The organism is Nannocystis sp. RBIL2 (genome assembly GCF_026626745.1).
Taxonomy (GTDB): Bacteria; Myxococcota_A; Polyangia; order Nannocystales; family Nannocystaceae; genus Nannocystis.
Genome location: NZ_JAPNJW010000001.1, coordinates 4,000,057 through 4,230,742, shown reverse-complemented (window position 1 = coordinate 4,230,742; position 230,686 = coordinate 4,000,057). Strand labels below are relative to the sequence as shown.

167 protein-coding genes and 1 tRNA gene (2 of these 168 running past the window's edge) are annotated in these 230,686 nt (G+C 71.8%); 83 read left to right on the top strand and 85 right to left on the bottom strand.

The features are described 5' to 3' along the window. Positions 1-214 carry the 5' portion of a DUF4215 domain-containing protein gene (locus OV090_RS16530; RefSeq protein ID WP_267704644.1) on the bottom strand. 839 nt of this gene lie to the left of the window's left edge, so 214 of the gene's 1,053 nt are visible here — the first part of the coding sequence; its start codon is at positions 212-214; its stop codon lies beyond the left edge, outside the window. A gap of 719 nt (positions 215-933) precedes the next feature. On the opposite strand from OV090_RS16530, the gene OV090_RS16525 reads away from it, so the two are divergent. Then, a complete protein-coding gene (locus tag OV090_RS16525; protein WP_267704643.1) occupies positions 934-2,076 on the top strand; it encodes a PQQ-dependent sugar dehydrogenase in 1,143 nt (380 codons plus the stop codon). Positions 2,077-2,140: 64 nt separating this feature from the next. On the opposite strand, the gene OV090_RS16520 is transcribed toward OV090_RS16525, so the two are convergent. From OV090_RS16520 to OV090_RS16500, 5 genes are all read right to left on the bottom strand, one after another. Continuing rightward, complete coding sequence (locus OV090_RS16520; protein WP_267704642.1) at positions 2,141-2,734, bottom strand: protoglobin domain-containing protein; 594 nt, start codon at positions 2,732-2,734, stop codon at positions 2,141-2,143. A gap of 129 nt (positions 2,735-2,863) precedes the next feature. Next, complete coding sequence (locus OV090_RS16515; protein WP_267704641.1) at positions 2,864-3,751, bottom strand: SRPBCC domain-containing protein; 888 nt, start codon at positions 3,749-3,751, stop codon at positions 2,864-2,866. After that, a complete protein-coding gene (locus OV090_RS16510; RefSeq protein WP_267704640.1) occupies positions 3,735-3,929 on the bottom strand; it encodes a hypothetical protein in 195 nt (64 codons plus the stop codon). Before OV090_RS16510 ends, OV090_RS16515 begins: the two co-directional genes overlap by 17 nt. Positions 3,930-4,321: 392 nt before the next feature. Continuing rightward, on the bottom strand, positions 4,322-4,912 hold the full coding sequence (locus tag OV090_RS16505) for a YdeI/OmpD-associated family protein (protein WP_267704638.1): 591 nt from the start codon (positions 4,910-4,912) through the stop codon (positions 4,322-4,324). Beyond that, the gene (locus OV090_RS16500; RefSeq protein WP_267704636.1) at positions 4,899-5,321 is read right to left on the bottom strand and encodes a VOC family protein; all 423 of its coding nucleotides are present in this window, start codon (positions 5,319-5,321) and stop codon (positions 4,899-4,901) included. The genes OV090_RS16505 and OV090_RS16500 overlap by 14 nt, the downstream gene beginning before the upstream one ends. A gap of 65 nt (positions 5,322-5,386) precedes the next feature. Between OV090_RS16500 and OV090_RS16495 the strand changes: the two genes are divergently transcribed. Both OV090_RS16495 and OV090_RS16490 read left to right on the top strand, forming a co-directional pair. After that, the gene (locus OV090_RS16495; protein WP_267704634.1) at positions 5,387-6,106 is read left to right on the top strand and encodes a WYL domain-containing protein; all 720 of its coding nucleotides are present in this window, start codon (positions 5,387-5,389) and stop codon (positions 6,104-6,106) included. A 46-nt stretch (positions 6,107-6,152) separates the two neighbouring features. After that, positions 6,153-6,710, top strand: a complete 558-nt coding sequence (locus tag OV090_RS16490; RefSeq protein ID WP_267704632.1) for a hypothetical protein — start codon at positions 6,153-6,155, stop codon at positions 6,708-6,710. Positions 6,711-6,722: 12 nt separating this feature from the next. Here OV090_RS16490 and OV090_RS16485 read toward each other — a convergent pair whose 3' ends face one another. After that, positions 6,723-8,108 carry a Ca2+-dependent phosphoinositide-specific phospholipase C gene (locus OV090_RS16485; protein ID WP_267704630.1) on the bottom strand — a complete coding sequence of 462 codons (1,386 nt, stop codon included), beginning with the start codon at positions 8,106-8,108 and terminating at the stop codon, positions 6,723-6,725. A gap of 471 nt (positions 8,109-8,579) precedes the next feature. Here OV090_RS16485 and OV090_RS16480 point away from each other — a divergent pair, with 471 nt between their 5' ends. The 4 genes from OV090_RS16480 to OV090_RS16465 all read left to right on the top strand — a co-directional run bounded on the left by OV090_RS16480 (position 8,580) and on the right by OV090_RS16465 (position 11,201). Then, positions 8,580-8,726 (top strand): hypothetical protein, encoded by a 147-nt coding sequence (locus tag OV090_RS16480; protein ID WP_267704629.1) that lies wholly within the window; start codon positions 8,580-8,582, stop codon positions 8,724-8,726. Positions 8,727-8,789: 63 nt separating this feature from the next. Next, positions 8,790-8,945, top strand: coding sequence for a hypothetical protein (locus OV090_RS16475; RefSeq protein WP_267704627.1), 156 nt, complete (start codon positions 8,790-8,792; stop codon positions 8,943-8,945). 196 nt (positions 8,946-9,141) lie between these two features. Further along, a complete protein-coding gene (locus OV090_RS16470; protein WP_267704625.1) occupies positions 9,142-10,119 on the top strand; it encodes an MvdC/MvdD family ATP grasp protein in 978 nt (325 codons plus the stop codon). Between the two features lie 20 nt (positions 10,120-10,139). Next, positions 10,140-11,201 (top strand): TIGR04500 family putative peptide maturation system protein, encoded by a 1,062-nt coding sequence (locus tag OV090_RS16465; protein ID WP_267704624.1) that lies wholly within the window; start codon positions 10,140-10,142, stop codon positions 11,199-11,201. Between the two features lie 74 nt (positions 11,202-11,275). On the opposite strand, the gene OV090_RS16460 is transcribed toward OV090_RS16465, so the two are convergent. Further along, complete coding sequence (locus tag OV090_RS16460; RefSeq protein WP_267704622.1) at positions 11,276-12,208, bottom strand: ADYC domain-containing protein; 933 nt, start codon at positions 12,206-12,208, stop codon at positions 11,276-11,278. A gap of 102 nt (positions 12,209-12,310) precedes the next feature. On the opposite strand from OV090_RS16460, the gene OV090_RS16455 reads away from it, so the two are divergent. Continuing rightward, complete coding sequence (locus OV090_RS16455; protein WP_267704621.1) at positions 12,311-15,460, top strand: serine/threonine-protein kinase; 3,150 nt, start codon at positions 12,311-12,313, stop codon at positions 15,458-15,460. Between the two features lie 296 nt (positions 15,461-15,756). Here the strand turns inward: OV090_RS16455 and OV090_RS16450 are convergent, their stop codons facing one another. Both OV090_RS16450 and OV090_RS16445 read right to left on the bottom strand, forming a co-directional pair. Beyond that, positions 15,757-16,353 (bottom strand): alpha-ketoglutarate-dependent dioxygenase AlkB, encoded by a 597-nt coding sequence (locus tag OV090_RS16450; protein ID WP_267704620.1) that lies wholly within the window; start codon positions 16,351-16,353, stop codon positions 15,757-15,759. A gap of 148 nt (positions 16,354-16,501) precedes the next feature. Further along, the gene (locus OV090_RS16445; RefSeq protein WP_267704619.1) at positions 16,502-17,275 is read right to left on the bottom strand and encodes a DUF72 domain-containing protein; all 774 of its coding nucleotides are present in this window, start codon (positions 17,273-17,275) and stop codon (positions 16,502-16,504) included. Between the two features lie 112 nt (positions 17,276-17,387). On the opposite strand from OV090_RS16445, the gene OV090_RS16440 reads away from it, so the two are divergent. Further along, the gene (locus tag OV090_RS16440; RefSeq protein WP_267704618.1) at positions 17,388-18,107 is read left to right on the top strand and encodes a hypothetical protein; all 720 of its coding nucleotides are present in this window, start codon (positions 17,388-17,390) and stop codon (positions 18,105-18,107) included. A 334-nt stretch (positions 18,108-18,441) separates the two neighbouring features. On the opposite strand, the gene OV090_RS16435 is transcribed toward OV090_RS16440, so the two are convergent. Continuing rightward, entirely contained in the window at positions 18,442-19,530 is a 1,089-nt protein-coding gene (locus tag OV090_RS16435; protein ID WP_267704617.1) for a fibro-slime domain-containing protein, read from the bottom strand. 135 nt (positions 19,531-19,665) lie between these two features. Here OV090_RS16435 and dusB point away from each other — a divergent pair, with 135 nt between their 5' ends. Together dusB and OV090_RS16425 are read left to right on the top strand one after the other, a co-directional pair. Beyond that, complete coding sequence (dusB, locus tag OV090_RS16430; RefSeq protein ID WP_267704616.1) at positions 19,666-20,817, top strand: tRNA dihydrouridine synthase DusB; 1,152 nt, start codon at positions 19,666-19,668, stop codon at positions 20,815-20,817. A gap of 133 nt (positions 20,818-20,950) precedes the next feature. Next, positions 20,951-22,207: a radical SAM protein gene (locus tag OV090_RS16425; protein WP_267704615.1), complete on the top strand. Its 1,257-nt coding sequence runs from the start codon at positions 20,951-20,953 to the stop codon at positions 22,205-22,207. Positions 22,208-22,508: 301 nt separating this feature from the next. On the opposite strand, the gene OV090_RS16420 is transcribed toward OV090_RS16425, so the two are convergent. Together OV090_RS16420 and OV090_RS16415 are read right to left on the bottom strand one after the other, a co-directional pair. Further along, complete coding sequence (locus tag OV090_RS16420; protein ID WP_267704614.1) at positions 22,509-23,069, bottom strand: hypothetical protein; 561 nt, start codon at positions 23,067-23,069, stop codon at positions 22,509-22,511. Between the two features lie 62 nt (positions 23,070-23,131). Beyond that, positions 23,132-23,518, bottom strand: a complete 387-nt coding sequence (locus tag OV090_RS16415; protein ID WP_267704613.1) for a hypothetical protein — start codon at positions 23,516-23,518, stop codon at positions 23,132-23,134. Positions 23,519-23,732: 214 nt separating this feature from the next. Between OV090_RS16415 and OV090_RS16410 the strand changes: the two genes are divergently transcribed. Genes OV090_RS16410 through OV090_RS16400 form a run of 3 tightly spaced genes read left to right on the top strand, consistent with a single transcriptional unit; the run spans position 23,733 to position 25,937 of the window. Continuing rightward, the gene (locus tag OV090_RS16410; protein ID WP_267704612.1) at positions 23,733-24,464 is read left to right on the top strand and encodes a VCBS repeat-containing protein; all 732 of its coding nucleotides are present in this window, start codon (positions 23,733-23,735) and stop codon (positions 24,462-24,464) included. Further along, positions 24,412-25,296 carry a VCBS repeat-containing protein gene (locus OV090_RS16405; protein WP_267704611.1) on the top strand — a complete coding sequence of 295 codons (885 nt, stop codon included), beginning with the start codon at positions 24,412-24,414 and terminating at the stop codon, positions 25,294-25,296. The genes OV090_RS16410 and OV090_RS16405 overlap by 53 nt, the downstream gene beginning before the upstream one ends. Then, the gene (locus OV090_RS16400) at positions 25,260-25,937 is read left to right on the top strand and encodes a hypothetical protein (RefSeq protein WP_267704610.1); all 678 of its coding nucleotides are present in this window, start codon (positions 25,260-25,262) and stop codon (positions 25,935-25,937) included. Before OV090_RS16405 ends, OV090_RS16400 begins: the two co-directional genes overlap by 37 nt. A 48-nt stretch (positions 25,938-25,985) precedes the next feature. Here the strand turns inward: OV090_RS16400 and OV090_RS16395 are convergent, their stop codons facing one another. Beyond that, positions 25,986-26,492: a hypothetical protein gene (locus OV090_RS16395; RefSeq protein WP_267704609.1), complete on the bottom strand. Its 507-nt coding sequence runs from the start codon at positions 26,490-26,492 to the stop codon at positions 25,986-25,988. Positions 26,493-26,592: 100 nt separating this feature from the next. After that, on the bottom strand, positions 26,593-27,744 hold the full coding sequence (locus OV090_RS16390; RefSeq protein WP_267704608.1) for a serine hydrolase domain-containing protein: 1,152 nt from the start codon (positions 27,742-27,744) through the stop codon (positions 26,593-26,595). A gap of 47 nt (positions 27,745-27,791) precedes the next feature. On the opposite strand from OV090_RS16390, the gene pyrF reads away from it, so the two are divergent. Next, complete coding sequence (gene pyrF / locus OV090_RS16385; protein WP_267704607.1) at positions 27,792-28,523, top strand: orotidine-5'-phosphate decarboxylase; 732 nt, start codon at positions 27,792-27,794, stop codon at positions 28,521-28,523. Between the two features lie 97 nt (positions 28,524-28,620). Here pyrF and OV090_RS16380 read toward each other — a convergent pair whose 3' ends face one another. Then, positions 28,621-30,135 carry a hypothetical protein gene (locus OV090_RS16380; RefSeq protein ID WP_267704606.1) on the bottom strand — a complete coding sequence of 505 codons (1,515 nt, stop codon included), beginning with the start codon at positions 30,133-30,135 and terminating at the stop codon, positions 28,621-28,623. 623 nt (positions 30,136-30,758) lie between these two features. On the opposite strand from OV090_RS16380, the gene OV090_RS50695 reads away from it, so the two are divergent. The 7 genes from OV090_RS50695 (at position 30,759) to OV090_RS16345 (ending at position 41,534) form a co-directional block, all read left to right on the top strand. Beyond that, positions 30,759-31,910 (top strand): PcfJ domain-containing protein, encoded by a 1,152-nt coding sequence (locus tag OV090_RS50695; RefSeq protein WP_267704605.1) that lies wholly within the window; start codon positions 30,759-30,761, stop codon positions 31,908-31,910. Positions 31,911-32,098: 188 nt separating this feature from the next. After that, a complete protein-coding gene (locus tag OV090_RS16370) occupies positions 32,099-33,007 on the top strand; it encodes a hypothetical protein (protein WP_267704604.1) in 909 nt (302 codons plus the stop codon). A 375-nt stretch (positions 33,008-33,382) separates the two neighbouring features. Next, entirely contained in the window at positions 33,383-35,473 is a 2,091-nt protein-coding gene (locus tag OV090_RS16365) for an SIR2 family protein (protein ID WP_267704603.1), read from the top strand. Further along, positions 35,470-38,850, top strand: coding sequence for a protein kinase (locus OV090_RS16360; RefSeq protein WP_267704602.1), 3,381 nt, complete (start codon positions 35,470-35,472; stop codon positions 38,848-38,850). The genes OV090_RS16365 and OV090_RS16360 overlap by 4 nt, the downstream gene beginning before the upstream one ends. A 506-nt stretch (positions 38,851-39,356) precedes the next feature. Beyond that, entirely contained in the window at positions 39,357-39,920 is a 564-nt protein-coding gene (locus tag OV090_RS16355; protein ID WP_267704601.1) for a hypothetical protein, read from the top strand. Between the two features lie 188 nt (positions 39,921-40,108). Next, a complete protein-coding gene (locus OV090_RS16350; protein ID WP_267704600.1) occupies positions 40,109-40,726 on the top strand; it encodes a helix-turn-helix domain-containing protein in 618 nt (205 codons plus the stop codon). Further along, positions 40,710-41,534, top strand: a complete 825-nt coding sequence (locus OV090_RS16345; RefSeq protein WP_267704599.1) for an SRPBCC domain-containing protein — start codon at positions 40,710-40,712, stop codon at positions 41,532-41,534. The genes OV090_RS16350 and OV090_RS16345 overlap by 17 nt, the downstream gene beginning before the upstream one ends. Before the next feature lie 21 nt (positions 41,535-41,555). On the opposite strand, the gene OV090_RS16340 is transcribed toward OV090_RS16345, so the two are convergent. From OV090_RS16340 to OV090_RS16320, 5 genes are all read right to left on the bottom strand, one after another. Further along, entirely contained in the window at positions 41,556-43,112 is a 1,557-nt protein-coding gene (locus tag OV090_RS16340) for a hypothetical protein (protein ID WP_267704598.1), read from the bottom strand. A gap of 165 nt (positions 43,113-43,277) precedes the next feature. After that, positions 43,278-43,490 carry a DUF5989 family protein gene (locus OV090_RS16335; protein ID WP_267704597.1) on the bottom strand — a complete coding sequence of 71 codons (213 nt, stop codon included), beginning with the start codon at positions 43,488-43,490 and terminating at the stop codon, positions 43,278-43,280. A 28-nt stretch (positions 43,491-43,518) separates the two neighbouring features. Continuing rightward, positions 43,519-45,228: a carbamoyltransferase N-terminal domain-containing protein gene (locus tag OV090_RS16330; RefSeq protein ID WP_267704596.1), complete on the bottom strand. Its 1,710-nt coding sequence runs from the start codon at positions 45,226-45,228 to the stop codon at positions 43,519-43,521. A 7-nt stretch (positions 45,229-45,235) separates the two neighbouring features. Then, complete coding sequence (locus tag OV090_RS16325; protein WP_267704595.1) at positions 45,236-45,952, bottom strand: ferritin-like domain-containing protein; 717 nt, start codon at positions 45,950-45,952, stop codon at positions 45,236-45,238. Between the two features lie 76 nt (positions 45,953-46,028). Further along, entirely contained in the window at positions 46,029-48,353 is a 2,325-nt protein-coding gene (locus tag OV090_RS16320) for a hypothetical protein (RefSeq protein WP_267704594.1), read from the bottom strand. A 410-nt stretch (positions 48,354-48,763) separates the two neighbouring features. On the opposite strand from OV090_RS16320, the gene OV090_RS16315 reads away from it, so the two are divergent. Both OV090_RS16315 and OV090_RS16310 read left to right on the top strand, forming a co-directional pair. After that, complete coding sequence (locus tag OV090_RS16315) at positions 48,764-49,924, top strand: hypothetical protein (RefSeq protein WP_267704593.1); 1,161 nt, start codon at positions 48,764-48,766, stop codon at positions 49,922-49,924. Between the two features lie 368 nt (positions 49,925-50,292). After that, positions 50,293-51,099: a hypothetical protein gene (locus tag OV090_RS16310; RefSeq protein ID WP_267704592.1), complete on the top strand. Its 807-nt coding sequence runs from the start codon at positions 50,293-50,295 to the stop codon at positions 51,097-51,099. 217 nt (positions 51,100-51,316) lie between these two features. Here OV090_RS16310 and OV090_RS16305 read toward each other — a convergent pair whose 3' ends face one another. From OV090_RS16305 to OV090_RS16290, 4 genes are all read right to left on the bottom strand, one after another. Beyond that, complete coding sequence (locus OV090_RS16305) at positions 51,317-52,312, bottom strand: hypothetical protein (protein WP_267704591.1); 996 nt, start codon at positions 52,310-52,312, stop codon at positions 51,317-51,319. Positions 52,313-52,422: 110 nt separating this feature from the next. Continuing rightward, positions 52,423-54,045 carry an ABC-F family ATP-binding cassette domain-containing protein gene (locus tag OV090_RS16300; protein ID WP_267704590.1) on the bottom strand — a complete coding sequence of 541 codons (1,623 nt, stop codon included), beginning with the start codon at positions 54,043-54,045 and terminating at the stop codon, positions 52,423-52,425. Positions 54,046-54,193: 148 nt separating this feature from the next. Beyond that, positions 54,194-54,574, bottom strand: a complete 381-nt coding sequence (locus tag OV090_RS16295; protein ID WP_267704589.1) for a hypothetical protein — start codon at positions 54,572-54,574, stop codon at positions 54,194-54,196. 218 nt (positions 54,575-54,792) lie between these two features. Continuing rightward, positions 54,793-56,802 carry a serine/threonine-protein kinase gene (locus OV090_RS16290; RefSeq protein ID WP_267707122.1) on the bottom strand — a complete coding sequence of 670 codons (2,010 nt, stop codon included), beginning with the start codon at positions 56,800-56,802 and terminating at the stop codon, positions 54,793-54,795. Positions 56,803-56,954: 152 nt separating this feature from the next. Between OV090_RS16290 and OV090_RS16285 the strand changes: the two genes are divergently transcribed. Continuing rightward, complete coding sequence (locus OV090_RS16285; RefSeq protein WP_267704588.1) at positions 56,955-57,674, top strand: hypothetical protein; 720 nt, start codon at positions 56,955-56,957, stop codon at positions 57,672-57,674. 40 nt (positions 57,675-57,714) lie between these two features. Beyond that, positions 57,715-58,716, top strand: a complete 1,002-nt coding sequence (locus OV090_RS16280; protein WP_267704587.1) for an aldo/keto reductase — start codon at positions 57,715-57,717, stop codon at positions 58,714-58,716. Between the two features lie 66 nt (positions 58,717-58,782). Here the strand turns inward: OV090_RS16280 and OV090_RS16275 are convergent, their stop codons facing one another. Together OV090_RS16275 and OV090_RS16270 are read right to left on the bottom strand one after the other, a co-directional pair. Next, positions 58,783-59,322 carry a hypothetical protein gene (locus OV090_RS16275; protein ID WP_267704586.1) on the bottom strand — a complete coding sequence of 180 codons (540 nt, stop codon included), beginning with the start codon at positions 59,320-59,322 and terminating at the stop codon, positions 58,783-58,785. 66 nt (positions 59,323-59,388) lie between these two features. Beyond that, positions 59,389-60,240: a 3'-5' exonuclease gene (locus tag OV090_RS16270; RefSeq protein ID WP_267704585.1), complete on the bottom strand. Its 852-nt coding sequence runs from the start codon at positions 60,238-60,240 to the stop codon at positions 59,389-59,391. Positions 60,241-60,601: 361 nt separating this feature from the next. Between OV090_RS16270 and OV090_RS16265 the strand changes: the two genes are divergently transcribed. Further along, positions 60,602-61,627, top strand: a complete 1,026-nt coding sequence (locus OV090_RS16265) for a hypothetical protein (protein WP_267704584.1) — start codon at positions 60,602-60,604, stop codon at positions 61,625-61,627. Positions 61,628-61,688: 61 nt separating this feature from the next. Here OV090_RS16265 and OV090_RS16260 read toward each other — a convergent pair whose 3' ends face one another. Then, positions 61,689-62,366, bottom strand: a complete 678-nt coding sequence (locus tag OV090_RS16260; RefSeq protein ID WP_267704583.1) for a hypothetical protein — start codon at positions 62,364-62,366, stop codon at positions 61,689-61,691. 56 nt (positions 62,367-62,422) lie between these two features. Then, on the bottom strand, positions 62,423-63,490 hold the full coding sequence (locus OV090_RS16255) for a hypothetical protein (protein WP_267704582.1): 1,068 nt from the start codon (positions 63,488-63,490) through the stop codon (positions 62,423-62,425). 498 nt (positions 63,491-63,988) lie between these two features. Here OV090_RS16255 and OV090_RS16250 point away from each other — a divergent pair, with 498 nt between their 5' ends. Beyond that, a complete protein-coding gene (locus OV090_RS16250; RefSeq protein WP_267704581.1) occupies positions 63,989-64,468 on the top strand; it encodes a hypothetical protein in 480 nt (159 codons plus the stop codon). A gap of 37 nt (positions 64,469-64,505) precedes the next feature. Here OV090_RS16250 and OV090_RS16245 read toward each other — a convergent pair whose 3' ends face one another. Both OV090_RS16245 and OV090_RS16240 read right to left on the bottom strand, forming a co-directional pair. Next, on the bottom strand, positions 64,506-67,424 hold the full coding sequence (locus OV090_RS16245; RefSeq protein WP_267704580.1) for a hypothetical protein: 2,919 nt from the start codon (positions 67,422-67,424) through the stop codon (positions 64,506-64,508). Positions 67,425-68,590: 1,166 nt separating this feature from the next. Then, entirely contained in the window at positions 68,591-74,533 is a 5,943-nt protein-coding gene (locus OV090_RS16240) for a DUF1508 domain-containing protein (protein ID WP_267704579.1), read from the bottom strand. A gap of 232 nt (positions 74,534-74,765) precedes the next feature. On the opposite strand from OV090_RS16240, the gene OV090_RS16235 reads away from it, so the two are divergent. The 6 genes from OV090_RS16235 to OV090_RS16205 all read left to right on the top strand — a co-directional run bounded on the left by OV090_RS16235 (position 74,766) and on the right by OV090_RS16205 (position 84,689). After that, complete coding sequence (locus OV090_RS16235) at positions 74,766-75,584, top strand: hypothetical protein (RefSeq protein WP_267704578.1); 819 nt, start codon at positions 74,766-74,768, stop codon at positions 75,582-75,584. Further along, complete coding sequence (locus tag OV090_RS16230; RefSeq protein WP_267704577.1) at positions 75,581-76,057, top strand: hypothetical protein; 477 nt, start codon at positions 75,581-75,583, stop codon at positions 76,055-76,057. The genes OV090_RS16235 and OV090_RS16230 overlap by 4 nt, the downstream gene beginning before the upstream one ends. Positions 76,058-76,104: 47 nt before the next feature. Continuing rightward, a complete protein-coding gene (locus OV090_RS16225; RefSeq protein WP_267704576.1) occupies positions 76,105-76,533 on the top strand; it encodes an ABA4-like family protein in 429 nt (142 codons plus the stop codon). A 145-nt stretch (positions 76,534-76,678) separates the two neighbouring features. Continuing rightward, entirely contained in the window at positions 76,679-78,790 is a 2,112-nt protein-coding gene (locus OV090_RS16220) for a hypothetical protein (RefSeq protein ID WP_267704575.1), read from the top strand. Between the two features lie 151 nt (positions 78,791-78,941). Next, positions 78,942-81,845, top strand: coding sequence for a serine/threonine-protein kinase (locus tag OV090_RS50690; protein ID WP_267745312.1), 2,904 nt, complete (start codon positions 78,942-78,944; stop codon positions 81,843-81,845). A gap of 234 nt (positions 81,846-82,079) precedes the next feature. Continuing rightward, a complete protein-coding gene (locus tag OV090_RS16205) occupies positions 82,080-84,689 on the top strand; it encodes a PAS domain S-box protein (protein ID WP_267704574.1) in 2,610 nt (869 codons plus the stop codon). A 72-nt stretch (positions 84,690-84,761) separates the two neighbouring features. Here the strand turns inward: OV090_RS16205 and OV090_RS16200 are convergent, their stop codons facing one another. The 6 genes from OV090_RS16200 to OV090_RS16175 all read right to left on the bottom strand — a co-directional run bounded on the left by OV090_RS16200 (position 84,762) and on the right by OV090_RS16175 (position 96,487). Next, positions 84,762-86,405, bottom strand: coding sequence for a glycosyltransferase family 87 protein (locus OV090_RS16200; protein WP_267704573.1), 1,644 nt, complete (start codon positions 86,403-86,405; stop codon positions 84,762-84,764). A gap of 272 nt (positions 86,406-86,677) precedes the next feature. Continuing rightward, a complete protein-coding gene (locus tag OV090_RS16195) occupies positions 86,678-88,513 on the bottom strand; it encodes a hypothetical protein (RefSeq protein WP_267704572.1) in 1,836 nt (611 codons plus the stop codon). A 312-nt stretch (positions 88,514-88,825) separates the two neighbouring features. Continuing rightward, entirely contained in the window at positions 88,826-90,235 is a 1,410-nt protein-coding gene (locus OV090_RS50685) for an ATP-binding protein (protein WP_267704571.1), read from the bottom strand. Positions 90,236-90,408: 173 nt separating this feature from the next. Further along, positions 90,409-93,699, bottom strand: a complete 3,291-nt coding sequence (locus OV090_RS16185; protein WP_267704570.1) for an efflux RND transporter permease subunit — start codon at positions 93,697-93,699, stop codon at positions 90,409-90,411. A 6-nt stretch (positions 93,700-93,705) separates the two neighbouring features. After that, positions 93,706-95,157: an efflux RND transporter periplasmic adaptor subunit gene (locus OV090_RS16180; protein WP_267704569.1), complete on the bottom strand. Its 1,452-nt coding sequence runs from the start codon at positions 95,155-95,157 to the stop codon at positions 93,706-93,708. A 34-nt stretch (positions 95,158-95,191) separates the two neighbouring features. Continuing rightward, a complete protein-coding gene (locus tag OV090_RS16175) occupies positions 95,192-96,487 on the bottom strand; it encodes a TolC family protein (protein ID WP_267704568.1) in 1,296 nt (431 codons plus the stop codon). 369 nt (positions 96,488-96,856) lie between these two features. Between OV090_RS16175 and OV090_RS16170 the strand changes: the two genes are divergently transcribed. Continuing rightward, positions 96,857-98,128 (top strand): vWA domain-containing protein, encoded by a 1,272-nt coding sequence (locus OV090_RS16170; RefSeq protein WP_267704567.1) that lies wholly within the window; start codon positions 96,857-96,859, stop codon positions 98,126-98,128. A 90-nt stretch (positions 98,129-98,218) separates the two neighbouring features. On the opposite strand, the gene OV090_RS16165 is transcribed toward OV090_RS16170, so the two are convergent. The 3 genes from OV090_RS16165 to OV090_RS16155 all read right to left on the bottom strand — a co-directional run bounded on the left by OV090_RS16165 (position 98,219) and on the right by OV090_RS16155 (position 101,857). Then, on the bottom strand, positions 98,219-99,373 hold the full coding sequence (locus OV090_RS16165; RefSeq protein WP_267704566.1) for a hypothetical protein: 1,155 nt from the start codon (positions 99,371-99,373) through the stop codon (positions 98,219-98,221). 146 nt (positions 99,374-99,519) lie between these two features. Beyond that, positions 99,520-100,479 (bottom strand): hypothetical protein, encoded by a 960-nt coding sequence (locus OV090_RS16160; RefSeq protein WP_267704564.1) that lies wholly within the window; start codon positions 100,477-100,479, stop codon positions 99,520-99,522. 37 nt (positions 100,480-100,516) lie between these two features. Then, the gene (locus OV090_RS16155) at positions 100,517-101,857 is read right to left on the bottom strand and encodes a hypothetical protein (RefSeq protein ID WP_267704562.1); all 1,341 of its coding nucleotides are present in this window, start codon (positions 101,855-101,857) and stop codon (positions 100,517-100,519) included. Between the two features lie 106 nt (positions 101,858-101,963). On the opposite strand from OV090_RS16155, the gene OV090_RS16150 reads away from it, so the two are divergent. The 4 genes from OV090_RS16150 to OV090_RS16135 all read left to right on the top strand — a co-directional run bounded on the left by OV090_RS16150 (position 101,964) and on the right by OV090_RS16135 (position 106,849). Beyond that, positions 101,964-103,142, top strand: coding sequence for a lycopene cyclase family protein (locus OV090_RS16150; protein ID WP_267704560.1), 1,179 nt, complete (start codon positions 101,964-101,966; stop codon positions 103,140-103,142). Between the two features lie 498 nt (positions 103,143-103,640). Then, positions 103,641-104,123 carry a hypothetical protein gene (locus OV090_RS16145; protein ID WP_267704559.1) on the top strand — a complete coding sequence of 161 codons (483 nt, stop codon included), beginning with the start codon at positions 103,641-103,643 and terminating at the stop codon, positions 104,121-104,123. 193 nt (positions 104,124-104,316) lie between these two features. After that, positions 104,317-105,306: a DUF5914 domain-containing protein gene (locus OV090_RS16140; protein WP_267704558.1), complete on the top strand. Its 990-nt coding sequence runs from the start codon at positions 104,317-104,319 to the stop codon at positions 105,304-105,306. A 7-nt stretch (positions 105,307-105,313) separates the two neighbouring features. Beyond that, the gene (locus OV090_RS16135; protein WP_267704557.1) at positions 105,314-106,849 is read left to right on the top strand and encodes a serine hydrolase domain-containing protein; all 1,536 of its coding nucleotides are present in this window, start codon (positions 105,314-105,316) and stop codon (positions 106,847-106,849) included. 232 nt (positions 106,850-107,081) lie between these two features. On the opposite strand, the gene OV090_RS16130 is transcribed toward OV090_RS16135, so the two are convergent. After that, positions 107,082-108,818, bottom strand: a complete 1,737-nt coding sequence (locus OV090_RS16130) for an IgGFc-binding protein (RefSeq protein WP_267704556.1) — start codon at positions 108,816-108,818, stop codon at positions 107,082-107,084. 360 nt (positions 108,819-109,178) lie between these two features. On the opposite strand from OV090_RS16130, the gene OV090_RS16125 reads away from it, so the two are divergent. The 6 genes from OV090_RS16125 (at position 109,179) to OV090_RS16100 (ending at position 116,485) form a co-directional block, all read left to right on the top strand. Continuing rightward, the gene (locus tag OV090_RS16125) at positions 109,179-109,868 is read left to right on the top strand and encodes an SDR family NAD(P)-dependent oxidoreductase (RefSeq protein ID WP_267704555.1); all 690 of its coding nucleotides are present in this window, start codon (positions 109,179-109,181) and stop codon (positions 109,866-109,868) included. A 129-nt stretch (positions 109,869-109,997) separates the two neighbouring features. Then, positions 109,998-111,203, top strand: coding sequence for a hypothetical protein (locus tag OV090_RS16120; RefSeq protein ID WP_267704554.1), 1,206 nt, complete (start codon positions 109,998-110,000; stop codon positions 111,201-111,203). Beyond that, positions 111,200-111,952 carry a ferritin-like domain-containing protein gene (locus tag OV090_RS16115; RefSeq protein WP_267704553.1) on the top strand — a complete coding sequence of 251 codons (753 nt, stop codon included), beginning with the start codon at positions 111,200-111,202 and terminating at the stop codon, positions 111,950-111,952. The genes OV090_RS16120 and OV090_RS16115 overlap by 4 nt, the downstream gene beginning before the upstream one ends. A 442-nt stretch (positions 111,953-112,394) precedes the next feature. Beyond that, positions 112,395-113,822, top strand: coding sequence for an adenylosuccinate synthetase (locus tag OV090_RS16110; protein ID WP_267704552.1), 1,428 nt, complete (start codon positions 112,395-112,397; stop codon positions 113,820-113,822). A gap of 44 nt (positions 113,823-113,866) precedes the next feature. Next, complete coding sequence (locus OV090_RS16105) at positions 113,867-115,426, top strand: hypothetical protein (RefSeq protein WP_267704551.1); 1,560 nt, start codon at positions 113,867-113,869, stop codon at positions 115,424-115,426. Between the two features lie 255 nt (positions 115,427-115,681). Beyond that, positions 115,682-116,485, top strand: coding sequence for a PPK2 family polyphosphate kinase (locus OV090_RS16100; protein WP_267704550.1), 804 nt, complete (start codon positions 115,682-115,684; stop codon positions 116,483-116,485). A gap of 36 nt (positions 116,486-116,521) precedes the next feature. On the opposite strand, the gene OV090_RS16095 is transcribed toward OV090_RS16100, so the two are convergent. Continuing rightward, complete coding sequence (locus tag OV090_RS16095) at positions 116,522-117,799, bottom strand: CapA family protein (protein WP_267704549.1); 1,278 nt, start codon at positions 117,797-117,799, stop codon at positions 116,522-116,524. A gap of 701 nt (positions 117,800-118,500) precedes the next feature. Between OV090_RS16095 and OV090_RS50680 the strand changes: the two genes are divergently transcribed. The 7 genes from OV090_RS50680 (at position 118,501) to OV090_RS16060 (ending at position 130,117) form a co-directional block, all read left to right on the top strand. Beyond that, positions 118,501-119,985, top strand: a complete 1,485-nt coding sequence (locus tag OV090_RS50680) for an NlpC/P60 family protein (RefSeq protein ID WP_267704548.1) — start codon at positions 118,501-118,503, stop codon at positions 119,983-119,985. Then, a complete protein-coding gene (locus OV090_RS50675; RefSeq protein WP_267704547.1) occupies positions 119,982-120,701 on the top strand; it encodes a metallopeptidase family protein in 720 nt (239 codons plus the stop codon). Before OV090_RS50680 ends, OV090_RS50675 begins: the two co-directional genes overlap by 4 nt. 137 nt (positions 120,702-120,838) lie before the next feature. Next, positions 120,839-121,711: a bile acid:sodium symporter family protein gene (locus OV090_RS16080; RefSeq protein ID WP_346660364.1), complete on the top strand. Its 873-nt coding sequence runs from the start codon at positions 120,839-120,841 to the stop codon at positions 121,709-121,711. Between the two features lie 285 nt (positions 121,712-121,996). Beyond that, positions 121,997-123,580, top strand: coding sequence for a response regulator (locus OV090_RS16075; protein WP_267704545.1), 1,584 nt, complete (start codon positions 121,997-121,999; stop codon positions 123,578-123,580). Between the two features lie 8 nt (positions 123,581-123,588). Beyond that, complete coding sequence (locus OV090_RS16070) at positions 123,589-126,795, top strand: response regulator (protein WP_267704544.1); 3,207 nt, start codon at positions 123,589-123,591, stop codon at positions 126,793-126,795. Next, positions 126,788-127,657 (top strand): CheR family methyltransferase, encoded by an 870-nt coding sequence (locus OV090_RS16065; RefSeq protein ID WP_267704543.1) that lies wholly within the window; start codon positions 126,788-126,790, stop codon positions 127,655-127,657. The genes OV090_RS16070 and OV090_RS16065 overlap by 8 nt, the downstream gene beginning before the upstream one ends. Before the next feature lie 111 nt (positions 127,658-127,768). Beyond that, on the top strand, positions 127,769-130,117 hold the full coding sequence (locus OV090_RS16060; RefSeq protein ID WP_267704542.1) for a DUF4185 domain-containing protein: 2,349 nt from the start codon (positions 127,769-127,771) through the stop codon (positions 130,115-130,117). 16 nt (positions 130,118-130,133) lie between these two features. On the opposite strand, the gene OV090_RS16055 is transcribed toward OV090_RS16060, so the two are convergent. Further along, a complete protein-coding gene (locus OV090_RS16055; RefSeq protein WP_267704541.1) occupies positions 130,134-130,277 on the bottom strand; it encodes a hypothetical protein in 144 nt (47 codons plus the stop codon). 80 nt (positions 130,278-130,357) lie between these two features. Between OV090_RS16055 and argS the strand changes: the two genes are divergently transcribed. Together argS and OV090_RS16045 are read left to right on the top strand one after the other, a co-directional pair. Next, a complete protein-coding gene (gene argS, locus OV090_RS16050; RefSeq protein WP_267704540.1) occupies positions 130,358-132,169 on the top strand; it encodes an arginine--tRNA ligase in 1,812 nt (603 codons plus the stop codon). 137 nt (positions 132,170-132,306) lie between these two features. After that, entirely contained in the window at positions 132,307-132,699 is a 393-nt protein-coding gene (locus OV090_RS16045; RefSeq protein WP_267704539.1) for an MAPEG family protein, read from the top strand. A gap of 100 nt (positions 132,700-132,799) precedes the next feature. Here the strand turns inward: OV090_RS16045 and OV090_RS16040 are convergent, their stop codons facing one another. Further along, positions 132,800-133,381 (bottom strand): hypothetical protein, encoded by a 582-nt coding sequence (locus OV090_RS16040; protein ID WP_267704538.1) that lies wholly within the window; start codon positions 133,379-133,381, stop codon positions 132,800-132,802. A 128-nt stretch (positions 133,382-133,509) separates the two neighbouring features. On the opposite strand from OV090_RS16040, the gene OV090_RS16035 reads away from it, so the two are divergent. Then, the gene (locus tag OV090_RS16035) at positions 133,510-135,078 is read left to right on the top strand and encodes an Ig-like domain-containing protein (RefSeq protein ID WP_267704537.1); all 1,569 of its coding nucleotides are present in this window, start codon (positions 133,510-133,512) and stop codon (positions 135,076-135,078) included. A gap of 378 nt (positions 135,079-135,456) precedes the next feature. Here the strand turns inward: OV090_RS16035 and OV090_RS16030 are convergent, their stop codons facing one another. Beyond that, on the bottom strand, positions 135,457-137,889 hold the full coding sequence (locus OV090_RS16030; protein ID WP_267704536.1) for a hypothetical protein: 2,433 nt from the start codon (positions 137,887-137,889) through the stop codon (positions 135,457-135,459). 98 nt (positions 137,890-137,987) lie between these two features. Then, a tRNA-Gly gene (locus tag OV090_RS16025) sits at positions 137,988-138,060 on the bottom strand. Positions 138,061-138,223: 163 nt separating this feature from the next. Here OV090_RS16025 and OV090_RS16020 point away from each other — a divergent pair. After that, entirely contained in the window at positions 138,224-138,808 is a 585-nt protein-coding gene (locus OV090_RS16020) for a 5-formyltetrahydrofolate cyclo-ligase (protein WP_267704535.1), read from the top strand. A 78-nt stretch (positions 138,809-138,886) separates the two neighbouring features. Here the strand turns inward: OV090_RS16020 and OV090_RS16015 are convergent, their stop codons facing one another. Next, positions 138,887-139,711, bottom strand: a complete 825-nt coding sequence (locus OV090_RS16015) for a peptidylprolyl isomerase (protein WP_267704534.1) — start codon at positions 139,709-139,711, stop codon at positions 138,887-138,889. A gap of 319 nt (positions 139,712-140,030) precedes the next feature. Here OV090_RS16015 and OV090_RS16010 point away from each other — a divergent pair, with 319 nt between their 5' ends. The 3 genes from OV090_RS16010 to OV090_RS16000 are packed head-to-tail and all read left to right on the top strand — an operon-like array spanning position 140,031 to position 141,064. Beyond that, positions 140,031-140,330 (top strand): putative quinol monooxygenase, encoded by a 300-nt coding sequence (locus tag OV090_RS16010; protein WP_267704533.1) that lies wholly within the window; start codon positions 140,031-140,033, stop codon positions 140,328-140,330. An 18-nt stretch (positions 140,331-140,348) separates the two neighbouring features. Further along, positions 140,349-140,732, top strand: coding sequence for a hypothetical protein (locus tag OV090_RS16005; RefSeq protein ID WP_267704532.1), 384 nt, complete (start codon positions 140,349-140,351; stop codon positions 140,730-140,732). 23 nt (positions 140,733-140,755) lie between these two features. Further along, positions 140,756-141,064, top strand: a complete 309-nt coding sequence (locus OV090_RS16000; protein WP_267704531.1) for an antibiotic biosynthesis monooxygenase — start codon at positions 140,756-140,758, stop codon at positions 141,062-141,064. 3 nt (positions 141,065-141,067) lie between these two features. Here OV090_RS16000 and OV090_RS15995 read toward each other — a convergent pair whose 3' ends face one another. Together OV090_RS15995 and OV090_RS15990 are read right to left on the bottom strand one after the other, a co-directional pair. Further along, entirely contained in the window at positions 141,068-141,844 is a 777-nt protein-coding gene (locus tag OV090_RS15995; protein ID WP_267704530.1) for a creatininase family protein, read from the bottom strand. A 38-nt stretch (positions 141,845-141,882) separates the two neighbouring features. Continuing rightward, positions 141,883-143,463 (bottom strand): benzoate-CoA ligase family protein, encoded by a 1,581-nt coding sequence (locus OV090_RS15990; RefSeq protein ID WP_267704529.1) that lies wholly within the window; start codon positions 143,461-143,463, stop codon positions 141,883-141,885. A gap of 131 nt (positions 143,464-143,594) precedes the next feature. On the opposite strand from OV090_RS15990, the gene OV090_RS15985 reads away from it, so the two are divergent. Next, positions 143,595-144,080: a hypothetical protein gene (locus OV090_RS15985; RefSeq protein ID WP_267704528.1), complete on the top strand. Its 486-nt coding sequence runs from the start codon at positions 143,595-143,597 to the stop codon at positions 144,078-144,080. A gap of 152 nt (positions 144,081-144,232) precedes the next feature. Here the strand turns inward: OV090_RS15985 and OV090_RS15980 are convergent, their stop codons facing one another. Further along, positions 144,233-145,054, bottom strand: a complete 822-nt coding sequence (locus OV090_RS15980; RefSeq protein WP_267704527.1) for an OmpA family protein — start codon at positions 145,052-145,054, stop codon at positions 144,233-144,235. Positions 145,055-145,211: 157 nt separating this feature from the next. Between OV090_RS15980 and OV090_RS15975 the strand changes: the two genes are divergently transcribed. The 3 genes from OV090_RS15975 to OV090_RS15965 all read left to right on the top strand — a co-directional run bounded on the left by OV090_RS15975 (position 145,212) and on the right by OV090_RS15965 (position 150,245). Further along, complete coding sequence (locus tag OV090_RS15975) at positions 145,212-148,136, top strand: DNA translocase FtsK 4TM domain-containing protein (RefSeq protein WP_267704526.1); 2,925 nt, start codon at positions 145,212-145,214, stop codon at positions 148,134-148,136. Positions 148,137-148,301: 165 nt separating this feature from the next. Continuing rightward, complete coding sequence (locus OV090_RS15970) at positions 148,302-149,054, top strand: outer membrane lipoprotein carrier protein LolA (protein WP_267704525.1); 753 nt, start codon at positions 148,302-148,304, stop codon at positions 149,052-149,054. Between the two features lie 141 nt (positions 149,055-149,195). Beyond that, positions 149,196-150,245, top strand: a complete 1,050-nt coding sequence (locus OV090_RS15965) for a hypothetical protein (RefSeq protein WP_267704524.1) — start codon at positions 149,196-149,198, stop codon at positions 150,243-150,245. A 131-nt stretch (positions 150,246-150,376) separates the two neighbouring features. Here the strand turns inward: OV090_RS15965 and OV090_RS15960 are convergent, their stop codons facing one another. Beyond that, positions 150,377-152,611, bottom strand: a complete 2,235-nt coding sequence (locus tag OV090_RS15960; protein ID WP_267704523.1) for an alkaline phosphatase D family protein — start codon at positions 152,609-152,611, stop codon at positions 150,377-150,379. Positions 152,612-152,856: 245 nt separating this feature from the next. On the opposite strand from OV090_RS15960, the gene OV090_RS15955 reads away from it, so the two are divergent. After that, complete coding sequence (locus OV090_RS15955; RefSeq protein WP_267704522.1) at positions 152,857-154,251, top strand: parallel beta-helix domain-containing protein; 1,395 nt, start codon at positions 152,857-152,859, stop codon at positions 154,249-154,251. A gap of 29 nt (positions 154,252-154,280) precedes the next feature. Continuing rightward, the gene (locus tag OV090_RS15950) at positions 154,281-155,468 is read left to right on the top strand and encodes a hypothetical protein (RefSeq protein ID WP_267704521.1); all 1,188 of its coding nucleotides are present in this window, start codon (positions 154,281-154,283) and stop codon (positions 155,466-155,468) included. A 90-nt stretch (positions 155,469-155,558) separates the two neighbouring features. Here OV090_RS15950 and OV090_RS15945 read toward each other — a convergent pair whose 3' ends face one another. Beyond that, positions 155,559-156,806 (bottom strand): hypothetical protein, encoded by a 1,248-nt coding sequence (locus tag OV090_RS15945; protein ID WP_267704520.1) that lies wholly within the window; start codon positions 156,804-156,806, stop codon positions 155,559-155,561. A gap of 294 nt (positions 156,807-157,100) precedes the next feature. On the opposite strand from OV090_RS15945, the gene OV090_RS15940 reads away from it, so the two are divergent. The 4 genes from OV090_RS15940 to OV090_RS15925 all read left to right on the top strand — a co-directional run bounded on the left by OV090_RS15940 (position 157,101) and on the right by OV090_RS15925 (position 162,035). Further along, entirely contained in the window at positions 157,101-157,616 is a 516-nt protein-coding gene (locus tag OV090_RS15940) for a (2Fe-2S)-binding protein (RefSeq protein ID WP_267704519.1), read from the top strand. Next, positions 157,606-160,056 carry a xanthine dehydrogenase family protein molybdopterin-binding subunit gene (locus OV090_RS15935; protein WP_267704518.1) on the top strand — a complete coding sequence of 817 codons (2,451 nt, stop codon included), beginning with the start codon at positions 157,606-157,608 and terminating at the stop codon, positions 160,054-160,056. Before OV090_RS15940 ends, OV090_RS15935 begins: the two co-directional genes overlap by 11 nt. Beyond that, positions 160,056-161,072 (top strand): FAD binding domain-containing protein, encoded by a 1,017-nt coding sequence (locus OV090_RS15930; protein ID WP_267704517.1) that lies wholly within the window; start codon positions 160,056-160,058, stop codon positions 161,070-161,072. Before OV090_RS15935 ends, OV090_RS15930 begins: the two co-directional genes overlap by 1 nt. Positions 161,073-161,339: 267 nt before the next feature. Next, positions 161,340-162,035, top strand: coding sequence for a hypothetical protein (locus OV090_RS15925; RefSeq protein WP_267704516.1), 696 nt, complete (start codon positions 161,340-161,342; stop codon positions 162,033-162,035). Positions 162,036-162,080: 45 nt separating this feature from the next. Here OV090_RS15925 and OV090_RS15920 read toward each other — a convergent pair whose 3' ends face one another. The 5 genes from OV090_RS15920 to OV090_RS15900 all read right to left on the bottom strand — a co-directional run bounded on the left by OV090_RS15920 (position 162,081) and on the right by OV090_RS15900 (position 168,976). After that, on the bottom strand, positions 162,081-162,920 hold the full coding sequence (locus OV090_RS15920) for a hypothetical protein (RefSeq protein WP_267704515.1): 840 nt from the start codon (positions 162,918-162,920) through the stop codon (positions 162,081-162,083). Positions 162,921-163,447: 527 nt separating this feature from the next. After that, the gene (locus tag OV090_RS15915; protein ID WP_267704514.1) at positions 163,448-165,046 is read right to left on the bottom strand and encodes a hypothetical protein; all 1,599 of its coding nucleotides are present in this window, start codon (positions 165,044-165,046) and stop codon (positions 163,448-163,450) included. 115 nt (positions 165,047-165,161) lie between these two features. Next, positions 165,162-165,737, bottom strand: a complete 576-nt coding sequence (locus OV090_RS15910) for an alpha/beta hydrolase (RefSeq protein ID WP_267704513.1) — start codon at positions 165,735-165,737, stop codon at positions 165,162-165,164. A gap of 132 nt (positions 165,738-165,869) precedes the next feature. Continuing rightward, positions 165,870-167,237 carry a DUF1552 domain-containing protein gene (locus tag OV090_RS15905; protein WP_267704512.1) on the bottom strand — a complete coding sequence of 456 codons (1,368 nt, stop codon included), beginning with the start codon at positions 167,235-167,237 and terminating at the stop codon, positions 165,870-165,872. Positions 167,238-167,251: 14 nt separating this feature from the next. Then, positions 167,252-168,976: a DUF1592 domain-containing protein gene (locus OV090_RS15900; RefSeq protein ID WP_267704511.1), complete on the bottom strand. Its 1,725-nt coding sequence runs from the start codon at positions 168,974-168,976 to the stop codon at positions 167,252-167,254. 479 nt (positions 168,977-169,455) lie between these two features. Here OV090_RS15900 and OV090_RS15895 point away from each other — a divergent pair, with 479 nt between their 5' ends. From OV090_RS15895 to OV090_RS15880, 4 genes are all read left to right on the top strand, one after another. After that, positions 169,456-170,688, top strand: coding sequence for an efflux RND transporter periplasmic adaptor subunit (locus OV090_RS15895; protein ID WP_267704510.1), 1,233 nt, complete (start codon positions 169,456-169,458; stop codon positions 170,686-170,688). Further along, positions 170,685-173,768, top strand: coding sequence for an efflux RND transporter permease subunit (locus OV090_RS15890; protein ID WP_267704509.1), 3,084 nt, complete (start codon positions 170,685-170,687; stop codon positions 173,766-173,768). The genes OV090_RS15895 and OV090_RS15890 overlap by 4 nt, the downstream gene beginning before the upstream one ends. Next, positions 173,769-174,530: an NRDE family protein gene (locus tag OV090_RS15885; RefSeq protein WP_267704508.1), complete on the top strand. Its 762-nt coding sequence runs from the start codon at positions 173,769-173,771 to the stop codon at positions 174,528-174,530. Positions 174,531-174,623: 93 nt separating this feature from the next. Beyond that, positions 174,624-175,316, top strand: a complete 693-nt coding sequence (locus OV090_RS15880; protein WP_267704507.1) for a hypothetical protein — start codon at positions 174,624-174,626, stop codon at positions 175,314-175,316. 14 nt (positions 175,317-175,330) lie between these two features. Here the strand turns inward: OV090_RS15880 and OV090_RS15875 are convergent, their stop codons facing one another. The 5 genes from OV090_RS15875 to OV090_RS15855 all read right to left on the bottom strand — a co-directional run bounded on the left by OV090_RS15875 (position 175,331) and on the right by OV090_RS15855 (position 187,779). After that, entirely contained in the window at positions 175,331-177,973 is a 2,643-nt protein-coding gene (locus tag OV090_RS15875) for a DNA methyltransferase (protein ID WP_267704506.1), read from the bottom strand. A gap of 152 nt (positions 177,974-178,125) precedes the next feature. Continuing rightward, entirely contained in the window at positions 178,126-179,319 is a 1,194-nt protein-coding gene (locus OV090_RS15870; protein WP_267704505.1) for a hypothetical protein, read from the bottom strand. 124 nt (positions 179,320-179,443) lie between these two features. Beyond that, positions 179,444-180,868, bottom strand: a complete 1,425-nt coding sequence (locus OV090_RS15865) for an ATP-binding protein (RefSeq protein WP_267704504.1) — start codon at positions 180,866-180,868, stop codon at positions 179,444-179,446. A 137-nt stretch (positions 180,869-181,005) separates the two neighbouring features. After that, complete coding sequence (locus OV090_RS15860; protein WP_267704503.1) at positions 181,006-186,279, bottom strand: ATP-binding protein; 5,274 nt, start codon at positions 186,277-186,279, stop codon at positions 181,006-181,008. Between the two features lie 84 nt (positions 186,280-186,363). Continuing rightward, on the bottom strand, positions 186,364-187,779 hold the full coding sequence (locus OV090_RS15855; protein WP_267704502.1) for a thioredoxin domain-containing protein: 1,416 nt from the start codon (positions 187,777-187,779) through the stop codon (positions 186,364-186,366). A 110-nt stretch (positions 187,780-187,889) separates the two neighbouring features. Here OV090_RS15855 and OV090_RS15850 point away from each other — a divergent pair, with 110 nt between their 5' ends. Then, positions 187,890-188,870: an ABC transporter ATP-binding protein gene (locus OV090_RS15850; protein WP_267704501.1), complete on the top strand. Its 981-nt coding sequence runs from the start codon at positions 187,890-187,892 to the stop codon at positions 188,868-188,870. Between the two features lie 82 nt (positions 188,871-188,952). On the opposite strand, the gene OV090_RS15845 is transcribed toward OV090_RS15850, so the two are convergent. The 12 genes from OV090_RS15845 to OV090_RS15790 all read right to left on the bottom strand — a co-directional run bounded on the left by OV090_RS15845 (position 188,953) and on the right by OV090_RS15790 (position 207,023). After that, positions 188,953-189,396 (bottom strand): DedA family protein, encoded by a 444-nt coding sequence (locus tag OV090_RS15845; protein WP_267704500.1) that lies wholly within the window; start codon positions 189,394-189,396, stop codon positions 188,953-188,955. Between the two features lie 93 nt (positions 189,397-189,489). Next, positions 189,490-190,182 (bottom strand): hypothetical protein, encoded by a 693-nt coding sequence (locus OV090_RS15840; RefSeq protein ID WP_267704499.1) that lies wholly within the window; start codon positions 190,180-190,182, stop codon positions 189,490-189,492. 349 nt (positions 190,183-190,531) lie between these two features. Beyond that, complete coding sequence (locus tag OV090_RS15835; RefSeq protein ID WP_267704498.1) at positions 190,532-191,515, bottom strand: hypothetical protein; 984 nt, start codon at positions 191,513-191,515, stop codon at positions 190,532-190,534. A gap of 123 nt (positions 191,516-191,638) precedes the next feature. Beyond that, positions 191,639-192,871: an LLM class flavin-dependent oxidoreductase gene (locus OV090_RS15830; protein ID WP_267704497.1), complete on the bottom strand. Its 1,233-nt coding sequence runs from the start codon at positions 192,869-192,871 to the stop codon at positions 191,639-191,641. Between the two features lie 247 nt (positions 192,872-193,118). After that, entirely contained in the window at positions 193,119-195,965 is a 2,847-nt protein-coding gene (locus tag OV090_RS50670; protein ID WP_267704496.1) for a DUF4215 domain-containing protein, read from the bottom strand. A 100-nt stretch (positions 195,966-196,065) separates the two neighbouring features. Beyond that, positions 196,066-198,897: a DUF4215 domain-containing protein gene (locus tag OV090_RS15820; RefSeq protein WP_267704495.1), complete on the bottom strand. Its 2,832-nt coding sequence runs from the start codon at positions 198,895-198,897 to the stop codon at positions 196,066-196,068. Positions 198,898-199,035: 138 nt separating this feature from the next. Further along, a complete protein-coding gene (locus OV090_RS15815; RefSeq protein WP_267704494.1) occupies positions 199,036-200,151 on the bottom strand; it encodes an App1 family protein in 1,116 nt (371 codons plus the stop codon). Between the two features lie 173 nt (positions 200,152-200,324). Further along, entirely contained in the window at positions 200,325-200,963 is a 639-nt protein-coding gene (locus tag OV090_RS15810) for a glutathione S-transferase N-terminal domain-containing protein (protein ID WP_267704493.1), read from the bottom strand. 163 nt (positions 200,964-201,126) lie between these two features. Then, entirely contained in the window at positions 201,127-202,179 is a 1,053-nt protein-coding gene (locus OV090_RS15805) for a hypothetical protein (RefSeq protein WP_267704492.1), read from the bottom strand. 31 nt (positions 202,180-202,210) lie between these two features. Then, positions 202,211-203,497, bottom strand: a complete 1,287-nt coding sequence (locus OV090_RS15800; RefSeq protein ID WP_267704491.1) for a hypothetical protein — start codon at positions 203,495-203,497, stop codon at positions 202,211-202,213. An 88-nt stretch (positions 203,498-203,585) separates the two neighbouring features. Next, positions 203,586-204,800, bottom strand: coding sequence for a hypothetical protein (locus OV090_RS15795; protein ID WP_267704490.1), 1,215 nt, complete (start codon positions 204,798-204,800; stop codon positions 203,586-203,588). A gap of 714 nt (positions 204,801-205,514) precedes the next feature. Then, positions 205,515-207,023 (bottom strand): L,D-transpeptidase, encoded by a 1,509-nt coding sequence (locus OV090_RS15790; protein ID WP_267704489.1) that lies wholly within the window; start codon positions 207,021-207,023, stop codon positions 205,515-205,517. Positions 207,024-207,194: 171 nt separating this feature from the next. On the opposite strand from OV090_RS15790, the gene OV090_RS15785 reads away from it, so the two are divergent. Next, the gene (locus tag OV090_RS15785) at positions 207,195-208,196 is read left to right on the top strand and encodes a hypothetical protein (protein ID WP_267704488.1); all 1,002 of its coding nucleotides are present in this window, start codon (positions 207,195-207,197) and stop codon (positions 208,194-208,196) included. An 82-nt stretch (positions 208,197-208,278) separates the two neighbouring features. Here OV090_RS15785 and OV090_RS15780 read toward each other — a convergent pair whose 3' ends face one another. Beyond that, positions 208,279-208,785, bottom strand: a complete 507-nt coding sequence (locus OV090_RS15780) for a DnaJ C-terminal domain-containing protein (protein ID WP_267704487.1) — start codon at positions 208,783-208,785, stop codon at positions 208,279-208,281. A 68-nt stretch (positions 208,786-208,853) separates the two neighbouring features. Here OV090_RS15780 and OV090_RS15775 point away from each other — a divergent pair, with 68 nt between their 5' ends. The 3 genes from OV090_RS15775 (at position 208,854) to OV090_RS15765 (ending at position 213,032) form a co-directional block, all read left to right on the top strand. Continuing rightward, entirely contained in the window at positions 208,854-210,164 is a 1,311-nt protein-coding gene (locus OV090_RS15775) for an N-succinylarginine dihydrolase (protein WP_267704486.1), read from the top strand. Positions 210,165-210,297: 133 nt separating this feature from the next. Next, positions 210,298-211,461 carry a HAMP domain-containing sensor histidine kinase gene (locus tag OV090_RS15770; RefSeq protein ID WP_267704485.1) on the top strand — a complete coding sequence of 388 codons (1,164 nt, stop codon included), beginning with the start codon at positions 210,298-210,300 and terminating at the stop codon, positions 211,459-211,461. Positions 211,462-211,496: 35 nt separating this feature from the next. After that, positions 211,497-213,032, top strand: coding sequence for a 4-hydroxyphenylacetate 3-hydroxylase N-terminal domain-containing protein (locus tag OV090_RS15765; protein WP_267704484.1), 1,536 nt, complete (start codon positions 211,497-211,499; stop codon positions 213,030-213,032). An 87-nt stretch (positions 213,033-213,119) separates the two neighbouring features. On the opposite strand, the gene OV090_RS15760 is transcribed toward OV090_RS15765, so the two are convergent. From OV090_RS15760 to OV090_RS15750, 3 genes are all read right to left on the bottom strand, one after another. Further along, positions 213,120-215,126, bottom strand: coding sequence for a choice-of-anchor L domain-containing protein (locus OV090_RS15760; protein WP_267704483.1), 2,007 nt, complete (start codon positions 215,124-215,126; stop codon positions 213,120-213,122). A gap of 138 nt (positions 215,127-215,264) precedes the next feature. Next, positions 215,265-216,581 (bottom strand): vWA domain-containing protein, encoded by a 1,317-nt coding sequence (locus OV090_RS15755; protein WP_267704482.1) that lies wholly within the window; start codon positions 216,579-216,581, stop codon positions 215,265-215,267. 52 nt (positions 216,582-216,633) lie between these two features. Next, the gene (locus OV090_RS15750; RefSeq protein WP_267704481.1) at positions 216,634-217,218 is read right to left on the bottom strand and encodes a DUF4440 domain-containing protein; all 585 of its coding nucleotides are present in this window, start codon (positions 217,216-217,218) and stop codon (positions 216,634-216,636) included. A gap of 204 nt (positions 217,219-217,422) precedes the next feature. Here OV090_RS15750 and OV090_RS15745 point away from each other — a divergent pair, with 204 nt between their 5' ends. Beyond that, entirely contained in the window at positions 217,423-220,074 is a 2,652-nt protein-coding gene (locus tag OV090_RS15745; RefSeq protein WP_267704480.1) for an MMPL family transporter, read from the top strand. Between the two features lie 85 nt (positions 220,075-220,159). Here OV090_RS15745 and OV090_RS15740 read toward each other — a convergent pair whose 3' ends face one another. Then, positions 220,160-220,567: a GFA family protein gene (locus OV090_RS15740; protein WP_267704479.1), complete on the bottom strand. Its 408-nt coding sequence runs from the start codon at positions 220,565-220,567 to the stop codon at positions 220,160-220,162. Positions 220,568-220,980: 413 nt separating this feature from the next. On the opposite strand from OV090_RS15740, the gene OV090_RS15735 reads away from it, so the two are divergent. Continuing rightward, positions 220,981-221,937 (top strand): hypothetical protein, encoded by a 957-nt coding sequence (locus tag OV090_RS15735; RefSeq protein WP_267704478.1) that lies wholly within the window; start codon positions 220,981-220,983, stop codon positions 221,935-221,937. 340 nt (positions 221,938-222,277) lie between these two features. Here OV090_RS15735 and OV090_RS15730 read toward each other — a convergent pair whose 3' ends face one another. The 3 genes from OV090_RS15730 to OV090_RS15720 form a co-directional block, all read right to left on the bottom strand. Next, positions 222,278-222,823 carry a DUF924 family protein gene (locus tag OV090_RS15730; RefSeq protein WP_267704477.1) on the bottom strand — a complete coding sequence of 182 codons (546 nt, stop codon included), beginning with the start codon at positions 222,821-222,823 and terminating at the stop codon, positions 222,278-222,280. Between the two features lie 188 nt (positions 222,824-223,011). Further along, positions 223,012-223,911 (bottom strand): DMT family transporter, encoded by a 900-nt coding sequence (locus tag OV090_RS15725; protein WP_267704476.1) that lies wholly within the window; start codon positions 223,909-223,911, stop codon positions 223,012-223,014. Positions 223,912-224,112: 201 nt separating this feature from the next. Beyond that, on the bottom strand, positions 224,113-225,027 hold the full coding sequence (locus tag OV090_RS15720) for an NmrA family NAD(P)-binding protein (RefSeq protein ID WP_267704475.1): 915 nt from the start codon (positions 225,025-225,027) through the stop codon (positions 224,113-224,115). 106 nt (positions 225,028-225,133) lie between these two features. Between OV090_RS15720 and OV090_RS15715 the strand changes: the two genes are divergently transcribed. Together OV090_RS15715 and OV090_RS15710 are read left to right on the top strand one after the other, a co-directional pair. Further along, entirely contained in the window at positions 225,134-225,739 is a 606-nt protein-coding gene (locus OV090_RS15715) for a TetR/AcrR family transcriptional regulator (RefSeq protein WP_267704474.1), read from the top strand. A 199-nt stretch (positions 225,740-225,938) separates the two neighbouring features. Next, on the top strand, positions 225,939-226,379 hold the full coding sequence (locus OV090_RS15710; protein ID WP_267704473.1) for a hypothetical protein: 441 nt from the start codon (positions 225,939-225,941) through the stop codon (positions 226,377-226,379). Between the two features lie 1,037 nt (positions 226,380-227,416). On the opposite strand, the gene OV090_RS15705 is transcribed toward OV090_RS15710, so the two are convergent. Next, positions 227,417-227,767 carry a hypothetical protein gene (locus tag OV090_RS15705; RefSeq protein ID WP_267704472.1) on the bottom strand — a complete coding sequence of 117 codons (351 nt, stop codon included), beginning with the start codon at positions 227,765-227,767 and terminating at the stop codon, positions 227,417-227,419. 811 nt (positions 227,768-228,578) lie between these two features. Beyond that, a complete protein-coding gene (locus OV090_RS15700) occupies positions 228,579-228,872 on the bottom strand; it encodes a hypothetical protein (RefSeq protein WP_267704471.1) in 294 nt (97 codons plus the stop codon). Here OV090_RS15700 and OV090_RS15695 point away from each other — a divergent pair. Next, positions 228,871-229,671, top strand: coding sequence for a hypothetical protein (locus OV090_RS15695; protein ID WP_267704470.1), 801 nt, complete (start codon positions 228,871-228,873; stop codon positions 229,669-229,671). The two genes, OV090_RS15700 and OV090_RS15695, sit on opposite strands and share 2 nt — an antisense overlap. Positions 229,672-229,694: 23 nt before the next feature. Here the strand turns inward: OV090_RS15695 and OV090_RS15690 are convergent, their stop codons facing one another. Further along, positions 229,695-230,686, bottom strand: partial view of a hypothetical protein gene (locus OV090_RS15690; protein ID WP_267704469.1) — the 3' portion only. 628 nt of this gene lie beyond the right edge of the window; 992 of the gene's 1,620 nt are visible here — the last part of the coding sequence; the start codon falls outside the window, past its right edge; the stop codon is at positions 229,695-229,697.

The window sequence follows — 230,686 nt, the reverse complement described above, 5'->3', positions numbered from 1 at the left end:
AACAGGCGCAGAACAGGCCGCCCTCGGGGCAACCATCGGTGCCGGCGCTGGTCGCCTGTTCGGTGGTGGCGACCGCGGTGGTGTCGGTGGCCGGCGCGTCGGTGTCGCTGACGGCGGTGGTGCCGGTGCTCGTCGTGTCGGTGGTGACGTCGACGCCGTCGGTCTCGGTCGCAGGCGCGGAGGTCGAGCCCATGCCGTCGGTCGGCGTGGTCATCGACGAGGTCATCGACATCGGGTTCGACGAATTCGGTGCGCCGGTGAAGGCGGTCCCCTGCGGGTCCTCGCCCGAGGCACAGGCGGTCACACCGAAGACGCACAGAACCAGGTTCACAGGCCAAAAAGCGCGCGTCACGACGATCGACGGTAGGGCGTTGCGCCGGCGAGGTCAACGCGGACGGCGCTGGTTGAAGCCGAGCGCGGGCGCGAAGCCGACCGCGCTCGCAGGCCTGGCTGTCTCGAGAGACAGGTGCCTGAGGATGGCGCGAGGGCTCGTCCGACGCAGACCGGGGTTCGCCGCAGCATCGCCGCGGGCGGGCCTGCGGCCCCGGAGCGGGCGTTGCGGAGCGGGGGCGAGGACGTCGAGCTCGCGCAGCTGACCGGGGCCGCCGACGGCGTGGGCGCGCCGCGTTCAACATCACGCGTCGGCGGCTCGGGATCTCGAGGCCGGGGCGCTCGCGCGCGAGACAGTCGAGGCTCCGGCCCGCGATACGTGAATCGATCGGCGGGATCGCCACGTCCGGGGTCGCACGCTCGGGCGCGGCCGATCCGCCCTGCGTCGTGGCGGCGGAGGGCGAGGTCGTCGCGCGGGCAGAGCGGGCGCATGCGCCGCAGAGGAGGCTGTTCTCGCCAGGATCGCGCCTGAAGGCGTGCGGGCGGGTTCACGCCGCGGCAAAGCTTGCGGGCGCCCGGGCATCGCCAATGCTCGCAGCGTCCATGCGTAGCTCGATCGCGGTCCTCACGCTGCTCGTCGCCTGTACCACCTCGCGCAGCGATCGCACCGACGCGCCGACCCCGGCGGAGACCGCGGATTACAGGGTGGAGGAGTTCGCGGTCGGGCTCGATCGGCCGTGGGCGCTCGAGTTCCTGCCGGACGGGCGCATCCTGCTGACCGAAAGGCCAGGTCGGTTGCGGATCGTCGCGGTCGACGGCTCGGTGTCCGAGCCGCTGGCGAACGTGCCGGAGGTCGCCGCGGAGGACCAGGGCGGGCTGCTCGACGTGGCCCTCGCGCACGACTTCGCCACGTCGAGCCGGATCTACCTCAGCTTCGCGGAGCCGCGCGAGGGCGGCTCGGGCACCAGCGTGGCCGCGGCGACGCTGCGCCTCGACGCGACGCCGCGGCTCGAGGACGTGGCGGTGATCTTCCGCCAGCAGCCGACTTTTGATAATGGCAAGCACTTCGGCTCGCGGATCGCGGTGGCGGACGACGGCGCGCTGTTCGTCGGCCTCGGCGAGCGCTTCACCGACGAGACCCGCGAGAAGGCCCAGACCCTCGACAACCACCTCGGCAAGGTCGTGCGGATCAAAGGTGACGGCTCGATCCCGGGCGACAACCCGTTCATCGACGAGCCGGGCGCGCTGCCGGAGATCTGGTCGATCGGCCATCGCAACATCCAATCGGCGGCGATCCACCCCGAGACCCGCCAGCTGTGGATCGTCGAGCACGGGCCGAAGGGCGGCGACGAGGTCAACCTGCCCGAGCCGGGCAAGAACTACGGGTGGCCGCGCGTCAGCTACGGCGTCAACTACGACGGCACGCCGGTCGGCACCGGCAAGTCCTCCGGGCCCGGCTTCGTCGAGCCGCTGTACTACTGGGTGCCGTCGATCGCGCCGAGCGGGGCGATGTTCTACGCCGGCGATGCGTTCCCGGCCTGGCAGGGCGACCTGTTCGTCGGGGCGCTGGTCGAGGAGCACCTGTCCCGCCTCGACCTCGAAGATGGCCGCGTGGTCGGCGAGGAGCGCCTGCTGGGCGACCTCGGCCAGCGCATCCGCGACGTGGCACAGGGACCCGACGGGCTGGTCTACGTGCTCACCGACAAGGAGAACGCGAAGATCCTGCGGCTCTCGCCGACCGAGTGAGAGACAATGGCTGGCTGACCGGAAGGCCAGGTGCTAGCAATCTGTCGGAGCCGCGTCGGCTCGCTCAGAACACCGACGCTGCCACGTAGGGCTCGCTCCACAGCGTGACCTGCAGCGTCACTGCTTTGAACCACGCCGCGTGCATGGCCTCGACGTCGGCGGCGGCGTGCCCCTTCTTGGCCAGGAACGGCTTGATGGTGGCGGTGATCGGGACGATGAAGGCGATCAGGTAGCGGAGGTGGATCTGCGGGGCCGCCGAGGCCACGCCGTCGGTGCGGTTCTTCTTGGCGGCGGTGTGGCGCAGGCCGATCTCGTGCTGATAATCGAGCCAGGCGCGGTCATACTGGGCGCTGCAGGTGTCGCGGATCCACTGGCCGAAGCGCTGGCGCACGCGGCCGAGGTACTGCGCGTCGGGGCGACCGTCGGCGCCGCTGAAGTAATGCACGAGGTGGGCGTTGGCGCCGACGAAGCCGTACCAGACGTCCAGGATCGCTTCGACCTGGTCGCCGAGCACTTCACCTGCGAGTCGCAGGTAACGGAGGTCCTCGTCGCCGAGCAGGACGGTCTGCTTGAGCAGCGCGAAGTCGGCGTCCGTGACGGGCGAAGGCGCGACCTGGGGGGTGCCGTAGGTGTAACCGGGGATCGAGGTCTGGGACATGCTCGTCGATATGGACGAGTTCGCCGACCGCGAACATCCGACCAAGGTCGGGTGTCGCGGCCCTTGAGGCCGCGTGATTCCCGAGAGTGATTTCCTGCGGTGATTCGTGGGAGAGACACTGACGCGACGTCAGGGCTCGTCGGGTCGCAGGTCGAGCCTGGCCTGCGAGGTCTGCGGGTCGTAGGGGAACGAGACGTGCTGGTGGATCATCTGCCAGGCGCCGCCGATCTTGCGGAACACCCGGGTGCCGCGCGACCAGCTCTCGACCTGCGCCTGGCCGGGCTCTTGCGCTTGCATGCGATTGAGGCCCCAGGTCACCGCCAGGTCGCCGCAGACGAGCACCCGCAGGTCGGGGACGTCCCAGGCGATGCCGCCTTGCGTCGCCTCGAAGCCGCGCCGGCACACCTCGCGCACGGCGTCGACGCCGACGAGCTGGAGCGGGGCCTCATGCTCGTACGACACCACGTCGCGGGCGATCGGCGCCATCGAGCCCTCGAGGTCCCGGGTGGCGGTGGCCTGCGACCACGCCCGGAACAATGCGCGCAGCTCGGCCTCGGCGGCGCCGCTGGTGGCGATGTGTCGCGCGAGCTTGGCGAAGCACTCGTTCCAGCCCTCGGCGTTGCCGTCGCGCCGCTCGGCCGATTCGAAGCCGGTCTGGTGAAAGCGCACCTGGGTGGCGTTGCCGACCGCGGCGAAGGTGACTGTCACGACGGTCTCGGGGCCCGCGCTGCTCTCGCTGACCTGGGTGAGGGTGAACGACAGGCGATCGGGGCGCGAGACCTCGTTGAAGCGCCCGCGCTCGCTGAACCGCGCGCCGCGCTCGGAGCGGTACTCGACGCGCCAGCTGCCGTCAGGGCGCGCGTCGACCTCGCAATCGGTGGTGCTGTGACCGTTCGGCGCGAACCATTCGCGGACGTGCTCGGCGCGGATCCAGCTGTCGAACACCAGCTCGCGCGGGGCGTCGAACACGCGCACGATCTCGATCTCACGGTCCTGTGAATCATCCGGTCGGGTCATGGTGCTTGCCTTTCTGCCGCCGCTTCCACCGCTCGTCCAGACGGTCGCAGCGGCGGTTCGATAGTCGCCTGTAGCCCTCGATCCAGCGGTCGATGGCGGCCAGCGGCTCGGCGGCGGAATGGCTCGGCAATCGCTGCGCGCCGCGCTCGCGGGTGACGAGCCCAGCAGCCTCGAGCACGCCCTGTGCTTCGACAACGCCCGCACCGTCGTGTCGAACGACTCGGCGAGCTCCACCCCCCGAGGTCTCTCCCGCGCGCAGGTCGGCGAGGGTCTCGCAACACGGTTCGAGAACCAGCTAGTTGTGGAACGCATCGTTTCTTCAGCAATGCCCCGAGGCTTCTTTTCTAAAAAAGAATGCGACGCGGCGTCGCTAGGAGCTGCACGACAGTCGAGCCCGGTCGGGCGCATGCGGGGGCCAGCGCCCGCGATCTTCGACACCATAGCGACTGCGCAATCCATGCGCACGACGGGTTCGCGGAGATCTGCGCACCCGGGTCGTTCCTCGGGTCTGTCTTTTCAGCCAGATCGATGCCGAGGGCCGCAGGTCGCGCGACCGGCCGACACCGAGCTCTACGGTGGCGGATCGAGCGTCGCCATCGCCCTGCGGAGCTGCCGCTGCCGGGCGTTCGCGGAGCGAGCGGTGACGATGCCGAGGATCACCGCGTACTGCTGCGTCTTGCCGAGCCCCGCGAACGTCTGCGTCGCTCGCGGGCTCGCCGCGAGGGCGGCAGCGAGGTCGGGCGGGACCGTCGCGTCGCGCTGTGACTCGTAGGCCGCGGCCCAGCGTCCGTCGGCCTTCGCGGCCTCGACCTCGGCCAGACCGCACGGTCGCAAGCGCCCGGCGGCGAGCAGCGCCTCCACCTTGGCCACGTTGATCTGCGACCATCGACTGCCGCGCCGGCGGGGCACGTACTTCTGCAGGTAGTAGACCGCGTCGTGGGCCTTCCTCTGGCCGGAGATCCACCCGAAGCAGAGGCCGACGTCGACGGCCTCGTCGCTGGTCATCGACGGCACGCCGGACCCCTGCTTGGCCAGCTTCAGCCACACGCCGGCGCGCAGCCCGGCGTGCTCGCCGAGCCAGGCCTCAAACTCGGCGGCGCTGCGGAAGGCGACCACCGCGGCCTCGCCGATCGCCGCGGCGGGACGGTCACCGCTGCGCATCGCGCCTCCCGAGCATGTCGAGGTAATGGCGGTTGTACATCACGCCGAGCACGTTGCCGAACGGGTCGACGACCGAGGCGGTGACGAACCCGGGGCCGCGCTCGGTGATCGGCTCGAGCAGCTCGGCGCCGCGCGCGAGGAGGCGCTCGAGGGCCGCGGGAAGATCGTCGACGTGCCAGTACACGATCGTCCCGCCGCGCTCCGCGGCCAGCCCGGGCGGCGCGAAGCGTCGGTCGATGATGCCCAGCTCGTGTTGGTAGTCGCCGACGCGAAACTCCACGTAGCCCGGCCCGCGCCCGACCGCCTCGCTGGTGAAGTAAGGCCGGGTGCCCAGCAGCTCGGCGTACCAGCGGACGGCCGCCGGCAGATCTGCGGCCCACAGGTTGAACGTGCTCAGTCCTCTCAGCATGGAAAAATCTCCTCTCGTGTTCGCCGGATGACAGTGCAGGGAAAAGGTGACAGAATCGGTCACATTTGAAGCGCGAGCCCGTCACCGACCGCCTGGACCGCACCCTCGGCCTGCTCGCCTCGCGGCCCTCGTGGACGGCGCGCGAGCTGGCCGAGGAGCTCGGTGTCTGCGTGCGCACCGTGCGGCGCGACCTGTCACGGCTCGCGGCGCGCGGCGTGGCCGTCGAATCGGAGCGGGGGCGCGGCGGCGGGGTGCGGGTGCCTGCGCGCTCGGGCCTCGGTCGCGTGCAGCTCGACGCCGCGGAGCTGCTCGACCTCTTGCTCTCGCTGGCGCTCGCCGAGCGGCTGCGCTCGCCGCTGCTGCTGTCCACTGTGGGCGCGCTGCGGCAGAAGCTGACCGCCGCGTTCCCGCCGGAGGAGCGGGCCCGGATCGGCGCCTTGCGGCGACGGATCCTCGTGGGGCCCACCTCGGCGAACATCACCGCCTCGTGGAAGGCCCCGCGCGCCGCGGTGCTGCGCCCGATCCACGAGGCGTTCTTCCACCAGCGCGCCCTGGGGCTCACCTACCGCGCCAACGAGCGGAGCACGGAGCGCCTGGTCGAACCCCACTACCTGCTGCTGAGCTGGCCTGCGTGGTACCTGCTGGTCTGGGATCACCTGCGCGGCGCGGTCAGGGCCCTCCGCGTCGATCGCATCGAAGCGGCGAGCGTCGCTGCGGCCACGTTCCGCGTGCGCAAGGCAGAGGCGATGGTCGCCTCCCTGGGCGAGCTCTTCACCCAGCTATAGGCGCGCGGTGGACACCTGCGCCGCCCCGCGGGTATCATCCGCGTCGATGGCGAATCGCTCTCATCTCTACACGTGTGACGACGTCCCGCCGAAGGACGGCTTTTACGCCCGCGGCCTCAGCGAATACAACTGGGACATCCCGCTCGTCCACAAGGTGATGATGGCGAACGCGCCGCGGGTGGTCCGCTCGGCGATCTGGGCCCGCGACATCGGCGTGCTCGCCGAGCGCGCGGGGGCGTTCGAGCGCACCCTCGCGTTCTTCGCCCGGATCGGCGAGGGCGAGCTGCCGGCGCGCGACGGCTTCGACGCCGAGCTCGCAAAGATGCGGGCCTTCCTCGGGGCGGCGCCGCCGACGAAGTACCTGCTGCTCGAGGCCGGCGAGATCTTCGACATCAGGGGCGGCGACCTCGTCGAGCACGCGCGCCGGCTTGTCGTCGAGATCACGGACCTCGGGGCGTGCGTCGACCGTGCGATCGCGGGCGGCGAAGCGCCCTGGCTCGCCCAGCTGCGCGCGAACTGGCAGAAGGCGGCGCGCCCCGGCTGGTGGAGCGAGGTGCTGTATTACAGCTTCGAGCCGGCCGAGGACGCGGGCGAATCGTCGTAGTCGCGCCGCGCGTCACCACGTCAGGTGGAAGCGCTGCGCGTTGGTCCCGTTGCAGTCGTAGTGCCACAGCTGGACCCCGTTGGCGGTGCTGCCGTTCGGCACGTCCATGCAGCGGCCGTTCATGCCGACGAACGAGCCGTTCGGCTGCAGGCGCCACTTCTCGCTGTCACCGCCGTCGCAGTCCCAGATGTGGTGGCGGTCGCCCTGGTCGCCGTCGCCGCCGTCGATGTCGTAGCAATAGGACGTGTCACCCCAGGCGCGGAGTTGGGTCTCGTCGCTGTAGATCCACCGCTGGTCGATCCCGTTGTCGCACGTCCACTGGACGATGTCGGTGCCGTCGTCGAAGTCGGCGTTGCGCACCTCGAGGCACTTCTGGCTGTTGTCGTTGACGATCTCGAACTGCACCGGGACCGAGCTGCGCAGGCCGACGAGGGGGATCTTGCCGCCGAAGGTGTCGCCGTTGCCGCGGCTGATCATGGTCGCGCCCCAGCCGACCGCCAGGTACATGCGGTAGAACTCGTCGTGCTCGTAGTCGCTGCTCCACAGGTTGACGAGCTGGTTGTTGTCGTCCGCGTTGCTGGTGATCTCCGGCCAGTACTTCGGCGAGTCGACGTTGCCGCAGATGACCCACTTGTTGGTGCCGTACTCGTCGAAGTCGTTGGCGTTGCCCCACGAGTCGAAGTCCTCGGCGCTGCCCGCGTTGGGACAGACGAAGAAGTTGGCGCCCGCGCCGTGGCGGCGGACGTAGTTCTCCATCATGTCGTTCTTGTCGCCGATCGGCCCGCCCATGATGAGGACGACGACCTTGCCCTTCAGGGCTTCGAGCGTCGGCCAGCCCGTCTGGGCCACGCCCTGGCGGATGCTGTCGTAGGCGGTGAACATGCGCAGGTCGTCGGGCCGGTACAGCTTGCTGCCGAGCACCTCGGCGACCTGCGCGTGCAGCTCGTCGTACTGCCCGTCGCCCCAGCCGTAGGGGTTGAGGGTCTTGAGGTCGATCTGCACCGTGATCGGCAGGTGCCCCGGGTTGTAGTCGCTCCAATTGCGGATGTCGTGCAAGCAATCGCGCAAGAAGCCGCCCTGACCCCAGCGACAGTTGTTGCCGGTGTCGCTGGCCCAGGCGTCGTGCTTCACCGGGAACTGCCGGGCCCCGTTGACCGTCTTGAACTCGTGCACGTCGATCTCGAGCGCGCGGAAGCCGTTCCACAGCGCGTAATCGAGGGCGGGGAACTGGGCCGTGCGCTCGTAGGTGTTGTGCGGGCGGGCGAAGTACACGTTGTCATAAGGATCGCTGTCCCAGTAGACCCACGCGCTGGGCGCGTCCGCGCGGGCGCTGCCGGGGCCGACGGTGAGGGCGAGGAAGGCGCTGACCAATGTGAGCGGGACGATCTTGGAATGCATCGAGTACCTTAGGGTAAGAGAGGATGAAGGGGTAATGGCGTGACGCGCCGGCGAATCGCGCGTGCAGCCGACGGCTGCAAACACGTCGTGGGTGTCGCAGGACGACCCCGGCGGCGTGACGGCGACGTGCGCCTGGACGTGAGCGTACGGTTGGACCCCCGCGGATCGCGGCGAGTTTCTCGCATTCCGTGAATTGCGGCGAAACGCGAGTGAGGCGGCGCATCCTCCTTATAAAGAGGTCGCAGCCGTGTCCTGCGATTCGTCATACGCACAGGCGGCGTGATTTCGAAAGCACGTGGCGCGGACAGACAACCTGTCCTCGTTGCATTCGCCGGGAATAAGGTCAGAGTGATCCGACGGTCATCATCTCGTGCCCCAGGTGGTGACCGGGCTTGTGTGTGCTCGGGGCGCGCGTCAGACGACAAAGAACCGGCGAGCGGCCGTGGCCGACCCGGAATGAGGAACTTAGCCATGAACAAGTCGATCAAGATCGAGGATCTGCGCGAGCAGGAGGACAAGCGCGAGCTGAGCGACGAGGCGCTCGAGCTCGTCGTGGGCGGCCAGGCGCCGGCCACCAAGACCGACGATCAAGGCGGCGACACCGACGAATACGCGTGAGCGTGCTCGGCGGAGACTTCCACGCAATTGAACCGTGAATCAAACCTGAAAGAGGAAATAGCCATGAAGAAGACCATCGAGATCAAGGACATCATCGAGACCGAGGACGGGCGCGAGCTGAGCGACAACGAGCTGGAGCTCGTCACGGGTGGCCAGCAGCCCACGGCGCCCAACACCTCCCAGGACAGCTCCGCCAGCGGCGAGACCGACGACCACTAGCGCGCCGCGGCAGGGGCCGCGCATCGCAGGACGACCCTGAACACCTCTCTACCACCTGCGCCGACGACGGCGACGACCTGTGAAGCGCGGTCCATGCTGCCCGGGAGCACGTAGCTGCCGGGCGAGGAGAGGGGGAGCGGCGCGAGAGGCCGCTCCTCCTCTCCTACACCTCCGACTTTTTTAAAAGAAAGAAACTATGATCATCATCCTCACCGGGCCGACCGATCCCCACGCCGACGCCGTCATCGAGCGGCTCGAGCGGCGGGGCGCCGAGTACCTGCGCTTCGACGAAGCCGACTATCCCGCGCGGGCGAACCTGTCGTTCGGGTGCGCGCCGGACGGCCGGACCGCGACGATCCTCCGCACGCAGGAGCGCAGCGTCGATCTCGAGCGCGTCTCGACGATCTGGCGCCGCCGGCCGTCGCCGCCGGAGGCGCCTGCCGCGGTCCAGGACCCCGCGTGGCGTCACTACGTGGAGCTCGAGTGCGAGGCGATGCTCACCGCCGTGTGGCATACGCTGCCGTGCCGGTGGCTGCCCGCGCCGACCTCGGTGCTGCGCCGCGCCGACCTCAAGCCGCTCCAGCTCAAGCTCGCGGCCGAGCTCGGGCTCGAGCTGCCGCCGACGCTCATCACCAGCGACCCGCAGGCGTTCCTCGACTTCTACCGCGAGCACGACGGCGACCTGGTGAGCAAGCTGCTCGGCACGGCGATGACGAAGGCGCTCAAGGGCTCGCAGCTGGCCCGCTTCACCCAGCGGGTCACCCGCCGCGACGTCGGCTACGCGGACACTATCCGCTACGCGCCGATGATCTTCCAGGCCTACGTGCCGAAGCAGGTGGAGCTGCGCATCACCGTAGTCGGCGAGCAGGTCTTCGCCGCCGAGATCCACTCGCAGAAAGCCAACCGCACGCGCGTGGACTGGCGGCGTTATGACATGACCCACACCCCTCATTACCCGCACACCCTGCCGGACGACGTCCGGCGCGGCTGCCTCGAGCTGGTGCGGCGGCTCGGCCTCCGTTACGGCGCCATCGACATGGTGCTCACGCCCGACGGCAGGTACGTGTTCCTCGAGATCAACCCCAACGGCCAGTACCTGTGGATCGAGACGAGCACGGGGCTGCCGATCAGCGACGCGATTTGCGACCTGCTCATGGAGCGCGAGGCGGCCTGAGCGCGCAGGAGGATGACGACGTGAACAGCGAGATCAGCAAGACGACGATCGAGATCCTGGACGAGATGGTCCGGCTGGCCGGCGAGCGGCTGTCGCCGCGAGAGGGCGAGCGGCGCCTGCGGCAGGTCGCGCGCGACCACCGAAGCGTCGAGTTGGACGTGCTCTGGGAGCAGGAGGCGATGAACGGCGGCGTGCACTACGACGCGCTGCTCCGCGTACCCGGCCAGGGCACCGTGTCGGTGGGCTACTGCCCCGATCGCGGCGTCCCATGGGCCCTGCGGGGCGCGTTCCGCTGGAGCGAGAACGAGATGCTGCGCGTCAACGAGAAGCGCATGACGATCCCCGACGTGGTCGCGCTCCTCGACTTCCTGTGGGACACGCCCTACCTCACCGATCGGCTGGTCGAGACCGCGCTGGTCGCCGAGGCCCTGGAGCGCGACCCCGCGGCGTTCGAGCCGACGCGCGAGGAGCTGCAGACCGCCGTGGACGGGTTCCGCAAGCGGCGCGGTCTGTTCACGGCCGAGGCGACGATGCGCTGGTTGGAGCAGCACGGCACCACGGTGCAGAGCCTCGAGCAGCTGGTCGACGGCTTCGCGCGCGCGACCAAGTTGCGGGACCACGTGACCGCCGGGCGCGAGGAGGCGTACTTCGCCGAGCACCGGGCCGAGTTCGACACCGCGGTGATCGCCCGGATCGTCGTCCCCGGCCGCGAGCGCGCGCTGTCGCTGTGCGCGGGCCTCCGCGCGGGCGAGGTGGACCTGCTCGACGCGGCCACGACGGTGCTGCGGGCCCCGGGGCGGACCGACCTCCCGTGGCAGCAGCCGCCTCCGCTGCTCGCTCGCGTGCGGCGCGGCGACCTGCCGGAGCAGCGCGCCGCGGCGATCTTCGGTTCTGCGCCCGGCGCGGTGCTCGATCCGCTCGACACGTCTGCCGGTTACGAGGTCCTCGTGGTGCGGGCGCTCGAGCCCGCGACCTTCGATCCCGCGACGCGGCGGGCGGTCCGCGATCGCCTGTTCGAGGCGTGGCTGGCCGAGCGCCGCGCTGCTGCGAAGATCCAGTGGATCTGGGGTCAGCAGCCGTGAGCGGCAGGACGGATCGGCACGGGCGCGAGGTCGCCGAGTAGGCGGATCGACGGGGCGCCTGGCCGCGCCCGCCTCTATTTATGCAGTCGGGTGATGTACTGCGCGCCCTGGTAGGTCTCGAACGTCGTGCCGTTCGGGCACTCGGGGACCTTGCGCTTGCTCAGGCAGGCGATATCGGTGAGCCGGCCCTTGCCGTGGCAGAGCAGGCCGTTCGGGCCCCACACGGCCTCCACCGGGTCCATGGCGTGTTCTGGGCTGGGGCCGTGGATCCCCCAGCGGTCCTCGAGCACCAGCTCCACGCCGGGCTTCGTGTGCGATTGCCCGTCGTAGCAATAATCGGCGCGGAGCACCCGGATGGCAGTCTCGAACAATTCGAGGTCCCCCTGCGATCTCGCCCAATCATAGTACCCCAGGTCCGCGGCCTTGCCGGTCGCGCCGGTGTCGCAGGCGAGGTAGAGCAGCCCCGGGACCTCCGAGACCTCGCCGTTGTCCTCGTCGACGCTCAGCCCTGACAGCACCCGCGCGTGGCCGGGGCCGTACTTGCCCTCGGGACAGTTCGGCAGCTCGGTTTCACTCGTTTCACCCTTGTGGTGGTAGAACTGGTAGTGCGGCACGGCGCCCTCGTCGTCGATGTGGAGCAGGAACATCGGGATCTCGAGCAGGCCCGAGCTGAAGCTGATGATCCACTGCGACCCGAGCAGCGCCTCGCCGCTGTACTTGTGGCCGAGCCAGTCGTAGCCGACCAGCTCGCCCCCCTCCTCCGCCAGCTGCAGCACCTCGATGTTGCCCGCGAGGTTGACCGAGTCGAGCCCGGGGCCGACGTGCGGCTCGCCCAGCGGCTCGAGCTCGGAGAAGACCTGGTTGTCGAGCGCGTGAGTGTTGAACACGGTGCCGCCGCCCGAGTTGCCGCCGGTGATCAGGACGCCGCGCAGCTCGACGTCGTCGTCTTCGGGGGCGCAGGCGATCAGCAGGAGGGACGCGAGGAGGGAGGCGACAGGGGACCGCAAGTCAGGACGCATGCCGGCGGCCTATGCAAGTCCCGGGCCTGGGGTGAAGGCGCGGGACCGCGCCGATTTGCCGGGCCGCGGTCACGCCGTTAGCCTCCCGCGGTGACCCGCGAGCCCGTCGCGCCGCCCGAGGCCCCTTCGCAGGGCCCGGCCTCCCTCGCGACCGCCACCACCGCGGTCGATCCCGCGGCGCCTCCGGAGGTCCCTTCGCGGGACACGGGGCCGCTCGGGTCCGCCACCACCGGGGTTGCCTTGCCGCCGCGGGCCGCGACCGCCTCCTTCGGGCTCGCCGAGCCCTCCCGGGTCACGCTCGCGCCCGACGACGCGCTGGCCGACGAGCTCGAGCGGTTCGATCGACCCGCCGCCGCCCCGGTGCGGCTCGGTCGCTTCACCGTGCTCGAGCGCCTCGGCGAGGGCGGCATGGGGGTGGTCTACGCCGCCTACGACGAGCTGCTCGACCGCAAGGTCGCGCTCAAGCTGCTGCACCACGACGGCGGCCGCAACGACGACCGGCTGCTGCGCGAGGCCCAGGCGATGGCCCGCCTGTCGCATCCCAACATCGTCTCCGTGTTCGAGGTCGTCAGCCTCGGCGCGCAGCACTTCATCGCCATGGAGTTCGTGCGCGGCCAGAGCCTCGACGCCTGGCTGGCCGCGAAGGCCCGCGGCTGGCAGGAGGTGCTGCCGGTGCTGCTCGCGTCCGGTCGCGGGCTCGCGGCGGCGCACCGGGCCGGCATCGTCCACCGCGACTACAAGCCGCACAACACTTTGGTCGGCGTGGACGGCAGCGTGAAGGTGGCTGACTTCGGGCTCGCGCGGGCCTTCGACACCGGCGAGGTCGAGCCGGCGCCGGTGCCCGCCTCGTCCGGGCGGCGGATGCTGCAGCTCGCGCTCACGCGGGCCGGCGCGGTCCTGGGCACGCCCGCGTACATGGCCCCCGAGCAGCACGCCGGCCTGGCCTGCGACGAGCGCAGCGACCAGTTCAGCTTCTGCGTCACGGCCTACGAGGCCCTGTACGGCGCGCCGCCGTTCCCGCGCACCTCGGTGGCGGCCCTGCGCGCGGCGATCGAGCGCGGTGAGGTCCAGGCGGCCCCGCCCGGCGCGACGGTCCCGGCGTGGCTGCGGCGGGCCGTCGTGCGTGGCCTGGCGGCCGACCCGGCGCGCCGCTATCCGTCGATGGACGCGCTGCTGGACGCCCTCGCCCAGGACCCGGCCCGCGCCCGCCGCCGCCGCCTCCGCACCGGCCTGTTCGGCGCCGCCCTGGGCGCGTTCGGCTTGCTCTGCGGCTGGTTCTTCGCCGCCTCCGAGGCCCAGGCCTGTCCCGACGGCAGCGCCGCCCTGCGCGGCGTCTGGGACGACTCGCGGCGCGAGCAGCTGGGCGCTGCCATGCTCGCCCTGCGCCAGCCGTTCGCCCCCGCCACCTGGGCCCACCTCGAGGCCCGGCTCGCCGCCTACGCCGCCGACTGGGCGGACATGCACGACGACGCCTGCCAGGCCCACCGCGCCGGGCGTCAGTCGGACACCCAGTACGACCTGCGCATGCGCTGCCTCGAGCTGCGGCGCACCGACCTCGCCGCGCTCACCGACGTGCTCGCCCAGGTCGACGGCGAGACGCTGCAGGGCGCCGCTCTGGCCGCCGACGTCTTGCCGCCGATCGCCGCCTGCGGCGACCTCGACAGCCTGCTCGCCGATCCCCTGCGCCCGCCGGGAGACCCCGCGGTCGCGTCCGCGGTCGCGCGCTTCCAGGCCGGCCTCGCCCGCGTGCGCGCCCTCGAGAGCACCGGCCTCTACGACCGCGCCGTCGCGGCCGCCGACGCCCTCGCGCCCGAGCTCGCGGCCACCGGGCATCGCCCCTTCGCCGCCGAGCTGGCGCTGTACCGCGGCCGCGCCCTCCTCGCCAGCGACCCCGCGGCCGCCGACGAGGCCTTCACCGCGGCCTTCCGCGACGGCCTGGGCAGTGGCCACGACCGCGTCGCAGCCGAGGCCCTGGCCCGCCGGATCTACGTCCGCGGCTACCGCTTCGGCCAGCCCGCCGACGCCGCCCGCGACCAGGAGGTCGCGCTCGCCCTGCTCGGCCGCGTCGACGACCCTGACGCCCTGCGCGGCGAGCTCCTCAACAACGCCGGCGCCGTGGCCCTCGGCCAGAGCGACTGGGCCCGCGCCGAGGCGCTGTTCGTCGCCGCGATCGCGGCCAAGACCGCCGCCGTCGGACCCGATGCGGGCGAGCTGGTCTACACCCACGCCAACCTCGGGACCCTGCGCAACGACCTCTACCGCACCGGGGCCGCGATCGAGGCCCTGCGGCCCGCGCTGGCGATCGGCGAGCGGGCGTTCGGCGCGGCCCATCCGACGGTCTTGCTGGTGCGCGCCAACCTCGGCATGGCCTACCTCAAGCACCGCCGCTTCGCGGACGCCGAGGCGATCCTGCTCGGCGTGCGCGCCGACGCCGAGGCCCGCCCCGACCCCGACCACGGCGCCCTCGCGTTCGTCGAGCAGCAGCTCGCGTGGCTGGCCACCCTGCGCCGGAGGCCCGTCGAGGCCCTCGACCACCTCGCCGTCGCCCGGACCTTGCTCGGGCCCAGCGACGCTTCGCTCGCCGCCGCCAACATCGCCGTGTTGCACGCCCACGCCGCCGCCCTCGCCGGGGACGGTGAGACCGCCCGGCAGCACCAGGCGCGCGCCGAGGCCGTGCTCGCGCAGACGCTCCCGCCCGGCCATGCGCGGCACCTCGAGGTGGGGTGCGACCGCGCCGAGATCGAGCTGACGCTCGGCCGCCCCGCGGAGGCCCTGACCGTCGCGCGCTCCGTGGCGCAGCAGCTGAGCCGCGTCCCCAGCCTCGGGCTGGCGCTGGCCCGCGCCCGCCAGCTGGAGGCGCGCGCTTGCCGGGCGCTGGGTCGCCATGACGAAGCGCTGGTCGCCATCGAGGCCGCCGTCGGCGTGCTCGCCGAAGTCGTCGCCGAGGACAACCCGCGCACGGCCGAGGCGCTGGCGCTGCTGGGCCTCAGCGAAGCGGCCACGGGGCGCCGCTCGCAGGCGCATGCACACCTCGAACGCGCGGAGCAGATCTACGTCGCCGAAGCCGACGCCGACCTGCCGGCGCTGGCGCAGGTGCGCTTCGATCGCGCCCTCCTGCTCGCCGACGACGACCCGGAAGCCGCGCGTCGCCTCGCCGAGGCGGCGCTCACGGTGCTGGCCGCCGCCGACGGCTACGCGAGCGAGGCCGAGGCTGTTCGCACGTGGCTCGCCGCCCGCTGACCCGGCCGCGCGGCCTGTCGTCTGCGAGGCCACACCGATGCGCCGGTTGTGGACGGCGCGTCCACGACCTCCGCGTTCGTGAGCTTCAGCGACGAGAGCGTTCAGGGCGCAAGGCCGGGGGCGCGATCGCGGGCGTCGTCGACGTGCTCGACCCGTCGAACGCCTCGCACGCGATCGAGTACGACATGTCTCTCGAGACATGTCATGTGCGCCGTCAGAAAGCGTCGGGGCGGATCCGTGCGACGCCGACGCGTCGCTCCTCACATATGTCCCTTAGGACATGTGATCGATTCGCCTCACCCGGCGCGCACGTGGCGGAAGGTGACGTTGAAGCGCGGCTCGGTCACGCCGCGTCGGCGTGGGAGAGAATGCTTGTAAAATTGCTGGCAGGTGCCGCGCATCACCAGCAGGCTGCCGGACGCGAGCACGACCTCTTGCAGCTCGCCGGAGCTCTTGTGGCGCAGCTGGAACGGCCGCGCGGCGCCGAGGCTGAGGCTGGCGATCGCGGAGCCGGCGACGAGGTCGCTGACCTTGTCGGCGTGCCAGCCGATGTAGTCGTCGCCCGTGCGGTAGAGGTTGACGAGGGCGTAGTTGAAGGGGTGGCCGCAGACCGCGGCGATCCGGTCGCGGGCGGCCCGCAGGTGCGGCGGCCACGGGTGCGTGGTGCGGTCGACGCCGGCGTAGCGGTAGTGCAGGCCGTCGTCGCCGAAGGCGCACACCATCCGCGGCGAGTCGATGGTCTTGCCGTACATCACCACGCGGTCGCGGTCGAAGCGGTCCTGGACCTGCGCGAGCTCGGCGAGCAGCGCGGTCCGCTCGCCCGCGCCGAGGAACTCGGCGTCGTAGTCGACGAGCGCGCCGTCGACGTCGGCGATGATGCGGACCTGGCTCATGTCACATGTCCTCGGGAACAGGGAGCGCGCCGGACGGCGAGGCCCTACATGGTACGCCGCGGCGGGCGAGAAGCGAACGGCAGATCGCAAACCCGCGGTCGTCCATCGCCGGCGACATCGGCCCTGGAGGCAGTCGCGGCGCGATCGCTCAGCCGGGCTCGACGTCTGCGGGGTGCGGGGTGCGGGTGCGCTCGCGGCCGGCGGCGTCGGCGAGGCGGCCGAAGCGGGCCGCGTTGGCGACCGCGCACGCGCGCGGGTCATTATTAAAAAAGACGAAGACGTCGCGGCGGTCGGCGTAGAGCCGGGAGATCCGCGCGAGCCACGAGGCCAGGGCAGTGACGCCGTAGCACGGGCGCGGGGCGGCGGTGCCGCGGTGCAGGCGGACGTAGCCCCAGTCGGCGGTCCGCTCGAGCGGGCCCTGGGGTCGGCCGTCGACATCGGTGAGGCACAGCGCGACGTCGCGGCGGCGCAGGGCGGCGAAGGTCTCGGGGGTGAACCAGGACGGGTGGCGAAACTCGATCGCCAGGCGCTGACGCGCGGGCCACACCGCGAGGAAGTGCTCGAGGCGCTCGCGGTCGCAAGCCATCCGCGCCGGCAGCTGGACCAGCACCGGGCCCAGCTTGTCGCCGAGCCGGCAGGCCCGCTCGAGCAGGCGAGCGATCGGCTCCTCCGGATCTTTGAGGCGCTTCATGTGCGACAGGAAGCGGCTGGCCTTGGTCGCGATCACGAAGTCGGCGGGGGTGTCGCGGCGCCAGGCGGCGAAGGTGTCACCGTCGGGCAGGCGGTAAAAACTGTTGTTGAGCTCGACGGTGCGGAAGGCGGTCGCGTAGTGCGACAGCCAGCGGTGCTGCGGCAATTCGTCGGGATAGAAGCGGCCGCGCCAGTCGCGGTATTGCCAGCCGGAGGTGCCGATCCACAACACGCGCCCGGCCTTGACACAGGCCGTGACGCGGGCAACCGCGAATGGATTGCGCGCAGCGGCGACGGTCGGGCCCGGTTGTCGCGCGGAGGCTGTTTGCTAAGCACTCGGAGTGATGTCGCGTGGTCCCTCGCTCTGGTTCGCCGCGCTCGTGCTGGTCGCTTGCCAGCGCGAGCCCGAGGTGATGAAGGAGACGAAGGCCGACCCGTTCGCGGTGGTGGCGGCGATCGACACGCGAGCGTCGTCGTACAAGGACCCGCTGCCGCCGACCACGTCGCCGCCGCCCGGGATGAACCCGCGGACGCCGCGGCCCGCCATCAACGCGACCGAGGTGCAGCTCAGCGGGCGTACGCGCGTCGAGGCGGTCGAGCGCATGTTCTTCCGCGTGCCCGTGGAATGGGTCGCGGCGCCGAGCGAGCCGCCCGACGCGCGGCCGGGCTTCGTCCTGCCCGGGCCCGGCGGCGAGGCGCGCCTGGACATCCGCCGCTTCGCCGCTGCCGGGGTCGATCCGACGGCGTACGTCCGTCAGTGGCGCTCGCAATTCATGACCGAGGCCGGGGCACCGCTGTCCGACGAGCAGGTGCGGGTGCAGGAGATGGTCCGCGGCCCGCTCGAGGTCACGCTCGCCGACATGGCCGGCACCTACGCGGCCCCGGTCGGACCCGACGCGAAGGAGCGCTACAACGACCCCGGCTACCGCATGATGGCGGCGATCGTCGAGTACCGCGGCGAGACCTACCTGTTTACGGCGGTCGGGCCGGCGTTGACGATGGCGATCTGGGAGCACGCGTTCGCCGACTTCGCGGCCTCGTTCGCGCCGCAGTTCCCCTCGTGACGCCGGCGCGGGGACGATCCCGAGGCTCGAGCTCGCGGCCGGGCGCGGCGCGCCGCTTCGTGCGATGCTCCGCCGCCGGGGGGCGAGCCGACGACCACGGAGGCGAGCGAGACCGGCGGCGACTCGGAGGGCGCGAGCGACTCTGCGACCGCCGGCTCGGACACGGGCAAGGACGGCTGCGCGTGCGCGGCGGACCCGGACGCGAGCGGCTGGGGCGTCCTGGCGCTGCTGCTGCCGTGGCTCGGGCGGCGGCGCCGTCGCGGGTGAGAATGGCCGAACGGACATGCCGTGGAGGACATGTCCATTCGGTCACCTCATCGGAGCCGTGCGAGCGTCACATCGGCACGAAGCAGGCGATCGTCGTGTCGATGCGGAAGTTCGACTCGTTGGTGTGGCGCTCGGCGTGGAAGACGTCGAGCGAGTAGGACATCCCCTTGACGATGCCGAGGGCGTTCGCGGCGTTGTCGAGGTTGACCGAGGCCGTCAGCTGCGAGTGGAGGCCGCCGAGGTCGAGCGCCAGCTTGCCGTTGATGAACACCCAGACATCGTCGTCGCCGATGAAGGTGAACACCTCGCCGCCGTTGTAGAAGAAGGTCGTGTGGATCTCGGTGGTGAAGGCGAAGTTGTTGGGCTGGCCCTCGTTGCCGAACCCGAGGTTGTCGATCGGGAAGAAGGTGTTGTCGGCGAACTGATAGAGGCCGGGCTGGACCTCCGTCAGCGGCAGATCGATCTGGAACGTATGATTGACGCCGGGCACGTCGTTGTACCACTGGGCGAACGCGGCCGGCCCGCTGGTCTGCGGCGTCGGGCCCGGGTGGGCGTAGGTCGGCTTCTCGTCGGGGCCGAGGTTCTGCTCGACGAGGCCCTTGTAGGCGCCGTTGCCGCTGTAGTTCTCGAAGTCGGGGTGGGCGAAGGCGAAGTCGCGGATCGTCGCCTTGAGCACGCTGCCGCACGGGAGGTCGCCGGTGGTCGTGTCGGGCTCGCTCGTGCTGGTGGTCGTGTCGGCGGTGGTGCTGCTCACGCCGGTGTCGTCGACGCCCATGGTGGTGTCGCCGGTGGTCGTGGTGTCGCCGGTGGTCGTGGTGTCGCTGGTGGTCTCTTCGGTGGTGGTGCCGGGGGACGTCGTGGTGGTCGTCGTGTCGGGCCCGGTCTCGGTGGTCGGCGCGGTGGTGCTGGTCGTCGCGGTCTCGCCGGTGGTGGTCGTGGTGGCGGTGTCGCTGTCGCCCGAGTTGCTGCCGGCCGAGGTCGTCGGCGTGCCGGTCTCGCTGTCGCTGACGCCTCCGGTCGGGTCGCCGGCGGTGCCCGCGCTGGTGTCGGTGGTGCTGGCCTGGGTCTCGGTGCCGTCGGCGCCGGCGGTCGTGTTGCCCGAATCGCCGCAGGCGGTCGCAAGCAGCAGCGCGACCGCGGTTTCGCGTCCCATCATTCCAAATCTCATGCCCCTTATCGTGGCCGCGGCGGGCGCGAACCGTCAACGGTGGATTTGCCACCGCACGCCACCTACGTCGCTGCCGTGGCCGCCGCTCTGTGCGAGAGGAAAACCCTGTGTTATGAGCGCGGCGTGACGACGGCGGAGGCGAAGCGCGAGTCGGGCGAGACGTCCGCGTTGCAGATCGGGCCATTGCGGGTGTGGCCGCCGGTCGTGTTGGCACCGATGGCGGGCATCACAAATTACCCGTTCCGCGCGCTGTGCCGCCGGTTCGGCGCCGGGCTCTACGTCAGCGAGATGATCACCGCGGGGCCGCTGGTGCGCGGCGACGCGCGCAGCCTGCAGCTGTCGGACTTCGGCGCGGACGAGTCGCCGCGCAGCCTCCAGCTCTACGGCGTCGACCCGGCGACGATCGTCGGCGCGGTGCGCTTCCTCGTCGGCGAGGGGCGGGTCGATCACATCGACCTCAACTTCGGCTGTCCGGTGCGCAAGGTGACGCGCAAGGGCGGCGGCTCGGCGATCCCGGTCAAGCCCAACCTGCTGCGCGCGATCGTGCGGGGCGCGGTCGAGGCGGCCGGCGCGGTGCCGGTGACGATGAAGTTCCGCATGGGCATCGACGACGGGCTGCTGACGTACCTGCAGGCGGGAGCGATCGGCGAGGAGGAGGGCTGCGCCGCGATCGCCTTGCACGCGCGGACGGCCGCGCAGCTGTACTCGGGGGCGGCCCGCTGGGAGGCGATCGCGGCGCTCAAGCAGGCGGTGCGCACGATCCCCGTGCTCGGCAACGGCGACATCTGGGAGGCCGACGACGCGCTTCGCATGGTCCGAGAGACAGGTTGCGACGGGGTCGTGGTCGGCCGCGGCTGCCTCGGGAGGCCGTGGCTGTTCCGCGAGCTGGCAGCCGCGTTCGCCGGCGCGCCGCCGCCGGCCCCGCCGTCGCTCGGCGAGGTGTGGGCGGTCATGCTGGAGCACGCGGAGCGGCTGTGCGCGTGGATGTCCGAAGAGCCAGCCATGGCGGCGTTCCGCAAGCACGCGCGCTGGTACACGCTGGGCTTCGCCAGCGCGGAGCCGGTGGTGCCGAAGCTGATGCAGGCCCAGCGACTGGCCGAACTGGCGGCGCTGGCGGGCGAAGTCGACCTCGCCGAGCCGTTCCCGGCGGGGCCGATCGTGCGCGGCAAGAGCGGGCCGCCGCAGAAGGTCGCGCTGCCGCACGGCTACCTCGACGACCTCGCCGACGCGACGCCGCCCGGTCCCGACGCCGAGGACGCCGACTCGGGCGGCTGACGAGGCGAGACAGAAATGTCGTGACCTCGAGGCGTCGCGCAGCCGCGTGGGTGCGAGCGGCCGCGAGCCGAGATCCTGGAGACGCGCGCTGCCCGGTAGGACGGGCCGCGGCCCGATCGGGTACGATAGCCGCATGAACTCACCTGCACGCGCGCTGCGTCCGGATGACTTGAGGCAGCCGCGACCGATCTACGTCGTCTGGGAGACGACGCTGCGCTGCGACCACGAGTGTGCGCACTGCGGGTCGCGGGCCGGCGACGCGCGGCCCGACGAGCTGAACACCGAGGAGCTGCTCGAGGTGGCCGACGCGCTGGTGCGCCTCGGCAGCCGCGAGGTGACGCTGATCGGCGGCGAGGCGTACTTGCGCGGCGATTGTTACCGGCTCATCGAGCACATGACGAAGGCCGGCATCCGCGTGACGATGCAGACCGGCGGGCGCGGCCTGACGCAGGACCGCTGCCGCAAGCTGCGCGAGGCCGGGCTGGCGGCGATCGGGGTGTCGGTCGACGGGCCGGAGGCGGCCCACGACACGCTGCGCGCGAGCCCGGGCAGCCACGCGGCGGCGCTCAAGGGCATCCGCAACGCCCGCGAGGCGGGGATGCTGGTGACGTCGAACTCGCAGATCAACCGCCTCAACAAGGACGTGCTGCGCGAGACGGCGGAGCTGCTGGCCGACGCGGGGGTGGCGGTGTGGCGGGCGCAGATGACCGCGCCGATGGGCCGCGCGGCCGACCGCCCGGACTGGCTGCTCGAGCCGTACATGGTGCTCGAGGTGATCGACACTCTGGCGGACATCCAGCGCTGGGCCCAGCAGCGCGCGGCGGACCGGGGGATCGCGTGGGAGCGGGCGTTCCACGTCCGCCTCGGCAACAACCTCGGCTACTTCGGGCCGCACGAGCAGCTGCTGCGCACCCGTCCGGGCTCGCCCGACAGCTATTGGCAGGGCTGCTCGGCCGGCAAGTTCGTGATGGGCATCGAGTCCGACGGGACGATCAAGGGCTGCCCGTCGCTGCCGACGGCGCCCTACACCGGCGGCAACGTGAAGACCGCCGCGCTCGCGGACATCTGGAACGATGCGCCCGAGATCGCGTTCGCCCGCGAGCGCGGGACGTCCGAGCTGTGGGGCTTTTGCAAGTCCTGCTATTACGCGGAGGTGTGCCGCGCGGGCTGCTCGTTCACCGCCCACAGCGCGATCGGCAAGCGCGGCAACAACCCCTTCTGCTACTACCGGGCGACGCAGATGAAGCGCAAGGGGCTGCGCGAGCGCGTGGTCCTGCGCCAGGCCGCCCCCGGCGATCCGTACGACTTCGGGCTGTACGAGATCCTCGAGGAGCCGTGGGACGCGGCCCCGCCGCGCACGACGGTCCGGCTGCCCGTGCTGGCGGGGTGATCAGGCTGGCCGTCCGGACATGCCCGATGGGGCATGTCCTGAAAATCATGGCCTGAAGCGCATGGGATCGGGAGCATGCGCTTCGCTCGTGTGCGGGAGAGGGGCGCTCGGCCGAGCCCGTGAGCGAGCCCGCCGAGACAGCCCAGGACGCGCGGCCGGGCGGCGCGTCGGCGCGGAGCGCACGGCGAGGGTATGGTGCTCAGGACATGGCGAAATCGACATGCCACGAAGGACATGGCCTTTGGAGCCTGTCCTTCGGAGCAGTCGCTTCGCGGGGGCCCGGGGCCGCGAGACCGGGCGCTCAGGTCGTGCCGGGGACGCCGTAGTCGGGCTCGGGGCCGCTGGTGGTGCCGGGGACGCCGTAGTCGGGCTCGGGGCCGCTGGTGGTCTGGGGCACGCCGTACTCGGGCTCGCCGACTGTCTCGGTGTCCTCGGTGGTGGTGCCGGCGGTGTCCTCGGTGGTGGTGCCGGGGACGCCGTAGTCGGGCTCGAAGGTGGTGTTGGCGGTGGTGCCGGTGGTGGTCTGCGGCACGCCGTACTCGGGCTCGCCGACGGTCGGCGAGTCGGTCTCGGTGCCGGTGTTGCCCTCGGTGGTGCTGCCGGTGGTGGTGGTGTCGGTGCCGGTGCCGGTCGAGGTGTTGCCGGTGCTCGAGTCGCTGCCGCCCATCGTGTCGTCACCCTTGTCGGGGCAACCAGAGAGCGCCAGGGTCACCATCACCGCCGAGGCGGCGCGCGCCAGCCGGCTCTCGCGGTGCAGCTCGGCGCCGCAGTGCGGGCAGGTGGAGGTGTCCGACTTGATGTGTTCGCGGCAGGCGGGGCAGGCGTAGAGGCGAGTCGTAGGGAGTAAGGGCGGCGGGGCCATGTCCGGAATGGCACCACGCGCCGGCCAGGCCTGTCAATGCTCGCGGCCGCGAGCAGGTCGCTTCAGCGCCTCCGCATGGGCCGTAGCGAGCGAAACACGAGGCCGAGGCCGCCCACCAGCAGGGTGAGGATGACGAGGGTGTTCCACAGGGTCGTCGGGCGGAAATGGATCTCGAGGTTGGCGATGATGCCGACGAAGATGAAGACCGCGCCCAGGCCCGTGAGCGCCCAGCCGACGATCGAGCGCGCGCTGTAGAACAAGCAGCCGATGCCGAACAGCAGCGGCAGCAAGGTGAGGCCGAAGGTGTTGTCGCCCCAGAAGCCCCAGTAGCCGCTGTGGACCATGACCTGGTTGAGCAGCAGGTACGCGCCCCCGCCCAGCATGCCGAGGCCGAGCAGAAACACGGGGAGCCCCCCGGGGGTGCCGCCGACGTCGCGGAGGTCGTGCATGCCCGGGAGCGTAGCATCCCGAGGGGCGGATGCAGGCGAGCGCAGACGCGCGCAGGGAGATCGACGCAGATGCCGGCTCCGCCCCGGGATCGTGCAGGACGACGGGGCGAACGACGGGCAGCGATGCTCGTGCGTGCCGCTGCGCGCGGCAGTTCGTGGCTGGCGTGCGGCGTGTGCTTGTGCCGGCGCGAGCCCGACCCTTAAGATCGGATCGTTGTCGTCGCGACGAGAGATGGGGCCGGGCGAGGGGCGCGTGTGCGGGCGTCTCCGCGGATGGCCGCGCCTCGCAGGGGCGTTCGCGCTGGGCTTCGCGCTGGTCCCGGGCGTGGCGACGGCGACGCCGTGGCAGATCGATCCGCAGCGCTCGCTCCCGGCCGACGGCGACGCTGTCACTCAGAAGGTCGAGCTCGTCGATTTCGACGCCGATGGCCACGTCGACCTCGTGTTCGCCAACAGCCGCGGCGACGCCGAAGGCGACGCTGCCGACGCTCAGCTCAACCAGCTGGTGCGCAACGAGGCCGGGCAGGCGTTCGTCGAGCAAGCAGGAGTCTTCGCCGAGCCCGACAACGCGTACGTGATCAAGGCCGCCGACGTCGACGAGGACGGCGACCCCGATCTGGTGGTCGGCGTCAACTTCGGCGGGCAGAGCTACGTCCTTCTCAATGAGGACGGGCTCTTCGTCCGCCACGAGCTGTCGCCGGGCGAGTCGCTCAGCATCGGCGATCTCGAGCTCGGCGACGTCGACCTCGACGGCGACCTCGACATCGTCGCCACGGATTGGGGGAGAGCACGCGCCGTTCGGCGAGGCCGGCGATCCCGGCGGCCCGCTTCGCCTGTGGGCGGGCGACGGGGAGGGCGGGTTCGTCGACGCCGGCAGCCAGCTGCCGAGGGGCGTGGAGAACCTGGTCGCGTGGTCCCTCGACCTCGAGCTCTTCGACTTCGATGACGACTTCGACCTCGACGTGATGGTCGCGTCGCGCGGGCCGGGCCCGGCGGTGGTGCTGCTGAACGACGGCACCGGCGTCTTCAGCTCGCACCCGGTGCCGGCGCTCGCCGACCAGGTCCACGCGGCGCTCTCACCGGTCGACCTCGACGGCGACGGCCTGCTCGACGTGTTGACGCTGCAGGACGCGCCTGGGGGCGGTCGGAACTCGGTGTTGCGCAACGCCGGCCACGGCGAATTTCTCGCCAACCCGGGGCCGTTTTGGGGCCCGGCCGACAATCCGGTCAAGCTCGACTTCGACGCGGCGACCCTCGACTTCGACAACGACGGCACGCCGGACCTGGTGGTGACCGGGCTGCGGTCGGGGATGCTCGACGTCAACACGCGGCTGCTGCTCAACTCGGGCGCGGCGCTGATGACCGCGGCGGCGGCCGACGGCGCGGCGTTCCCGGTGGTTCCGGAGCTGGCGCAGAGCTTCGGGCTCCAGCTGGCGGACCTCGATCACGACGGCCGCGACGACGCGGTGGTCGCGGTGCGCGACGAGTTACAGCGCAACGCGGTCCTGTTCGGCAGCGCCGATCCGCAAGACGACGTGCCCCTGGACACCACGCCGCCGCGGATCGGGGTTCCGCAGCTGTTCTCGCTGGCGGTGCACAACCGCGAGCGCGTGACCTACCGGCCCGGGTCGACGACGCGAAGGTGCCGTCTCGCTGGCACGACTTCCGGTTCGACCCGCAGCTCGCCACATACAACCTCACCGAGGACGCGCTCACGGCCCACCGGCGGCGCTTGCCGTACGTGGAGTTCGCGTTCGGCCTCGAGGCCGACGAACTGATCGCGCTGGCCGACGACGACCCGAGCAAGCAGATCGCGCCGGGGGTGTGGTTCGGCGAGGCGCTGTGGAGCTTCTCGTTCACGATCCCCGACATCGGGCCCGAGCCGACCGGCGCGCTGCGCTGGCGGATCTGCGCAGTCGATGCGGCCGGCAACAAGGGCTGCGGCCCCGTGTACGGCGCCTCGGTGGAACCGCCGGACACCTGCGGCGACGGCGTCGTCGATCCCTGGGAAGTCTGCGACGTCCTCGCAGATCCGGCCTGCATCGCCTGCGCCGCAGTGTGCGGCAATGGGCCCTGCGAAGTGCCGGTGGAGAACGACTGGAACTGCGCGGAGGATTGTGTGAACCGCGAGCCCACGACCGGCGACGCGTGCGGCGACCATGTCTGCGGGGTTGGCGAGGACTTGGGCTGTCCGCAGGACTGTGTGGTTTGCGGCGACCTCGTCTGCGAGCCGGGCGAGGACGAGCGCTGCCCCGCGGATTGTCCTCAGGCCGAGGACAGCGGCGACGACTCGGCGAGCACCGGCGGCGCCACGCCGGCCGAGGGCTGCGGTTGCCGCGAGAGCCCCGCGGGAGGTGTCCTCGGTCTGTGCATGGGCCTGCTCGCGCGGCGGCGCCGACGCGCGGCGGCGGTGCAGTGAGCGCGGGACAGGGCCTGTCTGAAACGACAGGTGCGAAGAGACAGGTGCTCAGCCGCCCGGCTTGGCGTACTTCTCGATGCAGACCCGCATGATGTCGGAGATCGACGACTTGAGGGTCTTGTCGGTGGCGGCGTCGAGGGCGGCGACCTGGCAGGCGGCGGCCTCGATGCTGCCGAGGCCGGTGCAGCCGTTGACGGTCATCGGCCGCTGGGTGCCCTGGGCGGCCTTGAGCTTGTCGAGCTCGGGGCCCTCGAACATGCGCTCGAAGAACTTGAGCTGGGCGTCGGCGACCGCGTCGCAGGCCTTCTTGATGTCCTTGGGCAGCTTGGGCGGGAGGGTGGCGAGGGCGGCGACCGCGGCGACCCGCGCGTCCTCGGCGTCCTTCTCGGCCTTGGCCTTGGCCTCGCGCTCGGCCCGGCGCTTGGCGATCGCGTCGTCCTCGACCTTCTTCGGCTCCTCGGCCTTGACCTCGGGCTCGGCCTTCTTGGCCTCGCCGCCGCAGGCGGTGGTGATGAAGAGGGCGAGGGCGAACGGGACGGCGCGGCGGACGGGCATCGTGGCGCGGAGGATCGCACGCCCGCGGCCTGGGGTGAAGAGGGGGACCGGGGGCCTGCCCGCGGCGCGTTCGCCGACGTCCCGGCCCTGCACGCTGCAGCTACAGGCGCACCGCGGCGCGGTGGAACTGCTGGCGGATCGGCAGGATCGGCGGGCCACTTCGCGTCGGGTGGACCCGGTTGGACAGCAAGATCGCAATCAAAGGGCCGCGGCCGTCGGGCGGCGTCGGGTCGATCCACAGGCTGGTGCCCGTGAACCCCGTGTGGCCGGAGGCGCGCGCCGAGAGGACGTCGGCGGTGGTGCCGCTGCCGTCGGGGCTCGGGCTGTCCCAGCCGAGCTGTCTCGTAGAACCTGGCACTTTGGACAGGGTCCAAAAGACATCTCGAAGGGAAGGGTGGAGGCCGGGCAGGGTGCACTCGAGCCAGGCGCGGGCGAGCTCTAACACCGCGGCCGCGTCGCCGAACAGGCCGGCGTGGCCGGCGACGCCGCTCATGACGAAGGCGTTGTCGTCGTGGACCTCGTAGTGGGCGCAGCGGACCGGGGCGCGGCAGGCGAACCAGCTCGGGACGCCTTCGGGGTGCAGCGCGGGGTCGTAGACCTCGGTCGGGGCGACGCGGTGCTGCTGGGCCGACGAGGGGCCGCGGGCGCCGAGCTGGCGGTGGAAGCCGAGGCGCGGGACGTCGCCGCGGTGCAGGTCGAGCGGCCAGGCGATCTTGTCGTCGAACAGGCGGTCGAGCGGCTGGGCGAACAGGCGCTCGAGCCAGGCGCCGAGGATCATAAAGCCGAGGTCGCTGTAGACCGCCTTGCTGCCGAGCGGGTACTCGGGCGGGGTCTGGGCGATCCGGTCGAGCACCCGTTCGGGGCGGCCGGGCCTCAGGTCGGCGAAGTACTCGCGGTGCGCGGGCAGACCTGAACTATGGGACAGGAGGTGGGCGAGCGTGGCCCCCGGGCAGGCGCGATCCCACTCGGCGGGCACCGGGGTCGTGAGTTCGACCCGCCCCTCGGCGACGGCCAGGGCCGCGAGGCTGGTGGTGGCCAGGACCTTGGTCAGCGAGGCGAGGTCGTAAACAGTGTCTCGGCTGACCGCGCGCAGGTAGCCCGGCGCGCCCTCGAAGCTGCAGAGGTCGCCGTGGGCCTCGTGGTAGACCTCGGCGCCGTCGCGCCAGACGAGGGCGACGCAGCCGGGGTAGACACCGGCGCGGACGCCGTGCTCGAGGAGGTCGAACAGGTCACGATGCGGGTCTTCACGCACGCCGGCGAGCTTGCAACACCCGCGGCGCGCTTGCTAGATCGCCGCCCATGCCGCTGACCCTCGCCTCCGAGTCCGAAATGCGTCGCCGCCTGATCGTCGCGCTCGACGTGCCCGACGCCCGGGCCGCGGTCGCGGCGGCGCAGACGCTGCAGGGCCACGTCGGCATGCTGAAGGTCGGGCTCGAGCTGTTCGTGGCCGAGGGGCCCGAGGTGGTGCGCCGCCTCCGCGGCGAGGTGCCCGAGCTCGAGATCTTCCTCGACCTCAAGCTGCACGACATCCCCAATACGATGTGCGGCGCGATCCGCTCGGCTCGCTCGCTCGGCTGCCGCTTCATCACGGTGCACGCCGGCTCGGGCCTGGCCCACCTCAAGGCGTGCGTGGCCGAGGCCGGGGCGGAGCTCGGGGTGCTGGCGGTGACCGTGCTGACGAGCCAGGACGCGGCCGCCTGCGCCGAGGCCGGGCACACGCGCACGCCGCCGGAGCTGGTGGCGACGCGCGCGGCCCTGGCCCGCGCGGCCGGCTGCGCGGGGGTGGTGTGCAGCGGGCAAGAGCTGGCCGGGGTGCGCGCGGCGGCCCCGGGCATCGCCTGTGTGGTGCCGGGCATCCGCCCCGCGGGCGCCGAGGTCGGCGACCAGAAGCGAGTGATGACGCCGGGGCAGGCGATCGCCGACGGGGCGGCGTACCTGGTGGTCGGCCGGCCGATCCTCGGCGCGCCCGACCCGGCCGCCGCGGCCGACGCGATCGTCGCCGACATGCTCGCGGGCGCCGAGGCGAACTGAGGCGCGGCTGTCCTGCGGGACATGTGATTCGCGGCGGCGATCGGATATCCGCGGGGACAGGTACGTGGGGACATGTCCTCGCGGACATGTCCCGTAATTAATAACCCTGCATCGGGATGCCGAGGGTGACGCGCTTGTCGGGGTGCTCGGCGGCGGTCCAGATCAGCTTCAGGTCGCGCTCGACGTAGAGGTCCTCGGGGCCGTCGGGCCAGGCGGTGATCTCGCTGGTCGAGTCGGGGAGGTTGCGGTAGAGGCGGCCCCACTGCGAGGCCTGGCTCGAGCACGACAGGTAGTAGACGTTCTCGTAGGTGACTGCGCCCTGGATGCGCGTCTGGCCGGCGATGGCGGCGTCGCTGGCGAACACGGTGCCGCCGTTCTCGACCAGGCGGGTGCTGGCGAGGTCGATCGGCCAGCGGGCGACGCGGCCGGTAAGGTCGGTCATGTACTCGGCGGTGACGAGCACCGGCGGCTCGGCGCTGCGGTCGAGCGCGACCGCGGAGAAGCGCAGCGGGCACGAGTCGGCGGTGAGGTTGTAGCGGCCGATCTCCGGCACCGCGTAGCGATAGCCGTGGGCCTGGACCTCGCCGCCGGCGAATCCGATCGCGTTCTCGTCGTCGCTGGCGGTGGTCTCGAAGATCCGCGACATGTCGTAGACGCGGAAGCCCGCCGACGTAGAGGCGACGTAGAGGCGGTCGCCGACCCATGTGATGCCACCGGCGTGCAGGGCGTCGCCAGCTTTGGTGTTGGCGGCCGCGAAATTGACGTCTGGGCCTTCGCCGGTCGGCGTGACGAGCAGCAGGTGGCGGTAGCGGATCGCGTCGAGGTCGCTGATGTCGACCAGGCTGAGGCGCACGCCCCGGGCCGGCGGATCGGTCGGCTCGCGCTCGATGTTGTGATACCAGGAGACCAGGAGCAGCCGCTTGCCGCCGATCTTGTGGTCGGCCCGCGCGTCGCTCGAGCCGGTGATGCCCTGCGGGTACCAGTAGTCGACGGACCCGTCGCCGGAGTTCCAGCGGAAGCCGACGTAGTCGTGGTTCTTCATGCGCTCGGCCTGGTAGGCCGACAGGCCCGGCACCGCCTCGCGGTTGAGCTGGCCGAGCACTGCGTCGATGCTGACGGCCGTGCCGGCGCGCGCGAGCAGGGCGTCGGCGCGGGCGATGCCGGCCGCGAAGTCGGTCGGCGCGAGGGCGAAGGCGCAGCCGTCGAGCAATTTTAGATGGTGTTCGGTGGCGGTGGGCTCGACGTCGGCGCACGCCGGCGGGTCGACGCAGATCGGGTCGGGCTGCGGGTCGGGCGTGTCGGTGGTCGCGTCGGTGGTCGGAGCAGGGCCGGTGGTGTCGACGCCGGTGGTGCCGGTGACGGGGCCGTCGGTGTCGCTGGTGCCGGGCTCGCTGGGATTGGGGGCAGTGGTGCCGGGAGCGGTGGTGCTGGTCGGCTCGCCGCTGGTGCTGGTGGTGCCGGTGGGCGCGGGGTCGTCCGTGGTGGTCACGGTCGCGGACGAGGTCGCAGGGGTGCCGGGGTCGGTGTCGCTCGCGCCGCCCGTCGAGGTCGCAGGGTCGTCGCTGCAAGCCGTGAAGAGGAGGACGAGGGACGCGAGGGCTCGGCGAGGCATCGCCGCGAACGTAGCATCAGTTGCGCACCGGGCACGACTCGCGGAGATCGCGGAAGGGCGAAGCGCAGTGCGGCGGCGGGCGTGGCCTGCAACCGGGGGCTGCTCGCACCACTCGGCGTGGGCGAGGCGGTCGCAGCGTGTAGTGGTGAGGTACGTGGGTTCGCCTCGCGCGGCCGGAGTCGTGGGCTGTCCCCAGGGACATGTGATGGCGACATGTGATGACGTTGGTCGGACGCTCGGTCGACCGATGCAGAAGGTGAGCGGGCGCGCTCGGGCGAATGGCGCTTGACAGGCTGGGGGGGTGCGTGCATTCTCCCCGGCATGTTCGTTCGGTTCTCCTGAGGCCGGCTGATCGCGTCTGCGCTGGGTGGGCGCGGCGCCGGTCTCTACGAAGAGTCATCGACGGGTCGTGACGCCGCGTTTGCGGCGATCTGCGGGCGATTGGGTCGGGTGCGCGTGGCGGAGCTGCCATCGCGCCGCCGGCGACCGAATCGACGCCCGAGCCACGCGACGCGTCGAATCGTCGGTTCGTACGGCGTGCGGTGATGGCCGCGCGCAGGGAGAGTCGTGTGTCCAATATTATTTGTTTCCGTCGCCACGCGCGGCGGTCGGTCGATCATGCGGTGAGTCTCGGGTACTCGGCGCTGCGCGGTGATTTGGCGGCGCAGCAGATGTTCGCGCGGGTGCTGTGGATGGCCAGCGAGCGCTCCAATCTGCTGGACGGCGGCGCGGCGGCGGTGCAGGCGATCGTGAACTTGGCCCGCTTTCACGCCTGGCATCGGGCCGAGGTCGAGAGCTGGAAGGGCGGCCGCGGCCACCCGATGGCGCTGGTACACTCGCTGGCGCAGCACCTGATGGGCCGCTATCCGGTGCCGCGAATGCTGGCTTCGGCGTGGTTCGGCGACGATTCGCCGCGCCGCGACGAGGAGCGCAGCTGGTTCATCGAACACGCGGGCGGGTGCCCGTTCCGCAAGCTGACCGGGCTGCCGGTGCAGCTGACGCGCAAGATGGAGCAGCAGCTGCTGAAGTCGCCGGCGGACCTGCCGGTGCGCGCGGCGATTCGCCGGGCCGAGCTGCTGGGGCTGGGGGCCGAGCCGGAGCTGGTGCAGGCGATCTTGCAGACCGAGCTGGGCGCCGACCTGCGCCACAGCGAGTACTGGCGCGGGGTGTTCCAGTGGATGATTCGCCACTGGGAGGCGCTGCCGGTGGAGCAGGTCGAGCCGATCGTGAAGTACCTGCGGGCGACGCAGCTGCGCGAGCGCGCGGCAGACAGCGCCGCGGGCGAGTCGACGCCGCGGTTCGCCACGGCCGGGCGCACGCCCGAGACTCTGTGGCGACAGGTCCGCGAGTGGCAGCACGAATTGCGGATGGCGGCGCAGCGCCAGCAGTGGGGCGCGCGGGCGCCGTTTCGGACCTGGGCAGCCGCCGGCTGGGCGGGGCTGCGGATCTCCGACGATTGCGGCGACCCGGCGGTGACGGAGTGGATGATCGGTGAGCTGCTGTCGAGCGAGGGGCTGCGGGCCGAGGGCCAGGCGCTGCGCCACTGCGTGGGCACCTACGTCGGGCGGTGCGTCCGCGGGATCTCGAGCATCTGGTCGCTGCGCACCGCCGACCGCGAGGGGATGGTGGCGTCGCGCTTCACGATCGAGGTCGAGCCGCAGAGCCGGCGGATCGTGCAGATCCGCGGGTTCGCCAACAGCCGCGTGCAAGGCCTGGCGCGCGAGATCATCGCCCGCTGGGCGCGACAGGAGCGGCTCGACATGACCGGGTCGTGATGGGGCGAGCTCGTTCGTTCACGCGCACCAGCGTCGGTGTACGCGTCGATCGGCGGGTCGAGCACCTGCAGCCACGGCTGCTGCAGGCTCGATCCGCCGATCGACGAGGCGAAGATCGAGCCGAGGCGCTCGGCGGCGACCCCGAGTCGGGGCGAGTGACTGCGAGGCGATCGCGGTACGATTCCCGGGTGAGGTCGATCCGCTTCCGCTGCCCTCGCTGCGACGTCCCGCTCACCCCGCGGCTGCGCGCGCTCGAGCTGATGGAGGCGCTGTGTCTGCAGGGAGACCAGACGTGGCTCCTGCCGGCGGGCTGGTTCGTGCGCCGCGACGATCCGAGGCTGGCGAGCCCGTATTTGGCGACGGCGCTGGCGGACTATCCGTGGCTGCTCGCGCCGCTGCCGAGCCGTTGGATAAGGGTGCACCCCGACCCCGCGCGCACGACCGGGTGCTGCGGGCTCAACTGGTGGGGGCCGGACAAGCCGAACCTGGTGTGCCGCTGCGGACACGAGATCGGATTTGGTCATGGCGACTGCATCGGCCCGCACTGGTATTCGCTGCACGCGTCGACGGTGCGCGAGGAGGCGATCGCCGAGACAGCGCCGCCGGACTACGCGGGGCGGCTGGCGCGGGCGCGCGAGTTGGTGGCCGCTCCGATCACGAGTCCGCCGCACGACCCTGGCGGACGGCCCGCGATGGCCGATGACGTGCCGAGCTGGGATCGCGCGCTCCACCTGGCCGAGCTGGAGCTGACGTGCGGCGGCGGGATCGAAGATCCGTCGCTGATGATCGCGTCGCCGCAGCTGCCCGCGGAGGCGCGCCTGGTGGTGCCGATCCCGTGGTGCCAGCTGGTGCGGCAGCTGGTGCTCGCGGAGAAGCCGTGGGCCGAGAACGAGCTGCCGCTGGGGTGGAAGAGCCCGCGTCAGGACGCGCCGCAGGTGGAGCTGTCGCGGCACCGGCAGCGAGTGCTGATGACGGTGTGGGGGCCGGGCCGCTCGGAGTGGGCGGTGACGATGCGCCCGAGCACGTGGGCAGACGCGTGGGCGCGGCTGCGCGGGGAAGACGGGGAGAGCGTCGAGTTGGACGCGACCGATCGGTGAGCGTGCATGCGTCCGCGATCTTCGACGGCGGTCGTCAGGCCGCGGAGTCGCGGTGGGTCCTTGCACGCGAAGAGCGGCGAATGTGCGTAGCGCTGGTTTCAGCAGTGCGGGCGTCCACCGATGATTGCCCCGCCGCTTCGGGGGGCCGCGTCCGCATCGTGGCGAGCAGCCGTGCCGCGCTCCGGCGGGCTCGGGCGAGAGGGCGGTGCAGCCGCGGCGGAGGCGATCCCCGGGGCAATGCGCGAAACCGCGCCGGCGAGGAACGGCATGACAGACCGGGCTCGCGGGCGAGCGCCTGCGGCCCGAGACGCTGTCGCCGCTGTCATGCGGGCGCGGGGCCGGGCGGTCGGGCGTGGGGTATCCTCGGGTGACACGATGCCCGCCGATTCCTCCGCCGGCCAGATGGCGCCCGAGTTCGCGAGCGACGAGGACCTGCTGGACCGGCTCTCCGCGCGGCCGCACGAGGTGGTGTATCTGGTGGGCTCGGCGGTGACGGCTCCGAGCCGCACGGGCGAGCCCGGGGTGCCGCGCGTCGACGGGGTGATCGAGCTGATCCGCGGCGAGTACCAGCGGGCCAGCGAGCTGCAGCGATTCGAGGCGGTGCTGACGAAGGAGCCGGACAACCGCTACCAGGCGGCGTTTCGCCACCTGCTGCGCACGCGCGACCAGGACGTGGCGAACGCGGTGATCCGGCGCGCAGTGCTGCTGGCGCGCCGGCCGTCGTCGCGCTTCCCGGCGCCGCCGGCGGTGATCCACGACCACGAGGTGTGCCGCGCGCTCGAGGACGATGTCGAGGGCTGGCACCTGCCGCCGGCCGCCGACGCGCTCGGTCAGGTGCTGGCGCGCGCGCCGGCGCCGAGCCGGCCGCTGGTGCTGACGTCGAACTTCGACCCGCTGGTGGCGATCAGCGTGCGCCGGGCCGGCGGTCGCGCGTACGTGACCGCGCTCCACGGCGACGGCAGCCTGGCGGGCGTCGACGGTCAGGGCTGCCTGGTGGTCCACTTCCACGGCGACTGGTTTCGCACCGACACGCTGCACACGCCCGCGCAGCTGGGGCAGGACCGGCCCAAGCTGTCGGCGTCGCTGGCCCAGCTGATCAGCGCGCGCACCGTGGTGGTGCTCGGCTACAGCGGGTGGGACGACGTGTTCACGCGCTCGCTGATCGCCACGGTCCACGGCGGGCTGGCGCCGCTCAAGATCGCCTGGGCGTTCTACCCCGAGGACGAGGCGGCGATCGTGCGCGGCTCGAGCCGCCTGCTCGAGGCGCTGCGCCCGGGCATCGAGAGCGGCCGGGTGATGCTCTACAAGGGGATCGACGCGCACACGTTCCTGCCGCGGCTGGCCGAGCGGCTGGCCGAGCCGACGGCGAGCGAGAGCGGGGCGCAGCACGCGGGCGCGAGCGGGGCGCGGCCAGGCGAGAGCGGGGCGCAGCACGCGGGCGAGAGCGGGGCGCGGCCGGGACAGAGCGGGTCGTTCTTCGCCGGCGAGAGCGGGCAGCGGCCGATCGTGCCGCCGACCGAGCCGGACGCGTCGTCGTCGCACGCCGCCGGCTCGCTCGCCGCGGTGCTCGGTACCCACGCCGAGGCCGCCTGCGCGCCGGGGACGACGCCGCCGAGCTCGTCCTCGGGGACAGGTTCGCAAGGACATGGCGCTTCGGGCATGTCCTCGGGGACAGGTCCTGAAGGGCATGTCGCTTCGGTCATGCCCGCGGGGCCGAACCCGTTCCAGAAGGCGGGCATGCTGGGGCTGGCGGCGCGCTCGTACGTGGCGCGGGCTGCCGACGCGGCGCTGGCGGAGGCGCTCGAGGGCGGCGCGAACGCGGTGGTGGTCCGCGGCGACTTCTCGATCGGCAAGTCGAGCCTGCTGCTGCGGGCCGACCGCGCGTGGCGCAGCGGGGCCGGCGCGGCGGTGTGCCTGCTCGACCTGCAGATGATGCGGGTCGACGACGTCAACCTGTTCTTCGACGAGTTCTTCGCCGAGGTCGGCCGCGCCTACGGGCAGACGTTCAAGACCTGGCGCGAGGTCCAGACGGCCGCCGCCCAGCGGCCGCTGCTGCTGACGCTCGACGAGTTCGGCGGGCTGACGCCGGAGGTGGCGCAGCGGTTCGTGCCGGCGCTGTACCGCGTGGTCAGCCAGCTCGCAGGGTCGCTGCGCCTGGTGGTGACCACGCGCGACCCGATCGCCGAGGTGCTGGCGAGCTTCGAGCTGTCGAACCCCAACCTCGGCGACTGGCTCGAGGTCGAGCTGCGCCCGTTCACCGAGGCGGAGCTCGGCCAGCTGCTGGCCCTGCTGTCGCCGCGCGCGCGGGCGGTGGCGGAGGCCGAGCGGGCGACGATCCGCGAGCGCACGAAGATGCTGCCGAAGCCGGCCCAGTGCCTGTGCTTCAACCTGTGGAAGGACGAGGCGGCGGGGGCCAGCGACGCCGACCTGGCGGCGCGGGTGCGCAAGAAAGAGAGCTACCGGTGACGGTCGAGAACCCGTACCGGGCGGCCGGCGCGTTCGCCGGCAAGGCGTACATCCGCCGCGGCGCCGACGCGGAGCTGGTCGAGCAGATCCGCGACAACCAGTACTACCCGTACTTCGCGGCGCCGCGGCAGAGCGGCAAGTCGAGCCTGATCGCGCGCACGATGTCGTCGCTGCTGGCGCCGGAGTTCCGCTGCGCGCTGGTCGACCTGTCGCCGTTCGTGGTCCGCTCGTACGACGACTTCTGGCGCCAGTTCCTGCACGAGGTGGCCCGCAGCGCCAACTTCGACCCGGCGCCGATCGGCAAGGGCGACCCGCGCGAGGTGTTCAAGGCCTGGCTGGCGGCGTTCCCCGGCCGCCTGGTGATCTTCATCGACGAGATCGACGTGCTCCTCCACGTCGAGTGCCGCGAGCAGATCTTCAGCAAGATCAGGACCTTCTTCAACCTGCGCGCGCACGAGGAGACGCTGCAGCGCCTGACCTTCGTGCTGGCGGGGGCGGCCCACTCGTCGCGCTTCATCTCCGACCCGCGCTGGTCGCCGTTCAACGTCGCCATCGAGATCGCGCTGGAGGACCTGTCGCTGGCCCAGGTCAGCCAGCTGGCGTCGTACCTGGCCACCGCCGGGGCGTTCGCCGGGCCCGACCTGGTGTCCCGCGTGTTCGAGCTGACGGCGGGCTCGGTGTTCCTGTGCCAGCTGGTGTTCGAGGCGCTGTGGAACCGCGCCGCCCGCGGGGCCAGGAAGCTCGACGCCAGCGACGTCGACGCGGTGGTGGCGACGATCGTCGCCGAGAGCTCGCGCAACATCCACTTCTACAACATCTTCCGCCTGGTCACCCAGGACGCACGCCTGGCGATGCTGTTCCGCCGCCTGGTCGACGGCGAGGAGCTCGGCGAGGAGGACCGCAAGGAGCTGCAGCTGACGGGCCTGTGCCGCGGGATGGACCCGTTCCGCAACGAGGTGTACGCCCGCGTGTTCGGGGCCGGCGGCCCGCTCGACCTCAAGGTCGCGGGCGCCAAGGTGACGCTCGGGCGCAAGCTCGAGGCGGCGCTGACGAAGCGCCAGCAGCTCGCGGACGAAGGCGGCGCGACGAGCGAGGTCGAGATCGAGATCGCGGCGCTGAAGCGAGAGTTCCGCGAGGGCGCGCAGCTCCGCGAGGGCGACGTGCTGGCCCGCGGCCGCTACCGCCTGCTCGGGCTGGTCGGTCAGGGCGGGTTCGCCACGGTGTGGCACGCGCGCGACGAGACGACCAAGCGCGAGGTGGCGCTCAAGGTGCTGCACGGGCAATTCGCGGAGGACAAGACCCGCCGCGACCGCTTCTTCCGCGGGGCGTGGAAGATGTCCGAGCTGCGCCACCCGGCGATCGTCCAGGTGCTCGAGCCGTACGGCGAAGAGGCGGGCCGCCACTTCTTCGTGATGGAGTACATGTCCGGCGGGACGCTCCACGAGGCGGTGCTCGACAAGAAGCTCACCGCCGATCAGGTGGTCGCGGGCGTCGTCGCGGTCGGCCAGGCGCTGGTCCACGCGCACGAGCGCGGGCTGGTCCACCGCGACGTGAAGCCGTCGAACGTGCTGCTCGGCGAGGCCGCCGCGGCCAAGCTGACCGACTTCGACCTGGTCCGCGAACAGGACGCGCCGGGCTCGACCCGCACGGGGCCGATGGGCTCGTTCATCTACGCGGCGCCCGAGGTGCTCAACCGGCCGCAGGACGCCGACCACCGCGCCGACATCTACGGCCTGGCGATGACCGCGGTGTTCGGGCTCTACGGGGCCGAGCTGCCGCTGGAGGTGGTCCGCGACGCCGACCGCTTCATCGACCGCCTGCACTGCGGGGGGTTGATGAAGGACGTGCTCAAGAAGGGAGTGGCGTGGGAGATCGAGCGCCGCTTCCGCTCGGCGGCCGAGTTCACGCAGGCGCTGTCGACTGCGTGGGCCGAGAAGGAGGTCGAGGCCGCACCGCCGCCGCAGAAGTCGATGGCGCCGACGTGGACCGCGATGTTCGCGACGCTGCCGCTGCCGGAGTCAGGACCGCTGGCCGCGGCGAAGCCGATCGCTCCGGCAGGGGCGCCGGGCGGCGCAGCGGTCCCGGTGACGCCGCAGAGCGCGGCGCCTGTCGAAGTGGATCTGGACGACGACCTGCTGCTCGATGCGGAGCCGGACGAGGACGCGGTGCCGATCGTCGCCGAGCTGGAAGCCGCCGCGCCGCGGTCGTTCGCAGCGCCGATGGCCCCGGCGCCGATGGCCCCGGCGAAGCTCGCCGTGGCGAAGCAAGAAGAGCCCACGCGCGCGGCCGAGGCCACGCTGACGACGGCGGCTCTGTCGGCGACGGCTCGGCAGGCCACTGCCGCCGAGATGGCGCTCGAGGACGCGACGGTGGCCAGCGCCGAGATCGACGCGGTCGAGCGAGCGCGTCACCCGGCCACGGGCGCGGTCCACCCGCGAGCCGCCGCGCAGGCGGACGGCACGCCGCAGGTGGTCTACGCGCGCGCGCCCGGCCGCGGCGTGTACGCGCTGCTGGGCCTGTGCGCCAGCGCGGCGCTGGTGCTGCTGGCGATGCAGATCGCAGGCCCGAGCCTGCGCGAGACCAACGAGCGCGGCGGCAGTGATTCCAGTGATTCGCGGCAGTTCGTGCCGTCGAAGAGCGAGCAGAAGCGCGACGCGACGGCCACCGAGCCCGCGCAGCCCGATCCCCCGACCAAGCAGGACGACTCCACCACGCACTTCGAGAAGATGGGCCCCGAGCTGCCGCCGGCGACCGTGACGAGCGCGCCGCCGCCGTCCACCGGCGAGAAGCCGCCCGAGGGGACGACGTCCGGGCCCCAGCCGGGCAGCGAGACCACCGACGGCACGACGACCGGCGAAGAAGCGGACCCGCTCGACGCCACCGGCACGGCCGGCAAGGCCAGCGAGGCGACCACCAGCAAGCCGGCCAACGACAAGCCGCCCGCGGCGCCGAACGTGGGGCAGAAGCGGCCGAAGAAGACGATCGAGGAGCGAGTCGACGACGGCTGCTACCAGGTGAATTTCCGCGACGCTCAGGCGGGCGTGAAGATCTTGCAGGCGGTGCTCGAGCAGAAGCCGCAGAACATCGAGGCGCTGCGCTGCATGGCCCAGGGCATGCGGCAGATCGACCACTTCGACGACGCCGAGGTCTACTATGAACAATTGCTGAAGGCGACCGGCGACCGTAATTTGGTCGCGCTGCTCGGGCTGGCCCAGGTCAACGAGCTGATGACCCGCTACGACCGCGCCAACGATTATTATCAGCGGGTGATCCGCATCGACCCGGACAACAAGTCGGCGCAGGCGTTCTTCAACAGCTGGGCCGGCGGGACGATGCAGCGCCCGCCCGCCACCCCCGGGTTCCAGCTCAAGCGCTGACGCCCGCGCAGCGCGGACGCGCGTGGCCCCGCGGGCCGCGTCTCGCGCCGGGCGCGTCGCCGGCAGCAGCACCCGCAGGTCGGGGGACGCACCACCGCGGCCCGGGTGACCGCGACGCACTACGCACATTGACCGGCGGCGCCGCGAACGTACGCGTCGGCGATGCTGGAGACCCCTTCGCCGGGCGCCACGACGTGCTTCGGCGTGCTGCGGCGACCCTTGAAGGGCGCGCGCCGCAGGCCCGACACGCCGCGGCGAGTCCGCGCCTTGCCGGGCTGAAATGCACGCATTGCGAGGCGCGTGGGCTGCGGCCCGAGGCCTTCGTCGGGCGATCTCGAGGCGAGCCCCGGACGCCGCACGGACGAGGCCGGTGCTCGGGGCTCGTCACGAACGCCGCGAGACGGTCCGGACGGCGCGCGGGACGAGATCGCGCATCGATGCGCCGCCCCGGGCCCCCATGCTGTCGCGGATCGCGTGGGTTATAAACGAACGCGGCGGAGGACTGCGTGAACGCGGCGACGAACCCGATCCTGGCGTCGGTCCAGGAGCTCCTGGCCGGCCTCGACGACGAGACGTACCGCAACGTGGAGCTCAGCGTCCGCGACCACGCGGTCCACGGGCTGGGCGCGGAGATCAGCGTCGAGACCGAGCTGCACCTGATCCTGCTGTCGAAGTACATGGCCGCGGCCGACGGGGTCAGCGGCGCCGAGGTCACCGGCCTCAAGCGATTGATGGATCGCCACGGCCTGCCCGAAGTGGCGCAGCGCCACTTGCTCGAGTTCGACGTGTCGACCGTCCGCCCCGAGCACGTGGCCGAGGTGGTCCAGCCGCACAGCTCGCTGGCGCTGTACATCCTGTCGGGCGGGACCCTGCTGGCCGCGCTCGACGGATTGTCGGGCGCCGAGCGCTCGCGCGTGCGGGCCGTCGGCGAGCAGCTCGGGCTGTCGGCGGAGCTGATCGAGGTGGTGCTGGCCGAGGCGTGCCTGACCGCGGCGGCGCTGCTCAAGGGCGACGAGGCGATGATCGGCCTGATCCGCCCGTTGCGCCACGCGATCTTCCGCCTGATCTGACGGACGGCCTGCGCTGCGTGTTCGTCGGCTCGCGCGGGTGAGGGGCCGCGTGTGCACATGTCTTTAAAGGCATGTATGCGGGGCATGAATCTCCCGCGGCCCTGCCGCCATTGAATGGTGGGTACGGCCGAGCGTTTCACGATTCGTAGGTCATTGACAAGAAAATTTTTCAAACTATTTAAAAATACGTGCTCGACATCGCCGTCATCGACGATCCGGCGGCGGCCACCGTCGCCCTCGACCCGGTGCGGGGCCGGCTCCTGGCCGAGCTCGCGGCCGAGCCTGCCTCTGCGGCCAACCTCGCGGCGCGGCTCGGTTTGCCGAGGCAGAAGGTGAACTACCACCTGCGCGCGCTGGAGGCTCACGACCTCGTGCGGGAGACCGAGCAGCGGCGCTGGGGCGGCCTCACCGAGCGCCTGTTCGTCGCCACGGCCGGCTCGTACGTCGTCTCGCCCGCCGCGCTCGGGCCGGTGGCCGCCGATCCGGGGCGCACCCGCGATCGCCTGTCCGCGGGCTATTTGATCGCGCTCGCGGCCCGCGTCGTGCGCGAGGTCGGGGCGCTGTGGCGCCGGGCCGTCGACGCCGACCGGCGGCTGGCGACCCTCTCGATCGACACCGAGGTCCGCTTCGCCTCGGCGAGCGAGCGCGCCGCCTTCACCAAAGATCTCACTCTGGCGATCACGACATTGGTCGCCCGCTATCACGACACCTCGGCGCCCGGCGGCCGCGACTATCGCCTGCTGGTGATGGCGCACCCCCGGCCCGCCGACGCAGCACGAAAGGATCGCCATGACAGTCAAGAATGACGCCGAGAAGCGATGGGTCGAGCTCGATGTGGTCTTCCCCGGGACGCCGGAGCAGCTGTGGCACGCGATGGCCACCGGGCCGGGCATCAGCGCGTGGTTCACGTCCACCACGGTCGACGGGCAGGAGGGCGGCGCGATCGCGTTCGACTTCGGCGGCGGCGCGGTCTCGCGGGGCACGATCACCGCGTGGCAACCGCCGGCGCGCCTCGCCTACGAGGAGCGCGAGTGGAAGGGCGATGCGCCGCCGGTGGCCACGGAGATCACCATCCGCGCCCGCTCGGGCGACACCTGCGTGGTCCGCATGGTCCACAGCCTGTTCACCACCGAAGACACCTGGGACGACGAGCTCGAGGGCTTCGAGGCGGGCTGGCCGGGCTTCTTCGAGGTCCTGCGGGCGTACCTGCAGCACTTCGCGGGACAGAAGGCCGCGGCGTTCCGCGCCTCGGGAGTGGTGGTCGCGGGGACGCATCACGACGCGTGGCGCGAGGTGAGCCTGGCGCTCGGGCTGTCGGGGCCCAACGTCGGCGAGCAGCGCACGACGCCGGTCGACGCGCCGACGCTCACGGGGACGGTCGAGCGGGTGCAGCAGGGCGCGAAGACCTGCGAGGTGATGCTGCGCCTCGACCACCCCGCGCCGGGCATCGCCGAGGTCGGGACGTACTCGTGGGGCGGCAAGGCCCGCACCGCTGTCAGCGTCTATTTTTACGGGGACGGTGCGAGCGAGGCCGCCGCGGAGGCCGAGCCGCAGTGGCGCGCGTGGATGGCGAAGCGCTTCCCCGAGAGCGAGGCCGAGTCGCCGCAGGCGTGAGCGGCGGCGCTGGCGAGGCGCTCATTGCTCGGGCGCCGCGGGCCTCTGGCTGACCCGAGCGCCATGCTCGGCCATCAGCCGAGCGACCCACGCCTGATGGCCGTGGCTGTGCAGTTCGGCGACATCGGCTCGATCGAGCGGGGCGAGACGACCGCCGCGCCCGAGCCGCAGCGCGCACTCGAGAACCACCGCCCGGGTCTCCGCGCGGTGGACCCGAGAAAGGCCGCCCCTGGTGTCTTGGAGGCGCTCGGCCGCCGCGAGCGCCTCTTCCCACCGGCCGCCGCGGCACAGCCTCAGGGCGTCGATGATGCCGGCTTCGTGCTGCATGTCGTGCCAGATGGAGCGCTGCAGGACGGCGGCGTCCTCGGCGGCGGCGTCGAGCTCGAGCAGCTCCACGCGGGCGCGCCCACGCAGGACCCGCAGCCGAGAGTCGCAACCCTGATCCGGGAAGTCGGCGAGCGCGCGCGTGGTCACGTCCGCCAGCTCCTGCCAGCGCGCCTGGGAGCAGAGCAGCTCCCCCAGCAGCTGCGCGGCCTCCTGCGAGCTGGCCAGCGCGGCCCGGCAGCTCCGCTCCGCGAGCTCGTGGAGCCCGCGCCGGAGGGCGATCTTCGCCCGGGTGACGAGCGCCACGGTGTGGTCCGGCTGCTCGCCGAGCATGCCGTCGACGACCTGCAGCGCGTCCTCGTCGCGGTCGTGCAGGGCGAGGAGCTCCGCGTGCAGGCCGCGAGCGTCCAGCGGATCTTCGCCGGCGGCGAGCCCGAACACCAGCCCGATGAAAGCGCCGCCGAGCCCCGGGCGTCCCGGCCGATCGCCCACGAGGACCTCGAACGGGAGCGAGCACCCCGCGTGCTGGATCTCCCAGCGGCGAAACGCCGCGCACTCGTCGGCGTAACGCTCGTGCAAGTACGGCACGACGCAGGACTCGACCAGCTCGCGCTCCCGCGTCTCCGCGTAGGCCTCGGCCTTCTCGCCGGGATCCATGCGCCAGCGATCGCCGCGGACGCGGAACATGTGATCGTAGTGGTGCGACAACTCGTGCACCAGCACGGCGAGCGTGCGGAGCTTGAGGTAGATGCCGAACGGCCCGGGGGCGCCCGGCTCGTGGACGAATGCGTGGAGCCGAATGCTGGCATCCGAGTGGATGTACAGGCCCGCGGGGGCCGGGCCATACACGCCCGGCAGGACCTTGATTCCGGGCCGCCCCGTCCACGGATCCACGGGCTGTTTGTCCGTCCGGCGCGGCTCGTCGCCGATACACAGGTGAATCGGCCCGAGCCCGTCCAGCGACCCAAACGGCATGCGCCGCAGGATCTCCCGGACGTCCGCCTCGGTCGCGGCGTGGTGGACGTAGGGCCCGCCGTCCTCGAGCAGCACCGGCGTCGTGTCGGGATCGACGAGCGGGGGCGGGGGACGCCTGTCACGCCTGCGCTGCTGCCGGGCTCGATCCTTGATCCATCGCTGCCGCCGGATGTTCTCGCGCACCTTGTTCGCCAGCTTCGAGCGGGCGCGGGCGTCGATGTCGTCGCGGGCGAGGATCCGTCGGAGCACGCCGTGGGTGTCGTGGATGCTGCGAGACACGAAGGCGCATTGTAAGCGACTCGAGCGGGGACGGTGGTGATGCGGCGAGTGAGCGCGACCCGAGGCGCGCAGCCGACGGGTGCTCTCGTCCCCGGTGCGCATCCTCGTCGCGCCGGGGCGGTGGTCGGGTTCGGCCCGGTGCGAGCCCGGGTGATCGCGCTGCGCTCAGAACAGGGTGTAGACGAACGGCGCCACGTAGGCGAGGCCGCCGGTGAGCCACAGCAGCACGCCGGCGAGCAGCAGGACGATGAGCAGCGGCGCGAGGACGAAGCGCGCGGGGTGGAGGAAGTGGAGGACGAGGCCGCCGATCGTGCGCAGTCGAGCGGCGAGGCGGCGCAGCAGGCCGGGGCGCGGCGGACGAACCACGGGGGCGGTCATGCGGTCCTCGCAATCGTGAGCGGCGCGGTCATGGGGTCCTCTCGATCAGGAGATCCTCGACGACGAGGGCGTCGACGCCGTGGCGCAGCCAGAAGGCCAGGGCATCCTCGGCGCCGGCGACGATCGGCTCGCCGGCGCCGTTGAGCGAGGTGTTGAGGACCACTGGGTCGTGGCCGAGAGCGGCCAGCTCGGTCAGCACCGCGTGCAGCTCGGGCGCGCGCGCGGCCTCGACGGTCTGCAGGCGGGCCGTGCCGTCGCGGTGGGTGACCGCGCCGAGGCGACCGCGGGCCGCGTCGCGCACGCGCGCGGTGGTGGTCATGAACGGGGTCATGTCGTCGGGCTCGGCGGTGAAAAAGTCACCTGTCCGTTCGGACAGGACGGCGGGGGCGAACGGGCGGAACGGCTCGCGCTCCTTGATCAGCCGGTTCATGCGCTCGCGGGTGGCGGGGTCGCGCGGGCAGGCGAGCAGCGAGCGCTGGCCGAGGGCGCGCGGGCCCCATTCGAAGCGGCCGCGGGCGTGGGCGACGATCTTGCCGGCGGCGACGAGGCGGGCGACGTCGGCGGCGGGGTCGTCGACGCGGCGGACGGGGAGGCCGAGCTCGCCGGCGACCTCGTGGGCCCGGGCGGCGTCGACGGGGAGGCCGAGAGCGGCGCTGCGCAGCGGGCCGGGGCGCGGATCGCCGCGGTCCTTCGCGGCCAGCAGGGCGGCCCCCAGCGCGCCGCCGGCGTCGCCCGCAGCCGGCTGGACGAACACGCGAGAGAAGCCGGCCTCGGCCTGCAGGCGGGCGTTGGCGAGGGCGTTGAGGGCGACGCCGCCGGCCAGGCACAGGTGGTCGGCGCCGGTCAGGGCGCGGGCCTTACGGGCGAGCGCGAGCAAGATGTCCTCGAGGACAGCTTGCAAGGTCGCGGCGACGTCGGCGTAGTGGCGGTCCTCTGCGCGCTCGAAGTCCCACGGACGCCCGGGCGGGCGGCGCGGGCCGAGCAGGCGCTCGAGCGCGGGGCCGAAGCCGAGGTCGGCGTCGCTCATGTGGGCGAAGCAGGCCAGGTCGAGCTCGTAGGCGCCGTCGCCGGTGAGGCGGACGATCTTGTCGAACTGCTGGCGCAGGCGCGGCTGGCCCCACGCGGCCAGGCCCATGACCTTGTACTCGCCCTCGTTGACTGCGAAGCCGAGGAAGGCGGTGAGGCCGGCGTAGAGGAGGCCGAGAGAGTGGGGGAAGTCGACGCTGGCGAGCAGCCGCAGGTCGTCGCCGCGGCCGTCCCAGATCGTGGTGGCGTGGGCCTCGCCGACGCCGTCGACGACGAGCACTGCGGCGTGCTCGTAGGGCGAGACCAGCAGGGCGCTGGCGGCGTGGCTGCGGTGGTGGTCGAAGCGGACCACGCGGTCGCGGGCGACACCTAGCCCTTCGGACAGGTGATCGAGGACCCAGATCTTGCTGCCGAGCTGGCCGGCGAGGGCGCGCGGGAAGGCCCGCCAGGTCCGCGGCAGGTGGCGCAGCAGGTGGACGAGGACGCGCTCGAGCTTGGCGAACGGTTCTTCGTAAAAAGCGACCGCGTCGAGGTCGCCGGGCTGCAGGCCGGCGTGCTGCAGGCAGGCGAAGGCGGCCGCCAGCGGCAGGCCGGGGTCGTTCTTGATCCGCGACAGCCGCTCCTCCTGGATCGCCGCGACCACCTCGCCGTCGACCACCAGCGCGGCGGCGGCGTCGTGGTAGTGGGCGGAGATGCCGAGGACGCGGGCCATGACGCGATCACTTCGGCGCGGGCAAGGCCTCGGCGGGCGCCTCGGCGCGCAGGCCGGGGCGGATCGGCCGGACCAGGCGCACGAGCAGGGCCAGCGGCGCGGCGAGGACGTAGAGCGCGAGCGTGAGGGCGAGATACACCCGCTCGGCGACGAACCGCCCGGCCCGCATCCAGCGGCGCCCGAGCTCCCAGCGGGCCACGCGGCGCAGCGCCCGGCGGGCCTCGACCTCGCCCGCGAGCGCGAACAGCAGCTCGCGGGTGTACTGCCCGTGCCGCCGCTCGTCGACCAGGATCGTCTCAAAGAGCACCGCGTCCTGATCGCGCGCCTGTCCCTTGAACCAGGTGACGTAGGCCTCGAACTGCCGCCGCGCCCGCTCCTCGCCGAAGTGGACGAAGGCGAGGAAGTCGCGCTCGCCGAGCAGCTCGAACAGCCGCTCGGAGTCGGCCCGCAGCGGCGGAAGCACGAACGGCCGCCCCGCCTCGCCGGCCAGCTTCGCCGCCCGCTTGGCGAACATCTGCGCGTGCCGGGCCTCGTCGTCGGCGTGGCGCAGATAGGCGGCCGCCCGCGCCGGCGAAGGCGTGCGCGCCGCCGCCAGCCGCAGGTCGAGCATGCTGCCCTGCTCGGCCAGCGCGAAGGCATAAAGCTTGCGCGCGCTGCGAGCCGGCCCGCGCCAGGCCAACGGGCTGAGCAGCCGCGCGAGCGCGCCGGTGACGTCGCGGCTCATCGGTGCCTCCTCGCGGCTGCCGGCTGGGGGCGCCGAGCCGATGATATGTCCCCGCAGGAGCGCCGAAGTCCGAGCCTCACAAGCACACGCCTCCGCCGTGCCAGGGCATGCAGCGTTGCCCGCCCTCGCACGGGTGATTCTCGTCGCAGGGCGTCCGGCAGCGGTTGCTCGCGAATGCCAGCACCTGCCCCTCGGGACACGTCGGCGCGAACAGCGGATCGTTCTGCACGCAGGCCAGGCGGGCCGCGCAGTCCTTGTCCTCGGCGTACTTCAGGGTGCACCCTGCGATCAGCGCCGGGTCGCCCCATAGATCGCTGCACACGCTCTTGCAGTCGGAGACGTCCTGCTCGTACTCGTCGAACAGCTTGCCCGGCGCGCACAGCTGCTCCTTGCGGGTCTGCGCATGGCAGGCGCACAGGCCCGCGATCGCTGCCTCCGCGGCCGCGTCGGCCGGCGGCATCGTCAGCTCCGCCTTGACGAATTCGCCGGCGAACTTCGGCTTGCCGTCCTCGCCCGTGGGCCAGCGGATCTGCAGGTCATGGACCTCCTTCTTCCAGTAGAAGCGGGCGGTCAGCGGCTCGCCGACGGTCAGCGGCGTCACCAGCGACAGGCTGTCCGTGGTCCGCATCGCCATCGTCGCCGGGGTCGCGCCCTCGCTGACCACCACCCCGCCGAAGCCCTCCCCGGCGGCGCGGCGGCGGCACTGCACGCGCAGCCACTCGCGCTCGATCTGGGTCGAGCAGCCGAGCGCGGTCGAGCCCACCACCTTGACCTCCGGCGCCGTGGTCCACTCCGTGGCCGTCGGCACGAACGAGCGCCCCGGCGGCAGGCCCGGCTGTGGCCCCTCCAGCGGCACCGCCAGCGGCGTCTCCAGGCGGTCGGCCAGCGCAGTCGCGAACGCCGCGTGGCCTTTCGCGGTCATGTGGATGTCGTGGTCGAGGAAGGCCCCGGGCTGGGCCGAGCGCAGCGCCGCCGTGACCTCGACCGCGCGCAGGCCGAGCGCGGTGGCGTCGGCGACCAGATCATCGAGCAGGATCAGCGAGTCCTGCATGTCGGGCGCGTCGCTCACGTCGTATTTGGCCCACTCGCCGGGGTCGACCTGCACGTCGATCGGCAGGGCGACGACCACCAGCTCCGCGCCGTACTCGTCGCACATCGCCTTGAACTGCTGCAGGTAGTCGTGGAAGCGCGACGGCGGGCGGCCCGCGGGCGGCACGCCGGCGGCGATCTCCTTGCGCAGGCGCTGCTGCTCGGCGACCAGGTCGGCCTCGGCCTTGACCAGGTCCTTGAGCTCGCTCTTGCCGGCCTTCTCTTCCTTCTTGAGCTGCGCCGCGAGGTGGTCGTTGCGCAGCTTCGCGGCCTGGCGGATGAGGCTCGCGGTGACTTGCAGCGAGCGGCTCGACTCGCCGTAGTCCTCGCGGACGATGTCGCCGGGCTTGCCGCGGGCGACCTCGAGCTGGAAGTTGCCGACCTTCCCGTCCTCGCTGGCGGCGGCGAGCTTGCGGTCGATGGTCACGCGCTGGTCGGCGATCTGCTTGTCGACCGCGTCGAGGCGGGCGCGCGAGCCGGTGAGCGCGGTGACTGCGGTCTGGTGCTCGGCGTCGGCGGCGGCGCGGGCCGAGCGGCTGGCGAGGACGAGGTCGTCGAGGCCGCCCTCGGAGGGCGTGCCGGCGTCGACGGGGCTGCCGAGCTCGGAGTCCTCGGGGATCTCCACGGTCCCGCGCGCGTGCAGCCAGCGGCGCAGCGTGTAGAACGCGTGCGACTTGGAGAACAGCCACTTGCGGCCCGGGAACTGCGTGACCTGTGTCGGCGCGGTCTCGCTGCGCACCGCCCAGCCGTCCCATACCGCGTGGCGCTCGTGGTTGGGGCGATCGATCTCGAACGGATCGTTCACGAAGTTGAGGACCACCACCACGGTCTTCGAGCGGCGCTCGGCCAGCAGCTCGCGCGCGACCGCGAGGTACTCCATCGGCCCGTAGGTCGGCACGCCCGCGTTGATGACCGGGCGGCCGCTGAGCTGGGCCAGCTGGGCCGAGAACGTGCGGTCGTCGTCGACCCCGAGGCCGAACACCTGCGAGTCGCCGACCACGATCACCTCGTCGCCGCCGGGCGCCGGCCACTCGTCGCCGCGGTAGCCGCGGCTGTTGACGTGGATCGTCGACGACGGGTTCGGCTTCAGCTGGAACTCCATCGTCGCGCCCGGCTCGAGGCGGACGCCGAGCTCGGGGTCGGCGACGTAGAAGTTGACGTGGGGGAACGCGCCGCCGTTGCGCACCGAGAAGGCGACCTCGGTCAGCGCGAGGCCGAGGCCGAGGCCGAACAGCAGCTGGAAGGTGATCGACAGGGCCCGCAGCCCGCGGCGGCGCGGCGTGGGGCTGGGGGGTTCGGCTTGCTGGGCCATCGTCGCCTCGCTCGGCCCGCGGAGTACGGGCGGTCACGGTGAGGGTATTCCGGATCGCCGGCGAAGGGGTAATCCCGCCGCAAAACGCGCGGAAACGGCCACCCGGCGCGCGCGGACGCCCGAGCCCGCCGGTTCGGTCCGCCGGCTGGCGCGGCCCGGCTCGCCGCGCGCGAGTCGAGATGTCCAAGAAGACATGTTCATCAGGACATGGCGAAAGGGGAATGTCCTCCAAGGCATGTGGGAAAGATCCGCAGGTGAGGGTGATGCGGATCAGGTGCGACACCGAGGCGCGTCGACGTGATGAATCGCGGCGGCGGTCACGCGACGCGAGAGGGATCGCAAGCTCGCGCTGCAGCGCGCCGCCAAAACGTCACGTGGCTGCGCGGGGGTGACGTGCTAACCCTCGCCGCATGCAGCGTTCTTGGCATGTACATAGAAGTTTCACGGCCCTCGCGCTCGGCGGGGCGTTGATGTTCGGTTGCGGCGACGATGGCGGCGCGACCGAGGGGGCGACCACGAGCACTTCGACGACCGAGGGGGCGACGACGGACGGCCCGACGACGACTGCGACGACGACGACGACGGGGACGACCGAGCCGACCACCGGCGCGCCGACGAGCGGCGAGACGAGCGACAGCACGACCGGGTCGGAGACTGATTCGCGGGTGGCCGACTGTCTGCGGATCAACGCCTGCGAGGCCGACGGCGGCACGCCGATGGGGCTGCAGGCCTGCCTGGCGCACGCGCTCGACCTGCCGTGGAAGTGGGCGTCGACCGGTTCGATGCTGCTGTCGATCGAGGCGATGAATTGCAAGCTGGCCGCGCCCGACTGCGAGACGGTGCGGGCCTGCACGCCGCCCGCCGAGGCGCACGCGGGCGCCTGCATGGAGAAGCCGGGCGAGAGCTTGTGCGTCGGCGACGAGTGGGTCCTGTGCGACTTCGAGGGCGGGCCGATCGCGGCGATGGACTGCGCGGCGGCGGGGCAGCAGTGCGGGACCCAGATCTGGGCCGGCTGCGGGCTCGAGACGTGCGAGTACGGGGTGACCGAGTCGACGTGCGACCCGGACGACCCGGGCGTGCTGATCGAGTGCAACCCGGACGGGTTCCTCGAGCGGGTCGACTGCCGCACCCAGAACAACTTCGTGTTCATCAACGGCATGGACGGCGAGAAGCGCTTCACGATCGCCGGCGAGACCTGCGGCTTCGACCCGATGCGCAACGCGAACGCGTGCATCGGCACCGGCGAGCCGTGCGACTTCTTCTCGCAGGAGTGCGACGGCGACGTGCTCGAGACGTGCGCCGGCGGCAAGCTGAGCCGCCGCGACTGCTCGATGGTCGAGCCGCTCGGCCAGGGCTGCGGCTACTTGCAGTCGGGGCCGTTCGCCGGCGGGGCCTCGTGCGGCCTCGTCAACACGCAGTGCGCGCTCGATGCCCCCGAGAGCTGCGACGGCGCGACGATCTCGTTCTGCGACTGGGACCAGCAGGGCACGATCGACTGCGTGGCCGAGGGCTACTCCGGCTGCGCGACGGCGGACTACGCCGGCCGCACGGTCGCCTACTGCACCCCGTGATGCAGGTCCCGCGCGGGCGGCGTCGGCCCGCGCGGGTGACCTGGCGCTCGCAGCGACCGGGGGCCGCAGGGCCGGCGCGGCCGCGTCGAGGCATCGACGGCGTGCCCGGCAGCGGCGCGACCTCGTGCTCGACGGGCCCCGGGGCCGACGAGCGCGAGGGGGCCTCGGCACCCGGTTCACCGGCGCTTCGGAGTAGAGCTTCCGCGCGCAAGACCACGGTTCCGGCGGGGACCGGAGTCACTGTCAGATGTCCCTCGGGACATGTACCGGGCCGGGGCGACGGCGAATGCTCCAGGACCAGCCGAGGCCTCGCCGGAGGCGCCGGGCGCGCTTGCGAGGGGCCAGGGCGCTTGGTAGAAGCGCCGCCGATGTCCCCCGCGTCCCTGTCTCGTCCCCTCGTCGGTTTGGTCTCGTCCGTGCTCCTGCTCGTCGGCTGCGGCGACAACAAGGACCCGCTCGACACGATCGGCAACATCACTGTGTCGGCCGGCCCGACCAGCAACCCGAGCGGCAACCCGAGCGGCAACCCGAGCGGCGGCGACCCCACCGGCGACCCGACCGAGGGCGGCACGGAGAGCGCGAGCGCGACCGAGACCGGCGGCCCGACGGAGGGCACCACCAGCAGCGGCGGGCAGTACGGCGACTGTCCGCAGTACATCCTGTGCATGGTGGCGATCAACCCGGACTCGGCGTCCGAGGTCGAGATGGCCTACGGGCCCGAGGGCACCTGCTGGACGACGCCCGAGCTGACCGAGGAGTGCCTGGCGGCCTGTACCTCGGCGCTCGCCAACTTCGGGGCGCTGTTCCCCGACGAGCCGGCGTGCCTGGGCGGCGGGTCGACGTCGACCACCGACGTCAGCACCACCGGGCCGCTGACCACCACCGAGTGGCCGGGCACCTCCGACCCGAGCACGACCTTCGACACGACCGAGTCGGAGACCTCCGGCGGGGAGCACGGCAACTGCGGCTGGGACGCCGGCAACATGTACTACGGCTGCGGCGGCGCCGGCCCCGACCCGGAGGGCCTGAACCCGATCGACTGCCCGCCCGACGTCGCGGTCGGCGACGCCTGCAGCCCGGAGACGCCGGTCAACGGCATCGGCTGCTGCATGCCGAACGGTGACAACTACTATTGCGGTCGGGACAACCTGGTCTACATGGACTCCTGCGGCTGAGCAGGCGAGCGAGCGGGCACCTCGGCCAGGAGCGCCGCTGCTCGTGGGGGCTCGCCAGGGCCGAGGTCCCGAGGGGGACAGACGTCCAGCTCATGGGACATGCCCCCTGGGACAGGTTCTTCGGGACATGTCATTCAAGACATGTCCGAGCAGACATTGATAGGAGACGAGCGATGCCCGGCTGCCGCACGCCTGCCGGTCGCTCGCTCGTTCGCGCTCAGGCGGCCAGGCCGGCGGCGTCGCGCAGGCGGCGGGCGAACAGCTGGGCCATGCGGGCGGCGTGGTCGGGCCCCGGCCAGCCGAGCTCGCGCGGGGTGGCCGCGGCGGCGCGGCGCGAGTTGGCGGGCAGGTCGAGCAGCGCGCGGGCCTGCAGCGCGGCGACGGCGGTCTGCTGCGCGGGCGTCAGGCGGTCCCACAGCCAGGCGTGGAGGTCCCAGGCGAGCTGGCCGTGGCGCAGCTCGTCGGCGGCGATGCGCGTGAACAGGACGCGCAGCTCGAGCGAGCGGGCGTGGGCGGCCTGGTGGGCGGCGACGACCGCGGCGAACGCCTCGGACACGCAGCCCTCGACGGCGTTGTGGCAGGCGACGGCGAACAGGTCGTCGACGGGCGGGTCGGCGCGCGGGAGCGGGACCTCGGCGCCGTCGCGGCGAGCCAGCGCCTCGAGGGCGTTCGCGTGGCGGACCTCGTCGGCGGCGGCGTCGCGGCAGCGGGCGGCCAGGCCGGCGGGGGCGCCGCGGCCGGTCAGCCACTCTGCCAGCTCGCGGAACGCTGTCACTGCGGCGCGCTCGAGGTGGGCATGGACCGCGAACCAGTCGGCCCGCGACTGGACGGCGATGTCGGCCTCCTGGTGGCCCTGCGGCCGGCGGCCGGTGCAGAACTGGTGCAGCGTATACGTGGCCGTGCAGGTGACTGTGATTTGTTCGACGCCCTCGGCCCACGGGCGCTCGGGAGCGTCCGCGGGGCCGACCGCGTCGCACGTCTCGACGTCGTCGAGCTCCTCGCCGGCGACGACCCGGCAGGCGGCCTCGCAGCGGTCGGCGTCGCTCTTGCCGTCCTCGCGCGCGTTCTTGAGGTCCGGGCCCTTCACGACGCCCTCGAACTTCCCGGTCTCTTTGGAGTCGGCATCGGGGCAGCCGCAGCCGGCCGCTTCGAGGGCGAGCACGGCGGTGGCGATGGCGCTGAGACGGACGTGAGGACGACGAGCTATGATCATGACGAACCTATCATCCGGACGATAGCGGAACCCAACGCCGCGAATGTGCGGCGGTCCACTACTTGAGCCGGACGATCGGGATCGTCAAGCGCGGGCGCCCTGTAATCGGCTTACGCCCGCATTCCTGGAGCCTCGTGGCCGCTCTGGGCCACGTACTCGCTGTAACCCCCGCCGTACACCCGCGGCTCGCCGGCGCCGAGCTCCAGGACCCGGTTCGACAGCGCGGCCAGGAAGCGGCGGTCGTGCGAGACGAACACGATCGTGCCCTCGAAGCTGGACAGCGCGCCGACGAGCATGTCCTTGGTCGCCATGTCGAGATGGTTGGTCGGCTCGTCGAGCACCAGCAGGTTCGGCGGATCGTAGAGCATGCGCGCCAGGACGACGCGGGCCTTCTCGCCGCCGGAGAGGATCCGGACCGGCTTGTCGGCGTCCTCGCCGGAGAAGCCGAAGGCGCCCGCCAGCGCCTTGAGCTGGCCGATCGAGGCCAGCGGGAAGGCGGCCATCAGCGAGTCGATGACCGTACCTGTCCCTTCGAGCAGGTCCATGGCGTGCTGGGCGAAGTAGCCCAGCTTGACCGCGGCGCCGATCGTGACATCACCGCGGTCGGGCTGGGTCTGGCCGGCGATCAGCTTGAGCAGGGTCGACTTGCCGGCCCCGTTCTCGCCCATGATGCACCACCGCTCCTTGCGGCGGATCATCAGGTCGAAGCCGGCGTAGATGATCTTCTTGCCGTAGGCCTTGTGGACCCCGCTGATCTTGACGACGTCGTTGCCGCTGCGCGGGGCGACGCGGAAGTCGAACGACAGGACCTTTCGCCGCCGCGGGGGCTCGAGCTTCTCGATCTTGTCGAGCTTCTTGACCCGCGACTGCACCTGCGCGGCCCGCCCGGCCTGGGCCTTGAACCGCTCGATGAAGCGGATCTCCTTGGCCAGCATGGCCTGCTGGCGCTCGTACTGGGCCTGCTGCTGGGCCTCGCCGAGGGCCCGCTGCTGCTCGTAGAAGTCGAAGTTGCCGCCGTAGGTGGTGAGCTCGCCGCCGTCGATCTCGAGGATCTTGGTGACGATCCGGTTGAGGAACTCGCGGTCGTGGCTGGTCATGACCAGCGCGCCCTGGAAGTCCTTCAAGTATCCCTCGAGCCACAGGATCGACTCGAGGTCGAGGTGGTTGGTCGGCTCGTCGAGCAGCAGCACGTCGGGGCGCATGAGCAAGATCCGCGCGAGCGCGACGCGCATCTTCCACCCGCCCGAGAGCTTGCCGACGTCGCCGTCCATCATGTCCTGGTCGAAGCCGAGGCCGGCGAGGATCTCGCGCGCGCGGGAGTCGAGGCCGTAGCCGCCGAGCTCCTCGAAGCGGGCCTGGACCTCGCCGAAGCGGGTGACGAGGGCGTCGAGCTCGTCCATGCGCGCGGGGTCGGCGAGCGCCAGCTCGAGCGCGGCCAGCTCGGCGGCGACCGCCGCGACCGGGCCGGCGCCGTCCATGGTCTCGGCGACGACGCTGCGCCCGGCCATCTCGCCGACGTCCTGGCTGAAGTAGCCGAGCGAGATGTTCTTCTCGACCCGCACCTGGCCCTCGTCGGGGCTCTCGGTCTGCATGACCATGCGAAAGATGGTGGTCTTGCCGGCGCCGTTGGGCCCGACCAGCCCGACCTTCTCGCCGCGGAACACTGTGGCGGAGGCCTCGACGAACAGCAGCTGGCTGCCGTGCTGCTTGGAGATGGCGTCGATGTGGATCACGGGCGCGGAGACTACATGAGCCGCGGCGAGGAGGCCTCGCGCGGGCCGTGCGGTGATGCACGGCGTGAACGGCGCGAGACCGCGAGGGCGGCGGAGATGGCGAATTCGCGGCCCTGGAGCCTGTCCGCGGGCGACTTCCACGGCGCGGTCAGGTGTACATCTCGACCTCCTCGAGGGTGGCCCGCAGAGCCGCGAGCTCCTCGGGGCTGGCCCCGAGCCTGGCGGCCATGTCGAGCTCCGGCGCGAGCCGGTCGGCGCCGGGGTCGCGGTTGTAGTAGGCGCTCAGGATCTTTTCGGGCGAGCCGAACGGGCCGGCGGAGTCGTGCGCGCGCGTGACGGCGCGGGCGTGGGCGTCGCGGTAGCTGTGCCGCACCTCGGCCGGGACGCGCGGGTCGGCCAGCGCCTGCCGCAAGGCGTCGACCTCGGTGCACAGCCGCAGCAGCAGCTCGACGACGGCCTGGTGACCGGCGTCGATCCGCATGGGGGCGACGAGGTCGCGGAAACAGCTGAAGGAGGTGCGGTCGGACATGCAAACCAGGATGCGGCCGCGGCGGGGGGACGTCGAGAGGGGAGCAGCGAGAGCGAAGAGCGGGGGCGGCGGAGGCGGAGGCGGACGATGCCTGGCCGAAAGGACATGCGGCACGGGCGACGCGGGCGAGCGAATGCGACGCCTGGCTGAAGAGACATGCGGTGCGCGAGGGTCGGCATGTCCGAAGAGACATGTCCGCCGCGTGCGCCTGCCGGGCCTCAGCGCTGGGCTTCGAAGCGGGCGATCACGCGGGCGAGCTCGTCGCGCAGGCACTCGATGCACTCGAAGCGCATGAAGCCGACGCGACAGTCGCCGGGCGGGGTGGCGGCGATCCGCTGCAGGCCAGGCAAGGCGCGGGTGTCGCCGGACTCGCGGAGCTTGTCGAGGATCGGCCGCTTGTCCTCGCAGTCGGTGACCTGCTCGAACCAGGCGAGGTTGCGCAGGTACTCGGGGATGGCAGGCTTGTCCTCGGGCGGGGCGAGGGCGATCGCAGTGCCGGCGCGCTCGCGGGCGCGGGCGTCGTCGCTGGTCAGCAGGGTCCGCGCGTGCTCGGCGTAGAGCTCCGGGACCTCGGCGACGAGCTCGGCGATGGCGCTGCGACCGGTGTGCCGCGGCCGCGGGTCGTCGGCCGCGGCGATGTCGTTGGCCGGCGCGTCCGCGGGGCCCGCAACGGGCTCGCTCGCGGAGCTGTCCTTTCGGCCAGACAGGGCGACCGCGACGACGATGGTGATCACGACCAGCACGAGACCGACGAGCCCGCCGATCCAGACGACCCGAGGGATCGCGGTGGCGCTGCCGGCCGGCTCGGAGCGAGTGTCGGCGCGGCTCGAGGCGGCCGCGAGGGTGGGGCCGGAGATCGACGTGGCCGGGTGCGCGGTCGAGGCGGCGGGCGTGTCGGTCGGAGGTCGAACGATCGGGTGAGAGGCCGATCCTGCAGCGGCATTGGAAGCGTGATCGGTAGGTCGCGCGTCGGCGGGTCCGGAGGCGGTCGGCGCGGAGGCGGAGCCGGGCATGACCACGGAGAGCCGGGCGAACGGGACCGCGGCCACGACCTCGGCGACGGATGGGGTCTTTTCGGGAGCCGGGCCGGGCCGCGCGACGGAGCCGGGAGCCGCGGCAGCGCCGGGACGCGCGGGTGAGCCGGGGCGGGCGGCGGAGCGGGGGACGGAAGCAGCGGGGGCCGCGGGAGTCGCGGGAGCGACTTGCGAGACGGAAGCAGCGGGAGCCGTCGGAGTGACTTGCGAGAGGGAAGCCGCGGGAGCGGACGCGGCTACAGGAGCCGCGGGCGTGGGCGCTGCAGCAGCGCTCGCGCTGTTGCTCGCGGTGGCATTGTTCGAAGTTGCGGCAGGGGCAGGCAGCGCAGCGGGGCCGGCGGCGGCGAGGATGAGGTGGACCTCGGCGCTGAGGGCCAGCTTGCGCAGCTCGTCACGTACTGCGACGGCCGTCGCCGGTCGCTCCTCGGGCTTGCGCGCGAGCAGCTGGGCGACGAGGTTCGCCAGCGGCTGCGGGACCTCGAGGCGGGTCGCGCCGCGCAGGTGCGGGGCTGGCTGGGACAGCTGCGCTGCGAACAGGTCGGTGAGCGACTCGGCGTCCCACAGGTAGCGGCCGGTGCAGGCCTCCCACAGGATGACGCCGAGCGCGTAGAGGTCGGCGCGGACGTCGACCTTCTCGCCGACGGCCTGCTCGGGCGCCATGTACCCGGGCGTGCCGACGACCGCGCCCATGCGGGTGATCGGCAGGCTGATATCGGCGATCGTGCCGGTGCCCTCGCCGCCGGAGACGCGGGCGATGCCGAAGTCGAGGACGCGCGCGTGGAACTCGTCGCCCTCGCGCGGCTCGAGCAGGATGTTGTCGGGCTTGAGGTCGCGATGGATGATGCCGAGGCCGTGCGCGGCCGCGAGGGCGTCGGCGATCTGCGCGCCGAGCTTGCACGCCTGCTGCCACGTCAGCGGGCCCTGCTCGATCCGCTTCGTCAGGCTGTGGCCGCGCACCAGCTGGATCACCAGGTAGGCGCCGCCCTCGGGCAAATGGCCGTAGTCGATCGCGCTGACGACGTGCGGGTGATCGAGCCGCGCGGTCGCCAGGGCCTCGCGGGTGAACCTCGCCTCGGCTTGGCTGTTCGCGGCGAACTGGGCCCGGATCGTCTTGAGGGCGACGTGCTTGTGCAGCTTGAGGTGCTCGGCGACGTATACGGCCCCCATGCCGCCCTCGCCGAGCAGCTCGACGATCCGGTAGCGACCGTCGATGATCCGACCGATCCACCGGACCGGCCGGTCCTCGCGCGGCGGCAGGGTGTCTGGGTGCGTCTTCGAGATGCCCCGACACTACACCGGGCGCGGTCGCGATTGGCTGCCGTCTGCAGACGTGCCATCCTCGGGGAATGCAGCGAACCTGGCTTATTGGGGTGGTGATGCTCGCCTGCGAGCAGAAGGCCGGCGATCCGCAGGGGGAGACCGAGACGGCGGCGTCGACCGCGACCGACGCGACCGGCGCGCCAGACCCGACCGGCGGTTCAGGTACGGACGGTCAGTCGAGCACGAGCGACTCGTCGGGCGCGCCGGAGCCGACGACGGGCGGCACGACGTCGACGTCGAGCGGGTCCGAGCCGACGACGACCGGCGTCGACAGCTCCGAACCGCCCGGCGACCCGGCGCAGGTATGCCAGCGCTTCTGCGACCGCTTGACGGCCTGCGAGCTCGACGGCCTGTTCGACGGCTGCCCGTGCGCGCCGGAGCAGGTCGAGGGCGTGCAGTGTCTGCAGCGCTGGGGGCTGACCGCCGAGTGCTTCGAGATCGACAATTGCGAGTCGCTGGCGTCGTGGATGTCGCCGTGCTGGAACGACTTCTACGCGACCCAGGACTGGTGCCTGTACGGCGACGACGGCTGCGAGGTGTTCGGCGAGGTCGGCGAGCACGTGCCGGAGGGCGGCTGCGCCTACACTGACCACTGCGTCGAGAAGCCGAGCCGGCGCGTGGTCTGCGACGCGAACACGTGCACCTGCGAGGTCGACGGCGTGGCGACCGCGACGTGCCCGGAGAACGGGCTCTGCCGCGGCGCGATCACGCCGGACGAGCACATCGACGCCTGCTGCGGCCGCTGAGCGGGTTGCGAGGTCGCGCGGGGTCCCGTAGCTTTGCGGCATGCTGAGCCGTCGCGCGCTGCTCGGGGTCGCCAGCGGGCTGATGGTCGGCTGTCGCAAAGGACAGGTCGATGCCGCCGACGGGCCGCGCCGGGCCGCGGCGGCAGCACCGATTGCGACGCCCGCGGCGCCGATGGCGACGACCGCGGCGACGCCGACGACCTCGACGGAGGAGACGACCATGCTGACGCGCGCTCACCCTCGCACGCACGAGGCCCTGCCGGTGATCGGCATGGGCACCTGGCAGACCTTCGACGTCGGGCGCGACGCGGGCGAGCGGGCGCCGCTGCGCGAGGTGCTGGCGCAGTTCGCCGCCGCGGGCGGGCGAGTGATCGACAGCTCGCCGATGTACGGCCGGGCCGAGGCGGTCGCGGGCGACCTGGTCGCCGAGACAGGTGCGCCGGCGCAGCCGTTCTGGGCGACGAAGGTGTGGACGCGCGGCCGAGCGGAGGGCGCGGCGCAGATCGATCAATCCATGCGCCTGCTGCGGGCGGAGCGGCTGGACCTGCTGCAGGTCCACAACCTGCTCGACTTCGACACCCACATCGCCACGCTCCGGCGCCTGCGCGACGCGGGGCGGGTGCGCTACCTGGGGATCACGCACTACACCCATTCGGGGCTCGACGAGCTCGAGCGGGTGCTCCGGCGCGAACCGCTGGACTTCGTGCAGCTGCCCTACTCGGCAGCGACGCGCGCGGCCGAGCAACGGCTGCTGCCGACCGCGGCCGAGCTCGGGGTGGCGGTGCTGGTGATGCGCCCGTTCGACGGCGGTTCGCTGTTCGAGCGCGTGAAGGGTCAGCCGCTGCCGGCGTGGGCGGCCGACCTCGATTGCACGAGCTTCGGTCAGCTCTTTTTAAAGTTTATCCTCGGGCACCCTGCGGTGCATTGCCCGCTGCCGGCCACGAGCTCGCCGAAGCACATGGCCGACAACGTGCGCGCCGGCTTCGGCCGCCTGCCCGACGCGGCGGAGCGCGAGAAGATCGCGGCGCTGGTGGCAGGGTGAGCGGCGTTTCGTAGTGGCCGACACCGAGCTGCTGAAGCCGTTCAAGGCCGGGCGCGGCAAGGACAGCTACGACATCGTCTGAGCGGCGGACTCGGCGAAGTTCCATGCGCGCGGCAGCTCGGCGTCGCAGGCGGCGCAGAAGAACCAGTCGTCCTTGACGAGGTTGATCTGGGCGCAGGCGGGGCAGCGACGGAACACGAAGGCGCGGGTGAAGGTTGTCGGCGCGGCGAGGCCGGCGGCGGTCAGGGCGGCGGCCACGGCCGGCCAGCAGTCGGGGTCGGGGCAATAACCTGTCGATTGATTGCTGACCTCGCGGACGACGACGCGCCGATCGGCGGCGCGAGCGATGCTGATCTCGCCGGCCGCGAGCACGGCCTGGCCTCCCGCACAGTCGATGTGCTCGGAGCGGCGCGCGGCGAGGCGCAGGCGGCCCTGGAGGTCGACGACGTAGGTGGCGCACTCGCCGGCGGCCTCCGGGTGGGCGGAGAGCCAGCGCTCGAGATCGTCGCCGCTGGCGATCACCACCCCGGGCTCGCCGCGCTCGCGGTCGCGGATCGCCGGCGGGCCGACGTAGGCGTAGCGGGTCAGCGCGGGGCCGTCGGACATGGCGCGCGGTGTCTCAATAGAAGGACATGATTGTTCGGGCATGTTCGAGAAGACATGTCGAAGCGGTCATGTCACGGGGTCGCGGGCGCTGAACACGCGGAGGCGCGACTCGGGCGGCAGCTCGGCGAGCGGGTCGTCGTCTTCGATCGTTACGCCGTCGGGCCCGGTGGCGCGGACGATCTTGGTGCGGAACACCCCGCTGGCGAGGCCGAGCAAGCTGGCGAGGTGGCGCTTTTTTAAAAAGACGCGATCGAGGCGGTCGCCCCACTGCAGCTCCAGCGGGAGCTCGGGGTAGTGGGAGGCGGCGAGCTTGCCGGTCAGCTCGAAGCGGGCGCCGCGGTCGGCCAGGGCGAGGGCGACCCGGGCGATGTTGTGACAGTCGTCGATGCCGCGGTGGTGGGTGCCCTGCAGCTCGAGGCCGAGCGCCTGCAGCATGGCCGGCATGCCGGTGGTCTTGGCCTTCTTCAGGACGTCGAGGAAGATCTTCTTGATGTTGATCCACCGGCGGTAGGCGCGCGGCAGGCTGCCGATCGAGATGCCCGCGGCGGCGCACTGGACCGGCAGCATGGTCTGCAGGTCCCAGTCGCCGCAGGTGACGAGGGCGAACCGCTCGCGGCCTTTGCTGTCGAAGAGGCCATGTCCTTCGAGCCAGGTACGGTGGGCGGCCAGGACGTCGGCGAACACCGGGGCGCCGTCGACGTCCTGCTGGCGAATGGTGGTGAGCTCGGTGCAGAAGGCGCTGAGGGTCGGGTGATGCACCGGGCGGACGAAGGTGCTGAAGCTGTCGACGACCTCGAGATCGCGCAGCGAGACCAGCACTGAGGGGAACTCGATCACCTCCTGCGGGCTCGGCGGGTTGCTCGAGTCACAGGTGGCCTCGAAGTCGAGCACGACGACGCGGTCGAACGCGGCGGGCATGGCGGGCGGCGATGGTGGCACAGGTCGCGCGCGCTGACGAGGCGGGCGGCGTCGGTCCCTCGCCTGCCCCAGGGGCAGCTGCCCCTGGGGCAGCCGCTCCGCCGCTGTCGGCGGCCGAGCGGGCGAGCGGGGCATTTTCGTCGCCGGCGGGCGCGGGCGAGTGCCCCTGCGGCAGCGTCCTTGGCCGCTCGCGGCGGGATCTCCACGGGTGCGCGCAAGTCCCTGAAATGGATGCATTTCGTTCGAGCGTGCCTGGCGTCCCCGTGTTTGCAGAGCGACGGGCACGAACCGCGGACGAGAGCGCCCGGTCGCGCGTCGATCCGCGACGAATCACAGCAGCAACCCGAGAGGTATCCCCGTCATGCAAACATCCATCGATTACCGCACGATCCTGTTTTCCTTCGCCGCGCTGGCGGCTCCGATCGCGCTGAGCTCGGCGTGTGACAGCGGCTCCGACGACGGCGAGGCCCAGGCCCAGCCGGCGCCGGAGCTCGAGCAGCCGGCGGAAGAGGCGAAGCTCCCGCCGATCCGCGACGGCGAGGCGCGCTTGGGCGAGGGGGTCACCAAGGTCGCCCAGGTCGACGTGCAGGGCACCCGGCTCATGTTCCTGAGCCTGGACTTGCCGGGCATGGAGAAGCCCTCGCTCGAGCTGCTCGAGGCCGGCACCCTCGGATCGGTCAGCATCGGCATCGAGCCGGCGTTCGCGACCGGTTCGATGCTCGACCTGTTCCTCGCGGTCACCGAGCCGGAGGTGGCCGTCCCGGAGGCGCTGCTCGGCGAGCCGAACCACGCCCTCGGCGAGCGCGGGTGGTTCCTCAAGAACCTCGCCGAGAGCAAGTACGTGCTGCCCCGCGTGAACCTCTGCAACGACTCGGAGTTCATCGACGCCGTCCACGACTATCTGCCGGCCATCGACGGCGACGAAAACTTCATCTTCGGCATGGAGGTTGGCGAGAGCGGCGGGTGGATCGCGCCGCAGAACGATCCGATCGACTTCGGCATCGCCTGCTCGGGCTACTGCCCCGACCAGTATCACGCGTACATGTACAACTCGTACGACTGGCCGTCCGAGCCCGACAACGTCGACGCCGCCAAGTCCGGGATCGTGATCTGCACTCTGGGCGACCACCCGGACATCACGACCTCTCCCAGCAATCAGACGTACTATCACGTGGGCCCGGACATCCAGTTCTGGCACCGGGCCGAGAACAACGCCTCGGTGAGCCTGCTGTTCAGCGAGGACATCTCCGAGGCGGCGTGGTACCGCCTCGGCAAGGTCGGGAACTCGGTCGACTACAAGAACTTCGACCGCAAGATCAAGATCGTGAACGCCGTGGAGGGCGACATCTACGACATCGGCCACGTGTGGGAGGATCACGGCTGGTGATGCTCCGCTCGCAGCACCCGTGAATGACGCGTTGCTGTGGACCGCGCCCGGGCGGCGCGGTTCACAGCATGTATTCGTCGGTCATCAGGCAGAACATCGGGTCGCCGGGTTGACCGATCTGCGGCAGCAGGCGGCACTCGTAGCCCTCGCGCGGGCAATCGCTGTCGTCGGTACATTCGACGGCGCAGGCCTCGAAGTAGCCGGAGGCGCCGATGCACAGGGCATCGGGGGCGCAGGCGGGGTCGTCGGCCTCGTAGAAGGTCATGGCGTCGGGCAGGGTGCACTCCTTGGTGCAGTAGCCGCCCGGCAGCGAATAGAGCATCAGGATGTCGGTGAGGCACACGCCCTTGTCGCCGAGGATCGCCGAGCACTCGTCGTCGGACTGACAGGCGTGGCCCCATTCGCCCATCAGGCCCGGGTCCGGCTCGCCGGTGGTGCCTGTGGTGCCGGTGGCCTCGCTGGTGGAGGTCGCAGTCGCTGGTTCGCCGGTGGTCGCGGGCTCGCCGGTGGTGGTGGTCGTGTCGACTGCGCCGGTGGTGGTGGTGGTCGTGTCGACCGTGGTGGTGCCAATGGTGGCACCCGGACCGGTCGGCAGGGTCGGCTCGGTGGTGGTGCTGGTGGTGCCGCCCGTGGTGGTGGTCTCGGCGGTGGTGTCGCCCTGCTTGTAGACGGGCGGACAGCCGGTCAGCATGATTGCGAGCAGGGACAGGCGGCGCGACGAGCGGGCGAGCGGCGACATGGTCCTTCCATTTTACCGCGCGGCGCGGCCGGCCCTCAAGCAGCCGCGAGGCCGGTTCACGCGGGGTCGGGCGGGTCGCGGCGCGTATTCGAGGTGTCGGGCGGCGGCGGCATGCGGCCGGCAGCGCGCAGGCTGCTGACTTTCTTGAGCACGTCGAACCAGAACGGGGCGCCGAGCGAGGCGGCGAGGCCGGTCAGCAGCAGGCCGAGGACCTTGTTGACCCACCACCACCCGTTCTGCTGCGGCGGGTTGTCCTCCCAGCCGACGGGGATGCCCAACTGATTGATGGTACTGATGTCGGTCTGCAACTGCCGCAAGGCGCCGGCGGTGGCCGACGGCGCGGTCTCGGCGGCGGGGGTCGGCAGGGGCGTTTTGGCGTCGGTGGACGGCGGGGCGGCCGGGGTGAGGTGCGCGGGCGGGGTCTCCTGCTTGACGGCCTCGGTGGCCTGGGCGATGAGCGAGGCGCGGAGCACCGGGTCGTTGGCCAGGGAGCGGGTGATCCGGATGGCGTCGAGGTTGAGGGCGGCGACGAAGAAGACCGCGAGCAAAGTGCTCCACAGCTGGGCGCGCCGGCGGTAGACCTCGCTGACGCGGCCCATGCCGGCGTTGAACCAGGCCTCGACGTCGTGCTGCAGGACGGTGAGCTTGTTGACCGCGGTCCGCGTGTCGAGCTCGACGTGATTGACGAAGGTGAGCAGGGTGTCGGTGACGCGATTGCCGAGCTCGCCGCGCTTCGACTCGATCTGCGCCCGCATCTCGGCGAGGTTGCCTGCCACCAATTGGCCGGTGCCGTCGGCCGGCCGCAAGGCGATGTCGAGCAGCGCCATGGCGAACATCCGCGGCGGGATGTACGAGGGAGCCTTGCTGTCGCCGCCGGTGGCGGCGTCGCGGTGGAGGCCGCGCAGCAGCGGGTGCTGGTAGAGGGCGCGGGTGATGTCGGGCTGGCCGGCCCGGCCCTCGCCGTCGTCCCTGCCGACGAGCAGGCGCAGGCCGGCGGCGAGGTCCTTGGCGCGCCACTTGAAGATCGAGGCCAGCAGCTCGTTGCCCGCGGTGATGGCCAGGCTGGTGGCGAGGAACACGAAGATCAGTCCGATGGCGATGTCCAGGACGACGGAATCAAACACGGCGGCCTCCTGCAGGCGGGGCTGAACAGACAGGCTGCCAGGAAGGACGACGCGACGGAAGCTGGCGGGCGCGGGCGCGGGCGCGCGGGGCGGAACGGTGTGTATATTAAGATGGTCGGGCGGATCCGCGCGAGGTGACGAAATCGCTACAGGGGTGGCGGGTGCTCGCGCGCGGCGAAGAGGCGCGAAGACGCGGCGGGTGGGTTCGCGCGCCGACGGGCCGGGCCGCGTGCGCCGGCGAGCCACGGGATCGAGCATGGATCCGGCGCGGCTCGGCGCGAGAGGACGAGGTGGTTACAAGGACATGCTCTAAAAAGCATGTCGAATGGGACAGGCGAGGCGGCGCCGGGTGGCGGCGGTCGAGGTCGTCGGGCCGACACCCAGGATTGCGTCGCGGGGTCGGTGCGTCGCCGGTCTCCCTCGACCTCGCCGACAGACGTCCGAAGCCAAAGCTGCGACCGGGCGACGTCGCGAGGATGACGCGGGTATCATGGGCCCATGGTCGCTGTTCGCCTGCCCTCGGCCGCCGTCATGCTCCTCGCCTGCGCGTGTGCGCGTCCCCAGGCGACGCCGCAGCCGTTCGTGCCCGCGGAGTGGCAGCAGGCGTGTTTGGTCGACGACACGGGTTTGCGCCGCTCGTCCGGGCGCACGCTCGAGTTCCGGCCCGCGCCCGGCCGCGCGACGCTGACCGCCAGCCATCGCTGGGGGGAGGTCGAGCCGCGGATCGGCGAGCTGCTGATCGAGCTGCCGAAGGCCCGCGAGGGCGAGGCCGAGGTCCACGGGGGCTCGAGGGCGGTCTACACGGAGAGCCTCCAGGTCGGGTCCGCCGTGTGGCGGCTGCAGGGCCAGGTCCGCTGGCGCGATCTCGAGGACGGTCGTGCCGAGCTCGCGCTGGATCTGGTGATGAAGGGGACGGACCACAAAGTCAGCGGGACTCTGGTCGTCCGCCGAGTGCAACACGCGCGCGAATGCTTCTGAGTCAGGAGCAGGAGCTCGACGCGGGTTCGGTGCGCTGTCAGGGCAACTTGTCGCCGCGGGCCGGCGGGCGGCGCTGGTGCAGCCAGCCGCGGTAGGCCTGCATGCGCGCGTGCTGGTCGGCGGGGGCGCGGAAGCTGCAGGTGGCGAGCTCGTCGCTGCCTTCGGGGGCGCCCCAGCGCAGCTCGGGGCAATCGTTGGGGTTGTAGGCGCGCTCCAGGGCTTCCTCGCGGTCGGCGAGGTCGCGCAGGGTGAGGGTCCACGGGCTGCCGTCGCTGCGGGTGTAGGTGATCGCGTACTGCGGGTCGCGCAGCAGGACGTCGAGCTCCTCGGCGAGGGCGCGGGCGCGGGCCTCGGGGTCGCCGCCCGTGACGTAGAGGGCGGGTCGCTCGCGCACGCGGTCGGGCAGGCCGCGGACGACGTCGAGGGCGGCGAGCAGGCGGAGGTCGCGGCCGGGGGTCGAGTGGCTCTCCCACGCGCCGGTGGCCTCGAACACCTGCCAGCCCTTGGGCATGGCGATCGCCCGCTTGCGGTCGCGCGAGAACTCGGCGGCGCGATCGATCGGCCCGACGCGGTCGCGCGCGAGCGCGGCGAAGGCCGCGACGGCCTCGCGCTGCTGCCGGGAGGCGTCCCACGGCGGCGGCTCGAGGAGCGCGCGGACGGCGTCGTAAAAGGCGGTGCCGGCCAATTCGGCGTGGCCGGTCCAGATGTCCCCGAGGTCAGGTGCGCCGGCGATCGCGGCGTCGCCGAGCTGGACGAGGCCGCCGCCGGGCTGGCGCACGACGGGGCGGAATTGCTTGAAGCCGACGCCGCCGTGGGCGCGCTCGGTGCTCCACAAGAACTCGCCCTCCCAGAACTCGCGGCGGACGATGCCGCCGTCGGGCTGGCCGTCGACGGCCAGCAGGGCGCCCGGGCGGCCGTCCTGCGCGGGCACGAGGTCGACGACGAAGAAGACGTGGCCGTAGGGGTCGGCGTAGACGGCCCCGGGGCGCAGGCCGCGGTGGGTGAGGCGCGCGGGGTAGAGGTCGGAGGCGGAGTCGCCGACGGCGGTGCGCGTGTTGCCGGCGTGGACGCCCCAGCCGAGGTTGCGGTGGACGAATCGCTGGACCCGCGCGAGCTCGGTGGCCGGCATGGTGAAGCCGGGGCCGGGCGCGAGGTTGGTGCGCGCGTCGCCGCAGCGCGGGGCCTTGCCGTCGCCGCCGCGCTGGCACTTGCGATAGGCGAACGGGAGCCGGCGCTTCCACGACCAGTAGGCGCGCACGACGTAGGGCAGGTCGGCGCCGTCGGGGCGCAGGCGCAGGCCGACCGGATTGTCGAGCCGATCTTCCTGCAGGCCGAGCGCGTCGTGGAGGAGGTTGCGTGCGGGATCGCCGGTGGCGACGTCGAGGCGGGCCAGGCCGGGCGCGTCGCCCGGCGCGGCGGCGAACAGCTCGCGCACCCAGGCGCTGTAGAGCGCCTCCTCGGCGGCGGTCCAGGCCCGCTCGACGGCCCAGGCGCGGCCCTTGGCGGCGAACGGGGGGCGCTGCGGCGGCTCGGTGAGGACCTGTAATTTGGAGCAGGTCACTGCGGCGCCGTCGCGCACGACCGCGAAGGTGTACTCGCCGGCGGCGGCGGGGGTGAAGCCGGCGACCGCAGAGGACGGGGTGCCGAGGTGCACGCGGGCATCGAGGGCCTCGGCGAGCGCGCCGTCGCCGGCGAGGACGTGCAGGCCGAGGGCGACGTCGTCGTCGAGGGTGGCGGCGAAGATCTGCAGGGGCTCGCCGGCCAGCGGGGTGAATGGCGCGACCAGGAGACCGATCGCGGGATCGTCGGCCTCGGGGCAATGAATGGTGGCACCGGCGAGCGCGGGCGGTACGACGGCGGGCGGCGGGGGCTCGGCGGGAGGATCGACGGGTGGGGGATCGGGGGGCGGTGGTTCGGGCGGCGGGTCGACCGGATCGGCGGGCGGAACGACGAGCTCGGCGACCTCGGAGGTCGGCTCGTCGCCGCGGTTGAAGCGGGAGGCGACTACGCCGAGGAAGGCCAGAGCGGCGAGCACGACGCCGAGCCACAGCCAGCGATCGCGGGCGCTCGGGGCCATGCGGAGCGGCGGGAGGCTGGGCAGCGGGAGGTTGGTGGGCAGGACCGGCGCGGGCGCGGGCTTGACGGGGGCCGGCTGGGTGACTGCGAGGCCCATCGGCAAGAGGGTCGGGAGGTCGTGGAGCGCGCCCGACTCGGGTGTGCCGGGCGAGGACGATGAGATGTCCCTGGGGACAGGTGGCTCGCTCGCCGGCGGCTCGCGGCGCTCGGCCTCGGCGACGAGGGTGCGATCGAGCGGCGAGACGGGGGCGCCTGGCTCGGGGAACAGGTTGGGCAGGGAGCGCCGCGGGGCCTCGACGAGGGGCCGCTCGACGAGGGGGCGGTCGAGGATGACCGTGATGGGAGCGCCGGGCTCGGGGATCAGGTTGGGCAGCGCACGCCGCGGACGCGGGCCGCTCGGGGACTCGAACTCGAGGGCGTCGAGGGCAGGGACGAGGGCGGGCGAGGACTGGGCGCTCGAGGGCTCGCGGCGGGCGAGCAAGGTGGGGACGGCGTGGGTGCTCGAGGGCTCGCGCCGCGCGGCGAACAGCGGGGCAGAACCCTCGCGCCGGCGCGGGCCGGGGACGGTGGCGTCCAGCAGCAGGACGGAGAGCTCGGGCACGAGCGAGGGGGCCTCGGCGCGCGAGAGGTCGGGCTCGGGCGGGGTGAGCAGGCCGAGGTCGGGCAGGACGGCGGGGACGAGAGGCGGGGCAGGGTCGACCGGCGTGGGGGGCGAGGGGGCGAAGACGACGCGAGCGGCTGGCGCGGGGCTGGTGGCAGTGGCAGCGCCGGGGCGATTGGCGAGACCGATGGCGGCGAGGGTGCCGGGCGGGATGAACGGTCGCGGGTACGGATTGGTGATCGGGGGGAGCGGTCCGGGCGGGCCGGGTTTGGCGACCACCAGGGGGAGGTGCGGAGGGATCCACGCCGCCGGCTGGCCGATCGACAGGGCCGGGAACTCGGAGAGCGGGAGGGTGAGGCTGGGTCCCGATGAGGCGGGGGAGAGAGGGGTGGAGCGAGGTTGGTCGTGGCTCGGTTCGACGGCGGAGGGGCGGTCGCGGGACGAATCACCAGAGTCGCGATTGGCGAGAGCGGCGAGTGAGTCGTCAGAGGAGGTCAGGGTGGATTCGTCTTTCGCGGGGGCGGGGTGCGCGGAATCGGGGCGGGAGGCGTAGCGAGCAGGGCCGGGCGACGCGGGGTCGCGATGGGCGGGAGCGGCGGGCGATGCGTCGGATGCGGTCGGGATTGATTCGCCGGCTCGCGGTGCTGGCGCGGAGTGGGGCGATGAATCGGGACGGGAGGAACCGCGAGCAGGGCTGGGCGACGAGGATTCGCGATGGGCGGGAGCGGCGGGCGATGCGCCGGATGCGGTCGGGGTTGATTCGCCGGCGCGCGGAGCCGAGGCAGAGGCGGGGTGGCGCGCGGAATCGGGGCGGGATGACCCGCGAGCGGGGCCGGGCGACTCATCGAGAGACGGCGAGGTCGGGCGAGTGGATTCGCCGAAGGACCTCGGGGGGGAATCGAGCGACGCAGTGGCGGGGTGGGGACGGGAGGTCGGGCGAGGGGCGGATGAAGGACGGGCCGCAGGGAGGGATGGCGAATGCGGGGAGTCGGGGGAGAGAGAGGTGGGGTGGGGGCGGGAGGATTCGCTGGAGGACTTCGGCCGCGGCTCGAGGGAGGGAGAGGTGGGGTGGGGGCGGGAGGATTCGCCGGAGGACTTCGGGGAGGAGCCGAGGGAGGGAGAGGCGGGTTGCGGGCGGGACGGGGCGCGCGAGGAGCCGGCCGAGGCCGGGCGAGGCAGGGGGCGGATGGTGGGGCGCGATTCGGGGCGCGCGGCGGGCTCGCGCGGGGCAGAGCGGCGAGAGTCGTCGGCGACGGCCTCGTCGCCGAGGGGCGCGGTGGCGGCGGAGGTGGGGTCGTTCAGCGGGATCGAGAGGATCAGCGGACCGTCGTGGACGGGCTGCGGCGGGGCGCTCAATCGATACAGCGGAGCGGCGTCCTCGAGGGCGGGCAACATCGGCGGCCCGACCAGCAAGGGCGGGTCGGAGGAGCGGTGCCGTGAATCACTCACGATCGATTGATCGGGCTGCGGGGCAGCGAGCGTCGATTCGGCGATGGGCGCAGGCGGGCCGGCAGACACGCCGCGATCGCGGGGGATTCGTCGGACTCGTCGTCGTCGGTGACGATGGGGGAAAACTCGCGGCGCTGGGGCGGAGGAGGCGGCGTGGAGGGTTCATCGTCATCGTCAGGCTCGAGGACGGCCAGCGAGGTGAGCGACTCGGCGGGCGACGGGTCCGGCGCGCGAGCAGCCCGGGCGAGGATGGCGAGCGGCGAGGAGTCGGGATGGGGCTCGCCGGAGTCGCGGGGCTCGAGGCCGGTGACGGCGGTGAACGAGTCGGCCGGGTCGATGGGGCGCGGCGAGGGGGCGCTGCCAGAGTCGTGCGGATCGAGGACGGCGAAGGCGGTGAGCGAGTCTGCCGGGTCGAGGCGCTGGGATCCAGTTGCGTGGCGGAGGTCGGGAGTGCGGGGGTGGACGCCGGACGTGTCGGGCTCGACTTCTTCGGCGATCGCGGAGAGAGAATCGGCGGGGTCGAGCTCGCGGGAGAACTGGTGTGATTGCGGGACGGACTCAGCGGGAGCGGGCTCGGAGAGAGGCGATTGCGGAGCGGAGAGGGAATCGGCAGAGTCGGGCTCGGAGAGGGGGCGCAATTGCGGGGCGGAGAGGGAATCGGCGGGGTCGAGGTCGGAGAGGTGACGCGATTGCAGGTAGGTGAGAGAATCGGCGGGGTCGAGCTCGGCGGAGGCGAGAGGGGGCGATTGGAGGGCCGCGAGGGAATCGGCGGGGTCGGGCTCGGCGGGGAGGGGGCGCGAGTGCAGGGCGGCGAGGGCAGCGAGAGAATCGGCGGGGTCGATGGACTCCGAGGCAGGGCGGAAGCCGCCCGAGTCCTGGGTCCCGAGGTTGGCCAGCGAGGTGAGCGAATCTCCTGGCTTCGGAGCTCGATTCTCGGTGGCGTAATTCGGGGGGGCGGCCGAGAAGGGCAGCGAGGGGTCGGCCTCGCGGGAAGATGATGCGGCGGCTTCGCTAGGGGGGGAATCCGGCGAGGGGGAAGGGGGCTCGGGAGCGGCAGCGTCGGCGGCCTGGATGCGGTCGGGGGCGGGAGCCGTGATTTCTTTCGCGGGCGGTGCTTCGGCGCGGGGGCGCGTGTCCGAGGTCGGCGTCGCGGGCTCGGAATTGTCGCGTGCTTCGACGGCGTCGAGCTCGAGGGCGCCGAGGGCGCGAGTCAGCGAGTCCTGCGGATCGGGTGAGGGATCGGAGTCGGCGGCGAGAGGGGTGGCGTCGAGCTCGAGCGGGGAGGAGTGGTGGGCCGGCGAGGGCGAGGTGACTTCGAGGGTGTCGAAGGCTCGAGTCAGTGAGTCCTGCGGATCGGGTGAGGGCTCGGAGTCGGCGGCGAGAGGGGGGACGTCGAGCTCGAGCGGGCGGGAATCACTGTGCTCGTCGGGAGAGGAGGGGTCGGCCGGCGAGGCTTCGAGGGTGTCGAGGGCGGGAGTCAGAGAGTCCTGCGGATCGGGTGAGGGCTCGGAGTCGGCGGCGAGAGGGGGGGCGTCGAGCTCGAGCGGGCGGGAATCACTGTGCTCGTCGGGAGAGGATGGGTCGGCCGGCGAGGCTTCGAGGGTGTCGAGGGCGCGGGTCAGCGAGTCCTCGGGGGCGAGCGTCGTGGTGGTGAGGGCGGCGCGGCTGGTGCGGAGGGTCGTGGTGTCGAGAGGGCGCAGATAGCCGGCGGAGTGGAGGGGCTGGGCGGCCGTGCGGGTATCGAGCGAGGGGGGCGCGCGGGGAGGTTCGGCGTCGGAGGAGACGTCGAGGGCGTCGAGGGCTCGCGTGAGCGAATCTTCGCGGCCGCGAGGCGGTGGGAAGATGCGCGAGGAGGGAGCGACGTGCTCCGGAGTGCCGGCGCGGGGCGAGGCGGTATCTGAGCCGGAGCTTGAAGCTTCGGCGGAGGCGGCGAGGGGCGTCGCTGGCGGCTCGCGGTCGCTGGGCGGTGAAGCGTGGGACTCGAAGGCTCGAGAATCGGCGCGGTCGAGGGGCGGAAGATCTGCGAGCGGGGGTGAATCGGTGCGCTCGACGGTCGGAACGGGGAGGGACTGGAGCGGGGGTGATTCTTCGTGGCCGCCGGTCGCGTGAGGCTGGGCGGCGGAGGGATGTTCGGCGATGTCCAGCTCGTCGAGGGCTCGCGTCAGGGAGTCTTCCCGGTCGTGGCGAGTGTCGAGGAGATGCGGAGCGTGGGAGGTGTCGAGAGATTGCGGGGGGGCGGAGGCATCGAGGCGGTGCGATGCGTCGAGGGCGTCGCTGGATCGCGCAGCGTCGCGAGTATCGAGAGATTGCGGAGCGTCGCCAGTGCCGAGAGATGGGGGGGCGTCGGGAGATTGCGGAGCGTCGCTGGTGTCGAGGAGGGGCGAGGCGCCGCTGTGAGGCGAATCGGTGTGATGCGCGGACGCGCCGAGCCGGGCATCCTGAGCCGGGTCGGTGACGGAGCGCGGTTCGGCCTCGAGCGCGTCGAGGGCGAGGGTCAGCGAATCCTCTCCACGCGAAGGGATGTCGGCCGCTCCGGGCTCGTCGGGAAGTGGAAGATCGATCGAGGTCTCCGCCGATGCGTGGCCGGAGCCGCTGATGTGGGCCTCGCCGGTGAAGGGGGCGGCGTCGACGACCGCGAGGGGTTGAGAGGGCTCTTGCTCGGGGCCGGAGAGGATCGAGGCGGCGCGGGCGGTGTCGGCTGCGGCGAAGGTGGAGAGTTCGGTCGAGTCGAGCTCGATCGTCAGCGAGTCCTCGGGGAGCGGGACGTGCGGGAGGGCGTGCGCGGACGCTGCGGCGAAGGTCGCAGAGTCGTGCGGGTCGAGCACGAGCGGGGTGGCGTCGTCGAACTCGAGGGCGTTGAGCGGGGCGAGGGCGTCGTCGAGCTCTCGGGCCGAGAAGGGACCGCTCGGCGGCTCCGATGCTTCGGCGACCGGGCGCGGTGACTCGCTGCGGCGCGGCGAAGGGTCGAAGAACTGGAGGTCGGGCAGGTCGATGGCGTGGGGCTCGGCCTCGGACGGCGAGGATGCGGCGGGCAGAGGGGCCGCGGGCTCGAGGAAAGGTTTGTCGTCGACGGCGACGACAAGCTGGGTCGAGAGCGAGGGGGCGGCGAGATCGGGAGAATCGAGGGAGCCGTCACGTGAGACGGGAGAGGCGTCGTCGCGGGCGGCGGAGAGCGGGGAAGAGACGTCGCTGGCGGGGGCGAGCGAGGAATGAGAGGAAGCGTCGCGCGAGGATTCGTCGCGGGCGGCGGAGCGCGAATGATAGGGGGAGGTGTCGCCCGCGGGATGGGCCTCGGCGGAGAGCGAGGAATGAGAAGAGGCTTCGCGGGAGGATGGGTCGCTGGCGGAGAGCTCGGAGTGAGAATCCGCGTCGCGGGAGGCAGTGTCGCCCTCGGTGGCGAGCGAGGAATGGGGGGAGGTCTCGACCGCGGCGGCGAGGGGAGAGGCGTCGCGGGACGAAGCGTCGCTGGTGGGGATCGAGGAATCGGGGGGAGCGGCTAGCGAGGAGGCGTCTCTGGCGGAGAGCGGGGAATCAGAGGAAGTGGCGCTGACGGCGGAGAGCGAAACGTCGCTGGCGGCGGAGAGCGGAGAATGTGCGGAGGCGTCGTCCGCGGAGGAGGAGGAGGCGGCTGGCGAGGCAGCGGCGCTGGAGGAGAGCGGGGAATGGGGGGAGTCGTCGTCCGCGGCGGCGAGCGAGGAATGGGGGGAGGCGGCTGGCGAGGCAGCGTCGCTGGCGGAGAGCGGAGAATGATGGGAGGCGTCGTCCGCGGCAGCGAGCGAAGAATGGGTCGAGGCGACTCGAGAGGATGCGTCGCTGGCGGAGGGCGGGGAGGAGGTGTCGTCCGCGGCAGCGAGCGAGGCATGGGCCGGGACGACTCGAGGGGACGCGTCGCTGGCGGAGAGCGGAGAATGAGGGGCGTCGCCCGCGGCGGAGAGCGAGGCATGGGCCGGGACGACTCGCGGGGACGCGTCGCTGGCGGGGAGCGGGGAGTGAGGGGAGGCGTCGCCCGCGGCGGTGAGTGAGGCCTGGGCTGCGACGATTCGAGAGGAAGTGTCGCTGGCGGGGAGCGGGGAGTGAGGGGAGGCGTCGCCCGCGGGGAGTGGAGAATTGGGGGAAGCGTCGCCTGCGGCGGAGAGCGGGGAATGGGGAGAGGCGTCGCTGGCGGAATGGGGGGAGGCGTCGCGCGAGACGGGAGGTGCTGGTGTCGCGGGCGGGGCCAGGCGCGAGAGGGTGGCGTCGCCCGAGGCATCGAGGGCCTGGCGGGCGAGCTCGTCGGGGTTTTGCGCGGGGGCGCCGTCGTCGCCGCCGGCGAGCGCTGGCGGGAGTTCGATGAACGAGGACTCCCACAGGCGAATGCCGTACTTGCGGCCCAGGGGGATGATGTCGCTGCGGATCCACGCGATCGCGCGGTCGAGGGCGGCGCGGCTGCCGAACAGGCGGCTGCGCGCGAGCTCGCGGCCGTTGACGGCGGAGATGGCGAAGCGAAGCTCGTCGGCGGCGACGCGGTAGCACACCGGATCGCCGGCGCCCTTGAGCAAGCTGCGAATGCCGTGATCGCGGGCCTTGGGCGTGCTGTACCCGTGGCTGAAGAGGAGGGCCTCGCCGCGCTCGTCATTCAAATGAAAGTAGTGATGGCCGTCCTCGGCCTTGAAGGCCTCGAATCCGGCGACGCCCGAGGTCGATCTGCGGGTCAGGTCGTAACCCGATTCGGCGACCTTGCGGCGGGTGCGGGCGCCCGCGTACTCCTTCGCCTCGATCGGGGCCAGCCGCACGAGCTGGGCGATCGCGGCGTCACACTCGGCCTCGCTCGCCAGCCACGGGCTGCGCGCGATCTCCCGGCCGTTGCGGGCGGTCAACACGAAGTACCGCCGCCCCTCGGCCTCGCGGCGATCGTAGCGCCGCGGATCGGCGGCGGCGCCGAGGACCGATTCGACCTGCTCGTCGCGCGCGAACCGGGTGGTGAAGCCGCGCAGGTAGAGCAGGACCTCGCCGCGCTCGCCGTGGACGTGGGCGGTGAAGAGGCCGTCGCTGGCGCGGTTCAGCAGCTCGAGGCCGGGCTTCTTGGCCGTCGTGCAAGCCGCGAGGTCGTAGCGGACGGCGACCTGGATCGTGTCGACCGGCCTGGCGCCGCTCTTCTGCGGCCTGGCGAGGTTGATGACGCGGAAGCGCTCGCCGGTGGCGGCCCAGCGCTGCATCTCGGCGAGGCCGGCGTCGGCCTCGGCGGGGCTGGGGCAGGCGATCCCGCGGGCCAGGAGCTCGCCGTCCTCGCCGCGCAAGGTGAAGTGATAGCTGTCGCCGTCGACCTGCAAGGAGGCGTCGACGCCCTCGCGCAGGCTGGCGATGACGGCCTCGATCGCGCGCTGCACCGCGGCCTGATCGCGGAACTCGACGCTGGTCAGGCCGACGCGCTCGCCCTCGAGGACGACCTGGAACGCGAGCGCGTCGCGCGACTGCTGGACGACACGGAAGTACACGAGGCTGGCTCCCGCGGTGACCGGCGCCCGGTGCGGCGGCAGGCCGGAGCACTGCCAATCTATCACGGGCACCCACGGCGCGGCGCGCACGATCGCGGGGTGCGAGGGGTGCGAGATCGTAGGCCGCGCAGGCACCGAGATAGGGCCGATCGGACGGATCCGCGCGCGCTTTGCGAGGCTCACAGACCCCACCGCTGCGAGTCGGTGTGCGCGCAAGGAGATGTCCCTCGGGACAGACCTGCAGAGTCGTCGATCATGGCGAAGCGAGAGATGATGGGCCGCGCCCGATCTGTTAGCATTCGCCGCGTCACGGACGCCGCTCGCGTCGCGCACGCCATGAACCGGCGCGCGATGAGATGTGTGAATGGACAGGTCAATCGTGCGGGCGGTGAGGGACGGCGGCGAGATGGCCGGAGGGGCAGGTCGATCGCAAGGGCGAGATGGCCGGAGGGACAGGTCGAGCATGCGGGGAGTATTGCGAGGCGAGGGGGCGACGGCCGGAGGGGACTCGCGCGAGCGGCGGGGTGCCGAGGCGATGCCGCCGGCGGGAGACTGAGATGAGACGAGTCGGGGCGATGCAGCCGAGAGATGTCCGAAGGGGCATGTTCGAGCTCGGTTCGCAGAATTCAGCGGCTTCTCGGCGGCTTCTCGGAGCTGGCCGGAGGGGCAGGTCGCACGTGGCCGCGACGAGGTCGGGGTGACGGGCCGGCGGTTCGCCTCGTACGCCGACACGGCGAGGGTCGACGACGCGACGCTGCGGGCGGTGGCGCAGGACGGGGCGGCGGAGGACCGGGCGCTGGCGTGCTGGCGGCTGATGACGCGGGGGCAGGCGTTGACCACGATCGGGGCGGGCGGCCCCGACGCAGGTCATCGGCGGCTGCTCCTGCTCAACTTCGCGGTGGCGCGGGAGGTGGAGCTGCTCGCGGCGGTGGCCCAATTCGACCCCGAGCCGGCGATCCGGCGCGAGGCGTTGGGCTGGCTGATCCGCGTGGCGCCCTCGCCCGTGTCGGCGATGTTGCGAGTGCGCATGGCGGCTGGGGAGGAGCCCGATCTGGCGCTCGAGCTCGTGGAGGCGAACCCCCAGTTCGCCTGGGACGCGCTGGCGGCGGAGCTCGAGTCGCGGCTCTCCGCCGCCGACGTGGCGACGCGCGCCCGAGCGAGCGATCGCCTGTTCGAGGTGGGCGACGCGGTGCCGCCGGTGCTCCGCCGCGCGGTCGAGGCCAAGGTCAACGCGGTGCTGCAGCGCTCGATGTTGTCGCGCTGGGCGCGGTCGGCCGATCACGCGGCGCTGATCGAGGCGCTGACAGCGTGGGAGCGCGGACGCGAGGCGATCGTGCAGGCGCTGGTGGAGGCGGGCCGTAGCTATCCGTTCGAGATGTTGGCGCCGGTGGCGGCCGCGGGCGATGCTGCGGCGGTGGCGGAGCTGCTCGGGCCGCCGTACTCGCCGACGGCCGGGGCCTGGCTTTTGGGGCAGGTGAAGGCGGCGCTGGATCGCGCTGACCGAACTGGACGATGATGCTGGAGCGCTGGGCCCGCTCGGAGCACCACGCGTCGTTGCTCGCCGCGGGGCTCGGACCGGCGAGGGATCTCGTTTCGCCGCCGCTGCCGTGGTCGGAGGCCCTGTCGGCGCTGGAGAACGCGCTGCCGCGGTGGTCGGCGGTGCTGGGGGCGTTGACGACAGCGGGACGCAGAGCTCCGTGGGAGGCGCTGCAACCGATCGCCGAAGTCCTGGCGACGGAGTACGTGGAGCCGTCCCAGCTCGAGGACTCACAGGTCGTGGTGGCGCTGATCTGCCTGTCCGAGCGACCCCTGGTCCCGGCGGCGCGTCGCTGGCTGGTGGTGATGGAAGACCGCTCGCGGCTGTTCTCCGGCGATGGGTGGGCGGTGCGCGAGGCGCTCGAGTCGGTGCCGGCCGGCGATCTCGAGGCCGACGAGCTCGAGCTGTTGCGGATCTTCCGCGAGCAGGAGCGCGAGCTCGCGGATGGGTGAGCGAGCGGGGCTGCGCGGCGGGGTGAATTTGTGAAAGGATGCGGGCCGTGGATCCGCATCGACTGTTCACAATCTTCAATAGCGCGGCGCTGGCCGGCTGGGTGCTGCTGTGGCTGGCGCCCCGGGCTCGCGTGACGCAGCGGCTGGTTTACAGCGGGCTGTTCTCGCTGCTGCTGGCGGCGATCTACCTGGCGATCCTGCTGCCGCACCTCGAGCTCGACGCGTTCCGCGACGGCGGTTCGCTCGAGGGGGTGCTCCGGCAGTTCCAGAAGCCGTGGTTCATGCTGGCCGGGTGGGTGCATTACCTGGCGTTCGACCTGTGGATCGGGGCGTGGATCGGGCGCGACGCGGCGGCGCGCGATTGCCCGCGCCTGCTGGTGGTGCCGTGCCAGGTGCTGACCCTGCTGCTCGGGCCCGTCGGGCTGCTGCTGTACGTGGCGCTGGTGCGCCGGGCGCTGCCGTCCGGGCGGCCGTGAGCCGCCTCCGGCCGGCGTTTGTGGCCCGTAGGCGAGCGTGGCGCGAAATCACGCTCCGCTCGCGCGGCGGGGGCTGGCGAGGGTGAGCGGGCCCGCGAGGGCGGGCGCGTCCACTTCGGCGCGCGGCGCTTATGATCCGCCGATCATGACTCACCTGCGATCCTCGTTCTCCTGTTCGTGTCTCGCGTCGCTGGCGGCGCTGATGGTGCTGGCCTGCGGCGACGCCGGGTCGGCGACGACCGACGACGCCAGCTCGACGGGCACGACGACGACGACCGAGGCCGCGACGACCGAGGCGACGCCGACGACGACCGAGGCGACGACGACGGAGACGAGCACGACGAGCGAGGACCCGACCACCGGCGAGCCGCTCCCGCCGGCGGAGGTGCCCGAGGGCTGCAACCCGATCGCGTACGCGGCCGACTGCATGCTGCCGTACCCGTCGGACTTCTTCCTGGTCGAGGACGCAGGGCTGCCGGGCGGGGTGCGCGTGGCGCTGACCGAGCAAGCTGTCCCCAAGACCATGATGGGGAAGGCGATCGACATCCTGGCGTCGCACCCGGCCGACGGCTTCTCGCATCACATGCCGATCCTGGCGCTGTTCCCGGAGGGCATCGACACGCAGAACCTGACGTTCCACAGCGACGGCGGCGATCCGACGCTGGCGGCGACCAGCCCGACGCTGCTGATCGAGGCGGACACCGGCGAGCTGGTGCCGCACTGGGTCGAGCTCGACGCGATGACGTCCGACCCGACGCGGCAGGCGCTGATCGTGCGGCCGTTCGTGCGGCTGAAGGACGGCACGCGCTACATCGTGGCGTTCCAGGGCCTGGTGGCGGGCGACGGCTCGGCGGTGGCGCCCCCGCTGGGCTTCGCGCACGTGCTGCAGGGCGACGTGGCCGGGCACCCGGTGCTGGAGCCGCTGGCGCAGCGCTACGAGGAGCAGATCTTCCCGGCGCTCGAGCAGGCCGGGGTGAGCCGCGCGGGGCTGCAGCTGGCGTGGGACTTCACGACGGCCTCGGAGGCGCGCAACGAAGACGACCTGGTGGCGATCCGCGAGGACGTGATCGCCACTCTGGGACAGAGCGGGCCGGCGGTCGAGTTCGACAACGTGATCCCCGACTACAGCGAGGAGTTCGCGCTGCGCATCGAGGGCAAGTTCGAGGTGCCTCTGTACCTCGAGGAGGACGAGCCGATGGCGCGGATCCACCGCGGCGCCGACGGCAAGCCGGCGGCCAACGGGACGATCTGGGTGCCGTTCACGCTGCAGGTGCCGAAGTCGGTGTACCCGCTCGACGCCGACTTCGAGCCGGCGCGCATCATCCAGTACGGCCACGGCTTCTTCGGCGAGCGCGAGGAGATCAACTGGAGCGCGATGCGGTCGTTCTCGACCGAGCGCAAGTTCGTCATGGTCGCGACCGACTGGGCCGGGATGGCGCTCGAGGACCAGAGCGCGGTGGTCGAGTCGATCTTCGACGACCCGTCCAGCATGTTCCTGTTCACCGACCGCCTGCACCAGGGCTTCGCCAACCAGCTGGCGCTGTCGTACGCGATCCAGACCACCCTGGCGGCCAGCGACGAGCTCAAGGCGTATGGCAAGCTGCTGTACGCGCCCGACGAGGTCTACTGGTACGGCATCTCGCAGGGCTCGATCTTCGGCCTGACGTTCATGGCGCTGTCGCCGGTGGTCGAGAAGGCGGTGCTCGACGTCGGCGGCGGGCCCTACTCGCTGATGATGACGCGCTCGGGCTCGTTCTCGATGCTGTTCGACATCGTCAAGGTGGCGATCGGCGACGAGCCGCTGGCGATCCAGAAGTTCATCGCCCTGTCGCAGCACACGTGGGACCGCGTCGACCCGCTGACCTACGCGCCGCACGTGCTGCAGCAGCCGTACGACGACAGCCCCGAGCGCAAGATCCTGTTCACGTACGGGATCGGCGATCACTCGGTCAACAACCTCGCCAGCCACCTGCTGCTGCGCGCGACCGGGATCGACCTGCTCGACCCGCCGTCGCAGCCGGTCTACGGCCTGCAGACCACACCCGCGCCGGCGGCGGGCTCGGCGGGCGTGCCCGTCGACTTCCACGTGCCGGAGCTGCCGGGCGTCGAGGCGAAGATCCCGCCGGAGCCGGCCGACGAGTACAACGTCCACGAGCTGGTCCGTCGCAACCCGAAGATCCGCGAGCAGATCGACATGTTCCTCCGGCCAGGTGGGCAGATCGAGAACTTCTGCGACGGGGCCTGCGACCCCGAGTGAACGGCGGCCGGGGCGCGCGGCTCGAAGGCGCGCGCGCGGGCTCGGCGAGGGCCCGAGTACGCACCTGTGCGGCGAGTGTCTCCGAATTGCGGGACAGTGACGCGCCCGCGTTCCCGCCGCGGGACCGGCTCGGTAGGCTGAAGCGGCCAGGGTGGAACCGGCGGCGACAGGCGACCCCAGCGAAGCCCCGACGCGGCACGAAGCCGGGTCGCCGCCGCGGGACGTCGCGGCGCCGCAGCCGTTCCGCATCGACCGCTACACGGTGATCCGCCAGCTCGGCGTCGGCGGGATGGGGGCGGTCTACCTGGCCTACGACGAGGAGCTCGACCGCTGCGTCGCGCTCAAGTGGATGCACGCCGGCGAGAACGAGGGCTCGTTCGGGCGGGCGCGGATGCTGCGCGAGGCGCAGGCGCTGGCCAAGCTGTCGCACGCGAACGTGGTCCAGGTGTACGCCGTCGGCAAGGCCGAGGACCGGGTGTTCCTGGCCATGGAGTTCTTCGACGGCCTGACCCTGAGGACATGGCAGAAGAGGCAGGTTCGGAAGTGGCGCGAGGTCCTCGCGGCCTACGTGCAGGCCGGCCGCGGGCTGGCGGCGGCGCACGCGGCCGGGCTGGTCCACCGCGACTTCAAGCCCGACAACGCGATGATCGACGCGAGCGGCCGGGTCTGCGTGGTCGACTTCGGGATCGCCCGCGCGCCGGCGCAGACGGACGACGAGGCCGGCGGGCCGCCGCGGCTGCCGCTGCCCTTGACCGACTCTGCGCGGCTGTTCGCGTCCGACGCGTCGGCGCTGTCGGGGCCGCTGACGGAGGCGGGGACGCTGCTCGGCACGCCGGCCTACATGGCGCCGGAGCAGATGATGCGCGGGCCGGCCGACGCCCGCTCGGACCAGTTCGGCTTCTGTGTGTCGCTGTGGGAGGGGCTCTACGGGGCGCGCCCGTTCGTCGGCCGCCGCGTCGAGGAGCTGGCGCCGCAGGTGTTCGCCGGCGAGCTGCGGGCCCCGCGGGGCGCGGTGCCGGCCGCGGTGGCGGCGGTGCTGCGCCGCGGGCTGTCGCTCGACCCCGACGCGCGCTTCCCCGACATGCCGGCGCTGCTGGCCGCGCTGACCGAGGCGGCCCAGCGCGGCCGCCGACGGCTGCTCGTCGCCGGGGCGCTGGCGGCGATCGCTATGGCGGCTGGCTTCGGGTACATGGCCGCGAGGACAGGTCCTGAAGGCCATGGCGAGCAGTGCCGCGCGGCCGCGGCGCTGGTGGCGGGCTGGGACGAGGACGGGCGGGCGGCCGCGCGGGCGGCGGTGCTGGCGACCGCGGCGCCGTTCGCCGCCGACGCGTGGGCGGCCGCGGCCCACCGGCTCGACGCGTACGCGGATGAACTTCGGGACATGACTGAGAGGGCATGTCTCATGCGCCATGCGGGCGGGCTGGCGCCCGAGGTCCAGGCGCTGCACGACGGCTGCCTCGAGCGCCGGCGGGCCGAGCTGCGGGCGGTCGCGGGGGTGCTGCAGGCGGCCGACGTCGACGCGGTGCGCGGGGCGGCCCAGGCGGCGGCCAGTCTGACGCCGCCGGCCCGCTGCGCCGACCTGGCGACGCTGCGAGCCGAGGCCGAGCGGGTGCCGCCGCCGCGCGAGCCGGCCCAGGTCGAGGCGGTCGCGGCGCTGCGCGACCGCCTGGCCGCGGCCAAGGCGGAGCACGACGCCGGCCGCTTCGCCACCGCCCGCGACGCCGCCCGCGCGGGGGTGGAGACTGCGGAGGCGATCGCCTACGCGCCGGCGCTGGCCGAAGCGCTGGTCCGCCACGGCACGTCGCAGGCGGCCGCCGGGGCGTACGTCGAGGCGCGCACGACCCTGCGGCGGGCCTTCGCGGTCGCCGAGGCGGCCGCGCACGACGAGGTGGCGGCCCTGGCCGCGACCCAGCTCAGCCACGTCAACGGGGTCCGCCTGCGCGAGCCGGCCGAGGCGCTGCTGTGGAGCGACGTCGCCGACGCCAAGCTGCGGCGGATCGGCGACCCGCCGACGCCGCGGTTGGCCCAGCTGGCCGCGCTCGGCCTGACCCTCGCCGACGCCGATCGCCTGGTCGAGGCGGCCGAGGTGCAGACGCGGGCGCTGGCGCTGGCCGCGACGCGCAAGCGCGAGGCGCCGCTCGACTACGTGCGCGCCGCCAACTCGCTGGCGGCCTCGCGCATCGACCAGAACCGCCTGGAGGAGGCCGAGGCGCTGCTGCGCGAGTCGCTGGCGCTGCGCCAGCAGGTGCTCGGGCAGCACCACCCCGACGTCGCGGTGGTGCTGCACAACCTCGGCCGGGTGGCGGTGGCGCGCCTCGACAACGAGGCGGCGCTGGGGCACTTCCGCCGGGCCCTGACGATCCGCGAGCGCAGCCTCGGCGCGGGGCACCCGGGGGTGGCCGAGACGCTCGGCGGCCTGGCAGTGGCCGCGTGTCAGGCCGGCCGCGACGCCGAGTGCGTGGCGCTGAACCGACGCGCGCTGGCGCTGGCCGAGGAGGCGCACGGGGCCGCCGACATGGCGCTGCTGAACCCGCTGTGCAACCTGGCGCTCGAGCTGGCGTCGCACGGCGAATTCGCGGCGGCCGAGGCCCACCTGCGCCGCGCCGAGGCGATCGTGCAAGCGCGCGGCGAGCAGGCCAGCGGGGACGCGTCGTGGGTGTTTTATAACCTCGGGCTGGTGATGCAGATGCAGGCGCGCCCGGCCGCGGCGATCGAGCCGCTGCAACAGGCGCTGGCGATCCGCGAGCGGGTGTTCGGGCCGGAGCACGTCGAGGTCGGCTTCGCCGCCAATTTCCTCGGCGAGGCGCTGGCAGCCGTCGGCCGCGACGCCGAGGCCGCGCCCCTGCTGGCCCGCAGCCGGGCGATCGTGGCCCAGAACCCGTCCGCGGGGCTCGAGATCGTGCAGGACCACCTCGCGGCCGCCCACGTCCGCTGGCGCAGCGATCGCGCCGCCGGCCGCGCCCTGGCCCGCGCCGCCGCCGACGGCCTGCCGCTCGCCGACCCCGCCGAGGTGCAGCGGCGCATCGAGGCGTGGCTGGCCGAGCACCCTGGCTGATCGGGCATGCTCGATAGGGCATGCTCCAAGAGAAATGTCCGTGAGCACATGCTCTTTCGGGCATGACTGAAAAACCATGTACTATGAGCGCGGCGGACGGCGCGGCGGGCGAGGGCGGGCCGGCGGCGGCGGGGCCGCGTGTCATGCTTGGCCGGCGGGAGTTCGAGCGTGCGCGCGGTGCGAGCAGCGTCCCAGCCAGGGCTTGCCGCCTGCTCGCGGCGGGGCGCCCGCGTCATGGCGTCGGCGGCGGCCTTCATGGGCGCGCTGGGGCTGCTCGGCTGGGCCAGCGGCAGCGTGAGGCTGCAGGCGTTCGTCTCCGGGCGGCCTCCGATCACCGCGAATTCGGCGGCCAGCCTGCTCGTGCTGGCGGCCGGGGTCCACCTGCTGACGCCGCGCGTGCTGTCGCCGCGCCGGCGCGCCGCGGGGCAGCTGTGCGGGCTGGTGGTGTTCGCAGTGGCCGCGACCACGCTGGTCTACGAGGTCAGCGGGATCGATCTGCGCGTCGACAGCCTGTTCACGCGCGCGGCCCCGTTCGCGGCGCAGCCGCAGGCGTACCGCTCGTCGGCGCTCGCGGCGCTGTGCCTGACGCTGCTGGGCAGCGGGCTGCTGCTGTTCGACGCGGCCTGGGGCCGCTGGACCCGGCCGGCCCAGGTGCCGGTGCTGACCGCGGCGGTGGTGGTCCTGGCAGTGCTCACGGGGCACGCCTACGGGGCGGAGCTGCTGTTCCGGTTCTCGCCGCAGTCGCCGCGCGGGATGTCGCTGCCGACGGCGATCGCCCAGGCGCTGCTGGCGGCGAGCATCCTGATGGCGCGACCCGAACACGGCGTGGTGGCGATCGTCACCTCGACGCGCCTCGGCGGGTCGATGGCGCGGCGGCTGCTCGCGCCGGCGCTGGCCGGGCCGGCGCTGCTCGGCTTCGTGGTGCTGGCGCTCACCTACGAGGACAGCCCCAGCCTGCCCGTGTCGCACGCGCTCCTGGCCACCGCCAGCGCCATCGTGGCCGTCGCCCTGACGCTGCTCACCGCGGCCTCGCTCAACCGCGTCGACGAGGTGCGGGCGCTGGTCAGCGAGGAGCTGCGGCTGTGGCGGGACTTCGTCCAGCAGGCCGACGACGCGATCATGGTGCGCACGCCGGAGGGCACCGTGATCGGCTGGAACCCGGCGGCGGAGCGGCTGTTCGGCTGGCGGCGCGAGGAGATCGTCGGCCGCTCGGTGCTGACTCTGGTACCGGAAGACCGCCGCCACGAGGTGTCGATGCTCGCCGAGTGCGTGGCCCGCGGCGAGCGCGTGCCGGCGTTCGAGACGGTGCGCGTGGCGAGGGACGGCACGCGCATCGAGGTGTCGCTGTCGCTGGCGTCGGTGCGCGACGGCGACGGGCGGATCGTGGGGATGGCGGCGATCATCCGCGACCTGCGCGAGCGCAAGGCTGCCGAGCGTCGCTACGCCGAGCTGTTCGAGAGCGCGTCCGACGGCATCTTCATCGCCGACCCGTCGGGGGTGGTCGAGGAGGTCAACGTGTCCGGCTGTCGCCTGCTCGGGCGCTGCCGCGGCGAGGTGATCGGGCGATCGATCCTCGAGTTCATCCCCCCCGAGGACGCCACCCGCCTGGTCGCCGCCCGCGAGGCTCTGCTCGACGGCGAGGCCCAGGTCGGCGACTGGCAGCTCGTCGCCGCCGACGGCACGCGGGTCCCCGTCGAGGCCAGCGCCGCCATCCGCGGCGGTCGCTGGCAGCTGTTCGTCCGCGACCAGCGGGCCCGCAAGGCCGCCGAGACGGCCATGGCGCGGCTCTACCGCGAGGAGGCGCTGGCCAAGGCGTGGCTGCAGGGCGTGCTCGACGGCATGCCCGAGGCGGTGCTGCTGGTCGACGCCGACGGCAACCTGTCGCACAACCAGGCCGCGCGGCGCTTCATCGCCGCCGGCGACGGCGCGCCGGGCCTCGACCTGCGCGAGCCCGACGGGGCCGCGGTCGGGTGGACCGAGCTGCCGCTGATGCGCGCGCTCCGGCGCGGCGAGCCCTGCAGCGGGCGCGAGCTGGTGGCCCACGACGCCCACTCCGGGCAGGTGCCGGTGCTGGTCAGCGCGTCGCCGCTGGCCGACGCCGGCGGCCGCCGCGTGGGGGCCGTGTCTGTCCTGCGGGACATCTCGGTGCTCAAGGAGATGGAGCGGCTGCGCGAGGAGTGGACGGCGATCGTGGCGCACGATCTGAGGCAGCCGCTCAACGTGATCGCTATGTCGACGCAGGCGCTGGCACGCACCGCGGCGATCGAGCCGGACACGACCGCGGCGCGGGCGCTCGTGCGGATCCGCGGGGCCACGGGCCGTCTGGGCCGGATGATCCGCGACCTCTACGACGCGGCCCGCCTCGACGCCCGCCGGCTGACTCTGGCGCGTGCGCCGGTCGAGCTGCGCGACCTGTTGATCGAGGTCGCGGCCCGCACCTGCGCCGACGCGGACCGGCGGATCCGCGTCCACGTGCCGCGCTCGCTGCCGCCGGTGCTGGCCGACGCCGGCCGCGTCGAGCAGGTGATGGAGAACCTGCTGGCGAACGCGCTCAAGTACGGCGACCCGGACGCCGCGGTGGAGGTGACCGCCGAGGCCGCGGAGGAGATGGTGGTGGTGTCGACGCGCAACCACGGGCCGGGGCTGGCGCCCGAGCAGCTCGCGCGCCTGTTCACCCGCTTCTACCGCGCCCGCCCCGAGGGTCGGGCCGAGGGCATCGGTCTCGGCCTCTACATCGCCCGCGGCCTGGTCGAGGCCCAGGGCGGCAAGATCTGGGCCGAGAGCGGGGTCCATGATGTCGTGTTCCGCTTCAGCTTGCCGATCGCGGGCGCGGTCAGGCCTTGAGGACATGTCGATGTGGACATGTCTTCAGGGGAATGTCTTTTTGGACATGCCCGATCGAGCATGCCCGGGCGGTCACGCGCTGCGGCGGCCGGCGAGGACCAGCCACAGGGCGGCGGTGTAGACGACGGCCTGGACGACGAGGGCGACGACGGCGGCCGGCTGCGAGGGCGAGGGGATCGCGATCATGATGGCGACCCACGCGGCGACGATCCACGCGACCTCGCGGCGGTGGCGGGCGGCGGCGGCGCGGAAGGCCAGGGCCCAGACGATCGGGATCAGCGCCTCGGGCGGGGCGAACGGGCTGCGCAGGGCGCCGAGGGCGAGCAGACCGAACCACTCGCCGAGCATGACTGCGCGGCCGTGGGGGGTGGTCGGCGTGGGGCGGCGCCAGCCCGAGACCAGGGCGACGACGAACAGGCCGAGGGTGTAGACCCACGCGAGCTGGCGGGCGAGCGCCCAGGCGTCGGCCTCGGAGCCGCTCCAGCCGGCGAGGCGCGCCTTGAACGGGATGCCGAACACGCCGAGGTTGGACATCGACGGCCGCGGCTGGCTGAGGAAGGCGAAGGTCTCGCCGCTGGCGAGGCGCGGCAGGTGGTAGCCGAGGAAGTCGTCGAACGGGCGGGTGCCGAACAGCAGCAGGGCGAGCGCGGCGTAGCCGACGGCGAACAGCGCGGTCCAGGCGGCGGCGGCGAACCGGCGCGAGGCCAGCAGCCACACGCCGAGGATGCCGGGGAAGATCTTGGCGCTGATCGTGAATGCCAGCAGGGCCGCGCCGCGGCGCGTGTGGCCCTGGACGATCCACAGCATCGCCAGCGCCGACAGGCCCATCGCCATCGGCTGGAAGTTGCCGAAGTAGGCGGTGATCAGCAGCGGCGGCGACAGGCCGACGGCGACGAGCAGGAGCCGCGCCCGCCGCTCGGCCTCGCCGCCGAGCCAGCGCGCCAGGACCAGGCTGACGGCGATGAACACCGCGGTCGTCAGCGTGAACCACAGCGCGCGGATCGCCATGAACTCGTCGGTCAGCGCCAGCATCACTCGCGGCAGCGCCAGGAACTGCGGCGGGTACTCGTAGGTGTCCATGGTCAGCGGGCCGATGTCGATCGCCGCGGGCAGCTCGGCGGCCCTCGTCTCGGGCTCGAAGCCGTAGCGGTCGTCGTAGATGTTGGCGTCGCCGCGGCGCGCCAGCTCGGCGCCGTGGACGTAGCTGGTCAGGCACGAGTGGCGCGACAGGAACTCGGCCTCGGCCAGGGCGCCCCAGCGCTGCTGCGGGTCGGCCATGAACACGCTCATGCGCCCGAACTGGAGCAGCGCCAGGGCTGCGAGCAGGCCCCACAGCGCCGCGGTGACGCGCCCGCGCGGCAGCGGGGCCCGAGCGGCGGCCAGCGGCAGGCCGACGGCAGTCAGGCCGCCGGCGATCGCGGCGGTCGCCAGCGACGACAGCGGCGCGCCGGTGGCGAACAGTAGAAGGCCGCCCGCGAGCCCGGCGGCGAGCCAGGCGACCCGCGGGCGGACGGCGGCGCGCACGAGGGCGACCGCCCACGCGAGCGCGACTGCGAGGAGGGTCGCCAGGGTGACGGGCAGGGCGGCGTGCGGCTCACCTGTCCAGGAGGACAGCAGGCGCACCAGCCCCTGGACGGCGATCGGCGCGACCAGCAGGAGCATGACCCCGCCCACCAGGAGGCGCGGGCGCGAGACCGGTTCGGACGCGGACGACATGGCGAGGGTGTACCGAAAACCTCGCGCGGGTTCAGGCGGCGAACGTCACCTGCGGCGGGGCGCCGCACGCGGAGCACCGGCCCGGCGGTGCTCGTGTGAGCCTGGTCGCAGCGTGCAGCGAACTGTCACGCCGGCCGCAGGCCCGCGAGCGAGTCCGCGAGCGAGCGGCGACCGGGCGGCTCCCGGGCCCGGGCGACGAGGAGGTGGCGACTCGGACATGTTCTAAAGAACATGCTCGATCGGGCATGCCCGAACAGACATGTCCAACGGACTCAGCCGAGCTCGCCCCAGCGGAGGATCGTGCCGTCCTCACCGCTGCTCCACAGGCTGCCGTCGTGCCAGGCGAGGGCGCGGACCTCGTCGGTGTGGGCGTGGTGGGTGGCGACGAGGGCGCCGGTGGCGACGCGGTGCTGGGTGATCGCGCCCGAGGGGAAGCCGAGGAACAGCCACACGCCGCGCTCGTCGAAGCACACGCACTTGGGCCACTGGCGCGTGCCGGCGATCTCGTGCTTCAGCTCGGTGATCACGCCGGAGGCGACGTGGACGAGCCGGGGCTGGTCGTCGCAGGCGAGGCCGACGTGGGCGCCGTCGCGGCTCAGCGCCAGCGCGCGCACCGTGTCGGCGATGCTGGCGGTCAGCAGGGGCTTGTTCTTGCCGAGGGCGACGACCGTCAGCTCGTGGCCGATCATCACCGCGGCCGCGCTGTCGCACAGGTCGATGGCGTGGAAGTAGCTGCGACCCTTGACTGTCTTGGCCCACTTCGCGGCCCCGAAGGCGCGCCACTGGGCGTGGAAGGTCGGGTCGCCGCTGTCGACCCAGGTGTGTGAGGCGACGGCCCAGGTGCCCTCGCCGGGGGTCAACGCCAGCGTGCCCGCGGCCTTCTGCACGGGGAACTGCTCGAGCGCCTCGCCGGCCGCGTCGTAGTGGGTGGCCGCGCTGCCGCCGGAGTCGTTCTCGTGGAGGACGACCAGGCGCTGGCCGTCGCGCGTGCGCAGCATGTCGTGGACGTGGCTTCGGGTCAGCATCTGCGCCGCGCCGCGCTGTAGATCGATCTCCATCACGCCGAGGTGGGTGTTGACCGGCTGCAGCGTGTGCGTCGTCAGCGAGCCGCCGTGGACCCACAGCCGGCGCGCGCCCTGGCTGTAGCCAGTCAGCCGCGCGATCGGCTCGGCCGGCTGATCGATGCGCCAGATGTCCACCGTCGCCGAGAGGTGCTGGATCGCCGCCACGTGGGTCGCGCCGGCGGCCGCCGATTGGCCGCGCCACCACGCGCCAGTGCCGTAACAACCGCCCTGCGCGGCGCTGAAGATCACGCTGCGCGCGAGCGTGTCCCACACGTACACGTGCTTCATCGGATCGTGAAAGGTGAGGTGGCGGCGATCGTGGCCGATCGAGCCGCCGCGCGCGCTCTCTCGCAGGCCCGGGAACTGCTCGAGTTTGCCGTCGACGGGGCCGAACCGCTTGCCGTCGATGCACAGGACGCCGCCGCCGGTGGCAAAGAACGGGGCGGAGAAGGTGTCGAAGATGCTGTATTCCTCGATCCGGCCGTCGGGGTGGACGAGGTACCCGCTCATGCGGCCGGCGATGTAGACGGCGCCGTCGGGGCGCACGGCCAGGGTGGAGGCGCCGTTGGCGTCCGGCGGCAGCTCGAGCTCGCGGATCTGCGCGCCCGTCTCGAGGTCGACGGTGCACAGGGTCGGCGGGGTGCCGTTGCGGCGCCATACCAGCTGGGTGCCGTCGGGCGAGAGGTTGCCGGTGAACACAAAGCCGAAGCTCGGCTCGCTGAACAGGCGGACGATCCTCCCGACCGCGGGCCAGACGCGGACGACTGCGCTGCCGCGCGAGCTGCGGACCGCGGCGACGACCGATACGCCGTCGGGGTGGGCGGTCATCCACTCGACGCTGCCGCCGAGGTCGAGCGTGGCGCGCGGGGGCGTGGGCGCGGCCGGGTCGTGCAGGCTGAGCTCGCGGCTGCCGCCCACGACCAGCGCGCCGCCGGCGAGGAACGCCAGCGCGTGCGGCTTGCCGGCGAAGATCTGCAGGACCGGCGCGCCGGAGTCGGGCTCGCGGCGAAGGATGGGAGCGGGGTCGATCGATAGCCAGGACATACGGGGGTAGATGACGGCATAGCAGCGCGGACGGGCGGCTTACAAGCGCGAGGCGAAAGGCCACGCGGACCCCGCGGGGCGAGGTGACCCGAGAGACATGTGATTTGATGGAATGTCCGCATAGACATGTCCCTTGGAGCACATTTAGCCGAACGGGAAGATCCGGGGCGCGCTCCGTCGGAGCGCGATGGCCCGGAGGTCCGTGTTCCGGGGGTCCATGCGGCCCCGGGCCTCGATCGTGTTCCGCCGCGGGGGCCGGCGAGCGAGATGTCCGAACGAGCATGCCCGATAGGGCATGTTCTATAAGACAACTCAGGCGGCGCGCTCGGGCAGGGTGGGGGAGAGCGGCAGGACGACGGTGAAGGTGGTGCCGTTGCCGATCGCGCTGGCGACGTCGATGGTGGCGCCCATCATGGTGCACAGCTCGCGGGTGATGGCGAGGCCGAGGCCGGCGCCCTCGTAGCGGCGGGTCGAGGTCGCGTCGATCTGCGTGAACTTCTCAAAAATGAGGTTCAGCTTGGACGGGTCGATGCCGATGCCGGTGTCGCGGACCTCGAACACCAGGCGGGCGGCCTCGCGGCGGACGCGGAAGAAGATCTGGCCCTCGCTGGTGAACTTGGCGGCGTTGCCGAGCAGGTTGAGCAGGACCTGCTTGAGCTTGCCGCGGTCGGTGACGATCCAGCCGATGTCGCCGTCGCACTTGACGTGGAACTGGTTGTTGCGCCGGCGCACGGCCGGCAAGATCGTCTGCTCGACCTCGCGGACGAACTCGTCGAGCGCGAACTGCTCGTGGACCATCTCCATGCGGCCGGCCTCGATCTTCGACAGGTCGAGCACGCCGCCGATGAGGCCGAGCAGGTGCTTGGCCGCGAGCACGACGTTGCGCAGGTCGGGCAGGACGCCGCTGATCGGGCGCTGGCGGTCCTCGCGGGCCTCCTCGATGATCATCTCGGTGTAGCCGATCACCGAGTTGAGCGGGGTCCGCAGCTCGTGGCTCATGTTGGCCAGGAAGGCGCTCTTGGCCCGGTTGGCGGCCTCGGCGCCGTCGCGGGCCCGCTCGGCGTCGATGCGCGCGGCCTCGAGGCTGCGGTTCGTCAGCTCCAGCAGCTGGTTGGACACGGCCAGGGCGCTGCGCGAGCGCTCGCTCTCCTCGAGGGCCTCCATGATCCGCTGGTTGAGGGCGCGCGCCATCAGCCACTGCAGCCCGAAGGCCGTCGGGGGGACCAGCAGCTTGATGGCGATGTCGCCGAACTGGGTACCGGTCTCATCCTCGCGCAGGGCCAGGCGGGCCATGACGCTGGCGACGTAGACCACGCTGATCGTGACGATGTGGACGATGCCCGAGCGGCCCCGGGTCCGGATGGCGATGCCGGGCAGGAAGACGACGAGGGTGAGGGCTGCGACCCCGGCCAGCAGGGCGGTGTCGGGCTTGCTGGTGATGACGACCCCGGCGGTCCCCCCGTAGGCGGTGCCGAGCATCATCAGCTCGGAGGTGCGGGTCAGCCGCGTCCGCGTGAGCGAACAGGTGGCGAAGCAGAACGCGGCGATGACCACGTAGACCACGCCCGACAGCCGGTCCCAGTCCTGCTCGGGCCCGGCGGTGCTCAGGATCGCAGCCCCCACGAGGGTCGTGGTCAGCCCGACGAAGGCCATGATGGCGAAGCGGATCTGGCGGATCCGTGCGTCGCCGAGCGAGGCGGACGCTGGCGAACGTCTCGCCACAGGAGCGGAGCCTGCTCCGTCCGTGATGGCCGTCGACACTGCAACGACTGTAGCGGAAAAATCGCCAGCGACGGATCACGCCCACCTGTAGGCCCGCGGCGCTGCAGCCGCCGGGGGTGCGTGGGCGCGCGAGCAGAATTGCGCGCCTGCGCATGCGTACGGTGGGGGCGCGCTCAGCGGTGCAGACCGCAGATCTCGGCCAGCGGACGACCTGTCCGTTGGGACCGGCGGAGCTGCGCGTAACGCCAGTAAGTGTAGACGACGGGGATCAGCTCGAGGGTCAGGAAGGCGCTGGACACCAGTCCACCGACCATCGGCGCCGCGATCCGCTTCATCACGTCGGCGCCGCTGCCGGTGGCCCACAAGAGCGGCACGAGCCCGAGCATCATGGAGGCGACGGTCATCAACTTGGGGCGCACCCGCAGGACGGTGCCCTCCATGTGGGCCCAGATGATGTCGTCGAGGTCGCGGATCTTGCCGGCCCGCAGGCGGCGAAAGAAGGCCTGGTCGATGTAGACGATCATCACCACGCCGGTCTGCGCGGCGAGGCCGACGAGGGCGATGATGCCGACCCACACCGCGGTCGACAGGCGATAGTCGAGGAGCCACAGCAGCCAGGCGCTGCCGACCAGCGCGAACGGGATCGACAGCAGGACGATGAGGACCTCGGTGAGGTCGCGGAACTGCAGCCACAACAGCAGAGCCACCAGCGCGAGGGCGAGTGGGACGAGCACCCGCATCCGCGCCTCCATGGCCTGCATCTGCTCGTACTGGCCGGTCCACTTCAGGTACATCCCGGGCCCGAGGACGAGCTCCCCCGAGGCGAGCGCGGCGTCGACGCGGGTGCGGGCGTCGGTCACGTATCCGCCGAGGTCGCGCCACGGTTCGATGTCGACGTACACGTAGCCGACGAGCAGGCCGGCCTCGCTGCGCAGCATCGGCGGACCCTCGGCGAGCGCGACGTCTGCGACCTCGGACAGCGGCACGGTGCGCGTGACGGCGCTCGCCGGCCCGGGCACCGCGACCGGGAGCTCGCGCAGGCGCTCGAGGTCGCCGCGCAGATCCTCGGCGACCCGCAGCTGGACGGTGTAGCGGCGCCGACCGTCGATGGTCGCGGCGATCGGCTCGCCGCCGATCGCGAGGTCGACGAACTCACCGAGATCGGCGACCTGCAAGCCGTGGCGCGCGAGGTCGTCGCGGCGCGGGACGATGTCGACGTAGACGCCGCCGAGCGAGCGCTCGTAGAGGATGCTGCGGGTGCCGGGCACCTTGCGCAGGACGGCCTCGATGCGGGCCCCCGCGGCCTCGATCGCCGGCAGGTCGCGGCCGAACACCTTGACGCCGACAGGGGTCCGCACGCCGGTGGTGAGCATGTCGACGCGGGCCCGGATCGGCATGGTGAAGGCCTGCGTCCAGCCCGGCATCTGCACGCCGGCCGAGAGCTTGGCGACGAGCTCGTCCCAGGTCTCCGGGGTCTCCTCGGGCCACACCCGCGTCAGCGGGCCATGCAAGAACGAGGGGGCCCAGCCGCTCCACCAGCGCTCGCGCGTGACCTTCGGCCACTCCTCCGGCGGCCGCAGCATCACCACGGTCTCGACCATGCTGAGCGGCGCAGGGTCGGTCGCGGTCTCGGCCCGCCCGACCTTGCCGAACACGCGCTCGACCTCCGGGAACTCGGCGAGCTTGGCGTCCTGGCGCGCGAGCTGCCGCTTGGCCTCCTCGATCGACAGGCCGGGGAAGGTGGTCGGCATGTAGAGGATGTCGCCCTCGTTCAGCGCCGGCATGAACTCGCTGCCCAGGCGCATGAACACGGGGATCGCCGACAACACCGCGAACACGCCGATCGCCAGAGTGGTCCGAGGCTTGCGCAGGGCGACGTAGACGAACGGTTCGTAGACGGCGCGGATGGCGCGAGAGATCGGGTGGCGCTGCTCGCTGTAGATCTTGCCGCGCACGAGCAGGTCGCGCAGCGCCGGCGCGAGGGTGACGCTGAGCAGCGCGGCCGCCAGCATGACGAAGGTCTTGGTGTAGGCGAGCGGCTTGAACAGGCGCCCGGCCTGGCCCTCGAGCCCGAACACCGGGATGAAGGCGACTGCGATGATCAGCAGGGAGAAGAAGATCGCCGGGGTGACCTCGCGCGCGGCCTCGGCGAGCAGGTTGCGGCGTTGCTCTTCGGACATGTCCTTGGGGGCATGTTCGAGCCGCTTGTGACAGGCCTCGACCATGACGATCTCGGCGTCGACGGTGGCGCCGATGGCGATGGCGATCCCGCCGAGGCTCATGATGGTGGCGGGGATCCCCAGCCACGCCATCGGCAAGAACGCCAGCAGCACCGCCAGCGGCAGGCCGACGATCGGCAGCAAGGCGCTGCGCACGTGGAGCAGGAAGATCAAGATCACCAGGGCGACGACGATCCCCTCCTCGACCAGGGCGTGCTTGAGGGTGTCGATCGCACGATCGATGAGGCCGCTGCGGTCGTAGGTGGTGACGACCTCGACGCCCGGGGGCAGGCCGGCGGCCACCTCGTCGAGCCGGGCCTTGACGCGCTCGATGACGTCGCGGGCGTTGACGCCGTAGCGCGCGACGACGATGGCGCCGACGACCTCGCCCTGGCCGTCGAGCTCGGCGAGGCCGCGGCGGATGTCGGGGCCGAAGCGGACCTCGGCGACGTCGCCGAGGCGCAGCGGGGCGCCGAGTTCGGGGCTGGCCTTGAGGACAGCCGACTCGAGGTCGGACAGGTCCTTCAAATAGCCGCGGCCGCGGACGAAGGCCTCGCGCCCGCCGAGCTCCAAGATCCGCCCGGAGGACTCGCCGGTGGTCTTGCGCACCGCGTCGGCGACGTCGGCGATCGTGAGGCCGTTGGCGCGCAGGCGCTCGGGGTCGAGCTGGACCTGGAACTGGCGCTCGTAGCCGCCGACGCTGGCGACCTGGGCGACGCCCTGGACGCTCTCGAGGGCGTAGCGCAGCTCGAAGTCCTGGATCGCCCGCAGCTCGGCGAGGTCGTGCTGACCTGTCCGATCGACCAGGGCGTATTCAAAGACCCAGCCGATGCCGGTGGCGTCGGGCCCGAGAGTGACGCTGGCCCCCTCGGGCAGGCGCGGGCCGATGCCGGCGAGGTACTCCTGGACGCGCGAGCGGGCCCAGTAGACGTCGACGTCCTCGGCGAAGAGGACGTGGACGAAGCTCATGCCGAACATCGAGTAGCCGCGCACCGCCTCGACGCCGGGGGCGGCCAGCAATGAGGCGGTGAGCGGGTAGGTGACCTGGTCCTCGACCAGAGTCGGCGACCGCCCGCGCCACTCGGTGAAGACGATGACCTGCGGATCGGAGAGGTCCGGCACGGCGTCGAGCGGGACCTTTTCCAACGCCCGCAGGGCCAGCCAGCCGAGCACGAGGTAGGCCATGATCACGAGGCCGCGGTGGTGCGCGCAGGCGTCGATCAGCTTGCCGATGGCGGAGATCATGCGACTTCACGGGGCGTGGCCGGCGTGGCCGGCGTGCGGATCGGGGTGCGAGGCCGACTCGAGGAAGAGTGCTGCGGGGCTGCTTGCCGGGCTCGCGGGGATCAGCGCGGCGCGCAGGCGGCTCTCGGCGTCGACGAGGAAGGTCGCGCCGGCGACCACGCGTTCGCCGGCGCTCACGCCCTCGCGCACGCGCACGAACTCCGCGTCGCGGGCGCCGAGCACGACCGGGCGCGGGACCAGGCGGCCGCCGCCGGCGTCGACGAACACGTAGGGCTGATCGCCGGCGTCGACGATCGCGTCGCGCGGCACCGCCACGCCGGTCTCGCTCGGCTGAACAAAACTCACCACTGCCGGCATGCCGGCCACCAGCGCGCGGTCGTCGTTGTCGAGCGGCATGCGCACGCGGACGCTGCGGCTGTCGGCGGCGACGCTCGGGTAGACCAGGTCGACCGCGACGTCTCGATCGAGCGCGGGTCGGCTGGTGAATCGGACATGTCCCTTGGTTCCTTTGCGAACGGCTGCGGCCTGCGCGGCCGGCAGCTCGGCGACCAGGTAGAGCGCGTGGTCCTCGCGCAGCTCGTAGAGCGGCTCCTCGGGCTGGACGTAGGCGCCGAGGACGGCGGTGCGGGCGACGACGACGCCGGACGCGGGGGCGACCACCGGGGTGGTGCGGTCGGGCTTGCCTGACTTGAGGATCCGGTCGACCTGGGCGGACGACAGGCCGAGCAGCTCGAGGCGCTGGCGAGCCGCTCCGACCACCGGCCCGGACCAGCTGTGGGCCGCCAGCAGCTCCGCCTGGGCCTGGTAGATCTCCGGGCTGTAGTACTCGGCCAGCACCTGCCCCTTGCGCACGCGGACGCCGGTCTCGGCGACGGCGATCTTCTCGATGAAGCCGGCCGCGCGCACGTGGACCCGCGCCGCGCCGTCCTCGGAGAACTCCGTCAGGGCGGCGCTGCGCAGCTCGGCGGCGAACTCGCGCTCGGCGGCGACCACGATCCGGGCGCCGATCGCCTGCAGGCGGTCGAGCCCGAGGGTGATCGCGGCTGTCCCTGCGGGCATGTCCGGAGAGACAGCCACCGCCTCGGCCGCGACCGCCTCGAGGTCCATGTGGCAGATCGGGCACGAGCCGGGCTCGGCTTGCTGGATCTGCGGGTGCATCGGGCAGCGGTAGACCGTCTCGGCCTCGTCCGCCGGGATCGGCTCGAGCGCCATGTGGCAGATCGGGCACTCGCCCGGCTCGTGCGCCGTGATCTGGGGGTGCATCGGGCAGCGGTACTTCGGGGCGTGCTGGACCGCGACCGGCTCGGCCCGCGCGTACGACCACCAGGAGAAGCAGGCCGCGGCGAGGGTGCCGAGCAGCAGCAGCCAGCGGACGCCCGCCATCAGGGCGACGCCGGGCGGGGGCGCCTCGGCGCCTTCGCGCAGGGACTCGGGGTCGTCGGGGTGAGGGTCGAGCATGAGATGTCCTCGGGGACAGGTCGGAGGTCCGAGCTCACCGGTCGGCGGGGCCCGGAGCGAGCGGGCGGCGGGCCACGGGCGAGCCGACGGCGCGGTCGAGGTCGATGAGGGCGTGGTCGAGGTCGGACTTGGCGGCGATGACGTCCATCGCCACCTCGACGTGCACGGCCTCGGCGGCGAGGAGGGCGGTGAAGTCGCCGCGGCCGGACTCGTAGCCGGTCAGGGCGACCTCGCGGGCGCGGGCGCTGGCGGGGCCGGCCTCGCGGACCAGCGCCTGGTAGCGCTCGGAGGCGCTCTGGACGGTGGCCAGGGCGCCCGAGACCTCGCCGGCGATGCCGAGCTTGACCTGGGCGACGTCGCGGACCGCGGCGGCGCTGAGCTCGGCCTGCGCGTCCCTGCGCTTTCGCGCCTGTCCCGTGAGCCAGGGCAGCTGGAGGTCGACCATCAGGCCGTAGCCGTGCATCGGCATCGGCTTGGTCGCGGGGAAGTAGGCGACGCCGAGCATCGCGCTCGGCAGGTTGGCCTCGCGCCGGGTGGCGCGCAGGTCGAGAGCGGCGGCCTCGCGGCGGGCGTCGGCGGCCCGGGTCTCGGGGCGCTCGCGCTGGGCGTCGGCGATGAGGCCGCGAGCGTCGACGCCGACAGTCGCGGCCGCCGGGTCCCGCGGCGCGCCGAGCGGGGCGTCGGCCTCGCGGGCCATGAGCGTGTTGAGGCGCGTGCGCGCGGCCATGGTCGCGGTCGCGTCGGTGGCCACGTCGGCGCGCGCGCGGGCCACCTCGGTCTCGGCGCGGGCGATCTCGAGGAGCGTGCCGCCGACGACCTGGCGCGCGCGCGCCAGGCCGAGCACGTGCTCGCTGACCCGCTGGTGCTCGAGGTGGACGCTGTGGCGCGCGACCGCGGCGGCGTAGTCGATGAAGGCGTGGCCCACCGCGGTGGCCAGGTCCTGGGCGACGACGTCACGGTTGGCCGCGTCGGCGGCGGCGTCCTTGCGCCGGGCGGCGGACCGCAGCTTGAGGCTGCCGGCGGCGGGCACCGGCTGGCGCAGGCCGAGCATGACCATCGGCGACTCGTTCCACGCCCACGGCTTGGCCAGCGGGACCTGCCAGATGTCGAAGGTGAGGCGCGTGGCCTCGGGTCGCCGCTCGGCCTCGGCGAGGTGCTCGGCGGCGCGGATCCGGTGGACGGCCGCCTGCAGGCCGGGGCTGCGCTCGAGCGCGACCGCGACCGCGGTGTCGATGTCGAACGGACCGCTCAGGGCCGACTCGGCCGGCGCCGCGCGCACGGGGCCCGCGAGCAGGGCGAGGACGAGGCAGAGGCTGCGCGCGAGAGGCACGCGCCTCTATATGCACGGCCCGGGTCAGGCCGGAAATATCAAGGGTTTCGAGCGATCGCGCAGCTGCCGCGAGCGGGGGTCGCGAAGATTCTCAGGCGCGGTCGCGAAGATCGTGAGGGGCGACGGCGGCCGAGAGCGGCAACGGGCGCGCCGACTTCGGCAAGCAGGAGTGAGCTGTCCTCGGGGACATGTCATTCGTGGTCGAGGCCGCCGTGATGACGTCGTGCAGTCGGGCTCGCTGGCCGCGAGGCCGCTGGTTTCCGTCTGCGCGGGACGAGGGTTTGTGCGTCGGTGCGCGGCTGATTGACACGAATGCGCGCGCTCCGGTAAGAGGCGGGCCTGGCGCACCTTGCGCCGGAGGAGTCGGTCATGCGCACGCGAACGGGGCGAGTCTCGAATTGGCTGCTGGCGGGGGCGATGGTCGCGGGCTGCGGCGACGACGGCCGCGGCGAGACGACCGCGGGGGTGACCGCGTCGACGGGCATCACGGGGGCGAGCGGCGCGACGAACGTGACGGGCGTGACGGGGACGACCGAGACCGGCGGCGAGACGACCGAGACCGGCACCGACGGAACCACGACCAGCGTCGATCCGTCCGGCAATCCGACCGCGACCACTCAGCCCACGGGCGGCACCGGCTGCAGCGAGGACGCCGATTGTCCCGAAGGCCAGCACTGCGGCGACTGGTCGGGCGAGTGCCTGCCGGCGGGCGGCTGCCTGTTCGACGAGGACTGCGAGGGCGGCCAGACCTGCACCGACGGGATGTGCGAGATCGGCGGCGAGTGCGGGGCTCAGGAGTTCGAGCTGACCAAGGTCGTGCCCAACGTGATGATCGTGCTCGACCGCAGCGGCAGCATGGAGGGGGATGTCCAGGACTCGGACAAGAACCGCTGGGAGGTCGCCAAGGACGCGATCAACAAGCTGGTGACGACCTTCAACGAGGAGATCCGCTTCGGCCTCGTGACCTACTCGGCGTGCGTCGGCAACGGCTGCTCGGCGGGGACGATCGTGGTGCCGCTGGCCGAATTCAACGGCGGGGCGATCCAGCAGTTCCTCAGCGACAAGGGCAACGGCTACCTGTGCGACTCCGGCGATCCGGAGACGAGCACCGGCAACACGCTCAAGGCGCTGGTCGGAGAGCCGCAGGTCCAGGACCCGACGCGCGCCAACGCGGTGCTGCTGATCACCGACGGCGACGAGAGCGGCGATTGCCAGGGCACCACCAACGGGCCGGCCGCGGCGGCCGACCTGTTCGCGCAGGCGATCTCGGTCCGCACCTACGCGGTCGGCTTCGCCGACGGGATCCTCGGCTCGCTGGCCGAGATCGCCACCAACGGCGGCACGATGACGCCCTACAACGCCAACAACCCGGCCTCGCTCGAGGCGGCGCTCGACGCGATCGCCGGCGCGGTGGTGTCGTGCACGTTCGAGCTCGACACGGTGCCCGACGACCCGAACGAGATCTACGTGTTTTTTGAAGACATGGTCCCGGGCGTCCCGAACGACCCGAACAACGGCTGGACGTACGACCCGAACACCAACACCGTCACCTTCCACGGCACCGCCTGCGAGGCGCTCAAGGCCGGGCAGGTGGTCGACGTCGACGTGGTGTTCGGCTGCGACGTGCCGATCCCCGGGTGACCGGAAGGTCATGCCCGTCGGGGCATGCTCTCAGGAAAATGTTCGAAGGGACATGCTCGGAGGAGCATGTCCCTTCGTTCTTGCGCCGGCTCAGCGGTAGACGGCCGGCTTGCAGGCCGCCTCTTTCATGCGGCAGTCGTCGCGGCACATGTCGCCGCTGCTGCTGCAGGTCAGCTTGCAGGTGGCGCGGTCGGTCTCGGACATCTTGCCCTGGTCGCACTGGGCGCCGCAGGTGGTCTGCTCGCTGGCGCAGCCGACCTTGCAGCTCTGCGCATGCGCGGCGCAATGGGGGTTCTGCGGCTGCTGGCCCGGCAGGGCCGTGACGGTGGCCTGGGCCGGCGCCGCGGGCTGGCTCGTCGGGACGGCGACCGGTCGTGGGGCGCCGCCGGGGGCGCTGCCCGGGACCACGCCGTTCGAGGAGCGGATCACCGCGGCGCGCTGTTCGGCCTCGGTCATGGTCGGCGCCGGGCCGAGGACCCACTGGCTGGGGGCCGCGGGGCCGACGACAGTGCCCACTGCGCCGCAGTTGTTGCGGCAGGTGGCGCGGTCGGTGGCCGAGGCCTCGCGGTCGCAGGTGGCCTGGCAGGCGGCGACCTGCTGCTGCTGCGCGGCTTGGGGGTTATACGTGGCGGCGGTGCTGCCCGGCTGCGCGGGGCGGTACGCGGGCGAGGTGCCCGGCGACGTCGTGACCGGCACCGAGCCGCCGCCGGGCGCGAAGCTGTACGTGGTGGTGCTGCCGACGGTGGTGCTGCCGACCGGCGCCGACGTTGGTTGCGGGGCGCTGGCGCGGTTCAGCTGATTGCACTGCAGGCGGCAGGTGGCGCGGTCGCCCGGGTTGGGTTCGTTGTCGCACTGCGACTCGCACAAAAATTTTTGGTGCGCGAGGTCGGGAGCGGGCTGCGAAGCGGGCTGAGCCGGACGCGGCGGCGAAGCCGCGGGGGGCGAAGATGCGGGGGGAGTCGACGGCGGCGTGGCTGCGGGAGGCTTGGCTGCGGGCGGTGACGCGGGGGTCGACGACGACGGCGGCGCGGCTGCGGGAGGCTTGGCTGCCGGCGGTGACGCGGGCGTGGACTGGGCCAGGCGGGCGCACTGGAGGCGGCAGGTGGCCTGATCGTCGGCGGACAGGCCGGGCGCGGTGCAGCCGGCGAAGCAGGAGTCGGTGGCCGGCGCAGCTGCGCGGGCGGGTCCGAAGCCGAGCAGAGCGGCGGCCGCGAAGGTCAGGCTGAACAGAGCGATTGGACGCATGTGCAGTTCCCCCGGGTACGCGAGGCGACGATAGCATCCGCGCCACCGCCGGCAAGAATCGTGCGGGGGCGGACGACGGTCGCGCGGCGAAGATTCTCTCGCGAATGTCAGCCTGGGACCATGAACCTACGGGCCGATGTTCACGCTCAGCACGGGCCGTCGATGCAGCAGTCGCCGTAGAAGATGCAGTTGGCATCGCAGGCGCAGGCGCCACTGAAGTCGCCGCACTCGCAGTCCGAACACGAGTACGGGTCTTCGGGGCAGTCCTCGGGGCAGGTGCAGTCGTCCTCGCCGGGGCTGCACTGGCCGTCGCCGCAGACCATGTTGACGCAGCCGGCGGTGTTGTGGGTGCAGTTGGCGTTGCAGCTCAGGGTGCCGCCGCTGAACCCGAGGCCGTTGCAGGTCTGACCCCCGAGGTCGCCGCCCTCGCACGACTCGGGCCCGTTGCGCACGCCGTCGCCGCACCAGAAGCAGCCGGCCTTGTTGAACAGGCAGCTGCCCGGGCTGCCGCACGCCAGGGTGCCGCCGTGGTAGTTGCCGTTGGCCGGCGCCGGGAGGCCCGCGCACACCGCGTTGCCGAGCTGCGCCGCGCTGCAGTTGCTGCCCTGCTGGCCGCAGTCACACTCCTCACCGCCGTTCTTCATGCCGTCGCCGCACGACTCGCTGACGCACTGACTCTTGTTCCACGTGCAGGTGGCGGCGTCGCAGGTCAAAAGGCCGCCGGTGAAGCCGAGCCCCTGGCAGGTCTGACCGTTGACGTTGGCGCCCTCGCACTCCTCGGGCGGCTCGATCGTCCCGTCGCCGCAGGTGATCGTCGGGCCGGTGGTGGTCGTGGTGCCCGGATCGCTCGCGGTGACGGCGGTCGGATCGACGTCGTCGGTGGTCGGGGCGACGTCGCCGAAGTCCGGACGGATCATGTCGGTGGTGCCGGCGGAGTCGTCGGTGCTCGGCGCCGAGGTGCCCGACATGCCCGCCGTCGCCGTCGTCACCTGCGAGCCCGTCGGCGCCGGAAAGGAGCCGCCGAAACCTGAACTTTGGGTCACGTCCTCGCCGCCGGCACAGGCCGCGAGGGTGACGAGCGCGAGGTAGGAGATGCGGCGAACCATCCCCCCATCATAGGCGGGCGCGCCGCCGAGCCGCAAATCAGGCGGAGAGGCTCGCGTCCGCCCTCGCGGCTTCGGCGCTCCGGGATGCCGGATCGGCGAACGCGGCTTCGTCGTCGCCGAGCGCCAGCGCCAGCATGCGATCGAGGACGCCCGTCCACGCGGCGCGGCGGGTGTCCACGCGCTCCTGCGGGCCGAGCCGGCCGAACCGGCGCAGGTCGGCCTCGACCGCCTGCGGCTCGTCGACGAAGGCGGCGGCCCGCAGCTCGGCCGCGACTGCGCGCACCGCCTCGGCGACCTCGCGGCCGCCGACGTCGACGGCCCAGGCGACCGTCGCCCAGGCGAGCTCGGCGTGACGGGTCTCATCCGCGGCGATCGCCGCCAGAGCCGCGTCGGCGGCCGCAGCCGCGCAGCCGCGTCGGCCGCGCAGAGCGGTCAGCGCGGCGATTGTCTCGCCGACGCAGCCCTCGCGGAAGGTGTCGCAAGCGAGCGCGACCAGGCCGCCCGCGCGGGGCTGCACCGGGGGCAGCGGACCCGGCCCGCGCGCGACGCCGCCGTACGCGGCCGCCAGCGCGAAGCACACCTGCGCGTGCCGGACCTCGTCGAGCCCGGCCTCGGCGCAGCCGGCCAGCAGCTCGGGCGGAGCCCCCACGGCCATCAGCTCGAGCGCGGCGCGGGCGAACGCGGCGACCGAGGCGTGCTCCATCTGCGCGTCCTCCAGCCAGGCGGCGGCGACGAGCGGGCGCTCGTCGGCGGCTGGCTCTCCGAGCATGTCCTCGGGGACATGCTCTCCGAGCCATGTACTTCCGGCCACCACGGGCGCGGCCACGGCGTCGTCGCCGGCGAGCAGCGGGCGGCCGCTGCAGTAGTCGAACCAGTGGTAGCAGCAGATCTCGCCGTCGCCGGTGGCCTTGCGCTTGTCGTCGGTGGCGATCTTGCGCAGGCGGCCCATCATCATCGGGTTCATCGACAGGCCCTTGTAGGTCTTGTCGTTGGGGCCGACGCCGGGGTCTGGGCGGCCGATGAGGCGCGTCGGGCAGCCGATCTCGTCGGTCGCCTGCGGGGCGCGGAACTTGTCGGCGGCCGCCGGCGCGCCGCACCAGTCGCCGTTGTTGCAACCCTCCTCCTCGAGGCCGTCAGGGTCGTACGGGTCCATGCCGGTGCGCGCGGGGTACTGCGGACCAGAGGGGACGGGCGGCGGCTCGGCGTCCGGAGCCGCATCGACCTCGGCGGGCGCGGGCTCGGGAGCTGCGGCCTTGGCGGGCGCGGGCTTGGCGGCCTCGACCGGGGCAGGCGCGGGGGCGGGGCCGCAGGCGGCGAGCAAGAGCCCCGAGGTGAGGGCGGTGTGCAGGCGTCGGCGGAGCAGCCGGAGGTCGCGCATGCGGCCGACGTTAGCATGAAGGCCCGCGCGCGGTGCCCGGGCGATCACCGTCGCGAAGATCGTCGGTCGCTTGAGATCCGGCCGCGCCTGGGCCATAGATGCGCCGGTGCGCGCGGACTACGTGATCGCCGGCGCGGGCTGTGCAGGCCTCAGCCTGGCGGTGCAGATCGCCCTCCAGAGCCGTCGCCGCGGGGTCCCTTGCCCGCGCGTGGTGTTGATCGAGCCGCGCGCGCGGCACGCCCGCGACCGCACGTGGTGCTACTGGCGCTTCGTCGATCACCCGTTCGCCGCCGCGGTCCGCCACCGCTGGACCCGCTGGCGCGTCGCCGACGCCGACCGCTCGCGAGTCCGCGGCAGCGAGCGCCACCCGTACGAGCACGTGCCGTCGGATGTCTTTTACGACATGGCCCTCGGGACACTCGCGGAGTTCCCCGAGATCGAGCTGCGCCGCGGCTGCGCGGTGCGGGCGATCCGCGAGACAGCGAGCGGGTGCGAGGTGGTGACCGACGCCGAGGTGGTGCAGGCGCGGCTGGTGTTCGACAGCCGGCCCGCGCCCGCGCCCGCGCCCGGCGGCGACGAGGTCGACCTGCTGCAGCACTTCGTCGGCTGGGAGGTCGAGGCGCCCGCGCCGGTGTTCGACCCGGAGGTGCCGACCCTGATGGACTTCGCGGTCGACCAGAGCCGGGGGATCCACTTCATGTACGTGCTGCCGTTCGCGCCGACCCGCGCGCTGGTCGAGACGACGTACATCTCGCCGGCGAGCCTGCCCGACGCGACCTACGAGGACGACCTGCGCGGCTACCTGCGCGCCCGCTACGGGCTGACCGCGCCGGAGGTGCGCTGGCGCGAGCGCGGGGCGATCGCGATGACGAGCCGACCGGCGGCGCTGCGCCAGAGCCCGCGGGTGATCCACCTCGGCCTGCGCGGCGGGCTGGCCAAGGGCTCGACCGGCTACGCGTTCCAGGCGATCCAGCGGGCCTCCGAGCTGCTGGCGCGCGAGCTGCTCGAAAGGCCAGGTGCGCCGCCGCGGGTGCCCGCGCCCCGGCCGGCCGCGGCGGTGGCGATGGACCGGGTGCTGCTGGCCCACCTGCAGCGCACGCCCAGCCGCGGGCCGCCGCTGTTCGTCGACCTGTTCGAGCGCCTGCCGCCGGACCTGCTGTGCCGCTTCCTGAGCGATCACGCGGGGCCGCTCGATTACCCGCGGGTGATGCTGGCGACGCCGATGGCCGAGATGACGGCGGCGGTGGTGCGCTCGCGGGCGCTGTGGCTGCGCGCGGCCACCTGAGGCGGCATTGCGGCGGGCGCGGTGACGCGGATCCGCGGGTCGTCACGGGCCAATCGGAAGGGTCGAGCGGTCAGCGCGTCGGCGGGATTACCCTCGAGGGGCGCCATGTCGACGCATTCATTGTTCCGGCGGCGAATCGAGCGATTCGGGCCGATGCACGAGTCACCGTATTTTCGCCTGAAGAAAAGAGAATAGGAGGAGAAGCCCCTGATCGGCTCGCAGGCGGGTGGGGGCGGCGTTGCGCTCGGGTGCGGCCCGACGCTCGCCCTGGACCCCACCCATTTTCTCTCGCTTCAAAAGAAAGAATCGGGCCCAGGGTCGTCGCATAAAAATCTGGCGACGCTGCAATTGGTCGGTCGACCGCGGCCACCTAGCAAGCGAGCGCGACGATCGTGTCTCTCGCCGGAGGCGAGCGACGAGCGGGCGCGCTGTTTACTCGTCAACCAGAGGAAATGACCCATGATGATCGCATCCAGTAAGTATCGCCCCGCGAATCGCATGCTCCCCCTGTTCGCGCTGGCCCTGCCGTGTGTGCTCCTCGCGACCGCCTGCGACGACCCCGATCAGGAGGCGGAGCTCGCCGCGCTCGACGACATCGACGCCAGCGACGAGCTCGCGGCCGAGGAGGCCGAGGAGGCCGAGGAGGCCGCCGGGAGCCCGCTCGACCAGGGCATCGACGTCCTGAAGGATCGCCCTGATCCGGCGAAGGCCGTCGTCCCGCTGTGCTGCACGATCACCTACCCGTCGATCTTCAACCCGAACGTCCGGCTGTCCACGCTGGCCTCGGAGGGTTGTTCGGTGAGCGGGGGCGTCCCGGCCGGCGCCCTCATCTCGTACACGGTGACGCACTACTTCGGCTCGCCCGGGCCCTTCGTCGGCAGCTCCTCGGGCCCGATCGCCAACAACAGCACGAAGCTGATCCCGCTGAGCCACACGGGTTCGCTGGACGCGATGGCCTGCACCGCGTTCGCGGCGTGGTAGCGGGGCGCGCCTCGTCGGGGCCGGCCGGGCGCGCTCGGCCGGCCCGCGGCACGCCTCGCGTTCGCCGCCGAATTCGCGGCGACGTCGCGGCCTGCCGGTGACGATGTTTCGCGCCGGGGCGCATCGACCCGGCGCGGCGCGTGAGGTGCGGACCGGGCGCGCCCATAGTACACTGGCGCTCCCTGCCGCCCCGATGACGCGCCTCTACACTTTCGGCAACACTCCGGGCGCTCCCGGCGAGGCGCACAGCGAGGCGCCCGATTGGGTGCAGGCCAACCCGGGGCGGATCGACAAGGCGCTGCAGCGGGCGCTGGCGCTGCCCGGCGGCGGGTGGTTCGCAGTCGACGCGCGCGACCAGATCGACCGCGCACCGCGGGCCTACGCCGTCGACGGCCACGAGCTGGTGCTGTGGCGGACCTTCGACGGCAGCGTGCGCGCGGCCCCCGAGGCGTGCCCGCACATGGGCGCGTCGTTGGCGTGCGCGAAGGTCCGCGGCGACAACCTGGTGTGCCCGTGGCACGGGCTCGAGCTCGGCGACGAGCCGCACGGTCGCTGGCGGCCGCTGCCGACCCACGACGACGGCGTGCTGGTCTGGGTGCGGCTGTCCGAAGAGACAGCTCACACGCTTGGCGAGGCGCCGACGTCGGCGCCGATCCTCGCCCCGCGACCGGCCCGGTTCCTGAGCGGCGTGGTGCGGATGGAGGCCGAATGTGACCCTTCGGACATCCTCGCCAACCGCCTCGATCCGTGGCACGGGGCGCACTATCACCCGCACTCGTTCGCCCGCCTCAAGGTCCTGGCCGACGAGCCCGATCTGCTGCTGGTGCGCGTGGCCTACCGCGTGTTCGGGCCGCTGGCAGTCGAGGTCGACGCGACCTTCCACTGCCCCGACCCGCGCACGATCGTGATGACGATCGTCGGCGGCGAGGGCGTCGGCTCGGTCGTCGAGACCCACGCGACGCCGCTCGGCCCCGGCCGCTGCGCGGTGCTCGAGGCGACCCTGGCGACTTCGGAGCGCCCGGGCTTCAAGTGGGCGCTCGGGGCGAATTGGCTGCTGCGCCCGCTCATCGAGCGCCGCGCGGCCAGGCTGTGGGTCGAGGACGTCGCCTACGCCGAGCGCCGCTTCCGCCAGCGCGCGCGCGCACCGGTGCGCCTGCGGACGATCCGCGGCGAGGCGGAGTAAGGACGAGGTGGCGCGCCGCGACGCGCGCGCTCCGGTGATGCGCGGCGCGGGGCTCGGCTGGTGCGCGCTGGTCCTCGCGTGCGGGCAGGCGACGGTCGATGCCGGGGCGCTCGCGGAACGGGCGTCGGAGCGCGCCGGCGGGGCCGAGGTGCCCACGAGCCGCACGCGAGCGGTGACGGAGAGCGAGTCGGAGCGCGCCGAAGGGAGCGATCGCCGGGGCGAATGTCTCCGTCGCAACGCCGGTGCGTCGGCGCATTTCAAAAAAATCGTCGCGGCGTTCTGCGCCGAGCATCACAACCTCGAGGGGGTCGGCGCGAGCCTGGCGATCGTCGAGGGCGACGGGGCGCCGTTCGTGGCGACTGCCGGGAGCGCCTGTCTCGCGGGACAGGCGGTCACCGAGGCCACGCGCTTTCGGATCGGCTCGATCACCAAGCTGTGGACGGCGGCCCTGGTGCTGCGTCAGGTCGACGCCGGGCGGCTCGAGCTCGACGCCGAGGTCGCGCGCGTGGTGCCCGAGCTGGCCGCGGGGGTCGACGAGCGGGCCGCGGCGATCACCTGGCGGCAGCTGCTCACCCACACCGCCGGCCTGCCTGACCCGTCGCCGCTCGAGCTCGGGGCCGAGTGGCTGACCGCCCTCGGCGAGCGGCCGCTGTGGCGCGAGCCGGGGGCGCTGTGGAGCTACTCGAGCGACGGCTACGCGGTCGTCGGCGCCGCGCTCGCGCAGCTGCGCGGGGTCGAGTTCCCGCGCCTCCTCGCCGACGAGCTGCTGGCGCCGCTGGGGCTGGGCGCGGTGAACGTCGAGCTGGAGCTGGCCTTGCGGACAGGTGCCGCCTGCGGTCACCTCGGGCGCGGGGCGCAGGCGCGGGCGTTCAGCGTCGTCGATGACCTGGCCCTCGGGACAGGCGACGCCCGCTGGACCGCCCCCGCTGGCGGCGCGATCGTGTCGGCGGCCGAGCTGGTGACTGCGGTCCGCGACCTCGTCGATCCCGGGCGCTCGCCGCTGTCGCCGACGGCCTTGGGCGAGCTGCTGACCGCCGAGGTGCCGACCTTCGAGCGACCCGGCGAGCGCTACGGCCTGGGCGTGCGCGTGCGGCCGACGAGCGGCCCGGCGATCTACGGCCACAGCGGCGCGACCGGCGACTTCGCGGCCGACCTGGTGTTCGTGCCGGAGCGAAGATTCGCGGCGGCCGTCCTGAGCAACACCGGCGTCCCGCTGCGCGTGACCCTGGCGACCGTGCTGCAGGAGCTGCTGGGCGCGGCGCCCGAGCGCGCGGCGGCGATGGGACCGGCGAGCCGTTACGCCGGCACGTACCGCGCGGCGCGGTTCGGCGAGGAGGTGACGATCGCGGCGCAGGGGGCCGAGCTGCGGTTGACTGCGCCGACGCTGGGTCTCGCCGACGTCCGGCTCGAGCACGCCGGCGACGCTCGCTTCCTCGTCGCGGGGCGGCCGGAGCTGGGCGGCTTCACGTTCGTGTTCGCGGGCACCGACGCGCACGCCAGCGACCTGCGCGGCCACGCCTTCGTCGGCGCGCGGGTCGAGTGAGCACGAGGCCATCGAGCGGCGCCACTGAGGAGAGGTGCCGAGCTCGACAGGCTAGCTCGCAGGGCCCGCCTTCGCGGCGCGAGACCTACCTGCGAGCTCGGCAGGATCGCCCGCACCCGCGTCTCGGAGGGCGCCGGGCTCGGTGGCGCCGAATGGTCGATCGAGCATGTCGATCAGGACATTTCCCAAAGAACATGCGTTTTAAAGCGTGTTCTTTCGGGCATGTGGAAGTTCACTCGGACGCGAGCAAGCCGCCGGTGCTGTGCCAGTAGCTGCTCGCGGGGGAGTCCGTGCGGGTGGCGTAGACGCTCACCGAGATCGGCTGGTCGCCGGCGATCTCGACCAGGCCCGGGTCCTCGTCGAAGCGGATGTGGGCGGTCTGGTAGGGGGTGTCGCCGATGGCCTCGAAGCCGGCGAGCGGGGCGCCGTCGACGGTGACCGTCGCCCCGACCGGCGCGACGACGTCGACGTCGACCGGGAGCCAGTCGGGCAGGGCGTGGACGTAGTGGGTGTCGTGCCAGCGGATCACCGGCATGGCGACGAGCATCGACGGGTCGGTGGCGTCGCTCTCGAGGGTCGAGGCGACCATGTACTGGGTGACCAGCACCGGCGCGCTGCTGACCAGCGCGTAGTTCTCGCTCTCCGGCTCGAGCTCGACGTACTCGCCGGGGTTGGCGATCGTCATCGGCGCGAAGATCGGCGGCTCGAACGTCAGCTCGGTGTTCGGCTCGCTGGCGATCACGCGCAGCACCTGGGGTCGTCGCTCGGTCGGCGGGTTGTGCTTCGACGGCGCCACGATCGCGTACTCGGTGCCGAGCTGCGACACGGGCAGCATCATGTCCTCGAGGTGGTCGCAGTACGGCACGTCCTTGGGCATGAAGCTGCACTCGTGGCCGCCGAGCACCTGGATCGGCTTGTCGGCGACCAGGCGCGTGCCGGTGAGGTCGCCGTCGTCGGCGCTGACGAGCTGCAGCACGTCGCCGGTGTCGAGCGGGGCCTTGCCGTTGCCGTCGAGGCCGATGCCCGGCGCGGCCTTCGACTTGGTGCCCGGCAGGGCGGTGGCCTCGACCGACATCTCGTCGGCGCCGGCGACCACCGCCCACGCGCCGTGGTAGAAGCCGCCCTCGACCGGGCTGGGCGCGTACGACGACACGAAGTAGTCGGTGCCCCAGGTGTGCCGCGGCCACAGCAGCGAGCTGTCGCTCGAGGCGGTGAGGTTGAACGAGTTGTACTGGACGACCCGCACGGGCGCGTCGCTCTCGATGCGGTAGGCGCCGTCGTAAATGAGCTTGCCGACCAGGGCGTTGAACAGGCCCATCGTGTAGGGCAGCTCGATCACGCGGTAGCTGTCGGCGTCGACCGTCTCGACCACCGGCATGAAGTCCTCGTTCTGCGTGATCGTGACGGTGGCGGGGCTGTCGCCCGGGTTCTCGACGACGATCGCGAAGATCGACCCGTTCTGGTTGAGCTGCAGGGCGGTCAGCGCGTAGAACTCACAGCCCGAGGCGGTCAAGGGCAGCGACTCGGGGGCGCACGCGCCCGTGCAGGCCATCGCGTCGGCGTCGCAGGTCAGGCCCTGGGTCGCGCTGCAGGTCTGCTGGGCCTCCCACGCGCCGTCGTTGCACTGCTGCAGCTGGTCGCCGTCGCAGCGGACCGCGCCCGGTTCGCAGCCGGTGCAGCCGACGTCGTCGACGCAGACGCCCCCGTTCGGGCACGAGGTCGGCGCGCCGAGCTGGCCGTCGGGTCCGCACTCGGCCACCTCGGTCTCGCTGACGCACACGACGCTGTCGGGCGCGCATTCGGGCGGCGCGGTGGTCCCGGTGGTCGTCGGCGTGTCGGGGGTCGTGGTCGACGAAGACGTCGACTCACCGGTCGAGCTCGTCCCCTCGCTCGCGCCGGTGTTTGCCGTCGAATCGCCGCAGCCGGCGATGATCGTCATCGCTGCGATAAGCCGAAAACTGGTACGCATGCCCGCACGATAGCAGGCCATAAACGGCCGCCGTGGGGCGGTATCCGCGGCGGGCGCTGAGGTCCGTGAGTTAAGTCCGTCCCTCAGCGACCGCGGGCTCATACGCCGCTGGTGTCTCTCCGGCCTGCATGTCCTATCGGACATGTCCCATATAAAATAGCGCCGATCGGGGCCGCGAAATACGATAGTGCGGCGGTTCGACGAGGGCCGGGATAGTCGCCCCGAATACCACCGAGGCGGCGCACGACCGCGCCCGGCTCGGTCGTCGCATCGGGGTAGTGTCACGAGGGTACGCAACGGATCACAGGTCCCCTCGCTTTTCCTTGCGAGGCCGGTGGACCCCGCCCAAAGACCCGGGATATGGACGATCCCGCCGAAATTTCCGCCGCCGGCCCACCGCGCCGGGCCCGGGCGCGCGAGCCCTCGTCGCCGGCGACCCGGCGGACCCCGACGCTGGCCGGCAAGGTCGCGCTGATCACCGGCGGCGAGACCGGGATCGGCCGCGCGGCCGCGATCCGGTTCGCCCGCGAGGGCGCCGACGTGGCCTTCACCCACCTGTCGGCGCACGGCGACGCCCACGCGCTGGTGCGCGCCGTCGAGCGCGAGGGCCGCGCGTGCCTGGCAGTGTGCGGCGACGTCGACGACCCGGGCTTCTGCGAGGCGCTGGTCACCGGGGTGATCGAGCGCTTCGGCGGCGTCGACGTGCTGGTCAACAACCTGGTCGCGCGCCGCAGCCCGCCGAGCTTCTTCTCGCTGTTCTTCCTGACGCGGCGGCTCCTGCCGTACCTGCGCGATCGGCCAGGTGCGAGCATCGTCAACACCTCGTCGCCGCGGCCGCCCACCGATCCGGTGCGCGACGAGGAGGCGGTGCGCGCCGCGCTCGACACCTGCACCCGCTCGCTCGCCACCAACCTCGCGCGCGTCAAGATCCGCGTCAACGCGGTCGTGCCCGACGCCGATCACGAGCGCGGCGCCGGCGACCTGGTGTTCCTCGCCAGCGACGCGGCCAGGGGGATGAGCGGCGAGCTGCTCGACCGTCGCGCGCGATGACCGCGGCGTCGCCCTCGCCGGAGCTCGCCGGCTCTGCCGCGGGCCGGGGCTACGCCGCTCGCGCCGTCCCCCGCCGTCGGCGCTGCGCCTGAGCTTGCCTCGGCCGCAGTCCCGATCACACCTCTCGCCATGACCCTCGATCTGCTGCGAGAGCATGGCACCCCGCTCGCGCGTCAGGTGTTCACGTGGAAGGACCTGGTGCGCGAGCCGATCAGCAAGCTCGACGACGAGGCCTTCACGCGCGTCCGGCTGATCGTCGGCCACGCGGTCGAGCAGGCCGCCGTGCGCTTCCAGCACGCGGCGGTCCGCTTCGGCGCCGAGCACCGGCTCCTCCTCGCCGACATCCGTCGCGTCGAGCACCACCAGGCCACGCTGCTGCGCTGGCTGCAGCCCGCCGATCAGTCGCCGCTCGAGAGCTCGATCGCCGTCGCCCAGGCCGCGGTCGAGGTCGGGGCGCAGATCGCCCGCTGCGAGCCCGACCCGTACGTGGCCCAGGCGCTGCGCCTCGGCCTGCTCGAGGACTTCGACCACCTCTACCGCCTGGCCGCGCTGATGGACCGCCTCGAGGGCCGCGACGCCAACGCGATCCTCCAGTCGTACACCGACATCCGCCCGGGCCGGCCGACCTCGGCCCAGCACCGCGCGCCGGAGGACGACCTGCGCCGCTGGTACGACCGCTACGCGACCGCGCCGGCGACCAAGCTGCACGCGCGGATCGCCGGCGCCATCGCCTACCACGCCCGCGATCACTACCTCGACGTCGGCCCGACCTTCGCCGACCCGGTGGCGCGTCAGCTCTACGCCGAGCTCGCCTCGGTCAAGGAGCAGCACGTCACACAGTGCGAGTCGCTGCTCGACCCGGCCGAGACCTGGCTCGAGCGGTGGCTGTTGCAAGAGGCCGCCGAGGTCTACCTGTACTGGGGCTGCCTGTCTTCGGAGACGAACCCGCGGGTGCTGGCGGTGTGGGATCGCTTCCTCGCCTACGAGCTCGAGCACCTGCGGATCGTCCGCGAGCTGTACGAGAAGACCGAGATGCGCGACGCCTCGGAGATCGTGCCGCTGAGCTTCACCGAGCCGCTCGAGTTCACCGGCGAGCGCGCGTTCATCCGCGAGGTCCTGGCTACCGAGGTCGAGCTCGGGGCCGCGGGCACCGAGTTCGTGCCGCGCGACGCCGAGTCGCGGGCCACCCAGAGCTATCGCGCCCAGCTGGAGCGCGACGGCTCACCGTCCGAGACCGTGGCGGCCGGCTATCGCTGGTCGCCCGGCACCGAGCTCGCGGACCCGCGGATCCGCGACGCCTCCGTCCTCCCCCCGCTGAAAGCGACCGGATCATGAACCGCGCCCGACGACCCACCGACCTGGCCCTCAACCGCACCGGCATCTACCTCTCGCCGACCGACGGACCCGCGGTGGTCGAGGGGGCGCGGGACGCCCCGAGCTCGCCCGGCTGCGCGCGCGCGCTGGCGGAGGTGCGGCGGCAGTACGCCGGCGAGGTCGGCCTGATCGGCCACATGCCGGCGCCGGCGAGCCTGCGGGTGGTCGAGAACGCCGGCGGCGCGCTGCTGCGGCGGCACAAGGTCCACCTGCTGCTCGACAAGCTCGGCGAGCGCCTCGCGTTCGAGCGCACCGGGGTGCGCCTGTTCGACGCGCTGATGGCCAAGCTCGAGGCCCAGGGCAGCTGGGACCGCGGGCCCACGCTCGAGGAGCTGGCGCAGTTCCGCGCCGACGAGGCGCATCACTTCGCGATGCTGCAGGACGTCCTCATCAACCTCGGCGCCGACCCCACTGCGGTCACGCCCTCGGCCGACCTCGCCGGCGTCGAGCTGGCCGGCATCGTCCAGGTCGTGTCCGACCCGCGCACGACCTTGCCGCAGGCGCTCCACGCTCACCTCGTCGCGGAGCTGGTCGACAGCGCCTCGTGGGAGCAGCTCGTCGGCCTCGCCGACGACTTCGGCGAGGCCGCCCTGGCGCACAAGCTGCGCGAGCCGCTGGCCCAGGAGCTGCGCCACCGCGACACGGTGACGACCTGGCTCAAGAGACATGCGGCGCTGGTGGTCGGCGGCACGCTCAAGTACAGCGCCTGAGCGGACTTCGATGCTCGACTCGCTCCCGCCGGAGTACGGCGTGAGCGAGCCTGGACCTGGCACCGCTCCCGCGGCCTGCGCTGAAGTGCAGTGCGTGAGCGGGCCTCGCCGGTGGCCGCTCCACTCTCGCGTCGTCGCGTGAAGTACAGCGCCAGAGCAGGCCCCGATCTCGAACCGCGCGCGCTGGCTGAAGCACGGCGCGTCTCGACCTCGACCCGCTCCCCCGTGCCGCGCTGAAGTACAGCACGTGAGTGGGCCTCGACCTCGCCTGCGGCCGATCCACTCTCGCGTCGCCGCCTGAAGTACAGCTCCAGAGCGGGCCCTCGCTCCATGCGCTCTCGCATCGCCGCGCTGAAGGGCGCTTCACAATCGCCGCCGCGGCGCCGCCGCGCTCACCGAATCCGCGCGCAGCGGCGGGCGGCTTGACCGTCGCGGTCGCCTCGTGCCAGCCTGCCGCGACGCGTCCGTGGGCGGTGACCTGGCACTTAGAACCTGTCCCGAAGGACCTGTCGCCGTCCTCGGCCTCGGCTTCGGCGACGAGGGCAAGGGCGCCGTCGTCGACGCGCTCGCCCGCGTGCGGGCCCGCGGGCGCCGGCCGCTGGTGACCCGCTTCAACGGCGGCCCGCAGGCGGCCCACCACGTCGTCACCCCCGCGGGGCGCGTCCACTGCTTCGCCCAGTTCGGCGCCGGCGCGCTCGCCGGGGCCCGCAGCTGCCTCGGTCGCTTCATGCTCGTCGAACCGCTGGCGCTGGCCCGCGAGGCCGAGGCCTTGCAGGAGGCCGGCCTCGTCGATCCGTGGGCCGACCTCGTCGTCGATCGCCGCTGCGCCGTCGTCACCCCGTTCCACCGCTTGCTCGGCCGCATCGAAGAGCTGTCCCGAGGGACAGGTCGTCACGGCAGCTGCGGCCTCGGCGTCGGCCCGGCCTGGCGCGACGCTCACAACCCGCACGCGCCGTGCCTCCGCGTCGGCGCGCTCACCGGCGACCGCGCCGGCCTGGTCCGCGCGCTCCGGCAGATCCAGCTGCTCAAGCTCGACCGCGCCGAGCAGCTCGCCGAGGCCGCGCCCGCGCCTGCGATCGCCCCGCTCGTCGCCGAGCTCGCGCGCCGGGACCTCGCCGATGTCGTCGCCGACGCTTACCTCGCGATCGCCGCGCGCCTGCACACGGACGAGGGCGAGCAGCTGCGCGAGGCCCTGCAGCGCGACTCCGCGGCGGTCATCTTCGAGGGCGCCCACGGCGCGCTGCTGGACGCCGACCGCGGCTTCTTCCCCTTCGTCACCCCGTCGGCGGTCTCCTTCGCCCAGGCCCAGGCGCTGTGCGCCGAGGTCCCGTCGGCGCCGCCGCTGCGCCGGCTCGGGGTGCTGCGCGCCCACGGCACGCGCCACGGCCCTGGTCCCTTCGTCGCCGAGGACCCGGCGCTCGACCTGCCCGAGCCGCACAACCTCCCCGGTCCGTGGCAGGGCCCGATGCGCGTCGGCTGGTTCGACCTCGTCGCCGCCCGGCTCGGCCTGGCGATCGCCGGTCGCGTCGACGGCCTCGTCGTCACTCACCTCGATCGCCTCGCCGGTCGCCGGCAGATCTCCGTCTGCGACGCGTGGATCTTGCAGAACGGCGCAGTCGTGCGCGATTTCGCCCCGACTGAGGGCAGCCTCGAAGCCCGCGCCGAGGCCACCCGCGCGCTGCTGGAGGCGCGTCCGCGGTGGCACCGGCTGCCCGGCTGGAGCGGCTCTGACAGCCGAGAGCTCCGCGAATTCCTCGACTTCGTCGCCGTCGAAGTGGGCGTCCCGATCGCCGCGACTGCCTGGGGACCGCGCGCGGACGACCAGCGAGGTGAGTCTGCATCCGCGGATGGCGACGAGACCGGGAAGTGAAGAGGATCATGAACAGTTTTTCATTCTCGAGAGTCGGTCATCTTATGAGTGGTTCTCGGTTTCGGTTCCTCTCGCTCGCCGCGATAGCCGTCGCGGCGCTCCTCGGCGGCTCCGGCTGCACCTACTACAGCGTCTATCCCCAGGCCCGGGACACCCGGGTGGAGACGATCGGCGGCTACGGTTACGGCACTGGCACTTGCGAGTCGGTGTGCGGCACCCGGTCCAGCGTGGTCGTCGGTTACGAGATGTACGACAGCCAGCAGCTCGAGCTGGTCGAGTACACCCACCTGTCGACGATGCCCATCGACTCGTACCCGCGGGTCTCCTGGGCCGGGCGGCCCTACTACAACATCGAGGGCCACCTCGTGTTCTTCAGCCCGGAGATGCACACGTGGGTCTACTACTGGACCCCGCCCACCGCGCTGATCTACGTGTGGAACGGGGCCTATCCGGCCCGCCAGTTCAGCTGGGGTGACGGCTGCTACGGGGCAGGCTGGTACTGGGGCGGCACGCGCACCGACGGCTTCCACAGCTACGCCGACACCAGCTATCGCCCGGTCCTGCCGGTGCCCGCGGGGCGCCCCGGCATGCGCCCGTACCCGCGACCCGGCGGCCGGCCCGTGCCGATCCCGCCGAGCCGCCCGTACCCGGACCGCCCGTACCCGGACCAGCCGTACCCGGACCCGGGCACGCGGCCGATGCCGGGCCCCGGCGGCCAGCCCATGCCTCAACCTGTCCCTCCGGGCACCCGACCCGTGCCCGGCCCCGGCGGCCAGCCGGTCCCGGTCCCGCCGCCGAGCACGCGGCCGGTCCCGGGTCCCGGCGGCCAGCCGATCCCGGTCCCGCCTCCGGGCACGCGCCCGGTGCCCGGCCCCGGCGGCCAGCCGCTGCCTGACCGCCCGGACCGGCCCGATCCGTCCCAGCCAGTGCCGGGGGGCCCCGACCCCGATCGGCCCGATCGCCCCGATCCGCGGCCCGATCCGGGCACGCGGCCCGACCCGACGCGTCCGGACCGGCCGATCCCGATCCCGCGGCCTGACCCGGGCACGCGGCCCGACCCGACGCGCCCGGACCGGCCGATCCCGATCCCGCGGCCCGACCCGGGCACGCGGCCCGACCCGACGCGCCCGGACCGGCCGATCCCGATCCCGCGGCCCGACCCGGGCACGCGGCCCGACCCGACGGTCCCGGACCGGCCGATCCCGATCCCGCGGCCCAGCCCGCGACCGGACCCCGGCACGCGGCCGGACCCCGGCCCGAGCACGCGTCCCGATCCGGGCCCGCGGCCTGACCCCGGTCCGAGCACGCGTCCGACCCCGCGGCCCTTCGAGCCCGGCTCGGGCCCTCGCCCGGAACGCCCGCAGCCCGAGTCGCGTCCGCGCCCCGAGCCGCGCCCGCAGCCGCGTCCGGTGCCCGAGTCGCGCCCGCGTCCGCCCGAGTCGCGGCCCACGCCGATGCCCGAGTCGCGCCCGCGGCCGACCCCGCGCCCGCCGGAGTCGCGGCCGACCCCGTCCCCGCGTCCCGAGGCGCGCCCGTCCCCGCGCCCGTCCTCGCCGCGCCCCTCGACCGCTCCGCGCCCGACCCCGCGCGCCGGCCGTCGCTAGCCCCGGCAGCTCGTCTGCGGCCGCCCGTGCTCCCACGCGGCGGCCGTCGCCAATTCCAGCGTCGTGACGGCTTCCTCCCACATGCCGATGTTCGGCAGCTCTTTCGGGCATGTCCCTCAGAGCATGCCCGAAGAGACATCATCGATCTGCGACATGTCCCAAAGAACATGCCATACCCACGCTCGGCTCCGCCCGGCGCGCGGGCGGTCCTGCGGACGGGTGGACATTCGCCGACGATCGCGCAAGAAACACTCCATGGATCTCGACGACTACCGGGTGCGCGGCGCGGGTGGGGCCAAGCTCAGCGGGTACGAGCCCGACGACAACGGGGGCCTCGAGCGGTCCGAGGCCGAGGCCGAGCTGCCCGGCCTTCTCTCGCGCATGCAGGACCTGCAGGAGCGGCTGTACGCCGAGCGCACGCGGTCGCTGCTGCTGATCTTGCAGGGCCGGGACGCCAGCGGCAAGGACGGCACGATCAAGCACGTCGCCGGCGGCTTCAACCCGCTCGGCACCCACGTCATGGCGTTCAAGGCGCCGAACGAGCTCGAGCGGTCGCACGACTTCCTGTGGCGGATCCACCACCACGTGCCGCCGGCCGGCCAGGTCGCCATCTTCAACCGCTCGCACTACGAGGACATCCTGGTCCCGACGGTGGAGAAGTTGCTGCCGAAGCACGTCGTCGAGCCGCGCTACGATCACGTCCGCCGCTTCGAGGAGCTGCTGCACGACGCCGGCACCTGCGTGCTCAAGTTCTTCCTCCACATCAGCAAGGACGAGCAGCGCAAGCGGCTGCAGGAGCGGCTCGACAGCCCCGACAAGCACTGGAAGTTCGACCCGCACGATCTCAAGGCGCGCGCCGCCTGGGACGACTTCACCGGCGTGTACCAGCAGATCTTCGTCCGCACCTCGAGCGACGACGCGCCCTGGTACATCATCCCCGCCGACCGCAAGTGGTTCCGCAACTACCTGGTCGCCCGCATCGTCGTCCGCACCCTCGAGCGCATGGACCTCGAGTACCCCAAGAGCCCGCCCGGCCTCGCCGGCACCACGATCGTCTGACGCGCGGGCGAGCCCCAGACGCGGCCCGCCCTGCGATCACTTGCGGGGCGGCTGGCACTGCGGCGTCACCTCGATCGGCTTGTCCGCGGCCAGCAGGTTGGCCGCGCCGAAGTTGGCGACGATGTGCGCGCGGCTGTCGGCCGGGCCGCCGACGCGATCGATCGCCTCGGCGAAGAATTCATCCCCCGTCTGGCGCACGTGGACCGGCACGTAGCCCGCGCCGGTGACGAACGCCGGCCCCTTCGCGGCGCGGCCGAGGCCGAAGTACAGGATCGCAGTCGACCGCTTGGGCAGCTCGGGCTGGTGGCTGACGAAGTTGCCGAGCGAGTACGCGACCAGCACCTCGCGGCCGTCGCTGGTCGTCATCGACTCCCACGGCTGCAGCACGTGCGGGTGATTGCCGACGATCGCCGTCGCGCCCGCCTCGGCCCAACGGCGGGCGAACTCCGTCTGCTGCTTGGTCGCGGTCGGCGCGTACTCCTTGCCCCAATGCGGCGTCACGATCACCGCGTCGATCCCCGGCGTCCGCGCCAGAGCGCGCACCGCGTCGGCCACCGCCGTGGGCGAGTCGAAGCAGCGCAGCACCTGGCCGGCCTCGTCGGCGACCATGTTCGTGTGCAGCGTGCAGGCCAGCCACGCCACCGTGAACGAGCCCGCCTTCGTCACCGCGTGCCACGGCCCGTCCTTGCCCCGCGCCCGCGTCCCCGTGTGCGGCAGCTTGGCCGCGTCGAGCGCCGCCAGCGTCTTGTCGACCCCGAGCGCCCCGCGGTCGAGCGCGTGGTTGTTCGCGGTCGACACCACGTCGATCCCGCTCGCCACCAGGTCGAGCGCCAGTGACGGGTGGACGTTGAAGCGCGGGTACGCCGTGTACACCTTGCGGTCGAACACCAGCCCCGGGTCCGCCACTTCCTCGCCCGAGCGCAGCACCCCGGCCGCCAGCGGCACCTCGAGGTTCGCGTACGCGAGGTCGGCCGCGGCCAGCAGGTCCTCGACGTTCTCCCACAGCACGCGGAACCGCTGCTTCGCCGAGGTCGCCTGGATCTGCAGCTCGTGGTGCAGCAGCAGGTCGCCGACCGCCGCCACCACGATCCGCTCGCTCGGCTCGCACGCGCGCGAGAACGCCAGGTAACCCGCCGGCATCGGCCGCGGCGAGGGCAGGGGAGCGCCGGCGACCGCAGCGGGCACGTCCTCCGAGGAGGCACCTGTCCCTCCGGACATATTATTAAAAAAAATCCCCGACGACGTCCCGGCCGAGAGATCTGCCGTCTTCTCCGTCGCGCCGCGAGCATCACCCGCGGCTGGCGCATCGGACATGTCCGAACGTTCTTGTCCGATCACTTCATCCGCAGGCGCCTGCTCCGGCCCCGCCTCGGCCCGCCCGCGCTCCTCGGGCGGGCGCCCCGCGCAGCCCGTGACCAGCGCCACACCCAGCGCCGCCAGCAGCACCCCCGCTCGCGGCGCGCGACCTCTCGCACCACCCATGTCCCGAGAGACATGTTTTCCAAAAAGGGAGCCGGCCGTCCGCGCCCGCTCGTCGGCGACCGGGTTGCGAGAGACATCCGGGACCGCGCTGTCGAGCCCCCGCCCGTCCGTCGCGCGTCCCAGGCATGACAGCATGTCTTTTAAGAAAACATGCCCGAACAGACAGGTCGAGGCGCTCCTCCGGCCTCGCCGAGCGGGCGCCTCGCGCGACCGGCCCTCCGCAGCTCGCTGCTGGACCTCGCTCGTGCCGGGTCGCCCGAAGCACCGCACGAGCGACCTCATACCAGCTTTTCGCGCCTGTCGTGCTCGCCGCAGTCGCGGTCGCCTGCGAGCGCGAGCCGCGGGCAAGATCGCCGCCCCATGCAGCGCGAGGCCGAACCAGCAACACCGACTGCGAGTTCAGCGAGCCTGCCATGTCCCGGCGCCGCGACGGGCGCCGGCTCGCCCGAAAACCCGCGCCGCCCCGCGCGCATGTGCTCGCTCGGCCGCGAATTTCTCCTCCTCCGGCCGCTTCGCGTACACTGCCGCGACCCGTGAAGTCCGCCTCCCCCTGCGGTGTCCTCCTCGGCGGCCTCCTCGGGCTCGCCTGCGGCACTCCGCCGCCGGAGCTCGCCTCCCAGGCTCCGCCGCCGCCTGGCGCTGCGCGCTCGCAGGAGCCGGCCGAGCCCGCGGGCGACTGCCCGGCCACCGGCGTCGCAGTCGACCCCTTGCCGCGGACCCTCCCCGAGCACGAGCAGCTCGACTACTGGCTCGCGCGCACCGCCGCCGTCGCTGACCTCGATCGCCCGCTCTTCACCGACCGCGAGCTCGCTTCTCATAACGCCCGGATCGCCCGCCGCGACGTCTTCGGCGCCAGCGCTCGCGCCGACCTGCTCGCGCCCGTCGACCCCGCGCGCCTCGCCGACGACCTCAACACGCGCCTCGGCTACCTGCGCGGCAAGTTCGAGTCGGCCGCCTACGTCAACCCCGACGGCGCCGCCATGACGCCGCAGCAGATCGCCGCGCTCACGCCCGTCCTCGACGCCGGCGCCTTCGCCGAGCTGCCGGTCGAGGTGCGCGTCGCCCTCGACTTGATCCCGATCCGCTGCGCCCCCCAGCGCGAGCCTTACTACACCCCGACCCGCGACCTCGCCTTCGACCGCAACCTGTGCAGCATGGCCCGCGCGCAGGAGCCGGTGCAGATCCTCCGCCCCTGGGACGGCGGCCTCGCGCTCGCGCGCACGCCCTACGTCATGGGCTGGATCGACCTCGGCAGCGCCGCCCTGTCGCCGCCGATCGCCGCCGAGCACGTGCGCCGCTTCAGCGACGGCCCGTTCGTCCGCGCCGCTCGCGACTTCGATGTCCCCGAGGACATGTCCTCCGGGAAAGGTCCTGAAATACATGTCCCGTTCGCCAGCCTGCTGCCGACCGCCAAGAGCCGCGGCGAGGTGCTGCTGGCCGGCTCTGCCGGGGTCGTCGCGCGCCGCGTCGACCCCGCGCTCGTCTCGGCCCGTGAGCGCCCGCTGACGCGCCGGGCCGTCCTGACCGAGGCTTTCTCCTTCCTGCACCGGCCGTACGGCTGGGGCGACTACGCCGGCGGCCGCGACTGCTCGCGCTTCCTCATGGACATGTTCGGCGGCCTCGGCCTCGTGCTCCCGCGGCACACCAGCGACCAGGCGCTGGCCGGCGCCGTCGAGGACCTCGCGCCCGACCTGCCGGAGGCCGAGCGGCTGCGGCGGATCGACGCCGCCCACCGGCGCGGCGTCGTCCTGCTGCACTTCCCCGGGCACATCATGCTCTACCTCGGGCGCGACGACGCCGGCACCGCCATGGCGATCCACTCCTTCGCCGAGTACCTGGTCCCGTGCGCCGGCCGGCCCGACGGCGCTCCCGCGGGCGAGCGCGAGACGCTGCTCAAGGTCGACGGCGTCCACGTCAGCGACCTCGAGCTCGGGCGCGGCACCTCGCGCGGCGCCTTCATCCAGCGGATCTCCAAGATCACAGTCCTCGTCCCGCCAGCCCCGGAGCCCCGCCCGTGAAATCCCGGCCGCCCGAAGATCCCGCCCTCCACGCCTTCCTCGACGACGTCGCCGACGTCGCCGCCGACGACCCTGCCGAAGCGCTGGAGCTGCTCGACGAGGCCAGCCCCGACTGGCACGACCACCCCGAGCTCCACTACTTCCGCGGCGACCTCGTGTGGACGATCGAGGGCCCCGGGGCCGCAGAGCCGCACTTCCGCCGCGCGCTCGAGCGCGAGCCGCGGTTCGCCGACGCCCACCACGCGCTGGCCCAGGTCCACGAGGCCATGGACGAGCGGCCGGCGATGATCCGCCACTACCTCGAGGTCCTGAAGCTCGACGCCCACGACGACATCGGCGCCGGCATCGGCACCAAGGAAGACCAGCGCTTCATCGCCGGCGTCGCCGAGGCTGTCCTCGAGCACCTGCCCGAAGAATTCAAGGGGCGCCTCGGCAACGTCCCCGTGGTGCTCGAGGCCCGGCCGGCCAAGTACCTCGTGCAGGACGGCTTCGACCCGCGCGCCCTGGGCCTGTTCGAGGGCCCCGACCACTTCCATCAGCGGGGCATCGAGGCCGCGGCGGCGCCGAGCCGGATCGTCCTTTATTACGCCAACCTCCTGGCCATGTTCGCCGACGAGGACGAGCTGCGCGAGCAGGTCGAGGTCACGATCCTCCACGAAATCGGCCACTATTTCGGCCTCGACGAGGACGACATGCAGCGCCTGGGTCTCGATTGACCCACCCCATGTCGCTGCGGTGGTCGCTGCGGTAGCCGCTGCGTAGCCGGTGCGGTAGCCGCGCGGACTCGCGCCCGTCGCCCCGCGCTTGGGCGTGAACGGGCGGCGGGGTATCGTGCGAACGTCGGAGGTTTCGCGTGGAGTCCAACGTTCTTACTGCGGTCCTGATGCCCATCGCGCTCGGCGTCATCATGTTGGGCCTCGGCCTCAGCCTCACGCTCGAGGACTTCAAGCGCGTCGTCCTGATGCCGAAGCCGGTGTTCATCGGGCTCCTGTGTCAGATGCTCCTCTTGCCGGTGGTGTGCTTCGCGATCGCCACCGGCTTCGACTTGCCGCCGGCGCTCGCGGTCGGCTTGATGCTGCTCTCGGCCTCGCCGGGCGGCGCCACGGCCAACCTGTTCAGCCACCTGGCCAAGGGCGACGTCGCCCTCAACATCACCCTCACCGCCGTCAACAGCGTGCTCTCGCTGCTGACCTTGCCGTTCATCGTCAACTACTCGCTCGAGCACTTCATGGGCGAGGGCAAGGTCATCCCGCTGCAGTTCGACAAGGTCGTGCAGGTGTTCGCCATCGTGCTCGTGCCGGTGGGCATCGGCATGTTCGTGCGCGCCAAGAAGCAGCGCCTCGCCGACCGCCTCGAGAAGCCCGTCAAGATCCTCTCGGCGGTGTTCCTCCTGCTCGTCATCGCCGCCACCGTCGCCAAGGAGCGGGCCCACGTCGTCGAGTACTTCCGGCAGGTCGGCCTGGCCGCGCTGGCCTTCAACCTCGTCAGCATGGCCGTCGGCTACCTCGTGCCGGTGGTGGTGCGCCTGCCCAAGCGCCAGGCGGTAGCGATCGGCATGGAGATCGGGATCCACAACGGCACCCTCGCCATCGCCATCGCCAGCGCCCCGACCCTGCTGAACAACACCGCCATGGCGGTGCCGCCCGCCGTCTACAGCCTCATCATGTTCTTCACCGCGGCCGCGTTCGGTTACCTGGTCAATCGCGGCGCCGACCGATCCGCCTGAGCCCAGCGTGGGGGTCAGGACGATCCGTTTCAGCGCGGACTTCCGACCCCGACACGCCGCTCCGGCGGCCGCGCCGCCGCCTCTCCGGGTTGCGCCGCGACGACTCGGAACATCGTCGCAACGGCCATGAACATTGATTCATCGCCGATGCGCGATGTGCGCTTGCCCCGCAGCGAGGCCCGTCGCGCGCGCCCGCGGGGGCGTGTGCGTGAGGACCCCGCGCCGGTGTGACCGACAACTTGGAACGAACACCGATAGGCTCCTCTCACGAGGGGAGCACACCTGGTGGAAGCGCCCGTAGACATCCTGCTGGTCGACGACAACCCGAACAACCTCTTGGCGCTCGAGGCTTTGCTGTCGGACATCGGCGCGCGCTTCGTCAAGGCGCGGTCCGGGGTCGACGCCCTCAAGTGCCTGTTGGAGCAGGACTTCGCGCTCATCATCCTCGACATCCAGATGCCGGACATGGACGGCTTCGAGACCGCCGCCATGATCCGCGGCCGCGAGCGGTCGCGGCGGATCCCGATCATCTTCCTCACCGCGTTCAACCGCAGCGACACCCAGGTCCACCGCGGTTACGCGCTCGGGGCCGTCGACTTCCTGTTCAAGCCGATCGTCCCCGAGATCTTGCGCTCCAAGGTGGCGGTGTTCGCCGACCTCTATCGCAAGACCGAAGAGGTCCGCCGTCAGGCCGAGCAGCTGCGGATCGCCGAGCGCCAGGCCCACGAGCGGCGCCTGGCCGTCGCCGAGCTCGAGGCCCGCGCGCAGGTGCTCGCCGAGGCCGACCGGCGCAAGGACGAATTCATGGCCGTCATGGCCCACGAGCTGCGCAACCCGCTGACGCCCATCGCCACCGCGCTCGAGACCCTGCGCCGCGCCCAGCCCGGCACCCTCCAGCTCGAACGCGCCCGCCAGGCCATGGAGCGCCAGGTCCAGCACCTCGTCCGCCTCGTCGACGGCCTGCTCGACGCCTCGCGCTACACCGCCGGCACCATCGAGCTGCACCACCAGAGCCTCGACGTCGCCGCCGTCGTCCAGCAGGCCGCGCAGATGAGCCAACCGCTGTTCAGCGCCCGCCAGCACCGGCTCGACGTGCAGCTGCCCGAGGGCCGGCTCGACCTGGTCGCCGACCCCGACCGCGTCGCCCAGATGCTGGTCAACCTGCTCAACAACGCCGCCCGCTGCACCGACCCCGGCGGCACCATCACCGTCGCGGTCGCGCGCGACGGCGACGAGCTCGAGTTCCGCGTGCGCGACTCGGGCCGCGGGATCCGCCCCGAAGTGCTGCCGCGGATCTTCGAGCTCTTCGTCCACAACGACCGCGCCCGCGACCGCGCCGAGGGCGGCTTCGCCGTCGGCCTCGCCATGGTCAAGCGCCTCGCCGAGCTGCACGGCGGCAGCGTCGCCGCGCACAGCCGCGGCGAGGGGCAGGGGGCCGAGTTCGTGGTCCGCCTGCCCGTCAGCGCCGGCGCTCCGACGCCCGCCGCCGCCCCGCGGGAGGTCGCCGCGCCCGACCTCTCGCGCCACATCCTCATCGTCGACGACAACCCCGACATCCGGGCCACGCTCGCCGACCAGCTCGAGCTGCTCGGTCACCGGGTCGAGGTCGCCGAGAGCGGGCACGAGGGGCTCGAGCGGATCCGCGCCGCGCACCCCGAGCTCGCCCTCATCGACATCAGCCTGCCCGGCCTCGACGGTTACCGCGTGGCCCAGATCCTCCAGTCCGAGCCCGACATGCGCACGCGCCTCGTCGCCATGACCGGCTACGGCCAACCCGAGGACCGCCGACGCTCGCTCGAGGCCGGCTTCATGGCCCACCTCGTCAAGCCGATCGACCTCGACGATCTGTTCCGACTGCTCGCCACGTAGAGTTCATCATGTCGCGAGTCACCTTGCCGCGCAGCCTCGCCGACGCCCCCGAGCTGCGGCCGCTGCTCGACATCCTGCGCTCCCTCGATCCCTCGCGGCGCCTGCCCGCCGGCGAACCGGGCGTCATCGGCGAGCTCTACGCGGCCCTCAACGAGCTGCTCGACCAGAACCGCCGGCTCACCCGCGACCTCGACCGTGTCCGCGCCGAGGTCGCCCGCGTCGGCGGCATCACCCCGTCCGACCGCGTCGACAGCATGGTCCTCAACCTCGGCATGCAGATGCGGGCGCTCGCCGACGTCGTCGTCGCGGTCACCGAGGGCGACCTGACGCGCAGCATCCCCGGCGACGCGCGCGGCCAGTTCGGCGCGCTCGCCCACAGCATCGGCCTCCTCATCGCCAACCTGCGCGACACCACCCGCAAGAACAACGAGCAGGACTGGCTCAAGACCAACCTCGCGCGCATCACCCGGCTGCTCCAGGGCCACCGCGACCGCGCCCAGCTGGCGGCCCTCGTGCTGCGCGAGCTGACCCCGCTGGTGCGGGCCCAGCTCGGCCTCTTCTACGTCGTCGAGGGCGGCGAGTCGGGCGACGAGCCGCGGTTCCTCCGCCTCGTCTCGAGCTGGGCCGCGCCGGCCGAGCTGGGCCGCGAGGTCGTGCGCCTGGGCGAGGGCCTCGTCGGTCAGTGCGCGCTCGAGCAGCGGCAGATCTTGCTGACCGACGTCCCGCCCGGCTACCTGCGGATCGGCTCCGGCCTCGGCGACGCCGACCCGCGCAACGTCGTCGTCCTCCCGGTCGCCTTCGAGGGCGAGCTCAAGGCGGTCATCGAGCTCGCCTCCGTCTACGCCTTCGGCGACATCCAGCTCGCCTTCCTCGATCAACTCACCGACTCGATCGGCGTCGTCCTCCACACCCTCGCCGCCGGCGCCCGCACCGAGCAGCTGCTCGCCCAGTCGCAGTCGCTCGCCGAGGAGCTGCGCGGCCAGCAGCGCGAGCTCACCGCCACCAACCGCCGGCTCGAGCAGCAGGCGCTCGCGCTGCAGGCCAGCGAGGAGCGCCTGCGCCTGCAGCAAGAGGAGCTGCAGCAGACCAACCGCGAGCTCGAGGAGCGGTCCGAGCTGCTGCAGCAGCAGAACCTCGAGGTCGAGCGCAACAACCGGGAGATCGAGCGAGCCAAGTTCGACCTCGAGGAGCGGGCGCAGCAGCTCATCCTGTCCTCGAAGTACAAGTCCGAGTTCCTCGCCAACATGTCGCACGAGCTGCGCACGCCGCTGAACAGCCTGCTGATCCTGGCGCAGCTCCTGGCCGACAACCCCGAGCGCAACCTCGACCCCAAGCAGGTCGAGTTCGCCCGCACGATCCACAGCGCCGGCTCCGAGCTGCTTGCGCTGATCAACGACATCCTCGACCTGTCGAAGATCGAGTCCGGCACCATGGGCATCGACATCGACGAGCTGATGATCGAGAGCCTGCGCGACCAGGTCGAGCGCGGCTTCCGTCCGGTCGCCGAGACCCGCCGGCTGGCCTTCGAGATCCACGTCGGCGCCGACGTCCCGCCCGTCATCTACACCGACCCGCGCCGGCTCCTGCAGGTGCTGAAGAACCTGCTGTCGAACGCCTTCAAGTTCACCGACAAGGGCAAGGTCGACCTGCGCATCGAGCCGGCGCCGGACCGCCACGGCCGCGCGGGCCAGGTGATCGCCTTCTCGGTCACCGACACCGGCATCGGCATCCCGCCGCACAAGCAGCGCATCATCTTCGACGCCTTCCAGCAGGCCGACGGCACCACCAGCCGCCGCTACGGCGGCACCGGCCTCGGCCTCTCGATCAGCCGCGAGATCGCCCGCCTGCTCGGCGGCGAGATCCTGGTCCGCTCGGCCCCCGGCGCCGGCAGCACCTTCACCCTGCTGATCCCGCAGACCCCCGAGGCCGTGCTCGGCGGCCCCAGCTCGCTCGACCTGCCGCCCGACGCCGCGCCCGACGACGCCTCGCCGGCGCTCCTCCGCGACGACCGCGAGCGCGTCGTCCCCGGCGACCGCACCCTCCTCATCATCGAGGACGACCCCACCTTCGCCCGCCTGATCCTCGACCTCGCGCGCGAGAAGGGCTTCAAGGGCCTCGTCGCCCTGCGCGGCGACGACGGCCTCGCGCTCGCCCGCGACATCAAGCCCGACGCCATCACCCTCGACCTCAACCTGCCCGGCCTCGACGGCTGGACCGTCCTCGACCGCCTCAAGCACGACCCGCGCACCCGCCACATCCCCGTCCACCTGATCTCCGGCGCCGAGGTCGACGCCCGCCCGCGGGCGCTCAAGCAGGGCGCGCTGGCCTTCCTGTCGAAGCCGGTCTCGCGCGGGGCGCTGGCCGCCGCGCTCGCCGACGTCAAGGGCTTCGTCGAGCGCCGCGTCCGCAGCCTCCTCGTCGTCGAGGACGACCCGCTCCAGCGCGAAGCCCTCGTCGACCTCATCGGCGACGGCGAAGGCGACGTCGTCGTCACCGCCGTCAGCAGCGCCGAGGAGGGCCTCGGCCTGCTGCGCGAGCGCCACTTCGACTGCGCCATCGTCGACCTCGGCCTGCCGGCGATGTCCGGCTTCGAGATGATCCGCGCCGTCCGCGGCGACGCCCGCCTGCGCGAGCTGCCGATCATCGTCCACACCGGCCAGTCGCTCACCGCCGGGGAAGAGCTCGAGCTCGGGCGCATGACCGAGGCGATCATCGTCAAGAGCCCGGAGTCGCTCGAGCACCTGCTCGACGAGGCCGCGCTGTTCCTCCACCGCGTCGAGGCCGACCTGCCGTCCACGCGTCACCAGCTGCTCGCGCAGCAGATCGACGTCGACCCGGTGTTCACCGGCAAGCGGGTGCTGGTCGTCGACGACGACGTGCGCAACATCTTCGCCATCACCAGCGTGCTCGAGCGGCACAAGATGCGGGTGCTGTACGCCGAGGACGGCCGGCGCGGCCTGGCGATCCTGCGCGACAACCCCGACATCCACGCGGTCCTGCTCGACGTCATGATGCCCGAGATGGACGGCTACGAGGCGATGCGAGAGATCCGCAAGGACCCGCGGTTCGCCTCGTTGCCGCTCATCGCCCTCACCGCCAAGGCCATGCGCGGCGATCGCGAGAAGTGCCTCGGCGCCGGCGCCTCCGACTACATCACCAAGCCCGTCGAGCCCGACCGCCTGCTCTCGCTGCTCCGCGTGTGGCTGTATGGCTGACGAGCCGGTCCGCGTGCTCTCGGTCGCGGACCTCCGGCCCGCGTCCGAGCTCGAGGAGCTCGAGCTCGACCTGCTGCTCGAGGCCATCCATCGCCGCTACGGCCTCGACTTCCGCGGCTACGCCCGCGCCTCGCTGCGCCGGCGGATCTGGAACCAGATCCGCGCCGAGCGGCTCGCCACGGTCACCGCCCTGCAGGAGCGCGTGCTGCACGACGTCGCCTGCATGGAGCGCCTGCGCCTGGCCCTGTCGGTGCGGATCACCGCGATGTTCCGCGACCCGAGCTTCTACCGGGCGCTGCGCGAGCAGGTGGTGCCGCGCCTGCGCGAGCGAGCGTCGCTGCGGATCTGGCACGCTGGCTGCTCGACGGGCGAGGAGGCGTACAGCATGGCGATCCTGCTCGAGGAGGAGGGTCTGTACGCGCGCGCCCGGCTGCACGCGACCGACATCAACGACGCGCTGGTGCGCAGCGCCCGGACCGGCATCTTCCCGATCGGTCTGATGCAAGAGTACACCGTCAATTACTTGCACTCGGGCGCGCGCGGTGACTTCTCCCGCTATTACACCGCCCGCTACGACCGCGCGATCGTCAGGCAGGCGCTGCGCCGAAACATCGTGTTCGACCGCCACGACCTCGGCAGCGACCCGTCGCCGGGCCGCTTCGACCTGATCGTGTGCCGCAACGTCCTGATCTACTTCGGCGCCGAGCTGCAGGGCCGGGCCCACCGGCTGCTCCACGCCAGCCTCGGCGAGGGCGGCCTGCTGGCGCTCGGGCGCAAGGAGTCGCTGATCGGCAGCCCGCACGAGCACGACTACGAGCCGCTCGACGCCCACGAGCGGCTCTATCTCCGCCGCCTCGCCTGAAGCCGGCGTCGCATTTCGCCACGTCGCATAAATCGACGGGCGCCGCTGGCACGATCGACAAAAGATCGCCGGCGACTTCGACAGTCGCGAAGTCTGCGGTATCCTGCCGGCATGCGGCGTGTCTGGTTGGTGGCATCCTGTGCAGTCGCGTTCACGGCCTGCGACCCGTACCCGCCGGCGATGAGCAGCGAGCGCGGGGACTTTCGCCTGGAGTTCGGCGGCCTGAGCGTCCCGCGCGACCTCTTTGCGACGAGCCTCTGGGAGGCCCCGTACCTGGTGCTCACCGGCACGCGGCTGTGTCCCGAGCTGCGCTGCGACGTTTGCCCCGAAGACGGCGCCTGCGACGACGCGGCCGTCCACGCCAGCGGTCCGGTCGTGGTCGACGAGGACGGCTGCTTCGTCGTCGAGTCGCCCGGCGAGGTCACGTGGACGGTCGATCCGACCTGCGGCGCCCCGGGCCAGGAGCCCGACCGCGCGCAGATGCGCGTCGTCAGTCCCGACGCGGTCGAGGCCCGCCTCACCTCGCTGCTGGACGCGATGGTCGCCCGACACGCGATGCGCGACAACCCGCTCATCACCACCATCGGCGGCGATTGGCTCGAGCTGTTGCCGCGCGAGTTCAAGGTCGTCGCCGGCGAGCAGGTCGCCCTCGGCGTCGGCCTGTACGAGCCCGGTACGGGTCACGTCGTCGCCCGTCCGTCCGAGCCCGCAGCCGAGGTCACCTGGACGACCACGCGCGGGCGAGCGCCGATCACCTATCCCAGCGACTATCTCGAGCTCGTCACCTTCGCGGGCACCGAGTCGGAGGCGAGCTACGAGTTCGCCGGCCACCGTTGGCCGCTCGCGCGGGTGACGGGCGTGTCCGCCGACGCGGTGACCTCGCTCGAGCTGGCCGGCGCCTTCTACTACATGGAGGACAGCGACGCGCCGCTGATCGGCCGCACCTCGGTGCCGTTCGCGGCCCGGGCGGTCGCGCGCGACGACGCCGGCGACCCGGTGGTCGGGCTGCCGGTCACGTGGTCGGCCGAGGCCGGCAACATGGCGTATTTACCCCAAATCACGCCGCCCGAGTCGATCGTCCTCTCCGACGACTGTATCGCCCCCGAGGACCGCGACGGCCCGCGCGAGCTGGTGCTGCGGGCCCGCCACGGCGACGTGTCCGCGAGCCTCGAGTTCGCGTGGGCGGGCACCCGCGAGCTGTCTCCGTTCAACCAGGTCGAGAACGACTTTAGCTGGAAGCCGCCCCCCACCTGCCTCGCCCCGGTGGGCTGCGACTGCCGCAGCGGCGAGCCGGGCGGCGGCGGGCTGTTGCTACTCGGGCTGCTGCTGCTCGGGCGTCGGCGACGAAAGTCATATGTCCGAACGAACATGCTCGCCGGGACATGTCTCTTGGCGCTGCCGGGATGCGGCGGCGGTCCGCCGAGCCTGAGCGCAGCCGAGGCGCTCCCGCTCGGCGACCTACCGCTGCGGCGGCAGGGGGAGCTGCCCACCGTCCAGGGCGGCCACAGCGTGGCCGTGGGCGACCGGGCGCTGTGGGCGTTCCGCACCACGAGCAGCGTGTCCGGGCTCTACGGCGCCACCTCGGCCGCCGCCGTGACCGCCGACTTCGACGCGCGCGACGGCTTGCACCCGTTCTCGGCCTATGGGGCCGCGGACGAGGACGACGACGACGAGCTGCTGCCGCTCCACGCCGGGGAGCGCGGCTACAAGAAGGAGTACGTCGACGGCGAGTGCACCGTCGGCGATTGCCCGCGGGTGTCCCTTTGGCCAGGCCCGATGGTCCACGACCCCGAGCGGCAGCGCGTGCTGATCTTCTACCGCAAGGTCATCCAGTTCCCCGAACACGGCGACAACCTGCAAGTCGGCAGCTCGATCGCGGTGTGGCGCGACGACCTCGGCGGCCGCCCGGTCCGGCCCACGGTCGCGGAGGGCAGCGCCGAGCCGACGCTGCTGTTCGGCGCCGACGGCCCGCGCATCGCCGCGGCGCTCGCGGAAGACGAGCACGTCCACGCGTTCGCCTGCGGCGGCCGCGGGGGCGCCTGCACGCTGCTGCGCGCCCCGCTGGCGCACGCGCTCGAGCGCGACGCCTGGCGCTGGTACGCCGACGGCGGGTGGTCGCCGTCGTCGCGCCGCGCCGACGAGCTGTTCGACGGCGCGGGGGCGATGAGCGTCCATTTCAATGCGCACGCCGGCGCCTACGTGGCGGTCTATGCCGATCGTGAAGAGCCGGCGGTGGTCCTGCGCACGGCGCCGGCGCTCACGGGGCCGTGGTCCGACGCGGCCGAGCTGGTTCGGCCGCGCCACCCGCAGGCCGAGCCGCGGGTCCAGGACGCCATGTTGCACCCCGAGCTCGCGCGCGACGGCGGCGCCGTCGACTACCTCACCTTCTTCGAGGCCTACGGGGCGAACTCCGCTCCGTACGGCGGCCAGCTGCAGCTGGTCGAGATCCACTGGGAGTGAGCCGCCGGTCGGCGGCTCACAGCCCGTGTTCCCACACGCGCGGGTCGCCTTCGCGGCGGCGGCGGGCCTGGATCACGAGGGTGCGGATCAGCAGCACGAAGAACGCGGCCAGCACCAGCCACAGGAGCCCGAAGGCGACGAGCGCGTAGACGTTGCCCACGGGCCGCTTCTACCACGTCCGGCGGACGCGGCGCGCGCCCCGGTTGCAGGGGCTCGGGCGCGCGATTACCCTCGCCGGCCATGCATCCAGGCTCGCTCGTCGCCGCGGTCGCCCGCGCCTTGCACCCGGTCCTCCCCGCTGCCGCCGGCCTCACCGAGGACGAGGTCGCCGCCAGCCTCGCGGCCCCGCCGGACCCGGCCCTCGGCGACTTCGCGTTCCCGTGCTTCAAGCTGGCCAAGGCCCTGCGCAAGGGCCCGCCACAGATCGCCGCCGAGATCGCCGCCGGTCTCGCCGATCCTGCCGGCCTGTTCTCTCGCGCCGTGGCGACCGGCCCTTACGTCAACCTCAGCCTCGACCTCGGCCGCGCCGCCGCGCTGGTGCTGCCGCGCCTGGCCAGCGGCGAGCCGGCCCGGCGCCCGGCCACCGGCGTGCGCGTGATGGTCGAGTTCTCGCAGCCCAACACGCACAAGGCGTTCCACGTCGGCCACATGCGCAACCTGTGCCTCGGCGACTCGCTGGTCCGGCTGCTGCGCGTGGCCGGCGACGACGTCGTGGCCGCCAACTACCTCGGCGACGTCGGGGCGCACATCGCCAAGTGCCTGTGGTGGTACCTCGATCGCCTGCACGATCGCACCCCGCCTGCGGATCGCCGCGGCGAGTGGCTGGGCGAGCTGTACGCGGCGGCCAGCAACCAGCTCGACACCTGGGAGGACCAGGCGCAGGCGGGCGACGTCGCGGCCGCGTCCGAGCTGCAGCAGGCCAAGGCGCGCACGTCGGAGATCCTCCACCGCCTCGAGGCGCGCGAGCCGGAGATCATGGCGGTGTGGCAGGAGACCCGCGAGTGGTCGCTCGAGGAGTTCGCCGAGATCTACCAGTGGTGCGACGTCGGCTTCGACCGCGTGTTCTTCGAGAGCGAGGTCGACGAGCCCGGCCTCAAGCTGGTCGCCGAGTTCCTCGACAAGGGCGTGTTCGTCGTCTCCAACGGAGCCGTCGGGGTCGTCAACGACGAGGTCAAGCACATGCCGTTCTTCATGCTGCGCAAGCAGGACGGCACCAGCCTCTACTCGACCAAGGACCTCGCGCTCGCCCGCCTCAAGTTCGAGGAGTACCGCATCGACCGCTCGGTCTACGTGGTCGACGTGCGCCAGAGCGACCACTTCCGCCACGTCTTCCTCACCCTCAAGAAGATGGGCTTTTATCAGGCCGAGCGCTGCCAGCACGTGCCTTACGAGATGGTCGAGCTGCCCGACGGGCCGATGGCGGGGCGCAAGGGCAACGTGGTGCTGTTCCGGAGCCTGCGCCAGCAGATGACGTCGCACCTGCGCAAGACGTGGTTCCAGCAGTTCGAGGGCCAGTGGTCGCCAGAGGAGATCGACGCCGCCGAGCGCACCGTCGCTCTCGGCGCGATCAAGTACGGGATGCTGAACCGCGACGTGAACCAGAAGATCGTGTTCGACCTCGCGGCGTGGCTCAACCTCGACGGCAACACCGGCCCGTACTTGCAGTACACCGGCGCCCGCGCGGGCTCGATCCTCCGCGAGTGCGGCGAGGTCGGCAAGGCCCTCGACCCGGCGCTGCTCGCCAGCGAGGCCGCCGTCCAGGCCGTCACCGCCAGCCTGCAGGAGCCGCAGGAGCGCGAGCTGCTGCTGGCCCTCGATCGCCTGCCGCAGACCCTGGCCGCGGCCGCCGAGCAGCTGCGGCCCTCGATCGTGTGCACCTACGCGTTCGAGCTGTGCCGCACCTTCAACCGCTTTTACAACGCCGACAACTGCCGCGTGAAGCCGAGCGAGGGCCCGCTGCTGCAGGCGCGCCTGCTGCTCGTGCACGCGTTCGTCCACGCGCTGCGCGAGACGCTGGCGGTGCTCGGGATCTCCGTGCCGCGGCGGATGTAGCCGCCGCGGTTCGCTCCGCGGGTCCGGCGAATCGTCGAGCTCGGTCGCCGCTTCGCCGTGCGCGGCACTGTCGCGTCCGCCCGGCGTGACGCTCCGCCGCGACGTCGGCCCCCGATCTTCGTGTTAGCGTCGCCGCCATGACCGTCGCCCTCTGGTGTCTGTTCGCCGCCGCGCTCCTCCATCCGCTCAGCAAGTTCCCGCTGGCCGCCGCTCAGGCCCGCGAGGGCAGCGGCTACGACAACCGCAACCCCCGCGCGCAGCAGGAGCGCCTGACCGGCTGGGGCGCGCGCGCCAGGGCGATCCACGCCAACCAGATCGAGAGCTTCCCGCTGTTCGCCGCCGGCGTGCTGGTGGCGACGGTCGCGGCCCCGAAGGGCGGGCTGGTCGACTGCCTGGCGCTGGCCTACATCGCCGCGCGCCTGGTGTACCCGGTCCTCTACCTCGCCGACATCCACTACGCGCGCTCGCTGGTGTGGAGCGTCGGCTACGGCGCCAGCCTGGCGCTGCTCAGCAGCCCGGCGTGGGCGTAGCCGGTGTGGCTCAAAGGACATGCTCGCAAGGGCATGTCCCGCAGAGCATGTAGTAAAAGACATGTCCATCCGAACATGCCTCCTCCGCGCTGCCTGATTTTTAAAAAGCCGCGAGGAGGCCGACTTGCGGGCCGAATTGCAGCTCGCAGAAGCCCGGCGCGGCCGGGGCCGAGAACGCGGCGCGGCAGCGGCCGCCGGGGAAGCTGAGCGAGAAGCGGATCGCCAGGTCGAGCCAGACGCGACCGCCGAGGTGGATGGTCGCGCCGGGGGCGGCGACTGCGTGGCCGAGCACCCCGCCGCGGGCGCCCAGCACCTGCGGGCCGACGGCGGCGAGCAGGTAGGCGGCGAAGGTCTCGGTGCGCAGGGGGATCCACCGCACCATCGGCGCGATGCGAAAGGCCGCGCCCGGGTCGCCGGCGCGCGGCCGCTGCGACGGGTCGGTGGGCGAGGCGAGGAGCACCGTCGCCTGCAGCTCGCCGCCGATCTCGAGGCTCTCGCGCAGGAAGTATCCGCCGCGCAGGCCGACCCCGACGAGCGTCAGCTGACTGGCGATGCTGCTGTCGGCGAAAAGCCCCAGCTCGCCGCCGCGGCGGCGAAACGGCGCGGCCGGGACCGGCGTGGGCTCGGCCGCGTGGACCTCGATCGTCGCGCCCACGACCGCGAGCGCGAGGCCGACTTGCATGAGCCGACTGCCGAGCGACGCGACACGCGAAACGAAGGCCCGCTGTCGCGTCGAGGTGGAGAGGTCGCGCACGGCGAGCGATCGTAGCGGTCCGCGGGGCGGGGTCAATCCGCGACTACGATCGGCCGATGTCGAGCTCGACGTTGGTCCTCACGCTCGCCGCGGCCGCGGTGGCGAATCCGTACGCCCCCGACGCGCGGCCGGTGGTGCTCGACTTCCGCCCCGGGGCCGTCAACGCGGTGCCGCTCCTGCCCGCGCCCGCGGACGGCGCGACCTTCTCGGACCTGGCCGCGCACGAGGGCCTGCCGGTGGTCGAGAAGGAGCCCGGGACCTTGCCGCCGGGTTGGGTGCAGCTCGGCGGCATGGTCGTGCCCGAGGCCGTCGCTCAGGGCGCGCCCGTGATCTCGCCGTTCGTCGCGCGGCCCGAGATCGCGGCCGGCAAGGTCGAGGGCCCCGGCGCCGAGGACCTGTGCGCTTACCCCGACGCCGTCCCCGGCGGCATCTACCCCGGCGAGTTCCGCCGCGGCACCGAGTACCCGCGCCGCGGCACGATCTACATGAACTACACCGGCGGCGTGCTCTATAACGGCATGGGCGACAACTCGGCCGAGAACTGGTCGGCGCTGGCCAAGACCGGCTCGAAGTACCCGGTGTACACGGGCGGCGAGGAGCGGGCGATCGCGGTCGCGCAGGCGGTCCAGGCCGACTTCGCCGCCTGGGCCCTGCGCGTGGTCTACCTCGAGCGCCCGCCGAAGGTGCTGCCCTACGTGATGATCATGATGGGCGGCCACTACAGCGACACCACCGCGGGGCCGTCGGGCGGCGTGGCGCCGGGCTCCGACTGCGAGGACATCGGGCTGCGCAACGTCTGCTACGCGTTCGTCAACGACGAGTCGACGAGCAACCAGGCCAACGTGGCGAGCCAGGAGATCGGGCACACCATGGGGCTCGGCCACACGGAGGGCAACGACCGGGTGATGGCGTTCGGCTACGACACGTACGCGCCGATCGACATGGGCTTCGGCGCCGAGTGCACGCCGATCATCACCGTGCAGGGCCAGTCGGGCGCGTGCGTCGGGGTCAACAAGTGCCACTGCAACGACGGCGAGCTGCAGGACGACACGCGCACGCTGTCGGCGATCTACGCCCCGCCGGGGCCCGACGTCGTGCCGCCCGAGATCACGATCACCGCGCCGGCCGACGGCGCCGTGTTCCAGGAGGGCGACGACGTGACTGTCGCGTTCGAGCCGTGGGACGACTACGGCGGCTACGGCTGGAAGCTGATGATCAAGCACGACGGCGAGCTGGTGGCCGACGTGGTCGATTATAACGCCACCCTCGAGTTCACCCTCAGCAACATGCCGCCCGGCAGCTACGAGCTGACCGCGCTGGTGATGGACCAGGCCGAGCAAACCGACGAGCACACGATCTCGATCACCGTCGAGGGCTCCGCCGCCCAGACCACCAGCGCCGGCGAGAGCGAGGGGGACAGCGACGCGAGCACCGGCGACGAGACCGGCGCCACGAGCGAGGGCGGCGCGACGTCCGGCGAAGCGAGCGAGGGCGAGGGCAGCGAGAGCGAGGGTGCCCCGGCCGGCGGCGCCGACGACTCGTGCGCGTGCAAGACCGATGCTGCGCCGACTGGCGCTGCGTGGGCCCTGCTCGCGCTGCTCGGGCTCCGTCGCCGCCGGCGGTGAGCCGCGGAGCCGCGGACCGCTCGAATCGCGCCCGGTCCGGCGGTGACGGGCCGATGCCCGCGGAGCGGCGATCGCTCGAATCGCATGAATCCGGCGGTGCCGAGGCGCGGAGCGGCGACCTCTCGAATCGCGTCGGTCCAACGGTGAGGCCGGGGCGACGCACGCGGAGCGCCGGACGCTCGAATCGCACCAGTCCGGCGGTGCCGTGCCGATGCGCGGAGCCCGGATCGGTCGAATCGCGCCGGTCCGGCGGAGACGCCGGAAGATGCGCGAGGCTCATCGAGCCGTTCGGTTCGTACGGCTCAGCTCACCGGCGACGCGATCGAACAGGTCTCACACGACATGCCGATGAGAGCATGCCTGAATGAGCATGTTCTATCAAACATGCCCATTCAGACATCCTCCGCGAGCACGCCGCCGTCGCCGCGCCAGCCCCAGCACGGCCAGCCACCACGCCCCGCCGGACCGCGAGTCGCACGCGCAGCCGTCCTCGCTCGTGGGCGGAGCCACGAACGCAGCGCCCGCGCTCCAGCTCCCCGCGGTCTCGCCGGTCGCCTCGCTCGTCATCGGCTCTTCGGCCCCGGTCGTCGGAGGCTCCTCGGCCCCGGTCGAACTGGTGACGCTCTCACCTGTCTCCGGGGACATGCAGCCTTCGGTCACCAGCTGGCAGCGCGCATCGCAGCTCAGCGTCCCCGAGGCAAAATCGACGTCTTCACAGGTCTGGCCGCCGAGATCGCCGCCGTCACAGGCCTCGCCGCCGCTGCGGACTCCGTCGCCGCAGAACTCGCACAGCGCCGGCATCGGCGCCTCGCACGGGCGGATCTGGTGGTGACACAGCACCTCGTTGAGCTCCGCGTAGGCCGCCTCGCCGTGGTTGCAGGCCACGTAGGTGGCGACGTCGTCGGCGAAGCCGCGGTAGGTGCTGCTGCTGACCTGCGCCGCGTAGAGGAGCGCGCGGCCGATCGCGTCGGCGGCCGGCGCGGCGGCGAGGGCCCGCAGCGGCGTGCACTCATAGGGCGGCGCGGTCGCGCAGCTCTCTGCGTGCAGCAGCTCCCAGAAGGCCTGGAACCAGCTGTCGATGCCGTAGCCGACCCAGCGGTCGCACAGGCCGGTGCCCTCGTCGAAGTCGATGTCGATCTGCGTCGGCAGGTCGCACAGGTCGAGGAAGTTGTTCTCGTCGTTGGTGCACGCGGGGTCGTCGTCGGCGACGAAGCGCGAGAAGTCGACGCCGCTCGGGCGACACGCGGCGTTGTGCGGGTTGCGGTTCTCGCCGAGGCTGAGCCGCGTCAGCGTCGCGCACGAGTCGCTCTGGCCGGCCGCGGGGTAGAGCGCGCGGTAGAACCACAGCGCCATCAGGCTGGCGTAGGTCTCCGACAGCGGCAGGACGTCGTCGGTCGTGCCGGGGTGGCAGTCGGCCGCGCACGGCATGCACACGAACGGCTCGAACATCAGGCCCGGCGCGGCGAACAAATCGACGAAGTGGCCGAACTCGTGCGGCAGCACCGACGGCGAGTGGTTCGCGCCCTTGAGGTACATCGCCCCGACGACCTCGTGCGGCCCGGGGCCGAGCGGGTGCTGCAGCGCCTCCGGCGGATCGTCGCTCGCCCCGGCCCACGCCGACGACACGCACCAGCTGGCCTCGGCCCCGCACAGCGGCGCGGCCGGATCGGCGGCGACGACCAGACGCGGCGCGAACTGCCCCGCCGGCAGCGCGCTGTCCAGCCCGAGCATGGGCAGCGCGCTGTCCCAGCGCCCGTGCATGAAGGCGTCGGTATGTGCATAGAAACTGCGCAGTAAATAATAGGAGTTCTGCAGCCCGTATTCGCGGGAGTCGGGATAGGCGTCGAACTCGCCGCCGAGCTGGCCGTAGACCGGGCTCGCCAGCGCCTGCGCGCGCGACTCGGCCCCGGCGGCGTCGATCAGCACGACCTGCTCGTCGGCCAGCCGCACGTTGCCGTCGGAAAGCGATCCAGTGGTCGGCAGCCGCACCGTCTCGATCGGCGCGGTGAAGATGTCGCCGTCCAGAGCCTCGGCCCGCACCTCGAACGCCAGCGCGTCGCCGAGGCCGGCGGCGGTCGGGTCGGTGAACGACAGCAGCGGCAACAGCTCGGCGCGCGGATCGGCGGCGACGACCACGTCGGCGACCCGCGCCGGCCCGTGAAACACCGCGGCCGCCCACCCCAGCGCGCGCGCCCGCGGGAACGCGACCAGGCGCACTCGCACGGGCCGCAGCGCCTCGCGGGCGAGCCCCGTGCGCGCGGCCGCGTGCGCGAGGATGCTGGCGACCGCGACGTCTCGATCGGCCGGCGCAGCGACGAAGGCGTAGTCCTCGCGGCCGTCGATCACTGCGCCGCGGATCCCGATCACCCCGCTGCGATCGGCGATCAGCGTCAGAGTGGCGTCGGCGCCGAACACCGGCCATTCGCGGTAGTGCTGGCGCAGTCGCAGCAGGCGCAGCGCCCCGGCCTCGACCCGGCCGATCGGCGTCGCCGGCAGACCGAGGTCGCGCGCGCGCAGGCCGGCGGCCAGGCCGAGGTCGCGCGGGTGGTCGACGATGAATTGCAGCAGCCGCAGCCGCACCAGCCAGTCGGGCTCGCCAGGGCCGAGCGCGAACAGCCGGGCCCCGAACGCTGCGAGGCCGTAGGTGTCGCCGTCGCCGTGGCAGTAGCGCGCGTAGTCGCAGGCCTCGGCGGCGCACGGCAGGTCGCACGCGGGTCCGGTCATTGCCGACGGGCAGCTCGCGGCGGGGACGCGGCAATCGAGCCGCTGCGCGTCGACCGACGCCAGCAGCAACGACCACGCCAGCAGCATCACCGGCAGCGTTTCACACGCGCACGGCGAGCGTCAACGGAGGCGAGTGCGCAGCCCCGAAAGCGAACAAGGCCCCGAATCGGGGCCTTGTGCGAGAGAGCGGGAGACGGGAATCGAACCCGCGACATTCAGCTTGGGAAGCTGACACTCTACCAACTGAGTTACTCCCGCGGGGCCGGTATCTTTACCAGGGTGCGCGCCCGGCCGCAAGTCCGGTGCGCATCCGCCACGGACCCCGCGGGCGTCGGGCCCGGGCGGTGCTCTGCTGGGCCTGACGCCCCGTGCGCCGCGCTTTTCTTGCTCCGCGCTTTCGCTCGCGGTAAGTGCGCGGAAGATGCACTCGAAGGCGGACATCCGGGCGCAGAGCGCTGCCAGGCGGCGAGAACGGAGCCCCGAAGACGCGGCCGCCCGCTCGACCGAGCTGTGCGCCCACGTGCTCGCGGAGGCCCGCTGGCGCGCTGCGGCCTCGGTGGCCGCGTTCGTCGGCGTCAGGGGCGAGCCCGACACCCGCCCGCTGCTGATCGCCGCGCTCGCGGCCGGGAAACAGCTGTGGCTGCCGCGCATGGGCGGCCCGCGCCGCCGGCACATCGAGTTCGTGGCCGTCACCGACCTCGTGGCGCTCGCCCCGGCCCCGTTCGGCCTGCTCGAGCCGCGCGAGGGCCCCGGCGTGGCCCTCGCCGAGACCGACGTCGACCTGGTGCTGATGCCCGGCCTGGCCTTCACGCGCACCGGCGTGCGCCTCGGCTACGGCAAGGCGCACTACGACGGCGCGATGGCCCCGCTGCGCACCCTCTCGCGCCCGGTCCGCATCGGTCTGTGCTTCAGCGACGAGCTGGTCGAGTCGCTGCCCGAGGAGCCCCACGACGTCGGCGTCCACGCGCTGGCGACCGAGCTCGGGCTGATCGACTGCCTGCAGTGACATGTCCCGACGGGCATGTTCTCAAAGGCATGGCCCTTCAGCCATGCCCGAGAGGACATGATCGGCTCGCGCCGGCGCTCAGTCGACCCGCTGGATCACGTGGAAGCCGAAGTCGGTCTCGACCACCGCGCTGAGCTCCCCGGGCTTCAGCGCGAACGCGGCGGTCTCGAACGCCGGCGCGAACATCCCGCGGCCGACCGAGCCGAGGTCGCCGCCGCGCTCGGCCGAGCTGTCCTCGCTGCGCTTCTTGGCCAGCGCCTCGAAGTCGGCCCCGGCCTTGCTGGCCTCGGCGTGGAGCTCCGTCGCCAGCTTCTGCGCCGCCTCCTTGCTGCGCTTGATCTTGGCCTCGGCGTTCTTGGCCCCGGCGTAGCGGACCAGGATGTGCCGCGTGTGGACCTTCTCGACCTTGCAGCGCTGCGCGACCACGAAGCCGTGCGGGTGCTCGACCGCCGCCGAGGTCTCGCCGATGCCGAGCGCGAACACCACGTCCTTCAGCGGCGCGTACTTCTCGGGCCACTTGTCCTTGGCGTAGGTGCCCATCGCCCCGCCCTTGGCCTTCGTCTTCGGCTCGTCGGACTCGCCGGCGAGCTCGGCGAAGCCTGTCCCCGAGGACAGCTTGCCGCGCAGCTCCTCGGCCCGCGCCTGGGCCGCGGCCTTATCGCGGGTGACCGTCGCCTCGGCCCCCTCGGCCCCCTGCCAGGCGACCACGACGATCTTCGCGCACGCCTCGTCGGCCTCGCCCTGCGGGTACTCCGGCGCCGGCGGGGCGGCAGGCTCGGCCTTGGCGGGCGGCGGCGCCTCGACCTTCTTGGCCGGCTCCGCCGGCGGCTCGCCGGACTTGGCGGCGCCGCCGTCGCAAGCGGAAAGCAAAAGGACGAGGCAGGACAGGGCAGCGCGCGTCATCGCGGCCAGGATACACCCCGTCGGCTCCCACGTGCGAGCGCCGGCCACCCGCGCGTACTCGCGATTTGACGCCGGTCGCGCGGTTCGCCCCGTGGACGCGGTGACGGATATCGACAAGCGGGGAGGGGCGATCGGGCCTGTCCTCGAGGACATATGACTGCGGCGATCGCCGCGCGAGGCCGTCGTCTCGCCCGCTGAGAGCGCCATGCGCGGCCGGCGGCGGCGCTCGCGAAAATTCGCGACAGCGACCGCCACTCGACCCACCCAAACGACGAAATCAGCAATCGACAGCCCCGCGAGCGGTCTGCACCTTGCCGGCATGGAAGATCCAACGGTCCACGTCGTCACCACTTTGTCGACCCGGCCGCACGCGCCGGAGGCGTTCGCCGGGGCCATGCGCGAGCTCGTCCAGGCCGGCCGCGAGCTGCCCGGCAACCGCCGCTTCGAGGCCTACCAGGGCACGACGGACCCGCGCGAGTTCGTGGTGATCGAGGTGTGGGACAGCGAGGATGCCGCCGACGCACACCTGAGCGCGGACCACACCGAGCAGGCCTTCGTGGCGATAGGCCCGCTGCTCGAGCAGCCGTCGGCGATCGTCCGCCACGTCCGCATCGCCTGAGCCGCGAGGAGGAGCGCCATGAACGTCCAGGAAGTCCGCGCCACTCTGACGGAGATGGAAGACTCGATGCTCGGCGGTCTGGCCGCGATCGACGTGTTCGCCAAGACGTCGGGCATGTCGATCGCCGGCCTGCGCACCTCGCCGCGGGCGTGCGCCCTGTTCAACATCCTGTTCGACCGCATCAGCGACACCCTCAAGAAGACCGGTCTGCCGGTGCCCGAGTACATGCAGCAGACCATGCTGCGCCTCGGCGAGGACGGCCAGGTCATGATCATCGTCGTCGACCTGTCCGACAAGTACCGCATGGGCATGGCGCTCGACTGCACCCGGGCCCAGCTCGGGATCATGGTCAGCGTGGTGCTCCCCGACGCCATCCCGCGCATGCGCGCGGCCCTCGGCTGAATTTTTTAGAAGAGAGAAGACCCATGCCCGTGTTCAACTCGTCGATCCTCGCCGTGGTCAAGCTGTCGGTCGAGCGCGCCGCCCTCGACCGGGCGCTCGCGCTCCTGCAAGAGCTCGCCGAGCGCAGCCGATCTGCGCGCGGCTGCTCGCGCTTCGAGGTGCTGCAGGAGGCGGCCGACCCGACGCAGCTCGTCACGGTCGAGCGCTGGGACGGCGACGCGTCGGCCGACGCCCACATGCGCAGCCCGCACGTGACCGTGGCGCTGGCCCGCCTGACGCCGCTCCTGCGCGCGTCGCCGCGGTTCGCCCGCTACCGCAGCGTCGAGCGCTGAGGCTCAGGCGAGCGAGGCGACCACGGCTTCGACGACGAGGGTGGCGAGGGTGGCGAGGATCTCCCGCCCCTCCTCGGCAGTCGCGGCCGCCGGGGCGCCGCAGTAGGCTCGCGGCATGTCGCACTCGAGGAAGCCGCGCTTGCCGGCGCGGATGTGCTCGGCGAGCGGCACCGAATGCTCGGGCAGCGCGGCCGCGAGGTCCATGCGCACGAGGTCAGGGCGGATCGCCAGCACCAGGCTGGTCTCGTAGCGGCCGGCGTGACACGAGCCGCTCTGGAACTCCGGCGTCAAGCGGGCCGCGAGCGCGCGCCGGGTGGTGTCGACGAACAGCAGGGTGTCACCGGTGTCGGCCTCGTAGCGGCGCGCGACCTCTCGCAGCGAGGCGATGTGGTCGGGCTCGAGGTGGGCGGTGAACACGACCACGCGGTCGAAGCCCATCGTCCGCATCGCCCGACATGTCCCGAGGACCAGGCCGATCGCCACTTCGGCGCCGATCGACGTCGAGCCGGCGAAATCCTTGGCCCACTCGGTCACCGCGTAGTGGATCGGCGGCAGCACTGCCGCGAGGTGCCCGCGCCCCGCCAGCTCGCCGGCCGCCAGCCCGACCACCGCCTCGCCGATCAGGCTGTCGGTCGAGAGCGGCAGGTGCGGGCCGTGCGCCTCGGTGCTGCCGACCGGCAGCAGCGCGACCTTCGGCTGCTGCAGCGCGAGCAGCCGCTCGACCTCGGGGTAGCTCAGCTCGGCGAAGCGGACGTAGAGACCGGGTGTCTGTTCAGCCATGGCGAATCGACCAGGTGTGATGGGACATGTCGAAAGGTTCAGGTCAGCGAGGCCGCCAGTTTGCGCAGCTCGCCGCGCTTGATCTTGCCGGTCTCGGTGCGCGGCAGGGTGGCCACGAACTCGACCCGCCGCGGCGCCTTGAAGGCGGCGATGTTGGCGCGGGCGTGGGCCAGGATCTCGGCGGCCAGCGCCTCGCCGGCGGCGTGGCCGGCGGCCAGCTCGACGTAGGCGACCGCGCGCTCGAGCCCGTCGGCGTCGCGGTAGCCGACCACTCCGGCCTCGTGGACCGCAGGATGGCCCAAGAGACAGTTCTCGACCTCGACCGGCGAGACGTACACGCCCGAGCACTTGAGCATGTCGTCGCCGCGGCCGCAGAACCAGAAGTAGCCGCCTTCGTCGACGTGGAACTTGTCGGCGCCCTTGACCGAGTCGCCCCAGAAGGTCGCGCGGCTGAGGTCGCGCATGCGCCAGTAGCCCTGGCCGGCCGAGGGTCCGGTGATCACGAGCGTGCCGATCTCGCCCGGCGGGACGTCGCGGCCTTCGTCGTCGATCAGGCGGTAGCTGTAACCCTCGACGAGCTTGCCGAGGCTGCCGTCCTTCACGTCGCCGGGGCGGTTGGAGATATACACGTGGAACATCTCGGCCGAGCCGATGCCGTCGTAGATCTCGACCCCGGTCGACTGCTTCCACAGCCGGTACAGCCGCGACGGCAGCGCCTCGCCGGCGCTGACCAGCGAGTGCAGCGACGACAGGTCGCGCCGCCCGGCCTCGTCGAGGTGGTCGAGCATCTTGGCGATCGTCGTCGGCACCGTCACGAACTGGGTCGCGCGGTACTTCTCGATGAGGCCGTACCACCGCTCGGGCGCGACCCGCTCGGGCACCAGCACGCAGCTGCCGCCGACGCTGAACGGGAACAGCATGTTGCTGGCCAGTGCGTAGCCGAAGAATAGCTTGGGCGCGGAGATCGTGACGTCCTCGCGCTTGATGCCGAGGGTCCGCTGGGCGTAGGCGACCGTGTTCCACACGAAGTCGTGGTGCATGTGCACGACGCACTTCGGCTTGCCGGTCGAGCCCGACGACGACAGCCAGGTGGCGAAGTCGTCGCGGTACGTCGGCTCGGTGCGCGCGGTGTCGGGCTGGCGGGCCAGCTCGGCGTGCCAGTCGAGGGTGTCCTTCGGGACAGGCGCGCCGGTGCGGTCGACGACGATCACGATCGGCGGGTAGGGCGCGTCGCGCCACACCTGCTCGAGCTGCGGGTAAACCTCGGCGTCGACGATCACCGCCCGCGGCCGCGCGTACTCGAGGTAGTAGGCGTAGTCCGCCGGTAGCAGCCACGTGTTGGTCGGTACTGCCACGCAGCCGGCGCGCAAGATCCCGAAGTAGGCCGCCGCGAACTCGGGCGTGTCGAGCAGCAGCAGCTGCACGCGGTCCTCGATGCGCAGGCCGAGCGAGCGCAGCAAGTTGGTGACGCGGCACGACGCGGCCACCAGCTCGCGGTAGGTCACCTGCGCGTCGCCGCAGTAGATCGCGGTCTTGTCGCCGAGGCCCTCGGCGACGCGGGCGTCGAGGAACCACTCGGCCATGTTGAGGCGATCGGGGACGACGATCGGAGCGGGCATGGGTCGCGGGCAAAATCCCACAAGGCCCGCGTCCGCGGGCAGCGGCGGGCGGGTGCGGGGCCTCACGCAAGCGGCGTCGCGGCGCACGCCTCGCCCCGCCGGCGCGCGAGCTGAGGTATGTTCCCCGCCCCGTGGAGGTCGTCTACCCGCGCCTGTCCTTCGACCTCGACCGCGACGCGTTCGTGGTCTGGCTGCGCTGGGTGTCGCTCGAGCGGCCGCCGTCGCCCGAGGCGCCGCCGTCGCAGGGGATCCGCGTCGAGCTGCAGCTGAACCGCAACGCGGTGCTCGGCCCGACGATCGCGTACCGCCGCGAGCTCGAGCCGGCCCCGCGGCTGTACCGCGTGCCGAGGAGCCGCTGCGCCGAGGTGCTGCGCGTCGCTGCCCGCCGCGGCCTGCTCGACGTCCAGCTCATCATCCACGGCTCGATCGCCAACGCGCCCTACGCCGCGCTCTACCACGTGCGCGACGACGACGCCGAGCTCACCGAGATGCCGGGCACGCCGCTCTTGCAGGTGCAACCATCGACCCCCGGCGACCGCTGGCACGTGGCCGGCCAGGCCAACCTGCGCGTGCAGCTCGAGCTGGTCGAGCGCAAGCGTCTGCGCGTGCTGGCGTGAGCGGCGAGTGACTCACGGACGGCTCGCGCGAGCGGCTCGCCAAAGCGGCGAGTGATTGGCGCGAGCGCAAGGCCTGGCCCGCCGCGCGGCTCGTCCGCGACCACGAAAACGGCCGCCCGAAGGCGGCCGCGAGCGCTCTCAGCGGCGCTGGTTCAGCTCTGGCCGCCGCCGGTGAGCATCTCCTTGAGGCCGGGGATCTCGCCGAGCAGCGGCATCAGGACGATCTCGATGCGGCGGTTCTTGGCCTTGCCGTCTTCGCTGGTGTTGTCGGCGACCGGGTCGACGTCGCCGTAGCCGGCCGCGCCGAGGGTGCCCTGCGGCATGCCCTGGGTGACGAGGAACTGCACGACCTCGACCGAGCGCGCGGTCGACAGCTCCCAGTTGTTCTTGAACTTGGCGGTCTTGATCGGGACGTTGTCGGTGTGGCCGGCGACCAGCCACTCGCGGTCGCTGAGGCTCTTGAGCGCGCCGGCGAGGTTCGACAGCGCGGCCTGACCTTCGGGCTTGAGGTCGGTCTTGCCGGAGTCGAACAGGATGCTGCTGGCCAGCTTGACGACGAAGCGGCCCTTGCGGACCTCGACCTGGATCGTGCCGGCGTCGATGAGCGACTTGAGCTTGGCGAACAGATCCTTGTAGACCTGCAGCTCGGCCAGGCGCTTGGCCTTCTCGTCGCGCAGCTTCTTCAGCTCGTCGGCGGTCGCGCCGGCCTTGCGCGCGAGGTCGGCGTTCTGCTCCTCGAGCACCTTGATCTCGTTGCCGAGCCGCGCCACGTCCTTCTCGAGCTGGGCGATCTTGTCCTTCAGCGAGGTGTTCTCCTCGTTGAGCTTTTTGTTCTTGCCCTGCTCGCCGCGCAGCTCGCCCTCGGTCTTCGCGAGCTTGGCCTGCGTCTCCGCGAGGGCTGCCTCGAGTTCTTTGCGTTTACAGCCGGAGACGGCCAGCGTGGACAGGAGCATGAGGACGGCGAGCTTGCGCATGGCGCAAGGCTATCCCATGCCGGCCAAATTTTTGACGCATCTCGACCTCGGGGCGTACCCTCGCGGTCCGGGCCCGGGATCTGGGCCATAACGCAGCGAGATCACAGAGAAAATGGCCAAGTCACGAGCCAACTCTCCTTCTGCGCGAGATGCGCGAGTGCGCGAAAGTTCTTCCGGGCTGCCACGGCCGTGGGGCGAGTTCCTCGGCGTGGTGCTGCTCGCCATCGGCGTGCTGATGCTCGGCGGACTGTTCTCGTACCAGTTCGGCACCGGCACGTTGATGGGCCCGGTCGGTCGCCTGGTCGCCGGGGCCCTGTACGCCTCGCTCGGCATGGGTTCGTACCTGCTGGTGCTCGGCGTGCTCGGCCTCGGGGTCAAGGCGCTGCAAGGCGACGCGATGGAGCTGCGCTCCGGCGAGGGCCTCGGCTTCTCGCTGGCGACGGTGGCCGGCTGCGTGCTGCTGCACGTGATGTTCCCGGCCTACCGGATCTACGGCTTCACGGCCGGAGGCCTGGCCGGCGAGGTGCTCGGGGAGATCGGCCTCGGCATGTTCGATCGGGCAGGTACCTACCTGATCGCGGGGGCCCTGCTGTGCGTCGGCCTGTTCGCCTCGACGCCGCTGTCGACCAACCACTTGATCGCCGCGGTGCGCATGGTCGGTCGCGGCTTTATCGCCATCGGCCAGTACCTGTGGGGCGGGCTCGTCGGCATCGGTGAGTCGCTGCGCGGCCGCGCCGAGGAGGTCGAGGACGAGGAGGAAGAGGAAGAGGTCGACGAGGAGGAAGAGGCCGAAGAAGAAGAGGCCGAGGAGGAAGAAGAGGAAGAGGAGGAGGAGGTCGAGGAGGAGCCGAAGCCCAAGCGGCGCCGGCGCAACAACAAGGCCAAGGCCGCCCCTGCCGAGGTCGAGGAGGACGAGGCGCCGGCCCCGTCGGTGCCCGCCGCGGCCGTGGCCGAGGCCCCGCGCAAGAACCGGAAGGTCGCGCGCCGGCCGGAGGACATGCCGGAGATCGTGCTGACCGCCGGGCGCCCCGAGGCCGAGGTGGCGAAGGCCGACAAGCCGAAGGCGGACAAGAGCGAGATCGAGAAGGTCGAGCCCGCCGAGGACGTCGCGCCGAAGCGCCGCCGCAAGCCGGCCAAGGTCGAGCCCGAGGTGTCGACCGACCTCGAAGAGCCTTCGGGACATGTCGCAGAGGACAGGGTCGAAGAGACAGCCATCGAGGTGCTCGCGCCCGCCAAGGCCGTGCCCGCGGCCAAGGCCGTCAAGAAAGCCCCGCCGCGGCCGCAGGAGCTGGCGGCGACCGTCGAGGTCACGACCGAGCTCGACGAGGAGGAGAGCGCGCCGCCGCCGGCGATCGTCGCTCGCGCCCCGATCGCGCCCGCGCCCGTCCCCGCGCCCGCGCGTGCGCCCGAGCAGCTGCCGCTGGCGCCCGCCGCTGCGGCCGCGGTCAAGCCGGTCGAGCGCGTGCCGTCGATCCCCGGCATCGTCCGCCTGACCTCCGGCCCGTACAACCTGCCGCCGTCGAAGCTGTTCGAGGCCGCCGACACGCCCGCGGTCGAGGTCGACAAGAACTTCGTGCTCGAGCAGGCCGAGCGCATCGAGCACGCGCTCGCGCAGTTCAAGGTCAACGGCAAGGTGACCAAGATCCACCCCGGCCCGGTGATCACCCGCTACGAGTTCAAGCCCGACCCGGGCGTCAAGCTGTCGCGCATCGAGAGCCTCGAGAACGACCTCGCCATGGCGCTCGAGGCGATCGCCATCCGCATCCTCGCGCCGATCCCCGGCAAGGCGACCGTCGGCTTCGAGGTCCCGAACGCCACCCGCGAGACCGTCTCGATCAAGGAGATCCTCGAGAGCGAGGCGTTCGAGGCCGCGCGCGGCGGCAAGCTGCCGATGGTGCTCGGCAAGAACATCACCGGCAAGCCGGTGGCGATCGACCTGGCCAAGGCGCCGCACCTCCTGGTCGCCGGCGCGACCGGCTCGGGCAAGTCGGTCGGCGTCAACGCGATGATCTGCTCGCTCCTCTTCGCCTGTACGCCCGAGGACGTGCGCATGATCATGATCGACCCGAAGATGCTCGAGCTGAGCATCTACAAGGACATCCCGCACCTGCTCTTGCCCGTCATCACCGACGCCGAGCAGGCCAGCATGGCGCTGCGCTGGGCCGTCGACGAGATGGAGCGGCGCTACGCCGTGCTGAGCGACGCGCAGGTGCGCGACATCGCCGGCTACAACAAGAAGCTGCCGCAGCTCATCGACGAGTGGGAGGCGGAGAAGCGGGCGCTCGAGGAGGCCGCGGCCGACGCCAGCGCCGCCGCGCGCGAGGAGGGCGAGGACGCCATCCCGGCCGAGTTCCTCGGCGGCGTCGGCTTCGACGAGGACGGCCCGGTCGAGTCGATGGGCGGCCTGCCGAGCGGGGCCAAGGTCGGCGACAAGCCGGAGAAGATGCCGTACATCGTCGTCATCATCGACGAGTTCGCCGACCTGATGATGGTCGCCAGCAAAGAGGTCGAGACCAGCGTCGCGCGCATCGCCGCCAAGGCGCGCGCCTGCGGCATCCACCTGATCCTGGCGACCCAGCGGCCCAGCGTCGACGTCATCACCGGCACGATCAAGAACAACTTCCCCTCGCGCATCGCCTTCCAGGTGACGAGCGACATCGACAGCCGCACGATCCTCGACGGCAAGGGCGCCAAGCAGCTGCTCGGCATGGGCGACATGCTGCACATGGACCGCGGCGGCCAGCCGCAGCGCGTCCACGGCTGCTACGTGTCCGAGGACGAGATCCTCAAGGTCGTGGCGTTCATCCGCAAGCAGGCGCGGCCGACGTACAACCTGGCGATCACCGCCAAGCGCGACGAAGAGGAGGAGGAGGCGCCGAGCGATCGGCGCGCCGATCCGCTCTACGACAAGGCGGTGCAGATCGTCGCCGAGACGCGCAAGGTCAGCACCAGCATGATCCAGCGCCGGCTCAACATCGGCTACAACCGCGCCGCCAAGATCGTGGAGATGATGGAGGCCGAGGGCGTGATCGGCCCGGCGCGGGGCACTGCGCCGCGCGAGGTGTTCGTCCAGGCCGCGTGAGTCGGCGAGATCTCCGCCGGCCGGGCTCGCGCGGCCCGAAGTGTGCTAGGACTCTCGCGGCGCGGCCCTGCGCGGCCGCGCGCGCGGCGTCGGCGCGGCGGTGAATCGCCCCCAGCCTCCGCCCGTCTTCTCGGCCACGGGGCGCTCGCCCCAGGAGCTCAACACATGGAAGCCTTCACGATCTGCGCGCTCTCCCTCGGCCTCTTCTGCAGCGATGGTGCTCTCGCCGACGCGATCGACGCTCCGCTGCTGCCCCTGAGCGTGACCCAGGGGGCCTCCGCGCAAGCGGCCGCTGCGCCGGCTTCAGCGCCGGCCATCAAGCCCTCGGCTTCGGCTGTGCTCGCCTCGGTGCAGTCGTTCTACGACGGCACCACCGACCTCGTCTGCAAGTTCAAGCAGACCTACGTGCACCCGGTCTACGGCACGCGCACGGTCAGCAGCGGCGACCTCCGGCTGAAGAAGCCCGGCATGATGGTGTGGGACTACGAGGGCAAGGCCGACCCCGACTTCTACGTCGACGGCCAGAAGCTCTGGGTGGTCGAGCACGACACGCGGCAGGTTGTCAGCCAGAAGGTCGAGGGCAACTCGAACCTCGCCGGGGCGATGAAGTTCCTGTTCGGCGGGCAGAAGCTGATCAAGGAGTTCAAGGTGCGGATGGCGCCCGATCAGCCGACCAAGAGCTACGGGATGCCGGGGCACAAGGTCATCGAGCTCAAGCCCAAGGAGCAGAACCCGCACTACAAGTCCTTGCTGCTGATCGTCGACGATCTCACCGGCCGGGTCGACTCGTTCGTGGTGCGGGCCCAGGACAACAGCACCAACCACTTCGTGCTGACCGACGTCGCCAGCAACCAGAACCTCGCGGCCAAGGACTTCAAGTACGTGGTGCCGAAGGGCTACGTCGAGACGAAGCAGTGAGCGCGGCTTCATGTCCGCGGTGAGGGCCCGGGCCCGCGCGCGTTGCGTGCGGGCCCGCTCGCGTTTGCGGAAGCGATCGCGGCGCCCGGCGTTGGTTGCGCGACGGGTCTCGGCTGTGTACCGTGGCGCCGACTACAGACCATGCAGCGCACTTCACTGGTTACCCTGGGTTTGCTGACCGCGCTCGTCGCGACGGTCGGCTGCGGCGACGACAAAGGCACCTCCGCGACCGACGCGTCGACGGGCACTGCGGCCGACACCGAGGAGCCGACCGCGGGCACGACGCCGACCGGCACGACCACCGACGCCACGGCCGGGACCACGACGACCGACGACACCGAGGGGACCACCACGCCGACCACGACCGCGGGCGCGTGCGAGGATGGCATGCAGATGCCGGGCGCCGGCGCCGAGGGTTCGGCTTGCACGCTCAACGCCGATTGCGAGTCGGAGTCGTGCATCAAGTGGACCGACAGCCAGACCGACGCCGTCTGCGGCGTGCGGGCCGAGTGCGGCAACACCCGCTTCATCGGCACCCTGACCGACTTCGCCACCGGTGAGCCGATCGCGGGCGCCGAGCTGCGGGTCGTCGGCGCCCTGGCCGCGATCCAGGGCATCGAGAGCGCGGTCGACATCGTCAAGGTCACGTCGGGCGCCGACGGCCACATCGACGCGACCTCCGAGACCCCGGTCAACACCGGCATCGGCGTGATCGGCGTGGTCGGCGGCGGCGACTACTACCTCACCGCCACCGGCCTGGCCCAGCCGTACACCGGCACCACGCTGTACCCGTCGCTCAACGGCATCCACGACATCTGGGGCGTGCCCGCGGCCAAGCTGACCGAATGGTCAGGTTTCCTCATGGCCGACGCCGACCAGGCGGTCGTCGACGCCCTGCCGCTCGGCGAGAACGGCGGCGTGGTCGGCCTCGTGCGTCAGGGCGGCGTCCCGGTCGCCGGCGCGGTGGTCGTGCCCGAGATGGACAGCTCGACCGCGGCCATCCGCTATCTCAACGAGGACGGCATGGGCTTCAACACCGACGGCACCAGCAGCAACGGCGTGTTCATCCTGCTCAACCCGGCGATCGCCGAGAAGTTCACCGCCCAGCTCGACGGCAACCCGATCGGCCTGGTGGGCACCGCCGGCAGCGCCAAGATGGCCGTGTTCGCCCTCATCTTCAACGGCACCTGAGCCTTCCGTGAGCCCGTCCCGGGGAGGGAGCCCGGGCGGCCCACCGCGGCCACCGCTACGTCGGTGGCCGCGTTTTATTTTGTGATGGAGCATGTCCTTTCGGACATGCCCTTGCGTACAGGGCCCGAAGCTCAGACCCACGTGTTGGTGGTCGGGTCCCAGCGCTTGAAGGTGCCGGCGAAGTCGCGCCAGAGGTCGCGCTGGCCGGCCTTGACCTGGAACCTCTCGCGCTTGAACTCGCCGGTGAGGGCGTCGTCCATGCCCTCGTAGTCGGTCAGCGACACGTCCTCGGTCAGCATGTGGAAGGTCGCGTTGAGCTCGGCGCCGTCGACGACCACGCTGACGAAGCCGTTGCGGCTCGAGTCGGCGAAGCCGAGGTGCGGGTTGGTGGTCGTGCCGGTGAACAGGGCGTCGATCGCCGAGGCCAGCATGCCGGCGCCCGGCAGGCTGCTGAGGGTCGGGTCGGCCGCGACCTGCAGGACCAGCAGCGACTGGAACGGCGTCGAGCTGATGCCGGCGCCGACCAGCTCGACGATCTTCTGCTCGGGCGCGCCGGCGACCATCGGCGTGCCGGCGTAGAAGGCGTGGATGTCGCCGGTGATGGCGACGACGTTGTCGACCGCCTGCAGCTCGCCGAGCAGCGCGTCGCGGGCCGGGCCGAAGCCGTCCCACTGGTCGACGTTCATGTAGTAGAGCTGGTTGAACGGCTCGATCGGGAACGAGGTCAGGTCGATCACCAGCGGCATCAGCGTGATCTCGGTGCCCCACACCTTCCACGTCGACGTCGAGCCCTTCATCGTCGACAGGAACCACTCGCGCTGGGTCTGGCCCATGACGTCGACGGAGGTCGGGTCGGCGGCCGCGCGGGCGGCGGCCCAGGCGTCGAAGGCCGGCTTGACGACGAAGTAGCGGGCGCCGATCGAGCCGTTGAAGCTGCGCTTGCCGAGGCCGAGGAACGACAGGCCGCGCGGCAGGGTCGCCAGCTCGGCCTCGTCGATCGGCGGGGTCGGGTCCTCGACGGACGCGAGGGTGCTGTTGATGAAGCCGGCGTCGATCTTGCCGGTGAGGAGCGCGGGGTCGAAGCCCAGCGCGTCGGCGGCGGCCAGCAGCGCGTCCTTGTAGACGCCGCCCTGGTAGGCGTCGATGTCATCGACGTACGGAGTGGCAAATTCGGGGATCGATCCGAGCTGCTCGACCAGGGCGGCCTCGTCGATCACCACCGCGCCGGGGAACCCGTCCTCGGGGATCAGGTGGTCCGGGCGGTAGCTGCGGAGGTCGGTCATCACCAGGTGGAGGTGCTTGCCGAAGCGGAAGTCGCGGTAGATCGTGATGTCCTGCAAGTACGGCTTGCTCGGGTCGTACAAGAATTCGTCGTCGCCGAAGTCGATCGGCATGTACTCGAACCACGCCTGGTTGGCGTGCTTGCGGCGGGCCTCGTCGTGCTCGTCGGCGCGGCCGTCGAAGTAGGTCGCGGTGGCGCCGAAGCAGTCGTCGCTGAACTCGTGGTCGTCCCACACCGCGATCATCGGCAGGCTCTCGTGCACGCGCCGCAGCGCGGGGTCCGAGCGGTAGCCGCGGTACAGCTCGCGGTAGTTGCTGAGGCTGCTGGCGGCGAAGTACTCCGACTCGCTGCCCTCGTTGAACACGATCGCCCCGGCAGTGTCGGAGAACGCGATCCCGCGGCCGGCCGCCTGGAAGGTCGGGTCGCCGGTAGTTTCGTAGACGTAATCACCGAGGTGGACGAAGAAGTCGAGGTCCGGCTGGGCCAGCAGGCCGCGGTAGCTATTATAATAGCGGCCGTTGTAATCCTGGCACGACGCATAGGCGAACCGCACGGCGACGTCGGCGTCAGGAGCGGGCGCAGTGCGGGTCCTGCCGACCTGGCTGCCGTATCGGCCATCTTCACGATTATGAACAAATCTATAATAATAGACAGTGGCCGGATCGAGCCCCTTGATCTTGGCCTTGGCGCAGCGGTCGAACATCGCGCGGGCGGGGACCGCCGCGCTGGCGGCGTCGAGGTCGACGCGCATCGTGAAATCGGGGTCCGTCGCCACCTCGACGGTGAGCTCGAGATCACCGTCGCCCGCCGTCTCGTCGTCGAGGCGGGTCCACAAGATCACGCTGTCGGGCCGCGGGTCGCCGGACGCCACCGATTGAGGGAAGTACGCCGCGCCGTCGAGCAGCGGCTCCTCGGCGCCGGTGGTCGGCGCGGTGCTGCCGGTCGGTTCGGTGCCGTCCGTCCCCGTCGAGCCGTCGCTGTCGGTGGTTCCGTCGCCGTCGCCCTTGCAAGCGGACAGGCCGGCGGAGGCGACGCTGACGAGCGTCGCGCGCAGGAATTGGCGGCGAGAGAATCGTTGAGTCATGAGTAGGTGGCTCCGGCGAGCCACTCTATCGCAGTCCGCGCAGACGCTCGCGGGTCCGCGCCCCGTGCGTTTTGCCGCGGCTCATCGATACGGCGCGTGACGCGATGCGGCGCGCACGGGCATGAGAAGCGCCATAAGGAGCCCCCCAAGGAGTGCCGACGCAGCGCTGCGTGAAGAAGTTGTCACGCGATTGTCGATCTGGCGACGTGGTACTCGCATCGGGTATGAAGGGTGCAATGCCTGGCATGAAGTCTCCTGGTCACCGTCGCTTCTCCTCCTTCGTGCGCGCCGGCGCCACCGGGCTCGCGCTCAGCCTGTCCCTCGGGGCATGTGGCGGCGACGACAAGGGCGACACCGACGCTACCAGCGACTCTACGGTCGGCACCCAGGGCAGCGACGGCACCGACGCGACGATGAGCACCGAGCCGACCGGCACCGACGGCGCGACCGACACCGACACCGACGGCAGCACCGCGCCGACCACCGGCGAGGAGGTCCCGGCCGACTGCGACGCCTTCGTCAGCCCGAGCGGCGACGACGTGGCGGCGCTGCAGGGCGCGCTGCTCAACGCGGCCGACGGCGACACCGTCTGCATGGCCGCGGGCACCTTCTCGCTCAACACCGAGATCTCGATCTCCGCCAACAACCTGACCCTGCGCGGCGCCGGCCGCGACCTGACGATCCTCGACTTCAGCGCCCAGGACCTCGGCGCCAACGGCATCAAGATCAGCGGCGACGGCGTCACCGTGCAGTCGTTCACCGTCAAGGAGACCCCCGGCGACGGCATCCGCGGCGACGACGTGGCCGACATCACCTTCGACGATCTCTCGGTCGAGTGGGCCGCCAAGGAGTCGCTCGAGAGCGGCGCCTACGGCTTCTACCCGGTCGGCTGCACCGGCGTGGTGATCCGCAACTCGCGGGTCATCGGCGCCCGCGACGCCGGCATCTACGTCGGCCAGTCGAGCAACATCCTGGTCGAGGACAACGAGGCCTACGACAACGTCGCCGGCATCGAGATCGAGAACTCGACCGGGGCGACGGTGCGGCGCAACCACACCTACGACAACACCGCCGGCATCCTGATCTTCAACCTCCCGGGCCTGCCGGTGCAGGACGGCAAGCACACGCTGGCCTACGAGAACATCGTCGAGAACAACAACGGCAACAACTTCGGCATCCCCGGCACCTCCGTGGCCGCGGTCCCGCCGGGGGTGGGCTTCATGATCCTGGCCGCCGACGAGAACGAGCTGCGCGACAACATCATCCGCGGCAACCGCACCACCGGCGTGATCATCGTCAGCTACAACGAGGCGATCGGGCTCGAGCCGGCCGACGACCCCAACTTCGACCAGTACGCCGAGGGCAACTATGTCCACGACAACAGCTTCGAGGACAACGGGGCGATGCCGGCCTCGCCGGTCGACGGGGTGGCGGGCGTGCCGGCGGCCGACGTGCTGTTCGACGGCTGCCTCGACCCCGACGCGATGGCGATGGACCCGGCGCTGGTCAACTGCCTGTGGCAGAACGGCGACGCCGACTACCTGAACTTCGACCTGTGCGGCGGCCTCGCCAACAAGAGCACCGACCTCGAGCCGGTCACCTGCCAGCACCAGACCCTGCCCGAGCTGCCGGCCGGCTGAGCGGACAGCACATGCTCCGGAGGACATGTATGCGAGGCCATGTACTGACGGCCATCCTCGTCGCCGCGGCCGCCGGCTGCGGCGAAGCCGGCGGCAAGGCCACCGAGGCGACGAGCGGCGGCGAGACGACGACGACCGGCATCGGCACGGCCGGTACCGAGGCGAGCGACACCACCGCGCCGACCACCGGCGACCCGTGCGCCGGTCCGACCCGCTGCCCGATCGAGGGCGAGTGGCCGCTGCCGAAGCTCAGCGACTACGACTTCTTCCTCGACCCGATGGTCGACCTGGGGCCGAAGGACGGCGTGGTGCCCTACACGGTGGCGGCGCCGCTGTGGTCCGACGCGGCGGGCAAGGGCCGCTTCATCGTCCTGCCGGAGGGCGGCAAGATCGAGTTCACCGACGGCGAGGGCTGGGGCTTCCCCGAAGGCGCGGTGATCATCAAGAACTTCTGGTTCGACCACGACCGCCGCGACCCGGCCGCGGGCCGGCGGATGATCGAGACGCGCCTGCTCTACCTCGAGGGCGGGGCCTGGAAGTCGGTGACGTACCTGTGGGACGACGCCCAGACCGAGGCGACGCTGCACAAGATCGGCAAGCGGGTCGACGTCGCGTTCATCGACGAGGCGGGCGACGCCCAGGTCGAGGAGTACATCGTGCCCAACCTCGACCAGTGCGGCAGCTGCCACGAGCGCGACGACGCCACCGAGCTGCTGGGGACGATCACCCACCAGCTCAACACCGAGATCGTGGTCGACGGCCAGCCCGTCAACCAGCTCGAGTGGCTCGCCTCTCAGGACATGTTCTCCGGGACATTGCCCGAGATGCAGACGCTGCCGCAGCTGGTCGACCCGTTCGGCGACGCGCCGCTCGCCGACCGCGCCCGCTCGTACCTGCACGCCAACTGCTCGCACTGCCACCGCCTCGGCGGCGGGGCCGGCAAGAGCGGGCTGGTGTTCCTGGCCTGGGAGGAGATCGAGGCCAAGCTCGGGGTGTGCAAGGTGCCGGCGGCCGCGGGCCCGGGCACCGGCGGTCACCACTACGACATCGTGCCCGGCCAGCCGGACGACAGCATCGTCATCTTCCGCATGAACTCGCTGGACCCGGAGATCAAGATGCCCGAGCTGCCCAACCGGGTGATCGACCAGAAGGGCGTCCAGCTGATCCGCGACTGGATCGCGGCGATGCCGGCGAAGGACTGCGAGATGCTGCCCTGAGCTGGCCTTCGGGCCAGCTGGTGCCTGTTCGCCGGCGCGGCGGGACCCGGCCGCGGTAGGCGGGCTGGCCTTCGGGACAGCCGCGCCCCCTCACTGGCGCGGCGGGACCGGGTCGCAGTAGAGGCAGGGGTCCATCACCGGCGAGGGCGTCTCGGCCGGGTGGGGCGGGCGACCGAGCGGGATCGTCACCGTGCCGGCGCCCCAGCGGCCGGCGCGGCGGCGGCGGAGCACCGCCGAGACGCTGTCCTCGCGCACGTACAGCTCGGCGAAGCCGGCGCGGTTGGTCTGCAGCTCGGCCTTGAGCGCGGTGCCCTGGAAGTACCACAGGCCGCGGGCCCCGCCGCGGCTGTCGGGCGCCGAGGCCGAGCCCGAGATGACCTGAAAGACAGGGTGCTCGAGCCAGTAGCGGCTCGAGCGCTTGGTCGCCGGGCCGATGTCGCCGGTGGCCAGGAGCATGCGGTCGTGGGCCGACAGCGCGCCGGCGAACAGGCCGGCGTCGACCGCCCGGCGCACCGGCGCGGCGTGGAGGTAGTAGCCGCTGTCGCTGTACATGCCGCCGACCCCGTGCGGGCCGGCGCTCTCGAGCGGGTGGTGGCTGACGAGCAGGCGCGGCCACGGCGCGGGCGCGGCGGTCAGGGCCTTCAGCAGCGCCTCCTGCTCGGCCACGCTCTGGTCGGCGCGCGCGGCCGCGGGGGTGTTCACCCGCGGCGGGACCAGCCAGGCGGCGCTGTCGACCACCACCAGCTCGACCAGCGGGGCTGTCTCGGGAGACATGTCCTTGGGACCCGGTGCGCAAAGACCTGTCGCGCAGGACATGGTCACCAGGACATGTCCGTCCGGATAGACCGCGACCGCGTAGTTGTGCCCGGGCATGGCCCACGGGTGCGGGCCCTTGCCGGGCTCCGGCTGCAGCTCGAGCTCGGGCTGGCCGCAGCGCCAGTCCTGCTCGCCGAGAGCGGCCAGCGCCGCGCCGCCGGCGGCCGCGTGGGCGCGGACCACCCGCGCGAGCGCGGCCGGCCCCTTGGCCCGCCACGCCGCCGCCGGCGCGGTGCAGCGGCCGAGGTCGCCGGGGCCGACCGGGCCGATGTTGTCGCCGAGCCAGAGCACCACCGCGGGCCGGCCGCGGCGCTTGTGCTCGGCCAGCACGCGCTCGAGCTCGACGGCGGTCGCCTGGCCCGCCCGGCCCTTCGCGCCGACGTCGCCGAGCAGGACCAGGCTGACCTCGGGGACAGCCGGCACCGCGGGCACCACCGGCGGCCCCCACTGCTTGCCGCGCTCGATCGCGCAGGCGGACAGCGCGGTCGCGGCGACCACGGCCGCGAGGACGGAGCGGCGCACGGCGGGCGCGCTCCGTGGGGAGCCGCCGCGACGGCGATGCCGGCGAGATCCGCGAGCCTGCGCAGCCGTCATGGACGCGCGAGCATAACACGCGGACGCCCTCGCGGACGCGGCGGCGGCTGGCGCGGCGGGGCCCCGTGGGCTCGCGGCGGCCGCGATGGAGAGCGTGCGGCGCGTCGCACACTCTCGCCTCGCGGCAGACCGGCCTCTGCGGGCCGCAGCGGCGAGCTTACGCACGGTGTGGGGTCCAAGGCGCGCTTGCGCGGCCCCAGGGGGTCGGGCAAAAGTCGACGCATGTCGCCCGCGGCGATCATGCTGTCGATGACCGTCAACGGCGAACCGGTGCAGGTGGCCGCGCCGCCGCACTGGACGCTCCTGGAGGTGCTGCGCTACCGCCTCGACCTGATCGGCAGCAAGCAGGGCTGCGACAAGGGCGACTGCGGGGCCTGCACCGTGCAGATCGACGGCGTGCCGCAGCTCGCGTGCCTGACCCTGGCGATCCACGCCGAGGGCCGCGCGGTCACCACGGTCGAGGGGCTGGGGCTCCTGGCCGGCGGGGTCCACCCGCTGCAGGACGCGTTCGACCGCCACACCGCGGCGCAGTGCGGGTTCTGTACGCCGGGCATCCTGCTGAGCGCCGAGGCGCTGCTGCGCAAGCGCGGCCGCGAGGTCACGCGCGCGGAGGTGTGCGAGGCGCTCGCGGGCAACCTGTGCCGCTGCACCGGCTACACCAAGATCATCGACGCGGTGGTCGACGCCAGCCGCGTCATGGCCGGCGCGAATTCCCAGGAGGCTGGCCGTGGCGAGTGACGACGCAGAGCGCGAGGCGACGGGCGACGGCATCGGCGAGGTGATCGCCGGCGACGAGGCGAGCGAGCAGGCCGAGCGCGATCGGGCCTCTTGGCAGCTCGGCAAGTCTCACCGCAAGGTCGACGCGATGGAGCGCATGCGGGGCGTCACCCGCTACACCGACGACCTCAAGCTGCCGGGCATGCTGCACGCCAAGATCTTGCGCAGCCCGCACGCGCACGCCCGCATCAAGTCGATCGACAGCGCGGCCGCGCTGGCGATGCCCGGCGTGTTCGCGGTCGTCACCGGGCAGGACTTCAAGATCCCCTACGGCATCATCCCGTGGACGCCCGACGAGAACGCGCTCGCGGTCGACAAGGTGTGCCACGTCGGCGACGGCCTGGCCGCGATCGCGGCGGTCGACGAGGACACCGCCAACGCGGCCCTGCGCGCGATCGTGGTCGAGTACGACGTCCTGAAGCCGTACTTCGACCCCGAGGAGGCGCTCAAGGTCCGCGACCGCGAGGGCACGATCAACCCGTACTCGCGCAAGGGCAACGTGTCGAAGCACGTGCTGCTCGAGTTCGGCGACATCGACGCCGAGCTGCAGCGCGCCGACCTGGTGATCGAGGGCGATTACTTCTTCGAGGGCACCACCCACGGCGCGATCGAGCCGCACTGCGCGCTCGCCCACGTCGACGGCGCCGGGGTGCTGACGGTGTGGTCGGCGACGCAGGTGTCGCACTACCTGCACCGCGAGCTGGCCAAGGTGCTCGAGCTGCCGGCGCACAAGATCCGCGTGATCCAGCCGCCGCTCGGCGGGGCCTTCGGCGGCAAGAGCGAGCCGTTCGACCTCGAGTTCGTGGTCGCCAAGCTGGCCATGAAGACAGGTCGGCCGGTCAAGCTGCTGTACACCCGCGAGGAGGTGTTCTACGCCCACCGCGGCCGCCACCCGATGAAGATGAAGCACCGCACGGGCTTCACCAAGGACGGCGGCCTGCTCGGCGTCGACGCGCGCACGATCCTCGACGGCGGCGCCTACTCGAGCTTCGGCCTGGTCACGACGTACTACTCGGGCCAGCTGATGTGCGCGCCGTACGTCTTCCCGGCCTACCGCTTCGACAGCACGCGCGCCTACACCAACAAGCCGGCGTGCGGGCCGAAGCGCGGCCACGGATCGGTGCAGCCGCGCTTCGCCATGGAGATCCAGCTCGACAAGGCGGCCGCGGCCCTCGGCCTCGACCCGATCGAGCTGCGCCGCCGCAACGCGATCAAGGCCGGCGAGAAGACCGTCAACGAGTTCACCGTCGGCTCGTCCGGCTTCCTCGAGTGCCTCGAGAAGGTCGAGCGTTCTTCTGGGTGGATCGAGAAGCGGCGCGACTTGCCCTTCGGCCGCGGCATCGGCATCGCCGGCTCGACCTACATCAGCGGCACGAACTACCCGATCTACCCCAACGAGATGCCGCAGGCGGCGGTCCAGATCTGCCTCGACCGCAGCGGCCGCGCGCGCGTGTTCAGCGGCGCCAACGACATCGGCCAGGGCAGCAACACGATGCTGGCGGTGATCGTGTCGGAGGAGCTCGGGATCCCGCTCGAGGACATCCGCGTGCTGTCGGCCGACACCGACCTGTGCCCGGTCGACCTCGGCGCCTACTCGTCGCGCATCACTTTGATGGTCGGCAACGCCTGCCTCGAGGGCGCGCAGCGGCTGCGTCGCAAGGTGTGCGCGAGCGTGGCCAAGCGCTGGGGCATCCCGCGCCAGCGCGTCACTCTGGCCGGCCGCATGGCGATCGACCGCGAGGACCCGTCGCGCCACGTCGACAGCGCGCAGGCGTTCCAGTGGGCCGAGGCCGACCACGGCCTGCTCGGCGAGACCGGCAGCTACAACACGCCGAAGGACCGCCACGGCGAGTACCGCGGCGGCACGATCGGCGCCTCGCCGGCGTACTCGTTCACGGCCCACGTGGCCGAGGTCGAGGTCGACGCCGAGACCGGCCTCGTCGAGGTCAAGACGATCTGGATCGCCCACGACTGCGGCAAGGCGCTGTCGCGCAAGATCGTCGAGGGCCAGATCGAAGGCTCGACCTACATGGGCTTCGGCGAGGCGTTGATGGAGCGCCACGCGGTCGACCCGGCGCACCGCGGCGTGCACGTCGGCCCGAGCTTCCTCGACTACCGCATGCCGACATTCCTCGACACGCCCGACCTCGAGGCGATGATCGTCGAGGCGCCCGACGCCAACGGGCCCTACGGCGCCAAGGAGGCCGGCGAGGGCCCGCTGCATTCGAGCATCCCGGCGATCGCCAACGCGATCTACGACGCCGTCGGCGTCCGCCTCGACCGCCTGCCGTTCACGCCGCAGACCGTGCTCGCGGCCCTGCGCCAGCGCGAGGAGAAGGAGCGGGCCGGCCAGCTCGCCCCGCACAAGCCCGCCGCGCAAACGTCCCGGAGGAGCGCCTGATGCTGCGCCTGCCGCAATTCGAGGTCGTCGCCCCCGAGAGCGTCGCCGACGTCGTGACCGCTCTGCAGCGGCCCGGCGCGCGCATCGTCGCCGGCGGCACCGACATTCTCCCCAACCTCAAGCACCACCTCGGCACGCCGCAGCATCCTGCGGAGCTGCCGCCGGTCCTCGTGAGCCTGTCCCGCGTGACGGCCCTGCGCGGCGTGGCGCTCGACGAGGCCGCCGGGGTGCTGCGGGTCGGCGCCGGCGTGACTCTGTCGCAGCTGAGCGAGCACCCGGAGGTCCAGGCGCGCTTCCCCAGCCTGTCCCAAAGCGCAGGTGCGGTGGCGAGCCCGCCGATCCGCAACATGGGGACCATCGGCGGCAACGTGAACCTCGACACCCGCTGCCGCTACGTCAACCAGACCCACTTCTGGCGCGAGGCGCTCGGGGGCGGCTGCCTGAAGTCGGAGGGCAACGTGTGCCACGTGGTCCCCGGCGGCCGCAATTGCGTGGCGGCGATGAGCTCCGACAACGTGCCGGTGCTGATCTCGCTCGACGCGACGATCGTGCAGGCGGGGCCGGAAGGGGTCCGCGAGCTGCCGATCGAGGAATACTACAAGGCCGACGGCCTGGCGCACACGAACGCCAAGCCCGGCGAGGTGACCACCGAGCTGCGTGTGCCGCTGCCGAAGGGGCCGCGGCGGTCGCACTATATCAAATGGTCGGTGCGCAAGAGCATCGACTTCCCGCTGGTCAGCGTGGCGCTGCGCTTCGACCTCGAGGCCGACGAGGCGACGGTCGCCGCGGTCAAGGTGGTCGTCGGCGTGCTCGGCTCCAAGCCGCGCACCCTCGGCAAACTCGACGACGTCGTCGGCAAGAAGTTCGGCGACCCGGCCGTGGCGCGCACGGTGGCCGACGCCGCCTATGCGCAGTGCAAGCCGCTCGAGAACGTGCCCTACGAGGCGGCCTATCGCCGCGACATGATCCGCGTGTACACGCGCCGGGCGATCGAAGCGATGGCGGCGGCGGAGTGAGGTGATTGCGGCCCTCGGTCGCAATCACCACAGTCGTTTTTCATCCTCCCAGTGGATGCGCTTATCGACGCGAGCGACGTCGGTGCTCGATTCGCGCTCGCAGAGCGCGGGCGAGCGCGCGCGCTCGCGGCGATTCAGCCGACTGGCGGTCATGCACGCGCGGCTCGATGAAGGTCGCGAGCGAGGCCGCGCGCCGGCCCGGTGCTTTTCATCGCGAGGCGGACTGCCTAAGCTGGCGACGTTCGCAGTCTTTTTGAAAGAGACACCATGACTGAACTTCCGAAGCTCGCCGCGCCCCAGCTCGTCACCAACAGCCGGATGCTCTATACGAGCTGGATCCCCGCCGATCCGGCCGCGGCCCGCAAGTTCTTGCCGCCCGCCCTGCATCCGGCGCCGAACGGCGCCATCTACATGAATCAGTACGTGGTCGATTCCGCCGAGCAGACCACCGGCTTCGGCGCATACTCGCTGACGTACATCGGGCTCGACCTCGACTCGTTCGCGCCCGACGGCGCGACGCCGGCCCGGTTCTTCACCCACTACTTCAACTCCTCGCCGATCGTGCGCGCCTACGTGGCCGAGCGCGGGGTGCCGGCCAGCCCGGGCGACACCGAGCTCGACCTGCACGCGCACACTCTGACGGCCACGACCTCGGTCGACGGCAAGCCGCTGATCCGCACCCGCGTCAAGGTGAGCAAGAAGATCGGCGTGACCGTCTCGGGGCACCTCAAGTACGTCACCCGCGTGGGCGACCGCCTGGTCGGCGGCAATTACCCGTACATCGGCGAGCTCGTCGACGAGTTCGAGGTGCAGTCGATCGAGTTCCTCGACACCAGCCACCCGGTCTACGCGCTGCGCCCGGCGTCGCCGCTGCAGATCTTGCCGGCGGCCAGCTTCTACTCGCCGCGCGACTCGTTCGTCTACCCGGGCGGCGTCGAGGACATGGGCCCGGCCGGCGGCTAGCGCTTCAGGACATGCTCTGGAGGGCATGTCCGTGAGGCAAGGTCGTCAGTGCTTCACGGGCTCGCCGGTGCGGCAGGCAGCGACGAGCTTGGCCCACACGGGGCCGGTCACGCCAAGGCCGTAGTGGAGGAGCGGATGGAGCATGCGGCCCCGCTGCCGCTCGCACCGGTCCATCGCGCGGATCCGCCGCGGATCGTAGCCATCCTGTCCGCGCTCGAGCTGTTCGACGAGGCCCTCGACGCTGAGGTCGTCGAGCTCGTCGCGCGGCCGCAGGATGGCGGCGATCTCGGCGAAGTAGGGGCGGAAGGTAAACAGCGGGAGATGCGGGGCGTCGAGCTCGAGCCGCGCGAGGACGACGAGCAGCGGTTCGTCGCGCGGCTCCGCGGCGGCGAGCAGGCGCTCGCGCGACGGCAGGTCGACGCGCGCCAGCAGCTCCGGGCGGTTCGCGAGGTATAGCGCGGCCTCGTCCTTGACCGAGTCAGGCCCCGTGGCGATCGCGTCGACGAGGGCGCGCACGCGGGCGTCGGGATCTTTCGCGGCCGCGAAGGCCTTCATCGCGTGCGCCAGGGGGTCGTCGGCGCGGAGCTCGAGGTAGCCCTCATACTGGCCGAGCGTCTCGCCGCGCGGACCGAGGAACACGAGGGCGCGGCGACCGGTGCGATAGCCGACGTGACAGCTGGTGTTGGTCTCCTGCCCCTTGAGCGTGGCCCGCGGCGAGCCCTTGAGCATCTGCAGCACGCGGAGGCGGGCCATGCCGGCCTTGTGGCGCCCAGGGGCCTGCTGGACGCGGACCTCGGCCACGCGCGCGGCCTGGTCGAACAGCTCGAACGGGGTCTCGTGGCGCTTGCTGCAGGCCGACGCGGGCCGCGGCGCGAGGAGCAACATCGCGGCCGAGACCACGAGGAGCGGGGCGAACCTCCGCGCGGGCCGAGGCTCGAGGAGACGCGGCAGGGTGGAAGCCGCGAGGAGAGTGCCGGCGAGCGTTCGCGCGGGCCGAGGGGGGACGAGCGACAACAGGGCCGCGGCCGCGAGGAGGATGCCGGCGATCATTCGCACGGGAGTACGCGCGGAGGAGAGGGCGGATTCAGGCGGGCCCGCGCCGCCACATGTGAGCCAACGGGTCGGGTGAATGAGTCGTCGTCCGTGGCCCATAGGGGCCGCGACGGGCTGGTTCAAACTCGCCGATCGTGGTCTCGTGCGCGGCCTGTCGCGCACGGGGTGCGTGTTCGCGGCGAGCAGTGCATCGCGCGGGTTGGCGACCGATCGGCACGCGCGTGGCCGCGAGAGCAACAGTCACGGCGGCGGACCGGTCGAGGAGGACTTACAGCATTCGCGAGCTTCGCGTCGCAGCCGGCGCGCGAATCCCAGGATCCGCGCGCTGCGGTGATTCGCGCGGCGAATCACTGCACCGATCATTCGCCGATCAGCACGGTGCCGGCCTTGCCCACCGCGAACACCTCGCCGGTCGGCGCGGCCCAGGCGGCGAACAGCGCCTTGGCGTCGGCCGGGGTGGCGACGGGGCCCCAGCCGATGCCGTCGAAAGCGACGATCGCGGCGACCCCCTGCAGGGTCTCGCCGGCCCCGAACAGGCGATTGGCGGCGGTGCCGGCGAACATGTGGAGATAGCCGTTGAGGCCGGGGTTGACGATCTTCCACGCCTGGCCGTCCCAGCGGTGGCCGATCCCGCTGTGGCTGGCGGCCGCGTAGGCGAGCTGCGGGCTGAGGGCCCACAGGCCGAACGACGGGTTCGGCGCGCCCATGTTGACGATGTTGGTGCCGTTCCAGCGCAGGGCCCGATCGGCGGTGATGAAGGCGTCGTCGGCCGAGAAGGCGCGCAAGGAGATCGTGCGGGCCTTGCTGCCGTCGGGCGTGAACACTGCCTGCGGGGTGTAGACGGCGAGCTGGGTCTTGACGCCGCCGGTGACGCGCCAGAGCACCTGCTTCTCGCCGTTCTCGTCGTACACGAGCGCGAGCAGGTCCTCCTCGCCGAGCACCGACAGGCAGGCGTTGCTCTCCCAGATCGGGTTGAGGTCGACGTAGGGCAGCCACTCGAGGCCGTCCCAGCGGATGATCGCGCCGTCGCTGGCGATCGCGTACACGTCGTCGGCGGCGCTGCCGTGGACGCACTCGAGCCGCTTGCCGATGCCGCTGTCGATCGACTTCCAGTTGACGCCGTTGTGGTAGAGCGCGGTGCCGCTGTTGCCGACGACCCACACTGCCTTGGCGTCGCTGCCCCACACGCTGTAGAAGTCGACGTCGCCGGGGACGCTCTGCTTGGTGAACACGCAGTCGTCGAGGCAGGCCGGCGGCGGGGTGACGCACAGGCCCTGCTGGCACACCTGGCCGGGTCCGCAGGCGACCGCGTCGGCCCACACCGTGCAGCCCGTGTTCGGGTCGTCGACGCACTCGCTGACGCCCTCGCCGGTGCACTGGACCGATCCGGCGTCGCAGGCGTCGACGCAGCCGACCACGCACGCGCCGTCCTGGCACACCTGGTCGGCGGCGCACGGCTCGGGCTCGGACCACTCGAGGCAGCCGCCGCGGGCCATGCTGCAGGTGTGCACTGCGTCGTCGCCGACGCACTCGACGACGCCGTCCTCGCAGGCGTCGGCGCAGCCGGTGGTGTCGGCGGTAGTGGTGTCGGTGGTGCTGATGGTGGTCGCCTCGCTGGTCGTCTCGGTGGTGCCGGCGGTGTCTGTGGTCGCGGTGCCGTCGGTGACTGTGGCGGCGGTGGTCTCGGTCGCGCCCGACTCGGAGGCGCTGACTGCCGACGCGGCGGTGGGGTCGGTGTCGGTCGGCGTGCCGGTCTCGCTCTCGGAGTCGCTGTTCGAGCCGGCGTCGCCGGTGGTCGGGACCCCAGTGTCGCTGACCGTGGCGCCGCTGGTGCTCGTGGTGCCGGCGGTGGTGGTGTCGCCGGAGTTCGAGTCGGAGGCGGAGCCGCTGGCGGTGCCGTCGTCACCGCAGGCGGCCGCGACGACGAGGAGCAGGGGGAGAACGCGAGGGGAAGCCATGGGCCGGGTATCCCGCGGACGCCGGCGCGGCGTCAAGGTCGGGGATCTGACGTGCTCTGAAAGACATGTCCAGAGGGACATGCGGAGAAGCGCGTGCCGACGATCGATCGCGCGCTCACCCGGTCGCGAGGCGGAGCAGGGCTGCCAGGACGGCCGGCTCCTGGGCGGCGTTGAAGTGGCGCGCGCCGGGCACGACCTCGACCTCGGCACCGAGCCGCTCGCGCCACAGGGCCGCGTTGGCGTGGTGGTCGCGGGTGAACGGGTCGCCGTCGCTCAGGAGGACGGTGAGGCGGGGCACTGCCGCGCGCACGCGCGCGAGGTCGGGCAGGTTGTCCTGCCAGGGGAGGATCGTCGGCCACGGCTGGTCGACGCTCCACCAGCCGGCGACCGCGAGCACGCCGGCGATCCGGGCGCCCGCGGGCAGGGCCGCGATCGCGTGCAGCAGCGCCTGGCAGCCGACGCTGTGGCCGAGGACGAAGGTGTCCCGAAGGACAGCCGGGTCGTCGCCGAGGAGGCGAGCGATCGCCGGCGGCCAGGTGTCGAGGCGCGGGGTGCCGGGGTGCGGCAGGTCGGCGACGACGACCGGGTCCAGCGGCCGCCCGGGCACTGCCGCCAGCGCGTCGACCAGCCAGGGGTAATAGTCGGAGCGCGGGGTCCCGGCCCAGCGCGGGACGACGAGGAGGCGAGCCATGGCTCGCGGAGGATAACCCGAGAGGCGCCCCCGTGCGTGACGGACCATGGCATCGACGACGAGCCGAGGTGGCCGAAGTGTACGAAAGGACATGACCTCGAGGGCATGTCCTTACATGCATGCCGGAGCGCGCTACAGCAGCAGCCCGGGGAGCGGGCCGGAGCCGACGTCGACGTCGTTCTCGCCGTAGTTGGCGATCGAGGTCTGGCCCATCGCGTGGAGGATGCCGACCAGCAGGCGGTGGTGGGCGACGTCCTGGTGGGTGACGAAGCGGCCGGCATTCAAAAAGGTTTTGCCGCCGACGACGACGAACGGCATCTCGGTGAACTGGTGGGTCTGGCCGTGGCCGACCTCGGTGCCCCACACGATCATCGTGTTGTCGAGCATGGTGCCGTCGCCCTCGGGCACTGCCGCGAGCGCGTCGGCGAGCTCGCGGATCTTCTCGGCGTAGTAGCGGCGGATCCCGCGGAGGTAGGCCTCGGCCTCGCTGTTCTCGGGGGCGTTGTGGGTGTGCGCGTGGTGGAAGTCGGTCATGGGCGCCGGGATCCACGGGTACGTGTTGGCGTCCCACTCGCCGCGCGCGACCTGCAGGGTGACGACGCGGGTGAGGTCGCAGCGCAGCGCGGCGGTGATCAGCTGGATGTGACGCGACAGCACCTGCGCGCTCGACTCGTTGGCGACGTGATCGATCGGCTCGCCGAGCGGCGGGACCTCGCACTGGTAGCCATTGACCAGCGCGGCCTCGATGTCGCCCAGCGCCGCCAGGTGCGACTCGATCTTCGGCCGCTCGTCGCCGCCGACCTTGAACCGCAGGCCCTCGAGCTCTGCGCGCACGACGTCCATCGAGCTCATGCGCTTGGCCTTGAGCCGCTCGTAGGCCTCCTTGTCGAGGGTGGCCAGGCCGAACAGCTGGTCGTAGGCGTGCTGCGGGTCCTCGTACAGCTCGGTCGGGGTGTCGGGCGCGGTGAACGACATGCGGTTGGCGACGTGGACGCCGCCGACCTGGTAGCCGAGGTGGAGCGAGTGCAGCGGGGTGGTGCCGGCGAGGCCCTGAGCGATGACTTGATCGATCGAGGCGTTGACGTTGCCGCCCCAGCCGAGCGGGTCGTCGGGCGGGGCGCCGCCGTGCTTGTACTTGTCGCCGGGGAGCTGCTCGGAGCCGGTGAACAGCAGCGGCATGCCGCGGGTGTGCGGGCCGGCGCCGCCCTGACCGTTGAGGCGCAGGCCCTTGAGGACGATCAGGTTGTCGTGCTGATACGGCGCGAGCGGGGCCAGCAGCTCGGGCAGGACGAAGTCGGTCTCGGTGCCGGTCGGGTTCCAGAACTTGTGGAGGGTGCCGTGCGGCGTGTAGACGAGGATCAGCCGGCGCGGCGCGGGGTCGGTCTCGCCGCGGGCGTCGAGCAGCGGGACGAAGGGGGCGCACGCGGCTCCGAGCCCGAGCGCCTGCAGCAGCTTGCGACGGCCCCAGCGGCCGCTCTTGCGATGATTCGTTGCGGTCATGGCGGGCGGCTCCTTCACTCGGCGGCGAACACGAGGGTGCGGAAGGCGGGGCTCGTGACGATGTCGCCGAGCAGGGCGCGCATGTCACCGTCGTGGGCGGCGAAGCGGTCCTGCAGGTCGGCGACCTGGCAGGTGTCGGCGGTGGCGAGGATCCGTCCGAGCGCGTAGGTGGTCCACTGGAAGGCGACGCAGTCGCGCACGACGGGGTCGTCGGCGAGCAGGTGCGCCAGCTCGACGGGGCCGTCGAAGTCTTTCTCGGTGATGCCGTAGCCGCGCAGGGTGCCGCTCTCGTCGACGGGCAGGCCGTTCTCGAGCTCGCGCACGACGCCGAACGCGTCGTAGCCCTCGAAGCCGAAGCCGATGCCGTCGATGTAGAGGTGACAGCCGGCGCAGCTCGGCTCGCTCGAGTGTTTTTCAAAGCGCTCGCGGGTGGTGGCGTTCGGGTCGGGCGGCGGCGGGAAGATGTTGTTCGGCGGGGCCGGCAAAAATGTGCAAAGCAGGCTCTCGAGCACGACGACGCCGCGCAGCACCGGCGAGGACTGGCCGGGGTTGGCGTGGGTGGCGAGCCAGCCGACCTGCGTGAGCAGGCCGGCGCGGCGGGCCGGGTCGAGCTGGACGTAGCTGCCCGGCTCGGCTGGCTGGGCCAGGCCGTAGAGCGGCAGCAGCTCGTCGGGGACGGGCGAGTAGGGCGCGGTGAGGAGGGTCGAGAGGCGCGCGTCGTCGTCGCGGATCACCATCGCCATGAAGTCGGCGGCCTCGCGCTTCATCGCCTCGCGCAGGTCGTCGCCGAACTCCGGCACCAGCGGGTGCGGCGACTTCTCGACCCAGTCGAGGTGGTCGAGCTCGAGCCACTGGACCGCGAAGGCACCGAGGCCGCGCCGCGCCTTGTCGTCGGCGAGCATGCGCTCGAGTTGGGCCTGCAGCTGGGCGTCGTCCTGCAGCTGGCCGGCGTCGGCGGCGGCCCGCAAGGCGTCGTCGGGCATGCTGTTCCACAGGAAGAAGGACAGCCGCGCGGCCAGCTCGTGGTCGCCGAGCGGGGTCCAGCCGCGCTCGTCCGGGGCGCCGGTGCCGAGCTCGACCTGGTAGAGGAAGTAGGGCGACTGCAGCATGGTGGCGATCACCTGCCGCACCGCGGTGGCCGGGGTCTCGCCCGCGAGGGCGCGCGTGAGGTCGTAGACGCCGAGGTAGCGGTCGACCTCCTCGGTCGTCAGCGGCTTGCGCAGGGCGCGGGCACCGAAGTCGCGGACGAAATCGCGGACGCAGGTGCCGAGCTCGGGCGCGTCGGGGGCGAGGTTCTGCACGTCGCACGGGACGAGGCCGACGAGGTCGGCGACGCCTGCCACCTGCTCGGCGATGTCGGCCAGCGAGGTGACGCCGATGGTGTCGATCGGGACGACGACGTTGCTGTCGAAGGGTCCCACCTTGGCGTCGAGGCCGTCGAGCGCGCTCGAGGGGACGTCGGCGACGCCGAGCAGGTCCTGGATCGTGAAGTCGTACTGGGCGCGGGTGAGGCGGCGCAGCGGGGTGGGCGAGAGACCGAGGGTCTGACACTCCTCGGCGGGCGGAGCCTCGCCGGTGGTCGGCTCGCTCGCGGTGGGGTCGGCGCCGGTGGTGCTGGCGTTGCCGCTCCCGTCGGTGGTCGCGGTGTCGGGCCCGTCGCCGGTGCTGGCGGCGCCGCTGTAACAGCCGCTCGCGAGGCACAACCACAGTGATGTGCTGATCGATCTGCGCTGCTGCATCCTCACCTCCGCGTCCCCTGCATCCTTCATGTTTGAGGCGGCGACGAATATCGTGTCAAGGCCACGCGAGCGCGCATGCACGAGGCCGTGACGCGGCGAGGGGGCCATCTGTCCCGAGGGCCAGGGACCCCGGCGGTGCATCGCGTGCCCCACTGTCGAGGTGTCACGCGACTCGATCGGTGCGTCGCGCAGGAAGATCGGGGGCGCGCTGTCGATGACGCGGGCCATGCCCTGAGCGCTCGAGGTGAAGCGCGATGCGAGGTGGGGCTCGCCCCGTGTTCGCGAAGGCAGGATGGACTCGAGTCGAAGGTGCGATCGAGTTCGGCGGTCGCACCGCGAGGAGATCGGTCGAGCGCAGCACAGGCACGAGCGACTGCGGCGCAAGCGCGAGGTCATGGACGCAGCGGGCGGGGCCGTGGGTGCAGCGGCGGGGGCGGTCCCGCTTGACCGCGGCGGCGCTGCGGGACAGTGTGAGGGCCGTGTCGCTCGCCCTCGCGCGCGTCGTCCTGCTCACGGCCCTGCTCGCGGCGGCGTGTACGAGCGCGCCGGTCGACACCGGCAAGGCGGCCGCGGGGCCGCAGCCGCGGGCGGTCGAGGTGGCGGAGGCTCGGGCCGCGCCCCATCCGCGAATTCTGACGCTCTCGGGCACTCTCGCGGCGCTTGAAAAAGTGCAGGTGGCGGCACGGGTCGAGGGGCCGATCACGGAGGTGAAGGTCGACCTCGGCGACCGCGTGACCCGCGAGCAAGAGCTGGCGGCGATTCGTCCGATCGACTACCGCGCGCGCGTGTCGGAGGTCGAGGCCTCGCTGGCGCAGGCGGAGATCGACGTGAAGCGGCTGGAGAGCCTCGGCGGGGTGGCGACGCAGGAGGAGCTCGAGAAGGCGCGGACGCGGCTCGCGGGGGCCAAGGCGCAGCGCTCGCAGGCGTCGCGCCAGCTCGGCGACACGACGGTGCGCGCGCCGTTCACGGGCGCGATCGCGGCGCGGCACGTGGCCCCGGGGACGTACGTGAAGCCGGGCACGGCCCTGTTCGACCTGGTCGCCGACGACAAGCTGCGGCTCACGGTCGAGGTGCCCGAGCGCTACGCGGCGCTGGTCCAGGTCGGCACGCCGGCGACGGTGACGCTCAAGGACTCGCTGGTCGGCGAGCCCGGCGAGGCGGGGGCGAAGATCGCCGAGGGCGCCGGCGCGGTCCAGGCCGCGGTGACGCGGGTGTCGCCGGTGGTGTCGCCGACGACGCGCACGTTCACGGTCGAGGCGGTGTTCTCGCCGGCCGGCAGCGTGCTCCGCCCCGGGATGTTCACGGTGGCGACGCTGTCGCTCGGGCACGAGGCCGGCAGCGTCCGCGTGCCGCGGGCCGCCGTGTTCCACGTGCTCGGCCGCGACCGGGTGATGCGCGTCGAGGCCGGAGTGGCGGTCGCCCACGACGTCGACCTCGTCGCCGAGGAGGGCGGCGACGCGATCGTGCTCGGGCTCGATCCGGGCTCGCAGGTGATCGTCCGCGGGGCGGCGCTGATCGCCCCGGGCACGCCGGTGGCGCCCAGCGCGGCGAAGGGCCTGCCCGCCGGGACAGGCCCCGAAGGACAGGGCGCGAAGGACATGCCCCCGGGGCCAGGCGAGAAGGGCGCGGAGACGAAGGCTGCGGGGCCGACGGCGGCGCCTGAAGGAGAGGACAGGCCCGAAGGGGCAGGCGAGAAGGGGAAGACGCCGTGACGCTGTCGGAGATCTGCGTCCGCCGGCCGGTCTTCACCCTGATGCTGATCCTCGCGTGCATGACCTTCGGCGTGCTGTCGTTCCGCACGCTCGGGGTCGACCAGTTCCCGGACGTCGAGATCCCGGTGGTCACGGTGACGACCACGCTGCGCGGGGCCAGCCCGGAGGAGATCGAGACCCAGGTCTCGAAGATCGTCGAGGACGCGGTCAGCACCGCCGAGGGCATCGACGAGCTGCGCTCGACGTCGCTCGAGGGCGTGTCGGTGGTCACGGTCAACTTCCTGCTCGACCGCGACCGCGACCAGGCGACCCAGGACGTGCGCGACAAGGTCGCGGCGGCGCTCAAGAACCTGCCCGAAGGGACAGACCCGCCGGTGGTCACCCGCTTCGACACGACTGCGGTCCCGGTGATCACTCTGGTGGTGTCGTCGGACCGCCGCGACCTGCGCGAGGTCACCGAGCTGGCGCGCAAGCAGGTGCTGGAGCCGCTGCAGGGGGTCGCCGGGGTCGGGCAGATCCAGCTGACCGGCGGGCAGCGGCGCGCCTTCAACGTGCTGCTCGACGCCGACGCGCTGGCGGCCCAGGGGCTGTCGATCCAGCAGGTGCGGCAGGCGATCGAGCAGCAGAACCTCGAGCTGCCGGGCGGGCGGCTCGAGAGCTCGGGGCGCGAGGAGGTGCTGCGCACGATGGCCCGCGTGCAGGACGCGCGCGAGCTGCGGCGGCTGGTGGTCGCCGAGCGCCAGGGCGCGCCGGTGCTGCTCGGCCAGATCGCCGAGGTCGAGGACAGCACCGAGGACCCGCGCTCGCTGTCGCGGCTCGACGGCGAGAACGCGGTCGCGCTGGTGGTGCAGAAGCAGGCCGGCACCAACACGGTCGAGGTGGTCGACTCGATCGAGAAGCGCATCGCGAGGCTGAAGCGCAGCCTGCCGGGCGACATCGAGGTCACGCCGATCCGCGACGCCTCGCGCTTCATCCGCCGCTCGATCCACGAGGTCGAGCTCCACCTGGTCCTCGGCGCCCTGCTCGCCAGCGTGTCCGTGCTGCTGTTCATGGGCTCGCTGCGCTCGACGCTGATCGCGGCGCTGGCGATCCCGTGCTCGATCGTCACGACCTTCGCGGTCCTCAACGCGCTCGACTACACGCTGAACAACTTCACCCTGCTGGCGCTGACTCTGGCGGTCGGCATCGTCATCGACGACGCGATCGTGGTGCTCGAGAACGTGTACCGCCGGGTCGAGCACGGCGAGCCGCCGGTGCAGGCGGCGATCGAAGGGACGCGCGAGATCACCCTGGCGGTGTTCGCCACCACCCTGTCGCTGATCGTCATCTTCCTGCCGACGGCGTTCATGGAGGGCCGCATCGGCCGGTTCTGGCGCTCGTTCGGCATCACCACCGCGTTCTCGATCGGGGTGTCGCTGTTCGTGTCGCTGACGCTGACGCCGATGCTGTGCTCGCGCCTGCTGAAGCCGCCGAAGCCGAAGGACCGGCACAGGCCGAGCCTGGTCGCGCGCCTCAACGACGGGCTCGACCGTGGCTACGCGTGGCTGGTGCGTTGGTCGCTGAACTGGCGCTGGCTGGTGGTCGCGCTGTCGCTGGCGACCGTGGCGATGGTGGTGCCGCTGGGCCAGCGCATCGGCAAGGACTTCATCCCCAAGGACGACACCAGCGAGTTCATGGTGGTGCTGACGATGCCCGAGGGCTCGAGCCTCGGGGCGAGCTCGGCGATGGCGGCGCGCATCGAGGGCCACCTCCGCGAGCTCCGCGGGGTCGAGCGGCTGTTTACCAGCATCGGTGCGGCCCGCGGCGGCGACGACGTCACGGAGGTCCAGATCTACGTGCAGGTGACGGACATCGAGCACCGCGACTACCCGCTCGACGCGGTGCAGAAGCAGGCCCGCGCGGCGCTGCGGCCGTACCCGGACCTGCGCCCGAGCGTGCAGGACCTCGGCGGCATGGGCGGCGGGGGGCGCCGGACCCAGCTCGCGTTCTCGCTGCGCGGGCCCGACCTCGAGCAGCTCGGCGAGTACACCGCGACCCTGATGGCGAAGATGGCCGAGGTCCCCGGGTTCGTGGACATCGACTCGTCGGCGGCGGTGCGCAAGCCGGAGGTGCGGGTCAAGATCGACCGCGACCGCGCCGCCGACCTCGGGGTGCGCGCCGGCGAGATCGCGGCGGCGCTGCGGACGATGGTCGGCGGCGAGCCGATCTCGAAGATCCGCGAGGGCGCCGAGCAGTACGACCTGTGGCTGCGCCTGCGGCCGGAGGACCGGCGCGACGTCGACTCGCTGCGCGGCCTGCCGATCCAGGCGCGCAGCGGGCTTATCCGCCTCGAGGCGCTGGCGGAGTTCGAGCGCGAGCGCGGGCCGGCGCAGATCGATCGATTGGGGCGGATCCGCCAGGTCGAGCTGGGGGCCAACCTCGACGGCCTGCCGCTCGGCGACGCGGTGGCGCGCGTGCAGGCGATGATCGGCGAGATGAAGCTGCCGCCGGAGTACGAGGTGGTCTTCACCGGGCGGGCGAAGACCATGAGCGAGACGATCACGAACTTCCTCGGCGCGCTCGCCCTGTCGTTCCTGTTCATGTACATGGTCCTGGCGGCGCAGTTCGAGAGCCTGCTGCACCCGGTGACGATCATGCTGTCGCTGCCGCTGTCGCTGCCGTTCGCGCTGCTGTCATTGATGCTGCTCGGCGACACGCTCAACATCTACTCGACGTTCGGCGTGTTCATGCTGTTCGGGATCATCAAGAAGAACGGCATCCTGCAGGTCGACTACACCAACACATTGCGCGAGCGCGGCGAGGCCCGCGACGCGGCGATCGTCGAGGCCAACAAGACCCGCCTGCGGCCGATCTTGATGACGACGATCACGCTGATCGCCGGCATGATCCCGATCGCCCTCGGCAAGGGCCCCGGCGCGGCCTCGCGGGCGTCGATGGCCAAGGTCATCATCGGCGGGCAGGCGCTGTCGCTGCTGATCACGCTGCTCATCGTGCCGGTCGCCTACTCGCTGTTCGACGACGCCGGCAACGCGCTGTCGCGGGCCGGCCGGCGGCTCCGCGGGCAGAAGGACGAGGTCTGAGTGTGTACCCTGCTGTTCGCGCTCGGGGTCCATCCCCGCTACCCGCTGGTGCTGGCGGCCAACCGCGACGAGTTCTACGCCCGCAAGACCGCGCCGGCCGGGTGGTGGCGCGAGGCGCCGCAGCTGTTCGCCGGGCGCGACCTGCAGGCCGGCGGGACGTGGTTCGGGGTGACCCGTCGCGGCCGCTGGGCGGCGCTGACGAACGTACGTGACCCCTCGGACATCCGCCTCGACGTCCGCTCGCGCGGGGCGCTGGTGGCCGACTACCTGCGCGGCGCGGCGGGCCCGGAGGCGTACGTGGGGGCGATCGCGGGCGAGCAGTACGCCGGCTTCAACCTGGTGTGCGGCGATCCGCATGGCGTTTGGTACATGAACAACAAGACAGGCGACCGACTGCGCCTTGAGCCGGGGCTGTACGGGATCAGCAACGCGGCCCTCGACACGCCGTGGCCGAAGGTGGTGCGCGGCAAGTCGGGGCTGGCGCGGCTCTTGACGGGCGAGGCGATCGAGCCGGCGGCGATCGTGGCGATGCTGGCCGACGCGAAGCCGGCGGCCGACGCGGAGTTGCCCGACACGGGCGTCGGGCTCGAGCTCGAGCGGGCCCTGTCGCCGCTGTGCATCGCCATGCCGGGCTACGGGACGCGCGTGTCGACGGCGCTGCTGCTCGGGGCCGACGGCTGGGCGGTGTGCCGCGAGCAGGCGACGGTGCCGGGGCCTCACCCGGCGATCGCCGAGGTCAAGTTCCGGTACGCAGGCGCATAAAAGGGCGCAGCGCGCCGCCCGACGCGGACGCGTGGGGGCTCGTCTTTTGCCCGGCTTCGCGGTACATGATGGTCCGCCTCGCCCGGAGCCCGCATGCCGCGTACCCCGACCCTCGTCGCCCTGGCCTCCGTCCTCGTGTCCGTCCTGGCCCTGCCGTCGCTCGCCCGCGCTCAGGAGCCGGTCGCGGAGGCCGAAGCGACGGAAGCCAAGCCCGAGAAGCCGGTGCCGCCGTGGCGCAAAGAGATGCACATGGTCGAGGTCGGCTGGTTGATGGGCGCGCTGTTCGGGGCCAAGGACCACGGCCTCTACGGGGTCGACCCGCCGAACCCGCCGCGCCCGTTCAAGACCGGCTTCGCCATCGGCCTGCGCGTGGCGTACCTGCCGGTCCGCTTCGTCGGCGTCGAGCTCGAAGGCAACGTGTCGCCGACGAAGGTCGACGTCGAGGACGGCCAGCGCGCGGTGCTGTTCGGCCTGCGCGGCCACGTCATCCTGCAGCTGCCGACCCGCATCACGCCGTTCATCGTCGCCGGCGGCGGCATGTTCGGCGGCTCGTCGAAGGACGAGCTGATCGGCAAGAAGGTCGACGGCGCGCTCCACGTCGGCGGCGGCCTGAAGATCTACGTCAGCAAGTGGGTGGCGATCCGCATCGACGGCCGCGACATCATGACGCCGTCGTACGCGAAGGCAGCCGGCGGCGAGCTCAGCTACGCCCACCACGGCGAGTTCACGTTCGGCGTGTCGTTCGTGTGGGGCCGCAAGAGCACGAAGATGTGGCCCCGCGGCTGAATGGGGCGCACCGCTCAGGCCGTGGCGATACAGTCGGACGAGGCGCAGGCGGCCTGTAGCTCGGGGCTCGGGGACAGGGCGGCGAGGCCGGGGCCGACGATCGGGTGACCCGCGCGCTCTTGCTCTGCGAGCTCGAGGTTGAGGTCGAGGAGGAAGCGCAGCGGATCGCCGCGGAGGTCGTAGGCGGCGCGCACTGCCTCGTCGAGGGCCTCGTGGGCGTCGCGCAGCGGGGTGCGGCCGGGTGTGTCGAGGCTTCGGTAGAGCTCGCGGCGCGAGGCGTGGTGGCGCTCCATCTCGGCGGCGCGGACCTGACGTAATGCGCGGGCGGCCGCGGCGATGTGGTGGACCTGCGCGGCAGTCGGGGCCTGCGGCCAGGGGAACGCGCCCCACACGGTGCTCGAGGTGTAGCGGTAGTCGCGTTTGAGGGTCGAGCAGCGGGCGGTGAACCACTGCCAGTGCAGGGCCGACTGCAGGACGCCGAAGGAGTAGTCGTCGGCGAGGGCGAATACCACGAGGGCGTCGCTCGGGCGAATGTGCCGGCCGACGAACTCGAAGATCGGGCGGCGGGTGACGCGGGCGCAGGCGATGTAGCGCGCGAGGCCGGCGATCGCCGCGAGCATCTCGCCGCGCCGCCACGACAGGCGCCACCATTGATCGAGGAAGACTGCGTGGTGGCGGTTGATGCGGGCGTTCGGGCCGGCGCGCAGGACTGCGGCGTTGCGCCGCTGCTCCTCGGCGGCGGCGCGGCGGCGGGCGGGCAGGACGGTGGTGCTGATGCGGGCGAAGGGCGCGGCGAAGGCCTCGGCGGTGAGGCGGTCGCGCTCGCCGAAGTCGATGACGTGGCGGCTCGGCGCGCCGTCGCGGCGGCCGAGGAGGTCGTCGCCACCGAGGTACGGGAACAGCACTGCCGCGTTGGCGCCGGCGTCGGCGAGCATGCCGCGGGCGTCAGCGGGCGCGACGAGGAAGCCGTCGTGGCCGACCGTCTGGCCCTGGTAGCAGCAGGCGGCGGCGAGGTTGATGCGCAGGGATCGGGCGGCGCTGACGTCGGTGGCGGGGCTGAGGGAGGGGCCGATCCGTTCGACGGTGACGGTCTGCCAGGGGCTGTGCGCGGCGTCGCCGGTCTGCCACGAGAGGAATTTTTTGCCCGGGACGTCGGGCTGCCGGGTCCAGTTGACGATCGAGACGTTGACCGCGGCGTCGCCGGACCACACCTCGGCGGCGACGGCCTCGGTGATGGTGCCGCTGGCGACGATGTAGCCGAGGCCGCCGTCGCGCGACTCGTTCTGGCGGATGGTGTTGGTGCCGACGAGGCCGGCGCGGCCGCCGGGCGGGAGGACGTCGTGGGCCTTGCGGAACCAGTAGACGCAGTAGTCGGCGCGGCCCGAGACCTGCGGGTAAGCGGCGCGCAGGCGGCGGAGATACTCGGGGCCGAACTCGCGCTGCATGTTGTTCTTAGCCTGAAACGGCGGGTTGCCGAGGATCACGTCGGCGGCCGGCCAGTCGGCGAAGAGGGCGTCGGCGACGCGGAGGTCGGCCTGTGCGGCGGGGTGCAGGGGCGAGAGGCCGAGCTCGCGTCGGGCCTGGAATTCGGCGAGCTGCAGGGTGATGCGCGCGAGCTCGACTGCGAACGGGTCACGGTCGATGCCGCAGAGGTTGGCGAGCGAGAGGCGGCTCCGGGTGGGTGAGGCCTGCAAGCGCGAGAGCAGCTCGGCCTCGAGTTCGAGGAGCTCGCGGTAGGCGACGCAGAGGATGTTGCCGCTGCCGCACGCGGGGTCGAGGATCCGCAGGCGCGCGAGCTCGTCGTGAAGGGCGAGTTGTCTTTCAGAAGAATCGGCGGTGGTGATGCGCTCGCGCCAGGGGCGGACGAGGCTCGGCAGGACCATCCGCTGGATGTCGGCCTCGCTGGTGAAGTGGACCCCGAGAGCGTGGCGGCGTGCGGGATCCATCGCGGCTTGAAACAGATCGCCGAACACCGGGAGCTGCACCCTCGACCAGTCGAGGTCGGCGGCGCGGGCCAGGAGGTCCTGTTCTTCCCGGGAGAGTTCCATCGACGCGAGTGATTCCTGCTCGAGGCGGTCGCTCGGCGTGAGTCCGGGGCCGGCGGCGAACAGGGCGTGGACGCAGCGCAGGGTGAAGTGGCGGGCGAGGTCGCGATCGGTGCCGCGGGCGACGAGGAGGTCGAACAGACCGGCGAAGTGGGCGGCGGCCTCGCGCGTGGCTGCGACGCGGTCGCTGCGGAATACGGGCGGCCGCGGCTCGCGGAGCAGGAAGGTCAGGGCGGCGTGATCGTTTGGCAGGTCGGCGAGGGCGAGGCGATCGATCGGCTCCCGGACCTGCGTGGCGAAGTCGTACAGGAGGAGTTCGCTGAAGTCGCAGAGGGCGACGTAGCGCGGGTGCGAGGTGTGATACTGCCAGTGCTCGAAGAGGCGGCGAGATTGCCCGGCGAGGGTGGTGCCGCGAGGGTGCAGCTCTAGCAGCAGGGTGCGATTCCAGGCGAGCCGGGATGGCGCGTCGAATTCGGCGCCGGCGGCGTGAAGGTCAGGCCAGCCGAAGGCGCGGAACAGCCGCTCGCAGACGTCGCGCGCGTCGTGCTCGTCGCCCGCGAGCCCACCGACGTGGGCCGCGAACTCGGCCAGTCGCTGCGCGAGCTCGGGCATGGGTCATGGGAGCACGCGAGCTCGCCGCGTGTCCAGCGACGCCGCCTCGACCGTGGCTGAAGCGATCCTGCTCGAGCGGTCGACCAAACGATTCGCGGATGCATGCGAGACTGCATGCATCCGCGATCACGATCTTTGGATGGGCGGGCCGCTCAGCGGTTGCGGGCGGGGCGCTGCCAGTCGTGGTCGAGCATCGTCACGCCGCCGCGGGCGGTGACCCACTGGTTGGTGACGATGTAGTAGTTGCGGAAGATCCACGGGCGCACTGCGAACACGAAGTTGTGCTCGTGGGTGACGCAGATCGGGGTGCTCGGGTGGCGCGGGAATTTCCACGCCTTGACGGTGTCGCGCAGGACCTGGTCGACCGCGGGGTCGCCGACCGAGTCGAGGGTGGTGATCTTGTCGACGGCGCCGGTGGGCTCGACGCAGAAGCCGGTGCGGCCGATGCCCTGCGACCACGCGACCTGGAGGTCGAGCGCGTTGAGGCGCTTGGTGTCGGGCGGGGCCCAGGTCTTGGTGGCGGCGTCGTCGGCCAGCAGGGCCCACAGCGCGGTGTAGTGGCCGGTCTCGGCGTGGCAGGCCTCGAGCGAGCCGCGGGCGCACCACTCGCTGGCGAGCGCGCGGGCCTTGTCGGGGTCGGCGGGGGTGCCGATGCCGTGCTGAAGATACGCCGCGACGCCGACGCAGCCCTCGGCGAGCTCGCGGTCACAGGCCTTCTGGTAGGCGGCGAACGCCTGCGTCAGCGAGGACTCGTCCTTGCTGGTGGCGGCGTGCAGCCAGCCGAGGCGGGCGCAGCCGATCGCGTCGCCGAGCTCGCAGGCCGAGGTCAGCGCAGTGATGGCCTTCGGGACATCCGGCGGGCTCTTGCGGGTCAGCCACTCGTCGCTCAGGCACATGCCCTCGATGCGGCAGGCGAGCGCGTCCTTCTTGCTGCACGCGGCGGTCGCCTCGGCGCACGAGGCGTCGCGCACCTTGATCGCGTCCTGGCGGGCCGGCGGCTCCGGGCGCACCACCGAGTAGTGATTGCCGAGCAGCACGCAGGCCGGGATGTAGTTGAGCTCGCAGGCGCGGCCGTAGAAGCTGGCCGCGGTGTTGAGGTCGCGATAACCACGGGACAGGTCGTGGCGCGACTCGTAATCGTGAGCGACGGTGAGGCAGGCCTGGAGGTCGCCGCCGTTGCACTGGTTGCAGGTGCGCGCGAGCGGGCCGTGCTGGTCGCAGCTGGACATCGCGGTGGCGTCCCACGGCGACAGCGCGTAGCCGGCGTTCGGGCGCTTGCAGGCCGCGACTCCGGCGGCGGCGGCGAAGCAAGCGAGGAGGAGCAGCGACGTGGTGCCCTTCGTCATGGCGCGCGGAATCTACCAGGCGTCGCCGGTGGGGTCACGCGCGAACTCGTGCCCCAGCACACAGCGCGAGAACGGCGGACGGCGAGCCGGGCGCAACCCGAGAAAAGTGCGTGCGGACGGCGCCTCAGAAGGCGCTGGTGGTCACGGATGCGGTGTGCTCGGGGATCGTGTAACGCCGCGGCAGCCGGACCGTGAAGGAGCTGCCGCGCCCCACAGAGGAGCGGACCTCGATCGCGCCGCCCATCAGCGAGACCAGGCGTCGGCACACGGCCAGGCCGAGCCCGGTGCCCTCGTAGCGGCGCGTGCTCGAGGCGTCGACCTGGGTGAAGGGCTCGAAGATCCGCTCGATCTTGTCGATCGGGATGCCGATCCCGGTGTCCTCGACGAACACCTCGAACTTGTCGGGGTCGCCGCGCAGCCGCACCGTCACGGTGCCGTCACGGGTGAACTTGATGGCGTTGCCGACCAGGTTGATGACGACCTGGCGCACGCGCGTGGCGTCGTGGTGGACCGGGCCTGTGTCGTCGCCGAGGTCGAGGGTGAGGACGTCGTTGTTGCGCAGGGCCAGGGGAATGAAGATCTCCGCGACCTCGCGCAGCAGCCGCGCCGGCTCGAAGTCGGTCGGGCTCAGCTCGAGCCGCGAGGCCTCGATGCGCGTGAGGTCGAGGACGTCGGTGATGAGCCCGAGCAAGTGCCGGCCGGAGGCGTGGACCTTGCGGATGTCGTCGATCAGATCTTCGTTGCCGCCGCCGCGGTCGCGCAGCTCGTCGACGACCAGCTCGCTGTAGCCGAGGATCGCGTTCAGCGGGGTCCGCAGCTCGTGGCTCATCGTCGCCAGGAACGCCGACTTGGCGGCGTTGGCGGCGATCGCCTGGTCGGCGGCGTGGCGCGCCTTCTCCTCCTCCTGGATCGCCGCCGCCAGCTGCGCCGAGGCTTGCTCGATCTGCACGATCGCGGCCTCCTTCGTCGCCTCCGAGAACGCGGTCATCCAGGTGAGGAGGATCGTGGTGCCGGCGAGCGCGCCGAAGGCCAGCAGCACGGTCGTCTCGGGGTGGGTGACCTCGGGCAGCTCGACGCCGCGGGCCTGCGCGGCGAAGACGGCGGTGAGGGTGGCGACGCTGATGCAGCCCCACGCGAGGCCGCTGCGGCGGCCGGCGATGATGCCGGCGAGCATCGGCAGGAGGGCCAGGCAGACCGTGAACGGGGCCCGCACGCCGCCGCCGGTCCAGGTGGCGAACACGAAGCCGGCGTAGAGGATCGCGCAGATCCAGTTGCCGGTCAGCCACAGCGAGCCGCGGCGCAGGAACAGCACGCCGAGCAGCATCAGCAGCAAGCAGACGCAGGTGTTGACGAGGGCGATCGCGCGGAGATCGTGCTCGCGGATCATCGCCAGCGGGATCAAGAGGGCGCTGCCGACGATGAGGTTGGCGCCGAGGATGCCGAGGGCGAGCTGCGAGCGACGACGCGTGACGGGGTCGCGCCGGAGTTGCGCCGGGACGAGCCCATGGACCCACGAGAGCCACCGCCGCAAGATGGGCCCGTCCGTCATCTGGCCCCGCCATTGTCGCCAAAAGCACCCCATGAGGGCCAGCGTCCGCCCGTGAGGCCGCAGGGAAGTCCCTGCGTGCTTTCTCCAGGGCTGCGGACCTGGCGCAACGCTCCGGGCAGCCCCGCGCCGGCCGCAGGTCAGGCGGCGGGAACCTCGTTGTGCGGCTCCGCGACCAGGTGGCGCGGCAGCCGGACGCGGAAGGTCGAGCCGATCCCGGGCTCGCTGGAGACGCCGATCTCGCCGCCCATCAAGCGGCAGAACCGATGGACGATGGCCAGCCCCAGGCCGGTGCCGCCGTACTTGCGGGTGGTCGACATGTCGGCCTGGTAGAAGTCCTGGAACAGCTTGTCGATCTGGTCGGGACGGAAGCCGATGCCGGTGTCCTCGACGGTGAAGACGATGTCGTCGCGCCCCGCGGCCTCGTCGACCTCGTGCTCGACCCCGAGCGTGATGACGCCGTCGGTGGTGAACTTGGCGGCGTTCGACAGCAGGTTGAAGAGGATCTGCTTCACCTTGGTCTCGTCGCCGACCATGGTGACGAGGTCGGTCTGGATCGCCTGCGCCAGCATGTTGCGGTTCTTGGCGATCATCGGCGTGAGCATGGCGGACACGCGGGCGACCAGCGCCGGCAGCGAGAACTCGACGATCTCGAGCTGCATCTTGCCGGTCTCGACCTTGCTGAGGTCGAGGATGGTGCTGATGAGGTCGAGCAGGTGAGCGCCCGACATGCGGATCTTGCCGAGGTCGGTGACCATCTGCCGGCTGCCGAGGTGCTCGGCGTCCTCGACCAACATCTCGCTGAAGCCGATGATGGCGTTGAGCGGGGTCCGCAGCTCGTGGCTCATGTTGGCGAGGAAGGTGCTCTTGGCCCGGCTGGCCGCCAGCGCCTGGTCGCGCGCGGAGGTCAGCTCCTCGTTGAGCCGGAGCAGGTTCTCCTCGGAGATCTTGCGCGGGGTGATGTCGCTGACCAAAAGGACATGTCCCGGGGTGCTGAGGTCGAGCTCGTGGAAGTGGCCGGTGAAGGTGATCTCGAACACCTGGCGCTCGCCGTCCTGGACGAGGTCGGCGACGCTGCGGCCGAGCGACTGCATCTCGCCGCAGTGCGGGCACGGGCGCGGCTCGGGCAGGAGCAGCTGGCGGGCGGCGCCGGCCCACCAGTCGGCGACGGAGGGCCAGCGGCTGGTCATGTCGGCGAGGATCGGGCTGTGGCGCGCGAGCTCGCCGTCGGGCTGCAGCACGGCGATGCCGATGCCGACGGCGCTGGTGGCGTGCTCGAGCAGGGCCGACTTCTCCTGGGCGGCGGCGACGACCTGGGCCTCGAGCCGGGCGGCGCGGGCGGTCTCGAGGGCGATGGCGATGTGACCGGCGATGGCGCACAAGATCTCGACGTCGCTGCTCGTGAAGGCGCCGCGGACCAGGCGGTTGTCGAGGTAGACGATGCCGATCATGCGGTCCTTGAGGATCAGCGGGGCCGCCATGGCGCTGTGACGGCCGCGGCCGCCGCGGTCCTCGCCGGACACGACGACCGGCTCGCGCGTGCTCTGGACCTGCTCGACGACGTCGCGCACGACCCCGAAGTCGGCGGTGAGCTCGTTGCCGCGGGCGTCGCGGCCGACCTTGAACTCGAGCTGGCCGGCGTCGTCGCACAGGAACAGAGCGCAGCGCTCGGCGGCGAGGAGGCGCGCGAGCTCGTCGATGGCGATCCGCGCCTGCTCTTCGAAGGCGCGCGCGGTGGCGGAGGCGAGGCTGAGCTCGAGCAGGGCGTCGAGGTGACGGCGCAGGCGCGCGGCCTGGACGTCGCCGAGGTGACCGTCGCCGGCGCCGCGCGGGTCGCCGCCGGCGCCGAGGTCGAAGGCCCGGCGGATCTGCTCGGCCCGCGGGCGCCAGCCGAGCTCCTCGGCCAGGGCGGCGGCGGCCCGCGCCTCGCGGCGGCCGGCGTCGACCCGCCCGGCGCCGCACAGCGCGTGGGCCCGCTGGTGCAGCGCCTCGCAGCGCAGCCACCGGTTCTCGCTGGCGAACGCGATCTGCTCCGCTTCGGACAGGTCCGTAAGGGCATGGTCGAAGAGACCTGTCATCCAGGACATGCCCGATCGGCCAAGCAAGAGGAAGCCGCGCAGGACCGGGTGGTTCGGCAGCAGGGCGAGGGTGTCGACGGCGGCGCGCAGGCGGACCAAATGCGGCCCGCGCTGGGCCGGCGGGGCGGCGAGGGCCTGGTGGAGGCGAGCGTGGACGACGCAGGCGTAGGCGAAGCGGACGTGATAGGGGACCTGGCGCGGGCGCAGCGGCAGGGCGTCGAGGCGGGCGATGGCCTCGTCGACGCCGGCCATCGGCTCCTGCAGGAGGATGAGGGTGATGGCCTCGAGGCCGAGGAGGTTGGCGAGCTGGCCGCGGTCCTCGGGGAAGGCGACGCCGCCGCAGCGGGCCTGGCCGAGGTGGCGCAGGGCCTCGTCGCGGCGGCCGGCGCCGGCGAACACGACGGCCTGCAGGGCGTGGGTGAAGACCATCGCCTGGCGAGTGGTGCGATCGCCCTCGAGCTCGAGCTCGACGCTCAGGCGGCGCAGGACCGCCTGCGCCCGCGCGTCGTGGCCGCGCACCCAGAGGTTGAGCGCGAGCAGCTGGTGGGTGAAGGCGAGGCCCCAGCTCTCGAGCCAGCGGTGGTGGTCGGCGAGGGTGCGCGTGAGCATCTGCTCGGCGGCGAGCACATCGCCGCAGGTCTCGTGGATCGCGGCGGCGTAGAAGCTGACGCGCGCGAGGGTGCGGCGGTCGCCGGCGGCGGTGGCCATCGCCACCCCCTCGGCGGCGCAGCGGCGGGCGGAGTGCGAGCGGCCGACCGCGGCGTAGACGATGCCGAGCGCGGTCTTGGCCCGCGCCAGCTCGGGTGAGGGGCCGAGCCGCTCGCCGTAGTAGCGCTGGCGGATCACGGCCTGCAGCAGGGTGGCCGGGCGGATGTCGAAGTAGGCGACGCGCACGGCGTCGTCGTAGAGCTGGGCCAGCAGCAGGGCGCGCGGGCGGCTGGGCGGCGGGGCCCGGCCGACGCCGGTGGCGGCGATCAGCGCGGCCAAGAGGCCCATCACTGCGCTGAGGGCCAGCGCCAGCGGGCTGCGCGACGGCATGGTCGCGCCGACCTCGGCGAAGGCGGCGGCCAGGCTGGCGAGCGCGCGCTTGTGCTCGAGGCGGAACAGCTCGACGCGGGCGCGCCTGCGCAGCAGCTGGGCGCGCCGCAGCGGATCTTGCTCTCGGGACATGGCCCGAGAGACATGGACGTCAGCCTCGTCGTGGCGGCCGGTGCGGCTGCACACCTCGCTGAGGCCCTCGTCGAGGCGCGGGTCGGGCGGCAGGCCGACGCGGGCGCGCAGCTCGTCGGCGCGGCGGAAGTAGCGGTACGCGTCCTCGTCGGCCGACTCGGCCTGAGCCAGGCGACCGGCGCGCAGGCAGATCTCGATCGCGCGGTCGGGCTTCGAATGGTCGCCCGCGAGGTAGTGGTGGGCCAGGCGGTGCAGGCCGTCGCCGTCGACGTCGGGGCTGTCGAGCGCCTCGGCGACGCGCTGGTGGTACGAGGCGAGGCCGGCGGCGTCGAGGCCGGCCAGCAAGGTCTCGCGTACGCGGTTGTGGACGAAGCTGAAGTCGCCCTGCGGGCCGCGCTCGAGCAGGCGAGCGGCGGCGGCCTCGGCGAGGGCGTGGGCGACCGCCTGCGAGCCGCGGGCCAGCACCCGGGCCAGCAGCGCCGGCTTGACCTCGGGGCCGAGGATCGCGGCGGCGCGCAGGGCGTCGCGCGTGCGCTCGCTGAGGTGGGCGACGCGGCTCAGCAGCAGCTGCTGGACGTCGCCGGGCAGGTGGAGGCTGGCGAGGCCGGCGACCTCGACCTGCCAGACGTCCCAGTAGGGCCGCAGCACCCCGCCGTCGAGCATGGCGCGCACGTACTCGATGACGCCGAGCGGGAGGCCGCCGCTGCGGTTGGCGACCAGTCGCACGAGGCCGTCGTCGACGCGCCGCTGGCCCAGCAGCGAGGCCATCAGGCGCGCGACCGCGGGCTCGGCCAGGGCCTCGAGGGCGAGGAACTCGCACGCGCCGTCGCGGTCGAGCTCGCCGGCCCAGCGCTCGAAGCGGCCGACGGCGACCAGCAGCAGCGGGAGCTCGGCGATCCGCCCGACCAGCAGGCGCAGCGCGGCCAGGGTCGCCTCGTCGATGACCTCGGCGTCGTCGACCCACAGCACGGCGCCCGGGTGGGCCTCGGCGATCAGCGCCAGGGCGTCGACGGTCGCCGACACCAGCTCGCCGCCGTCGCCGCCCGCCAGCGCGGTGGTGTCGGGCCGCAGCCGCCGCAGGTGCGGGTCGACGGCGGCGCGCAGGCCGGCGAGCGGCCGCGCCTCGGCCTGACACCTGACCGCGAGGACAGGTACGCCCTCGTCGGCCCGCGCGGCCGCGAACGCCGCGAGCAGGCGCGACTTGCCGCTGCCGGGCTCGCCGGTGACCAGCACGCCGCCGCCGAGGCCCTCGCGGGCGCGCGCGTGGGCCTCCTCGAGCCGGCGCAGCTCGGGCTCGCGGCCGACCAGCGGGCCGTCGAGCCTGTCCTTCGAGATATGTCCGAAGGGACCTGTCGCAACAGACTCGTCGATGGCGAGCAGGGCCCGCGCGGTCTCCTCGCCCGACTGGAACCGGTCGTCGGGGTCCTTGGCCAGCAGGCGAGCGACCGCGGCCGCGAACGCGGGCGAGCAGCGCGGCGCCAGCTCGCGCAGCGGCGGCGGGGCGAGCACCGCGTGCTGGCGCAGCAGCTCGTCGGGGTCGCGGGCGAGGAAGGGCGGGCGGCCCGAGACGGCCTCGAACAGCATGGCCCCGAGCGCGTAGAGGTCGGAGCGGGCGTCGACGGTGCGGCCGACCATGCCGCTCTGCTCGGGGGCGCGGTAGGCCGCGGGCCCGGCGGCGCCCGGCGGCGCGGGGTCGAGGCGGAGGTCGAAGTCGACCAGCTTGACGAAGCCGCTGGCGTTCGGCGGGAACACCACGCTCTGCGGTCGCAGGTCGCGGTGGATCAGGCGCCGGCGGTGGACCTCGCCGAGCACGCCCGCGAGCTGCACGCCGAGCTGGATCGCCTCGAGCTCGGACAGCGGTCCGGCGGCCAGGCGCGCGGCCAGGGTGCGGCCCTCGACGTACTCCATGATCACGTACGGCAGCCCGCCGGCGTCGCCGATCTCGAACACCTGGACCACGCACGGGTGCGACAGCGTCGCCAGAGTGGCGGCCTCGCGGCGGAAGGTCAGCGCGGCCTCGGCGTCGCCGCCGGCGTCGGTGCGCAGCAGCTTGACGGCGACCACGAAGTCGCCGCGCCGCGCCCGGTAGACCACGCTCCGCGCGCTGCGACCGACCTCCTCGAGGAGCTGCACGCCCGGCAGCTGCGCAGTCGGTGTGTCCGGCACCGCGGAAGTATCACCCAATCGGCGGCCGCTTCGCGGTGTCGGCAGCCGGCTCGCAGGCGCGCACGCGGCTCGGTTCCGCGCCGATCAGCGCGGGTCGTCCGGGGTCTTCGGCGTGACCAAGCGGTGGTACAGGGCGGCCGGAGGCACACCCTCGCGCAGCAGCGCCTCCGCGCGCTCGAGCTCCTCCTGGATGACGAGCCGGAACTCGAGCTCGGGCACCGCGCCGTCGACCGCGCGGCCGTTGACGAAGTACGCCGGGGTGCCGCGCACGCCGAGCGTGGAGCCGAGGTCCTGGTCGGTGACGATCCGCGCGTCGGCGTCGGCGGCGTGCAGGCGCTGCTTGAACTTCTTGCCGTCGAGCTTCAGCTCCTTGGCGATCTGCAGCAGCGTGTTCTCGTCGAACTGGGCCTTCTCGGCGTAGAGCCGGTCGTGGAACTCCCAGAACTTGCCCTCGGCGTGGGCCGCCATGGCCGCGCGCGCGGCCAGGAACGCGTGGCTGTGGAACGGCAGCGGGTAGTGCTTGAACACCACGCGGATCTTGTCGCCGTAGCGGCGGCGCAGCTTCTCCAGCGTGTCGTGGCCGCGCACGCAGAAGCCGCACTCGAAGTCGGCGAACTCGACGATGGTGACCGGGGCGGTGGCCGGGCCGCGCTGCGGCGAGTCGTCGACCGGCACCGGGTAGATGACGTCGGGCTTGAGGCCGGGCCGCGGCCGCCGGACCTGGACCTCGCGGTAGCCGTCGGCGATCGCGTGGGCGTAGATCTTTTCCGGCGCGACGCCCTGCTCGCGCCACTTGGCCGCCAGCTCGAGCTCCTCGCGGACCACCGAGCGCAGCAGCTCGAGCGGCTTGGCGCCGTTGATGTGGCGGCCGTTGATGAAGTACGCCGGGGTGCCGGTGACGCCGAGGCGGCGGCCCTGGCGGAGGTCCCTCTGCACGGCGGTGCCCCAGCGCAGCGCCTCGAGGTCGTCCTGGATCTTGCTCAGGTCGAGCTCGGCGGCGCGCGCGGAGTCCTGCAGGCGCTCGAGGTCGAGGCCCTTCTGGCCGAAGATCCGGTCGTAGAAGGCCCAGAACTTGCCCTGCTCGAGCGCCGAGCGGGCCATCAGCGCGGCGACCAGCGCGTAGCCGTGGAACTCGAGCGGGAAGGCCTTGTAGGCGAAGCGCACCTGGCCCAAAAACTCCTTCTCGAGCGCGAGCATGCTCTGGTGGCCCTTTTCGCAGTACGGGCACTCGAAGTCGGAGAAGGCGACGATCGTGACCGGCGCGTCGGCGGGCCCGCGCACCGGCGCGTCGCCGACCTCGACGTAGAAGCGCTCATGCGGCACGTCGCGCGCGGCGCCGCTGGTCTCGAAGCCGGGCAACCCGGCGGCGGCCTGCGCCAGCGGGCTCTCGCCGGTCGCCTGCGCCTCCGCGGGGGCCTCGGTGCTCGCCTTGTGGCGCGAGCAGGACAGGAGCGCGAGCGAGGCGCCGAGGAGCGCGGTGCGGAGCGAGGGACGCGGCATCGGCCGGCAGTGTACCGCGCAGGGGCCGGCGATGCCTGGTACGCTGGCGGGAACATCGGCCGGCGGCGGCCGCGTCTTCACCGCGAACCACCACACGGGAGTCCCAGGCCATGCAGCGCGTCGTCTGTGTCGACGTCAATCACTCGTACGACGGGGTCCGCGACGCCGTCCGCGACCTCCGCCTCGAGATCCGCGCCGGCGAAGTGCTGGCCCTCATCGGCCCCAACGGCGCCGGCAAGAGCACGACGCTGCGGATCCTCGCCACCCTCCAGAAGCCCGACCGCGGGACGGTGCTGTGGGACGGCCGCGACGCCTGGGACGACCGCTACGCGATCCGCCAGAAGATCGGCTTCCTCGGCGACGGCACCGCGCTCTACCCCGGCATGACCGCGGCCGGCTACCTCACGTTCTTCGCCGATTGCTACGGCCAGGACGACAAGGCCGCCAAGGAGCGCGTCGACGAGCTCCTCCAGGTGTTCGACCTCGCCAGCAAGGCGAATGCGCGGATCTCCGACATGAGCAAGGGCATGCGCCAGCGCCTGGCGATCGCGCGCACCCTGGTCCACCGGCCCGAGCTCCTGCTGCTCGACGAGCCGGCCGACGGCCTCGACCCGCTCGCCCGCCGCCAGCTGCGCGAGGTGCTGCGCCAGGTCGCCGGCGAGGGCGTCGGCATCGTGATCAGCAGCCACATCCTGCGCGAGCTCGACGGCTTCTGCGACGCGGTCGCGGTCATCCAGCAGGGCAAGCTGGAGGTCCACGGGCCGGTCGACGAGGTGATCAATCGTTACGAGGTCGGCCGCCGCCTGCACGAGGTGCAGGTGACGCGCGGGTTGGTCCAGGCGATCGAGATCTTGCGCAAGCACGAGGGCCTCATCGAGGCGGTGCTGCCCCTGCACAAGGGCGAGCCCCAGCCCGATCCCGAGAAGGACGAACGCGGCCTGTTGCGCGTGCGGATCCACGGCAGCGAGGAGCGGGCGGCTCATCTGCTCAAGGAGCTGGTGCTGGCCGACGTCGAGGTGATCTCGCTGTCCAAGGTCCGCTCCGACCTGGAAGACGTGTACAGCAGCCTCGGGCGCGACAAGGTCAGCTGAGCGCGGGTGCACTCGGGGCATGTTCTCGGGGACATGCCCTCGGGGGCATGCTTTAAAAGACATGTCTTGATGAGAGGCTGCGTCATGTCGTCTGAAAGAACAGCCAGACGAGGACGGCGTAGCGGGCCAGCTTGCCGAGGGTGAGCCACAGGGCGACCGGCAGGGCCGGTAGCCCCAGCCAGCCAGCCAGGACGCACAGGGCGTCGCCGACGAACGGGAGCCAGGCCAGCAGCAACGCCGGCGGGCCGCGGCGCTGCAGCCACGCGGCGCGCGGCGAGGCGAGCGCGGCGGGGTCGACTGCGATGCGGCCCAGGCGACCGAGCGCGTAGGTGGTGAGGCTGCCGGCAGTGTTGCCGACGGTCGCGACCGCGAGCGCTGTGGGCCACAGGTCGGGCCGGGCGGCCAGCAGCGCGAGCAGCCAGACCTCGGAGGCGAGCGGGAGGAGCGTGGCCGCGAGGAAGCTGGCCACCAGCAGCGCCAGCAGCGAGGCCTCGGCGGGCGGGAGCAGGGCGGCGAAGTCGGGCACGCGAGAGAGCAGGATGCCCGCCCGCGCCGCTCGCGTCACGCGAGGTCGTCGCGCCGCGCTCGCCGCGAAGGCCGCAAGAGCGCGTGGCGCCCGTCAGGTCTCGTAACCGAAGGACTCGATGCAGACCTCGCTGGCCTCGCCCTCGACGACGGTCTTGAGGCATTCGGCCTTGGCCTGGAGGTCCGGCTCGGCGCGGCAGGCGTCGAAGTGGGCGGCCTCGCGGAGGTCGTAGAGGCCGATCGGCTCGAAATAGCCGCTGGCGTCGAGCTCTTCCTTGTGCGCCACGTAGGCTTTGCGATCGCCCTGCAGGTAGACGTCGATCTTGCGCTGGCCGTAGCTGTTGTCGATGTCGTAGTGGATCGTCAGCGAGCCGATCATGGTGCCGGCCGCCAGCGCCTCGAGCACGCAGTCCACGGCGGCCTCGTCGGCGGTGGTGCAGGTCTGGTCGATCTCGCTGCACTCGAACTCCACCGCGGGACACAGGCTGGTGGTGCCGCACACGTTCTCGACGGTGGAGGAGAGGCTGACGTGAGCCTCGAAGCAGCAGCAGGCGTCGGCGGCGGTGTGATCGGGACACAGCGCGCTCGGCTCACCGGTGTCGGTGTCGGTGTCGGTGTCGGTCGAGGGCGGCTCGGTGGACGGACCCGTGGTCGGGCCCGTGGTCGGGCCGGTGGTGCCGGTCGTCGAGGCATCGGTGTCGCCGGCCGTCGTCTTGTCGGTCCCGGGACAGGCCGTGAGCGTGACGGCGAGCAGCGTGGTGGCGGTGAGGTCGAGGTAAAGGCGCATGGGCGTGGTCGGTAAGGAGACAATTTCGCGCGAGGTATTTCCAGAGGCCGAATTTGGCGAGCGGCGAGCTCAGCAATGCTGAGGTCGTTTCGCCCTGCGGCCAGTCGCCGAGGTTCACTCTTCTCGAGCACGGCCCAAGCAGGCCCCGGACTTACGCCTCGTTGCGATGACCGGTCGGCACGGTGCAACGGAGCTCGTCGTGCTCGGGGAGCGCCTTCACGTCGAGGTCACCCAGGTACACAGCCGGCCGCGTAGGCGGAGCATGGCTGTACGGCGTGGGTGCCGGTCGTTCGGTCGCTCAGGGCCGGCGCGAGGACATGTCCTCGCGGACATGTCCCTTGAGAAACAATCACTGCGCGCCTGACGGGACCGAGGCCAGGGCTTTGACTGGGGGGGCGTCGGTGAGGGAGTGGAGGGCGAAGTCGATGGCGACGGACAGGGTGTCTTGCGGGCCGGCAGGGAAGCCGCGGGTGTGGAAGCGGACGATGCCGCGGCGGTCGAAGATGACGACCACGGGGGCGCGGGAGTAGTCGAACATCGCCTCGCGGATGTCGGCGGCGGAGCCCTCGAGGCCGACGGTGAAGCCGTTGGTGGGCGAGGACGACAGCTGGAAGATCGGGATGAAGCCGTCGGGGCCGGGGTCGGCGGTCTGGCGCAGCATGTCGCGGATGGCCGGCTCGGCGCGGAAGTCGGTGATGAAGTAGCTGTCGACGCCGGCGGCGGCCAGCTCGTCGCTGAACTGCTGCAGGTGCGCGTACACGGAGGGGGCGAGGGCCAGCGAGCGGCGGTACTCCTCGATCATCGGCGGGAGCTCCCAGATCACCAGCAGGGCGGCGCGGCCGTACAGCTCGCGGCCGTTGATGTAGCCGCGCGGCTCGTCGGCGCGGTAGAAGCGGATCGCCGGGATCGCGTGGCCGAACAGCTTGCTGCGGGCCCAGTCGGGCGCGCGGTCGAGGGCGTCGGCGCCGACGGTGAACATCGGCGGAGCGGCGGGGATCGGCGGCAGCAGCTCGTTGGGCTTGGCGACGATCGTGACGTCGCGGATCTCGTTCGACCCGTACTTCGCGACCTGCAGCTGCAGCGGCGCGGCGCGGGCCAGGTTGATCTGATCGATCTCCGCGCCGCTCGAGACCGGCCGGCCGTCGACCGCGAGGATCCGGTCGCCGCGCTTGATATCCTCACAGCCGACCTCACAGCCGAGGTTGTAGGCCACCCACACGCCGCCGGGCGCCAGTTCGCTGTGAGCGGGGGGCGGGCGCGGCGGGTTGAGCTCGGGGCCGCAGGCACAGAGCCCGAGCGACAGGGTCAGAGCGGAGAGCAGGGAGCGCTGCACGGCGATGTCCTTTGCTCCGTTGAGATTGCCCCTGTTTTGGGGCGATGCCAGGACAATATGAAAATATCTTCATCGCGCGTCCGAGGCCCGTGGGCCTCATGCGAGCGCGGACGCGCGGGCGGGTCACACCTGGGCCGACAGCGAGCCTTCTCCGTGGAGGACCGTCGGCTGGGACTTGCCCTCGAGCTTGGGGATGAGCTCACCGATCAGGCGGATGCTCTTCATGACCTTGTCGTGGGGCAGCTGGCCGACCTGTTGGAAGCACATCAGGCGGTCGATGCCGAGGTCGGCGTAGACCTGCATCTTGCGCAGGCAGGTCTCGGGGCTGCCGACGATCAGCGAGTCCTGCTCGGCGAGGGCGTCGTACACCTCCTCGGGCGAGACCTCCTCGCCTTGCATGATGCGGCCGATGACGATCTGGGCCCGGTTGACGCGGCCGTCGCTGCGGGCCTTCTCGTCATTCAGGAACTGGCCGAGCAGGGCGCTGCCGGCCGGGTCCTTGAGGCGCCGCTCTTGCTCGGCGGCGACTTGCAGGAACTGCTCCTTGGCCTCGAAGAACGTGAAGGAGCGGTTGGTGTACCAGGCCGCGGCAGTGGCGGCGCCGTTGCGCATCGCCTCTTCGTCGGTGTCGGCGCAGTGGACGAAGGTGAAGAAGGCGACCTTGTCGTTGATGAACTCGCCGACCGGCTTCTTGCACTCCGCGATCGCCTTGCGATAGAGGTCGATCCACGCCTTGACCTGCTCGGGCGGGGCCCACAGCGTGACCCCGAGCGCGCCGACGCCGTTGCGGCCGGCCTGCTCGAACGAGGCCGGTGACGAGCACGCCTGCCACAGCGCCGGGTGCGGCTTCTGCAGCGGCTTGGGCACGATCGGCACGTCCTTGATGTCGAAGTACTGGCTCTTCCACGAGAAGCGCTCTTGCGTCCACATCTTCGGGATCATCTCGAACGCTTGCTGCATCTGGTCGCGCGCCTCGTCGGCGGCGATGTTGAAGGTGCGCCACTCGGGGATGGTCGAGCGGGCCAGGCCGAGTTCGACGCGGCCGTTGCTGAGGTGATCGAGGAAGGCGGCCCGCTCGGCGATCCGGATCGGGTGATTGAAGCGGTACGGCGCCAGCGCGGCCGAGTGGCCGAGGCGGATGTTCTTCGTGTGTTGCGAGATCGCGGTCAGAAGGATCTCCGGCGCCGACGACAGGCTGAATTCCTCGCCGCCGTGGTGCTCGACCTGCCACCACGTGCCGTAGCCCATCTCGTCGGCCAGCTTGGCCTGCTCGAGCGCCTCCATGATCCGGCGGTGCTCGTGGTCCGGCGTCCATGGCCGCGGGTCTTGAATCTCGGTGAAGATGTCCAGCTTCATCACAACCTCCCTCGTCCCCCGGGCGCGGCCCGGCCTCGGTTCATGCGCAAATAGTGCAGAGACAGAATAGCGGTCAGGTGTCCGGCGCCAAGGCTCAGGCTGCCGGAAAATCGGGCTCGTGATCGCGCTGCTGCGGCAGGACGCGAAAAAGCCGCGACCTCGGCCAGGCGGCGCGAGGTCGCGGAGTGCCTCTGCGGACCGCCACGAATCAGCACGCGGGTGATTCGTGGCAGCGCGCGGGCGGGTTTTACGAGCGGCGGCGGCGGAGGACGATGAGGCCGGCGAGGGCGAGGATCGCAGCGCCGAGGTCTCCCGCCCCCTGATTGCAGCCGCAGCCGGTCTCCTTGTCGCCGCCGCCGGTGGCCGAGTCGGTGTCGGTGTCGGTGTCGGTGTCGGTCGCGGTGATGACGGGGCCGCCGGGGCCGGTGGTCGGGTCGACCGACTCGATGGTGCAGCTCGGGCTGCAGCCGTCGCCGGCGTCGAGGTTGCCGTCGTCGCAGGCCTCGATGCCGCTGATGATGCCGTCGCCGCACACGCCCTGGGTGACGGAGCCGGTGCCGACGACGCACAGCTCGTCGATGTTCCAGCCGCCGAACTCGAGCGCCTCGTCGCCCTCGAGGATGAACTCGAGCTGGACCTGGCCGTTGACGACGAACGGGGTGAGGTCGATGTCCTGGAACCGCCACTCGCCGTCGAGGTGGTGGAGGTTGCCCGAGGCGTTGCTGGCGTTGGCCCAGGCTTCGCTGGTGTTGGCGAGCACGAACGCCTGGTCGAAGGTGGCGTCCTCGACCTCGAGCCAGCGGCGCATCTGCAGGCGCACTGTGTTGTGGCCGGCGACGTTGATGACGGGCCCGAGCATGTGGCTCTCGAGGAAGCTCTCGTAGGTGCCGGGCGGGGCCAGGCCGTTGCCGGCGACGCTGCTGCCGTTGAACGCGGCGCCCGGGTCGGGGCCGCCGGCAGGCGGGCCGAACGCCCAGTCGCCGGTGAGCTGCCAGCCCTGCGGCCCCGGGCCCGACTCGAAGTCCTCGCAGAAGATGTTGGTGACCGGGCCGAGGTAGAGCTCGTAGGTCGGGTCGGCCGGGTTCTTGGGGAACGTGACGGTGGTGCCGCCCTGCAGGAGCAGGCGCACCTGGTACTCGAGCACCTTGCCGTCGCCGACGTTGGGCATGATGCCGGCGAAGCCGCTCTGGCTCGGGTTCATCGGCACCATCCCGCTCTGCTCCTCGCCGCGCACGCGCCAGTGCAGCTCGGCGCCGAGCGGGTTCAGGTTGAGACAGGGCTTCTGCTCGCCCGACACGACCAGGTCGACCAGCACGCCGTCGGGCGTCGGCGCCGCGGTGAACACCTCGGCGTTGACCGCCGACGGGCCGACCAAACCGTGGGCGTCGAAGGCGACGTTGATCTCGCACTCGTTGGGTGTCCCATTGGTCAGGTCGCCGTCATTGTCGTCGGCCAGCAGGACCTCGGGGTACATGCTCGGCATGTCGACCGCGCGGCGGATCGACTCGAACCACAGCTTGTTGACCTGCGTGACCCCGGGCCCGGCGCCGAGCTTGTTCCGCAGCGCCTTGCGCAGGTCCCACAGCGCGCCGCCGATGATCCGCCCGCCGTCGTGGATCTCGCCGTTGTCCTCGGGGAAGTGCCACTCGGAGCCCTGCGGGTCGAGCTCGCGCAGCGGGGCGTCGCTGCCGTTGAAGAAGCCGGGCGCGAGGTCGGGCGAGTCGGTGATGGTGGCGCTCAGGAAGTCGGAGATGCCCTCCGACAGCGCGCCCTCGGGGAAGCCGACGCCGGGGATGACGCCCTGGAAGTGCACGTTGTGGCCGAACTCGTGGTAGACGACGTCGGCTATCCGGCCGGTGTTCTCGCACTGCGCGTCGGACTGGAAGAAGTTGATCGACTCGCCGTCGGCGAAGGCGTTGCAGATGTCGGGGATGTTGACGATCGCCGGCATCTGCTGGTCGAGGAAGGCGAAGTCGGGGGCGATCGCGCGGACGAACTGCTTGACCCGGTCGGCGTGGACGTAGGTGGTGAGCTGGGCGTCGAGGAACTCGTCGCTCGAGGCGAGCCAGGTGGCCTGACCACCTGGCGGAAGGGCCAGGTTGGTCGCCGCGGGGGCGCCGGCCTCGCTGGCGACGGCGACGAACGAGCCGAGCACCGTGGTGGCGACGTTGGCCGGGCCGCCGTCGGCGAAGCTGACCGCGCCGGTGATCGAGGTGACCGCGGCGGCGCCGTTGACGACCACGCCGAGGTTGGCGGCCGCGAAGTCGAGCCGCTGGCCGTTCGGCCCGCGCACCGGGGCGTTGATCTTGAGGTTGCCGGAGGCGAACCGCAGCAGCTGTTCGCGGGCCAGCGGCTCGCCGGTGGCGGCGTCGACGTAGACGGCCCAGCGACCGATCGGCGCGGTGGCGTGCACGGTGACCCGCAGGACCTCGCGGTAGGCGTGGACGCGGTCGTCGTCGACCAGCGGGAGGATGAACGGGCCCTCGACGAGGTCGGCGCGCGCGTCGCTGCCATCGCGGGCGATCCACTCGCGGGCCCGCTCGCGCGCGACGGGGTCGGGGACCGGGCTGTCCGTGAGGACAGCCTGGACCTTCGGCAGGGCCTCGCTGCCGATCATCGTCAGCTGCCCGCCCTTGAAGCGGAAGCTGACCTGACCGCCGAGGACCGGGCGGCCCTTGTAGTGCTGGGCGAAGCCGAGGCTGTGGATGCCGGAGGACAGGTCGTCGCCGACGAGCACGAAGTCGGCGGCGGCGCTGCCGGGCGCGAGCAGGTCGAGGTGGCGCGCGAGCAGGTCGTGGGCGCTACGCAGCTCGAGGTCGCGGCCGGACATGGCCCGCGGGACAGCTGCGCCCTTCAGCCCCCACAGGCGCAGCGGCACGCCGGTGGCGCGGTCCCACAGGACGTCGCCAGGGTCGAGGGCGGCGGCGAAGCGGCGATACGCGGCCTGAGCCGCAGGCGGGGCGGCGTGGAGGACCGCGCGCGAGGACCTCACGCTCTTGCCGGCGCCGGCGGTGAGCTCGACGCCCGCGCGCCGGCCTGCTTGCGGGACGAACGCTTCGGCTCGCTCCGGAGCGAGCCAGCAGAGCGCTGTCACGATCGTCGCCGAAACACTACCCGCAGCAATATTCTTTAAACGCACATTACTCGCTTACGCGCTCCTCAGCAGGCCGTCAAGCGCGGAGCGCGGACGTCGCTCAGCGCCGCGTCCGCCGCCGCCAACCGAGTCCGGCAAGGACGAGCATCCATGCGCTGGAGCCACCCGCGCCCCCCGCGCTGCGGCAACCACAACCGCCCATTTCGCTCGCTCCACCCGTGGTCGCGCTGTCGTCGACGGCGCCGGTGTCGGACCCGGTCTCGCCCTCGCCAGTGGTACCTGGCGCCCCTTCCGTGGGGTCTTCCGGCGTTTCGACGCTGCACGTCGCGCTGCATCCGTCACCGTCGTCGGAATTCCCGTCGTCACATCCCTCACCCGTGGCGATCACCCCGTCGCCGCAGACAGGCGGCGGCGCCTCCTCGACGCCGACGATGCACACGTCGTCGATCGTCCAGCCGCCGAGCTCGAGGCCGCCGTCGGACGACAGGCGGAAGGTCAGCTGAGCCGTGCCGGAGAACGCGACCGGGGTGATGTCGACGTCGTGGAAGCTCCACTCGCTGTCGCGATGATGGACGTCGCTGTTGTTGTCGCCCATCATGCTGTTGAAGTTGCGCCAGCCGAGCTCGCCGTTGACGAGGATCTCGGCCCGGTCGAAGTAGGCGTCCTCGACGTTGAGCCAGCGCTGGTACTGCAGGCGGTAGACGGCGAAGCCCGGCGGTAGCTCGACGACAGGGCCGGTCAGGTTCATGACCCTCTGCGGCGAGTAGCGACCGTCGCTGGAGAGGTCGATGCCGGCCACGTCGTTGCCGGCGAACGCGGCGTCGGGGTCGCCCGACTTGCCCTGCGGCGCGCCGACCTCCCACTCGCTGCCGAGAGTCCAGGCCGACACGTCGCCCTCGAAGCCCTCGCACCAGATCGGCACGACCTCGCCGTAGTAGCGCTGGTACCACGGGTAGGCCTGGTTGGCCGGGAAGCGGGTGTCGGTGCCGTCGCTGAGGTCGGCGATCACGCGGTACTCGAGGACGGTGCCGTCCTGCTGCGGCGGGAGCGAGCCGGCGAAGCCCTCCGCGGTGGCCGTCATGGCGGCCTCGGTGAAGTCGGCGGTGCCGCGCACGCGCCACTCGAGGGTGGCGCCGGTCGGCGCGAGGTCGATGCACGAGCTCTGCGCGGCCTGGATGTCGAGCGCGACCGGGACGCTGCCGTCGCCCTCGGCCGCGAGGGTGCGCACCTTGCCGCCGAGGATGGCGGCGCCGACCAGGCCGTGCTTGTAGAACACCTGGTCGATGAGACAGCCGTGAGGTGTCCCGTTGGACAGGTCGCCGTCGTCGTCGTCGACCAGCAGCGCCTCGGGGTACATCGTGGGGATGTCGCTGGCGCGGCGGATCGACTCGTACCAGATCTTGTCGGAGTGAGCGACGCCCTCGGCCTGGCCCAGCTCGGCGATCAGCTCGGTCCGCAGGTCCCACAGGGTGCCGCCGATGATGCGGCCCTCGTCGTGGGCCTCGCCGCGGTCCTCGGGCCAGTGCCACTCGAAGCCGTCGGGGTCGAGCTCGCGCAGCGGCTGGGTGTCGAGGAAGAAGCCGCGGGCCATGCCGGAGTCGCCGGTGATGGTGGCGCTGAGGTAGTCGGAGATGCCCTCCGACAGCGCGCCCTCGAACAGGCCGACGCCGGGGATGAGGGCCTGGTTGTGCACGCTGTGGCCGGCCTCGTGGTAGACGACGTCGGGGATCCGCGCGGTGTTCTCGCAGTTCTCGTTGCCGTCGTAGAAGAACAGGTCGTCGCCGTTCGACATCGCGTTGCAGGCGCCGCTGTTGTCGCTGACGGTGAGGTTGACCTGTCCGTCGAGCCAGGCGAGCGGCTCGCTGGCGATCGCCCGCACGTACTCCTTGGCGGCGTTGGCGGCGACGTAGCCGGTGAGCTGGGCGTCGAGGTGCGGGTCGCCTTCGCCGCTCCACTGGACCTCGCTGCCCTCGTCGAGCGCGACGACCTGGCTGGCCAGCTCGCCGGCCTTGTTGATGATGCGGACGAAGTCGCCGCGCACGCCGAGGCCGACTTGCACGGTCGCGGCGTCGAAGCTGACGAGGCCGGCGGCGTCGGTGGTGGCCGGGACGTCGTCGATGGTGACGTCGAGGAACGGGGCCGGCCGCAGCACCCGCTCGCCGAAGCTCGGGCTGCGCTCGGGGACGTCGTAGAGGACTGTGCCCGTCGCCGAGACGAACTTCGAGACGCGCGCGAGCGGGGCGCCGGAGGCGGCGTCGACGTAGACGGTCCAGCCGCCGAGGGGCTGCTCGGAGGTGATGTCGACCGCGCGCGCCTCGACGTAGCGGATCGGGCCGTGGCCGACGAGCGGGAGGATGACGGGGGCCGAGACCGCGCCGGCGGTGGCGCGCGGGTACTCGAGGCGCAGCCACTCGAGCGCATGGGTGCGGGCGACGTCGTCGGCGATCGGGCTGTCCGTGAGGACAGCTCGCACGTGCGGCAGGGCCTCGCTGCCGATCAGGGCGAGGCGGTCGTGCTTGAAGCGCAGGCTGAGCTGACCGCCGACGACGCGGCGGCCGTGGTAGGTCTGGGCGAAGCCGAGGCTGCGGATGCCGGCCGAGAGGTCGTCGCCGACGAGCTCGAATTCGTCGATGCGGGCGCCAGGGGCCAGCAGGTCGAGGTGCGCGGCGAGGAAGTTGCCGGCGACGCGCTGGGCGACCAGGCTCGAGGCGAGGGCGCCGTCGGCCGGCAGGCCCAGGCCCCACACGCGCGTGGGCACGTGGGTGTCGGCGTCCCAGATGGCCTGCGCGCTCGGGCCGAGCTCGGCGGCGAGGCGGCGCCAGGCGGCCGCGGCCACGCGCGGCGGGGCGCCCCCGAGGTCGACCGCTCGCTGCTGGCGCATCCCGACCCCTGGAGCAGGCTGCCAGGCGCCCGGCTCGATCCGGCGGGCCATGGCCTCGCCCGGGAGCGAAAGGGCGAGAATCGCAACGATACTGGCGGAGCTCAGGAGACGAGTGAACATGGACTTCCTGGCAAAGCACGCTAGCCGCGCCCGCAAGTCCCCGTCAACCGAAGCGCCGGACCGTCATTCTCAGGGCAGTGTCGGCGGCAGGGCCGCCGCGTCCGCGAAGATCTGCCAGCGCGCCTCCGGGACGCCCGCGAAGGCCGTGCGGTAGCGTGGGGCGTCGCGACCCTCGTCGGTGACGTCACGGATGTAGATCGCGACGACCTGGTCGGGGAACTCACGGTAGGCGTCGCCGTAGACCTCGGGGTCCATCTCGCCCGAGTCCCCGACGAGCACGAAGCGCCGGCCCGGCGCGTCGCGGAGGAGCATGCGCAGCAGCGGGGCCTTGTACTCGCGCGGGTCCTGGAACAGCGAGAAGAAGCTCGAGTCCTTCGGGCGGAACAGCTTGAGGTGCAGGCTGCCGGCCGGGAAGCCGGCCGCGCCGGTGAAGTCGAGCAGCGCGTCGTAGAGCTGCCACGGGCTGGCCGAGAGGTAGTGGAACGCGGCGCCGGCCGCGGCCCAGCGCTGGTACGCGGCGGCCATCGCCGGCACCGCCTCGAACTCTTTTAAAAAGGTCCGCGCGAGCAGGCGCTGCTTGTCGCGGACCTCGCTGATCTTGATGGTGTCGTCGACGTCCGAGACGACCGAGACGCCGGTGGCGTCGAGGCGGACGATCGTGCCAGTGAAGCTGCGGGCGTCGCCGGGCTGCAGGACGGCGATGACGGGGGTCGAGACTGCGGGCAGGTCGGCATCTTCGAGGTGCAGGGTGGTCTCGCTGTGGCCGTTGGCGCCGGTGACCTCGAGGACGTGTTCCTTGGCGGAGATCCGGACGACGACTCGCTTGCCGCTCTCGTTGTCGACCAGGAAGGCGCGCGCTCGCTTGCGGAACACCTCATTGGCCTCGCTGCCGGGCGGCAGCTCGAGCGCGGACACGAGGGCCTCGACCGCGGCGCCGCGCCGCCACGAGCCTTCTTCGGGCTCGAACACCCAGGCGCGCAGGTCGACGCGCCAGCCGTCGCCGTCGCGCACTGCGACCGCGGGCAAGAGGCGCAGGTCCTCGTCGGACTTGAGGTTGGAGGTGAGACCGGTGGGCGCGGCGGGAGGCGCGGGCGCAGGGGTCGTCGCTTCGGGCTCGGGCGCCTTCTGGCGTGCGGGGTCGCAGGCGGCGAGCGTCAGCGCGAGGGCGGGGAGGAGAGAGCGCATGGCCGCGGGGACAGGTGGGAGCGGCGCGACGTGAGCTCGTCGCTCGGAGGACATGTCTGAAGAGACAGCTGCGCCGACGGCGGGCGCGGCGACGGCCGCGTCGAGCATGTCCGAAGGGACATGTCCGATCGCGGCCGTCGCGGACGGGGCGCGGTGATCGGGCGCCCGGCGGGTCACGAGGCGGCGTTCGTCCGGCCGCTGACCTGCTGCCAGGTGGGCCGCTCGCTGAGGCGACGCCACCAGTGGCCGACGCGCTCGCTGGCGTCGATGAGGCCGAGCTCGCCGGCGGCGGCGAGGTACTCGATGTACGGCATGAAGAAGATGTCGGCCAGAGTGAGGCCGTCGCCGACCAGGAAGTTGCGGTTCTCGAGCTGGCGCTCCATCACCGCGACGGCCTTCTTCACGCCCTTGCGGCCCTCCTCGACGGCGGCCATGTCGGGCTCCTTGCCGAACATCTTGCCGAACACGAGGTTGTAGATGATCTTCATCGCCGGAGCGGTGAAGTTGGAGGTCTCGATCGAGATCCACTGCTCCACCAGGGCGCGCTGGCGCAGGTCGGCCGGCATCAGCGAGGGGCCCGAGAGCTTGGCGTCGAGGTAGCGGCAGATCGCCCGCGACTCGTACATCTGCCAGCCGTCGTCGTCCTCGAACGCCGGGATCTGGCCCCACGGCTGCCGCGCGAGGTGCTCGGCGTTGTGGCCCTCGCCCTTCATGATGTCGACCATGACGAAGTCGGCCCGGTGGCCCTTCTCGGCCAGCGTCATCAGGACCTTGCGCGTACACGTACTCATCGGGTGCCCGTAGACCTTCATCGAACTCGCGTCTCCTGCTTCGCGGAAATGGGTGCCATGTGTATCACGAGCGCCGCGGGCGAGTCCGCGCGAGGCCACGCGGCGCGGAGAGGGCCCGCGCGGCGCTGTTCTCGCGTCTTCGCGCAGGGGGGTCGGGACGGCGCCTGCAGCGATGATGGGTCGCTCAGGGAACACCGCTCCCGTGGACGACCTCGAGTTCGAGCTTCATCACCGAGTCGCCGGCCGGCAGGAGCTCGAACGTGTAGAGGCCGGGCTCAAGGACGACCTCCACGTCTGCACCTCTGAAGAACTTCACGAACTGGACATCGCATCCTCCGCAGCGCGTGAGGATCATCTGAGAGACCGTTGGCTGCCCCCCGGGTGACAACACCAGCTCCAGCTCGATGCGGAGCCGATAGACACCACCGTCGACGATCTCGACAGTACGTTGCGCGGCGAAGAGGGCCGCGTCGCCAGCATCGCTGCCGTAGAAGTCTGGATCTCGACATGAGGCGGCTAGGGAGACCGACCATGAGCCCTCGACGGTCTCTGCCGCCATGGGGTCGCAAATATCCAACTGGTACTGACATCGAGGCGAGCCCGACAGGTATTCAGCTTCGAGCGATGCGAAGGTCTCGCCGTAGATCGAATGGATATGCCCCAGGATCTCGTCCATCGAGCGAACTTCCCCCGCGCGGAAGAGCTGCTCGAATTTGCTCAGGCCTCGAGTATCGACCAAGAAACGAACAAAGCGAGCAGCCGCAGTGTAGTCGACTTCTGCAGGACCTCCGTCCAGCATGCCCGCCACGGGCACGGTGGGCTCGGGTACTTCCAATAAGGAGGGCGTCCGCGACAACGCCTCGGCGAGTCCCTCCTCAAAGAAAGGAACACTTCGCCCCCAGAGGCGATCGATGACTGCGTGGCCGAGTTCATGGCGCAGAACCGCAGCAGGCCGACCGCCCCCCGCCCCATCTTTGATATAGACAGCCTTCTCGGCTGGCCGATAGCACGCGCTGCCCGGACACGGAGGATTTGCGACAATGCGAATGAGCACGCGAAAGTCGTCGAGGACCGGAACATCGAAAAACTCGAAGGCTCGTTCAACGAAACGGTCGAGGTGCGCGACGCTGCCTGCGCACAGCTCTTGGCCCTCTTGCTGAAACAGCAGTTCGACGTGGCCAGCGGACGAGTTCGTCTCCGACTCGCAGGCGACTTCGAGCCAACTGGTGAGCAACACTGCAGCCGCTCGGCCTCGCAGGTACCGCCCGCTATGCATCGCAATCCTCGGGATCGACGGCGCAAAGCTCCGTCCCGCGTCCGTACGGGGATTCTTTGCCATCGCAGACTCCGTCCTGCGGCCACGGGCACGGATCCAGCTCGGTGGCCTCGCCGAGATTATCGCCAACCCGGATCGGGCCGCCGACAGCCACGCGCGACAACATCGCGTCGACGACCGCAGGCGCGAGAGAAGCGTTGCCGAACACCCACAGTTCCCCCGCTTCTTCGAGCGCAGGGAACCATCCATCAGGACCTTCCAGCGCCGAGTTCCGCACGACTCGTAGATCCCCGCCCACGTGCGTCAGCCGTGAAAACCCGGTGATCTCGCGGAGTCCTCCATTGTCCTCGATCGAGATGCTTCCGAGCTCCTCAATGCCGGCAAAGCCATCGATGCTCTGCAGCAACGGATTTCGTTCGATGAACAGCACCCCGGTGGGTCCCGCCGTGGCGAAGTCTTCGCTTGAGATCCGGGCGAGGCGGGCGTTCTCGAAGATTTCGATGCGTACCACCTCTACGGCCGGCAACCCGAGCTCCTCCAACGAAGCGTTGTCACGGATCAAGAGTGTCTCACAGCGCTCGAGTGCTGCGAACCCCATGAGCGACGGCAACGACTCGTTCTGTAAGACTCGTACCGTGCCAGACACGACGCGCAGCCGGGGGAAATCCGTGCTCCGGAGTGAGGCACTATGGCTTACCTGAAGGCCAGCGCCGACTTCTCCGAGTGCCGGGAACGACAGGGCCACCAATGCAGCATTCTCGATGAATTGCAAAGTCCCGTCGATCCGTTCCAGCGACGCGACACCGGCAAACTCGACGAGCCGAGCGTTGAGCGCGACAAAAAGCGAGTCCAACACCGTGACGTCGTCGCTCAAGCGGAAACTCACCAACGCTGGATTCTCGCCGACATACAGGCCGCCGCCCACTTCCGTCAACGCCGGGAAGCCTCGGATCGCCGTCATGCGATCGTTATGCGAAAACGATAGGGATCCGCCGACTCGCGTCAGCGCAGGCATCTCCGGAAAGGCGGTCAGGGCGAGATTGTCGTGTACGATCAGGGCGCCCTCGATCGAGGTGACCTGCGCGAGCAGCGCCAAGTCGTCCGGCTCACGGCCCTCCACGACTAGATCGCCGACTACACACAGCGGCCCGTCGGACGCCGCCTCCCACAGCTCCGAGCCCTCGATGCACTGGTGGTCATCGGGCTCACAACTCGTGAGCGCACCCACCATCAGCAAGATGGAGGCGAACACATGCAGCACGCTCAGCGCAGTCCGCACTTCCAACACTCTACTACCCCGCCGAGGCTTCATCAAGGGCCAAGGGCGCGAGCTGCGCCCTCCGTCCGGTCAACTGGACGTCCCAGCCTTACTGAGACGACAACTGCAGGTAGAGGCTCACGTCACCCGACGGCGAACCCCACTCGAGTTCGAGCGTGAGTTCCCCGCCTACGACTGAGCCCGAGATTCTCTCGACGACGTACGCCGCGTCGGTGAGACCCGTGCTCAGTCCGGCGCCGTCGAGAAGGACCGCACTGGTCGAAGCAGTAGCGAACAACTCCTCGCCGGCGAACGTGACGATACCTGTAGACGGATTCAGCTGACCCACGAACGGCTGGAGCGTTCGTGCCTCGAGGTCGTTGATGACAAACGGGACAGAGGACCAGGCACCGGATGCATCCTGAAGCGAGTAAACGCCGTTCACCGTGCTAGTCCAGGCATGAATCTTATTGACCGTAACATCACAGCTCGCTCCCTGCAGACAAGGGGCAATTGAATAGTCCATAAAGCCCACGAGTTCCTCAGTCTCTGCGACACCGCCACCAACGATCTCGAGCTCCGCGATGCCAGAGAACAAGTTCTCGCAGTTCGCTCCATTCGGGAGCGGCCACATCGAGCCTCCGCCGTGACACATGCTCAGATTTGCCGCCTCCGCTGGAGGAATTACATAATTATAAAGGTCCTGACACGGGAAGCCAGTCCAATGTTTTCCATTGTCCGCCGCCCAATTTGTAAGGCCTGTATTCTTGCAATTGCACAACTCCTCACACAGGCCTCTGGCGCTAAACTCACTATCCGCGGTTACGCAATCCGGCGCACCATTAGGAGACATCTGGGTGAGTACTCCATTATTGTAGGGAGGGATGCCATCATCCATATATGCCTTAATCGTCGGAGAACCGTTGCAGATCCACACCCCTGTGCCCATTTCAATTGGGTCCTCCGTGGTAGTGGTCTCCTCGCCGGTTGTCGGACTCTCCAGCCCACAAAGTTCCCCGTACTCTTGGCTCAGCAGCGAGTCCGGGCAATTCGAGAGCTCATCCCACTGGCCCGCCACCCCGTCCGCCTGAGAGATTTGGACGCTGCAGATTCGGCACTTGTCGCACCCTTGGTATAATGGGAGAGACGTGTTATAAATATCCTCGGTCAGGTCAGGAGGATTATCGCAGTCGACTTCCGGCGATCCGTCCACGTTCTTTAGCTCGGGTAGGTAATCGTTCGGAGTACCCTGAAGAATCATGGCACACATGGCCTTCCGGACGTAGTGTCCCTCCAGGGGGCAGTCCCAATCTTGCTTAGCCATGCACAATAGTGTGTCTCCAGAGATATCCGGCGTACAGTCGACAAGGTATCCGAGAGGTCCCACCGGGACAACCTCAGTGGTGCTTCCGGTCGTCCCCGAATCGGTGTTTCCGGGGGTGTCATCCTTGCACGCCGCGCACATCCAAACCGACGCAGCGAGAATTTGGGCTCGACGCCGACACGGAATCGAGACGCTTAGAAAAGAATCTTTCGAGCGAACGCTGGGTGTGAACATGCCTGGGTAACTGAGCGCGGAAGGTCTCTAGCAGTCAGAGGTTCTGAGATATATCTCTCACAAGCAAGTCTGGCCCAGTCTAAAGCGAGATCCCGACTCGAACTCCGCATATGCTTCGCTCGGACGCTACCGTGACGGCAAACAGGCGATGCGGCGCGTTTCTGTTCTGGCGCTCGCACTGGCGCGCCTACCCAAGCACACGACCATGCACGACAGGGCAATGCCGTTTGGAAGTGGGATGTAGTCGGGTATCGCAACATGCGGTCCGATGACTGCCGAGGGCTCGTCGTTGCCGAATTCCGCGTCGCGTATAGGCATCGCTCTACACGATATGCTGTCCCAAAAAACATTTCCTCCTAGCCCACTAGGGCCAACGCGAGGTTGCCGGATCCGCATGCGCAGCGCCGTAATATCGCTGGTAAAGGTCCGGCCGACAGCCGAGCGCGCTTCATGCGAGCCGTGCTTCGCGCACAGGATGGCTCACTCGGTGACGACGACGGCCGAGCCCTTGCCGAACGCGCCGGTCGCCGGCGAGACCGAGTGCCAGCCGTCGGGCAACGCGGGCTCGGTGAAGCCGAACAGCCAGCGGGCGTCGGGCGGCGACAGGTTGACGCAGCCGTGGCTGCGCACCAGGCCGAAGCCGCCGTGCCAGAAGGCGCCGTGGAGCGCGACGTTGTTATGAAAATACTGCGTCCACGGCACGTCTTCGATCGAGTAGGCGTCGTCCTCGACCGGCTGGTCGCGCATCGACGTGGCGATGTGCTTGCTCTGCAGGCGGTGGACGCCGATGGGCGTCATGCCGGGCTCCTTGCCGGTCGACACGATGGTGGTGAACACCGGGCGGTCGCCGGCGTAGGCGACCAGAGTCTGCTCGGACAGGTCGACGTGGACCCACTTCTCCTCGGGGCCGACGCCGGGCGGGCGCTTCAGCTTGTACGACTGACCGACCGCGTACTCGGGCAGCAGGTTGCCCTCGGCGTCCTCATAGAAGCGGCCGGTGCCGATCGTCACCTTGCGCACGAACGGGTAGCGCGAGCGCCGGACCGGCTTCTTGTCCTCGAGCTTGATCAGCGCCTCGCCCTCGCCCGAGCGGCGCTGCAGCGGGGTCTCGCGCACGATCCAGTGGATCGGCAGGTCCTCCTCGCCGCGCAGCACCAGGCCCTGGAAGGTCGAGCCCTCGCGTTGCTCGAGCTGGTACTTGCGGGCGAACGTGCCGCGCAGGGTGCGGAGGAACTTGCGCTCGCTCTTGACCGCCTCGCCGGCCACTGTGACGTAGAAGCCGGAGTTGAGGTACTCCTTGACCACCGCGGGGACCTCGGGCGGGCGGTCGGCCGAGGTCGTCGGCATGAGCGTTCGGCCATGTTCCGCGAGCCATGTCTTGGCGGCCATGTCGGCCTGGTCCTGCTCGCTGAAGCCCGGCAGGCGGTGGAAGAACGGGGTGCCGTCGTGCGAGACGCGCCAGTAATCGTAGGGCATGGCGGCGTCGAGGCGCGGGCGCGGGGTGGCGACCAGGCCGTCGTCGGGCGGGGCGTCGCCGACCTCGAGGCCGGCGTTGAGGCAGATCCACCCGGCGGGGTAGACCTTGTGCCAGCCCTTGGTGCAGCCGCCGCCGAAGCTCAGCTCCGCGTCGGTGCGCACGCGCGTGCCGGCGCGCAGGATGCCGAGGATCGCGGCGTCGCGCTCGGTCCGCTCGCGCACGAGGGCGGCGAGGCCGGTGACGAGGCCGTGCTTGGGGTACTTCGCCTCGAGCTCCGGGGTCCACTCGGGCGGCGCGGCGTAGACCGCGGGGAAGGCGGTGAAGGTGCCGCTCGCGTCGGGAGTGAAGGGGTCGCCGGGCGTGGCCGGCGGGTCCGCGGCGATCGCGGGCGCCTCGGCCGGCTCACCGGCGGGGGAGATCGCAGGCGCCTCGGGGCCCTCGGTCGCCGCCGGATCGACGGCCGGATCGGGGTCCGTGCCGGCCTGCTCGGCCCCGCCTCCCGGCTGGCGCAAGCCCGTCTCGTACACCGCCGCTGAGAGGACGACGCCGCAGAGAAAGCTCCCGACGCCCTCGATGAGCCGCCTGCGCTGCATGTCGCCGAAGGTGCCGCGGACGATAGCCGTGCGGCCCCGCGGTGGCAACCCGCTTGCTCCAAACGCAGGGGCTCGTCCATGCTCTCCGCCGTGACCTTCGTCCCCGCGCCGCCCCGGCGACTCGCGCCCGCTCCCGCCCTCGCACCGGCGCGTCGCGCTTCGCGGCTCGGGTCGTCGGCGATCGCGGTGGTCGTCGCGCTGACGGCGGAGGTCGCAACCGCCGCGCCCGCGGCGCCGGCACCTGGCCCTTCGGACAGCCCGCCGACGCCGGCGCCGACGGCCGGCTCGCCGGCACCGACGGCCGCGCCCGCGGCGGGCTCGTCGACGGCCGCAGCCACGGCCGGGTCCCCGATCGCGAAGTCCGCCTCCCCCGCGCCCGGCGACCCTGCGGCGCCGGCACCTGCTCCTTCGGACAGCTCTGCGAGGGCGGAGGGTCCGGAGGCTGACCCCGAGGACAGCTCGCGATCGGAGCGCAAGCTCGACGGCCCGGGCGACGCGGCGACGGTCGAGACGCCCGCCGAGGCCCCGCCGCCGGCGCGCCCGGCCAGCGAGAAGCCGCCGCGGGTCGACGGCACCTACGTCGGCGGCACGCTCGGGCCGGGCATCAGCTTCGCGCGGGTCAACGACTTCCCGACGCCCAACCCGTTCGTCGGCGGCGGCGCGACGCTGCGGGTCGGCGAGGTCATCTATCCGTGGCTGAGCATCGGCGTGGAGATCTCCGGCAACCTCGCCTACCGCAGCGCCGACCCGCGCCAGCGCCTGCTGCAGGGCGCGTTCCTGGTCGACTTCGGGTTCTATCCGGGGGCGAAGAAGCAGATCCCGCTGTCGCTGCGGGCCGGCTTCGGCGCCGGCGGCGGGGCGGTCCGCGAGGCTCGCCGGACGGACCGCTCGGGCTTCGGCGGGGCGGTGTTCACCGCCGCGGTCCGCTACGAGTTCTTCCCCGGGGCCGCGAAGCGCCGGCCCACCCGCGGCGGCGGCTTTTCGCTCGGCCCCGAGCTCGGCTGGATCGGCTTCATGCCGGCGGCCAAGGGCCGGCCCATGTCGCACACCGTGTACCTCGGGCTGTACGTCGGCTTCTACTTCGGCTCGTGAGCGCGGGGCCTGGCGCTCCAGACATGTCGACAGGGACATGCTCCCAGGCACATGCCCGTTCGGGCATGCCCCTGCAGACAGCTCAGGCGAACATCATCGCCGCGGCGACCAGGGCCAGCAGGGCGGCCATCCAGGTCAGGGTGTTGGCGTCGAGCGACGGGCCCTGGACGGGCAGGCGGTAGGTGACCGCGGCGCCGGTGTCGGCTTCGGCGGGCGGCGCGGGGGTCGGCATGGCCGCCAGCGCGAGCTTCACTTCGGCCGGTGGTTCGGCGCGGCGGGGGTCGACCTCGACGTGGACCAGGAGATCGCCGGGACGGCCGCCCGCGAGCGCCTCGCCCTGGCCGCGCAGGCGCACGACCCCGCCGGTGGGGAAGCCGAGCGGCAGCGACAGGCGCACGCGGTCGTCGCTGTCGAGCGAGGACACGGTGCGGCGCGCGTATCCGCCCTCGGCGGCGAGGTCGAGCGGCACGCGGACCTCGTAGGCGAACGGGAGGCCGAGGGCCCACGCCGGCACCGTGACGTCGGCGTGGAGGTCGCGTCCGCGGGGTCCGGGCGCCTCGGGTTCGAAGATGCTGCCGAGCTGCGTCACCGCGCGGCCACTATACCGCGCGCCCCGGCGCTTGCGCCACGCCCCGGGGTGGTGCCAAAACCGCGGGCATGGGCGAGGTCAACTTCGACGGGCTGATCGGACCGACCTACAACGATGGGCTCGCCGCCGGCGTCGCGCCGAGCCAGCGCGCCGGCTCGACCACCAACCCGAAAGCGGCGGCGCTCGCCGGCCTGGCGAAGATCCGTCTGGCGCGCTCGCTCGGGCTCGTGCAGGCGGTGTTGCCGCCGCAGCCGCGCCCCAACGTCGACTGGCTGCGGCGGCTCGGCTTCACCGGCGACGACGAGCGGGTCCTGCGCTCGGCCGGCGAGGGCGACGGCATGTGGCTGCGCCTGTGCAGCAACCCGTCGTCGATGTGGGCCGCCAACGCGGCGACCGTGGCGCCGAGCAGCGACACGCGCGACGGCCGCGTCCACATCGCCGTCGCCAACCTGCAGCACATGCTGCACCGCGCCCAAGAGCCCGAGGTCACCCACGCGGTGCTGTCGGCGATCTTCCGCGACGAGGCGCGCTTCGCCGTCCACGCGCCGCTGCCGGCGGTCCACCAGCTCGGCGACGAGGGGGCGGCCAACACCTTGCGGCTGCAGGTCGGCGGGCGGCCGGCGGTCCACGTGTTCGCGTGGGGCCGCGGGGCGTACGTGCGGCACGCCGCGTCGCGCTTCCCGGCGCGGCAGACGATCGAGGCCTCGCAGGCGCAGGTGCGGCTGCTGCAGCTCGACCCGGCGCGCGTGCTGTTCCCGCAGCAGCACCCCGACGGCCTCGACGGCGGCGCTTCGCACACCGACATCCTGGCGGTCGCGCACGGCTCCCTGTTGCTGATCCACGAGCTCGCGCTGCGCGACGTCGGCAGCGTGCTGACCGAGCTGCGGCGGCGGCTCGGCTCGGCCCTGCAGGTCGCGCTGGCCCGCAACGCCGACCTCCCGCTGCAGGACGCGGTGGCCACCAGCGTGTTCGGCGGCCAGTTCTTCACCTGTCCCGACGGACAGCTCGGTCTGTTGGTCGCCGCCGAGACGCGCGAGAACGCGGCGGCGCGCGGCTACCTCGACCGCCTGGTGGCCGACGGGCACGTGGCCCAGATCCGCGAGGTCGACCTGCGCCCGGCGCTGCGCCACGGCGGCGGCCCGGCGTCGCTGCGGCTGCGCGTCAGCCTCGACGAGCGCGAGGCCGCGGCGCTGGGCGGACGCGTGATCGTCGACGACGCCCTCGAGGCCGCGCTGGTCGCATGGGTCGAGAAGCACTACCGCGACCGCCTCACGCCCGAGGACCTGGCCGACCCGCAGCTGCTGCGCGAGGTCCGGACCGCCCTCGACGCGCTGACGCAGCTGTTGGAGCTCGGCTCGGTCTACGCGTTCCAGCGCTGACCGCGGCGAAGCGCCGGGCCGCGAGCGGCGCGAGCGGCTCCTGGAGGAGCGGCCGAGCGTGCGTGACGTGAGCTGCGGCGAGGCGCCCGCGCGCAGGTCCGCGGCGTGGGACATGGGCTAGATTGATGGGACCATGACGTCCCCTTCTCCGCAGAGCTGTACGCTGGCCGATCTGCTGGAGCAGCGCCGTGAGACGATCATCGAGCGCTGGACCGAGCGCATGCGGGCCGGCAACCTGGTCGACGACCGGCTCAGCACGCCGACCCTGCGCAACTCCCTGCCGGAGTTCCTCGACCAGGTGGCGGCCGCGCTGCGCCGTCAGCCGCAGGCAGCGCCGTGCGGCGAGGTCGCGCGCGAGCACGGGCGCCAGCGCTACCGCGTCGGCTTCGACCTGCGCACCGTGGTGATCGAGTACGACATGCTCCGCGAGGTCCTGTTCGACACCATCGAGGAGTCGGGCCGCCCGCTGCAGATCGCCGAGATACGGGCGCTGTGCGCCGTGTTCGCCGGCGGCATCGCCGAGGCGGTCGACCAGTTCTCGCGCGACCGCGACAGCGACATGCAAGCCGGTGCGGCCGAGCGCGAGCGGGCGAGCGAGTTCGAGCGGCAGCTGATCGCCATCGTCTCGCACGACCTGCGCAGCCCGCTGGCGGCGATCCTGATCGCGGCCGAGGCCGTGGCGCGGCGCGGCGCGCCCGACGACAAGACTGCGCGGCTGCTGTTGCGGATCCAGACCGGCGCGCACCGGGCCACGCGGCTCATCAACGACCTGCTCGACTACAGCCACGAGCGCAAGTCGGGCCGGATCCCCGTGCGGCCGCAGGACGTGTCGCTGCGGCTGCTCGTGCGCGAGGCGATCGACGAGGCGGCGACCATGTTCCCCGAGCGCATCATCGAGTACGCGTGCGAGGACCCGATCCTGGCCCGCGTCGATCCGGACCGGATCGCCCAGGTGCTGTCGAACCTGCTGACCAACGCGCTCAAGTACAGCCCGACGAGCACCGTGGTGCGGGTGACGACGCGGGTGAGCGCCGAGGCCGAAGCGGTGACGATCGAGGTGCACAACTGGGGCCCGCCGATCCCGCCCGAGCGGCGCGGCTCGCTCTTCGAGCCGTTCCAGGGCGACCCGTCGCTGCGCGCGCGCGCCTCGCTGGGGCTCGGGCTCCACATCTCGCGCCAGATCGTGCTCGCCCACGGCGGCACCATCGACGTCTGCTCGAACGCGGAGGACGGCACCACCTTCACCTGCACGCTGCCGCGGCAGCCGCACGCGGTGCCGATCCCGGTGACCGCGTAGCGCCGGCGGCGGGCGGCTCGGGTATCCTGGCCGGCATGTCGAGCGCAGTCGCGTCGCCCAGCGAGCCCGAGCCGTCCCCGTCGTGGCTGAAGCCGCGGCCGCCGATCGTCAGCGGCGAGGACTACGTCGCCAGCCTGCGCGGTCGCGGCCTGCGGGTGTTCTTGCTCGGCGAGCGCGTGGCCGAGCCGGTCGACCACCCGATCTTGCGCCCGTCGATCAACGCGGTCGCGCGCACCTACGACCTCGCGCTCGAGCGGCCCGAGCTGGCGACCGCGGTGGTGGGCGAGACCGGCCAGCGGGTCAACCGCTTCCTCCACGTCACCGAGTCGGCGGCCGATGTGGTGCAGCAGAACAAGATGCAGCGGCGGCTCGGCCAGCTGACCGGGACCTGCTTCCAGCGCTGCGTCGGCATGGACGCGATCAACGCGCTGTTCACCACGACCTGGCTCATCGACCAGGCGCGCCAGACGCCCTACCACGGCCGCCTGCGCGCGTTCGTGCGGGCGATGCAGCGCCAGAACCTGGTGGTCGGCGGGGCGATGACCGACGTGAAGGGCGACCGCGGCAAGGCGCCGCACGAGCAGAGTGACCCCGACATGTTCGTGCGGGTGGTCCGGCGCGAGCCGGGCGGGGTGGTGATCCGCGGGGCCAAGGCGCACCAGACCGGCTGCATCAACTCGCACTGGATCGTGGTGATGCCGACGATGCGGCTCGGGCCGCGCGACCGCGACCACGCGATCGTGTGCGCGGTGCCGGTCGACCACCCGGGCCTGACCTTCGTGGTCGGGCGGCAGTCGTGCGACACGCGGGCGCTCGAGGGCGGCGCGATCGACGTCGGCAACGCCCGCTACGGCGGCCAGGAGGCGCTCATCATCCTCGACGACGTGTTCGTGCCCGACGAGCTGATCTTCATGGACGGCGAGTTCGAGTTCGCGGCCGACCTGGTCGAGCGGTTCACGGCGTATCACCGCCGCAGCTACGTGTGCAAGGCGGGCGTCGGCGACGTGCTGATCGGCGCGGCGGCGCTGATCGCCGACTACAACGGGGTGCCGCAGGTCTCGCACGTGCGCGACAAGCTGGTCGAGATGGCCCACCTCAACGAGACGATCTACGGCGCCGGGATCGCGGCCTCGCACGAGTCGAACGCCACGCCGGCGGGCAACTGGCAGAACGACCCGATGCTCGCCAACGTGTGCAAGCACAACGTGACTCGCTTCCCCTACGAGATGGCCCGCCTGGCCCAGGACCTCGCCGGCGGGCTGCTGGCGACCCTGCCGTCGGAGCACGACTTCGCCGACCCCGAGGTCGGGCCGCTCCTCAAAAAATATCTGCGCGGGCGCGACGGCGTGTCGGTCGAGGCGCGGGCGCGGGCGCTGCGGCTGATCGAGAACCTGACTCTGGGCCGCAACGCCGTCGGCTACCTGACCGAGTCGATGCACGGCGCCGGCTCGCCGCAGGCGCAGCGGATCCAGATCGCCCGGCAGATGCAGGTCGAGGACAAGAAGGCGCTGGCCCGCGCGCTCGCGGGCATCACCGACGAGGTCGAGGGCGGCGATCGGGACATGTCGTAAAGGGCATGCTCGATTCGGCATGTCGCCAGGACATGCTCGACAGGGCATGTCTCTCGGATCAGACGAAGGCCGCCTCTTTCCAGCGACTCAGCCCGGCTTGACGCCCGGCTGCGACGCTTGCAGCGACCACTCGAAGTTGTCGAGCAGCACCAGCGAGTCGTACCAGGGGTCGCCGGTGTCCCACAGGACGAACCGGATCTCCATCGTCTCGCCCGGCTTGACGTTGCCGGACATCTTGAGCCAGCCGGTGCCGCCGCCGACCTGGTTGTTGGTGCCGCAGAAGCCGGGGTCGTCCTTGAAGTGCGGCAGGGGGTTCAGGGTGTGGAAGCCGGTGCCGGCGAGCTCGTCTTTGTCGGTGCAGCTGTCGTAGGTGCCGACCGGCGGGGCTGCACAGCTGATCTGGCCGTTCTTGCACTGCGTGAACAGGCCGGGCGCGCCCTTGAGGATGTTGACCCCGAGTGGGAACAGCTGGTCCATCTGGTTCTTGTAGATGGCGACGTTCTTGTCGGCCGGGTTGCCGGCGCCCTTGCCGTCGACCAGCGTCAGGAAGAAGTCGTTGTACGGGCCGCACACCCACTCGGGGTACTCGCTCGAGAAGAAGTACACGTTGGCGCTGAACGACTGCGCGTTGGTGGGCACGCGGATCCGCAGCTTCAGCTGGATCGTGTCCTGGCCGGTCGCGCCGCCGCCGGGCTCGGGGCAGCCGGGCGCGTTGGGGAAGTTGTTGCCGTTGGCGGCCAGCCAGTCGGCGGGCACGGCCGCGGGCGTGGCCAGCTCGGTGCCGCCCTGGAAGGGGGAGAAGGCCGGCTTCTTGTCGTGGGCGTCGGCGGCGGCGCCGGTCGACAGGACTGCCAGGCGGTGGTTCTTCTGCGGGACGATGACGCTGCCGAAGCCGGAGCGGATCGATCGCGCCGCGGTGGCCGGGTCGCCGGCGCCGTCGGAGCGGGTGAAGGCGCCGGAGATCACGCCCCAGGTGCGCTCGGCGAGCGGCGGTGATTCGGTCGTGAACTGGCACAGGTCCATCGCCTTGGCGTAGGCCAGGGGGTCGCTCGCGTCGCTGGCGAGGCCGTCGTCGCAGGCCGGCAGGACGTTGTCGGCCCCGCCGTCGCAGTCGTCGTCGACGGCGTTGCCCATGACCTCGAAGGCGCCAGGGTTGACGAGGTCGGGGTTGCTGCAGTCGGGCCCGAGCTCGTCGCAGCAGTCGCCGCCGCACACGGTCCAGCCGTCGCCGTCGGCGTCGGGGTTCTCGTCGACCTCGCCGTCGCAGTCGTCGTCGAGGGCGTTGTCGCAGACGTCGGCGAGCGCCGGCAGGACCTCGCCCTCGCACGGGCCGAAGCCGGTGCCGTCCGGGTTGCAGGTGCGCTGGCCGGGCTTGCAGGCGCCGACGCCGGCGGTGTTCGGCGGGCCGCCGTAGCAGTCCTCGACCGCGTTGGGGGTGCACTGGCAACTGCCTGATTTCTCGCAGCCGTTGGCGGGGTCGCCGTCGCAGTCCTGCCAGCCGTCGTCGCAGGCGCCGAGGCCACACTGTCCCATCGAGCAGGTCGCGGCGGCGTGGAACGGGAGCGGGCACGGATCGCAGCCGCCGCAGTGGGCCGGGTCGGCGAGCGGGTCGACGCAGGCCTCGGCGCAGCAGGCGAGGCCGCCGGTGCACGCCTGGGTGTCGCTGCAGCCGGCCACGCAGGCGCCGTCCTGGCACACGCTGCCGGGGGCGCAGCCGGCGTCGGCGGTGCAGCCCTTGCAGGTGTGGTCGGCCAGGTCGCAGGTGCTCGGCGCGGTGCAGTCGCCGTCGTCGTCACAGCCAGTCTGGCACGCGCCGCCGAAGCAATACTGTCCTTCGGGACAGTCGGGTATGCAGCCGCCCACCGTCGGCGCGGCCGGCATCGAGGTCGCGTCGTCGGTGTCGATGCCGCCGTCGGTCGTGGTCGGCCCGGGCGACGGCGCGGCGGTCTCGACGGTGGTGACCCCGGTGAAGCCGGGCGTCGTGGCGACGTCGGTCGCGGTGGTGGCGGGGCGGTCGTCGTTGCAGGCGGACGACGACAGGGCGGCGAGGGCGGCAGCGATAGAGGCAAGGCCCGGAGGACGACGAGAACGCATGTCCGGCAAGATGGGACCCTTGCCCGCAGGCGCGGCGGGAAGGGCCTCCTGACCGGCGAATTCGCGGCAAGAAGCAAGAGGGCCGCGCGACGGTGCGCGCGGCCCTCGAGCTGCGGGTCGACCGCCGCGCGGCGTCGCTCAGCCGGCGTCGCAGTAGTACTCGACGTCGGCCGCGCCGGCGATCTTGAGATCGGCGCAGGCGGTGCCGCACAGCTCGAGCGCCGTGTACGGCATCGGCTCGATGTAGCGCCAGCCGCTCTCGTTGGCGCAGTCGGCGATCATCGGGATCTCGGTGTTGCCGAGCTTGACGATCGTCTTGTCGGGGAACGCCGGCGGCGACTCGAGCGGGATGATGCAGCTCTGCGCGTCCTGGACGATGGCGTTGAGCGCGTCGCTGAGCTCGATCGCGTTCTTGGCGCTGTAGAACTTCTCGTCGCCCGCCTTGGCCGTGCCGCCGAGGGTGGCCAGCTCGTTGAGCTTCTCGTACGGGTTGATGGTGTTGGGGTTGCCGTCCTGGATGTTCGGGTTCGGCGCGTTGTCGATGGCGATGCCGATGACGTAGGTCGGGATGCTGTCGACCGTGAACGCGTCGCCGACGATCGGGGCCAGGTTGGCGTCGTAGACCTCGAACAGCTCGGTGAGGTTGGGGGCCGTGGTGCTGCAGTTGGCGGCGCCGTCGGTGACGAGCATGACGATGCGCGGCACGGCCGGGTCGAGCGACTTGAGGTGGTCGAGCGCGGCGGTCATGCCGAGCGCGGTCGGGGTGCCGCCGGCGATCGTCATGTTGCTCTGGGCCGGCAGGACCGGGATGATAGCGTCCTTGTTGAGCTCGGCGACCGGCACCTCGACGGTGTCGTTGACGAGGCAGGCCGTCATCTTGTACTCGCCGAGCGCGTTCTTCGACGGGAACAGGTTCATGCCGAAGTTGAACTTGTCGTTGAAGTCGGTCAGCACCTGGTTGACGACCCCGTAGAGGCTGTACCAGCGGGTCACGTCGGGCGTGGCGGGGTCGGCGTCGGCGTCCCACTTCTGCAGCATCGAGCCCGACTTGTCGAGCACGAGCATGGTGTTCGGCTTGACCGGCTGGACGGTGACCGAGATCTCCTGACAGGGCGTGTCGCCGGTGGTGCCCATCGTCGTCAGGGTCGTCGAGGTCTGCGGCTCGGTGGTCGGACCCGCGGTGGTGTCGACCGGCTCGGTGGTGCTGGTCGGGCCGGTGGTCTCGGTGGTGGTCGGCGTCGTGGTCGACTCGGTGGCGGTGCCGGTGCCGTCGGTGGTCGTCGGCGCGGTCGTGTCGGTCTCGGTGCCGGTGGTGGTGCTCGTCGTCGTCGTCAGCGGCGGCAACGTCGTCGTCATCATGGTGCCGGTCGCGCCCTGCGTGTCATTGCCGTTGTCGCCGCAGCCGCTCACGAGCCCGAAGGAAGCCAAAAACAGAACACCCGAAAAACGTCGCATCACACCACTCTCCCGCGCGAAAACGGAGGTTAAGGTCGACGGCGACTATAACTCAGGGCGACTGTCCGTGTCCGTCTGTTTTTGCGACGTCGTCGTCGGCGCTCGACGCGGGAGACGGGCCGCTTTTGTCGACAGAGGTGTGATCGTGGACGATGCTCCAGCCGCGAGCGTCGCGCCGGAACACCAACGTGAAGACACCCGCGCCGGCAGCTTCGGTCTGCGTCAGGCGCCAGCGACCGAGGACCACCGCGGCGTCACGGCTGAGCCCGCGAACGTCGACGATCTCGAACTCGAGGTGGCCCATCGTCTCGGCCCCGCGCGCGCCATAGCGCTCGAGATAGCGGGCCCGCGCCGCCGCGTAGCCGCGCCGGATCGCGCCGCCCGAGGTGAACACCAGCGCCTCCGACAGCTCGTAGGCGCGCAAGAAACCCTCGAGGTCGCCGTGGTTCCAGGCCGCGGCCTGCTCGCGGAGCACGCCCTCGACCGCGCGGCGATCCTTGCCGGTGAAGCTGCACCCGCCCATGAACAGGCAGAACAGGCAGAACAGGCAGAGCAGGCCGAGCAGGAGGACGAGCCGCGGGGCGAGGCGACAGGCCCGCGAGGCCGCGGCCCGCCCCGGCTCGCGAGGCCGACTCACGGGCCCGCCGGGACCGCCTCGAAATGCCCCTGGACCGGCCTGAGCGGCGTCAGGGCGCGAGATGTGCTCCGCGTCACACCTTCGGGCGCCCGGCGCGGTCAAAAAACCTGGATAAGTTGCCCAGAGCAGAGCCCGAGTATAGCTCAGGGCGGTCCGCCGATGCCCGAATCTCTCCCGCAACGGATCTTTTCCCGCATCGCAACCTTGAGCCTGAGCCGTCCGCGGCTGGTGCTGACGGTCGCTGGGTTGTTGGTGGTCGCCTCGGCGGTGACGCTGCCGCAGCTGCGGGTGTCGACGTCGCGCTACGGGCTGGTGTCGGACGACAACCCCGACCAGGCGCGGATGCTGCGGTTCTTCGAGCGCTTCGGCAACCCGGACGCGCCGGTGGTGGTGGTCTCGGGCGAGCGCCCGGAGGACAGTCGCGCGGTCGTCGACCGGCTGATCGCTGGCTTCGAAGCGGTGCCGGAGCTGCGCGGCCGCGTGCTCGGCCGCGTCGGTCCGAGCGAGGTCGCCGAGGTGCTGCTCCTACAGCGTCCCGAGATCCTGTCTCAAGTGACAGGTAACCTGCCACCCGACGTGGCGCTCGCGCCGCTGGTCGAGGGCGGTCTGCCGGCGTGGTTCGGGGCGATCGAGGGTCAGCTGCAGGCCGGGCTCGACGGCGAGGCCGCGCCGCAAGATCCCGCGCGCGCGGCCGAGGGCCTCAAGCAGCTCGGCGGGATGGCGAGCACCTTCGACCGCTACATCGCCGGCGAAGATCTCATGCGCGCGGCGATGCAGGCCCAGGCCGGCGAGGCGCCGGCGCGCGGCCGCGACGAGGCCGGCTACATCCAGACGGTCGACGGCAAGTACCACGTCGTCAGCGTGTTCCCCGAGTTCTCCGGCAACGAGGTCAGCGACTTCGCGCCGCTGATCAAGCAGATCCACGAGATCCGCGACGAGGCGCTCGCGGCCGGCCCGCCCGGCGTCCGCGCGGAGATCACCGGCCTGCCGGAGCTCGCCAGCGAGGAGCAGAAGCTCGTCAGCCGCGGCCTGTTCCAGTCGAGCTTGTGGTCGGGCCTGGCGATCCTGGTGCTGTGCCTGGTGATGCTGCGCTCGCTGCGGCAGACGGTGCTGAGCCTGGTGCCGCTGCTGGCAGGGCTCGCGCTCACGCTCGGCGCGGTCTACTGGATCTACGGCTACCTCAACCTGATCACCTCGAGCTTCGTGTCGACGCTGCTCGGGCTCGGCATCGACTTCGGCGTGCACATGATGCACCGCTTCAACGAGCAGCGGCGCGCCGGCTCGTCGGTGGCGGCGGCGATCCGCGAGGCGTTGATGCACACCGGTCCGCCGATCCTGGTCGGCGCGCTGGTGACGGTGCTGGCGTTCCTCACCACGCTGGGCTCCGACTTCACCGCTTACGCCGAGCTCGGGGTCATCACCGCGGTGGGCCTGCTGTTCGTGGTGCTGGCGACGCTGTTCGTGCTGCCGTCGCTGGTGATCCTGGCCGGCAAGACGGGGCTCGCGGCGGTCAAGAAGGAGCCGCCGATGGTCCACTTGCTGGGCGGCTTCGTCGCGCGCACGCGGGTGTTCATCGTCGTGCTGGCGGTGCTGGCCGCCGTGGGCGGCGGCTGGGGGCTGTCGCGGATCGCCTTCAACGGCCGCTACTTCGACTTCCTGCCGCGCAACAGCGAGGGCGTGCACGCGCTCGAGGCGCTCGAGGGCGACCCGCTGATGAGCCCGGTCTACGCCAACGTGGCCGCCGACGACGTCGAGTCGGCGCGGGCCAAGGCCGACGCGCTGCGGGCCCTGCCCGAGGTCGCGGGGGTGCAGACGGCCACCGACCTGCTGCCGCCGCTCGACCCGCAGCGGCTGGCGCAGCTCAAGGCGATCGAGAAGCTCGGGCCGCTGCCCGACTTCGCCAAGCTGGCCGCGCGCAAGACCACGCCGGAGGAGCTGCTGCCGAAGATCAAGGCGATCGTCGACGCGCTCGACGAGGTCCGGTTCGCGCTGCAGCAGGGCGGTCAGCCGACCGAGGCCGTCGACCAGGCGCAGGCCAGCTTCCGCGCGCTGCGCGAGCGGCTCGAGAAGGCCGGTCCGGCCGAGCGCGAGCGGCTGGCCGCTGCCGAGCCGCAGGTGGCCGACCTGCTCGGCCGCGCCTGGACCACCGCCAAGAACGTGGCCGACCGCGGCAGCTACGCCCCGAGCGACCTGCCGCAGCTGTTCCGCACCCGCTTCGTCGCCCGCGACGGCGGCGGCCTGGCGATGTTCGTGGTCCCTGCGGTGTCGCCGTGGGACTCGGCGTCGGCGGAGCACTTCCGCCAGGCAGTCACATCGATCTCGCCGGACGCCTCGGGCCTGGCGATCAACATCGAGCTGCACTCGTCGATGATCGTGGCCGGCTTCCGTCGCGCCGCGCTGTGGGCGGCGCTGCTGATCCTCGTGGTCGTCACCCTCGACCTCCGCTCGCTCCGCGACGGCGCGCTCGCGCTGATCCCCACGGTGCTCGGGTGGCTGTGGATGCTCGGCCTGATGGCCGCCGTCGGCCGCACGTTCGACGTCGCCAACATCGTGTCGCTGCCGCTCGTCATCGGCATCGGCACCGCGTTCGGCGTCCACCTCATGCACCGTTGCCAGGAGAGCGAGCAGCACAACAGCCACGCCCGCCTCGACGACCTGATCCGCGGCACCGGCAGCGCGGTGGTGCTGTCGGCGCTCACGACCATCGCCAGCTTCGCGTCGTTGACCCTCAGCGACTACGGCGGCATGAAGAGCTTCGGCTCCGTCATGGTCATGGGCATCGCCAGCTGCCTGGTCGCCAGCCTGCTGGTGCTGCCGGCGCTGCTGCTGATGCTCGGCCGGGTCCGCGCCCACTGAGCGCCGGGCCGGCGCGTCGATAGGTCTCAGGGACATGTTCCCTGAGACATGTCCAATCGGCCCGGTGCCGGGCCGCGGCGGCCGCTCAGAGGTGGCGGGTCTCGGCCGGCGGCGCTTGCCAGTTGTTGTTGGCGCCGTCGGCGTACATCACCGGCGCGTCGGCCAGGGCGGTCCAGTCGACGTCGTCGAGGCAGGCGAGGTTGACCGTGACGAAGTCGCCGCCGAGCACGTCGAGGTGGCCGCGGCCGAACGGGCGCACGCCGCAGCGGCGGCAGAACAGGTGGTGCATGCTCTGCGAGCCGAACTGGTAGTCCGACAGCGCCCCCTCGCCCTTGAGCAGGCGGAAGGCCTCGGGCTTGACGATGGCGCCCCAGGCGCGGGTCTTGGTGCACATCGAGCAGTTGCACTTGCCGCTGCCGGCGGCGACGTCGATGTCGGCCTCGAACTGCACGTCCTGGCAGTGACAGCTCCCCTTGTACGTTTTCGCGCTCATGCGCCTGCGATACCTCCGGGGCGCTGCGGCTGTCAATCGCGCAGCCGGGAGGCGCACGCGACCGATGGAGGTCCGGGCGACCGGCCTCGCCGCGGCGGAACGGCGAACGGCCGGCTCTGACGAGCGCACGAGCTCGTGGCGTCACGAGCTTCTGGCGGAAGAGACATGTCCTCGAGGACATGTCGTGTCGATCGCGGATGCGAGATCTGGCCCACGCCGGGTGAGGTGTGGGGACCCGGGTCGGCCCCACGTGAGGTCGCCAGGCCGGGCGAGCTCGGGGGAGCTCCGACGGCTCGCGTAAAGCCCGTTCGGTGCGCATGCATGGACTCTTGCCCCAGCGCCAGCGGCCTCGTCCGTGGCCCGTCCGCCGCGCGAGAGTGGGCACGGGCCCCGGAGTTCACTATGCTTCGCGGGTGCCGATCCATGTACATGGCGGGTCCGTCCTGCTCGCCCGGCTGGCCGAGGCCGGCGTCCCGGGCGAGCGTCTCGAGTGGTCGGAGGTGCTGTGCGGGGGTCCCGTCCCGGCCGAGGTCGACGACGCGGCGTTTTGCCAGATCCGCGCCGACTGGTTGGCCGAGCACACCGGCGACCCGGCCGCGGCGCCGCAGATCGCCGTCCGCCTGCGCGCGCAGGACGAGGCGCTGGCGGCCGCGGCGACGCGGGACGAGCTGGTCTTGTGGGCAGGTAACGAGTGGTTCTGCCAGGCGATCGCGCTGGCCCTGATCGCGCGGCTCGGTCCGGCCGGGGCCCGGCTGTCGTGGGCCACGGCCGAGGACGCTCCGGACCGCCCGGGCTGCAGCGTCAGCGAGCTCGGCGAGGCGGGCCTGCGGCAGGCGTTCGCCGCCCGCGAGCCGGTGGACCCGGCGACGATCGGGCTGGCGGTGCGAGCCTGGGACGCCTACCGCGCGCCGACGCCGATGCGGCTGCAGGCGCTGGTCGACGACCCGGCGGCGTTCGTCGCCTGGCCGGCGCTGCGCGACGCGCTGGCGCTGCACCTGGCTGAATGGCCAGGTCGTGAGGACGGCCTGGCCCGCACCGAGCGGCAGCTGCTGGCCGCCCTGGCCGAGGGCCCCGCCGACCTGGGCGCGCTGCTGAGGGCCTGCGGCCGCGCCGAGGCCCGCCCGTGGCTGACGGACCTGCTGGTGCTGGTGCGCCTGCGTCGGCTGGCCGAAGGCGAGGCCCCGCTGGTGCGCCTGAGCGGCGCCTCCCCGGCCGAGATGACCGCCGAGATCACCGAGGCAGGTCAGGCGGTGCACGCCGGCCGCACGCGCTGGCTCACCCCGGCGCGCTGGCTCGGCGGGGCCTTGCTCGACGCCGCGACCCCGTGGTGCTGGGACGGCGAGCGCGGCCGGGTGGTCCAGTGGGCATGAGCTGAAGGACATGTCCTGTGGGACATGTGAATGGGGCCGTCACACCGGCTCGACGGCGTCCCTCGCGGTCGAAACGGAGGGGCAGGTTCCCAGGACATGACCTTTGAGAAACGTCGCCGAGGTGCAGGTCACGTCGACCCGGCCCCCTGGCGCGCTGGGGCCACTCGTGGCCGCCGGGACGGGGGAGCCGCCGGACATGACCCATGGGCCATGTTGCTGAGACTCGCGCCTCGGAGCCCGAGTGGTCGCGCTCCCCTCGCGGAGGCCGCGAGGCGGAGCGTCGGGACATGGCCTCGCAGACATGCCCGTTCGGACATGCCCGTTCGACCATGCAAGCCCGCTAGAACGAAGAGCCCGGCTGCATCAGGAACTCGCACTCCTCGGCGGTGCTCTCGCGCCCGAGGACCGCGTTGCGGTGGGGGAAGCGGCCGAAGCGGGCGATGACGTCGCGGTGGCGGACGGCGTAGTCGAGCCACATGGGGGTCTCGTCGAGGGCGCGCATCAGCTCGACGCAGCGCTCCTGGTCGGCGAGCTCCTCGCTGTGCTCGAGCGGCAGGTAGAGGAACAGCCGCTCCTCCTGGGTGAGGTCGTGCTCGTGGCCGGCGTCGAGCGCGGCGTTGGCGACCTCGCGGGCCTTGGCATCGGACGCGAAGGCCTCGGGCGTGCCGCGGAACATGTTGCGCGGGAACTGATCGAGCAGGATGACGAGGGCCAGCGCGCCCCGCGACGTCGCGCCCCAGCCGTCGAGGGCGCCGCTGGCAGCGCGGGCGTGCAGCTCGCCGAAGGTGCTGCGGATCTCGCGGTCGAGCTCGTCGGAGCGGACGAACCACTTCGGCCGGACCCGCGGCGAGAACCAGAAGTCGAGGACGGCGTCAGGAGTGCTCATACGCTGGTGAATTTGTGCGGGGACCGAGCGACGGGCAATGCCCGGCGGGGCTCGCGGCGACAAGAATTTTTACCAGGCAGCGACCCCAGCCGTTCGGCGGCCGCGAAGATCCGGGGCCTCCGGAGCCGCGGGGCCCCAGCGGCCCGCGCTCGTCCTGGGGGCCGCGGGCGACGGGCAGGAATTCCTCGTCAGCCGGCGAACAACAGCGCGACGCCGGCGACCGCGACCACGGCCCCGAGCAACCCGCGCAAGCCGACCCGCTCGCCCTCGAGCCGCGCCGCCAGCGGGATGATGAAGATCGGCGAGGTGCTGAGCAGGCTGGCGGCGACCCCGGCCGAGGTCCGCTGCAGCGCGAACAGGGCCAGCGAGACGCCGAGGAAGGGGCCGAGCAGGGCGCCGACGGTGGCGTAGCCGAGCGCGCCGCGGTCGCCCAGGGCGGCCCGCAGCCGCGGCCCCGCCGAGGCCGCCAGCACCAGGGCGACGAAGCACGCCAGACCGACGAGCATCCGGATCTGCGCGCCCGCCAGCGGCTCGTAGCCGACCATCCCGCGCTTGCTCAGCACCAGCCCCACGGCCTGCCCGAGCGCGCCCCCCAGGCCGAGCAAGATCCCCCGCAACCTCGGGGCGGCCGGCCCCGGGGTCGCGGCGGCAGGTGTCCTTTCAGACAGGACCCAAGCGACACCCGCGAGGGTGATCGCCATGCCGAGCAACGACAGCGGCGTGAGTCGCTGGCCGAGCACGGCGAAGTCGACCACCGCGGTCAGCGGCGGCGCGAGCGCCATGATCAGCAGCGTGAGCCGCGGACCGATTTCGATGAAGGCCCGGAACTGACACAGGTCGCCGAGGAAGTAGCCGACGAAGCCCGACAGCCCCAGCCACCACCACTGCTCCGCGGTCGCGTCGGTCGGCAAGGCCCGCCCGCGCAGCGCGAGGCCGGCGATCACCGCGAACAGCAGCGCCAGCGCCAGCCGGATGACGTTGAGCGGGAGGCTGCCGATCCGCCGCCCCGCGCGGGTGAAGGCGAGCGAGCCGAGCGCCCAGCACACGGCCGTGCCGAGCGCCGCGAGCTCGCCGAGGTGGTCCGTCACCGCGGCGAGTCTACGCGAGCAGGTGTCGTCGGCGAAGCCGGGCTGGCAGGCGCGTCGCGGCCGAGAGTCGCGAGCGCGTCGGTCGAGCGCGCCGCGGCTCGCACGGGCGACCTCCTCGTTTTCGCGGATCGAGCTCCGCGATGGTGTGCTGCGCGACGCCGATCGCCCTCGCGCCAGGTCGACGGAGCACGACCGCGGTGGTCAGGCCAGCCCGCGCTGCTGGCGGGCCCACGTCTCGAAGCTCATGAGGGAGAGGCCGAAGGAGCGGGCAATTTCGGGGCGTGCCAGCACCGGGGCCACGTTCATGTACATCAGGCCCCCCGCCACGGCGGGGTGCAGGCCGGCTGCGACGGCCTCCTCGACCGTGCCCGACTGCACCACGTAGTCCTTGCCGTCGAGGCGCGCCAGGATCTCGACGATCTGGGGCAGCGTGAGCAGGTCGCCCGCGAGTTGCAGCGTGACCCCGGCGAACCTGGCCGGGTCGAGGATGGCCGCCGCGGACGCCTTGCCGACATCCTCCGGGGCGATAAGCCCCATGGGCAGGTCGGGCCGGAACACGGTGACCAGCCGGCGCCCTTCGGCGAACCCGGCGGGGTCGAGCATGACGTGGTCCATGAAGGTGGCGGGCAGGATGATGGTCCAGTGCTCGAAGCCTGCGTGGCGCACGAGCTCGCAGGTGGCGAACTTGTTCTCCCAGTACTCCTCGCGCTCCTTCCAGCGACCCTCGGCCCAGCCCTCGACGTTGCGGTGGTCGCCGACGCCTGAGGTCGCGGTGTGCACGAACGTCTCCACGCCCTCGGCGAGCGCGGCCTCGACGAGGTTCTTCCCCTGCTGGCGCTCCTTGCTGAAGTCGACGCCGGTCGCGGAGAGGATCGGCGACTGCATCGAGAACACCGCGCGAGCCCCGGCGCAGGCCGCGCGTAGCGACGCGGGGTCGTCGAGGTCGCCCACGACCACCTCGGCGCCGGCAGCCGCGAGGGCCCTGGCGCCCGGCGCACCCGGGTTGCGCACCATCACGCGCACCGAGGTACTGCCTTCGGCCAGCAGCGCCCGGGCGGTGGCGCCGCCCTGGCGCCCCGTGGCCGCAGTGACGAGAACGGGCTTGTTGCTGCTCATGCTATGCTCCTTTTCACAAGTGGGGTTGCCCACCGTTTATGCCTCGCAAGCAAAATATGGGGGCCAACCCCGTTTGTCGAGGACTTAATCGAGGAGAAAAACGCCCATGGAGCGCGTGAAAAAGCTGCGAGCCGACGGGCAACGCAACCGGGAGCGGATCGTCGCGGCCGCCGCGGAGCTGGTCGGCAGGGATGGCGCGCAGGCGTCGCTCGAGGAGGTCGCGCAGCGGGCGGGGGTCGGCTCGGCGACGCTGCACCGGCACTTCGCGTCGCGGCAAGCGCTGCTCGAGGCGGTCTTCCGGGCCGGCGTCGCGCAGCTGTGCGAGCGGGCAGCAGCGCTGCCGGGCGCGGACCCCAGCGCCGAGCTGGCCGCCTGGCTCGAAGAAGTGACGGTGTACGCCGCCACCCATCGCGGGCTCGCCACTGCGCTGCTGGCCGGCCCCGATGGTCTCTCGCCCGAAGAGGTCTGCTGCACCGACATGCTGCTCGGCGTGCTCGACGTCCTGGTGGCGCGGGCGTCGTCCGTGGGCGCGCTTCAAGCCGGCGCCACGACGAAGGACCTGATGGTCCTGGCGAACGCGGTGGCCGTCGCCACCGAGAACGATCCGGCCGGCGCGAGCCGGTTGCTGCGCCTCGCGCTCGCCGGGATCCGGCCTCCAGTCAAGACCGAGGCGCAGACCTGTGACTCGTCGAAGACCGGCTCGCAGGCGTAGCCACGAGCGCATCGGTCGAGCGCGTCGCGGCTCGTACGGACGATGAGGGCCTGCTCGCTCGGCGCGGAGCGAGCTCCGCGATGCAAGCAGTGTCCGGCTCGGCGAGTCGCGGTGCGCGAGCCATGGCGCTGCGGAGTTGCCTGTACACTTCGAGGATGACGAGCCTGCCGGCCGCCCGCGAACCGGGTCACGAGGGCGCATGATGGAGGACGGCACGAACGCAGCGCCGCCGTGGCGCCGACGAGGTCGGGGGCGACTGCACCGCGAGCTCGGCCGTCACCATTTCTCGGTCGACCTCACGCTCGAGGCGGGGCCCGCCGAGCGCCACACCTTCGAGGTCGACCTCGAGGAGGCAGCCGGCGGCTGGGATGCGACGTACGCCGCGACCATCGACGCGGCGGTCCGCTTCGCGGAGGAAAAGGCGCGGTCTCGCCTTCATCGCACAGACTTGGACCCGCTCCACGTATGCGTGAAAAAACTGGTAGTGACGCGCTTCGCCACGACGGCGCCGCTGGTGTTCTACGCGACGCTGCTGGCCCTCGAAGAGGCGCTGGAGATCGAGATCCCCGACGTCAAGCTCGACTGGCGGACGCTGGAACTGCGGCTGAAATTCAGCAACGGCAAACAGGCGGGGTCATAGCGACGAGAAATTTTGACTTCTCATGAGGGGGCAAGTCAAAAAGAGCTTGTCCGAGCGGGCAGCTCTGTTCTGCGCAAATGTTTAAAGATGATGACAGTCTTGCTTGAGCCCGAGCAGGCGAGGGCTTCTCCAGGAAAAGGCGGCGAGACCGCGGCCGCGGATCCTTCACGCAGGGCCGCATCGGCGGCCGTTGCTGGCACAACGACAGATCGAGCAATTTCGTTGGGGTGCGCAAGGAAATAGAGTTGGTCGATGGGAATCGCTCGTTCGGCACGCAACGATATAGACGCGAGCGGTGCTGCGAGAGCGCGCCAACCGAGTAGCATCCTCGCTGCGAGGCCCGTTCGCGCCAGGGCGGGTCGCGCCTCGGCGGCCTTGCGTGCCGGCGGGCGCGGCGCTGCCTCGCGCGGCGAGCACTCGCGGCCCGCGAGCACAGGCGACGCGCGAGCACAGGCGACGCGCGAGCAATCGCGGCCCGCGAGCGCAGGCGACGCGGTTCATTGACGACGTCGACGGCGACTGGCGGACGCTGGAGTTCAGCAGCAGCGAGCAGGCCCAGTTCAGCAGCGGACCTGGCGTGCGAAACTGAGAGCGAGCAATGCCCTCAGGGCAAGTCGAAATGATCTGCTTCGCGCGGGCGGTTCTGGCATGCGCAATCTTTTGAAGGCGATGACAGTCTTGTTGGTGCCTGAGTCCAGGACGGCATCTCCGGGAGGAGGGCGGCGAGGCCGACGCCGCTGATCCTTCACGCTGGGCCGCATCGGCGGTCTTTGCTGCGCGAGGGACAGAACGAGCGATCTTCTTCGAATACGCAATGATATAAACGAGGGCGCCATGGAACGCTAGTTCGCGATGCAACGATATAGAAGCGGTCGTTGCTGCGAGAGCGCGCCAACCGGGTAGCGCCCTTGTTCGAGGGCCAGTACGTGCACCCGCGATGTCGCGTCTCGCCCTCGTCGCCGACTTACACGGCGAGCTGCCACACGGCAGCACTCGCGGCGTGGCCTCGTTCGCCAGCGCTCGCGGCTCGGCTTCGTTCAACAGTGCTCGCAGCGAGGGTGTGGCTGGCAGTTCGGGGGTACACCGACGAGCGCGTCGTCGACCTCGACGCCTGGGAGCATGGGCGGGGCGTCCTCGTCAACGTCGTCGACATCAACGTACTCGACGAGCGCGGCGGTAGCAGCGGCGCGCCGCCCTACTTCGAGACGCGGCACCGGTGAACAACGAGAAGATATCCTCATCATCTCCGCGAGCTCGACCGAGTGCCCGAGGAGCAGCGCCTCGACGGTGAGGAGCGTTCGAGCTGCACGTTCCGTGACGGACGTGACGGGCTCGTCGCTCGTATGAGCGTGTTCGACTGCTCGCACTTTCCCGACCCCCGCGACCACGAGGGTACGTTCCGCAGCAAAGCGGCAAGGCGCTGGCCCTCGCTGCGGACAAGGGCGTATCACGCAACCTCATGAGCGGTCGGGGATCCAGCCGCATGCAGCAGCGCGCGGATCGATGGCGCCGATCGGCGCCCCGCGTACGGCCTGACTGCGCCGTCGTGTGAGCTCAACCTGCGAGGCCGGTCTCCCATCTGCGATCGCGGCGCCGGTTTCGCCGAGCGTGTCGAGCACCCAAGTTAGCACTCGCTTGCCGACATGCTTTTCTCTTGCTGCTCGGAGGAGTGCAGGCCGGCCGGGGCTTGGCGAGCGGCGACTCGAGCATGAGGTCCCCCGAAATCGCCGCCAGTCGTGTTTTTCCTTGTTAGTCTGAACATCGAACGGACCGTCGAAGCTTCCGAACGATGTGTCGAGCGTGAGGCGGCCAGCAATCGCTTGCGGATTTATTTTCGCTTGCTAATCAGAACATCGTGCGAGCCGCCGGAGTCTGCCGATCGCCGCGTGGGGCGCCGAAGCGGCCGCAAATCACTCGCAGTCGTATTTTTCGTTGCTACTCAGAACCTTGATCTGAACGTCGCAACTTGCCGAATGCTTCGGCGAGCATGAGAGCGCCAGCAAGTGTTTGCAATCGCCTTTGTCCTTGCTACTCGTTCTCCCTGACCGCCGAGGCCTGCTCGCTCGCTCTCATTTGCGCAAAGCAATTTTATAAAATGGCGCCTGAATTGCGCAGAGTCGCGTCAAACGAGTAGCGCTGGTGGGGGGCGCTCGGTAGGGTTCGCGCGATGTCGCGCATCGCCGGCCTCGTTGCCACGCTCTACTTTGTTGGCTGCCACACCGCCGTGCCCGAGGCCATGCCGTTCGGGAGTGCGAGCAGCGAGGTCGAGACGACGAGCATGACGACCTCGACCTCGTCGAGCACGGCGACGACCACGACCACGACCACGACGACGACCTCGAGCTCCGGTGACGTGCCGACGTCGACGTCGACGAGTGAACCAGTGGTGAGCAGCAGCAGCGGCAGCACCCCGCCGGATTTCGGCGACGTCGCACCGGAAGGCTGCCAGGGGAAGATCGACATCATCTTTGCGATCTCCAGCGAATATCCCATGCACGAGTATCAGTCGCGGCTGCTCACCGCGTTCCCCGAGTTCGCGCAGGCGCTCGAGGAGGAGCTCGGCGCGTTCGACCTGCACATCCTCGTGACGGACTCGTCGCACGCGTGGGGGATGGGCAGCTGCTCGCAATGCAAGGACCCCGACGACTGCGACCCCGACGGGGAGCCGAGCCTCTGCGGCGCGAAGCTGGACGCCTGCGACACGACGATGGGGGCGGGAGAGACCTTCCCCTGCGGGATGGGCTCGTCGGGCCGTCGCTGTCAACTTGCGGAGGGGCGGCGCTACATCACCAACGAAGACGAGGACCTCGTCGGCACCTTGACCTGCCTCGCCCGTGTCGGCTACGGCGTGGCGAGCCCGCAGACCTTCGATGCGATCCTCGCCGCGCTCGATCATCCCCTGATCCCGTCGGGCGTGACCTTCAACGGTCCGGGCGACTGCAACGAAGGGTTCTTGCGCGACGACGCGCTGCTGTTGCTCGTCATCATCCAGAACACTTACGAACACTGGTCGCTGGGCGGACCCTATCAGTGGCGAAAAGCGCTCTACGCCGTGAAGGGCGGCGACGAGGACGCCGTGGTCGCCCTGGCCATCACCACGGACAACGACATCTCGCCCAACCTGTGCTCTCCCGGTGAACCGGCAGGGGCCACCAATCGCATGCGGCTCTTCATGGAAGAGCAGCTCAAGCACGGCACGATGGCGTCGATCTGCGCGCCAGCGTACGGGTCCTTCTTCCAGGAGGTCGCGGCTCAGCTCGCGCCTCTGTGCGATCAGTTCATCCCGCGTTGAGCCACCCCGGTAGCGACCGCTCGTCATGGATGATGGACCCGCAGCCAGGCAGAGGTCTCGCGCTGACCAGCCACTGCGCAGAAACCTCGATGATCGCACGCGGCGGCCAGCAGGCTGGTGGCGACGAACTCCGAATTGAAGAGGAACGGATCGTCGCTGAAGCGGAACCCGAGCACGGCCGCTCCAGTAGGAGTACTGGCGGCAGCGGTGAACTTCCCCTCGAGATCGCATGCGAGCGCCTGGAAACTCGTGCCGGGGAGTAGGTCGACGCGTCGCTTCGTGCTGCCGTCGCCTGCGGCGTCGAGCCACCGCACTGCCGGGTTCTTCAGCCCTGGAGCCTGGACCCATCCGCTCGCCACGAGTTCTTTTCCACAGCCCGTGACGGCGACCAGGGCGTCCTCGACGGCGTCGAGCCCGCTCGATGTCCATGTGTTGACGAGGTCCAGATCGAGGTCGTACTGGGCCGAGAAGGCGCGCGTACGCTTGGTGTCGTTATTGTCGAAGACGTCACGTTCACCGACCACGACGAGCCGGGCCAGCTCGTCGGACCAGGCGATCGCGCGAGGGTGAATGTCGAACATGTTGAACTCATCGTACCAATCGTCGCCCGGCAGCGGAGCAGCCAGCGGCTTGGCCCCGAGGATGGTCCCGTCGCTGTCGAACCCCTCGACGAAGCCGTCGTAATGCGGGTCTTTGGGGTCCTGGCTGACCTGCGTCTCGCCGACCACGAAGAAGCCTTCGGGGCTGGCGGTGATGCCGTTGTAGACCCGGCCTTTGGCCTGGCCGAGCTGTTCCCACTCGAGCGAGCCCTCGGGCGAGAGCACTGCGATGTAGGACAGACGGTCGGGGAAGGTGCCGACGTTGGCGGCGATGGCGGTGCGACCGTCGGCGTCGATCGCCAGGCCGACGGCCTGCGAGGGCCCCGGGAGGGTCTTGTCAGTCCACTGGGAGATCTTCCACGGAGAGCCGAACTGCGGCTTGCACGAGTCGGGATCGAGCCGCCACACCGCGGCCT

Bases quoted from the DNA above. Each gene is read 5' to 3' on its own strand.
- OV090_RS16000 (WP_267704531.1), top strand. From the start codon at position 140,756: ATGCCCGTGTTCAACTCGTCGATCCTCGCCGTGGTCAAGCTGTCGGTC.
- OV090_RS16105 (WP_267704551.1), top strand. From the start codon at position 113,867: ATGAGTGGTTCTCGGTTTCGGTTCCTCTCGCTCGCCGCGATAGCCGTC.
- OV090_RS16435 (WP_267704617.1), bottom strand. From the start codon at position 19,530: ATGATGGGACGCGAAACCGCGGTCGCGCTGCTGCTTGCGACCGCCTGC.
- OV090_RS16205 (WP_267704574.1), top strand. From the start codon at position 82,080: ATGGCGTCGGCGGCGGCCTTCATGGGCGCGCTGGGGCTGCTCGGCTGG.
- OV090_RS16330 (WP_267704596.1), bottom strand. From the start codon at position 45,228: ATGGCCCGCGTCCTCGGCATCTCCGCCCACTACCACGACGCCGCCGCC.
- OV090_RS16475 (WP_267704627.1), top strand. From the start codon at position 8,790: ATGAAGAAGACCATCGAGATCAAGGACATCATCGAGACCGAGGACGGG.
- OV090_RS16035 (WP_267704537.1), top strand. From the start codon at position 133,510: ATGTCGAGCTCGACGTTGGTCCTCACGCTCGCCGCGGCCGCGGTGGCG.
- OV090_RS15855 (WP_267704502.1), bottom strand. From the start codon at position 187,779: ATGCCGCGTCCCTCGCTCCGCACCGCGCTCCTCGGCGCCTCGCTCGCG.
- OV090_RS15815 (WP_267704494.1), bottom strand. From the start codon at position 200,151: ATGCGCTCTCTCCTCCCCGCCCTCGCGCTGACGCTCGCCGCCTGCGAC.
- OV090_RS16380 (WP_267704606.1), bottom strand. From the start codon at position 30,135: ATGCCTCGCCGAGCCCTCGCGTCCCTCGTCCTCCTCTTCACGGCTTGC.
- OV090_RS15865 (WP_267704504.1), bottom strand. From the start codon at position 180,868: ATGACGGACGGGCCCATCTTGCGGCGGTGGCTCTCGTGGGTCCATGGG.
- OV090_RS16275 (WP_267704586.1), bottom strand. From the start codon at position 59,322: ATGTCCGACGGCCCCGCGCTGACCCGCTACGCCTACGTCGGCCCGCCG.
- OV090_RS16325 (WP_267704595.1), bottom strand. From the start codon at position 45,952: ATGAGCCGCGACGTCACCGGCGCGCTCGCGCGGCTGCTCAGCCCGTTG.
- OV090_RS15955 (WP_267704522.1), top strand. From the start codon at position 152,857: ATGAAGTCTCCTGGTCACCGTCGCTTCTCCTCCTTCGTGCGCGCCGGC.
- OV090_RS16165 (WP_267704566.1), bottom strand. From the start codon at position 99,373: ATGCGTCCAATCGCTCTGTTCAGCCTGACCTTCGCGGCCGCCGCTCTG.
- OV090_RS16285 (WP_267704588.1), top strand. From the start codon at position 56,955: ATGCAGCGAACCTGGCTTATTGGGGTGGTGATGCTCGCCTGCGAGCAG.
- OV090_RS15740 (WP_267704479.1), bottom strand. From the start codon at position 220,567: ATGAGCGCGAAAACGTACAAGGGGAGCTGTCACTGCCAGGACGTGCAG.
- OV090_RS16140 (WP_267704558.1), top strand. From the start codon at position 104,317: ATGACGCGCCTCTACACTTTCGGCAACACTCCGGGCGCTCCCGGCGAG.
- OV090_RS16070 (WP_267704544.1), top strand. From the start codon at position 123,589: ATGTCGCGAGTCACCTTGCCGCGCAGCCTCGCCGACGCCCCCGAGCTG.
- OV090_RS15915 (WP_267704514.1), bottom strand. From the start codon at position 165,046: ATGGCTTCCCCTCGCGTTCTCCCCCTGCTCCTCGTCGTCGCGGCCGCC.
- OV090_RS15850 (WP_267704501.1), top strand. From the start codon at position 187,890: ATGCAGCGCGTCGTCTGTGTCGACGTCAATCACTCGTACGACGGGGTC.
- OV090_RS15760 (WP_267704483.1), bottom strand. From the start codon at position 215,126: ATGCGTTCTCGTCGTCCTCCGGGCCTTGCCTCTATCGCTGCCGCCCTC.
- OV090_RS16440 (WP_267704618.1), top strand. From the start codon at position 17,388: ATGTCGCGTGGTCCCTCGCTCTGGTTCGCCGCGCTCGTGCTGGTCGCT.
- OV090_RS15720 (WP_267704475.1), bottom strand. From the start codon at position 225,027: ATGAGCAGCAACAAGCCCGTTCTCGTCACTGCGGCCACGGGGCGCCAG.
- OV090_RS16505 (WP_267704638.1), bottom strand. From the start codon at position 4,912: ATGCGCAGCGGTGACCGTCCCGCCGCGGCGATCGGCGAGGCCGCGGTG.
- OV090_RS15965 (WP_267704524.1), top strand. From the start codon at position 149,196: ATGCAGCGCACTTCACTGGTTACCCTGGGTTTGCTGACCGCGCTCGTC.
- OV090_RS15905 (WP_267704512.1), bottom strand. From the start codon at position 167,237: ATGACCGCAACGAATCATCGCAAGAGCGGCCGCTGGGGCCGTCGCAAG.
- OV090_RS16180 (WP_267704569.1), bottom strand. From the start codon at position 95,157: ATGCTCGACCCTCACCCCGACGACCCCGAGTCCCTGCGCGAAGGCGCC.
- OV090_RS15775 (WP_267704486.1), top strand. From the start codon at position 208,854: ATGGGCGAGGTCAACTTCGACGGGCTGATCGGACCGACCTACAACGAT.
- OV090_RS16195 (WP_267704572.1), bottom strand. From the start codon at position 88,513: ATGTCCTGGCTATCGATCGACCCCGCTCCCATCCTTCGCCGCGAGCCC.
- OV090_RS15840 (WP_267704499.1), bottom strand. From the start codon at position 190,182: ATGCGCCTTTACCTCGACCTCACCGCCACCACGCTGCTCGCCGTCACG.
- OV090_RS16120 (WP_267704554.1), top strand. From the start codon at position 109,998: ATGACCCTCGATCTGCTGCGAGAGCATGGCACCCCGCTCGCGCGTCAG.
- OV090_RS16160 (WP_267704564.1), bottom strand. From the start codon at position 100,479: ATGGTTCGCCGCATCTCCTACCTCGCGCTCGTCACCCTCGCGGCCTGT.
- OV090_RS15880 (WP_267704507.1), top strand. From the start codon at position 174,624: ATGCCGCGTACCCCGACCCTCGTCGCCCTGGCCTCCGTCCTCGTGTCC.
- OV090_RS16265 (WP_267704584.1), top strand. From the start codon at position 60,602: ATGCAAACATCCATCGATTACCGCACGATCCTGTTTTCCTTCGCCGCG.
- OV090_RS16125 (WP_267704555.1), top strand. From the start codon at position 109,179: ATGGACGATCCCGCCGAAATTTCCGCCGCCGGCCCACCGCGCCGGGCC.
- OV090_RS15875 (WP_267704506.1), bottom strand. From the start codon at position 177,973: ATGCCCGAGCTCGCGCAGCGACTGGCCGAGTTCGCGGCCCACGTCGGT.
- OV090_RS16490 (WP_267704632.1), top strand. From the start codon at position 6,153: ATGGCGAATCGCTCTCATCTCTACACGTGTGACGACGTCCCGCCGAAG.
- OV090_RS15990 (WP_267704529.1), bottom strand. From the start codon at position 143,463: ATGCCCGCTCCGATCGTCGTCCCCGATCGCCTCAACATGGCCGAGTGG.
- OV090_RS16470 (WP_267704625.1), top strand. From the start codon at position 9,142: ATGATCATCATCCTCACCGGGCCGACCGATCCCCACGCCGACGCCGTC.
- OV090_RS15930 (WP_267704517.1), top strand. From the start codon at position 160,056: ATGCTGCGCCTGCCGCAATTCGAGGTCGTCGCCCCCGAGAGCGTCGCC.
- OV090_RS16220 (WP_267704575.1), top strand. From the start codon at position 76,679: ATGACTCACCTGCGATCCTCGTTCTCCTGTTCGTGTCTCGCGTCGCTG.
- OV090_RS15795 (WP_267704490.1), bottom strand. From the start codon at position 204,800: ATGGCTAAGCAAGATTGGGACTGCCCCCTGGAGGGACACTACGTCCGG.
- OV090_RS16420 (WP_267704614.1), bottom strand. From the start codon at position 23,069: ATGGCCCCGCCGCCCTTACTCCCTACGACTCGCCTCTACGCCTGCCCC.
- OV090_RS16250 (WP_267704581.1), top strand. From the start codon at position 63,989: ATGGTCGCTGTTCGCCTGCCCTCGGCCGCCGTCATGCTCCTCGCCTGC.
- OV090_RS15830 (WP_267704497.1), bottom strand. From the start codon at position 192,871: ATGAAGCTGGACATCTTCACCGAGATTCAAGACCCGCGGCCATGGACG.
- OV090_RS15715 (WP_267704474.1), top strand. From the start codon at position 225,134: ATGGAGCGCGTGAAAAAGCTGCGAGCCGACGGGCAACGCAACCGGGAG.
- OV090_RS16170 (WP_267704567.1), top strand. From the start codon at position 96,857: ATGCGCACGCGAACGGGGCGAGTCTCGAATTGGCTGCTGGCGGGGGCG.
- OV090_RS15755 (WP_267704482.1), bottom strand. From the start codon at position 216,581: ATGCGACGTTTTTCGGGTGTTCTGTTTTTGGCTTCCTTCGGGCTCGTG.
- OV090_RS16305 (WP_267704591.1), bottom strand. From the start codon at position 52,312: ATGATCATAGCTCGTCGTCCTCACGTCCGTCTCAGCGCCATCGCCACC.
- OV090_RS15710 (WP_267704473.1), top strand. From the start codon at position 225,939: ATGATGGAGGACGGCACGAACGCAGCGCCGCCGTGGCGCCGACGAGGT.
- OV090_RS15820 (WP_267704495.1), bottom strand. From the start codon at position 198,897: ATGGCCCGCCGGATCGAGCCGGGCGCCTGGCAGCCTGCTCCAGGGGTC.
- OV090_RS16280 (WP_267704587.1), top strand. From the start codon at position 57,715: ATGCTGAGCCGTCGCGCGCTGCTCGGGGTCGCCAGCGGGCTGATGGTC.
- OV090_RS16100 (WP_267704550.1), top strand. From the start codon at position 115,682: ATGGATCTCGACGACTACCGGGTGCGCGGCGCGGGTGGGGCCAAGCTC.
- OV090_RS16200 (WP_267704573.1), bottom strand. From the start codon at position 86,405: ATGTCGTCCGCGTCCGAACCGGTCTCGCGCCCGCGCCTCCTGGTGGGC.
- OV090_RS16485 (WP_267704630.1), bottom strand. From the start codon at position 8,108: ATGCATTCCAAGATCGTCCCGCTCACATTGGTCAGCGCCTTCCTCGCC.
- OV090_RS16295 (WP_267704589.1), bottom strand. From the start codon at position 54,574: ATGTCCGACCGCACCTCCTTCAGCTGTTTCCGCGACCTCGTCGCCCCC.
- OV090_RS16310 (WP_267704592.1), top strand. From the start codon at position 50,293: ATGTCCCCCGCGTCCCTGTCTCGTCCCCTCGTCGGTTTGGTCTCGTCC.
- OV090_RS15695 (WP_267704470.1), top strand. From the start codon at position 228,871: ATGCACGAGTATCAGTCGCGGCTGCTCACCGCGTTCCCCGAGTTCGCG.
- OV090_RS16060 (WP_267704542.1), top strand. From the start codon at position 127,769: ATGCGGCGTGTCTGGTTGGTGGCATCCTGTGCAGTCGCGTTCACGGCC.
- OV090_RS15950 (WP_267704521.1), top strand. From the start codon at position 154,281: ATGCGAGGCCATGTACTGACGGCCATCCTCGTCGCCGCGGCCGCCGGC.
- OV090_RS15900 (WP_267704511.1), bottom strand. From the start codon at position 168,976: ATGCAGCAGCGCAGATCGATCAGCACATCACTGTGGTTGTGCCTCGCG.
- OV090_RS15960 (WP_267704523.1), bottom strand. From the start codon at position 152,611: ATGACTCAACGATTCTCTCGCCGCCAATTCCTGCGCGCGACGCTCGTC.
- OV090_RS16115 (WP_267704553.1), top strand. From the start codon at position 111,200: ATGAACCGCGCCCGACGACCCACCGACCTGGCCCTCAACCGCACCGGC.
- OV090_RS16365 (WP_267704603.1), top strand. From the start codon at position 33,383: ATGCCCGCCGATTCCTCCGCCGGCCAGATGGCGCCCGAGTTCGCGAGC.
- OV090_RS16155 (WP_267704562.1), bottom strand. From the start codon at position 101,857: ATGCGCGACCTCCGGCTGCTCCGCCGACGCCTGCACACCGCCCTCACC.
- OV090_RS16065 (WP_267704543.1), top strand. From the start codon at position 126,788: ATGGCTGACGAGCCGGTCCGCGTGCTCTCGGTCGCGGACCTCCGGCCC.
- OV090_RS16040 (WP_267704538.1), bottom strand. From the start codon at position 133,381: ATGCAAGTCGGCCTCGCGCTCGCGGTCGTGGGCGCGACGATCGAGGTC.
- OV090_RS16185 (WP_267704570.1), bottom strand. From the start codon at position 93,699: ATGATCTCCGCCATCGGCAAGCTGATCGACGCCTGCGCGCACCACCGC.
- OV090_RS16450 (WP_267704620.1), bottom strand. From the start codon at position 16,353: ATGAGCCAGGTCCGCATCATCGCCGACGTCGACGGCGCGCTCGTCGAC.
- OV090_RS16030 (WP_267704536.1), bottom strand. From the start codon at position 137,889: ATGCTGCTGGCGTGGTCGTTGCTGCTGGCGTCGGTCGACGCGCAGCGG.
- OV090_RS15925 (WP_267704516.1), top strand. From the start codon at position 161,340: ATGACTGAACTTCCGAAGCTCGCCGCGCCCCAGCTCGTCACCAACAGC.
- OV090_RS15920 (WP_267704515.1), bottom strand. From the start codon at position 162,920: ATGTTGCTCCTCGCGCCGCGGCCCGCGTCGGCCTGCAGCAAGCGCCAC.
- OV090_RS16145 (WP_267704559.1), top strand. From the start codon at position 103,641: ATGCTCCCCCTGTTCGCGCTGGCCCTGCCGTGTGTGCTCCTCGCGACC.
- OV090_RS15730 (WP_267704477.1), bottom strand. From the start codon at position 222,823: ATGAGCACTCCTGACGCCGTCCTCGACTTCTGGTTCTCGCCGCGGGTC.
- OV090_RS15980 (WP_267704527.1), bottom strand. From the start codon at position 145,054: ATGCGCAAGCTCGCCGTCCTCATGCTCCTGTCCACGCTGGCCGTCTCC.
- OV090_RS16425 (WP_267704615.1), top strand. From the start codon at position 20,951: ATGAACTCACCTGCACGCGCGCTGCGTCCGGATGACTTGAGGCAGCCG.
- OV090_RS15765 (WP_267704484.1), top strand. From the start codon at position 211,497: ATGTCGAGCGCAGTCGCGTCGCCCAGCGAGCCCGAGCCGTCCCCGTCG.
- OV090_RS16520 (WP_267704642.1), bottom strand. From the start codon at position 2,734: ATGTCCCAGACCTCGATCCCCGGTTACACCTACGGCACCCCCCAGGTC.
- OV090_RS16320 (WP_267704594.1), bottom strand. From the start codon at position 48,353: ATGGCCCAGCAAGCCGAACCCCCCAGCCCCACGCCGCGCCGCCGCGGG.
- OV090_RS16010 (WP_267704533.1), top strand. From the start codon at position 140,031: ATGGAAGATCCAACGGTCCACGTCGTCACCACTTTGTCGACCCGGCCG.
- OV090_RS16315 (WP_267704593.1), top strand. From the start codon at position 48,764: ATGCAGCGTTCTTGGCATGTACATAGAAGTTTCACGGCCCTCGCGCTC.
- OV090_RS16020 (WP_267704535.1), top strand. From the start codon at position 138,224: ATGCACTCGAAGGCGGACATCCGGGCGCAGAGCGCTGCCAGGCGGCGA.
- OV090_RS16500 (WP_267704636.1), bottom strand. From the start codon at position 5,321: ATGCTGAGAGGACTGAGCACGTTCAACCTGTGGGCCGCAGATCTGCCG.
- OV090_RS16005 (WP_267704532.1), top strand. From the start codon at position 140,349: ATGAACGTCCAGGAAGTCCGCGCCACTCTGACGGAGATGGAAGACTCG.
- OV090_RS15970 (WP_267704525.1), top strand. From the start codon at position 148,302: ATGGAAGCCTTCACGATCTGCGCGCTCTCCCTCGGCCTCTTCTGCAGC.
- OV090_RS15700 (WP_267704471.1), bottom strand. From the start codon at position 228,872: ATGGGATATTCGCTGGAGATCGCAAAGATGATGTCGATCTTCCCCTGG.
- OV090_RS16515 (WP_267704641.1), bottom strand. From the start codon at position 3,751: ATGACCCGACCGGATGATTCACAGGACCGTGAGATCGAGATCGTGCGC.
- pyrF (WP_267704607.1), top strand. From the start codon at position 27,792: ATGCCGCTGACCCTCGCCTCCGAGTCCGAAATGCGTCGCCGCCTGATC.
- OV090_RS16525 (WP_267704643.1), top strand. From the start codon at position 934: ATGCGTAGCTCGATCGCGGTCCTCACGCTGCTCGTCGCCTGTACCACC.
- argS (WP_267704540.1), top strand. From the start codon at position 130,358: ATGCATCCAGGCTCGCTCGTCGCCGCGGTCGCCCGCGCCTTGCACCCG.
- OV090_RS15995 (WP_267704530.1), bottom strand. From the start codon at position 141,844: ATGGCTGAACAGACACCCGGTCTCTACGTCCGCTTCGCCGAGCTGAGC.
- OV090_RS16270 (WP_267704585.1), bottom strand. From the start codon at position 60,240: ATGCCCGCCGCGTTCGACCGCGTCGTCGTGCTCGACTTCGAGGCCACC.
- OV090_RS16240 (WP_267704579.1), bottom strand. From the start codon at position 74,533: ATGCTCGACCTGTCCCTCCGGCCATCTCGCCCTTGCGATCGACCTGCC.
- OV090_RS15810 (WP_267704493.1), bottom strand. From the start codon at position 200,963: ATGAAGGTCTACGGGCACCCGATGAGTACGTGTACGCGCAAGGTCCTG.
- OV090_RS16480 (WP_267704629.1), top strand. From the start codon at position 8,580: ATGAACAAGTCGATCAAGATCGAGGATCTGCGCGAGCAGGAGGACAAG.
- OV090_RS15910 (WP_267704513.1), bottom strand. From the start codon at position 165,737: ATGGCTCGCCTCCTCGTCGTCCCGCGCTGGGCCGGGACCCCGCGCTCC.
- OV090_RS15940 (WP_267704519.1), top strand. From the start codon at position 157,101: ATGTCGCCCGCGGCGATCATGCTGTCGATGACCGTCAACGGCGAACCG.
- OV090_RS16415 (WP_267704613.1), bottom strand. From the start codon at position 23,518: ATGCACGACCTCCGCGACGTCGGCGGCACCCCCGGGGGGCTCCCCGTG.
- OV090_RS16230 (WP_267704577.1), top strand. From the start codon at position 75,581: ATGATGCTGGAGCGCTGGGCCCGCTCGGAGCACCACGCGTCGTTGCTC.
- OV090_RS16345 (WP_267704599.1), top strand. From the start codon at position 40,710: ATGACAGTCAAGAATGACGCCGAGAAGCGATGGGTCGAGCTCGATGTG.
- OV090_RS16045 (WP_267704539.1), top strand. From the start codon at position 132,307: ATGACCGTCGCCCTCTGGTGTCTGTTCGCCGCCGCGCTCCTCCATCCG.
- OV090_RS16395 (WP_267704609.1), bottom strand. From the start codon at position 26,492: ATGCCCGTCCGCCGCGCCGTCCCGTTCGCCCTCGCCCTCTTCATCACC.
- OV090_RS16095 (WP_267704549.1), bottom strand. From the start codon at position 117,799: ATGTCCGATGCGCCAGCCGCGGGTGATGCTCGCGGCGCGACGGAGAAG.
- OV090_RS16335 (WP_267704597.1), bottom strand. From the start codon at position 43,490: ATGACCGCCCCCGTGGTTCGTCCGCCGCGCCCCGGCCTGCTGCGCCGC.
- OV090_RS16130 (WP_267704556.1), bottom strand. From the start codon at position 108,818: ATGCGTACCAGTTTTCGGCTTATCGCAGCGATGACGATCATCGCCGGC.
- OV090_RS15870 (WP_267704505.1), bottom strand. From the start codon at position 179,319: ATGACGAAGGGCACCACGTCGCTGCTCCTCCTCGCTTGCTTCGCCGCC.
- OV090_RS16260 (WP_267704583.1), bottom strand. From the start codon at position 62,366: ATGTCGCCGCTCGCCCGCTCGTCGCGCCGCCTGTCCCTGCTCGCAATC.
- OV090_RS15770 (WP_267704485.1), top strand. From the start codon at position 210,298: ATGACGTCCCCTTCTCCGCAGAGCTGTACGCTGGCCGATCTGCTGGAG.
- OV090_RS16015 (WP_267704534.1), bottom strand. From the start codon at position 139,711: ATGACGCGCGCTGCCCTGTCCTGCCTCGTCCTTTTGCTTTCCGCTTGC.